Origin of the sequence: Exiguobacterium sp. SH1S1, from assembly GCF_004337245.1 — a bacterium.
GTDB lineage: Bacteria > Bacillota > Bacilli > Exiguobacteriales > Exiguobacteriaceae > Exiguobacterium > Exiguobacterium aurantiacum_A.
This window is the reverse complement of record NZ_SJUZ01000001.1, coordinates 1,087,965-1,252,149: the sequence shown is the minus strand read 5'-3', so window position 1 is coordinate 1,252,149 and position 164,185 is coordinate 1,087,965. Positions and strand designations below refer to the sequence as shown.

Annotated in this window: 177 protein-coding genes, 8 tRNA genes, 2 rRNA genes, 4 riboswitches and 2 other annotated features (1 of these 193 running past the window's edge); of the genes, 128 read left to right on the top strand and 59 right to left on the bottom strand. The window is 52.6% G+C overall.

From position 1 onward, the window contains the following. The 27 genes from EVJ23_RS06385 to EVJ23_RS06255 form a co-directional block, all read left to right on the top strand. A 23S ribosomal RNA gene (locus EVJ23_RS06385) occupies window positions 1-124 on the top strand; the annotation flags it as partial. Between the two features lie 51 nt (window positions 125-175). Continuing rightward, window positions 176-291, top strand: a 5S ribosomal RNA gene (gene rrf, locus EVJ23_RS06380). Between the two features lie 8 nt (window positions 292-299). After that, window positions 300-374: transfer RNA gene (locus tag EVJ23_RS06375), tRNA-Asn, on the top strand. Between the two features lie 4 nt (window positions 375-378). After that, window positions 379-453 (top strand) — tRNA-Glu (locus EVJ23_RS06370). Between the two features lie 4 nt (window positions 454-457). Continuing rightward, window positions 458-533, top strand: a tRNA-Val gene (locus EVJ23_RS06365). Between the two features lie 27 nt (window positions 534-560). Then, window positions 561-633 (top strand) — tRNA-Thr (locus EVJ23_RS06360). A gap of 6 nt (window positions 634-639) precedes the next feature. Continuing rightward, window positions 640-723: transfer RNA gene (locus tag EVJ23_RS06355), tRNA-Tyr, on the top strand. 5 nt (window positions 724-728) lie between these two features. After that, window positions 729-804 (top strand) — tRNA-Lys (locus tag EVJ23_RS06350). A gap of 8 nt (window positions 805-812) precedes the next feature. Beyond that, window positions 813-887 (top strand) — tRNA-Gly (locus tag EVJ23_RS06345). A gap of 17 nt (window positions 888-904) precedes the next feature. Continuing rightward, window positions 905-980, top strand: a tRNA-Ala gene (locus tag EVJ23_RS06340). Between the two features lie 201 nt (window positions 981-1,181). Further along, the gene (gene rocF, locus EVJ23_RS06335) at window positions 1,182-2,084 is read left to right on the top strand and encodes an arginase (protein ID WP_131464884.1); all 903 of its coding nucleotides are present in this window, start codon (window positions 1,182-1,184) and stop codon (window positions 2,082-2,084) included. 131 nt (window positions 2,085-2,215) lie between these two features. Continuing rightward, complete coding sequence (sigW, locus tag EVJ23_RS06330; RefSeq protein WP_070329318.1) at window positions 2,216-2,791, top strand: RNA polymerase sigma factor SigW; 576 nt, start codon at window positions 2,216-2,218, stop codon at window positions 2,789-2,791. Next, window positions 2,788-3,423 (top strand): polymer-forming cytoskeletal protein, encoded by a 636-nt coding sequence (locus EVJ23_RS06325; RefSeq protein WP_131464882.1) that lies wholly within the window; start codon window positions 2,788-2,790, stop codon window positions 3,421-3,423. Before sigW ends, EVJ23_RS06325 begins: the two co-directional genes overlap by 4 nt. A 133-nt stretch (window positions 3,424-3,556) precedes the next feature. After that, window positions 3,557-4,417: a diadenylate cyclase CdaA gene (cdaA, locus tag EVJ23_RS06320; RefSeq protein WP_016508862.1), complete on the top strand. Its 861-nt coding sequence runs from the start codon at window positions 3,557-3,559 to the stop codon at window positions 4,415-4,417. Continuing rightward, entirely contained in the window at window positions 4,418-5,698 is a 1,281-nt protein-coding gene (locus EVJ23_RS06315) for a CdaR family protein (protein WP_070329316.1), read from the top strand. It begins immediately after the preceding gene. Window positions 5,699-5,733: 35 nt separating this feature from the next. Next, window positions 5,734-7,092 (top strand): phosphoglucosamine mutase, encoded by a 1,359-nt coding sequence (gene glmM, locus EVJ23_RS06310; RefSeq protein WP_071398580.1) that lies wholly within the window; start codon window positions 5,734-5,736, stop codon window positions 7,090-7,092. Between the two features lie 358 nt (window positions 7,093-7,450). Beyond that, a complete protein-coding gene (gene glmS / locus EVJ23_RS06305) occupies window positions 7,451-9,247 on the top strand; it encodes a glutamine--fructose-6-phosphate transaminase (isomerizing) (protein WP_131464880.1) in 1,797 nt (598 codons plus the stop codon). A gap of 216 nt (window positions 9,248-9,463) precedes the next feature. Continuing rightward, the gene (locus EVJ23_RS06300) at window positions 9,464-10,645 is read left to right on the top strand and encodes an MFS transporter (protein ID WP_131464878.1); all 1,182 of its coding nucleotides are present in this window, start codon (window positions 9,464-9,466) and stop codon (window positions 10,643-10,645) included. 131 nt (window positions 10,646-10,776) lie between these two features. Then, the gene (locus EVJ23_RS06295) at window positions 10,777-11,355 is read left to right on the top strand and encodes a YdhK family protein (RefSeq protein WP_131464876.1); all 579 of its coding nucleotides are present in this window, start codon (window positions 10,777-10,779) and stop codon (window positions 11,353-11,355) included. Between the two features lie 106 nt (window positions 11,356-11,461). Continuing rightward, window positions 11,462-12,148: a DUF975 family protein gene (locus EVJ23_RS06290; RefSeq protein WP_131464874.1), complete on the top strand. Its 687-nt coding sequence runs from the start codon at window positions 11,462-11,464 to the stop codon at window positions 12,146-12,148. A gap of 65 nt (window positions 12,149-12,213) precedes the next feature. Beyond that, a complete protein-coding gene (locus EVJ23_RS06285; RefSeq protein WP_236633489.1) occupies window positions 12,214-13,155 on the top strand; it encodes an NAD(P)/FAD-dependent oxidoreductase in 942 nt (313 codons plus the stop codon). A gap of 63 nt (window positions 13,156-13,218) precedes the next feature. Next, window positions 13,219-13,722: a GNAT family N-acetyltransferase gene (locus tag EVJ23_RS06280; protein WP_131464870.1), complete on the top strand. Its 504-nt coding sequence runs from the start codon at window positions 13,219-13,221 to the stop codon at window positions 13,720-13,722. Window positions 13,723-13,807: 85 nt separating this feature from the next. Continuing rightward, a complete protein-coding gene (locus EVJ23_RS06275; RefSeq protein WP_131464868.1) occupies window positions 13,808-14,251 on the top strand; it encodes a MarR family winged helix-turn-helix transcriptional regulator in 444 nt (147 codons plus the stop codon). A gap of 3 nt (window positions 14,252-14,254) precedes the next feature. Further along, window positions 14,255-16,906 (top strand): MMPL family transporter, encoded by a 2,652-nt coding sequence (locus EVJ23_RS06270; RefSeq protein ID WP_131464866.1) that lies wholly within the window; start codon window positions 14,255-14,257, stop codon window positions 16,904-16,906. A gap of 270 nt (window positions 16,907-17,176) precedes the next feature. Continuing rightward, window positions 17,177-18,544, top strand: a complete 1,368-nt coding sequence (locus EVJ23_RS06265) for a methyl-accepting chemotaxis protein (RefSeq protein ID WP_236641222.1) — start codon at window positions 17,177-17,179, stop codon at window positions 18,542-18,544. Window positions 18,545-18,645: 101 nt separating this feature from the next. Further along, entirely contained in the window at window positions 18,646-18,930 is a 285-nt protein-coding gene (locus tag EVJ23_RS06260) for a putative quinol monooxygenase (RefSeq protein ID WP_131464862.1), read from the top strand. A gap of 14 nt (window positions 18,931-18,944) precedes the next feature. Beyond that, entirely contained in the window at window positions 18,945-19,829 is an 885-nt protein-coding gene (locus tag EVJ23_RS06255) for a VOC family protein (protein ID WP_131464860.1), read from the top strand. A 41-nt stretch (window positions 19,830-19,870) separates the two neighbouring features. Here EVJ23_RS06255 and EVJ23_RS06250 read toward each other — a convergent pair whose 3' ends face one another. Both EVJ23_RS06250 and EVJ23_RS06245 read right to left on the bottom strand, forming a co-directional pair. Continuing rightward, window positions 19,871-21,673, bottom strand: a complete 1,803-nt coding sequence (locus tag EVJ23_RS06250) for an LTA synthase family protein (RefSeq protein ID WP_131464858.1) — start codon at window positions 21,671-21,673, stop codon at window positions 19,871-19,873. Between the two features lie 112 nt (window positions 21,674-21,785). After that, window positions 21,786-22,184, bottom strand: a complete 399-nt coding sequence (locus EVJ23_RS06245) for a VOC family protein (protein ID WP_071398570.1) — start codon at window positions 22,182-22,184, stop codon at window positions 21,786-21,788. Window positions 22,185-22,277: 93 nt separating this feature from the next. Between EVJ23_RS06245 and EVJ23_RS06240 the strand changes: the two genes are divergently transcribed. Continuing rightward, window positions 22,278-22,781, top strand: coding sequence for a YcxB family protein (locus EVJ23_RS06240; RefSeq protein ID WP_131439552.1), 504 nt, complete (start codon window positions 22,278-22,280; stop codon window positions 22,779-22,781). After that, window positions 22,763-23,242 (top strand): GNAT family N-acetyltransferase, encoded by a 480-nt coding sequence (locus tag EVJ23_RS06235; protein WP_131439550.1) that lies wholly within the window; start codon window positions 22,763-22,765, stop codon window positions 23,240-23,242. The genes EVJ23_RS06240 and EVJ23_RS06235 overlap by 19 nt, the downstream gene beginning before the upstream one ends. Window positions 23,243-23,276: 34 nt before the next feature. Here the strand turns inward: EVJ23_RS06235 and thiW are convergent, their stop codons facing one another. Both thiW and EVJ23_RS06225 read right to left on the bottom strand, forming a co-directional pair. Continuing rightward, window positions 23,277-23,765 (bottom strand): energy coupling factor transporter S component ThiW, encoded by a 489-nt coding sequence (gene thiW / locus EVJ23_RS06230; protein WP_131464856.1) that lies wholly within the window; start codon window positions 23,763-23,765, stop codon window positions 23,277-23,279. 62 nt (window positions 23,766-23,827) lie between these two features. Continuing rightward, a riboswitch (TPP riboswitch) is annotated at window positions 23,828-23,926 on the bottom strand. A gap of 24 nt (window positions 23,927-23,950) precedes the next feature. Beyond that, window positions 23,951-24,271 carry a hypothetical protein gene (locus EVJ23_RS06225; RefSeq protein ID WP_131439546.1) on the bottom strand — a complete coding sequence of 107 codons (321 nt, stop codon included), beginning with the start codon at window positions 24,269-24,271 and terminating at the stop codon, window positions 23,951-23,953. Between the two features lie 44 nt (window positions 24,272-24,315). On the opposite strand from EVJ23_RS06225, the gene EVJ23_RS06220 reads away from it, so the two are divergent. Then, the gene (locus EVJ23_RS06220) at window positions 24,316-25,284 is read left to right on the top strand and encodes an aminoglycoside phosphotransferase family protein (protein WP_131464854.1); all 969 of its coding nucleotides are present in this window, start codon (window positions 24,316-24,318) and stop codon (window positions 25,282-25,284) included. Here EVJ23_RS06220 and EVJ23_RS06215 read toward each other — a convergent pair whose 3' ends face one another. Next, window positions 25,285-26,031 (bottom strand): hypothetical protein, encoded by a 747-nt coding sequence (locus EVJ23_RS06215; protein WP_131464852.1) that lies wholly within the window; start codon window positions 26,029-26,031, stop codon window positions 25,285-25,287. A 209-nt stretch (window positions 26,032-26,240) separates the two neighbouring features. On the opposite strand from EVJ23_RS06215, the gene EVJ23_RS06210 reads away from it, so the two are divergent. The 7 genes from EVJ23_RS06210 (at window position 26,241) to EVJ23_RS06180 (ending at window position 32,275) form a co-directional block, all read left to right on the top strand. After that, a complete protein-coding gene (locus EVJ23_RS06210; protein ID WP_131464850.1) occupies window positions 26,241-26,780 on the top strand; it encodes a ribonuclease FAU-1 family protein in 540 nt (179 codons plus the stop codon). Window positions 26,781-26,829: 49 nt separating this feature from the next. Beyond that, window positions 26,830-27,957: a tetratricopeptide repeat protein gene (locus EVJ23_RS06205; RefSeq protein WP_131464848.1), complete on the top strand. Its 1,128-nt coding sequence runs from the start codon at window positions 26,830-26,832 to the stop codon at window positions 27,955-27,957. Window positions 27,958-28,103: 146 nt separating this feature from the next. Beyond that, on the top strand, window positions 28,104-28,538 hold the full coding sequence (locus EVJ23_RS06200) for a MarR family winged helix-turn-helix transcriptional regulator (protein ID WP_131464846.1): 435 nt from the start codon (window positions 28,104-28,106) through the stop codon (window positions 28,536-28,538). A 36-nt stretch (window positions 28,539-28,574) separates the two neighbouring features. Next, on the top strand, window positions 28,575-29,570 hold the full coding sequence (locus EVJ23_RS06195) for a ring-cleaving dioxygenase (RefSeq protein ID WP_070329295.1): 996 nt from the start codon (window positions 28,575-28,577) through the stop codon (window positions 29,568-29,570). After that, window positions 29,567-30,196, top strand: a complete 630-nt coding sequence (locus EVJ23_RS06190) for an NADPH-dependent FMN reductase (protein WP_131464844.1) — start codon at window positions 29,567-29,569, stop codon at window positions 30,194-30,196. The genes EVJ23_RS06195 and EVJ23_RS06190 overlap by 4 nt, the downstream gene beginning before the upstream one ends. A gap of 132 nt (window positions 30,197-30,328) precedes the next feature. After that, window positions 30,329-31,396, top strand: coding sequence for a saccharopine dehydrogenase family protein (locus EVJ23_RS06185; RefSeq protein ID WP_071398559.1), 1,068 nt, complete (start codon window positions 30,329-30,331; stop codon window positions 31,394-31,396). An 81-nt stretch (window positions 31,397-31,477) separates the two neighbouring features. Further along, a complete protein-coding gene (locus EVJ23_RS06180; RefSeq protein ID WP_016508856.1) occupies window positions 31,478-32,275 on the top strand; it encodes a GNAT family N-acetyltransferase in 798 nt (265 codons plus the stop codon). 31 nt (window positions 32,276-32,306) lie between these two features. Here the strand turns inward: EVJ23_RS06180 and EVJ23_RS06175 are convergent, their stop codons facing one another. Both EVJ23_RS06175 and EVJ23_RS06170 read right to left on the bottom strand, forming a co-directional pair. Then, the gene (locus EVJ23_RS06175) at window positions 32,307-33,092 is read right to left on the bottom strand and encodes an SDR family oxidoreductase (protein ID WP_070329291.1); all 786 of its coding nucleotides are present in this window, start codon (window positions 33,090-33,092) and stop codon (window positions 32,307-32,309) included. Window positions 33,093-33,180: 88 nt separating this feature from the next. Beyond that, window positions 33,181-33,495 (bottom strand): hypothetical protein, encoded by a 315-nt coding sequence (locus tag EVJ23_RS06170; protein ID WP_070329290.1) that lies wholly within the window; start codon window positions 33,493-33,495, stop codon window positions 33,181-33,183. A 147-nt stretch (window positions 33,496-33,642) separates the two neighbouring features. On the opposite strand from EVJ23_RS06170, the gene EVJ23_RS06165 reads away from it, so the two are divergent. The 3 genes from EVJ23_RS06165 to EVJ23_RS06155 all read left to right on the top strand — a co-directional run bounded on the left by EVJ23_RS06165 (window position 33,643) and on the right by EVJ23_RS06155 (window position 35,412). After that, window positions 33,643-33,948: a hypothetical protein gene (locus EVJ23_RS06165; RefSeq protein ID WP_071398556.1), complete on the top strand. Its 306-nt coding sequence runs from the start codon at window positions 33,643-33,645 to the stop codon at window positions 33,946-33,948. Between the two features lie 179 nt (window positions 33,949-34,127). Further along, the gene (locus EVJ23_RS06160; RefSeq protein WP_131464842.1) at window positions 34,128-34,730 is read left to right on the top strand and encodes an NUDIX hydrolase; all 603 of its coding nucleotides are present in this window, start codon (window positions 34,128-34,130) and stop codon (window positions 34,728-34,730) included. Between the two features lie 94 nt (window positions 34,731-34,824). Further along, complete coding sequence (locus tag EVJ23_RS06155; RefSeq protein WP_131464840.1) at window positions 34,825-35,412, top strand: GNAT family N-acetyltransferase; 588 nt, start codon at window positions 34,825-34,827, stop codon at window positions 35,410-35,412. On the opposite strand, the gene EVJ23_RS06150 is transcribed toward EVJ23_RS06155, so the two are convergent. Further along, window positions 35,393-35,860 carry a GNAT family N-acetyltransferase gene (locus EVJ23_RS06150; RefSeq protein ID WP_131464838.1) on the bottom strand — a complete coding sequence of 156 codons (468 nt, stop codon included), beginning with the start codon at window positions 35,858-35,860 and terminating at the stop codon, window positions 35,393-35,395. The genes EVJ23_RS06155 and EVJ23_RS06150 overlap by 20 nt on opposite strands. 68 nt (window positions 35,861-35,928) lie before the next feature. On the opposite strand from EVJ23_RS06150, the gene EVJ23_RS06145 reads away from it, so the two are divergent. From EVJ23_RS06145 to EVJ23_RS06140, 3 genes are all read left to right on the top strand, one after another. After that, window positions 35,929-36,726 (top strand): GNAT family N-acetyltransferase, encoded by a 798-nt coding sequence (locus tag EVJ23_RS06145; protein WP_131464836.1) that lies wholly within the window; start codon window positions 35,929-35,931, stop codon window positions 36,724-36,726. Further along, entirely contained in the window at window positions 36,726-36,914 is a 189-nt protein-coding gene (locus EVJ23_RS15175; RefSeq protein ID WP_141737250.1) for a hypothetical protein, read from the top strand. The genes EVJ23_RS06145 and EVJ23_RS15175 overlap by 1 nt, the downstream gene beginning before the upstream one ends. A gap of 166 nt (window positions 36,915-37,080) precedes the next feature. Continuing rightward, entirely contained in the window at window positions 37,081-38,067 is a 987-nt protein-coding gene (locus EVJ23_RS06140) for a M23 family metallopeptidase (protein ID WP_070329284.1), read from the top strand. Window positions 38,068-38,129: 62 nt separating this feature from the next. Here EVJ23_RS06140 and EVJ23_RS06135 read toward each other — a convergent pair whose 3' ends face one another. Further along, window positions 38,130-38,672: a TraR/DksA C4-type zinc finger protein gene (locus tag EVJ23_RS06135; RefSeq protein ID WP_070329283.1), complete on the bottom strand. Its 543-nt coding sequence runs from the start codon at window positions 38,670-38,672 to the stop codon at window positions 38,130-38,132. A 155-nt stretch (window positions 38,673-38,827) separates the two neighbouring features. Between EVJ23_RS06135 and EVJ23_RS06130 the strand changes: the two genes are divergently transcribed. The 4 genes from EVJ23_RS06130 (at window position 38,828) to EVJ23_RS06115 (ending at window position 40,945) form a co-directional block, all read left to right on the top strand. Beyond that, window positions 38,828-39,352: a GrpB family protein gene (locus tag EVJ23_RS06130; protein ID WP_070329282.1), complete on the top strand. Its 525-nt coding sequence runs from the start codon at window positions 38,828-38,830 to the stop codon at window positions 39,350-39,352. A 56-nt stretch (window positions 39,353-39,408) separates the two neighbouring features. Next, window positions 39,409-39,729, top strand: coding sequence for a hypothetical protein (locus tag EVJ23_RS06125; protein ID WP_131464834.1), 321 nt, complete (start codon window positions 39,409-39,411; stop codon window positions 39,727-39,729). A gap of 117 nt (window positions 39,730-39,846) precedes the next feature. After that, a complete protein-coding gene (locus tag EVJ23_RS06120; protein ID WP_131464832.1) occupies window positions 39,847-40,626 on the top strand; it encodes a CPBP family intramembrane glutamic endopeptidase in 780 nt (259 codons plus the stop codon). 70 nt (window positions 40,627-40,696) lie between these two features. Next, window positions 40,697-40,945 carry a hypothetical protein gene (locus EVJ23_RS06115; protein WP_233589656.1) on the top strand — a complete coding sequence of 83 codons (249 nt, stop codon included), beginning with the start codon at window positions 40,697-40,699 and terminating at the stop codon, window positions 40,943-40,945. 25 nt (window positions 40,946-40,970) lie between these two features. Here EVJ23_RS06115 and EVJ23_RS06110 read toward each other — a convergent pair whose 3' ends face one another. From EVJ23_RS06110 to EVJ23_RS06095, 4 genes are all read right to left on the bottom strand, one after another. Then, entirely contained in the window at window positions 40,971-41,825 is an 855-nt protein-coding gene (locus EVJ23_RS06110) for a pirin family protein (protein WP_201739221.1), read from the bottom strand. 110 nt (window positions 41,826-41,935) lie between these two features. Then, the gene (locus EVJ23_RS06105) at window positions 41,936-43,171 is read right to left on the bottom strand and encodes a hypothetical protein (protein ID WP_131464828.1); all 1,236 of its coding nucleotides are present in this window, start codon (window positions 43,169-43,171) and stop codon (window positions 41,936-41,938) included. A gap of 14 nt (window positions 43,172-43,185) precedes the next feature. Continuing rightward, window positions 43,186-44,448, bottom strand: coding sequence for a hypothetical protein (locus EVJ23_RS06100; RefSeq protein ID WP_236633488.1), 1,263 nt, complete (start codon window positions 44,446-44,448; stop codon window positions 43,186-43,188). A 287-nt stretch (window positions 44,449-44,735) separates the two neighbouring features. Continuing rightward, the gene (locus EVJ23_RS06095; RefSeq protein ID WP_070329277.1) at window positions 44,736-45,632 is read right to left on the bottom strand and encodes an aldo/keto reductase; all 897 of its coding nucleotides are present in this window, start codon (window positions 45,630-45,632) and stop codon (window positions 44,736-44,738) included. Between the two features lie 151 nt (window positions 45,633-45,783). Here EVJ23_RS06095 and EVJ23_RS06090 point away from each other — a divergent pair, with 151 nt between their 5' ends. The 4 genes from EVJ23_RS06090 (at window position 45,784) to EVJ23_RS06075 (ending at window position 47,837) form a co-directional block, all read left to right on the top strand. Beyond that, on the top strand, window positions 45,784-46,395 hold the full coding sequence (locus EVJ23_RS06090) for a protein kinase family protein (protein ID WP_131464826.1): 612 nt from the start codon (window positions 45,784-45,786) through the stop codon (window positions 46,393-46,395). A gap of 81 nt (window positions 46,396-46,476) precedes the next feature. Next, window positions 46,477-46,806, top strand: coding sequence for a four-helix bundle copper-binding protein (locus EVJ23_RS06085; RefSeq protein ID WP_070329275.1), 330 nt, complete (start codon window positions 46,477-46,479; stop codon window positions 46,804-46,806). A gap of 113 nt (window positions 46,807-46,919) precedes the next feature. Then, entirely contained in the window at window positions 46,920-47,432 is a 513-nt protein-coding gene (locus EVJ23_RS06080) for a GNAT family N-acetyltransferase (RefSeq protein WP_131464824.1), read from the top strand. Window positions 47,433-47,498: 66 nt separating this feature from the next. Further along, window positions 47,499-47,837, top strand: a complete 339-nt coding sequence (locus EVJ23_RS06075) for a zinc ribbon domain-containing protein YjdM (RefSeq protein ID WP_070329273.1) — start codon at window positions 47,499-47,501, stop codon at window positions 47,835-47,837. A 40-nt stretch (window positions 47,838-47,877) separates the two neighbouring features. Here the strand turns inward: EVJ23_RS06075 and EVJ23_RS06070 are convergent, their stop codons facing one another. Continuing rightward, window positions 47,878-49,335 (bottom strand): aldehyde dehydrogenase family protein, encoded by a 1,458-nt coding sequence (locus EVJ23_RS06070; RefSeq protein ID WP_131464822.1) that lies wholly within the window; start codon window positions 49,333-49,335, stop codon window positions 47,878-47,880. A 166-nt stretch (window positions 49,336-49,501) separates the two neighbouring features. On the opposite strand from EVJ23_RS06070, the gene EVJ23_RS06065 reads away from it, so the two are divergent. The 3 genes from EVJ23_RS06065 to EVJ23_RS06055 all read left to right on the top strand — a co-directional run bounded on the left by EVJ23_RS06065 (window position 49,502) and on the right by EVJ23_RS06055 (window position 51,716). Continuing rightward, window positions 49,502-49,855, top strand: a complete 354-nt coding sequence (locus EVJ23_RS06065) for a PadR family transcriptional regulator (protein ID WP_070329271.1) — start codon at window positions 49,502-49,504, stop codon at window positions 49,853-49,855. After that, window positions 49,824-50,585 carry an HAAS domain-containing protein gene (locus tag EVJ23_RS06060; protein WP_070329270.1) on the top strand — a complete coding sequence of 254 codons (762 nt, stop codon included), beginning with the start codon at window positions 49,824-49,826 and terminating at the stop codon, window positions 50,583-50,585. Before EVJ23_RS06065 ends, EVJ23_RS06060 begins: the two co-directional genes overlap by 32 nt. A 180-nt stretch (window positions 50,586-50,765) precedes the next feature. Next, window positions 50,766-51,716 carry an alpha/beta hydrolase gene (locus EVJ23_RS06055; protein ID WP_070329269.1) on the top strand — a complete coding sequence of 317 codons (951 nt, stop codon included), beginning with the start codon at window positions 50,766-50,768 and terminating at the stop codon, window positions 51,714-51,716. Window positions 51,717-51,808: 92 nt separating this feature from the next. Here EVJ23_RS06055 and EVJ23_RS06050 read toward each other — a convergent pair whose 3' ends face one another. Continuing rightward, window positions 51,809-52,657 carry a GNAT family N-acetyltransferase gene (locus tag EVJ23_RS06050; protein WP_161567017.1) on the bottom strand — a complete coding sequence of 283 codons (849 nt, stop codon included), beginning with the start codon at window positions 52,655-52,657 and terminating at the stop codon, window positions 51,809-51,811. 72 nt (window positions 52,658-52,729) lie between these two features. Here EVJ23_RS06050 and EVJ23_RS06045 point away from each other — a divergent pair, with 72 nt between their 5' ends. Continuing rightward, complete coding sequence (locus EVJ23_RS06045) at window positions 52,730-53,407, top strand: YjjG family noncanonical pyrimidine nucleotidase (protein WP_131464817.1); 678 nt, start codon at window positions 52,730-52,732, stop codon at window positions 53,405-53,407. On the opposite strand, the gene EVJ23_RS06040 is transcribed toward EVJ23_RS06045, so the two are convergent. Further along, window positions 53,402-53,857 carry an NUDIX hydrolase gene (locus EVJ23_RS06040; RefSeq protein ID WP_131464815.1) on the bottom strand — a complete coding sequence of 152 codons (456 nt, stop codon included), beginning with the start codon at window positions 53,855-53,857 and terminating at the stop codon, window positions 53,402-53,404. The two genes, EVJ23_RS06045 and EVJ23_RS06040, sit on opposite strands and share 6 nt — an antisense overlap. A gap of 54 nt (window positions 53,858-53,911) precedes the next feature. Here EVJ23_RS06040 and EVJ23_RS06035 point away from each other — a divergent pair, with 54 nt between their 5' ends. Genes EVJ23_RS06035 through EVJ23_RS15285 form a run of 3 tightly spaced genes read left to right on the top strand, consistent with a single transcriptional unit; the run spans window position 53,912 to window position 55,550 of the window. Beyond that, a complete protein-coding gene (locus tag EVJ23_RS06035) occupies window positions 53,912-54,514 on the top strand; it encodes a pentapeptide repeat-containing protein (RefSeq protein ID WP_131464813.1) in 603 nt (200 codons plus the stop codon). Then, window positions 54,511-55,350, top strand: coding sequence for an aminoglycoside 6-adenylyltransferase (locus tag EVJ23_RS06030; protein WP_131464811.1), 840 nt, complete (start codon window positions 54,511-54,513; stop codon window positions 55,348-55,350). Before EVJ23_RS06035 ends, EVJ23_RS06030 begins: the two co-directional genes overlap by 4 nt. Window positions 55,351-55,397: 47 nt before the next feature. Then, window positions 55,398-55,550 carry a hypothetical protein gene (locus EVJ23_RS15285; protein ID WP_021065921.1) on the top strand — a complete coding sequence of 51 codons (153 nt, stop codon included), beginning with the start codon at window positions 55,398-55,400 and terminating at the stop codon, window positions 55,548-55,550. A gap of 11 nt (window positions 55,551-55,561) precedes the next feature. On the opposite strand, the gene EVJ23_RS06025 is transcribed toward EVJ23_RS15285, so the two are convergent. After that, a complete protein-coding gene (locus tag EVJ23_RS06025) occupies window positions 55,562-55,957 on the bottom strand; it encodes an ion channel (RefSeq protein ID WP_131464809.1) in 396 nt (131 codons plus the stop codon). Window positions 55,958-56,065: 108 nt separating this feature from the next. Here EVJ23_RS06025 and EVJ23_RS06020 point away from each other — a divergent pair, with 108 nt between their 5' ends. From EVJ23_RS06020 to EVJ23_RS05955, 14 genes are all read left to right on the top strand, one after another. Then, entirely contained in the window at window positions 56,066-56,905 is an 840-nt protein-coding gene (locus EVJ23_RS06020; protein WP_236633714.1) for a glycoside hydrolase family 191 protein, read from the top strand. Between the two features lie 66 nt (window positions 56,906-56,971). Next, window positions 56,972-58,219: a GAF domain-containing protein gene (locus EVJ23_RS06015; RefSeq protein WP_131464807.1), complete on the top strand. Its 1,248-nt coding sequence runs from the start codon at window positions 56,972-56,974 to the stop codon at window positions 58,217-58,219. 4 nt (window positions 58,220-58,223) lie between these two features. Further along, window positions 58,224-59,162 carry a tetratricopeptide repeat protein gene (locus tag EVJ23_RS06010; RefSeq protein WP_070329470.1) on the top strand — a complete coding sequence of 313 codons (939 nt, stop codon included), beginning with the start codon at window positions 58,224-58,226 and terminating at the stop codon, window positions 59,160-59,162. After that, window positions 59,144-60,991, top strand: a complete 1,848-nt coding sequence (locus EVJ23_RS06005; RefSeq protein ID WP_070329469.1) for a DUF2194 domain-containing protein — start codon at window positions 59,144-59,146, stop codon at window positions 60,989-60,991. The genes EVJ23_RS06010 and EVJ23_RS06005 overlap by 19 nt, the downstream gene beginning before the upstream one ends. After that, the gene (pelF, locus tag EVJ23_RS06000; RefSeq protein WP_131464805.1) at window positions 60,988-62,406 is read left to right on the top strand and encodes a GT4 family glycosyltransferase PelF; all 1,419 of its coding nucleotides are present in this window, start codon (window positions 60,988-60,990) and stop codon (window positions 62,404-62,406) included. The genes EVJ23_RS06005 and pelF overlap by 4 nt, the downstream gene beginning before the upstream one ends. Then, window positions 62,387-63,835: an exopolysaccharide Pel transporter PelG gene (gene pelG / locus EVJ23_RS05995; RefSeq protein WP_070329467.1), complete on the top strand. Its 1,449-nt coding sequence runs from the start codon at window positions 62,387-62,389 to the stop codon at window positions 63,833-63,835. The genes pelF and pelG overlap by 20 nt, the downstream gene beginning before the upstream one ends. A 61-nt stretch (window positions 63,836-63,896) precedes the next feature. Beyond that, window positions 63,897-64,001: riboswitch (TPP riboswitch) on the top strand. 81 nt (window positions 64,002-64,082) lie between these two features. Further along, window positions 64,083-64,757 carry a thiaminase II gene (tenA, locus tag EVJ23_RS05990; RefSeq protein ID WP_131464803.1) on the top strand — a complete coding sequence of 225 codons (675 nt, stop codon included), beginning with the start codon at window positions 64,083-64,085 and terminating at the stop codon, window positions 64,755-64,757. Next, window positions 64,754-65,545, top strand: a complete 792-nt coding sequence (gene thiM / locus EVJ23_RS05985; RefSeq protein WP_131464801.1) for a hydroxyethylthiazole kinase — start codon at window positions 64,754-64,756, stop codon at window positions 65,543-65,545. The genes tenA and thiM overlap by 4 nt, the downstream gene beginning before the upstream one ends. Beyond that, window positions 65,542-66,372, top strand: coding sequence for a bifunctional hydroxymethylpyrimidine kinase/phosphomethylpyrimidine kinase (gene thiD / locus EVJ23_RS05980; protein WP_131464799.1), 831 nt, complete (start codon window positions 65,542-65,544; stop codon window positions 66,370-66,372). Before thiM ends, thiD begins: the two co-directional genes overlap by 4 nt. Next, complete coding sequence (gene thiE, locus EVJ23_RS05975; protein WP_370252133.1) at window positions 66,311-66,982, top strand: thiamine phosphate synthase; 672 nt, start codon at window positions 66,311-66,313, stop codon at window positions 66,980-66,982. The genes thiD and thiE overlap by 62 nt, the downstream gene beginning before the upstream one ends. Before the next feature lie 23 nt (window positions 66,983-67,005). Beyond that, window positions 67,006-67,641, top strand: coding sequence for an SDR family oxidoreductase (locus tag EVJ23_RS05970; RefSeq protein ID WP_070329462.1), 636 nt, complete (start codon window positions 67,006-67,008; stop codon window positions 67,639-67,641). Between the two features lie 129 nt (window positions 67,642-67,770). After that, window positions 67,771-69,336, top strand: coding sequence for a GGDEF domain-containing protein (locus EVJ23_RS05965; protein ID WP_071398520.1), 1,566 nt, complete (start codon window positions 67,771-67,773; stop codon window positions 69,334-69,336). Between the two features lie 43 nt (window positions 69,337-69,379). Next, complete coding sequence (locus EVJ23_RS05960) at window positions 69,380-69,829, top strand: OsmC family protein (RefSeq protein ID WP_016509231.1); 450 nt, start codon at window positions 69,380-69,382, stop codon at window positions 69,827-69,829. Window positions 69,830-69,926: 97 nt separating this feature from the next. Beyond that, on the top strand, window positions 69,927-70,367 hold the full coding sequence (locus EVJ23_RS05955; protein WP_236633485.1) for a GNAT family N-acetyltransferase: 441 nt from the start codon (window positions 69,927-69,929) through the stop codon (window positions 70,365-70,367). Here the strand turns inward: EVJ23_RS05955 and EVJ23_RS05950 are convergent, their stop codons facing one another. Continuing rightward, window positions 70,368-70,814 (bottom strand): DUF4385 domain-containing protein, encoded by a 447-nt coding sequence (locus EVJ23_RS05950; RefSeq protein ID WP_131464793.1) that lies wholly within the window; start codon window positions 70,812-70,814, stop codon window positions 70,368-70,370. Window positions 70,815-70,882: 68 nt separating this feature from the next. On the opposite strand from EVJ23_RS05950, the gene EVJ23_RS05945 reads away from it, so the two are divergent. The 7 genes from EVJ23_RS05945 (at window position 70,883) to rbsB (ending at window position 77,254) form a co-directional block, all read left to right on the top strand. Further along, window positions 70,883-71,446: a GNAT family N-acetyltransferase gene (locus EVJ23_RS05945; protein WP_131464791.1), complete on the top strand. Its 564-nt coding sequence runs from the start codon at window positions 70,883-70,885 to the stop codon at window positions 71,444-71,446. A 163-nt stretch (window positions 71,447-71,609) separates the two neighbouring features. Continuing rightward, a complete protein-coding gene (locus tag EVJ23_RS05940; RefSeq protein ID WP_131464789.1) occupies window positions 71,610-72,593 on the top strand; it encodes a LacI family DNA-binding transcriptional regulator in 984 nt (327 codons plus the stop codon). Further along, on the top strand, window positions 72,590-73,474 hold the full coding sequence (gene rbsK / locus EVJ23_RS05935; protein ID WP_070329457.1) for a ribokinase: 885 nt from the start codon (window positions 72,590-72,592) through the stop codon (window positions 73,472-73,474). The genes EVJ23_RS05940 and rbsK overlap by 4 nt, the downstream gene beginning before the upstream one ends. After that, window positions 73,474-73,863: a D-ribose pyranase gene (gene rbsD / locus EVJ23_RS05930; protein ID WP_070329456.1), complete on the top strand. Its 390-nt coding sequence runs from the start codon at window positions 73,474-73,476 to the stop codon at window positions 73,861-73,863. Before rbsK ends, rbsD begins: the two co-directional genes overlap by 1 nt. Before the next feature lie 11 nt (window positions 73,864-73,874). Beyond that, window positions 73,875-75,353, top strand: a complete 1,479-nt coding sequence (locus tag EVJ23_RS05925; protein ID WP_070329455.1) for a sugar ABC transporter ATP-binding protein — start codon at window positions 73,875-73,877, stop codon at window positions 75,351-75,353. 1 nt (window position 75,354) lies between these two features. Further along, window positions 75,355-76,320, top strand: a complete 966-nt coding sequence (locus EVJ23_RS05920) for an ABC transporter permease subunit (RefSeq protein ID WP_070329454.1) — start codon at window positions 75,355-75,357, stop codon at window positions 76,318-76,320. 22 nt (window positions 76,321-76,342) lie between these two features. Then, entirely contained in the window at window positions 76,343-77,254 is a 912-nt protein-coding gene (rbsB, locus tag EVJ23_RS05915; protein WP_131464787.1) for a ribose ABC transporter substrate-binding protein RbsB, read from the top strand. A gap of 40 nt (window positions 77,255-77,294) precedes the next feature. Here rbsB and EVJ23_RS05910 read toward each other — a convergent pair whose 3' ends face one another. Further along, complete coding sequence (locus tag EVJ23_RS05910) at window positions 77,295-78,692, bottom strand: 6-phospho-beta-glucosidase (RefSeq protein ID WP_131464785.1); 1,398 nt, start codon at window positions 78,690-78,692, stop codon at window positions 77,295-77,297. 204 nt (window positions 78,693-78,896) lie between these two features. Here EVJ23_RS05910 and EVJ23_RS05905 point away from each other — a divergent pair, with 204 nt between their 5' ends. After that, the gene (locus EVJ23_RS05905; RefSeq protein ID WP_131464783.1) at window positions 78,897-79,781 is read left to right on the top strand and encodes a MurR/RpiR family transcriptional regulator; all 885 of its coding nucleotides are present in this window, start codon (window positions 78,897-78,899) and stop codon (window positions 79,779-79,781) included. On the opposite strand, the gene EVJ23_RS05900 is transcribed toward EVJ23_RS05905, so the two are convergent. The 9 genes from EVJ23_RS05900 to EVJ23_RS05860 all read right to left on the bottom strand — a co-directional run bounded on the left by EVJ23_RS05900 (window position 79,774) and on the right by EVJ23_RS05860 (window position 89,132). Next, complete coding sequence (locus EVJ23_RS05900) at window positions 79,774-82,302, bottom strand: YfhO family protein (protein WP_131464781.1); 2,529 nt, start codon at window positions 82,300-82,302, stop codon at window positions 79,774-79,776. The genes EVJ23_RS05905 and EVJ23_RS05900 overlap by 8 nt on opposite strands. Next, the gene (locus EVJ23_RS05895; RefSeq protein ID WP_330857366.1) at window positions 82,299-82,610 is read right to left on the bottom strand and encodes a GtrA family protein; all 312 of its coding nucleotides are present in this window, start codon (window positions 82,608-82,610) and stop codon (window positions 82,299-82,301) included. The genes EVJ23_RS05900 and EVJ23_RS05895 overlap by 4 nt, the downstream gene beginning before the upstream one ends. A 25-nt stretch (window positions 82,611-82,635) precedes the next feature. Beyond that, a complete protein-coding gene (locus EVJ23_RS05890) occupies window positions 82,636-83,622 on the bottom strand; it encodes a glycosyltransferase family 2 protein (RefSeq protein ID WP_131439439.1) in 987 nt (328 codons plus the stop codon). Between the two features lie 131 nt (window positions 83,623-83,753). After that, window positions 83,754-84,380: an arylformamidase gene (gene kynB / locus EVJ23_RS05885; RefSeq protein ID WP_131439437.1), complete on the bottom strand. Its 627-nt coding sequence runs from the start codon at window positions 84,378-84,380 to the stop codon at window positions 83,754-83,756. Window positions 84,381-84,392: 12 nt separating this feature from the next. After that, window positions 84,393-85,232 (bottom strand): tryptophan 2,3-dioxygenase, encoded by an 840-nt coding sequence (kynA, locus tag EVJ23_RS05880; protein WP_131464779.1) that lies wholly within the window; start codon window positions 85,230-85,232, stop codon window positions 84,393-84,395. Between the two features lie 11 nt (window positions 85,233-85,243). Continuing rightward, a complete protein-coding gene (gene kynU / locus EVJ23_RS05875; protein WP_131464777.1) occupies window positions 85,244-86,521 on the bottom strand; it encodes a kynureninase in 1,278 nt (425 codons plus the stop codon). A 64-nt stretch (window positions 86,522-86,585) separates the two neighbouring features. Next, entirely contained in the window at window positions 86,586-87,284 is a 699-nt protein-coding gene (locus EVJ23_RS05870; RefSeq protein ID WP_070329444.1) for a DUF3169 family protein, read from the bottom strand. Beyond that, complete coding sequence (locus EVJ23_RS05865) at window positions 87,281-87,487, bottom strand: helix-turn-helix transcriptional regulator (RefSeq protein WP_070329478.1); 207 nt, start codon at window positions 87,485-87,487, stop codon at window positions 87,281-87,283. Before EVJ23_RS05865 ends, EVJ23_RS05870 begins: the two co-directional genes overlap by 4 nt. Window positions 87,488-87,617: 130 nt before the next feature. Continuing rightward, window positions 87,618-89,132: a BCCT family transporter gene (locus EVJ23_RS05860; protein WP_070329443.1), complete on the bottom strand. Its 1,515-nt coding sequence runs from the start codon at window positions 89,130-89,132 to the stop codon at window positions 87,618-87,620. A gap of 166 nt (window positions 89,133-89,298) precedes the next feature. Here EVJ23_RS05860 and EVJ23_RS05855 point away from each other — a divergent pair, with 166 nt between their 5' ends. Further along, on the top strand, window positions 89,299-90,147 hold the full coding sequence (locus EVJ23_RS05855; protein ID WP_131464775.1) for an HAD family hydrolase: 849 nt from the start codon (window positions 89,299-89,301) through the stop codon (window positions 90,145-90,147). 606 nt (window positions 90,148-90,753) lie between these two features. Next, complete coding sequence (locus EVJ23_RS15280; RefSeq protein WP_167615757.1) at window positions 90,754-90,915, top strand: hypothetical protein; 162 nt, start codon at window positions 90,754-90,756, stop codon at window positions 90,913-90,915. A gap of 17 nt (window positions 90,916-90,932) precedes the next feature. Here the strand turns inward: EVJ23_RS15280 and abc-f are convergent, their stop codons facing one another. Then, window positions 90,933-92,768: a ribosomal protection-like ABC-F family protein gene (abc-f, locus tag EVJ23_RS05850; RefSeq protein ID WP_131464773.1), complete on the bottom strand. Its 1,836-nt coding sequence runs from the start codon at window positions 92,766-92,768 to the stop codon at window positions 90,933-90,935. A gap of 328 nt (window positions 92,769-93,096) precedes the next feature. Between abc-f and EVJ23_RS05845 the strand changes: the two genes are divergently transcribed. Beyond that, the gene (locus EVJ23_RS05845; RefSeq protein WP_070329172.1) at window positions 93,097-94,014 is read left to right on the top strand and encodes a DMT family transporter; all 918 of its coding nucleotides are present in this window, start codon (window positions 93,097-93,099) and stop codon (window positions 94,012-94,014) included. A gap of 37 nt (window positions 94,015-94,051) precedes the next feature. Here the strand turns inward: EVJ23_RS05845 and EVJ23_RS05840 are convergent, their stop codons facing one another. The 4 genes from EVJ23_RS05840 to EVJ23_RS05825 all read right to left on the bottom strand — a co-directional run bounded on the left by EVJ23_RS05840 (window position 94,052) and on the right by EVJ23_RS05825 (window position 96,519). Beyond that, window positions 94,052-94,237, bottom strand: coding sequence for a hypothetical protein (locus EVJ23_RS05840; protein WP_070329171.1), 186 nt, complete (start codon window positions 94,235-94,237; stop codon window positions 94,052-94,054). A gap of 16 nt (window positions 94,238-94,253) precedes the next feature. Beyond that, on the bottom strand, window positions 94,254-95,165 hold the full coding sequence (locus EVJ23_RS05835) for a Gfo/Idh/MocA family protein (RefSeq protein ID WP_131464771.1): 912 nt from the start codon (window positions 95,163-95,165) through the stop codon (window positions 94,254-94,256). Window positions 95,166-95,248: 83 nt separating this feature from the next. Further along, window positions 95,249-95,962 (bottom strand): anti-sigma factor, encoded by a 714-nt coding sequence (locus tag EVJ23_RS05830; protein ID WP_131464769.1) that lies wholly within the window; start codon window positions 95,960-95,962, stop codon window positions 95,249-95,251. Beyond that, window positions 95,959-96,519, bottom strand: coding sequence for an RNA polymerase sigma factor (locus EVJ23_RS05825; RefSeq protein WP_131457549.1), 561 nt, complete (start codon window positions 96,517-96,519; stop codon window positions 95,959-95,961). The genes EVJ23_RS05830 and EVJ23_RS05825 overlap by 4 nt, the downstream gene beginning before the upstream one ends. Window positions 96,520-96,688: 169 nt before the next feature. On the opposite strand from EVJ23_RS05825, the gene tnpA reads away from it, so the two are divergent. Both tnpA and EVJ23_RS05815 read left to right on the top strand, forming a co-directional pair. Next, entirely contained in the window at window positions 96,689-97,087 is a 399-nt protein-coding gene (gene tnpA / locus EVJ23_RS05820) for an IS200/IS605 family transposase (RefSeq protein WP_083274143.1), read from the top strand. 4 nt (window positions 97,088-97,091) lie between these two features. Then, window positions 97,092-98,168, top strand: a complete 1,077-nt coding sequence (locus EVJ23_RS05815) for an RNA-guided endonuclease InsQ/TnpB family protein (protein WP_070329167.1) — start codon at window positions 97,092-97,094, stop codon at window positions 98,166-98,168. Window positions 98,169-98,419: 251 nt separating this feature from the next. Here EVJ23_RS05815 and EVJ23_RS05810 read toward each other — a convergent pair whose 3' ends face one another. Then, window positions 98,420-98,671 (bottom strand): hypothetical protein, encoded by a 252-nt coding sequence (locus tag EVJ23_RS05810; RefSeq protein ID WP_070329166.1) that lies wholly within the window; start codon window positions 98,669-98,671, stop codon window positions 98,420-98,422. Between the two features lie 64 nt (window positions 98,672-98,735). On the opposite strand from EVJ23_RS05810, the gene EVJ23_RS05805 reads away from it, so the two are divergent. Continuing rightward, complete coding sequence (locus EVJ23_RS05805) at window positions 98,736-99,533, top strand: HAD-IIB family hydrolase (RefSeq protein WP_161567016.1); 798 nt, start codon at window positions 98,736-98,738, stop codon at window positions 99,531-99,533. A gap of 15 nt (window positions 99,534-99,548) precedes the next feature. Here the strand turns inward: EVJ23_RS05805 and EVJ23_RS05800 are convergent, their stop codons facing one another. Both EVJ23_RS05800 and EVJ23_RS05795 read right to left on the bottom strand, forming a co-directional pair. Further along, complete coding sequence (locus EVJ23_RS05800; protein ID WP_131464765.1) at window positions 99,549-99,812, bottom strand: hypothetical protein; 264 nt, start codon at window positions 99,810-99,812, stop codon at window positions 99,549-99,551. Between the two features lie 174 nt (window positions 99,813-99,986). Further along, window positions 99,987-100,202 carry a zinc-ribbon domain-containing protein gene (locus EVJ23_RS05795; protein ID WP_236633483.1) on the bottom strand — a complete coding sequence of 72 codons (216 nt, stop codon included), beginning with the start codon at window positions 100,200-100,202 and terminating at the stop codon, window positions 99,987-99,989. Between the two features lie 128 nt (window positions 100,203-100,330). On the opposite strand from EVJ23_RS05795, the gene EVJ23_RS05790 reads away from it, so the two are divergent. Both EVJ23_RS05790 and EVJ23_RS05785 read left to right on the top strand, forming a co-directional pair. Beyond that, complete coding sequence (locus tag EVJ23_RS05790) at window positions 100,331-100,564, top strand: hypothetical protein (protein WP_070329164.1); 234 nt, start codon at window positions 100,331-100,333, stop codon at window positions 100,562-100,564. Between the two features lie 294 nt (window positions 100,565-100,858). Continuing rightward, a complete protein-coding gene (locus EVJ23_RS05785) occupies window positions 100,859-102,373 on the top strand; it encodes a UDP-N-acetylmuramoyl-L-alanyl-D-glutamate--2,6-diaminopimelate ligase (protein WP_330857364.1) in 1,515 nt (504 codons plus the stop codon). Window positions 102,374-102,434: 61 nt separating this feature from the next. Here the strand turns inward: EVJ23_RS05785 and EVJ23_RS05780 are convergent, their stop codons facing one another. Then, complete coding sequence (locus EVJ23_RS05780) at window positions 102,435-103,430, bottom strand: MDR family oxidoreductase (protein WP_131464761.1); 996 nt, start codon at window positions 103,428-103,430, stop codon at window positions 102,435-102,437. Window positions 103,431-103,575: 145 nt separating this feature from the next. Here EVJ23_RS05780 and EVJ23_RS05775 point away from each other — a divergent pair, with 145 nt between their 5' ends. After that, complete coding sequence (locus EVJ23_RS05775; protein ID WP_070329160.1) at window positions 103,576-104,019, top strand: hypothetical protein; 444 nt, start codon at window positions 103,576-103,578, stop codon at window positions 104,017-104,019. Between the two features lie 18 nt (window positions 104,020-104,037). Here EVJ23_RS05775 and EVJ23_RS05770 read toward each other — a convergent pair whose 3' ends face one another. The 6 genes from EVJ23_RS05770 to mgtE form a co-directional block, all read right to left on the bottom strand. After that, window positions 104,038-104,247 (bottom strand): hypothetical protein, encoded by a 210-nt coding sequence (locus EVJ23_RS05770; protein ID WP_070329159.1) that lies wholly within the window; start codon window positions 104,245-104,247, stop codon window positions 104,038-104,040. Window positions 104,248-104,336: 89 nt separating this feature from the next. Then, the gene (locus tag EVJ23_RS05765; protein WP_070329158.1) at window positions 104,337-105,041 is read right to left on the bottom strand and encodes an SDR family NAD(P)-dependent oxidoreductase; all 705 of its coding nucleotides are present in this window, start codon (window positions 105,039-105,041) and stop codon (window positions 104,337-104,339) included. A gap of 12 nt (window positions 105,042-105,053) precedes the next feature. Next, the gene (locus EVJ23_RS05760) at window positions 105,054-105,443 is read right to left on the bottom strand and encodes a GNAT family N-acetyltransferase (RefSeq protein WP_070329157.1); all 390 of its coding nucleotides are present in this window, start codon (window positions 105,441-105,443) and stop codon (window positions 105,054-105,056) included. Beyond that, on the bottom strand, window positions 105,443-106,456 hold the full coding sequence (locus tag EVJ23_RS05755) for a serine hydrolase domain-containing protein (protein WP_131464759.1): 1,014 nt from the start codon (window positions 106,454-106,456) through the stop codon (window positions 105,443-105,445). Before EVJ23_RS05755 ends, EVJ23_RS05760 begins: the two co-directional genes overlap by 1 nt. Window positions 106,457-106,642: 186 nt before the next feature. Further along, complete coding sequence (locus EVJ23_RS05750; protein ID WP_131464757.1) at window positions 106,643-108,427, bottom strand: solute:sodium symporter family transporter; 1,785 nt, start codon at window positions 108,425-108,427, stop codon at window positions 106,643-106,645. Between the two features lie 143 nt (window positions 108,428-108,570). Beyond that, window positions 108,571-109,929: a magnesium transporter gene (gene mgtE / locus EVJ23_RS05745; protein ID WP_131464755.1), complete on the bottom strand. Its 1,359-nt coding sequence runs from the start codon at window positions 109,927-109,929 to the stop codon at window positions 108,571-108,573. Between the two features lie 335 nt (window positions 109,930-110,264). Here mgtE and arcA point away from each other — a divergent pair, with 335 nt between their 5' ends. From arcA to cydC, 8 genes are all read left to right on the top strand, one after another. Continuing rightward, a complete protein-coding gene (arcA, locus tag EVJ23_RS05740; RefSeq protein ID WP_131464961.1) occupies window positions 110,265-111,494 on the top strand; it encodes an arginine deiminase in 1,230 nt (409 codons plus the stop codon). Window positions 111,495-111,510: 16 nt separating this feature from the next. Further along, a complete protein-coding gene (argF, locus tag EVJ23_RS05735) occupies window positions 111,511-112,539 on the top strand; it encodes an ornithine carbamoyltransferase (protein WP_070329153.1) in 1,029 nt (342 codons plus the stop codon). 53 nt (window positions 112,540-112,592) lie between these two features. Next, on the top strand, window positions 112,593-114,068 hold the full coding sequence (arcD, locus tag EVJ23_RS05730; protein ID WP_131439395.1) for an arginine-ornithine antiporter: 1,476 nt from the start codon (window positions 112,593-112,595) through the stop codon (window positions 114,066-114,068). A 15-nt stretch (window positions 114,069-114,083) separates the two neighbouring features. After that, entirely contained in the window at window positions 114,084-115,046 is a 963-nt protein-coding gene (gene arcC, locus EVJ23_RS05725; RefSeq protein ID WP_070329152.1) for a carbamate kinase, read from the top strand. Between the two features lie 181 nt (window positions 115,047-115,227). After that, entirely contained in the window at window positions 115,228-117,570 is a 2,343-nt protein-coding gene (locus tag EVJ23_RS05720; protein WP_131464753.1) for a glycoside hydrolase family 31 protein, read from the top strand. 121 nt (window positions 117,571-117,691) lie between these two features. Beyond that, on the top strand, window positions 117,692-118,381 hold the full coding sequence (locus EVJ23_RS05715) for a Crp/Fnr family transcriptional regulator (RefSeq protein ID WP_131464751.1): 690 nt from the start codon (window positions 117,692-117,694) through the stop codon (window positions 118,379-118,381). A 128-nt stretch (window positions 118,382-118,509) separates the two neighbouring features. Continuing rightward, window positions 118,510-120,234: a thiol reductant ABC exporter subunit CydD gene (gene cydD, locus EVJ23_RS05710; protein WP_131458991.1), complete on the top strand. Its 1,725-nt coding sequence runs from the start codon at window positions 118,510-118,512 to the stop codon at window positions 120,232-120,234. Next, window positions 120,231-121,946 (top strand): thiol reductant ABC exporter subunit CydC, encoded by a 1,716-nt coding sequence (gene cydC / locus EVJ23_RS05705; RefSeq protein ID WP_070329149.1) that lies wholly within the window; start codon window positions 120,231-120,233, stop codon window positions 121,944-121,946. The genes cydD and cydC overlap by 4 nt, the downstream gene beginning before the upstream one ends. A 261-nt stretch (window positions 121,947-122,207) precedes the next feature. Here the strand turns inward: cydC and EVJ23_RS05700 are convergent, their stop codons facing one another. The 3 genes from EVJ23_RS05700 to EVJ23_RS05690 form a co-directional block, all read right to left on the bottom strand. Further along, window positions 122,208-122,732 carry a hypothetical protein gene (locus tag EVJ23_RS05700; protein ID WP_070329148.1) on the bottom strand — a complete coding sequence of 175 codons (525 nt, stop codon included), beginning with the start codon at window positions 122,730-122,732 and terminating at the stop codon, window positions 122,208-122,210. A gap of 148 nt (window positions 122,733-122,880) precedes the next feature. Next, window positions 122,881-123,948: a diguanylate cyclase gene (locus tag EVJ23_RS05695; protein ID WP_131464749.1), complete on the bottom strand. Its 1,068-nt coding sequence runs from the start codon at window positions 123,946-123,948 to the stop codon at window positions 122,881-122,883. 77 nt (window positions 123,949-124,025) lie between these two features. Further along, the gene (locus EVJ23_RS05690; RefSeq protein ID WP_131464747.1) at window positions 124,026-124,361 is read right to left on the bottom strand and encodes a hypothetical protein; all 336 of its coding nucleotides are present in this window, start codon (window positions 124,359-124,361) and stop codon (window positions 124,026-124,028) included. An 88-nt stretch (window positions 124,362-124,449) separates the two neighbouring features. Between EVJ23_RS05690 and EVJ23_RS05685 the strand changes: the two genes are divergently transcribed. The 6 genes from EVJ23_RS05685 (at window position 124,450) to EVJ23_RS05660 (ending at window position 128,535) form a co-directional block, all read left to right on the top strand. Then, on the top strand, window positions 124,450-124,629 hold the full coding sequence (locus EVJ23_RS05685; protein ID WP_016510109.1) for a hypothetical protein: 180 nt from the start codon (window positions 124,450-124,452) through the stop codon (window positions 124,627-124,629). A gap of 82 nt (window positions 124,630-124,711) precedes the next feature. Further along, window positions 124,712-125,662 carry a peptide-methionine (S)-S-oxide reductase MsrA gene (msrA, locus tag EVJ23_RS05680; protein WP_131464745.1) on the top strand — a complete coding sequence of 317 codons (951 nt, stop codon included), beginning with the start codon at window positions 124,712-124,714 and terminating at the stop codon, window positions 125,660-125,662. A 13-nt stretch (window positions 125,663-125,675) separates the two neighbouring features. After that, complete coding sequence (locus EVJ23_RS05675) at window positions 125,676-126,968, top strand: DUF2252 domain-containing protein (RefSeq protein ID WP_131464743.1); 1,293 nt, start codon at window positions 125,676-125,678, stop codon at window positions 126,966-126,968. 70 nt (window positions 126,969-127,038) lie between these two features. Then, the gene (locus EVJ23_RS05670; RefSeq protein ID WP_131439374.1) at window positions 127,039-127,311 is read left to right on the top strand and encodes a DUF5327 family protein; all 273 of its coding nucleotides are present in this window, start codon (window positions 127,039-127,041) and stop codon (window positions 127,309-127,311) included. 107 nt (window positions 127,312-127,418) lie between these two features. Continuing rightward, window positions 127,419-127,784: a rhodanese-like domain-containing protein gene (locus EVJ23_RS05665; RefSeq protein WP_070329175.1), complete on the top strand. Its 366-nt coding sequence runs from the start codon at window positions 127,419-127,421 to the stop codon at window positions 127,782-127,784. A gap of 118 nt (window positions 127,785-127,902) precedes the next feature. Further along, window positions 127,903-128,535: an HAD family hydrolase gene (locus tag EVJ23_RS05660; RefSeq protein WP_131464741.1), complete on the top strand. Its 633-nt coding sequence runs from the start codon at window positions 127,903-127,905 to the stop codon at window positions 128,533-128,535. Window positions 128,536-128,572: 37 nt separating this feature from the next. Here the strand turns inward: EVJ23_RS05660 and EVJ23_RS05655 are convergent, their stop codons facing one another. Continuing rightward, window positions 128,573-129,985 carry an NAD-dependent succinate-semialdehyde dehydrogenase gene (locus EVJ23_RS05655; RefSeq protein WP_131464738.1) on the bottom strand — a complete coding sequence of 471 codons (1,413 nt, stop codon included), beginning with the start codon at window positions 129,983-129,985 and terminating at the stop codon, window positions 128,573-128,575. Window positions 129,986-130,100: 115 nt separating this feature from the next. Beyond that, a complete protein-coding gene (locus EVJ23_RS05650) occupies window positions 130,101-131,738 on the bottom strand; it encodes an ABC1 kinase family protein (protein ID WP_016510103.1) in 1,638 nt (545 codons plus the stop codon). Window positions 131,739-131,832: 94 nt separating this feature from the next. Between EVJ23_RS05650 and EVJ23_RS05645 the strand changes: the two genes are divergently transcribed. The 3 genes from EVJ23_RS05645 (at window position 131,833) to EVJ23_RS05635 (ending at window position 134,856) form a co-directional block, all read left to right on the top strand. Next, window positions 131,833-132,438: a trimeric intracellular cation channel family protein gene (locus EVJ23_RS05645; protein WP_070329139.1), complete on the top strand. Its 606-nt coding sequence runs from the start codon at window positions 131,833-131,835 to the stop codon at window positions 132,436-132,438. Between the two features lie 12 nt (window positions 132,439-132,450). Then, a complete protein-coding gene (locus EVJ23_RS05640; protein ID WP_016510107.1) occupies window positions 132,451-132,816 on the top strand; it encodes a DUF423 domain-containing protein in 366 nt (121 codons plus the stop codon). Between the two features lie 462 nt (window positions 132,817-133,278). Continuing rightward, window positions 133,279-134,856, top strand: coding sequence for a murein hydrolase activator EnvC family protein (locus EVJ23_RS05635; protein ID WP_131464736.1), 1,578 nt, complete (start codon window positions 133,279-133,281; stop codon window positions 134,854-134,856). A gap of 87 nt (window positions 134,857-134,943) precedes the next feature. Here the strand turns inward: EVJ23_RS05635 and EVJ23_RS05630 are convergent, their stop codons facing one another. After that, on the bottom strand, window positions 134,944-136,311 hold the full coding sequence (locus EVJ23_RS05630; RefSeq protein WP_370252057.1) for an amino acid permease: 1,368 nt from the start codon (window positions 136,309-136,311) through the stop codon (window positions 134,944-134,946). A gap of 189 nt (window positions 136,312-136,500) precedes the next feature. Continuing rightward, window positions 136,501-136,731 (top strand) — a binding site (T-box leader). Between the two features lie 55 nt (window positions 136,732-136,786). Further along, window positions 136,787-137,012, top strand: a binding site (T-box leader). Between the two features lie 56 nt (window positions 137,013-137,068). Between EVJ23_RS05630 and trpD the strand changes: the two genes are divergently transcribed. The 5 genes from trpD to trpA are packed head-to-tail and all read left to right on the top strand — an operon-like array spanning window position 137,069 to window position 141,294. Beyond that, window positions 137,069-138,058, top strand: a complete 990-nt coding sequence (gene trpD, locus EVJ23_RS05625; protein WP_131458837.1) for an anthranilate phosphoribosyltransferase — start codon at window positions 137,069-137,071, stop codon at window positions 138,056-138,058. Next, window positions 138,055-138,816 (top strand): indole-3-glycerol phosphate synthase TrpC, encoded by a 762-nt coding sequence (gene trpC, locus EVJ23_RS05620; RefSeq protein ID WP_131464734.1) that lies wholly within the window; start codon window positions 138,055-138,057, stop codon window positions 138,814-138,816. The genes trpD and trpC overlap by 4 nt, the downstream gene beginning before the upstream one ends. Next, window positions 138,792-139,364, top strand: a complete 573-nt coding sequence (locus EVJ23_RS05615) for a phosphoribosylanthranilate isomerase (protein ID WP_131464732.1) — start codon at window positions 138,792-138,794, stop codon at window positions 139,362-139,364. Before trpC ends, EVJ23_RS05615 begins: the two co-directional genes overlap by 25 nt. Further along, entirely contained in the window at window positions 139,346-140,530 is a 1,185-nt protein-coding gene (gene trpB, locus EVJ23_RS05610; protein ID WP_131464730.1) for a tryptophan synthase subunit beta, read from the top strand. Before EVJ23_RS05615 ends, trpB begins: the two co-directional genes overlap by 19 nt. After that, on the top strand, window positions 140,527-141,294 hold the full coding sequence (trpA, locus tag EVJ23_RS05605) for a tryptophan synthase subunit alpha (protein ID WP_131439350.1): 768 nt from the start codon (window positions 140,527-140,529) through the stop codon (window positions 141,292-141,294). Before trpB ends, trpA begins: the two co-directional genes overlap by 4 nt. 36 nt (window positions 141,295-141,330) lie before the next feature. Here trpA and EVJ23_RS05600 read toward each other — a convergent pair whose 3' ends face one another. Beyond that, window positions 141,331-142,827 carry a potassium/proton antiporter gene (locus EVJ23_RS05600; protein ID WP_131464728.1) on the bottom strand — a complete coding sequence of 499 codons (1,497 nt, stop codon included), beginning with the start codon at window positions 142,825-142,827 and terminating at the stop codon, window positions 141,331-141,333. A 154-nt stretch (window positions 142,828-142,981) separates the two neighbouring features. On the opposite strand from EVJ23_RS05600, the gene EVJ23_RS05595 reads away from it, so the two are divergent. Continuing rightward, window positions 142,982-143,917 (top strand): ATP-grasp domain-containing protein, encoded by a 936-nt coding sequence (locus EVJ23_RS05595; RefSeq protein WP_131464725.1) that lies wholly within the window; start codon window positions 142,982-142,984, stop codon window positions 143,915-143,917. A gap of 228 nt (window positions 143,918-144,145) precedes the next feature. On the opposite strand, the gene hemQ is transcribed toward EVJ23_RS05595, so the two are convergent. Continuing rightward, entirely contained in the window at window positions 144,146-144,919 is a 774-nt protein-coding gene (hemQ, locus tag EVJ23_RS05590) for a hydrogen peroxide-dependent heme synthase (protein ID WP_071398465.1), read from the bottom strand. A gap of 337 nt (window positions 144,920-145,256) precedes the next feature. On the opposite strand from hemQ, the gene pta reads away from it, so the two are divergent. The 4 genes from pta to EVJ23_RS15220 all read left to right on the top strand — a co-directional run bounded on the left by pta (window position 145,257) and on the right by EVJ23_RS15220 (window position 147,542). Further along, on the top strand, window positions 145,257-146,246 hold the full coding sequence (gene pta / locus EVJ23_RS05585; RefSeq protein WP_070329128.1) for a phosphate acetyltransferase: 990 nt from the start codon (window positions 145,257-145,259) through the stop codon (window positions 146,244-146,246). 77 nt (window positions 146,247-146,323) lie between these two features. Further along, window positions 146,324-147,043: a DUF2711 family protein gene (locus EVJ23_RS05580; RefSeq protein WP_131464723.1), complete on the top strand. Its 720-nt coding sequence runs from the start codon at window positions 146,324-146,326 to the stop codon at window positions 147,041-147,043. Window positions 147,044-147,078: 35 nt separating this feature from the next. Beyond that, complete coding sequence (locus EVJ23_RS05575) at window positions 147,079-147,378, top strand: rhodanese-like domain-containing protein (RefSeq protein WP_016508292.1); 300 nt, start codon at window positions 147,079-147,081, stop codon at window positions 147,376-147,378. Beyond that, complete coding sequence (locus tag EVJ23_RS15220; RefSeq protein ID WP_016508312.1) at window positions 147,378-147,542, top strand: hypothetical protein; 165 nt, start codon at window positions 147,378-147,380, stop codon at window positions 147,540-147,542. Before EVJ23_RS05575 ends, EVJ23_RS15220 begins: the two co-directional genes overlap by 1 nt. Window positions 147,543-147,580: 38 nt before the next feature. Here EVJ23_RS15220 and folE2 read toward each other — a convergent pair whose 3' ends face one another. Beyond that, window positions 147,581-148,489, bottom strand: coding sequence for a GTP cyclohydrolase FolE2 (gene folE2 / locus EVJ23_RS05570; RefSeq protein WP_016508342.1), 909 nt, complete (start codon window positions 148,487-148,489; stop codon window positions 147,581-147,583). A 252-nt stretch (window positions 148,490-148,741) separates the two neighbouring features. Between folE2 and EVJ23_RS05565 the strand changes: the two genes are divergently transcribed. Then, on the top strand, window positions 148,742-149,572 hold the full coding sequence (locus EVJ23_RS05565) for a TerC family protein (RefSeq protein WP_131464721.1): 831 nt from the start codon (window positions 148,742-148,744) through the stop codon (window positions 149,570-149,572). Window positions 149,573-149,615: 43 nt separating this feature from the next. Here EVJ23_RS05565 and EVJ23_RS05560 read toward each other — a convergent pair whose 3' ends face one another. Genes EVJ23_RS05560 through EVJ23_RS05545 form a run of 4 tightly spaced genes read right to left on the bottom strand, consistent with a single transcriptional unit; the run spans window position 149,616 to window position 152,578 of the window. Beyond that, window positions 149,616-150,149 carry a cupin domain-containing protein gene (locus tag EVJ23_RS05560; protein WP_131464719.1) on the bottom strand — a complete coding sequence of 178 codons (534 nt, stop codon included), beginning with the start codon at window positions 150,147-150,149 and terminating at the stop codon, window positions 149,616-149,618. Between the two features lie 13 nt (window positions 150,150-150,162). Beyond that, window positions 150,163-150,780, bottom strand: coding sequence for a methylthioribulose 1-phosphate dehydratase (locus EVJ23_RS05555; RefSeq protein WP_131464717.1), 618 nt, complete (start codon window positions 150,778-150,780; stop codon window positions 150,163-150,165). After that, on the bottom strand, window positions 150,777-151,427 hold the full coding sequence (locus EVJ23_RS05550; RefSeq protein WP_131464715.1) for a 2-hydroxy-3-keto-5-methylthiopentenyl-1-phosphate phosphatase: 651 nt from the start codon (window positions 151,425-151,427) through the stop codon (window positions 150,777-150,779). The genes EVJ23_RS05555 and EVJ23_RS05550 overlap by 4 nt, the downstream gene beginning before the upstream one ends. Beyond that, window positions 151,424-152,578 carry a 2,3-diketo-5-methylthiopentyl-1-phosphate enolase gene (locus EVJ23_RS05545; protein WP_070329122.1) on the bottom strand — a complete coding sequence of 385 codons (1,155 nt, stop codon included), beginning with the start codon at window positions 152,576-152,578 and terminating at the stop codon, window positions 151,424-151,426. The genes EVJ23_RS05550 and EVJ23_RS05545 overlap by 4 nt, the downstream gene beginning before the upstream one ends. Before the next feature lie 70 nt (window positions 152,579-152,648). Continuing rightward, a riboswitch (SAM riboswitch) is annotated at window positions 152,649-152,751 on the bottom strand. 205 nt (window positions 152,752-152,956) lie between these two features. Continuing rightward, window positions 152,957-153,059, top strand: a riboswitch (SAM riboswitch). A gap of 81 nt (window positions 153,060-153,140) precedes the next feature. Here EVJ23_RS05545 and mtnK point away from each other — a divergent pair. Together mtnK and mtnA are read left to right on the top strand one after the other, a co-directional pair. Next, a complete protein-coding gene (gene mtnK / locus EVJ23_RS05540; protein WP_131464713.1) occupies window positions 153,141-154,295 on the top strand; it encodes an S-methyl-5-thioribose kinase in 1,155 nt (384 codons plus the stop codon). Next, window positions 154,292-155,326 (top strand): S-methyl-5-thioribose-1-phosphate isomerase, encoded by a 1,035-nt coding sequence (mtnA, locus tag EVJ23_RS05535; RefSeq protein ID WP_131464711.1) that lies wholly within the window; start codon window positions 154,292-154,294, stop codon window positions 155,324-155,326. The genes mtnK and mtnA overlap by 4 nt, the downstream gene beginning before the upstream one ends. Before the next feature lie 108 nt (window positions 155,327-155,434). On the opposite strand, the gene EVJ23_RS05530 is transcribed toward mtnA, so the two are convergent. Continuing rightward, window positions 155,435-155,917, bottom strand: coding sequence for a GNAT family N-acetyltransferase (locus EVJ23_RS05530; protein ID WP_131464709.1), 483 nt, complete (start codon window positions 155,915-155,917; stop codon window positions 155,435-155,437). Window positions 155,918-155,996: 79 nt separating this feature from the next. Between EVJ23_RS05530 and EVJ23_RS05525 the strand changes: the two genes are divergently transcribed. Next, window positions 155,997-156,377, top strand: a complete 381-nt coding sequence (locus EVJ23_RS05525) for a VOC family protein (RefSeq protein WP_071398449.1) — start codon at window positions 155,997-155,999, stop codon at window positions 156,375-156,377. Between the two features lie 31 nt (window positions 156,378-156,408). On the opposite strand, the gene EVJ23_RS05520 is transcribed toward EVJ23_RS05525, so the two are convergent. Continuing rightward, window positions 156,409-156,714 carry a winged helix-turn-helix transcriptional regulator gene (locus tag EVJ23_RS05520; protein WP_070328289.1) on the bottom strand — a complete coding sequence of 102 codons (306 nt, stop codon included), beginning with the start codon at window positions 156,712-156,714 and terminating at the stop codon, window positions 156,409-156,411. 117 nt (window positions 156,715-156,831) lie between these two features. Here EVJ23_RS05520 and EVJ23_RS05515 point away from each other — a divergent pair, with 117 nt between their 5' ends. From EVJ23_RS05515 to EVJ23_RS05505, 3 genes are read left to right on the top strand one after another with little or no spacing between them, the layout of a single operon-like run. After that, window positions 156,832-157,323 (top strand): lactoylglutathione lyase family protein, encoded by a 492-nt coding sequence (locus EVJ23_RS05515; RefSeq protein WP_070328288.1) that lies wholly within the window; start codon window positions 156,832-156,834, stop codon window positions 157,321-157,323. Between the two features lie 2 nt (window positions 157,324-157,325). Beyond that, window positions 157,326-158,306, top strand: a complete 981-nt coding sequence (locus EVJ23_RS05510; protein ID WP_131464707.1) for a zinc-binding dehydrogenase — start codon at window positions 157,326-157,328, stop codon at window positions 158,304-158,306. A 49-nt stretch (window positions 158,307-158,355) separates the two neighbouring features. Beyond that, window positions 158,356-159,420, top strand: coding sequence for a threonine aldolase family protein (locus tag EVJ23_RS05505; protein WP_131464705.1), 1,065 nt, complete (start codon window positions 158,356-158,358; stop codon window positions 159,418-159,420). Between the two features lie 54 nt (window positions 159,421-159,474). On the opposite strand, the gene EVJ23_RS05500 is transcribed toward EVJ23_RS05505, so the two are convergent. After that, window positions 159,475-160,656 carry a TsoY family (seleno)protein gene (locus tag EVJ23_RS05500; RefSeq protein ID WP_070328285.1) on the bottom strand — a complete coding sequence of 394 codons (1,182 nt, stop codon included), beginning with the start codon at window positions 160,654-160,656 and terminating at the stop codon, window positions 159,475-159,477. A gap of 343 nt (window positions 160,657-160,999) precedes the next feature. On the opposite strand from EVJ23_RS05500, the gene EVJ23_RS05495 reads away from it, so the two are divergent. The 5 genes from EVJ23_RS05495 to EVJ23_RS05475 all read left to right on the top strand — a co-directional run. Further along, on the top strand, window positions 161,000-162,193 hold the full coding sequence (locus EVJ23_RS05495) for an FAD/NAD(P)-binding oxidoreductase (RefSeq protein WP_131464703.1): 1,194 nt from the start codon (window positions 161,000-161,002) through the stop codon (window positions 162,191-162,193). Window positions 162,194-162,210: 17 nt separating this feature from the next. Further along, window positions 162,211-162,768 carry a hypothetical protein gene (locus tag EVJ23_RS05490; protein ID WP_131464701.1) on the top strand — a complete coding sequence of 186 codons (558 nt, stop codon included), beginning with the start codon at window positions 162,211-162,213 and terminating at the stop codon, window positions 162,766-162,768. Window positions 162,769-162,888: 120 nt separating this feature from the next. Beyond that, window positions 162,889-163,599, top strand: a complete 711-nt coding sequence (locus EVJ23_RS05485) for a sensor histidine kinase (protein WP_131464699.1) — start codon at window positions 162,889-162,891, stop codon at window positions 163,597-163,599. A gap of 32 nt (window positions 163,600-163,631) precedes the next feature. Further along, a complete protein-coding gene (locus EVJ23_RS05480) occupies window positions 163,632-163,916 on the top strand; it encodes a sensor histidine kinase (RefSeq protein ID WP_131464697.1) in 285 nt (94 codons plus the stop codon). Further along, a protein-coding gene (locus EVJ23_RS05475) for a response regulator (RefSeq protein WP_236633471.1) crosses the window boundary here: on the top strand, window positions 163,903-164,185 show its start. 359 nt of this gene lie beyond the right edge of the window; only the first 283 of its 642 coding nucleotides appear in the window; it begins with the start codon at window positions 163,903-163,905; the stop codon falls past the right edge of the window. Before EVJ23_RS05480 ends, EVJ23_RS05475 begins: the two co-directional genes overlap by 14 nt.

Sequence of the window (164,185 nt, the reverse complement as noted above, 5' to 3'; positions counted from 1 at the left end):
AGATGAGATTTCCCTTTGAGCAATCAAGAAAGACCCCTCAGAGACGATGAGGTAGATAGGTCATGGGTGGAAGCACGGCGACGTGTGGAGCTGAATGATACTAATCGGTCGAGGCTTTGATCTAGAAATGGTTTGAACTTGATGAGTCTTCAGTTTTCAGGGAACAATTCCCTTGTCTGGTGGCGATAGCGAAGCGGCCACACCCGTTCCCATGCCGAACACGGAAGTTAAGCGCTTCAGCGCCGAAAGTAGTTGGGGGTCTCCCCCTGTGAGGATAGGACGTTGCCAGGCAAGATCGTTCCGCAATAGCTCAGTGGTAGAGCAACCGGCTGTTAACCGGTAGGTCGTAGGTTCAAATCCTACTTGCGGAGCCAATAAGGCCCGTTGGTCAAGCGGTTAAGACACCGCCCTTTCACGGCGGTAACACGGGTTCGATTCCCGTACGGGTCACCATTTTGGAGGATTAGCTCAGCTGGGAGAGCACCTGCCTTACAAGCAGGGGGTCGGCGGTTCGATCCCGTCATCCTCCACCATTTTAATTAACCAATCAAACCATATATGCCGGTGTAGCTCAGTTGGTAGAGCATCTGACTTGTAATCAGAGGGTCGAGGGTTCAAATCCTTTCGCCGGCACTCCTTGGGGGGGTAGCGAAGTGGCTAAACGCGGCGGACTGTAAATCCGCTCCCTCGGGTTCGGCGGTTCGAATCCGCCCCCCCCCACCAGGTTTGAGCCATTAGCTCAGTTGGTAGAGCATCTGACTTTTAATCAGAGGGTCGCAGGTTCGAGCCCTGCATGGCTCACCATTTTTTTCGCGGAAGTAGTTCAGTGGTAGAATACGACCTTGCCAAGGTCGGGGTCGCGGGTTCGAATCCCGTCTTCCGCTCCATATTTATTCCCTGTAACGGGGCCTTAGCTCAGCTGGGAGAGCGCCTGCCTTGCACGCAGGAGGTCAGCGGTTCGATCCCGCTAGGCTCCACCACTTGTTTTTTTCTTAAGTTACTTACGACTTAAGTTTTTTTTTGCCTAAATCCATGAAACCATTCACTTAAGAGTACAGAGAAAGGCAGCCTGCCACCATTCAGGCTGCCTTTTTGCATGTTTATTCACCGGCGTGTTAAGTTGAACCACACATTTGGTAGCGTTTACAATGTAGGTATCAATCGCTCAAGGGGGAATGGCTATGCAATGGTCATATATTGAAGTACCACTCCGTTACGGACAGGGGAAACACGGAGTCGATCAAGGTCCAACTAAATTGCGAACACTCGGAATCGAGGCGTTACTGCCAACGGGGACGCTACAACAAACGATTCGCGTCTTGCCAGAGTCAGAAATTCAAGTGAATGAAGAACATTTAAAGCGCGTAGACGGCGTCTTGTATACGGTCAATGAGCTGGCAGACGTCGTTGCTGCCGATATTGAAGCAAATCGATTCCCGTTGATCGTTGGGGGCGATCACAGCATGGCAATCGGGACACTCGCTGGGCTCGCCAAAACCGGACCGTACGGAGTAATTTGGGTCGATGCCCATGCTGATTTGAATACGGGGGAAACATCACCGTCAGGCAATATCCACGGGATGCCGCTTGCCGCTGCGATGGGTCTAGGTGACATCCGATTGACGGAAGTCGGTGGGCGTGAACCAAAGCTTGCGCCAGAACATCTAGTGTATATCGCTTTACGTGATATTGATGAGGGAGAGATGCGAGCGATTAAGCAGCTTGGAATCAAGGTCGTGACGGTCGAAGAAGTTCGGACACGTGGCGTCGAGACAATCATGGCTGAAACGATCGAGTATTTACGTGACCGTGTCGATCGCTTCTATCTAAGCTTTGATATGGACAGTTTGGACGCTCAACTCGTCCCCGGAACAGGGACCCCAGTCGAGGGCGGTTTGACGGCTGAAGAAGGGAAAGCAATTTTGGCGGAAGCGATGAAAGCCGACGAGTTGATTGCGATCGAGCTCGTCGAATTGAACCCTGCACTTGACCAAGAGGATACAACCGCTCAACTCGCCTTCAGTTTATGCGAAACGATTTTGAAATCCAAAGAAAACCTGTTACTGGAAAGCAAAATAGTCTAACCGCCTTACAGTTTCCAAATCCGTTTGCTACAATGGGTTTGGAAACTTTTTTTGTGTGATGTGAAACCTGATCAGACAACTGAACGTATACTGTATTGACCGCATAGGTTGCGGAGAGGGGAAGTGGATTGATGGAACGGCTGACCACCCGTTTAGTAGACGAATTAAGGTCGGGGAATCACGATTCGTTTGCTGAGCTGGTAGAACTGTACAAGGATGGTGTCTTTGCCGTCGCCTTTAAGATTTTATACGATCGTGGCGAAGCCGAGGATGCTGCCCAAGAGACGTTCATTCGTGCATATACCCGGATTGATACGTATGATCCGCAGTATAAGTTCAAGACATGGTTGTATCGAATCGCCACGAACGTCGCCATCGACCGTCTCCGAAAGCGAAAGCCGGAGTACTCGATGGATGCCGAAATCGCTGGCACGGATGGTCTCACCTATCAAGACCATTTGGCCGATGATGCCCCCCAACCCGACGCCCAAGTCGTTCACCGCGAGATTCGAGGCGAAATGCATGAGGCAATCCAGCAACTGCCGGACAAATATCGTATCCCGTTACTGCTCAAGTACGTGGACGATTTGTCGCTCAAAGAAATTAGCGTCATGATCGATATGCCGGTCGCAACGGTTAAAACAAGGATCTTCCGGGGAAGAGAAATGTTAAAAACAATCTTTCAAAACAGGGAGGGGTTCAATTGACTCCTGAAGAGAAACTGCAACAATACTTGGAAGATGGCATCCTGCCCGAAGAATCTGACGAATTACGTCAATTACTAGAGGACGAAGCCTTATACGAGGCGTACCTTCAGTACGAACGAATAGATGCCGAACTTAAAGCACTTCCACGTCCTAAGCTATCAGACGATTTTACGGCGCGTGTGATGGCGGCCATTCCTGAAGCGAAAACGTCTCCGCCGGCGACACCGGTCGTGCGTCTTGAAGACCGTCCACGGCCACGGAGAAAACCGCATTCGAAACAGATGACTTGGTTCCGGAAGCATCCGGGACTCGTCGCGGCCTTACTATTCTTTAGTTTAATGTCGAGCGCGACACTCGGTTTATGGAACGGGTCTACCGAAACCATGACGTACACGAAAGTACCTGGAATCGTTGTCACAGCGAACGAGGTCGTCGTACCGAAAGACGTCATCGTCGATCGTGACATTACGGTCCAAGGTGGGGACCTGCGGATCGAAGGTACCGTCAACGGCAATGCGACAGCCGTGCACGGCCGAGCCTATTTGGCCAGTGCGGGTGAAGTGACCGGAGAGCTCGAACAAATCGAGCAGATTTTTGAGTGGGTTTGGTACTCCATCAAACAAATACTTTAAGAGAGGCGCCTCAGGGCGTCTTTTTTCATTCGTTTCAATCTGGTTTCGTTTTGTCATCTAACGATGCGTCGTTTGGGAAATATGATATAATGAAACTTGCACGAATTGGCTAGGTAGTTGAGGAGGGGAGCATTTGCCGCTACTTGAAAAGGTTTCAATCTTATCATTTTTTAGTCTTTCAGAGAACGTACATTGGTACGATTATTTGAATGACGTTTTAGATATTGTCGTCGTCACGTACGTCATCTATAAACTGATGATGATCGTCCGTGGGACAAAAGCGGTCCAACTGATAAAAGGGATTTCAATCATCCTCGTCAGCTGGTTCCTCAGCGGATTTTTTGGTTTAAAGACGTTACAGTTCTTGCTGAACCAAGTGATCACGTATGGTTTGCTTGGGATCATCATCATCTTCCAACCAGAACTTCGACGTGGGCTTGAGCACTTAGGGCGAACGAGCAATTTGTTCGGTCGTACGAGCACGAGCGATGAGGACAAGCAACGACAAATGATCGAAGCGATTGTCAGTTCGGCACAGTACATGTCGAAACGTCGAATTGGGGCGTTGATCGCGATTGAACGAGATACCGGATTGAACGAATACGTTGAAACCGGTATCCGGATGGACTCGCACATCACGTCACAACTGATCATCAATTTATTTATTCCGAATACACCGCTTCACGATGGGGCGATGATTATCCAAGACGGGAAAATTGCAGCGGCGGCTTGTTATTTACCGCTCTCGGAAAGCCCGCACATCGATAAGGCGCTCGGGACGAGACACCGGGCCGCGATCGGGGTCAGTGAAGTGACCGATAGCGTGACGCTCACCGTTTCAGAAGAGACGGGTGCGGTATCTCTAGCGATTGCTGGACGTTTATACCGCGAGCTAGACGAGGAGGCACTTCGCAACAAGTTGATCCAAGAACTTGTTATTGAAGAAAAAGAGACGACACTCTCGTTCTTTAATAAAAAAGGGGGGGACAAGTAAGTGATTGATCAGTGGTTACAACATAAATGGTTTCTCCGCATCATCGCACTTGCTTTAGCCATCCTTCTTTATTTTATGGTCGCCGAGACGAGCTCGTCGACCAATTCAACAAATGCATTGCCGATTGTCGGGCAAAGCTCGATGTCGCTTGACGTTCCTGTCGAAGTATTCTTCGATGAAGTACAATACGTCGCGTACAACGTTCCGGAAGAGATGAACGTTGAGCTGCAAGGTCCATCGAGTAGTTTGACGATGACAAAATTGGTGAAAGATTATCAAGTGTTCGTCGATTTAACGAACCTCGGTACTGGGTTCCATCGTGTCCCGGTGGAAGCACGAGGTTTCGGCGGTGACGTCAACGTAAAGCTTGAGCGGGACACTGTTGAAATTTACATCGATCGCAAACAGACAGTTGAAGTGCCCGTTTCGGTCAACTTGTTAAATAAAGACCAGTTGCCGGAAGGGTATGTGGTCGGAGAAGCGGAAATCGAGCCGGCGACTGTAAAAGTGTCTGGTGGCGAAAGCCGGATTCAAAACGTAAAAGAAATCACATTGAACGTCGATGTGGCGAATCAAAATCAGACGTTCACGCGTGAGGTGCCGCCGACGATTTTAGATGCGAACGGAAACCCGCTTAACGTGACGGTCGAACCGAACATCATCAACGTCACGGTTCCTGTCTATGAACAAAGTGCCGTGTTCCCGATTGAAGCTGTCACGACCGGCGAAGTTGCCGATAAATTCAGGCTCGTTGACACGTTGTTAGAGGAAACAGAAGTCCGTGTTTTCGCACCGCGCGAAGTGCTCGATGCACTAGACCGTGTTGAGACCGAGCCGATTGACCTTGATGGCGTCGATCAGACGGGGAAAGTGACAGCGAAGCTTGTCCTGCCTGAAGGCGCATCATCGCTCGCTGCCGAACAAGTGGAAGTCCAGCTACTCGTCCGAGCGGATGATCAAACGCGAGATGATACCGGGGAATTGACGGAACGCATCCGTTTAACCGTGCCTGTCACGGTCAGAGGCTATGATCGGACGAACTATACGCTTCAAGCACCGGAAGTCGTCAGCGTCACATTGTCAGGTAAACGATCACTCCTTGAGAGCGTGACGTCGAACAGCATCAGTGTGACACTAGATTTGACGGGTCTGCCGAGTGGTTTGCATGGGGTCGATGTAGACTATGAAGTACCGAAAGGCGCGACGGTCGTCTCGCCGAAAACAATCGACGTCGAGTTAACGAGCGTCGAAGACCAAACCGAAACGTCTTCGCTTCAATGAGACGTTCAATCATACAAAAGTGAGGAAACGAATATATGGGTAAATATTTTGGAACAGATGGGGTCCGCGGTGTCGCGAACTCAGAATTGACAGCAGAACTAGCTTATCGTTTAGGACGCATTGGTGGTTACGTGTTATCGAAGCACTTGCCAGCCGGTGAGCAGCCGAAAGTATTGATCGGGCGTGACACACGCATTTCAGGTCATATGCTCGAAGGCGCACTGATCGCAGGTCTTTTGTCAATCGGAGCGGAAGTGATGCGTCTCGGTGTCATCTCGACACCAGGTGTGGCTTACTTGACGAAGTCGCTTGACGCGACAGCAGGTGTCATGATCTCAGCTTCACATAACCCGGTTGCCGACAACGGCATCAAATTCTTCGGTAGCGACGGTTTCAAGCTCGATGATGCGACCGAAGCAGAGATCGAAACGATTCTCGACGCTGCGGAAGATACACTCCCGCGTCCGACAGGGAAAGATCTCGGATTCGTCTCGGACTACTATGAAGGGGCACAAAAGTACCTTCAACTCTTGAAACAGACGGTTGATGAGGACCTCGATGGTCTCCATATCGCCCTCGACTGTGCCCACGGCGCGACGAGCGGCCTTGCGGCTCGCTTGTTCGCTGACCTTGAAGCGAACGTCTCGACAATCGGGAACTCGCCGAACGGGTTGAACATTAACGAAGGCGTCGGCTCGACACATCCGGAACACTTGGCACAATTCGTTCGCGAAAAGGGAGCGGACATGGGCCTTGCGTTTGACGGAGACGGAGACCGCTTGATTGCAATCGATGAAAACGGCGACATCGTCGACGGCGATAAAATCATGTACATTTGCGGAAAATACTTGAGCGAAAAAGGTCGTTTGAAAGACAATACGATTGTCGCGACGGTCATGAGTAACCTTGGCTTCCACAAAGCAGTCGAAGACGCAGGTATGACGGCTCTTCAAACAGCTGTCGGTGACCGTTACGTCGTCGAAGAGATGAAGAAGCATAACTACACGCTCGGTGGCGAGCAGTCGGGTCATCTCATCTTCCTCGATTACTCGACGACGGGCGACGGGATGCTCTCGGGTGTCCAACTCGCACAAATCGTGAAGACGACAGGACGCAAGCTGTCTGAACTAGCAGCTGAAATGCCGGTCTATCCACAAACGCTCGTCAACATTCGCGTCACGAATAAACAGGATGCGATGACAGGGGAGCGCGTGCTCACAACGATTCAAGAAGCGGAAGCTGAAATGAACGGCAACGGGCGTATTCTCGTCCGTGCATCAGGTACAGAGCCACTCGTTCGAGTGATGGCTGAAGCGCCGACGAAGGAAGACTGCGACCGTTACGTCGAACAAATCGCTCAAGTCGTCCGTGAAGATTACGGTGTTGAAGGATAATTTTGTCGAAACAGGGAATAACACAAGGGAATCCAATTTTGGGTTCCCTTTTTGTTTCCGTTTTGTCACTGTGAAATCATCTGATTTTCTTGACGGATGGGGGTGTGATTTGTACTATTAAGAGCGTGACCTTAGAAACGGAGGGGCACAAAGTACGAGAAAGCGCCAGAACTCTTTATGAGTTGACGAGGTTGGAGGTTATCGAGATTTCGGCGGATGCCTCCTAGTCGCCTGTCACGACTAAAAGCAATCCCTCAAAACGTCCGGGTGACCGGACGGCCAAAGGGGAACGCATTGACAGCTCTTTGAAAAAGCCCGTTTCCTTTTTCGAGAAATCGAATATAGAGGAGATTTTTGTATGTGTGGAATTGTAGGAATGATTGGGAATACCGGAGCGAAGGAAATCCTTCTCAAAGGTTTAGAGAAACTCGAGTACCGCGGTTATGACTCGGCAGGTCTTGCGTTGATGCACGATAACGTCAACGTTCATAAGGAAGTCGGTCGCATCGCTGCGCTACGCGAAGTCGTCCCAGCAGAAGTAGACGGATTGATCGGAATCGGCCACACACGTTGGGCGACACACGGGGTACCGAGCGTACCGAACGCCCACCCGCACCAGAGCACGACGGGCCGCTTCACGCTCGTCCACAACGGCGTCATCGAGAACGACGAGCAGATCAAGGCGACGCTCGACGCACCGTTCCTCTCAGAGACGGACACGGAAGTCATCGTTCAATTGATGGAGAAGAACTTCGTCGAGCTTGGTGACGTCGAATCGGCGTTCCGCAAGACGCTCTCAGAGCTCCACGGCTCGTACGCGATCGCGATGATCGACTCAGAGGACCGCGAACGCCTCTATATCGGTAAGAACAAGTCGCCGCTCCTCGTCGGACTTGGTGATGGCACGTTCAACGTCGTCGCGTCGGACGCGATGGCGATGCTCCAAGTGACGGACCAGTACCTCGAGCTCCACGACGGCGAGATCGTCATCTTGACACGTGAGTCGGCGACGATCAAGACGCTCGACGGCGACGTGCTCGAGCGCGCGCCGTACACGGCCGAGATCGATGCGTCAGACATCGAGAAGGGCACGTACGCGCACTACATGTTGAAGGAGATGGACGAGCAACCGGCCGTCATCCGCAACATCATCCAACACTACCAGAACGACAATGGCGACATCGAGCTCACAGAAGGCGTCCGTTCGCTCGTCTCAGAAGCCGACCGCATCTACATCGTCGCTTGTGGAACGAGTTACCATGCTGGTCTCGTCGGCAAGCAATTGATCGAGCGTGTCGCTGGTGTGCCGACTGAAGTGCACGTCGCGTCAGAATTCGGTTACAACATGCCGCTCCTCACGGAGAAACCATTGTTCCTCTTCATCTCACAATCAGGTGAGACGGCCGACAGCCGTGCCGTCCTCGTCGAAGTGAAGAAGCGCGGCTACAAAGCGCTCACACTCACGAACGTTGCCGGTTCAACGCTGTCGCGTGAAGCGAATGAGACGATGCTCCTCCATGCTGGCCCTGAGATCGCGGTCGCATCGACGAAAGCGTACACGGCGCAAATCGCCGTGCTGGCGATCCTTGCTTACGACATCGCTCGTGCGAACGGGAAGAAGCTTCCGTTCGACCTCATGACGGAACTCGCTCGCATCGCGACGATCATGGATTCGGTCATGGCTCAAAAAGAAATCTTTGAGCAGTTGGCTGACAAGTTCTTGAAAGAATCACGTAACGCGTTCTTCCTCGGTCGTGGGATGGACTCATACGTTGGTCTTGAAGGCGCGCTCAAGCTGAAAGAGATCTCGTATATTCAAGCGGAAGGCTACCCAGGCGGTGAGCTCAAGCACGGACCGATCGCGTTGATCGAAGACGGCACACCGGTCATCACGCTCGTCTCGCAACCGAACACGCACCTCAACATCCGTGGAAACATCAAGGAAGTTGTCGCTCGTGGCGCAGTTGCCTGCACGATCTCGATGGAAGGCATGGAACACGAGAGTGATTCATTCGTCTTGCCGCGTGTCGAGCCGTTGCTTACACCACTCGTAACAGTACTCCCGCTTCAACTCATCTCATATTACGCTGCACTCGCACGTGACTGTGATGTCGACAAGCCACGTAACTTGGCGAAGTCAGTAACTGTAGAATAAAGAGTAGGCCAAGATCTTTCGAGATCTTGGCTTTTTTGTGATTTACGTTGCGTCAACCGGCTTGATATACTGAGTCTATAAACGATTAAGGAGAGAACGCCATGCGAATCCAAACATTTAAAACATTCATCCTGCCGGTGGAAGTGCGTTCATAAGTTGGCCCACCTCCTCCGATGATTCACCGTATTGGAACAATCATATCGGAGGACTACCCAATTGAAGATTCAACAACTGTATTACATGGTCACGAGTTCGCGCTCACTTGTCATCCAGATGGTATTCACGCTGAACGCCATCTATTACGTGACGACCGCCGAGCTTAACGCGTTGCAGCTCGTCTTGATTGGCACGATTTTAGAAGTATCGATTTTCCTGTTCGAGCTGCCGACGGGACTCGTCGCGGATTTGTACGGCCGCAAACGGTCGATTGTCATCGGCACCGGTTTGATCGGACTAGCCCACTTGTTAGAAGGCGGCATCCCAGAGTTTTGGGCCATCGCAATCGCCTCTTCACTGTGGGGAATCGGTTGGACGTTCATCAGCGGGGCCGAGCAGGCGTGGATTGCCGATGAGATGGGGAACCAGGAGTTAGAACAGGTGTTTTTACGAGGCGCTCAGTACAGTTCACTCGGTCGCTTTATCGGGATTGGGATAGCGGTGCTATTCGCAGAAATGACGTCCGTGCAAACGACGATTGTCGTCGCTGGAGGTTTGTTAATAGGACTCGCGCTCCTCATCTGGAAAGTAATCCCGGAAACGAGGTTTGAGCCGATCACCCGAGCTGGCACCTCAAATCTGCTTCAGGCGAAGCAGACGGTAGCAGAAGGCTACGCCCATATCCGCGGCAATGCGATCCTCGTTGGGTTGGCCGCCATCACGCTCGTCTGGGGACTCGCGAGCGAAGGGTTCGACCGGTTGTGGGGCGCTCATTTGATCGATACGTTTCGGTTGTCAGAACAAGCGGCTATCTATTGGTTCGGCCTGTTTTATGCCGTTGCGTTTTTACTGAACATGCTCGTCCTCAAAGGTGTCGAGACGTACATCAAAGGACGCTACGCGACGACATTGTTTTGGTTCAACGTTTTGCTCATCCTCACGATGCTTGCGTTCGCATGGGTCGGACAATTCTTTGTGGCCGTCTTGTTGTATTGGACGATTGCCGCGCTTCGGAACGTGCATTATCCGCTCATGAGCGTCATGACGAACGAGCGGCTCCCGTCCAAGGGCCGGGCGACGATTTTGTCGATGTTCGGTCAAGTCGATGCGTTCGGCCAAGTCGCCGGCGGTCCACTCATCGGCCTCGTCGCCCTATATACGTCGATTCAAGGGGGGCTCGGGGTGTCAGCACTGTTGCTATTACCGATGCTCTATTTTTTAAGAAGGATTAAGCACCACTAATTCGAAGACCGTGCCTCGATTCGTTCGAGGACGGTTTTTTCAGTTAGATAACGAATCCGCTACAAATGTCTTGTCCGAGCGCAATCAGGGTACAGTAAATATGAGACGGCACAAATGAGGGGAGCGATTCGATGAAACAAAAGAAATGGGCGACGACACTTGGTGCCATGTTGCTCGCGACGTCACTCGCCGCCTGCGGTGATACGACAGAAGAAGACCAAGCGATTGACGTGACAGAAGAACAAATCGCAGAGCAAGAAGAGGAGCATGGCGCAATGGACCATTCGGGATCGGGTGAGGTGCCTGCCGAGTTAGAAGAAGCGGCAGACCCGACGTATCCGATTGATTCGATGGCCGTGTTGACTGCGGACCATATGCTTGAGATGGAAGGCGCGGAAGCGAAAATCGTCGGTGCTTATGAGACTACAGCTTACGCGGTCACGTATACACCGACAGATGGCGGGGAACCGGTCGAGAATCACAAATGGGTGATTCATGAAGAACTCGATACATCCGAACCGGCCCCGCTTGCTGATGGGACCGAGGTGACGCTTCAGGCCGATCATATGGAAGGCATGGACGGCGCGACCGCGACGATCGACTCCAGTGAACAAACGACCGTGTATATGGTCAACTTCATGTTGCAAGACGGAGAAGAAGTGACGAATCATAAATGGGTGACTGAAAATGAATTAGAACCGAAAGAGTGACGAGAAGACTAAAAACAGGGCGATGCCCTGTTTTTCTATGGAGTTTGAAACATTTCATGTCGCGTTACGTATAAGACAGGAAACACGAATGAAAAGAGGAAACAATATGGTTCACACATGGAATGAGCGAGCGCATACTGCGTTAAAAGGGAAGATGGGGATGTTGCTCATCTGGTCGTTCGCGTGCTCGGTTCTATTAGAGATAGGATTGATGGTGGACACGACCTATTACGGCTTGGCGATAGAATCTGTTGCGCTGACCGTCCTTAGTCTTGGTGGTATCTTATTTTACATAGCCCTCTACCCAGTTATCGTCGGATACAACTGGATTATGTTAGAGACGGTACGAGGCCAGACAGTTCGATTGAGTGACGTCTTCGCTCCGTTTCGTCACCGCTACGGGAAGCACCTGCTTGCGACGCTTCTCGTCATGTTGTTCCAAGTCTTATGGACACTATTGTTGGTCGTACCTGGCATCGTGAAGTACTTCTCGTATGCATTCACGTATTTCATCTTGCGCGACGAGCCGGAACTGTCCATTACAGAGGCAATTACGAAATCAAGGGATTTGATGCGCGGACAAAAATGGGATGCGTTCAAACTAATTTTGCCGTTTATCCCGATGTATTTAGTCGGTTGGATTTTTTACATACAGCTCGAATTGGTCGTTCTCGGCTCATGGATTTTTCTTGTCGCGACGTCACTCATTCGTCCGTTCATCGTCAGTCGGTTTGCGGTCATGTATGAAGACGCACGTCGGGCGTATGACGAGCAGTGGAACCGCTCGGCATGAAGCGCATCGAGTCTGATGTGACACGCTGACTCGTGATACAATCTTCCTGAAAGAGGGGAATGCACATGAATATTGGAATCATTGGGGCAGGACTTAGTGGGATTGTCGCAGCACGGGAACTCGTCCGGCAAGGACATACGGTTGAACTGATTGAGAAGAGCCAGAGCGTCGGTGGACGCTTGGCGACCCGACGGATCGGGGCCGGGAAAGCCGATCACGGGGCCGTCTATTTCACCGTACGCGGGGAAGCGCTTAAACAGGCGGTCGCCGATTGGGTCGAGCGGGACTGGGTAAGCGTCTGGTACGCCGACCCGTATCCGCGGTACATCGCCCGTGACGGCATGAACGCGCTCGCCAAACAGTTGGCCGACGGCTTGACCGTCCAATTGAACGAGCGGGTCGAGACGGTCAGTATGGAGAGTGGGACGGTCGTCGTCACGACAGACGTGGCGACGCGCCACTATGACCGTCTCCTCATCACGTCACCGCTCCCACAGACGTTCGAGCTGCTCGCTGACTTATCGAGTCAGGTGGCTGAGTCGTTGCGTGAGCTGACTTACGCCCCGACGTTCGTCGGATTGTTCGAGTTCGCGGGCGACACCCAAATCGGTGCGGACGGGATTATCGATACGGACTTGGCACCTGGTCTGTTGAAAATCATCAATAACCGGCAAAAAGGCATCTCGGCGACAGAACTCGTCAGCGTCTACATGGATGAGGCGTGGAGTGAAGCTTGGTATGAGCGGCCAAGTGAAGACACGCTTCAAGAAATCGAGCGGTTGCTAACAACCGTGACCGGAGACGTAGCGATTCAGTCGAGACAGTTGAAGCGGTGGCGCTACGCCCAGGCGACAGACGTTTGGCACGAGCCGTACTATAAATTGAACGACGCACCGATTTACTTGGCGGGTGACGTCTTCCTCGAGCCGGACGATGCTTCAGGGCGGACTCGGTTCGAAAGTGCGTACGTCTCGGGTCTCCGCGTTGCGGCAGCGATGCGGTCCTAAACCTTCTGCGGAAGGTTTTTTTGATCACGACGATACGATTTTGAGAAAGGAGGCGTTAATTACGTGAATCGGGTGAGTCTGAAACCGTTGCGCATACAGGACGAAATCGCATTGTACACGTTTGAATGTGAGAACCGACCCTATTTCGAGCGTTACGTCCCGAGCCGTGGAGACGCGTACTATGAACCTGAAGCATTTCGTCAGGCGTTGGAACATTTGTTGGCCGAACAAGTGAACGGGGATGGATATTATTATTTGATTTGGCATGGTGAGTCCATCGTGGGGCGTCTCAACGTCCATCATGTCAATTTCGAGACCGGGGAAATCGGCTATCGAATCGGTGGGGACTATGTAGGTCGTGGATATGCCACCGCAGCCCTTCAGCAATTACTTACGCTTAACCTTCCTCGATTCACACGATTGATTGCCAAGACGACGACAGATAATAAGGCGTCCCAACACGTCTTGATGCGTTCTGGCTTTTCTCGTGAAGATGAAATACATCAGATTGAATGGGAAGGACGATTCTTATCTTTTTACACATACGTTTACGAAATGGACCGATGAAGCGCCTACTTCATCGGTCTTTTTATTTGACCTCATCTAGTTTAGGGCATAAACTATCTCTAACTAGTTTAGGGGGTAAACCAAAATGAAAGAATTGATGCGGGAGGCCGTCCAACTATTTGAAGAAGTCATGTTCCACGGAGCGGAACATGTCATTGAGGCGATGGAAGGCGACGTCTGGCGCGAGTATTCGCGTGAACAGCTCCAACTATTAAAACTGCTCGAACAGTTCGGCCCGATTCAAGCGGGTCAGTTGGCGATGAAACAAGGTGTGCATAAGAGCGCCGTTTCAAACCGCTTAAAAAAACTCGTTGAGAAACAGCTCGTCGTCAGTCGACGCGGGCAAGACCAACGTGAACGGTTGATCGAACTGACAGCGGCGGGACACCACGTCGTCGAACAGGCAGATACGGCCGTCTACCATTATGTCGAGTCACTACTCGACGGGAAAATAGATGAGACAGAGATCGAACAGTTCGTCCGGACGTTCCGGAAAATCAAAGAGCTGCTTCGAATTGGGGAGGAATAACACGTGCGCAAAATTATTCAATGGCGCTTCGGCATCTTGATCGGTCTCGTCGTGTTGACGGCGGCCTTGTTCGTAGCGGCACCAAACTTGACCGAACAGGCAGAACAGGCGGGAAGTTTCCAACTGTCTGAAGACATGGACTCGCAACGCGCGCAAGACATCTTGAACGCTGCGGGCAAAAGCGATAAGACGATTTCGCTCGTCTATGAATTTGAAGCGCTCGGAGATGCCGAACGGGCCGATATTGCCCGGGTAATCGACGAGCTGGAACAAAATGATACGGTCGTCAAAGATGTGCTCGACCCGTTCGAGAACGCCGAGACGGAGGCACAACTCGTCTCGGAAGATGAACGTATCGTCCTCGTCCCGATCACGGTCGAAGGATCGATGGAGGACATCAACGCTTTCGCGGACGATGTCCGCGAGAACATCCTCCCGACAGACGAGACCGTCTACATCACAGGTGAAGAAATCATCAACAACGATGTGAACTTGAGTGCGCAGGAAGGGTTGAAGAAGACCGAGATCATCACGGTCGTGTTGATCTTCGGACTGCTCTTGCTCGTGTTCCGTTCAATCGTGACCCCGTTCATTCCGTTGATCGCGGTCGGGTTCACCTATCTCCTCAGCCAATCGTTCGTCGCGTTCTTCGTCGACTGGTTCGGTTTCCCGGTCTCGAACTACACACAAATTTTCCTCGTGGCGATTTTGTTCGGGATTGGGACCGACTACTGCATCCTGCTGCTTAGCCGGTATAAAGAAGAACTCAGTGCCGGGCACGCGATCGAGGACGCCATCGTCAACACGTATAAGACGGCTGGACGGACGGTGCTCATTAGTGGTCTCGCCGTATTCGTCGGCTTCGCCGCGATCGGATTTGCCGATTTCCCGATCTTCAAGTCGGCCGTCGCGGTCGCGGTCGGGATTGCCGTCTTGTTGCTCATCTTGTTCACGGTTGTGCCGTTCTTTATGGCGACGCTCAAGAATCGCTTGTTCTGGCCGTCGAAAAAAGCAGGCGAGCATCACGACAGCAAGCTGTGGGCCGGATTCAGCCGCATCTCGGTCAATCGTCCGTTCGTCTCGATCCTTGTCGTCGCACTGATCACCGTGCCGGTGTTGTTCACGTACGACGATGCCCGGTCGTTCAATACGGTCGATGAGATCGGTGACGATTACGACTCGGTGCGCGGTCTCAATTTGATCTCGGAAGGGTTCGGGCAAGGCGAATCGCTCCCGGTTCAAATTATCTTGAAACAAGAGTCGGAACTGACCGAGTCGGATATTTCGTACATCGAGAAGTTCGCGAGCGAATTAGAAAAAGTCGATGGTGTGAGCGGTGTCCGTTCGATCACACGTCCGACCGGTGACGTCATCGATGATTTTTATGTCGATACGCAACTCGAACAAGTGAGTTCAGGGCTTGCCGAGGCAGAGACCGGGCTCGGTGATGTGCAAGACGGGCTCGCTCAAGTCGAGACCGGTCTAGACGCGGTCGTCAGTCAACTGCCGGCTGGTACGACGAACGCCGGGGCGCCGCTCGCAGAAGCGGCGACGGGACTCGGCCAACTGAACGCCCAACTCGGTTTGATCGGACAAGGTCTCACGGCAACGCAAAACATCCCGGCGACCGTGGCGCAACTGCAACAAGTGTCTGGTGGTCTCAGTCAGATCGAGGCGGGTATCAATGAAGCAGCGTCTGTGTTGACGGCGCAAGGTGCGCAAGTCAGTGAGCTCGGATCGGGACTCGGCCAACTCGCGACTGGTGTCGGTGAAGCGAACGCTGGGCTCGCGCAAATCGAAACCGGTCTTGGCGACGCGGTGGCGTTCCTCTCGGCACTCAGTGAAGCGGACAGCCTGCGTGATACGGGCGTCTATTTACCGGAAGGAACGCTCACGTCAGACGAGTTTGCCCCGGCCGTCGAACGTTACGTGTTCGACGAGGGGACGGCGACACAACTCGAGGTCATCCTTGATATGGACCCGTACTCGCCGGAAGCAATCGATACGGTCGAAACGTTGAAACAGACGATGGAACGTGTCGTCACGGACACCCCATTTGATAACGCGACCATCGGTTACGCCGGGATTTCAAGCATTAACAGCGATTTAAACGAGACATCGACAAACGACTTCAATCGGACCGTCGCCATCATGCTCGTGACGCTGTTCGTCGTTTTGACGGTACTATTCCGTTCGATGATCATGCCACTCTATATGATCGGGTCACTGTTGCTCACGTACTACACGTCAGCGGCGATAACGGAGCTCATCTTCGTTGAAGGGCTCGGTTATGACGGCATCAGCTGGGCCGTACCGTTCTTCGGGTTCGTCATGTTGATCGCGCTCGGCATCGACTACTCGATCTTCCTACTCGATCGGTTCCGTGAAGAATCGATTAACGGGATGACGGTGCGTGACGCCCTCGTCCACGCCATGACGAAGATGGGTACGGTCATCATGACGGCGGCCGTCATCCTCGCCGGGACGTTCGGGGCGATGATTCCGTCTGGTGTACTCAGCCTCGTCCAGATCGCGACAATCGTCATCACCGGTCTGTTGTTGTACGGGTTGATCGTGCTGCCACTTCTCATCCCGGCGATCACCGTATCGTTCGGAGATGGTGTCTGGTGGCCGTTCAAACGAAAGAATAAATGACTGAACAAGACGTCATTCAATTAAACTGTCCCTCAATTGTTAAGTACAAATGACAATTTGAGGGACAGTTTTTATTTGTTTAGTCAATGTAATAAAAATAGCGAAAAACAAACTTCATATTGGAAAAAATGCACCGAAGTATAGTGTAGATCTCTATTCTACTGAAAGAAGGCAACAATCATGGTGAATCATTTTGAAAAAATAAGTTCGTTGTTAGTATCTCGTATGTTGATCGTTTTATTTTTCCTCTCTTATCCGATTATGGGTGTTTTGTACTGGATCGGGGAGCTCGCCGGACAAGACGCAGTCAGTTTTATTGTGGTGGGGAGTGTCATTCAGATTGGATCATGGCTCGGCCATCGCTTCTATGTAGAGCATGCTTGGTTGAAGTATGGGCTCGTCACATTGATGTACATTTCGGCTTCAGCGATTATCTTGACGCTACCAGGTGCGGCGATTCAAAATGTCGTCTTTCTTTACATCGTATTGACGTTGATCTACTTGAATCGGCATCTTGTACTGTACGGTAGCATGCTCGCGCTGATCGTCTCGGTCGTAGCTGTGTTAACCGGGCGCTTTTCATTTGCAACGCCGCTCGACCTCGTCATTTGGTTCACGGTGCTCACAATGGCTTTGTCTGGCGCGTACTTTGTGTCGTTCTTTGGCGCAAAGTTGTTGCATGAGACGTTCGCGCAGCAAGAGAAAGCAGAACAACATGCAGGGGAAATCGAGCTGACAATGGCGAAAACGACAGCGAGTGCGACTACGCTTCACGGAGCTGTCTTCACGATGCGTGATTCAGTCGATTCAGTCACAAATGCTTCGGAACAAGTGACAGAACAAATCGGTTCGATGACGAAACGGACATCTGAACAGGCAGGTCTTATCCAAACTGTCGCTTCACAAATCCATTCAACTGTACAGGCGTTTGAACGAATGCAGCAGCAGCTCCAGGAGACAACGTCTCAAGTGAGTGGCGTCTTGCAGGACGCTCACGTCTCGCATGAAAACATGGACTCGACAGAACGGTCGCTCGCTGAACTGAACTTAAGTATCGGTGAAGTCAATCATGCGTTTAAAGGGTTGGCGGAGCGCTTCCAAGAAGTACGGACGATTACGGGGACGATTCAGCAGATTTCGTCTCAGACGAACCTCCTGTCGCTCAACGCCTCAATTGAAGCGGCGCGAGCGGGTGAGCACGGGAAAGGGTTTGCCGTCGTCGCGTCCGAGATTCGAAATTTGTCGGCTCAAACCGCCCAAGCCTCATCTCAAATCAATGATATTATCCAACTCGTCATGCAAGAGGTACAAGTGACGGAACGGGCGATCGATGGCAGTACAGAACGTTTGTCGACGCAGGAAGAGCAAGTCCGTAAGAGTGGGACGTCGATTCTCTCCATGATTCAAATGACAGGGACGGTCGCGAGCACGGTGGATGAGACATCGACCCAGCTCCAAGTCGTCGCATCAGAACTGAACAAAGTCCATCAAGTGACGGGCCAAATGTCAGCACTGATGACAGCTCTCGAAGAGAACGGTCAAGACGTGCATGTGTTGACGACGTCGCAGCAACAGGCGTTGACTTCGTTAAAGGATCAAATTGCAGAATTGAACGAGATTGCGAACGAACTCGTCTAAATGATGGACACGCCTTAAAAATAGGCGTGTCCATTTGCGTATACATCTCTTCTAAAACGGGAAAAGTTTTGCGTCAGTCCTAAAATGAGGAGGAACGATCAATGGAAATTACGATCACAGCTATTTTAAAGGCTCACCCGGGCAAAGAGAGTGAGTTGCGTCAAGCACTCGATCAGGTCATCCCGCCGTCGCGGCAGGAAGAAGGGTGCCTCACCTACGTGTTACACGAGTCAATCGATGCGCCGGGTACGTTCGTGTTCTATGAAAAGTATCGGGACGAGACGGCGCTCGACCATCATATCAACTCAGCCCACTACCAAGCGTATCGGCAAGCTGCCGAGACGTTACTCGCCGTCCGTGACGTGTACCGTTTGCAAGAGGTCTGAAAGGAGACAGTCCGATGATCACGCAACCGATTATTCCGTGTATTTGGTTCGAGCAAGACGTCGAAGCGATTGCCGATTGGTACGTCTCGATATTTCCGGATTCATTCGTCGACTATACGACGAAACTTATCGACACTCCGCCTGGCGAGACGACGGTCGTCACGGTCTCACTCTTTGGTCAGTTCTTTCAACTGCTCGGTGCCGGTAACTTGAAGGAGCGGAATCCGTCCTTCTCCTATATGGTCTCGCTCCCGACGTCAGAAGAAGTCGATACGCTGTGGGACAAGTTATCGGACGGTGCTGACGTGCTCACGCCGCTCGACACGTACGACTTTAGTGAACGTTACGGTTGGTTGAAAGACAAGCACGGCGTCTCTTGGCAAATCATGCACAACGGTGGCATGGACATCCAGACGGTGACCCCGTGTCTGTTATTCGTCGGGGAGGCGTTCGGTCGGGCCGAGGCGGCGATGGACGATTGGGTCACGGTATTTCCGGACTCTTACGTCCTCGACGATCAGATGATCCGTTACGATAAAGACGATGGCCCAGAATTAGAAGGGAAGTTGAACTACGCCCGTTTCGTCTTATCTGGACGTGAGTTCGTCGTCATGGACAGTGCCGAGCATCACCAGTTCGCTTTCAACGAGATGCAGTCGCTGATCGCGTTTTGTGAGACACAAGACCAAATCGATGCGTATTGGGATGAACTATCGTCCGTACCTGAAGCCGAACAATGCGGTTGGCTACAGGACCGCTACGGCGTCTGCTGGCAAATCGTGCCGTGGGAGATGGAAGAGATGCTGACGACCGGCACGCCGGAACAGTTGGCGCGGGTAACGGCAGCGTTCTTGCCGATGAAGAAGATCGATCTGACCGAGTTGCGAAAAGTATATTGAAATGAATCATGCCGCCCTTAACGAATCGGGGCGGCATGGTTTTATTCGCGTATCTTTTTAGAGAGTGCGTCTTTCTCGATGATCGTATCGGACAGACGCAGCTGTTCGGCCGCTTCGTCGATGAAAGGCTCACATTGACTGAGCGGTAGCTCGTCTCCTGTCTCGACCGCGTAACACGTCCCGTTTCCGATGGGTTCGGTCAAGTTGGGAACATAGTAGAGCGTGTCGTACCGGAACGACCCGTTACGGAACACGGTCAAGTTCGGTTCGTCGTCGAGCAATGTGCTACCGAGCATGTAGGCGGGCTCCATCCCGAGCAACTCTAGGATGGTCGGGGCGATGTCCGCTTGACCGCCGCTCGCTTCGATCGTTCGACCTTCGTTCAAGTTGGCTGGCTTGATGTAGAGCGGAACAGAACGGTCGAGCTGAAACAGTTCGACGGCCGAATCGGCGTTCGCTTGCTCGGCCATCTCGTCACCTGCTGAGGTCAGCCCGCTGTCATGATCGCCATAAAAGACGACTAACGAATTATCCCACGTCCCGTTCGCCTTCAATTGATCGACCATCAATCCGACGGCCGCGTCGACGTAATGGATGGTATGGTAATAGTTTTGAAGCAGCGGATCGTCATATCCGGTCAAGTCCAAACGCTTCTCTTCTTCCGGAATGTCGTACGGCGTATGGCTCGTCAAAGCGACCATGAACGCATAAAACGGTTCTGCTAACGTGTCCATCGCTTCGACGGAAGTGGTCAAGAAGTCTTTGTCGTTAAGTGCCATGCCGATCACGTCCTGAGCGGGGTAATCGTCTTTGCTGAAAAAATGATTGAAGCCGATATTGTCGTAGACGTTGTCGCGGTTCCAAAACGTTTTATCGAACGCATGCATCGCGGCCGTATCATAGCCGGCTTGGCGCAAACGTTCAGGTAAGGCGTCAAACGTATGGTCACCGTACTGGGTGTACACTGAACCGGATTTGACGGGATAGAGCGAGGTGTTGACCGTGAATTCCGCATCCGACGTCCGGCCTTCGTGCGTCTGATGATAGAAGTTCGGGAAGTACAACATCTCGTCACGAAGCGCGTTCAAGTTCGGTGTCAGTTCCTGTCCGTTGATCGTCTGTCCGATCACCGACGTCTGGAACGACTCGAGCTGCAGCATGATGACGTTCGTATCAGCCGTTGTCTCGACGTCGGTTGGAGTCGAGGTACCGAGCCGCGTCTCTTCTTGTGCGGTTAAGCCGTCTCCGAAGCCGAGTTGGTCGCCGATGCCACGGAATAAGTCGAGGCCGTGATACCCCCAAAAGCCGTACTCGTAATATTCACGCATGTTCGAAATCGGTGCTTGCTCGTCATCATTCGGCTGACTGACGGTTAATGGAACGACGAAGGCGGCCAAGCCGATGACAAAACCGGCAGCGGCGATCCGGCGGTTTTTTCCTGTGACTTGCGCAGGTCTTTTTCTCATATAGACGAGGACAGCGGTATAAAGCACCAGGTCCGCGAACAATAGAAAGTCGGTCGGTTGAATCAACGTCAGGAAGCCGCCGCCGACGTCGCCCATCTGACCAACGTCTGACAAAAGCGCGACCGACAACAGATTGCCGAAATAGCGGTAATACCAGACGTCGGAGATGAGGAGTGTGCTGTGTAGAAACAGCGAGGCGAATAAAATCCAGCGCCGTGTTTTCGTCTTCACGAGTAGAGCCCAGCTCGTCATCATGAGAATCATCCCGATATTGACGAGTAAAAAATGAACGTTGAACGCGCTCGCGGTCAAGACGCTGAATAAAAATAGTTTGGCAAGTGATAGTGACAGATAACTCCAATAATCAAGATATTTCATAAATAGCCTCCAAACGGTACGTACACGTCGTATTCTTTTTCATGTACCTGTTCGTAGGTGGCGGGAAACATGGGGGTGTGCGATACGGACGAAAAAAAGCGAGGCGAGCGCCTCACTTGATCAAAAATGTGTCCCGAAGCTCGATGATCGTGCCTTCCGGGGCTTTTAGTTTGCTCAAATGTCCATCGACGACGAAGTAGATGTTGCCGCCATGTTTCGGCAAGAACGTGACACCGAGCGCCTCGAGCCGACGGACTTCCGCTTCAAGGTCATCGACGTACAAGGCGAAGTGAACGGGTCCGGCCGCATGTTTCGAATACGGCGATAACGTCTCGTCGGTCTTCGCCGTCTGGAGTTCGATATAGAAGTCGCCGAGCTTGAGCCAACTGTTGAACGCCCGGGTATGGAAGTTGGGTGACTCTTGGACGAGCTCAAAACCGAGCGTTTCATAAAATTGCTTTGACGCCGCATAGTCGGGCGTTTGGATACAGAGATGGTGGATTTGTTTCATCGTGTCACTCCTTTGCTTTCATTTTAGCGAATAGGAGCCTGAAGCGGAACTTTTCTTGAACGAAGACGTATACGACACCGAGGAGGGATACATATGGAAATCCAATACGAATTGACGGAAGAAGACTACATTCACTTCAACTTGAGTCATATTAGACGTTCAAAGATAGGGAAGAGGATGCTATTCCTGCAGCGCATCATCGGGCCCGTCATCATTTTAGGTGGTGGCGCTTTGACGTTCGCGACATTGTTTCAAGATACGAGCTGGTGGCTGTTTGGGGTGTATGGCGTCATCAGCCTCATCTGGTTTCTGTATTATCCGAAGTATTTTGAACGGCATATCCGAAAACAGACGAAGCGGATGATTCAAGAACGAAGCAATGAAGGCATGATCGGCCCGCATACGATGGATCTGGATGAAGACGGTCTTCGTGACAAAAATGCGTTCGGGGAGACGAAAGTCTCATGGAGCGGCATCAAGGAAGTCGTCGAGGAAGCCGATTATGTGTATTTGTATAACTCGTCGGTCAGCGCCTACATCTTGCCGAAACGCGGGCAGGACATGGAGGAGGTACAACGATGGCTACCGATGCGTTGACGATTCAACCGATTGATGAGACGAACTTGGATGCGGTCGTCGCCTTGACCGTCGCACCTGGTCAGGCCCGCTTTATCGAAACGAACGCGGAATCGCTCCGCGAGATGGACGTCGACGTCAAGTACGCGTGGACGTGCTACGCGCTCTGTCGAGACAATCAACCGGTCGGCTTCATGATGGTCGGGGCCGAGAACAAGGTGGAGCGTTACGTCTGGCTCGACCGCTTTATGATTGATATGGATGAGCAAGGGAAAGGCATCGGGTCAACATTTTTGCAACTTGCGATTGAGTGGATGCAAGAGCGATTTGATGTCGATGACCTCATCCTCAGCCTCCATCCGACGAATGAACCGGCGAAACGGTTTTATGCGAAGGGCGGATTCGAGGACAGTGGCTTGATTGATGAAGCGAACGGGGAAGAGATTTGGGTGTATCACGTGAAGCAGGGACAGCCTTCCTAAGTCGGCCGTCCCTGTTTTGGTGGTTGTTGTTCAATTATCGCTTCACCGTGAGCGGACGCAACTGTTTGACCCGCGCCAAGACGATCCAGCCGAGGATGGCTCCAGTCATGCTCGAGGCGAGGAAGGCCGGGAAGAAGAACAGCGCCCCAAACTCAGAACCCATTAAGATTTTCGCGTATGGGACGGCGATGAGCGAGGCAATGACGCCCGTCCCGATGACTTCACCGAGCGCAGCGAAAGCGACCCGGTTCGTCCGCACGTAAAATAGTCCAGCAAGCAAGGCGCCGATCATACCACCTGGGAAGGCGAGCAACGACCCGGTCCCGGTCATGACACGGACAAGTCCGGTCACGAACGCGACGAGGACGGCACCAATCGGACCGACGGTGACGGCGGCGATGACGTTCACCATATGTTGCACCGGATAGGCCCGGGCGACACCGGTCGGGATGGAGATGAATAAGGAGCCGATGATGGCGATGGCGATGAGCATCGCCATCCAAGTGAGTTGTTGAATACGCATGAAGTGTCTCCTTTCAAAATGAAAACGCACTTCTCCAAGTGGAAAAGTGGCGTGGACAGACAGACGTATCCAAGCCACTTCCCTACGCTGGTATGAGCCAGATCAGGTTCGAAGGGTCCGGCAGTTGCCGTCTCAGCCCGAAGGCTCCCCTAGTGGTCGTTTATTGGTTTGAGTATAGCATAACGTTATTTTGTTGCCTCAATTTTTCGCGGTCGGAAGATGAAATAAATGATACCGCTATACAGGGCGTATAAAAACAGGGAAAACATGAGATTGATGACCCACGGGAGTGTACCCATAAATACGGTGACCGAGGCGTTACGGAACCAGCCGAGTGAAAGACATAGTCCGACAAAGCTGAGCACGATCGTCGTCCAAAAGCTGATATCTGGACGTCTCGACACACGGCGAACGACTAGACCAATTATGAAGCTGAAGACAGCCGTCGCACCTAAATACATATAGAGTAGCGCATCGACCGGGTATGAATAATAGACAACGTCCATATTATTTCCTCCTAAACGAAGTGTGGTGAAAGGAAGTGAGGTCAGTGAGGGATGCCATCCCATGGCGTGACGAGTCTTACCGTGAACAGTTCGAGCACTGGCTCGATGGTCACGTGCCAGGCGTGACGTGGCGGGTTGTGAAAGATACCGATTTGACATACTTGATGTATGGAGAGTACGGGGCAGACCGTTACTACGCCAAGGCGGTGACAGCAATCAGTGGTGGCGAGGCTGAACTGTCGATGCATCTAGCCGAACGGCATCCGGGACTCGTCCCGGAGGTCATCGCCATTGCCGCGACACGCAACTGGCTACTTATGCGAGACATCGGCGGGTATGCACTTCGTGAATACCCTAAGCACAGTCGGTACAAAGCGGCTGTGCGTCAATATGCGAAACTACAGAGAAAAGAAGCGAATTACACGGATACGCTTTTGGCCTACGGTATCCCGGACCGGCGTCCGGCTCGTCTAAAAGAAGAGATACGGACGTATTTACCCGAGTTATGTACGGGGTTAGATCGAGATAAGGCAGAGGCGGTGCTGGCGCTCCAAGACGAACTCCTCACCATGTGCGACGAGCTCGCGACTGGGGTGCCGATGAGTCTCGAGCACGGCGACTTACATGGCGGCAACATCTTTTGGCGCAAACAGACGGATGACTTATGTATTCTCGATTGGGGCGATGCGACCGTCACCCATCCGTTCTTCAGCGTCCGTGTGTTTTGGAACGCGCTCTACGACTTGTTGCCAGAAGACGATGAAGTCGCATGGTATGAACAGATTCAGAAGATGCGTACCGTCTACTTGGCTGAGTGGGAAGGTGTAGCGCCTCGGGACGTGCTATGGCGCCATTTGTTGATCGCTGAAGAGCTCGGTTGCGTGTATCGGGCGCTGTCGTGGCATGTATATGTGACCAACTATCGGTATGATCCGTCCGAGTCAGCCGATAAACCGGCCCAATGGCTCAACTTGTTCCTCGAGTATCGGGACTTGAAACGTCGCGGTACGTGATCACTCGTTCTTCTCGAGCAGGTTTTCATAATCCGTCTCGTTCCAAAACAGCTGGGCGATCGACTCCGGTGCTTTCAAAATCTCACCGTCTTGGTCGTAGACGATAGCGTAGCCGTTTTCGATCTCAAAGACGATCAAGTCGGCCGTCACTTCCTTGACGCCGTTCCCGGCAATGATGACGTTCTCGATTGGGTCGCGTGCGACTTGAACTCCCCATTCGTCGAGCTCGACGATGAGCGCTGACGTGTAGGCATGGCGGTCGTAAATCGATTGAAACTCGTCTTGCGTCAATGTGACGTCGGTCGGGGGGGCACTCGTCCCGTATTTGCGCTTCTCAATCTCCTCAACGAATTGCGTGAACGACTCTTCTTGCCAAAAGAGTGGTGCGACCGACTCGGGACCGTTGGCGACCTCACCGTCTTCATTCTCATAGACGGTCGCGTACGTGCCGTCGTCGAGCTTGAACGGATAAATATCGGCGTATGTATGATGGATCCCGTCCCCGGCGATGACGACGCGTTCGAACGTCTCACGGAACGGTGTTAGCCCTTGGGTTTCGAGCGCTGCTAACAAGTCTTGGGCAGTCTCGTGTTGGTCAAAGACGTCTTTGAAATCTTCTCGTGTCCATTCGATCGTCGCTTCTTCATCTTGTTCGTTCATATCAGGAGAGACGATTGGTTGCTCGGCTTGATCGGTACAACCTGTCAGCAAGAACGCGCTTAAGCCAAGTAGTCCTAATCGTTTCATAAAACAACCCCCTAGTAAGTTACATTATTTCCCTATTTTACATTAGCGTAGCATGTATGAAATAGGATGAGAACCTGGATACTTTCTCATCTAGGGCAAATGGAATCGCTACCTCGTCTGGTTCAATCCACACAATCTGTACGATTGAACAGGGGAATGTCGACTTTTGGCGAACACATTTAGGAAACTGATTTAAAGGAGAGAGAGAGATGCCAAAACGAAAATTTGCCAATCGTCGTGATTGGGAACGCATATTAAAAAATCGATACGCACAAATGGAGGTGCGGGACGATCGCTTCTCGGGCACCGTCGCCCTCTTTCAAATTGACGCCGTCCGAGCCCCACAATATAAGATGCATCAAGGAAAGGAGTTCATCGTCGCCGACGCAGGTTACGCGTGGCTCCAGTACTTCTCAGAACATGAACCGTTCGGGGTGACCGTCATGTTCGATGACCGGGGCAACATCGTCCAATGGTACATCGATATCGTCGAGGGGATCGGGTATGAGGATGGGATTCCGTACATGGATGACCTCCTGCTCGACATCCTCATCTTCCCGAACGGTGACGTCGTCCGTAAAGACGAGGATGAGTTCGAAGCGGCAGCCAAGTCAGGTGAGCTCACGCCGGAGATGGTCGACCGTGGCTGGCGTGATTTCAAGGCGACGCTCGATCGGATCGAACGCCGCGACTTCGTCTATTTTGATTTAGCGAACGAGCATTACGAGCAGTTGAAGCAAAAGCTTTGAGTCTTCCCGTACTGCTTTTGGTACAGTGAAAGAACAGGGGGGAAGATAGATGAAACAAATTGATCTCGAGAAGTGGCCGCGTAAAAAGCATTATGAGTTTTTCAAGGCGTTTGACGCCCCGCATTTCAACGTGACGGCGAACGTCGACGTGACGAAGCTACATACGTTCGCGAAGACGCGCGGACAGTCATTTTTCAAGCTGTTCTTATACGGCGTGGTGAAGACGGCGAACGCCATCCCTGAACTTAGGTACCGGATGCGCGGTGACGTGGTCGTCGAGCATGATGTCGTCCATCCATCGTTCACCGTCATGATGGATGATGACGTCTTCAATTTCTGTACGGCGACGTATAAAGACGCGTTTCCCGACTTCATGGAGGAAGTGGCCGTGCGGATGAGCGGGGCGAAACGAGAAGTCGTCGTCGGAGATGACGAGCCGGACAGCCTGCTCTATATTACGAGCGTGCCTTGGCTCACGTTCACGAGCATCAGTCACCCGACGAATGACCAACAGCACGATAGCGTTCCGCGGATCGCCTGGGGCAAATTCACGAAAGTTGGCGACCGGATGATGATGCCGCTCTCAGTCCAAGCGCACCACGCGCTCGTCGACGGCGTCCATATCGGGAAATATTATGAGAAACTGCAAGCGTGGCTCGATGATTTGAGCGACCTTCACGTTAAACAGCCAGAAGAAGTCGGACTCGACGAGGCGATCCGCCTGCGCGAGAACGGAGAGCTCGAGCGGGCGAAGCAGCTGTTGCTCATGCTGTTGCGTCAAGATGAGAAAAATCCACGACTCCACGCGCAATGTGCCTGGTGTTATGACTCGCTCGGCGAAGAGCGTCAAGCCGTCCCGCACTATGAGCGGGCCATCCGACTCGGTCTGAGCGGTCACGAGCTCAGTGAGACGTATATCGGGCTCGGCAGCACGTACCGTGCGCTCGGTCGTTACGAGGATGCCGAACAACTATTTGCTAAGGCGATCGAACAGTTCCCTGACATCGCTGCCTTGAAAGTGTTCCAAGCGATGACGCGTTACAACCTCGGACAGCATCAGGAAGCGACCGGTGCGTTGCTCGAGCTGCTCGCGAGTCCGCAGCCGGATGACAGCATTCAGCGTTATCGTCGCGCCATCGCGTTTTATGCGCGCAATCTCGACGAGACGTACGATTGATCCGGAAGACAAGGCTTGTGGAAGCGGCCTTGTCTTTTTATTGAATCAAATTGATTGACCGATCCAAATTACCGTGTTATATTTATCTCGAATTAAAGATAATTAAATTTAAAGTATTGTTTTCTCTCAACAAAGGAGGGGAACAGATGAAACAATCAGACGCCTTAAAAGCAATCACCGTCTTATTTCGGGCTTCACAATCGATCCAGGACATGGTCAAACACGAAGTCGCCGCATATGGACTGAACGCGACCGAATTCTCGGTACTCGAACTGCTCTATCATAAAGGTGACCAACCGATTCAAATCATCGGCAAAAAAGTCTTGCTCTCAAGCGGCAGCATGACGTATATCGTCGACCGACTCGAGGCAAAAGGCTATTTGGTCCGGAAAGCTTGTCCGAGCGACCGCCGTGTGACGTATGCCGCATTAACCGAAGCGGGAACCGACTTGATGGATCAAATTTTTCCGACACACACGAAACGGATGAACGAGTTGTTCGACGGAATCGATTTAGATGACACAATCACACAATTGAAGACGGTCGGCAAACGTGCCGAGGCGTCAAAATTTTTTAACTAATTATCTCGAAATCAAGATTTTGAAGGAGCGATTTAAATGAACCATGTAAAAGGGATTCACCACGTGACGGCGATCACGAGCAGCGCCGAAAAGAACTACGACTTCTTTACGAACGTCTTAGGGATGCGTCTCGTCAAAAAGACGGTCAACCAAGACGACATTCAGACGTATCACTTGTTCTTTGCGGACGATAAAGGTAGCGCCGGGACGGACATGACGTTTTTCGACTTCCCAGGCATCCCAAAAGGCGTGCACGGGACGAATGAGATTTCAAAGACGTCGTTCCGTGTCCCGACGGATCAGGCACTCGACTACTGGGTCCGCCGTTTTGATCGGTTAAAGGTAAAACATGAAGGCATCACCGAGCAGTTCGGCAAGAAGACGCTGTCGTTCGTCGACTTCGACGACCAAGCGTATCAGCTCATCTCGGACGAGTTCAATCAAGGTGTCGCTTCTGGTGAGCCGTGGCCAAACGGTCCGATTCCACTCGAGTATGCCATTACTGGACTCGGGCCAATCTTTATCCGTATTTCTGACTTCACGTACTTCAAGCAAGTGATGGAGGAAGTCATGTTGTTCGAAGAAATCGGGCAAGAAGGTGACAATCATCTCTTTGAAGGAGGTGAGGGTGGAAACGGAGCGCAAGTCGTCGTCATCCATGACGAGACGTCTCAGCAAGCACGTCAAGGGTTTGGAACGGTGCATCACGTCGCGTTCCGCGTCGATGACCGCAGCGTCCTCGACGAATGGACAGCACGGCTGCAACAGTTCGGGTTACCGACGTCAGGTTACGTTGATCGTTTCTTCTTTGAATCGTCGTATGCACGCGTCGCACCGCAAATCTTGTTCGAATGGGCGACCGACGGACCAGGATTTATGGGTGACGAACCATATGAGACGGTAGGTGAGAAATTGTCGCTCCCACCGTTCTTAGAGTCGAAGCGTGAGCAGATCGAAGCGATGGTCCGGCCGATTGATACAGTCAGGAGCACAAAAACGTTCGAGAAAGAGTATGAGGGTATGCCATCATGAGTTTTTTCAATCGTTTGTTCGGTAAACAAGAAGCATCAACCAACTCACAAGGAGGAACTACTATGTTGAAAATTGGAATCGTACTCGGATCGACTCGTGAAGGACGCGTTAGCCCGCAAGTCGGAGAATGGGTAAAAGAACTCGCCGACAAGCGCGGTGACGCGAACTATGAAATCATCGATATTGCGGACTACAGCTTACCGCTTCTCGGCGAGGCTGGCGGTGACGCGACAGGTGCTGCGGCATGGTCAGAGAAAATTGCAGAGATGGACGGTTTCGTCTTCATCGTACAAGAGTACAACCACTCGATGACAGGCGCGCTCAAAAACGCCCTCGACTACTTACGTAACGAATGGCATAACAAGGCGGCAGGGATCGTCTCGTACGGTTCGGTCGGCGGCGCTCGGGCAACTGAGCATGTGCGCGGTGTCTTGAGCGAACTCTTGATTGCCCACGTCCGGGTCCACCCGGCGCTCTCGCTCTTCACAGATTTCGAGAACGGCACGCACTTCGCACCGAAAGACGTACAAGTCCAATCGGTGAATGATATGCTCGACCAGCTCGTCCCATGGACAGAAGCGATGCAGACGGTTCGTACGAAAGCAGCGGAAGCGACGAACAACTAATTAAGCAACTGATTGTCCTTTCAGGGACGATCAGTTTTTTTGTGTTACTGTTCATTCGATATTGCATCGTGTATCGTCAGTAAAAGAAGGGAACAAAAGAAGCATACATATAGCCTGAAGGAGGAAACAACGATGAAATGGATGATCTATGGCGCGAACGGCTATACAGGTGAACTGATTGCCCGGCAAGCAGTAAACGAAGGGATGACACCGGTGCTCGCAGGGAGGCGTGCGGACGCGATCGAGCGTCTTGGTGACGAGCTCGGATGCGAGACGCGTGTCTTTAGTCTGTCGCTCGACAAAGCGAAGCAGGAACTCGCTGACATCGACCTCGTCTTGCACTGTGCTGGACCGTTCGCCGATACGAGTCAGCCGATGGTCGAGGCGTGCCTTGCGTCACAGACGCATTACCTCGATATTACCGGGGAAATCGAAGTGTTCGAATACATCCATTCGAAGAAACGGGCCAAGCTCGCGCAAGAAGCCGGGGTATTGCTGTGTTCGGGTGTCGGCTTTGACGTCATCCCGACCGACTGTGTGGCCCGCAAGTTGAAGGAACTCATGCCGGACGCGACGAATCTCGCCCTCGGCTTCTCAGCCGCTGCCGGTATTTCGCGCGGAACGATGAAAACAGCAATCCGCGGGCTCGGCTCGAGCAGTGCCGAGCGGAAAGACGGAAAACTGTCGCCGTTCCCGCTTGGGGCCAAGCGTCGACAAATCGACTTTGGGCGCGGCAAGAAAACAGCGCTCGCAATTCCGTGGGGTGACGTCTCGACCGCGTATTATACGACGGGCATCCCGAACATCACGACATGGATCCCAGTTCCCCCAGTGGCCGGATATGCGTCTCGTCTCATGTCGTTCTTTAGTCCGATTCTTGGTAGTGACGCTGTCCAAGGACGTCTCTTACGCTATGTCGATGAACATATTAGCGGACCGGATGAGGCGGAGCGGGACGGGTCGTCGACGTATGTTTGGGGCGAAGCAACGAATGCAGACGGACACAAATATATCGTCCGCATTAAGACGGCGAGCACGTACGCCTTCACCGTCTATGGGGCGCTCGAGGTCGTGAAACGTCTCGTCGGTTCAAGCCGGGTCATTCCTGGAAGCTTCACACCAGCGATGTTGTTCGGCTCGCATTTTATCGAAGAAATCGAAGGGTCGTCCTCGTTCGTGATTGATGAAGTCCGCCTTTAAAGCGTTGCCTTGTAACGGAATCACAACATGTTCGTAATTGAAGTGTGGTAAACTCAGGGAAGATTAGAGGGAGGGAACGAGATGAAACGCTTAGAACTAGCCAGGCGCATCGAACGCATCAAAGCGGAAGGGACGTCTGCCTACATCAGGCATCGAAAACAGACCCCTCCCTATGAAGGCTCGGAGTTAATCGTTGAAAATAAAGGTCATGTGTTCCGGATGGGGAATACGAGTTTTGCGGTCGGGTTCGGCTTGAACCGTCCGACGAGCTTTTACGATCTGCACCAAATGGAGAAGTGGGTTCGTGGTAAGAACGTGTCCCGCCTACATATTGAGGTGTGTCCACTCGCGGACATGTCGCTCATTCGCCTGCTGCAGGAACGAAACTATACGCTCGATCACTTTCTCGACGTCTGGTTGCTCGATGTGAATACGTTTGAGTTGCCAGAGAGTGAAGCGACACGTGTCGAACGTGTGCACGCCGATAACGTGAACGAATGGGCTCGGGCGATTGCGACAGGATTCGCCGAGACGGGGACCGTCCTGCAAGAGACGATCGATACGGCGAAAGGGTTTTATGCGTTACCGGAAAACCAGGCGTTTCTCGTCCGTGAAGACGAGACAGCAGTCGCCGGCGGTATTCTCGCCGTTCAGGACGGGATGGGGGAACTGTTTTTGACGAGCACGATTCCCGATTATCGGGGAAAAGGGTATCAGACCCAACTCATTTTAGAGCGAGTTGCCGCGGCAAAAGCGATAGGTTGCGAGTACGTGACGGTGACGACGAAAGTCGATACCGCCTCGGGACGCAACATGGAACGCCTTGGTTTTACACCGTTTTACCAAAAAGCAGTTATGAAAAGTCCGATCCTCAAATAAACAGGTCGCCCCGCGGGGCGACCTGTTGTCGTTAGAGTAGTGATTCGGCACCGTCGACGTACACTTCTGATCCGGTGACATGGCTCGACATATTGCTCGCAAAGAACAAGACGACGTCGGCCACTTGCTTCGCCGTACCTGATTTTCCGGCGAGCGGTTGGTTGCCTTCTGGATATTCAATCGGGATGACGATTTCTTCAAGTAACGCGTCGTCCCGGTTCGTCGAATCATCGATATTCGTATCGATTGCACCCGGACAAATCGTGTTGACCCGAATACCGAACTGGGCGAGCTCGGCCGCAGCCATTTTCGCAAAACCGGTCTGGCCGGCTTTCGTCGTCGCATAGCCGCTGAAGCCAAAGTTTTTAAAGAAACGGTTCCCGTTGATCGACGACGTGATGATGATGCTGCCGCCTTTCTCTTTCAAGTGGGGAATCGCATGTTTCACGGTTAAGAACGTGCCCGTCAAGTTCGTCTCGACGACCCCGTTCCAATCTTCGAGCGACAAGTGCTCGATTGGTGTGATCGTCCCGTTCCGTCCCGCGTTCGCAAACACGATATCGACATGTCCGAACCGTTCGACCGTCTGTTCATAAGCCCGCTTCATCTCGTCTTCGTTTGAGACGTCGGCGCTAATACCGATGGCGCGGTCCTCGCCGATTAAGCTCGCGAGCTTCTCGGAGTCCTCTTGGTTCAAGTCGACGATGGCGACTTTTGCCCCTGCTTGGACGAACCGGATGACAGCGGCGCGTCCGATTCCTGACGCCGCTCCTGTGATAAACGCGACTTTACCCGACAACAATGTATTTGAAATCATGTATTTATCTCCTTTCAGCTACCTGTTGTCATATTCCACTGTTCTATAAAAATTAAGCCCGTTTTCTTGAAAAAAGACGATTCTTCGTTTAATCGGACGTTACATGAATCGATAGCGCGATGTTGAGCGTCGCATCTGGGTCAAGCTCGATAGTCACATGTTGACCGGCGCGAAGCTCTTGCACGTCGCTAGCAAGACCCGTCACTTCCGTCTGGTCATTAACTAAAATCGTATGCAATTTGATTTCATCCATATCCGTCTCGGCTGGACCAATCATCAGTTGAGGGATTTCAATCCGTTCGATGCGTCCGTCGAGCGTGTGATCGTTCCACGTGCTCACCCAATAGACTGCTAACAAAAAAAGACCGATGAACGCGAAGGCAAAGATGAGTCTAGCTCTCATGGTGATCCTCCTCTGCGGTACCCCGGTGCGATGGTTTCCATTAGTTATTTACCCGGAATCAGGAATTTATATAGGCTGATTTTTACAGGGATTTGAATGACAGATGCGGAATATAGTAAAACAATTTGCGGAGTGGAGGCGCTGACGATGGTTCTAGTCGGGATGGTTGGGTTAATCATTTTAGGATTGATTGCTTTCGGGTGGTGGACGATTGGGTTTCCCAGACGGAGGGTGTGGGGTGGGCTGATCATGCTAGTGGTTTCCTTCCTCTTTTCGCCGCTACTGCTCGTCGCGAGCGGCGAGCGCTACGGATTTGATGGCATCGTGGCCGGATTGGTCGCGCTGTTCTGTATGGTCGGGGGCGGTTTTTTCTTCACGACACTTGGCTGGACTGGTCGTCACCGAAAAGTCAGGAAAGTCCGGACATTGTCGGAAGACCCTGATCTGTTTTAGTTTAGGTTGTCGTTGCCCCTTCGAAACCCGTACAGTAAACGTATGGAACAAAATGGAGGGATACATGTGTCGACACTGATTAAACCGACCGCGTTACGGCCGGGCGATACGATCGGCATCGACGTCGAGCTCGATGCGACCGCCGGGACGATCACCTTTTTAGAGAATGGAGTGACGATATGAGCGAATTTATTACTGTGGTCGACCGGACACGTAAAAGAGTCGGGTTGAAGTCCCGGGCCGACGTCCATCGTGACGGCGATTGGCATGAGACGTTTCACTGCTGGATGATTGACCCGACGCATCTTTACTTACAGCTCCGCAGCGAGACGAAACAAGATTTTCCAGGACTGTTCGACATCACGGCAGCAGGGCATCTGGCTGCCGGAGAAACCGTTCGCGACGGAGTCCGTGAGATACAAGAAGAGCTCGGGATTGAACTGTCACTTGAGCAACTCCACCCGCTCGGCGTCTTTGAGGACGTGATTGAGACGGGAGCGTTTCTAGACCGGGAGTTCGCCCATACATATGTCTATCCGTACGCTGGGGAGGCGTTCACGTTAGACGTTGACGAAGTAGCAGACGTCGGCAAAGTTGACTTCGAGGCGTTCGTCGCCTTGCTCGACGGTTCGCGCGAACAGATTGAGGCAACTTCGGTCGTAACCGGAAAGACGTTACGCGTGACGAAAGAGACGCTCGTTCCACATCCAGACACATACTGGAACCAAGTTGTTGAAGGGGTTCGGACATTTTGGGAGAAAGCAGAAGGCCATGATGATTGATATCATCTGGCGACTGTTGAACGGATTGCTAGTGCTAGGTTTAGGAGGAGTTCTAGTTTGGTGTTTTCGCAAGTGAAGAGGGGGAAGTGACGAGATGGAAGTTGTACATCCAGTAACACCGCTCGAGATCGAGTCGGCGCGCTTACGATTGCGGGCACCACGGCTGAGTGGAGACGAGCATGTCGTGAATGCGGCGATTCGGGATTCGCATGAGGAGTTCCGGCAGTGGTTGCCGTTCGCGCAGACGGTCCCGACGTTAGAAGAGACCGAGATCAATTTACGACGTGCCCACGAACTCTATGTAACAGGGGAGAGTTTTCGCTATCTCACCTTTTTACGAGACACGGGAACGTTCATCGGCACGGTCAGTCTGCAAGGCATCGACTGGGACGTTCCAAAGGCAGAAATCGGGTACTGGCTGCATTCAATGCATACCGGACACGGATACATGGGCGAAGCGGTCGAGGCAGTCACGCGGTTCGGGTTTACACATTTCGGATTCAAACGGATCGAGATCCGTTGTGAGTCGACGAACCGGGGCAGCCGGATGATACCAGAACGTCTAGGGTTTCAACTTGAAGGCATACTGCGGAACGACGACTTGTCCGCTGATGGAGCTCGTCTGACCGATACAGCCGTCTACGCGATGCTGCCCGATGAACTCAAACCGTCAGCGACATGATTCGTTGTTCGCCGACGGGTCCGGTCATACGACGTCCCGTATCCTTAAATCCGACAGTTTGATAGAGTGCGAACGCCGCCTCATTTTTTAAATTGACGGACAAGACGACTTGTCGCTTGTCAGAAAAATGGTGGCGGACGTATTCAGGTAGTTGCTGAAGCGCCGACTTGGCGTACCCGTTGTTTTGCGCCGGATGATTGATGGAAAAAATCGATAAGAGCAAGGCGTTCGGATTGTCCGTGTACGATTGGACGCGCTCGGTGTCGTGCAACAAAAAGAAGCCGACGGGTATGTCGTTCACAATGACGACGGGGTGCACACCGTACGGAATTATCGAGTCGATATCTTTTGGCAACGTCGTATATTTCTCTTGATCGAGCGGCAGCGTGAACGTCTCGAGGACGGGCCAGTGTTTGTCTTGAAGCGGTTCGAGTGTGACGGATGACATCGTTATTCCTCCCTCATTAGAAGTAGCGCACTTTCAGTATACAAAAAATGAATGGGAAAGGACCAACTATGGACCAACAGATCTCGTATCAACAAAATGCACCACTATCCGACATGTATCAAGCTTTCATGGACGGGTTTTCTGATTACATAATTCGCTTTGACATGGATGCGGCAGGATTCGAATCGACCTTCCTCGTCCGGGATCAAAATCAACCGTCACGCTCCATCGTCGCGTATGCGGACGGACGTCCGGTCGGTGTCGTCTTGAGTGGGGTGGCCCATTTAGAGACAGGTTGGGTCACGCGTTGTGGTGGTCTGGCGGTCTCCCCTGCGTTTCGAAAAATAGGGATTGCCCGCGAGTTGATGCGCCGTTTTGACGAGCAGGCAACGGGGACACGTCTACTTGAAGTCATCCAAGGCAACGACGCGGCACTCGCTTTGTACGAGCGGCTCGGGTACGAGACGGTGCGCGAAATCTTTTATTTCGACTCCGTTCCGACCGAAACGGAAGCGACACGCGCGATCGAACCGATCGTGACGCTGTTCGATTGCTATTACCCGTCGGCATCGCACCGGCCGATCTGGCAAACGGACGCGCGGACAACCCAGCAACGAGCCGAGCTCGTCCGGATCACAGAAGGCGACAAAACAGGGGCGCTCTTGTTCCGGTCAGGCGTCCTCCTCGACATTTTCGGCCGGGATGAGGATGCGGAATGGCTCCTGCGGGCGGCCGCAGCGAATGGACCGATCAAGTTGACGCTCACGTCGGATCGTCCTGAATTGATCGAGGCGGCGCGAACGCTCGGGTTCAAACAAGATGCCATCGCCCAGTTTGAGATGGTGAAGCGCGAGACAGGTGTCTGATGAGACGTCTTCTTCCTATGTTGATGGTCGGTCTCATCGTCGGAAACTTGTTCACGATTCTCGGATTGACGACGAACTTGTCTCCTTCAATCGACCGTGTCTTTCTGTTCGGGGGCCCGTCGGTGACGTTTATAACTGCTGTGGGTATTGTCTTTGTCGTCCTAAAAATGAAGCGAGACAAACGGTGATGAACTATTCGTGAAGTTTGTGAGAGTGCTTGCTCACCGTTTTGAAATGTTAGACATATAAATGAAATGCTTCATATATTGAACTTTTCAGGTAGGGATGCTATATTCGCACTTGTAGCTTTTTATATAGCTAGCGAATCATCCTATTTGGAGGTTTTATCAATATATGTGGAAACAACTTTTACTAACTGTCGGTGTTGGCGTACTCGTTTTGAATGGTCCGGCGTCGGCCTCAGCAGATCAACTTACCCCGCAAGAGCTCGTCAAGACGACGAAGTCTCTTCAGAAGATAGAGCGTGATGTTCGCGCATCAAAGCAAGCGGTTGAAAAGGCGGAACGTCACGTGCAGGCGGTCGATGAACGGGCGGATGCGCTTCAAGCTAAACTAGATCAAGTAAGCACTCAGCTCGAAGCGTATGAAACGGCTTCGACCCCTGAAGAGACGTCTTTGTTTAAACAAGTACTGTCGTCTGTCCTTCCTAGCGCGAAGGCGGAAGCGGCGGAATCCGAAAAAGCCGAGACAGATTTAAAAGCGAGAGAAGCCGAAGCTGCTCGAGCGTTAGACGAATTGAGTGATCAACAGGCCGAAGTGAAGGCCGAGCGGGAACAGGCGAAGGCTTCACATGCGGCAGCGTATAAGCAGTTGAAGGCACAAGCTGCGCAATTAACAGATTTGAAGAAGCAAAAAGCAGCCATCGCACCAGATCAGTTTATGATTCCGGCGACGGGACGTCTGTCACAAGGGTTCGGCCCTGCTAGTGGACAATTCGGTTATACGTTCCACAACGGGATCGATATCGCCGCCAAAGTCGGGACACCGATTCACGCAGCGGCTGACGGTAAGGTCATCGACGTCAAGACGAGCGGTCCTTACGGCAAGCACGTCTTCATCGAGCATGACTTGAACGGACAGAAGTGGACGACCGTCTACGCTCATATGCATAAAATCGAAGTGAAGAAAGGCCAAGCGTTGCTTCAAGGTGAAGGCATCGGCCAAATCGGCAACACGGGCAACTCTTCGGGTCCTCACTTACATTTCGAGGTGCATCAAGGAAAATACGGTTACTCGTCAAGTTCGGCCGGCAATACGGTCAATCCGATGGACGTAGCGGAAGTACTCGGCGGCACATCACCAATCAAAGCGGTTTATTGACACGACGCGGCGTAGCGTCGTGTTTTTTTGCGCAAAAAAAGCCGCATTGCAGCGGCTCTCGTTCATTCGCGGGTTGGATCGTGATTGCCTTTGGTGTCGGCGATTGTATCCGAGCTTCCGAAGTCTTCGACTTGGCTGAAGGCGTCAGTACTTTGCCCGGCGTCATCTGTTCCGTCGAGCTGTTTATGGGCAGCCGTCTCAGACGCATTGAGGACATCTTCTTCGACCGGACGATCGAGGTCTGTTTGATGCTCTTGTTCTTCCTGCTCACGTGCATGTTCGATGCAAAGCGTCGCTTCTGGGATGATCTCGAGCCGATCGAGTTCAATTTCTTTCCCGCACACTTCACATTTTCCGTACGTCCCGTTTTTGATGGCGAGAAGCGCCTTATCGACGTCCGTTAAAAATTCTTCGTCGAGTTCAGTGAGTGCGTGGTCACGTTCGCGTAAAAACAGCTCTTCTCCCGAATCGGCGGGATGGTTGTCATAGTGCGACAACTCTCCTTCGTCGTAAACTTCTTCACGATTTTCCAGATACCCTTCGGTCTTGGCTTTCTCTTTTAGTAGACGTTCTTTGAACGTATCGATTTGTTTTTGTGTCAACATACGGTCCACTCTCCAGTTCTGATTTCATTAGTATAAGCATTTCCCATTTTGCGACGCGACAAACCTTTCTGTCGGCAAAGCGGATTTCTAAAGACTTGAGAAAACGGGTATGATGACAATGAGTGTCAATTGTCGTGGAATAAGGAGGAAGCAACATGAGAAAAGTTGAGGTTGTGGAATACGATACAGCATGGACGGAAAAGTTTGAGGACGAGTCGAGCAGGCTCGAACGATTGCTCGACGGTGAACTGATTGTGATTCATCATATCGGCAGCACGTCTGTCCCGGGTCTTGACGCCAAACCGATCATCGATATCATGCCGGTCGTTCGCCAAATCGAACGCGTCGATGGATTGATCGGTCACATGGAGGCCCTCGGTTATCGCAGTTTCGGCGAGCACGGTATTCCGAGACGGCGCTTCTTCGCCAAAGGTGCGGACGTGCGGACGGTCCATGTCCACGTCTTCGAGGAAGGGGACGAAGGGGTCGTCCGGCATTTGGCCTTTCGAGACTACTTGATGGCATTTCCGGACGTACGTGCCGAATATGCCGCTCTCAAACAACAGCTCGCGAGCCAACATCCGGAAGATATCGAAAGCTACATCCAAGGAAAACAAGAATGGGTGTCCGAAACGGAGCGAGTGGCGACGCTTTGGTATTTGTCCCAGCAACAGAAATGAAACTTTTTCTCGCTTCATCTCGTAACGATAGATAACAAGTTGAGGGGGGAGATAAAGTGAAGCAATTTCTTGGGAAATGTATCGAATACTCGTTTGTCGCGCTCGTATTCATCGGATTATTCTTTGGCTTGCGCTATGGGGTCCATCAGTTCGTCCCGGCAACGGAAGAGATTCAACGTTATACTTATCTCGTCTTAGGGACAGCCGTTCTCGTGTTTCCGGCTTCGTTGTTCGGCGGCTATTTTCTCGCCCGTCCGATTCAGCGCCGGTTGAACGGAACAGCGACGGTCAGTTCGAACCACGTGTTGCGTGGTGATGAAAAGCCACACGGGGTCACGGAAGACCGAAACGGCACGCACACTGGGGGCGGTTTATGATGCGCTTGCGCCCCACTAGTTCGGTTGACGAAGAAGCCGCCACGTTTTAAGAACGTGTCGGCTTTCAAGCGAAACGTCAAATCGTCGTGAAGCACCTTTAGAAAGGGGAGACGGGTCATGACGCGGCGCCTCGTGCTATTTATCGTGTTCACGTTCGCGTGGTCATGGTCATGGTGGGGTCTGAACATCTGGCTTGTCCGCTCGACCGGTGCTTCGTCTTCGCTGCTGCATTTCGCTGGGGCGTTCGGACCGCTCGTCGCGGCATGGCTGACGACGGCTTGGACGGATGGGTCGTCAGGGTGTCGTCGATTGTTTGAGCGCGCCTATGGCCGCTTGACGATTCGCTGGACGTTACTCGCCGTGTCTCTACCCGTTTTGTTTTTCGCAATCGGTGTCCTCGTCGTCAGTATGATGCCGGAAGTCTCAAATAGTTCGAATTGGTTTGCCAACGACAAGCTTCCGGACTGGTCGCCGTTTGTGTTATGGCTCGTTTGGGTGGCGACATACGGGTTTGGTGAGGAGAGCGGGTGGCGCGGGTATTTGCTGCCGACACTATCAGAACGGATGGCGGTCCGACCGGCGACGCTCGTGGTCGCGCTCGTTTGGGCGCTTTGGCATGTGCCCGTCTTTTTATACGACCCAGATTTTCAAGACATGTCGGTGTTCATGATTGCCGGTTGGACGATTGGACTTATCTTCGGCTCCTTCTTTTTAGGCTGGTTGACCGTTCAGGCTGACTTCAGCATCTGGCCGGCTATCCTGTTTCACGGAACGTTCGATTTTTTGAGCGCCGGGGATGCGTTGCCGGACTTCATTCCGGCGATCTCATCGGTACTTTTGATTGGACTCGTGCTCGTATTGGCCCGTCGTTACGACGAGCAATTTCATAAACGTTGAAAGTAGGGATTGGATGGAAACGGTTATTTTAGTGATTGGGATCATCGGAGTGATTTCTTTAATGTTTTTCATGTCGAACCAGTGGATGGGATACAGCAAAGGCAATATCGTCATGACGCTCGATGATCATCACACGGACTTGAATCAATACGTGCCGGCGATTTTGACGAAACTCTATGAGGACGGCAAGTCGGCCCATTATCTCGGCGACCGGAAGTTTGAGGTGGACGGGAAACGATACGTCCTCGTCGAACGGACCGTACCGATCGGTCGGGTTCCGACCCAGCAGACGGTACTCATGCCGGATAAAACGAAGTAAAGCCACGCTGCCGCGTGGCTTTTTGTTATTGTGCAGGGGGTCCAAAACTACCGGCATGATAATCGCGGAACGCTTGGCGAATCTCGTCCTCGGTATTCATGACGAACGGACCATGGGCGATGTAGTCCTCACGGATCGGCTGTCCTGAGTAGACGAGCAAGCGGGCCCGTGACGTCGCTTTGACGCGGATTGCGCTCATGCTGTCTGCTGTTTCGTCGTACGTGAGCGTCGCCACGTGCGTTTTCGCGAGCGGGGTCGCCGACGTGCCGAGCTCGACTGAACCGGCGAGCACGTAGACGAATCCGTTATGGTTTGTCGGCAAGACGTGCTCGTAGACGGCACCGGCTTTCAGACTGATTTCGCTCATCGTGATCGGCACGAGGCTGTTCATCGGCCCCGTTACCCCGGCGACGTCGCCGGAGTAGACGCGCACCTGCCCGCCGTCGACCGGTACGACCGGGGCGTCTTCGACATATACGTTCTGATAGGATGTCGTCGTCGATTTGAGCGATTTTGGCAAGTTGAGCCATAGTTGCAGCGTATGGATCAAGTCGTCATCGACGGCTTCCTCGGCATGCCGGGCTCCCCAACCGGCGTTCATATATTGAACGTCACCGGCGTCTAAAACCGAATGACCGCCATGGTTGTCGATATGCTCGAGCCGACCGTCGATGACGTACGTGATTGTCTGAAACCCGCGGTGCGGATGGTCAGAGAACGTGCCACGCTTGAACCAATCCTCGGCCATTAAAATAAACGGGTCGAACTCGTCTTTTCGTTCCGGGGGTAACACCCACCCTTGTTGGACGTGCGGATAGCCGTTCTGTTTATACGCGACTTGCCAGTGTGCGGCGACATCGCGGTCAAATCGTCTCGTCATCAGACCATCTCCTTCGAAAGCGTTTGGCTCCATTGTCGCACATGGACGATCTAGAAACGGGTGATTTTGCTCTCTGAACGTGCAAAGACAGACGGCCAGGAGACCGTCTGTCAATAAGGGGCGAGCGACAGCCAGGTGGCGCTGTCCTCGGAACTGAGTTTGTAGTGGTTACCTTTGGTCGTGACATAGACGTCCGTCTTTTTGGAACGTTCATGGAGCGTCACGTCGAACGTTTGGGACTTAACGCCTTCGGCCAAGGTGAATAGCGGATATGCGGCCGCCTCACCGTTCCGGTTGACGCGTTCGGCCCGCTGCAGCATCTGTTTAAGCGTTTCTCCGTCGGCAGTGGTCGTCTGGATGGCGTCCAAATGATGAAGTTCGGTCTTACCGGAGAGCGACGTCTTATGGAAATAACCGATGGTCGCTTCCTCGACTTCTTCTGTTGTTGCTGCGTCGACTTCTGACTGTGTCATCATCACCGGCGGTTCATAGGAGAGCGAGATCGTTTGTTTCACCGTTTCCCCGCCAACATCATAAGACAGTTCCCAAAGCGGGTATGTTTCTCCGAACTTGAGTTCGTCAGGCAACGGATAGACGGTTGAAAGTGTCGGGATGCCGCCATCTGGAACAGAATCGAGCGACCCGTATGCCATGTTGTTTTCAGAAGATCGAATCAAGAGCGGTTGGACAACCCCGTCCATCTTGACGAGATAAAGCGACAGCGTCATCGTCTTCATGTTCGGGTCAAATGGGTGAAAAGATGTCGTCGACGAGTCCTGCGTCTTCACTTCTAGAGCGAGTGAGGCGAAGAGAGGAGAGTGCAGCGTAACAAACGGTGAGGTGAAAGGCATCACTTCGAAAAAGAGATCGTCCTCAAGATTGCTTTTGACCGCTTGATGCACCTCATCGGATCTACTCAGTGAACGAGGTCTTATGGGCTCGGCAGCCGTTTCACGCCGGGCAATCGAGAAGCGTTCGGGATCGATTTGTTTCATGTATTGGCTGGCGTCGGTTTGGCAATAGGCGTATGTCGCCTCGTCGTCATGGAACACTGTCATGCTCGTCAAGGGAGACGCCACATCTGACGAAAAGCGTGAAAAACTGCGATACGTCCCGTCATAGACGAAGGTGCTGTTCGGGAGGAAAATCGCGCCGGTGTCGTCACAAATCGTATGCACGGCAATCTGTTCCGTTTCGTCGAGCTGCATCGACTGTTGGTCCGGTTCATAATGATAGCCGTCGAATAGGATGGGGCGAACTTTGAGGTCGAGCGCGGACTCTTGTTCTGTGCAACCGGTCAAGATGATTGTCGCCATGAGCAACGTTGTGATGCCGATGGTTCGCACGCCATTTGCCCCCTTTACTCCATGAATTGGGCCTGCCACTTGGCCGCATCGTCGCGGAGTAGCTGGAAATGAGACCCAGTCTTCGTATTCGTCAAAAACACGTCATTTCCTTCATAGCTGACGTCGAACGTTTGTGCACATATGCCTTCGAAGACGGTCAAATAAGGGGTCGAGGCAGGTGTGCCGGCTTTCGAGACGGCTTTCGCGCGCTCGATCGCATTGAAGATGAATTGCGTATCGTCAGCTGTGGCGTGGCTTAAAAACGGCTCGTCTTTCGATTCCGTACCGATCAAGGCGAGCTCGTGAAAGACGACGTGCCGGCGGTGGTCGAATTGTTGGCGCATTTTGTTCTTCAAGCTATCCCCGCGCAACAAGGTTTCTTCTTTATAGGTGATCGACACGACTTGTTTATGGGCTTTTCCATCGCGGGTGAACGAGAAGCTGAACAACGGATAGCGTTCGTTCGCTACGAGTGTCGATGGGAGCGCACTTGCTTGCCGGACTCCTAGAAAACGGTCGAACGTCGCGTCAGGTGGTCGGACTACATCGTGATAGAGCTCTTGGTTCGACGAGGTGTAAATGCCGTAGCGCTGTTCGCCATCAGCCGACTCGGTACCAAATCCAATCGAGAGAAACGGCTGTCTAGAAGATAGATCAATAGGGACCACGAGGGTCTCGGCCGTGTCCGTTGACTCGAATGTGAACTCATATGAACCGTTGAACGGCATCGTCACGTGGACGAGCGTTTGCTCGAGAGCAGTCCGGAGAGGATACGGTTCGTTGCCGACCGGTTTGTCCATCTCGTTTAGAAATTGAAGTCGTTCGTGCGGTTGAGCGTTTCGCAGTTTCGAGATGGACGGATAAGTGACGGACAAGTCTTGAAAAGCGGTGAGACTGTCGGGAACGGATGCGACTTGTTTGATATAAGTGATTGTGCCTGCCTGACATTGCACATAAGACTGATTCTCCACTTCAAAGAATGTAGCGGTCGGGAACGCTTCGGTTGACGTTGTCGTCGTCAACGGCTGCGTCAACGTGACCGTTCCGACTAAACGGCGGTCGCCGGCGGGAACGTTCGTGATCGCATCTTCTGGATAACAAGCATCGAGCACGTTCGTCCGGTCGGACTCGGTCATCTCGATCTGTTGCCCCGAAGGAAGCGTGGCGCGACCTTGATAGTACTCTGGAGCTGTATGTAAACGAAAAGCATGTTCTTCCTCACATCCAAATAGGAATGACAAAATGGCAAGCGTACAGAAAAGCAGGTACTTTTTCACAGCGGTGCACTCCTTCGATGAATAACTTTCATCATTTTAGCACCAATTTTTTGTGACTTTAGTCTTAGGAAAACTAATGTGTTTTTTTAATAAAAAAGCGAAAAACCCGCTCGACTTGAACTGAGCGGGTCCGGTTTACACTTATGGATAAGAAATGGAATTTCTCGATTTGAACGTTGTCGATTTTTGACGAATGAACCTTGATATAGCGTCATTGCTAAAAAACGAACGGAAAACGTTGAAATGGAGTATGGGTTTTATAGGTATTTATTGGTTTTTATATTCCTTTAGTCGACGTCGCGACCGCGTGAAGCTTTCAAAATTTCGAACCATTCTTCACGGCTGAGCTCAATTTCAAGTGCGTCGACGCCAGTGCGGACTCGTTCAATTTTCCCAGAGCCGATGATCGGCATGATATTGACCGGATGTTTGAGCAACCAAGCATAGACGATTGAATCGATACCGCTAGCGTCATGACGGACGCGGATCTCTTCAAGCTTTTCACGAAGTGGCGCGTAGTCGTCTGCAGAGAATAACTGGCCTCCGGCGAGCGGGCTCCAGGCCATGAGCGGCATCCGCTTTTCGTGACATAGGTCGACAGAACCATCTTCGAAATGTTTCAACTGCATCGGCGAGAGCTCGAGCTGGTTCGTCACGAGTTTGAACGGTAACCGTGACTGCAGCAGTTGCTGTGTCGACGGTGCGTGGTTCGAGACGCCGAACGTCCGAACTTTTCCGCTCTGTTGCAACGTGATGAACGCCTCGGCGACTTCATCTGGATCCATGAGCGGATCGGGACGATGGATCAAAAGTGTATCAATCTGGTCAATCCCGAGCTCGCTCAAAGAACGTTCGGTTTGGCTGATGATATGCGCTTTCGTCGTATCGTAATGATTGAGCGTTTGGCCGGGGTTGAATGAGCCGGTCAATTTGATGCCCGTCTTCGTCACGATTTCGATTTGGTCACGAAGCGAAGGTTTGAGGCGCAACGCCTCTCCGAATAATCCTTCACACGTATACCCGCCATAAATGTCGGCGTGATCGAACGTCGTGATGCCGAGCTCGATACATTGCTCGATGAACGTGAGACGCTCCTGTGGGCTCATCTCCCATTCGGCGAGACGCCACATTCCGTGGATGATGCGTGAGAACGATAAGTCTTCCGTTAGTGCGATTCGTTGCATAATCGATTCCTCCTAATTGTCTGTCGCTTTCATTATACGGGTATTGTCCAACAGCGTCACTTTCTGCGCGCGAGCAGGGATGCTGAAACAGGGTCAATCGTGACGGAATCCGTTATGATAGACGAGAGACAAACAGAAAGAGGAGTTCTTCATGAATCGTTATGAAATTTATGCGGACGTGTCGTTCGAACAAGACGTTCACGAGACGCGTGCCACCGCTTATCACCAAGACCTCGAGCTGCATGGGATCGGACGGAGCGCCGCCGTATTTCGCGTGAAAGACACGCGACTCGTCATCAAAGTGTTCTTCCCGGGCTATACTCAAATCGCGGCGGAAGAAGCCGTGATTTATCGTACGCTCGAAGGGCTGCCCCAGTTCCCATATTTGTACGAAGTCGGGCCGAACTATATCGTCATCGATTATATCGAAGGTAAGACGCTGTTTGAGTGTTTGACCGAAGGGATTTGGATTGATGCGGCGTACATCGAGCAAGTCGACGAGGCGCTGATTAAAGCGCGGCAGCTTGGACTTACCCCGTCAGACGTACATTTGCGCAACATCATCCTCAGTCCGCAAGGCCGCATCTATTTGATCGATTTGGCCCGGTTCCGGCAAGGGCAACATATCGACCATCAATGGGAAGACTTGAAACGGATGTATCGGCTCTACCGGCTCCGCTTCGTGCCGAAACGATATTCCGAGCGGCTGTTGAACGGCATCGCCTATTTATACCGCACGTTTGTCAACGATCCGAGACGTTAGTCGAAGGTCGTTTTTCTTTTGGCGATTAGGGAACAACAGTAACGTATCGTTGTCGTGTCACTTAAAAAGGAGGACGTCCGAATGGCTCACCGAATTTATGCGAATGAACTCGAAACGTTGCATGACTGTGTGGAGACGTGTAACTACTGTCTTGAATCGTGTCTTGAAGAGCGCGATGTGAAGATGATGGTCGATTGCATCCGGCTCGACCGCGAATGTGCCGCTATGTGCTCGTTCCTCGCCGAGGCGATGACACGGGATTCGGCGTTCGTGCCCGAACTCGCACGGGCTTGTGCGGTCATGTGTAAGGCGTGCGCCCAAGAGTGCGAAAAACATAAGCACGAGCACTGCCAAGAGTGTGCGCGCGTTTGCTTCGAATGCGCTTCGATGTGCGACCGCTTAGCAGCTTGAGCGGAATACGGTCAGTCGACGCGGCTGACCTTTTTTTGTGGAAAATGCGTCGCGACGTGTGTTTTGAGAGCGAGATACGTATAATGAAGAAAACTCATGAAAGTGGTGTATGTATGATCCGTAATTGCCGTCGTGACGACCTTCAAGCCGTCTTACATATTTACAATGACGCCATCGTCAACAGTACTGCCGTCTATCACTATGAACCGGTGACGCTTCAAAATCGAGTCGCCTGGTATGAAGATAAAAAAGCGTCCGGACACCCCGTCATCGTCTGGCAAGACGGCGACGTCGTCATGGGTTTCGCCACGTTTGGCCCGTTCCGTCCATGGCCAGCCTACCATTACACGATTGAACACTCTGTCTACGTTCATCCGGGCTATCGCGGCAAAGGTGTCGGCAACAAGTTGCTTCGTGAAATAATCCGCATCGCGGAAGCGCGTAACTATAAGACGATGATTGGCGGAATCGATGCTGCCAACATCGCGAGTATCAAAGCGCATGAAAAATTGGGCTTCGTTCATTCAGGGACGATCAAACGAGCCGGCTACAAATTTGGAAAATGGCTCGACTTGTCATTTTATCAATTGGATTTGACAGGTCCCGAAACACCGCAAGAAGGCTAAATGTTGTCTATCGATATTTCTGAAATACGGTATACTGGCAACAGTGAATCGAATGGAGGAATCAAGATGACAGAACTACCGAATTGCCCAAAATGTCAGTCGGCCTACGTCTATGAAGATGGCGCTTTGCTCGTCTGCCCGGAATGTGCTTACGAGTGGTCACCGAGCGAGGCGGCCGAGGCCGAGGCGGACGCTGAGGTTAAAGACGCGAACGGGAACGTGCTCCAAGATGGAGATGCGGTCACGGTCATCAAAGACTTGAAAGTGAAAGGTACGTCACTCGTCGTCAAACAAGGGACGAAAGTGAAAAGTATCCGCCTCGTCGACGGTGATCACGATATCGATTGCAAAATCGATGGGTTCGGCGCGATGAAGCTCAAGTCAGAATTCGTCAAGAAACTATGAAAAAACTGTTTCGGTCCACGGACCGAAACAGTTTTTTGTATTACGAGAAGAACGGCTTGTATTCACGGCGTTCATGCATGACAGATACCCATTGGAGCGTCGTGAACTCCTCGAGCACCCATTCGCCGTTGAAGCGGCCGAGCCCTGAGTCTTTCTCACCGCCGAACGGCAAGTGCGGCTCGTCGTTCACCGATTGGTCGTTGATGTGGATCATCCCGGTCTCGACGCGGCGAGCAAACTCGGTCGCCCGGTAAATTGAACCGTGGACGGCGCCGCTAAGACCATATGGGAGTTCGTTCGAGATATGGAGCGCTTCTTCGTCGTCTTTGAATGACAAGATGACGGCGACCGGTCCGAAGATCTCATTTTTGGCGAGCGGCATGTCGTTCGTGACACCGCTAAGGACCGTCGGCTCGAGCACGTTGCCGTTCGCTTTGCCACCGACGTGGAGCGTCGCCCCGGCGTTGACCGTCTGATCGATTTGGTCGAGGATACGATCGATTTGATCATGGTCGATGAGTGGTCCGACCTGTGTATCGGCTTCATTCGGATTTCCGAATTTAAGACCGCGAACGCGTTCGTTAAACCGTTCGAGGAACGTGTCATGAATCGATTCGGCGACGAGAATCCGGTTCGTCGACATACAGATCTGACCTTGATGGAAGAACTTGCTGTAGACGGCCGACTCGACAGCGCGGTCGATATCAGCATCGTCTAGGACGACGAAGACGTTGTTGCCACCAAGTTCAAGCGCGGTCTTCTTCAACAGACGTCCGGCCTTCTCGGCAATGCCTTTCCCGACCTCGGTCGATCCCGTGAACGAGATGAGTTTTGGGATCGGGTGTTCGACGATGGCATCGCCAATCTCAGAGCCGCGACCGACGACGATATTCAAGACGCCTTTCGGAAGCCCGGCTTCTTCAAACAATGAAGCGAACAGGAGCCCGCCTGTGACCGGTGTCGCCGTCGCTGGTTTGACGACGACGGTGTTGCCGGTCGCGAGCGCCGAGACGATCGAACGGACCGCGAGATGGAACGGGAAGTTCCATGGGCTGATGACGCCGATGACGCCGAGCGGCTTCCGGTAGACCCGATTCTCTTTGTTCGGTACGATCGATGGTTTGATCAGACCGTCCATCCGGAACGGGAACGTCGACGCCTCTTTAATGATTGCCATCGAGGCAGCGAATTCACCTTCTGCCTTGATGCGGGTGCTGCCTGACTCTTTCACGAGCCAGTCGATGATGTCGTCTTTATAGTGTAACGTCAGTTCAGCGAACCGCTCGATCAGGGCGCGGCGCTCTTGCGGTAGCATGACCGCCCATTCGCCTTGCGCTTCCTTAGCTACCTGATACGCCTTGTCGAGATCGGACTCGTCTGCTGACCGAATCGAGAACAGCTTCTCGTCCGTGAACGGGTTGACGTTGTCGATCGACTTGTCGCTCGAACCGTCTACCCACTGGCCATTAATGTACATCTTTGTAAAATCGGTATGCATAACAACACTCCTTTATTTTTTCTTCACCTTAAGAAGTATTCACCTGATTTAAAAAATTAAACCTTTCGATGCGCAACTATCTTGTTTTACAAAGTAGTTGCAATTGAAATCACCTTCCATTACTATTATGTATAACAAGATAGTTTGGAGAAAGTGAGGTCACGCCATGGCGATGAGTCAAATGTTGAAAGGGTTGCTCGAAGGGTGTCTGCTCGCCATCATCGCAAAAGGGGAGACGTACGGCTATGAGATGTCGGAGAAACTTCAAGCGTACGGTTTCACGATGGTGAGCGAAGGCAGTATCTACCCGGTTCTGTTACGGATGAAGAAAGAGGGGTGGGTCGAGACGGTTCAAAAACCTCTGCCTTCAGGAGGTCCGAAACGAAAGTATTACGTATTGACGGAAGCTGGGGAACAGGAATTAATGGCGTTCCGGAAGCGTTGGGCAGATGTGTCGAGCGGTGTCGACCGCGTACTAGGAGAGGGGAATGAACGTGGAACTTTCGAAAAAGAGTCGTGATTTTTTAGATGATTTGGCGGTCTATCTCATGTCGAGTGGGAAATCAGAACGTGAAGTGAAGGACGTGACCGAAGAATTGAAAGACCATTTAGAAGAAGCGGAGCGAGCAGGGAAAAGCGTAGACGATGTCGTCGGACAGAGCCCTGAGGCGTATATGCGCCAACTCGGGAGCGAGATGGCGTTTGACGTGAAAGGGGTAGTGAAAGTTGTCGGCATGATCATTCCGAGCGTATTCGCCTACATCATCATCGGAAACTTTATTCAAGGAGAGATGACGTTCTCGACGGTCCAACTGATCGGCTTCCCACTCGTCGCCGTCATACTTTTACTCGCCGTGACACAAGTGTTCCGTAAGATGTCGACCGGTTCGTCTCGCGGCAAGATGAAAACTGGGTTGACGTATGCCGCGCTCGGTGCATTGCCGATGACGCTATTCCTAGGCTTGATGACTTTCGACCTGCTCGTTGAGACACCGAAGATCACGTTTGGGACGGTCGGGCAGTTCGTGTTGTTCGGGCTAGCAGTGCTCACACTCGTCATCGTGTCGGTGTGGACGAAGACGTGGATCAATCTGATTATTCCACTTCTACTGTTTGTGCCGCAATATGTGTTCGCGCAAACGAGCCTGCCGCTTGAACAACAGTTGATTTTCTCAATGATGGTTCTGTTCGTCGGCATGGGAATCGTTATGTTCGTCTGGTGGAAAAAGAATCAACAGGAGGAAGTCTAAGACGTTTGTCATAGATGCTAGCTCGATTGTTAGGCATCGCTTGGACGGTCTTGTTCGTTATCGGTGTCGTCTTGGCATTCTTTTATCATTCTAAATTTCGAAAAGTGTGCGAGTCTGCTTAATGACGGGTTCGGCTGGGAATAGGAAACTGTACGCCAATAGAGAAAGAAGGGGTTCCCATTGCCAGTCAATCCGACGATTCAATTTTATTTGGATCAATTTAAAAATCAGATGTCACCCACATATGAGCAAATGAACCCACTCGAGTTAAGACGACAGGAAGATGCAGTGCTGACGAGGTTCCAGCATAAAGAGCACGTTCACGAAGTCGAGGACTTGGATCTCTCGCTCCCAGGGCGTACGCTCCCGATTCGGATTTATCGGTCAGGAGCAACGACCGCCCCGGCACTTGTCTACTATCACGGCGGCGGTTACGTCACCGGCAGCATCGAGACACACGATGCGATTTGCCGCACCCTCGCGAACGAGGCGGACTGTACCGTCATCTCGGTCGGGTATCGCCTCGCGCCGGAACATAAATTTCCAGCCCCGGTCGAAGACGCTTACGATGCACTCGTTTGGATCGGGGAACACGCTTCGGAATTAAACGTAGATGCGTCACGACTCGCCGTCGGCGGCGACAGTGCCGGCGGGACGCTCGCCACGGTCAGCGCATTGATTACGAGTGAGCGCGGGGGGCCGTCACTCGTTCATCAGCTCCTGTTTTACCCGGTGACCGGGACCGAAGAGAACTTGCCGTTATCTTTGATTGATTACGCTACCGGCTACTTGCTTGACGAAGGGTTGATCCGTTGGTTCCAGCAGCAATATTTTAATGACGAAAATGAGTTGACACATCCGTATGCGTCGCCAATTTTGTCCGATCGCTTAGAACAACTGCCTGCGACGACACTACTGACGGCCGAGTACGACCCGCTCCGTGACGTCGGTCGGGCTTATGCGAACAAATTGATCAGCCTCGGTGTCCCGGTGACGTATAAAAATTACGGGGGGCTGATCCACGGCTTCACGAACTACTATGCGTTCGTCCCAGAGGCGAAACGGGCGGTGAAAGAGGCGGCTCATTGTTTAAAAACAGCGTTTGAGAACCAAAAAAATATTCTTGGATAAGAGAAGAGGACCATTCTGACCTATTGTCGGAACGGTCCTCTTCTCTTATGAGTACGCTCGCACCATCAGACTCTGTTGCAAGGCGCGTTATTTCATGCTTTCGATAAACTCGGGAAGCGACAGCCTTCCGGGAAAAGGTGGCCGTCACTCATGCGGATCATCCATTGTCCGTCACGTGCACGTGCCGCACGTCGTTCGACATCGGGCAAGTCAGGTGTGAATTCAAAGACGATTTCCGCGATTCCATCAAAGGAGAGCCGTGCCACGACGTCACGCATATCGACAGGCCGAGGCGACAGTACCGCGAACAAATGCAGACGCGTGCGCTCAATAAAATAGATGACATGCACGTCGTCGAAGCGATAGACGTCCTCGTTCAGGCCTTGATAGAAACTGAACATCCAAATATGCATGTCGTCCGTCGTATAGAGCCGGGGTGAGTACGGGAGCGACTCCAGTTTGAACCGACGCCACCGCTCGGCGTCGACGTCGACGTGTTCGAGCGGGGGCGCCGAGCCCGACACGGAGACAAATAGCTCCGGTTCGCGTTGGACAGTGAACCCTTGCTTCTCATAAAACGTTTCGAGGCCCTCGTTACAAGCTAAAATATAAGGCAATCCATCGGCGTCATGTTGTTTGAAGAGGTGCTTGAAGACGCGGGTGGCGAGTCCTTGTCCTTGTCGGTCCTCGTCCGTCATGACCGTCCCGATTTGATACATCTCACGAGCGGTTCCGTCCGTCACGAGGGTCATCCGGCTCATGCTGACGTTCGAGATGATGTTCCGGTAGAACGTCAACGAATAACAGCGATAGCGGTCGGTCCATTCTCCATCCAAATACCATCCGCGAAAATCGATGCCGAACATTTCATCGGTCAAGTAGAAAAATGATTCACGTTCTTTATCTGAATACTCGAGATTGGTGATCGGTCGTTTAGCCATGGGACTCACTCCTTGTTTTGAACTTCTCGGCCTGTTCCTGTACATTAGAGGCAGAGAGGGGTAATTCAAATTATGAAACGGTATGAAGCTATTTTATTTGATGTCGACGATACGTTGCTAGACTTTAAACGGAGCGAGCACGTCGCCTTGGAGCAATTGCTCGCCTCACATAACGTCCGGATGACCGATGCGTTAAAACAACAATACGTGACGATCAACAACGGGCTATGGCGCGCGTTTGAACGCGGTGAGGTCGGACGGGAAGACGTCTTGATGGGCCGCCACACGCAACTGTTCGACACGCTCGGCATCACGATCGATGCGCATGAAGTCGAACAGCGCTATCGAGACCATTTGCACGACGGGGTGCACATCATCGACGGGGCACTCGAACTCGTGCAAACGCTCAGTGAACAGTATCCGCTCTATATCGTCACGAACGGTGTGACAGAGACACAGTTCAAGCGGCTTGAGGCGTCGGGGTTGCTCCCGTATTTCAAGGACGTGTTCGTCTCCGACGCGACGGAATCGCAAAAGCCGATGAAACCGTTCTTCGATTACGTGTTCGACCGTGTCCCGAACGTGTCACCAGAGCGTGGGCTCATCGTCGGTGACTCGCTGACGGCGGACATCGCCGGAGGACGCATGTACGGCCTCGATACGTGCTGGTACAACCCGCATGAGGTTGCGGCGACGGTCGAGACGACGTATGAGATTCAAGATTTGAACGAGTTGAAATCGATTTTATAAGGCTCGGCGGTCGATAAAGTGTGGTGGGAGCGACTGCGGCAACGCATAGAGCGTCTCCGGGAAGAGTCTCAGTTCACGGAGCGACTCGAGCGGCTGCCAACGATAGATGAGTTGATCTCCTTCTGGTCCGTGAAAGTCCCCGGTCCGGAGCGGTAGGTCACCCGATACATAAAAATACATGCCGATCTCGTGAACCGTGCGTTCTAAGTACGTGAAGAAATTTTCGGAGACGAAAGCGAACGTCGTTCCCGTCAGTGTCGCGTTGAGCTCTTCTTGCAGTTCGCGCATCAAAGCGAGTTCGGCTTCTTCGCCGATGCCGACGCGGCCGCCCGGCAATGCCCAAAAGTCATCATTCGCGTTCCGATGAATGAGCAAACGACCATCTTGGACCCAGATGCCGGCGACGCGGTAGTTGAACGTGCCTTGATCGGTCGGAAATACGATATCCATCTTTCATCACTCCATTCCTTTAGCTACAATCAGTATACGCCAAGGAGGCAGGACATGTTTCAATCAAATGCAGTCTATGAGGGAGAAGATTTTCGAGAGGAGACGCTCCGTGACCTTCAACTTTCACATACGACGTTCGAGAACTGTCGGTTCACGTACATCGACGCGACCGAGTTCGAGACCGAGCAGTGCCGCTTCATCAACTGTGACTTTACCGACTCGAAATGGAACGCATCGCGCCACGTCGGCAGTTCGTTTTTAAACTGTCAATTCAATGGGGCGAATTTGTTTTTAAGTGAGTTCGATCAATGCAAGATGACAGGTTCTTCGTTCGAGTCGTGTACGTTTGAGGGCGTGACCGTTCGTGGGGGCGACTGGTCGTTCGTCAATTTGCGTCACGCACCGCTCCGAAAAATGGATTGGTCGGATGTTCGTCTAGTAGAGGCTGATTTGTACGGCGCGGACTTGAAGGAGTCGCGCTGGACGAACGCTGCGTTGACACGTGCCGTCCTGCAGCATGCGGACTGTACGGCTGCCGACTTCATAGGTGCTGACATGGACGGGGTCGATTTCACGGACGTTACGCTCAAAAAGACGAAACTCGACGTCATGCAGGCGGTCCAAGTCGCCCGTTCGCTCGGGGCCATCGTCGAATGAACAATAACCAGGTGCTCGAGCAGCTACTCGCTTTGGCGGAGGAGCGGGAAGACATCCGAATCATGGTGTTGAACGGATCGCTCGTCAATCCGCACGTTTCCCCAGACCGGTTTCAAGATGTAGATGTCACGTTTTTCGTTCTGGACGTATCATCGTTCATAACGGATCAATCCTGGATCGATCGGTTCGGCGAGGTGTTGATCATGCAGACACCGGACGAGTCACCGTCTCAAACAAGATACGAGCGGTTTGCGTTTCTCGTCCAGTTTGCAGCCGGTCATCGGATCGATCTGACCGTTCGTCCTGTTCGCGTCGTGCAGGAGGCGATTGCGGAAGATTCGCTCAGTCTCGTCATGCTCGATAAAGATGACACGTCAGGACGTCCTGTGCCGAGCGATGAGACGTACCGAGTCAAACGTCCGAGCGCGTTTGACTATGCGTCGTGTTGGAACGAGTTTTGGTGGGTATCATTGTATGTCGTGAAAGGACTAAGGCGCAATCAACTGCTGTATGCGCTCGATCACGTGACGATCATGCGAGACATGCTCCGACAGATGATGGCGTGGGATGTCGGATATAGGACCGGCTTTTCCTCGAATATCGGGAAATCTGGGGACGCTTTGGTGAACTACTTATCAAATCAAGCTTGGCAAGCATACTTACGGACATACCCGGTCGCGGATCCTGCGGCGATTGCAGCCGCGTTTGAAACGTTGGTCGAGCAGTTCTGCGTCTTCAGTCGGCGTGTTTCGGAGAAAAGTGGCAACTCATTTCGGGACGACGAGTCCAAGCGGATTCGTGACGCTTTTTCGACGCTTTGGACTTCAAACGATTAGTTTTTAGCCGAGTCGGGAAACCCCCTCTATAGAAGGGGGAATGACGCTTGAATCCGTATACGACGTTCATCGCGCTCCTAGTGGGGAGTTTACTCTTATTTGTCGGCATCCGGACGAAGAAATGGCCAATCGTTGTCGTGGCCTTATTTCCGCTTGGACTCGTCGCATTCAATTTGTACTTATTGATCACTGGACGCTAGAAGACTGCTTGTCAGTCTTCTTTTTTGTACATCGATTTTACGAAAAACGCGGTCGGGAGCAAGATTCCGATTGCCGCTTCGAGTAGGGCGAACAGACGGGCCGGCCCAACCGGCAGTAAGTCACCAAATCCGATTGATAGAAGCGTGACGCCGCTGAAATAGAGCAGGTTTTGCCATGATGGCTCGACAGCGGTCATCGTCTCAAGTGACGTGACGAGAATGATCCCGTCCCACGACAACACGTAATAAACTAAGGCAAACCCAATCAACACACCTAACAAGCTGATGAAAAGGTGGCTAAATAATCGGCCGTCAAATCCGGTCTGCCGGTACGTCTGTCGGTGGAAGAAGGTATATACGTTCAGTCCGACGAATAAGAGGGCAACCGTCAGTAAAATCGTATTCATCCTCATCTCTCCTTTTTTGCTAAGTCATACTAAGTTGTTTCCCTGAACAATTGACGTCAAACGGACCTAATTGCACCATGAAGGATTCTGCGACAAGGAGGTGTCCGTGTGCGACGCTTTAGGTTGACGAGTTTAGTGCTGCTTCTGCTGCTAGGTGGATGTACCACGAAGACGCCATTTAATTTTGATAAAATCAGCTCGTACAAAATTTTTTACAACATTCCGACCGAGGCGATTATCGAGGATATGACCCGGTATGATCTCGTGATCATCGAACCGATTTGGTATACACCGGAGCAGATTGAAGCGATTCGTTCGAACGGCACGAAAGTGCTCGGCTATATAAACGTGATGGAAGCGGACACGTGGAATCGGGAACTGATCGGTCAAATGAAACAAGACGATTTTTTCTACCGGGACGGAGAGCGGATTTATTTTCCGAAATGGGATTCCTATTTGACAGATATCAGTTCGGACCATTTTCGGAAGATTTTGATGCGCGAGATTCAAAAGCAAGTCATCAATAAACACTTGGACGGTATCTTTTTAGACACGGTTGGAGATATCGACGATGTACACCTCGACTATCCCGAAGACTTGACTGAGCAATTGAACGGATTAGAAGCATTTTTAAAAGCGATTAAGCAGACTTACCCTGGGGTCCCGATTGTACAAAATTGGGGAATCGAAACGCTTGAACGAACGAGCGCTCCATACGTGGACGGGTTCATGTGGGAAGGGTTCAATTATTCGGAGATTACATCGGACTCTTGGTCGATGGAAATGTTGGACCGTATGAATGTGATTCAAGAACAGTATGGGATTGCAGTACTTACTGTTTCGGACCAAGAGGAAGCTATTAGTCGAGACTTGGCGGAAGCGAACGGGTTTATCCATTATCATGAACCCACTTATTATGATACATGGGATTTTCAGGAAGGGAATTAAGATAATTAGCAGGGGAATTTGCTGCGAGCGCCAAATAAGTAAGCATGACATTCGTGTTATGAAGCTGTGACTAATCGTTGGGAGGGGATTATCATTCTATATGCTCAAGACCGCCCGTGGATTAAGTGGGCCGAAATTCTTGTCGTGTTCACTCTATTGATCGGAATCGATTTAGCTTTCAATTTAGGGACGATTCAAAATGATTTGAACCTATTTTATGTAGCCGCCATCTTGTTCGCGCTACGTTACGGAACAACCTTTGGGTTGATCAGTTTCGCCGTCTTGCTTCTGTACAAAGTCCTCTACACCGGACTTGTCGGAGGCGATATCTTCTTACTGTTCTACGATACAAACTCACTTCTCACTCTTTTCTATTACTTCGCACTCACTGTCATCGTCGGCTTGTTTAGCACTTCATTTCGAGAGCGTTATGAAATCAGTCAGTTTCGCAACGAAGAACTGAAAGATGAAAACACGTATTTGAAAGAGACCGTCGATTTACTCAACACTTCGCAAACGACCCTTCGTCAAAAATTACTTCAATCGGAATACAGTTTAAATCAATTGTACGAACTAGCTGTCTCGCTTGACCTGCCACATCCTGAATTGATTCGTAGCGAGACGATTCGTTTGCTTAAAAAATATTTCTTGGCGAGCGACGTCGCCATCTATCATGTCGATCGATCGCAAAAGTCGATGCGTCTAATCATTCGCCAAGCCGAGAAGAAAGAGTTTCCACAAACCATTTTCTTAGATGAGGCGTCGAGCATGTTCAAACGTTTCTTCCAAGTCCAAGAGACGATGTTACGGCAACTCGATGATGACGACACGGATCCGATGTTGCTCGCTCCGATCGTGATTGACGGAGAGACGCGTGAAGTTGTCGTCATTAAGCGTCTGCCGCTCCGGAAATTGACGACAGATGACCTCCACGTATTAAATATCCTGTTCTCGTGGATCGGGACGCGAATCACAAACGCGCAAAACTTGATTCGTAAAGAGCAGCACGAGAAGCGCTACCCGGGCACATCGTTCTACAAGAAAGAGGCGTTCATCGAGATAGTGGCGCTTCAAGAACAAAAGAAACTTCATCACGATCAACCGTTCATCGTACTCGAGTATGCGCTCGATTATGAACCGGTCTCGCTCGAAAGTATTGAAGCGATCGTGCATTCGTATTTGCGAGAGATTGATATCGTCGGTTATGACCAAGACGAAAACAAGTTGTTACTCTTGCTCCCAGGAACGAGTGAGGAGAACCGTCAACGAATTTATGATCGGATCGAAGGGATTTTGATCCAGAAGGGGGTGTGAGTTCATGGAAGCCATCGACAGTTTAGTTTGGATTGGGCTCTATGTGATTCACGCAATCTTGGCGTTCGTTTTGTTAGTGGTGTTGAAGCGGAAAATGAAAGCGCTAGACTATGGGGTGGCAGTAGTCGCTTTATGCTTCGGCCTATTTTTACCTTTTGTCGCGGAAGTCGCAGTATATGCAATTTATCGCTTCGCAGAACGCTTCGATCGGAGCGGACTGATTGAAGATTACGATGAGTATATTGATTTTCGGGTCGTCAATTATGAGCAGATTCGGCACGATGCGAAAACAAGCTCTAGCCTGCTGCCGTTAGCCGATGCCATCAATTCAAAAGATCCGGCGATTCGCAAGCACTCGATTTTGACGCACGTCAACCAGTCCATCAATAACCAAGGGAAATACTTGCAGATGGGGCTTAATAGCACGGACAGTGAAACAGTCCATTATGCGGCCGCGACGATGAATATTCTCATCGATCAGTACGAGCAAGAGTTGAAATTGGCGAAGCATGAATACGATTTAGGAAACCCGGAAACGATTCGCCGGCTAGCGACAATTTACAAACGGATGATTCACAGTGAACTGATCACGGAAGTCATGTTGAAAGACAGACGTGAGGCCTGGTTAAAAGAGATTTTGACAGCGAAGACACTGTATCCGCCGTCGCCATGGATTTATGAGGATTTAAACGAAGTCTACATCACGTTAAAACGTCCTAGAGATCAGCTTGAAATATTGAAGGAGTACGTTCACCATTTCCCGGAACGCATCGAGTCCCATCTTATGCTCATCGATTTTTACTATGAACGGGAGCGGTGGACCGAGGTGAAGGCTGTCATGTTTATGATGCAAACACAATTTTCGTTAGACGATGTGCCTTATGAGCACCGGCTGTTGTTTGAAGAATGGAGTGATTCGACATCATGGAAAAACGAACTGTAATCTCATTCTCGCTCTTCATCGTGTTATTTCTCGTCGTCGTCGGTGCTATCCAATACTTGAGGATTCATTCCTTGCATACGTTGTTACCGAACGTTGCTGAACAACGAATGAATATCGACCAATTGCAAGGTGATGCTTCCGCTAAAACAGGAGAGCAACAACTTCAAGTTTACCTTGTCCGAGACGAAGGTGATTTGGCGGTCAATACGGCAGATAATTTATTGTATGGTTTGCGTTACGCCAAACTAGACGTTCGAGAAATTGATGCGGGTGCGGTCAGTTCGATCACGCCGTCTCCCTACAGCATCATCGTATTTACAGGAGAACAAACCGCGACATGGCCATTGCAAGAGACGAAACGGTTCGTCGAACAAGGAGGCAATGTCGTGTTCGCCAACCGTTTCAAAGACCCCGCTTGGAATGAAGTGACAGGTATCGAAGAAATCGGTGAATTCGTTCCAGACGTTTACGGTCTGAACTTCGAAGAAACGATTTTCCCGGGTTATGTCGACTTGAATCCACCGGACGATCTGTTCGTCCATAGTGTCGTCGACTTCGCAATTGCAGACGAAGCGAACGTTTTGCTGTCAGCGGAAGGGTTTCCCGTCCTTTGGGAATATGAGGTCGGTGATGGGAACGTTCTGTACTGGAATACAACGATCACCGATCAAAAGATGATTCGCGGACTGTTCGTCCAAACGCTCGGAACGTTACCGCCTGCGTTCGTGGGTGCCCAAGCGGCGATTAAGCTCATGTATATCGATGACTTTCCGGCTCCAGTCATGGACGGCAAGATGAAAGATGTCTCGGCGACACCACTCGATAAATCGGTCAAAGACTTCTTTGCCGAAGATTGGTGGAAAGACATGGTCGACATGGCTCAAGATGACGACGTCATTTATACGGGCGCGATGATCGGGACGTACGAAGAAGAGATGGAACTGCTAGATGATAAATTGATTAAACGCGGCGAGTTCCCGATGCTCTATTTCGGTCGAAAACTATTGGCGCAGGGTGGTGAAATCGGGTTGCACGGATACAATCACCAATCACTTGTCACGGCCGATGAACCGATCGATCCGACGTACGGATATATTCCGTGGAAAGACAAGGACGAGATGAAGCGTTCGCTGCTGCAGGCAGAGTCGGTATTTGCTAACTATTTCCCGGCAGAACAACTCAAATCATACGTCCCACCTTCGAATGCACTCAATCGTACCGGTGTCGACGCGATTGCTGAAGCGTTGCCTGAACTGCGGACGATTGCGTCACTCTATACCGGTGACCCGGAAAATGGTGATTTTGTCCAAGAGTTCGAATTTGATACGACACATACCGGAATCTATCATTTCCCGCGCATCACGAGTGACTACGGGGAAGAAAGAGGTTCGATCTTCCAAATGGTCGATGCGATCGCTAACTTTGGGGTGTTTTCACACTTTATCCACCCGGATGACGTCATCGACCCAGACCGTGCGTTCGGTCGCGACTGGGATACGATGTTCGCCAGTTTGAAAAAAATCGTCGATGATGTCAACGTCAGCTATCCCTATTTAGAGGCCTACACACAACACTATGCGACGGAAAAACTGATCACGTATCAAGAGGCAGACTTGAACGTCACGTTTGATGACGAGACCATTTATTTGACCGGGGACGGACTCGTCAATCCGTCACACTTCACCGTCCGTCTAAAAGTGGGCCAATCATTGGACACAGGCAAATTCGCATTCGGCACGGTCGAGCAGATGGAGGCGGACCGTCCACTCTATCTCGTCCAATTGACATCAGCGAACGCTGAAATCGCCATCAAGGGGGACCCGCAATGAAGATTGGGCTCGTGTTAGAAGGGAGTTACCCGTATGTGAGCGGAGGTGTCTCGAGTTGGACGCAGACGCTGATTGAAGCGATGCCGGAAGTCGAGTTTGAAATCATCTCGATTCAGCCATCGGTCAAGCGGCCAGAAGATATGAAATATGAGTTGCCGCAAAACGTGTCAGGAATCACACACCTTTATTTAAGCGATATGGATAAAAAGGCGAAGGGTCGAATGAAGCTCGACGCCGAAGACGAACGGGAAATTTCGGAATGGCTCATGTTGAAAAACCCGAACCGGCAAGCGCTTGGCATTCTCGGGAAACAAGTCCCATCAAGCCAAGCCTTCTTCTCAAGCGAGTTCTTTTGGAGAAACGTAAAATCGGCTTACGCAGAAGAAATGAACGGTGGCTCGTTCATCGATTATTTTTGGATGTGGCAGAGTATGTATATGCCGATCTTGCGTGTGTTGCATCAACCGTTACCAAAAGTCGATCTCGTCCACTCCATCTCGACAGGCTACGCCGGTGTCGTCGCATCTTACATGAAAGAGACGCAAGGTATCCCGTTCATTTTGACCGAACACGGCATCTACTCACGTGAACGCGAGGAAGAAATCCTTCAGTCTTATTGGATTCCGTCCCCTTACAAACCGAGATGGGTTCGCTTTTTCCATCACTTGTCACGCGAGGCGTATAACGCGGCCGACGAGATTATCACACTGTTTGAGCGGAATCGCGAATATCAAGAGTGGATTGGCGCGCCTAGCGAGAAGACGAAAATTATCGCCAACGGGATTGACGACCGTCATATCCACGCTACGCTTGAGCGAGCCGAGAATGATGTGTTCCAAATCGGGGCTATCGTCCGCCTCGTTCCGATCAAGGATTTGAAGACGATGATTTATTCCGCAAAAATCCTTCAAGAGCGCCATCGGCTGTTTAAACTGACGATCATGGGTCCGCTTGATGAGGACGAAGAGTACGCCGAAGAGTGTCGTCTACTGATTGAGCAGAGCGGGCTGACCGACTATGTCGAACTCGTCGGGAAAGTGAACGTACAAGACTGGTTGCCGAAATTTGATTTGTTGTTGTTGACGAGCATATCGGAAGGGCAGCCGCTTGCCATTTTAGAAGGGATGGCGGCTGGCATCCCTTGGGTGGCGACCGATGTCGGGGCTTGTTCGGAACTACTTTACGGACGCGCTGACGATCCGTTCGGTCCGGCCGGCTTCATCGTTCCTCCGGTCCATCCGGAAGCCATCGCTGACAAAGTCGAATGGATGATGGATTATCCGCGCGAACGGATGCGCTTCGGTAAAAACGGCCGCGAGCGTGTCCGTCAGTATTATCGATTGCAACAGTTCGTCGACCGCTATAAAGCCATCTATGAAGCGAGGAGGGAACAGTATGGCGGGCATCGGGTTTAAGTTACAAAAGCTGTTTCAAGAAGACTATTACTCTTCAAGACTGAAGGCGTACACGTTTTCCGGTCTCGTCACATCGGGCCCTTGGCTGATCGTCATCCTCGTTGTCGGTACGATTCAATGGTTGGCGTTTCAGATGCCGATGTTGTCACTCGAGGAACGGACACTGTTTATGCTATCCGTGTCTTACGCGTTCATTTTCTCGCAAATTCTATTTAGTTTTCAGCAGCTCGTCGTCACGCGATACGTGGCCGATTTGTTTTATGAAAAGAAAGCCCATGAGATCTTTCCTGTCTTCACCGGCATGTTAAAAGTGACGATTCTCGCTGCCGTCGTCATGTATAGCGTGTTTTGGCTGATTTCACCGCTCAGTTTCGCCTATAAGCTCGTCCTGTTCGTCTTATTCATGACCATCAACGTCATCTGGGTCATGTTCTTGTTCTTGAGCGCCGCCAAATTTTATCAAGCGGTCGCTTACAGCTTCTTGCTAGGCGGGGTTATTTCAGTCGCGAGCGTCTATTTGATCAGTCGTCTCATGGTCAACCCATCGAGCCTCGAGCTTCTGTTTGGCTTTACCGTTGGGATGGTCGTGACGCTGTTCGGGCTATTCTTCGCGATGCTTCGGACGTTTCCGCTCAGGTATGCGACGCGAGAGTTTTCATACTTCCGGTACTTTGATAAGTATCCGGACTTGTTCGCGATTGGTGTGTTATACGTGCTTGGGATCTGGGTGACCAACTTCATCATTTGGTTTGGTGAAGGTCGCATGGTGATTGCCGATTCGTTCGTGTTCAATCCGTATTATGACACGGCTGTGTTCTGGTCGTACTTGACGATCATCCCGACCCAGCTCTTGTTCGTCGTCGCTGTCGAGACAAGGTTTTACGAGCGCTACCGAACGTTTTACGGCTTGATCAATTATGGCGGGGCGTTACACCAAATTGAGAAGGCGAAGCAGACGATGACGACGGTGTTGAAAAATGAATTGATCCGACTTGGGCGAAGTCAAGGTGTTGTCACCTTGTTCGCGATCCTGATGGCGGGTGTGTTCGTCGGTTGGATTGGTGTCCCGGAAGAAGTCGGTCAAATTTTCCGGATGACGACGCTCGCCGCGTTCGCGAACGCGATGATTCTCGTACTGACGCTGCTCTTGCTTTATTTTGAGGACCGGCGTGGTGCGTTGTTCGTCAACCTATCGTTCTTCACATTGAACGCCTTGTTCACGTTGTCGTTACTATCGCGCGGGATCGATTGGTATGGGGTCGGCTTTGCGATCAGCACGACCATCACGTTCTTTATCGCAGGACTGCGCTTGATTTATTTTATGGGGAAGGTCGATTATTACGTGTTCGCGGCCTCGAACCGTCGTAAGCTCGGGACGGAACGGTTCTCGCATTTTGGGACCGCGCTCAACCGTCGCTTCTCGCGTTAAAGGGTTTGCATTTTTCAAAAAGATTGATATGATGTGGTCGAAGATGACCGAATTTCATAATGTTTGCCACTAGGGGAGTCGCTTGACGCGGCTGAGATGGACAAGGTCCAGACCCTTTGAACCTGATCTAGTTCACGCTAGCGGAGGGAAGTGGGCGAAACGTCCTTTCTCACACTCTTTGTGTATGGCCGACGCCGCTTCCGTTATGGGAGGCGGCGTCTTTTTTCATACAAAGGAGGAGAATACGATGACATTTACCGCACACATCCGCCAAGAGGCCAACGCCTTGTTTGAGGCGAGTTTCCACCATCCGTTCGTCCGCGCGCTCGGAGACGGGACGCTCGACGAGGCGAAGTTTCGGCATTACGTGATGCAAGACTCGTACTACTTGAATCAATTTTCGAAAGTACAGGCGAAGGGCGCTACACTTGCCCCGACGATGGAGCTGGCGAGCCGATTTTTGACGCACGCCCTCCACACGATCGAGGCGGAGCACGAGTTGCATCGGGAATTTTTTACGATGCTCGAGGTGAGTGACATGGAGTGGACGACGTTCGAACCAGCTCCGACGGCTTATGCATACGCGCTCCATATGCAACAAGCCGGCCCGACGCTCGGAGACGTGCTCGCGGCGATTCTTCCATGCTACTGGGTGTATTACGAGATCGGGGAGCGCTTGAAGGACGCAGAGCCAGACCATCCGATCTATTCTGTTTGGATTGCGACGTACGGTTCGGAATGGTTCCGTGAACTCGTCGAAGAGCAGATCGAGCGACTTGACGAATTGGCGGGACAAGCGACGGAGTCAGAACGGATTCGCTATCAGCAACTGTTTTTGAAAAGTTGCTACTATGAGCTCGCGTTTTGGGAGATGGCCTGGACACTCGAATCGTGGGAACTGCCGCTTGAGGTGGGACAATGAGGCCGGATCTATGGGAAGCCGTCCGGTTGAAGCGACCGCTCGTCCATAACATTACGAACACCGTCGTCGCCAACTTCTCGGCCAACGGGTTGCTCGCCATCGGTGCGTCCCCGGTCATGGCTGATGCGATCGAAGAAGTGGCAGACATGGCGACCGTGAGCGATGCCCTCGTCTTGAACATCGGGACGCTTGACGCAATGACCGAGGCGACGATGATCCGCGCCGGACAAGCCGCGAATCAGTCGGGCCGCCCTGTCGTCCTAGACCCGGTCGGTGTCGGGGCGACACCGTTCCGCCGCGACGTCGTCGAACGGATTTTGCGAGACGTCCGCGTCACGGTCATCCGTGGGAACGCCGGGGAAGTCGCCACGCTTGTCGATGCCGGTTGGACGACGAAAGGGGTCGACGCCGGAAGCGGCACACATCATCCGCAACAACTCGCTGAACGAGCAGCGAACCGATATAGCTGTGTTGTCGTGATTACCGGGGCGACGGATTTCGTGAGCGATGGTACGGTCACGCTAGAGATTTTGGGCGGTCATCCGCTCATGACAGAGACGACAGGCACCGGCTGTCTACTCAGTGCGGTCGTCGGTGCGTTCCTTGCTGTTGAACCGGACGTGATGACGGCAACCTCGACCGCGCTCACCGGATATGCACGATGCGGCGAGTTGGCGAGTGAAGCAGCGACGGGTCCGGGGGATTTCCCAATCCACTTTCTCAACGCGCTCGCTACCATGACGTCAACTGACCTGCCGAGCGACCGAATCGAGGTGTTCGCGCGATGAGGCCTCAAGTCTTGACCATCGCCGGTTCGGACTCTGGCGGGGGAGCCGGAATCCAAGCCGATTTGAAAACGTTTCAAGAATTAGGCGTATTTGGCACGAGTGTCGTGACCGCGGTGACGGCTCAAAACACGCGTGGCGTGCACGGTGTCGAAGCCGTCTCCGCCGACCTCGTCGCACGCCAGCTCGATGCAGTCGGATCAGACTTTATCATCTCGGCGTGCAAGACCGGGATGCTGTTCAATCGTGAGTTGATTGACGTCGTGGCGGACGCAATCGAGCAGCATCGATTTCAAAATGTCGTCGTCGATCCGGTCATGATCGCTAAAGGCGGTGCGACCTTGCTTGAACGGGACGCCGTCACCGCGCTACGGACGAGGCTGTTACCGATGGCGACGGTCGTCACGCCAAATATCCCTGAAGCTGAAGTGTTGACCGGCTTGACGATTTGTACGTTCACTGATCGTATGAAAGCAGCTGAGCGCTTGTTGTCTTACGGGGCAAACGTCGTCATGTTGAAAGGCGGTCATTTGGACGGTCCTCTCGCCGAAGACCTAGTCATGACGAAGACCGATACGTTTCGAATGGTGACACCACGGTTGCTGACGAAAGATACGCACGGGACCGGCTGCACGTTTTCGGCTGCGCTAACAGCGGAGCTCGCGAACGGGCATACCGTTACGGAAGCCGCGCAGAAGGCGAAACAGTTCATCCATAGTGCCATCGCCCACGGATTACAAATCGGCAGCGGGCATGGACCGACAAATCATTGGGCGTATAACAAGCACCCGAAGGAGGTGGTTTCCATTGAATCCATCGCCTATCGTTGAGCGGTTAAAGCTCTACTTCATCTGCGGCACAGCGGATACGTTTGATCTCGTTCAGACGGTCGAAACGGCGCTTCAATGTGGTGTGACATGTTTTCAATTTCGCGAAAAAGGTAAAGAGCCACTGTATGGGGATAAAAAAGAAGCGATGGCACGAGCGTTGCATACACTTTGTCGACAGTACCGTGTCCCGTTCATCGTCAACGATGACGTCGAGCTGGCAATCAAACTCGATGCGGACGGAGTTCATGTCGGACAAGAGGACGCAGCAGCCGAAGTCGTTCGTCGGCGAATCGGTTCAAAGAAGTGGCTCGGTGTCTCGGTCCACTCGATCGAGCAAGCCGCAACGGCTTCGAGATACGCCGATTATGTCGGAATTGGACCGATTCATCCGACTGTGTCGAAACAAGACGCGGCCGAAGTGAATGGAACGATGCTCATTCGGCAAGTGCGAGCCCGGTTTCAGCATTTGCCAATCGTGGGGATTGGTGGAATCATGCCTGAACACGTCGAAGCGATTCGACGTGACGGGGCTGACGGCGTAGCTGTCATCTCGGCCATTGCTTCTGCACCGGACGTGGCCATGGCCACACGGCGTTTCGCTTGTCTCTGAATTTTATTTGAGGAGGAAGACAGATGAACGTATTTGTAATTGGAGCGAATGGACAGATTGGAAAGCAACTCGTAGAACGATTGAAGCAGGATGGGAAGCACGAAGTCACCGCGATGGTGCGGAAACAAGAGCAGCTAGACGAGTTCAAAGCGAACGGCTATCAGGCGGTTCTCGGAGACTTAGAAGGTGACGTTGAGACGTTGAAGCAAGCGATGAGCGGCATGGACGCAGTCGTGTTCGCGGCCGGTTCGGGCGGCAGCACGGGAGCCGACAAAACGTTACTCATCGACCTAGACGGTGCAGCGAAAAGTGTCGAGGCGGCCCAAGCGAACGGCAACATCAAGCACTTCGTGATGCTCAGTGCCTTGAAAGCGGAAGATCGCTCGGCATGGCCCGATTCGATGAAACCGTACTACGTGGCAAAACATCATGCGGACCGTTTGCTCGAACAGAGTGGACTCGACTATACGATCGTCCGTCCAGGCGCACTCACAGACGATGCCGGTACAGGCAAAGTGAACGTCGACAACGTGTCGACGGGCGAGATCCCGCGGGCGGATGTCGCAGCGTTCTTGGCCCATGTCATCGGTCGACAAGAAGCGGCAAACAAAGCCATCGATTTGGTCAAAGGTGATACTGCAATCGAAGAGACGATATAAATCATGTGAGCGAGCGGATTCGAAAATCCGCTCGCTTTTTTGCGGTGATGTGTCAGCCCGTTCGAAAAAGGAATTGATGCGGCCGATAGAGAAAGTAAAGACGTATCTATTCAAGAAAGGGGTCTGTTCATGACCGCGTTATTTGTCTATATGGCCGCCTATTTACTGCCGGCCTTCTTGTTGAGCCATCTCGCGCTCGACGTCTTGTTACGTAACCCGCGACAAGTCGAGCATCGTCTGCTCAGCCTGTTCGTATTCGGTTACGCAATGCTGTTTTTGGCGGAGTTCGGCCGTCACTTGTCACCGATCGAAGCGAGCCCGGCGTTCGTTACCTATTGGTTCGGCAATGCCGGCATTTTGATCTTTATCTTTTCGGTCCATTTCATCGTCAAAGTGACGGGCGTCGGTGCGAAGATGCCGAAATGGGTATACCCGTATGCAATCTACTTACCGTTGATCCCGGTTGCTCTGACGTTCATTCGACAAGAGAACATCATCAACAGTCAACGCTTCGACCAAGTCGGGCTCTGGATTTATCCTGAATTCAACGTTTCTTATTTGACGACGATGACGATTGGGAACGTCTTTCACTTCCTGATTATTTTGTTGTTGGCGTATGCGCTCAAACGAGCAGAACGGCATGAACATCAACGGGTGCTGCGTCTACTCATCTTGACGGCGGTACTCGTCTTGATTTGGGACATCGTGTTCGGTTACTTCCAATTTCGTGGAGTCATTCCGCCTTATGCGTATATGTACGGCGGATTGGTCTGGACGGTGGCGCTCGTTTTGGCAATGAACCGGCTCGATTTTCTCGCCTCTTACGCCAAGCGCTACGGGACGTTGTACAACTTGAACCCGTCGGCCATTCTGCTCGTCGACGATACTGGTCGGATCGAGAGTGCGAACCCGGCCGCACGCATGTTGTTCCACACGGTCCGTGTCGTCAATGAACGGTTCGTCGACCTATTGCCGGAGAAGAAGCGTGAGGAATGGTGCGATCACTATACACAGCACTTCACGGCCCAAAAGAAGTTTTTAGAGTTCGAGACGAAGGTTCAGACGAAGACCGGACAAGAACGATACGTCGTCATCGATGGTGACTTCGTCTATATCGATCAAAAAATTCACGGCATGATTTTGATTCGCGATGTCCACACGTTCAAGGAAGCGGAGCAGTCGATTCGTTTTTTCGCCTATCATGACCCGCTCACGAAGCTCGCCAATCGTCGGGCTTTTTATGAACAAGCTGATCAAGCGTTGCTTCAAGCGGACAACCTTGCCCTCGTCATCCTCGACCTTGACGGGTTTAAAGGAGTCAACGACACTTACGGCCATCAAGTCGGCGATGACTTCTTGATCCACCTCGGCGTCCTGCTCGAAGAAGTGACACCGGACACCGGGCTCGCGTCGCGCGTCGGCGGTGACGAGTTCTACATCTATTTGACGGACGTGGAAGAAGCGGACATCGTCATGTTCGTGGAGCGGCTGCGGACGACGTTGGTGGAACGGCCGTTCAAACTAGGGCACGGGGTAATCCCGATTCGAGCAAGCATCGGCGTCAGTGTCGCGCCAGACCAAGGCATGGATTTGGACACGTTGATTCATAAGGCGGACCAAGCGATGTATCAAATCAAGCAGCAAGGTAAAAATGACTATGCGATTTACGACGACGCGTTACACGGTCCGACATAACGGGAACGGTAGTAGAGATGTGATTTCAAAAGGAGGAGATGGGATGTCAGAAAAACCATTAGTGACGATGCGGGCCGAGGGCGAAGCGACGAGCGTGAAGACGACGGTGCATGTGCGCGACCTAGAGCCGTTTATCGTCGATGAGCCGGAACGTCTCGGCGGGACCGATGCCGGACCGAATCCGCTCGAATACTTACTCGGGGCGCTATCATCGTGTACGACGATCATGATCGCCTATGTCGCGCAAGACCAGGACTTCAACTATGACGGTGTGACGTTCGCGACGGAAGGGACGCTCGACCCGCGCGGCTTCCAAGGCGTCGAAGGGGTCCGGACTTATTTCGAGAACGTGCACGTCAACATCGTGCTCGACACGACCGAGTCGGATGAACGGATCGAGGCGCTACAAAAAGGCGTCGAGGCCCGGTGCCCGATCCATAACTTGATGCATGCGGCCGACGTCGACATCACGGCGACATGGACACGAAAATAATGAGAGGATGGGGCAACCCATCCTTTTTCTTTGGTCAGAGACAGGGAAACACCAACTGTGGCACGAACAAGAACAGATGCGAGAAAGGGGGGAGGTTATGCACATTCGACCGATGACACGAGAAAACGCCCGCGCAATCCAAGCGTGGACGTATGAAGCACCCTATGATTTTTATAATCAGGACCCTTCGGCTGAAGGGTTAGACGAGTTAATGACTTATCATGCGATTCACGACGATGAAGGGTTGTTCGGTTTTTATTGCCTCGGACCGTACGCGCAAGTTCCGAACCCGACATACGCGTACGATGCCATCCATCTCGATATCGGATTGGGCATGCGCCCGGACCGCACCGGTAAAGGACAAGGTCGTTCGTTCGTCGAGACGGTGCTTGGCGCAGCAGAGCGCGAGGAGAAACCGCTGCGCTTGACCGTGGCCGCATTCAACGAGCGGGCCATCCATTTGTATGAACAGGTCGGGTTCCGTCAAGTCGCCGCGTTCGTCAAAGGGCAGACGAACTTCATCGTCATGGTCCGTTGATTAGCCAAATTGTTTTTGATGGGCTTTCTTTCGCTTCAAATAATCCTTGTCCGCTCGGATCTGGTCCCAGCGCTCTTTGAAGATGCGGGCCGACTCGGCTTTCTCTTCATCGATTTGGCGGTCATGGATGTCCCCGTCGTCTTTATACTTGCGGCCACCTTTATAGTTGGCGTAACGACGGGCCCGGGTATGGCCCATCTGGATGAACTTCCGCGCCATGTCCATGCCGACGAAATCGTCGTTTGCCCGATACGCTTCAAACAGCTCCATGATCTCATCGGCGGACTGTTTGGCGATGGCAGGTGTCTTAAAGCGCCAGTGCGGTAAAATCTCACTCTTATACGGTTCGACGAGCAGGACGCCTTGTTCACCTCGTCCGACGCGATACAGCTCGGGCTGCTCGCGAAAATCAATCGTTTCAAAATCTAAGTCGTAATCAAACGGCATCGTCATCCCTCCTCTGTTCCGTTGTTCCCGGAACGGAGGCGAGGGAAACGAGCGAAGGAGCAGCTGACATGATTCAATTAGACACAGAACGGCTACGGCTCAGAGCGTTTCAGCTCGATGACGCCGAAGCGATGCATCGCTATGCGAAGAATAAGCGGGTCGGACCGATGGCGGGCTGGGCCCCGCACGAGTCCGTCGACGAGACGCGGGACGTCATCCGTATGTTCCAGCAAGATCAAGACGTCTGGGCGATCACGTTGAAAGCGACCGGCGAACTGATCGGCAGCATCGGTTTGCACGACCGGCGACCAGACCCGGATATCCAACACGACAACCAGCGCGAAATCGGCTACGTGCTCAGTCCGGATCATTGGGGGAGAGGCTACGTCCCGGAAGCGGTGCGTGAGCTGCTTCGTCACGGATTTGTCGACCTAGGCCTCGAACGAATTTGGTGCGGTTATTTCGATTTCAATGACCGGTCGCGTCGTGTCGTCGAGAAGTGCGGTTTCACGTATGCGTTCACGACGACGCAAGAGCTGACCCGGTTGGACGGGCGGACCGTTCGAAGTTTGGTCTATGTCATCACGCGTGATGATTATGACAACCGTTCATCTCTTAATGGAGGAATCTGAAAAACGTAAAATGACCAGGAGAACAGGAGCGTCTTCCTTGATGGGAGGGCGCTCCTGTTCTCATAATTCTTAGCTGATACAGATTAATTTTAAAAAATAGTTGATATGTAACCGGTTACACATTATGCTTGTTTTGTAAGCGTTACCAAAAAGGAGGTTCGAGATGGCGACAATCAAACAAGTGGCCAAACGAGCGAACGTTTCTGTCGCGACCGTGTCCCGTGTCATGAACAATAACGGATACGTAAGTGCAGAAGCGCGGGAAGCCGTCGAGCGGGCCATCGCCGAACTTGACTATGCCCCGAACCGAGTCGCGCGTTCATTATTTAAAAAGACATCGGGCTTGATCGGCTTGATTATGCCGGATATTACAAATCCGTTCTTTCCACAATTAGCCCGAGCGATTGAAGACGTGGCCAACCAGCACGGCTATCAGGTCGTACTTTGCAACACGGATGAGCAACTTTCAAAAGAGCAGACGTATTTGGTCGCTCTTCAGACGATGCATGTCGATGGACTGATTATTACGACGAACCATTCGGATAACCCGAACTATGAAAAGTTAGAACTACCGATGGTGGCGTTAGATCGTATCGTCAAGCCGGGGATTGATGCCGTCATCTCGAACGGGTATGAAGGTGGACGCCTCGCAGCGGAGACGCTGTTGAGCTGTGGGGCAACAAAGCTTGCTCACATCGCTGGGCCTAAGCACCTCCTAACGGTGAGACGACGGACAGATGGTTTTCTCGACGTGGCGGGTGACCGGCTCGTCGGGATGACACATTCTAGTTTTGCATTCAAAGAGGCGCTCACGGCGGCACAAACATTATTTGACGAGTATTGGCCGTTCGATGGTGTGTTTGCCGCCAATGACGTCATCGCCGCCGCAGTATTGCAGGAAGCGGTGCGTCGCAACGTCCGGGTGCCTGAAGACTTACAAGTCATCGGGTATGATGGCATCGAGTTAGGTGAGATGACGTCTCCGCCACTCACGACGATTGCTCAACCGATCTATGAGATGGGGCGACTAGCGACCGAGCGACTTCTTGATTTGATTGAAAAGAAAGAGACCGCTGCAAAAGAAATTTTATTGCCTGTCACACTGACAGAGCGACAGACGACGAAACGAAAGGGGCATGACGCATGAACCGAATTGTTGTCATCGGGAGTGTATCTATGGATTTGGTTGTCACGACAAATAAACGTCCGCAGGCTGGAGAGACGGTCATCGGGAATACATTTCAGACGGTACCCGGGGGAAAAGGCGCCAACCAAGCAGTGGCTGCCGCTCGACTAGGTGGTCAGGTCGAGATGGTCGGTTGCGTCGGATCCGATGAATTTGGGAATATAATCCGTCAAAATTTTAAACAGAACCAGGTCGGGACGCGTCATCTGCGAACGATTGGCGAAGAAGTGACAGGGACGGCGCATATCGTATTAGCAGACGGCGATAACTCAATCGTCGTCGTTCAATCCGCGAACAAGCATGTACGCTTCACCGACGTGGAGTTGGAGCAACTGCTTGATGACCAGACGCTCGTCTTGTTGCAACTAGAAATTCCGATTGAAACCGTCGAACAAGTGAGTACGTACTGTCATCAGCGAAACATTCCAGTCCTGTTAAATCCGGCGCCGTCTCAAGCGCTCACGAGTGAGTTACTTGAAAAGGTGACCTACGTGACGCCGAACGAGCACGAATGCCGCGATCTATTCGGCGACTTGCCGATTGAAGACGTATTGCGCCGTTACCCAAACAAATTGATTGTGACAGAAGGAGTAAGAGGTGTTCGTTTCTTCGACGGGAAGACGATTCAACATATCCCAGCCATCCTGGCGAATGTCGTCGATACGACCGGGGCGGGAGATACATTCAATGGCGCTCTCGCAGTTTCCCTCGTGGAAGGAAACAATTTAGAAGAAGCCGCGCGTTTTGCCGTCGTAGCTTCGGGCATGAGCGTGGAAGGATTCGGGGCTCAAGGCGGGATGCCGAACCGAGCCGACGTGATGAGACGATTGGAGCGAGTGTGATGAAAAAACATGGGATTCTCAATAGTCATTTGGCAAAAGTCTTTGCTGACCTGGGACATACGGATACAGTCGTCATCGCCGATTGCGGACTGCCAATCCCTAAAGGAGTAAAGCGGGTCGATTTAGCACTACGTCTAGGCGAACCGTCATTTCTTGATGTGTTGAATGCGGTTGAGGCTGACATGGTCATCGAACAGATTACGGTGGCGGACGAAGTGTTCACCGAGAACGAGCCGATTGCCAAAGCGTTGACCGAACGATTCGAAACGGTCAAGACATGCTCGCATGAAGCGTTCAAGCGTGAAGTCGAGCAGGCGAAAGTCGTCATTCGTACAGGTGAAGCGACACCGTATGCGAACGTCATTTTACACGCCGGCGTTTTATTTTAAGGAGGGGTTCGATGCACATCCAGTTGAAACGCATCCATAAGTCTTTCGGTCCGGTAAGTGTATTGAGAGGTGTGGACTTTGAATTGTTACCTGGTGAAATTCACGCGTTGATGGGTGAGAACGGGGCCGGCAAATCAACGCTTATGAAAGTGATGACCGGACTTCACGCGCAAGACGAAGGGGAGGTCCAAATCGATGGTGCCGTGCGGCAGTTCAAACATCCGAAAGAAGCCGAACGAGCCGGCATCGCCTTCATCCATCAAGAGTTGAATATTTTGCCGGAATTGACGGTGATGGAAAACTTGTTCCTCGGTCGGGAGTTGACCGGTCCGTTCGGTGTCATCAAGCAACAAGAGATGAAGCGTCGCGCCCGGGAATATTTGGCCGAGCTGAACGTATTCATGGAAGTCGATGAGCTTGCTAAAAACTTGTCCGTCGGTCAACAACAGATGATTGAGATCGCGAAAGCGCTCATGACAGACGCAAAAGTCATCGTCATGGACGAACCGACGGCCGCCTTGACCGACCGTGAGATTCGGGCGTTGTTCTCGGTATCGCGTGCATTACGTGACCAAGGCGTGTCCATCATTTATATCTCCCATCGGATGGAAGAAATTTTTGAACTGTGTGACCGCATCACCGTTCTCCGTGATGGGGTGTCGATCGGGACGCATCCTATCGCCGAGACGTCATTTGAAGAAATCGTCAAAGAGATGGTCGGACGCGAGATCGGGGAACGTTACCCGGACCGGACCGCCACGATTGGCGACGTCGTCCTCGAAGTTGATAGTTTGATAGGTAACCGGTTCCACAACGTCTCGTTCGATGTACGGGCGGGTGAAATCGTCGGTTTCTCAGGATTGATGGGAGCCGGTCGGACCGAGGTGATGCGCGCCTTGTTCGGCGCCGACCGCACAAGAGGCGGTGTCGTCAAACTGAATGGAAAAGAAATAAAGATCAGACGGCCGGCTGATGCGATTCGTCACGGTATCGCGTTTTTGACAGAAGACCGAAAAGGCGAAGGGTTGCTCCTTGACTTCTCGTTACGAGAAAACTTGTCGCTACCAACGCTCGATAAACGGGCGAAGGGAACAATCATCTCGAGACAAGACGAGGAGCGCTTCGCGGACGGATATTTGAAGAAGCTCCGTGTCAAACATCATTCGATGGAACAAAAAGTGAAGTCGCTTTCTGGCGGGAACCAACAAAAAGTCGTTCTAGGAAAGTGGCTTGGCGTCGAACCAGATGTGCTCATCCTCGACGAACCGACACGAGGAGTCGATGTCGGGGCGAAAAAAGAAATTTACACGATTATGAGTGAGTTGGCAGAGGCAGGTGTCGCAATCATCATGGTATCTTCGGATTTACCCGAGGTGCTCGGGATGAGTGATCGAATCGTCGTCATGCGAGAAGGCGTCGTCACAGGGACGTTAGCAAAAGACGAGGCGACGCAAGAAAAAGTCATGACATATGCGACAGGAGGACAATGATATGGAATTGAAAGCAACGGCTGCGCTAGGGCGACCGCAAAAGCTCGGATGGGGGCAAAAACTCGGTCCACTGTTCGGATTACTTGCTATCATCGTTGTGGTGACGGCTCTCGAACCAGGATTTCTCTCGTTGAACAACATCTTTAACGTCTTGCGGCAAGTTTCCATCAACGCCTTGATTGCGTTCGGGATGACGTTCGTCATTTTGACAGGCGGAATTGATTTATCAGTCGGGTCGATTCTCGCGCTCTCTTCGGCATTCGTCGCCGGGATGATGGTCGATGGTCAACACGCTGTCATGGCGATCGCGCTCGGATTGATTGCAGGTGCCGTGCTCGGTGCGTTTAACGGAGCCGTCATCACATACGGAAAAGTCGCGCCGTTCATTGCGACGCTGGCGACGATGACCATCTACCGAGGGCTGACGCTCGTATACACGGATGGCCGGCCGATCACCGGTTTAGGGGACTCAACTTGGTTTGAAATGTTAGGGCGTGGCTACTTATGGATTATTCCGGTGCCGGCGGTCACGATGTTGATTGCGTTCGGCATACTCTACTTCATCTTGAAAAAAACGACGTTCGGACGCCATACGTATGCGATTGGCGGTAATGAGGAAGCCTCTAAACTGATGGGGATTGGCGTTAATAAAGTCAAAGTGATGATTTACTCGTTGTCAGGCATGTTGGCAGCGTTAGCAGGAATCATTTTAACGTCACGTCTCAATTCGGCTCAGCCGACGGCAGGTACTTCATACGAGCTTGATGCGATTGCGGCTGTTGTTCTCGGGGGAACAAGTTTAGCCGGGGGACGTGGTTGGATTGTCGGAACATTGATTGGCGCTCTAATTATCGGCACGTTGAATAACGGCTTGAATCTTCTCGGCGTCTCGTCGTTCTTCCAACTCGTCGTCAAAGGGGCCGTCATCTTATTTGCGGTGCTACTTGATCGCAAACAAAACGCGTAATCATCGAAAGGGGAAACAGAAGATGAAAAAATGGACAGCTTGGCTACTCGTACTGACAATGATCATGATGGCGGCTTGTTCGACGGAACAACCGGGAACAAGTTCGGAACAAGAACCAAAAGATGGGGACTTTAAGATCGGACTCTCCATCTCTACATTGAACAACCCGTTCTTCGTTGCTTTGAAAGATGGAGCTGAAGAAGAGGCGAAGCAACTCGATGCGACACTCACTGTGGCTGACGCACAAAACGATGCGGCGAAACAAGTGAGCGACGTCGAAGATATGATTCAAAAAGGCATGGATTTGATTTTGATTAACCCGACGGATTCCGAAGCGGTCGGAGCCGCTGTTCAAAGCGCGAACGATGCTGGTATCCCTGTCATCACGGTCGACCGGAACGCAGAATCGGGAGAAGTCGTCGCCCACGTCGCGTCAGACAACGCAGCTGGCGGGAAGCTCGCTGGTGAGTACATGGTTGAACTCGTCGGGGAAGGCGGGAAAGTCGTTGAATTAGAAGGTATTCCAGGAGCATCGGCCACACGCGATCGCGGTCAAGGCTTCAACGAGGCAATCGATGGAAAACTCGACGTCGTGGCCAAACAATCGGCAAACTTTGACCGGGCCCAAGGCTTAACGGTCATGGAAAACATTCTCCAAGACAATAAAGATATCGTCGCGGTGTTCGCGCACAATGACGAAATGGCACTCGGTGCGGTCCAAGCGTTGAGCAGTGCCGGATTGAGCGATGTCAAAGTCATCGGTTTCGATGCGACGGATGACGCGGTCAAGGCTGTTGAAGACGGAACGATGGCCGCAACGGTGGCGCAAAAACCGACAGAGATCGGAAAACTCGGTGTCGAAGCAGCCGTCAACTACTTGAAAGGTGAGACCGTGGAAGAAAACATTCCGGTCGACCTTGAACTCATCAAATAAGGCAACAGCCGGTACGTCCATGGGACGCACCGGCTGTTTTTTATGATTGTGTGATCGGGCGGAGCGCTTGAACGACTTCGTCTCTGATCGTAACACCGCTCGCTTCTAGTTCGGCGATTTTGTCAGCGAACTGAGGCAGATGAGCTTTATGGGCGATGAGTAGTTCATCAAGCACCCGTTTCGCGGTCTCGCCGCTCGGGATGAGCGGATTGATGATGAACGCTTGAAGAGCAAGTCCGTAATTCCCAGTCACAGCTGCTTCTTCGACGCACAGTTCCATGTTTTTCATGACTTGGAGCCAACCTTTTTCGGCTGGTGCGAGTGAACCGAAGGCGATCGGTTTCGCGCCGTTAGCACCAATATAGGCGGACACTTCGACGACGTCGTCGGGAGCAAGGTCGGGGACAGCACCGTTATTTTTCGTCGAGACGACGATGTGTGTGTTTTTATTCGCATAGATTGAGGCGATCGTCTCACAAGCCGCGTCCGAGTAGTGGGCGCCGCCCCGCTTCGACAGTTGCTCCGGCTTATGGTCGAGGTGCGGATCTTTATACAGTTCGAACAGCTCGGCTTCCGTCTGTTTCACTTGTTCGGCCCGTGTCCCGACAGCCGGATCTCGGTACTCCTCGAGCATGTGGGCGAGCATCTCCTCGGCGCGATAATAGTAACGGTGATAGCCGCACGGGATCATATTCATCTGATGCAGCTGCTCTTTGAAGAACGGCATGTCGTGGATATTGGCCGGGATGCCGGAATTACCATCGTACATCTTGTCGATGATATCGCGCGTCACATCACGACCAGTCACGTCATGCACGCGGTGCCAGTGGAAGTGATTCAATCCGGCGAAAGAGTAAATCAAGTCTCCCGGTTTCTTGCCGATCAGTTCCGGTTCGGCCATCATCGCGTTGACCGGGACGTTGCAAAGTCCGATGACTTTGTCCCACTTCCCGTAACGAATGATGGCGTCGGTCACCATACCGCTCGGGTTCGTGAAGTTGACGAGCCAGGCGTTCGGACAGAGCTGTTTCATATCTTCGACGATGTCGAGAATGACAGGAATGGTCCGGAACGCCTTCAAAATGCCGCCGGCCCCATTCGTCTCTTGCCCAACCATGCCGTAGGAGAGCGGAATGCGTTCGTCTTTGATCCGGGCGTCGAGCAAGCCGACGCGGAACTGGGTCGTGACGAAGTCGGCGCCTTGTAACGCTTCCCGCCGGTCGAGTGTGAGATGCACGGTGACGTCATAAGGTGAAGCGTCCCACATGCGTTGGGCCATCTGTCCGACAATCTCGAGCTTCTCTTTTCCCGCTTCGATATCGACGAGCCAAATCTCGCGGATCGGCAACTCTTCGTAACGTTTGATGAATCCTTCCATCAATTCTGGCGTGTAGCTGCTGCCGCCGCCGATCGTGACGAGTTTGATTCCGGTTGTCATTTCAATCTCCTCCTCATATAGTTCACAAAAAATTGAGCGGTGTGTAAATAGAATTGACTGCTTGATGTATTTTCTCATGTCCATTTCAGTATAGAATATAGAGAAATGAATACAATAGATTTACAGACAACTCCGAAAGCGTTTACAAAACAAAACAAAAAAAGAATGATTTTTGTGAATTTCATTCACGAGAGGAGACTAGATATGTTGTTGACCGAAAAGCTGAAACAAGATTTGTTCTCGCCGTCGGAACGAGGTGTCATCGATTATTTGTTCGCCGAACGCGAGCATATCCATGACCAAACGATGAAGCAGATTGCCGAAGCGACGTACACGCATCCATCGATACTAAGTCGAATTGCCACGAAATTAGATTTTTCAGGTTGGCTTGATTTGAAAATACAATTTTTAGAAGAAATTGAGTACTTGAACCGTCATTTTTCTAACATCGATGCCAACTATCCGTTCGCGGACGGGGATAGTTTGATGATTGTGGCGAACAAGATGGCGACGCTCAAACAGATGACAATCGAGGATACGCTATCTTTATTAGATCATGAGGCGTTCGAGCAAGCCGTGACGATGTTACATGAGGCCAGGCATATTAAAGTCTTTTCAATCATTCATAACTTGCTGCTCTGCCACGACTTCAAGTCCAAAATGAATCGCATTGGCAAGCAAGTCACACTTTGTGAGGTGGACGCCGAGTTCGAGGCAGCGAACTCGGATGAAACGACGTGCGCGCTCCTCATCTCCTATACAGGTGAGAGTGATTATACGGTCGGCCTCATTCCTTATTTGAAGAGCCGCCGGGTGCCGGTGCTCGCGCTTACGAGCCTCGGCGAGAACGCTATCTCGCATGAGGCGGACTGCACGCTCCGTTTGACGACGCGCGAGCGTCTCTACTCGAAAATCGGCAGTTTCACCTCGAACGACTCGATCCATTGTCTGCTCGATTTCTTATACGCCGGTGTGTTTGCGAAAGACTATGAGGAACATCTTAAATATAAGATTCAAATTTCAAAACGGTTAGATCATCGGAAAAGTTCGAGCGAAATCATGCAAGAAAAAGAGCATCCGTTCACGTGAACGGATGCTCTTTGCGGCGTAGATACAGAAGATAACCGACGAACAAGGCGAGACCAAGCAGGGTCATCGCAGTCGTGACGATGAAGAACGGCGGACGATACGTCAACGCGACCTCGTTTCGACCTTCGTCGAGAGCGATGGCGCTGAACGCGTAGTTCGCTTGCAAGACGTCGCGTCGCTCTCCGTTCACAGTTGCCTTCCACCCTCGTTCATACGGAACAGAGAGGACGGCATATGTCCCTTCGGTTGCGTCTTCAACCGTGAAGTCGATGTCAGGTCCGTCCCAAACGACCGGAATATCCGGGATAGAAGCCGATTCTTCAAGGGCGTCTTCGAGTGTCGCATAATCTTCCCACTCGATCGTCACGTCTTCAAGTACATACGTTCCTTCCGGTAGACGGAGCGGTACGTTTTTCTTGAGAGGTGTCCGGAGCGTCATCGAAGTGAGATTGGTCCGATAAATCGACGCTTCTGGTTTTCGAGTCGTCCGGTAATTCCCAAGCCGGATGAAGAAACCATCACCTTCAAGCTTGCGAATCTTGAACGAGACGTACAAATCACCCGTCGCCGAGTCTGGGACGTCCAGAATAAAGTCGACTCCGCCTTCTTCAGCGGTGACTTGGAGTGTCTCATCTTCCCATACCGCATTGACAGGCTCACTCACAAACGTAATCGTTTGCGCTGGGGACGGTGTTGCGGTTCCCTGTTCTAAGATGACACCCGACAGCATCGCTTGCTCACGCGTCAACATCGAGACATCTTTAAGCGCTTCACGATTGTACGTGTTTGATGTCGTCCGGACGAACGGCAAGCGGGTCTCGCTCTCATAAACGGCGTAACGTTCTGTTTCGGCAAGCAGTTGGAAGCCGTACGGTGCCTCGCTCGCGATTGTTTTATCACGCATCCAATAAGGAGTCGACAGCACATGATGTAAATTCGAACGGTTGCCGAGTGTCCCGTAACGGCTGACACTTTCCCGTCTCATATCAATTTCAAGGTCGCTCCAATAGAATGTGAGCAAATGTCCGTTCAAAATACTCGAGTATAGGCTCGTCCCAAGGAACGACTGGACGATTGGTGTATTGTTTCGCAACGGTATCATCCAGTCCACGCGTTCGAGCGGACCGGCTTTTTCACGGACGACGTCGATGAGTTCCCGTTGTTCAGCGCTATTGTACTGCTCACTCGTGACGAACGTCTCGTTCGTGTTGACGATCGCCATATCGTGAAGTACCAACTTCGTGTAACCGTTGAACACGATGAGACAAGACGCGATGATGAGGTACGGAGCCAACAATGGTTTAAGCCAAAACGATAAGACGGTTAAAATCATGAGGACAAACATACCGAACACGATTGGCCATGGCGCGTTACCGAATAGCCCAAAACCGAGATAAGCCAAAACGGTTACAACTGCTGTCTTGAAAAATGATGTTTTTTCGAAGCGCCAATGCGTCAAGCCGACAGCAACCATGCCGCCGATCGTGAAGCTCGCCAAATACTCCCAGCGATATTGCGGTGCCGAGAAGCCGTTGAAGAAGCTACCGACGTGCGGACTGAAATGGAGTAGGGTCAACAGTAGACTCATGCTCGCAAACAATCGGAACGTGACGTGACGGTAGAGCGGACGATAAAGAGCGAACAGTAGGAAGACGGCCGGTAGGATCAGCAGATTGCTATCGTATAACAAATTGTCGAGCTGAATCCAACGAAGCTCATGCTCGAGCGATGGTCGCTCATTTTGCAAAAAGCCATAAGTCGCCGGAATGAACGCAAACGAACTCAGAAGTAGGGCAATGACGCCAGATCCGCTATAGAGCAACCATTGCTGTTTACGACTGACCTGATCTTCGGGTAGGTGAATGAATTGTCGGAACAAGACATAGACGAGAACGAAGACTAAATTGATGTAGGCAAAGTAAAAGTTATTGATCAGCATGATGGCACTAACAACAATAAAGAAGTCGGCGCGACCGTTTCGGATGATGCGTTCGAGACCGATGACAAGGAGCGGGACCCACAAAAAGCCGTCCGCAAAAAACTCCCAAAACGTCACGTGACGGATGTACATGACCGACACACCATAAATGACGGCACCGACGAAAGCGTGGAGTGTGCGGACGTTAAACAACTGATACGCATACGTCGCGAACACGATGACGACAGCGAGCCGGATGACGCTCACAATCAAGGCGAGACGCAACCACATGTCCAAGTCAGGTGTGACGAGTCCGAGCACATCAAATAAGGAAACGACGGCGACCGAGAGCCAAAATACGACTGACGTTGAAAAGTAGTAAGCGAGTTGTGTGAGGATACCGCCGCCGAAGCCGAAGTCCTCGGCATAGACGAGATTCCCTTTATGGAACGTTTCGTAAAGGAAATGCTTGAACGGGACCATTTGCGATAAGCCGTCATTCGGTCCGGCGATGAAGCCACCCTGTGATTGATAGTAGATGAAAAAAGCGTGGGCGATGGTCGACACGAGCAACGCAACACTGATGAGTTTGAACTGTCTCATATTGTCGATTGCTCACGTTTCAAAATTTTACTCGTGACGATGAACGTCGCCGGCACAGCGATAAAGATGGCGAACAACGGGGCCAACGTCGTCGAGACGTTCAGTTGTTCGACGAGCAAATAAATACACACCGTCGTGACTGTGAAGTTGACGACTTGCGTCAACGGAAACTGCAAAAATTTCCGTAGCGTCGGTTTGACTTTGAACGTGAAATAACTGTTCAAAAAGAAAGAGGCGATCATGCTGAGCGTGAATGCCACCACATGAGAGACCCCATAGCCGGTGTTCCATAGATGATGAAACAACATATAAATCAAATAGTAGTTAAGAGTATTAATTCCCCCAATGGCGACGAATCTTATAAACTCGGCCTTTCTCTTGTTCATTCGCACTCTTCCTTTGTATGTTAGTTTCTTGAATCAAGTAGGCCGGACGGCGTTTCGTCTCAAAATAGATGCGACCGACGTACTCACCGATGATCCCGAGGCTGACGAGCTGGATTCCACCAAGTAACAGGATGGCTGAGATGAGCGTGAAATAGCCTGGTGTGTCGATACCGTCTTGAATGATGTCAAACAGTGTCAACAGAATATAGAGCATCGACAGTAGTAAAATCAATACGCCTGAGTAAAAGCAAAAGCGCAGCGGTTTCGAATTGAAAGAGATCAACCCATCGACACCGTAATTGAATAGTTGGCTAAACGACCATTTTGTCTCGCCGTTTTGACGGAGTACATTTTGATAAGTAATCGTCTTTTGTTCCATGCCAATCCACGAGAATAAGCCTTTTGAGAACCGTTGATGCTCGTTCATTCGTAAGAGAGCGTCGACAGCCTCGCGGCTTAGCAGACGGAAGTCACCGACACCGTCCTCGAGTTCGACGTCGACGATTTTGTTGATAAGCTTGTAATACGTCCGAGAGGCCAGTTTTCGAGTCCTGCTTTCGCCGGCTCGGTCGCGCTTGGCGATGACTTGATCAAATCCTTGCTCGAAACCGGCAACCATGTCCGGAATCAGGGACGGCGGATGCTGTAAATCGGTATCCATCAAGATTGTCGCATCCCCCGTCGCGTGTTGTAACCCGGCCAGGATGGCTGCTTCCTTCCCGAAATTTCGCGAGAATGAGATGTAACGCACTTCAGGATGACGCTTAGCCAAATATTTAATTACATCAAGTGTACGATCCGAACTTGCATCATTCACGAATAAGATTTCATAAGAATAAGGAGTGCCGTCAAACTGTTCATGGATGGCGTCGAAGATGAGAGGAATGTTTTTTTCTTCGTTATAGGCAGGTAATACCATAGAAATCGTCTTCATAAAAAACACTCCTTTCTACACACTTCCGATGATTATCCATTCCCGAACAGTTGCAAACTCAAGCGTCAATGGTTCCTTTCACATAAAACAAAAACATCCACACCGTCAAAATGGAGTGGATGTAAGATCAGTTAGTCAATCGAGCGAAGCAATGCGCGCACCGGGCTACCGTCACCTTCCACGATTGGAAGCGGGACGGCGTTCAATTCGTAATCTCCGGGCGCGATCGCATCGAGGACGAGCCCTTCGAGGATGTGGACGCCGTTCCGCGCGAGCGCGTGGTGGGCGTCCATGTCTTTACTGTCGATGGCGTCGACCGATGGCAGGTCGAGACCGATCAAATAAATACCGAGCTGTCCCAACCGCTCGGCGAGGGATGGCGTAAGTTCCGGGATCTGGCTTGGAAATTCAGCTTTGTTCGGCCATCCGTCCGTCTTCAGGATGAGGCGCTCGACACCGGTCAAGTCGAATCCGTCCAAATCACTTGCTTCAATCTTTTGTCGCCCGGGCAAATGAATGACCCGGACCGGTCCGATGTAGAGCCCGGGGTCGAGGTCGATCACCCGCTTGCCGGCATCGTCGAAATGGAACGGGGCGTCGATATGTGTGCCTGTATGTAGACTCATCGTCACTTTGCCGACGTTGACGGAGCCACTGTCCGCCATCGGCCAAGCGATCTCGTAGTTGAACTTTGTGTCGCCCGGCCATGTCGTGATCGAGTCGTCGAGCGGCTGTGATACGTCAATCCATTGTGTCATCGTTATGTCTCCTCACAATTTTGTCCGGACGGTCCATAGTTCAGGGAAGAAACGGTGGTCGAGGACGCGGCGCAAGTAGTTCACGCCGGACGATCCACCCGTGCCCATTTTTTGACCGATGATCCGTTCGACCGTGCTCATATGATTGAAACGCCACATCTGTTGTTGGTTGCCGATGTCGAGCAACTTCTCTCCGAGTTCATACAAGTCCCAGTACGTGTTGACGTCCCGGTACACGGCGGCCCAAGCGTTCTCGACGCTCTCGTTCCACTCCCAGTCCTGCGTCACGTCCCGGTCGAGCACGTCCGCGTCGATATGCAGTCCGCGGCGGTGCATCTCACGGGCGGTCACGTCATAGATGCTCGGTGCTTGGAGTGATGCCTCGAGGAGCGGATAGAGTGCCTCGTCATGGGCATAGACACTGAGCGTCCGTGCGTTTTTAAAGCCGAGCGCGAATTCAATCTGGCGGTTCTGGTACGATTGGAAACCAGATGACGAGCCGAGCTCGTCACGGAACTCTAAATATTCGGCCGGTGTGAGCGTCGCGAGGACGCTCCACGATTGGATGAGCTGTTGTTGGATTTTCGAGACGCGGGCGAGCATTTTGAACGATCGTTCGAGCTCACCCGTTTCAATGGCGGTCACGGCCGCAGTCAACTCATGCAAGATCAACTTCATCCACAGCTCACTCGTCTGGTGGATGATGATGAACAGCATCTCGTCGTGGTGGTCCGACAGGCGATGTTGACTCGATAAGATCGGGTCGAGCTGTAAATAGTCGCCATACGACATGTCTTTTGAAAAGTCAGTTTGAATCGATTGCTCGACTTTATGTTCGATACGTTCACTCATCGTTAATCTCCTTAAGCTACGACTTCACGGACGTTCTCGAACGCCTCGTATTCTTTATTGTCCATTATTTCTTTCAAGATCATGACGACGTCGTACACGTCGGTGAACGTGTTGTAGAGCGCGACCGGTGCGAGGCGGATGATGTTCGGCGCTCGGAAATCAGGAATGACACGGTGTTGTTTGAGCGCTTTACAGATACGAGCCGCTTCCGGATGCTCGAGGCTCAAGTGGGCACCGCGACGTTTTTCATCGCGCGGGCTGCCGATGACGAAGCCGTGCGGTGCGAGCAGTTCATCGATCAATTCGGTCATATACGTCGTTAAAGCGAGCGACTTGTCACGAATCGCTTCCATGCCGACCTCATTGAACATCTCGAGCGCGCCGAGTTGTGGCGCGAGGCTCATGACGTGCGGTGTCCCGATTTGGAACGCACCGGCATGTTCAGCCGGTGTCATCGTGTGGTCCATGTCGAACTGCTTGTCTTTTCGTGATCCGAACCAACCGGCAAGACCTGGCGTCGTCCCGAAATGACGCTCGTGGACGAACAGCCCACCGACACTTCCCGGTCCGCCGTTCAAATGCTTGTAGTTGCACCAGTAGGCGAAGTCGACGCCCCAATCATGAAACGCGTGCGGGATGGCGCCGACCGAGTGGCATGCATCAAAGCCAATCAATATGTCGCGTTCGTGTGCGGCTTTGGCGAGACGGGCCATATCAAGAATCTGACCGCTCCGGTATAACACCGTCGGCAAGACGATGAGCGCGATATCGTCGGTCATGGCGGCGATGATATCATCCTCATTTAAATAACGACCGTCACGACTCGGCACTTGGACGAGATGTTCGGCCGGATCGAGGTCGCGTAGCAAGAGTTGGCTTTGGAGTGCGTAAATGTCCGACGGGAACGTCAGCGCATCGGCGAGAATCTTCGTCCGTTTGCCGACCGGTTTAAAGAACGTGGCGGCGAGCTGATGCAAGTTGACGGTCGTCGATCCGGTGACCATGACTTCATTGGTGCTCGCACCGATGAGCGGCGCGTTGAGTGCGGCCAGCTCTTCTGACAGATTGAACCACGGATGGCGCCCCGACATCCAGCCGTCGATTCCGAGTTCTTTCCAATCACTGAGCGATTCGAGCAACGTCTTCTCGGCTCGTTTCGATAACAGACCGAGCGAATTCCCGTCCATGTAGATCCCGTCCTGCGGCAAGTAAAACTCTCCCCGGTAGCGTGCGAGTGGGTCGCTTGCGTCTCGCGTCTCCGCATAACCGCGTGTGAAATCTTGAACCATCATGTATCCCCCTTAAATGTGTCGTTCAATTCTGTCAAAAGCGTAGCAAACCGCAAAGGTAGCGTCAATTTTTGGAGCGGATGATGTGTATATATTGAACGTTTGTAAATACCATAATCAATGTTACGACAAAAATTGAAAACAATTGTGAATCCCCCGTCACAATCGAATAGACGAGCAACAAAATAATCGCAAATGTCATAAGCGAGGTCGTCGAGATGTTTGTCTTGTACAAGCCTTGCAACATGACATGTTTCTCACCGTCATCGGAGAGGTCGAGCAATCGCTGTGCATAATCCGGATCTGACAGTTTTGGGAGGGAACGCTCTGGATACATGATTGGTAATAATGTGTTCAATGAATAGGTAAGGATTGAGCCCACCGCTAACGAGAGCAAAGTCGCGATGAGAAACGATGGCGATTGATCGGTCAATAAAATAAAGCTAGCCGAGGTGAGACTGAGGATAATCGTCAACGAGGATGCGAGCGAACCGTCACTATAGGCTTGATACATGTATCCCTCGGCCTCATCTTCTTCATCGCCGGTCAAAGGCTGTTTCGTCAGGCGACGTATACGTTGAACGCGGCTAAAACCCCAAGCAATCAGTCCGAGTAGCGAAAGAAGCAATAGCAATGTTAAAGGGAAGACAAGCTTTGTCAAATCGACTTGAATTGTTTCGTTGTTTAAATAGACATACATGAAGGTGTAACCGACCACTCCGCCGAGAAACATCTGCAGACCAAATTTGAACCATGATTTCATTGTAATTCCTCCTCGTCAAATTGAAATACTTCTTCAATGGGTTCCTCAAACACACGTGCGATTTTCACGGCAATCAATAAAGATGGCATGAATTCTTCACGTTCAATTAAACTGACGGTTTGACGTGAGATGTGAGCCCGCTTGGCAAGTTCAGTCTGATTCATGCCAAATCGAGCGCGGAGTTCTTTCAATTTTGTTTTCATAATCTTCACCTCGTTAAGGTTAATGTACACGATTATAATCAAAATGACAACTATAATAGTCAATATGAAATGTTTCATTGTCATTCATCACAAAAACCCTTTACACATTTAGAAGGTAAAGGGTAAGTGGCTATTTAATTTTTTTAAGGTTTTCTTGACGCAATAAGCTGAACAGCGTGTACACCATCAAGATTAGAATGATCGTGAACGGCAGGGCCGAGATCAAGGAAGCGGTCTGTAGCCCTTCGAGTCCGCTCGCGATGAGCAGGACAGCGGCGATGCCACCTAGCAAGATGCCCCAGACGATGCGGACGGAAAGCGGCGGGTTCAAGCTTCCGTTCGTTGTCATGCTGCTGATGATGTACGTCGCCGAGTCGGCCGACGTGATCAAGAACGTGAGAATCAATAAAATCGACAAGATAGACAGGATGAAACTGAACGGCAGCTCGGCGAACGTGACGAACAAGGCGCTCGTGACGTCCGCGTCGACTGCCTGGGCGATCGATGTCCCTTCAAACAAGTCGAGATGAAGGGCGGTCCCGCCGAACACGGCAATCCACATGAGCGCGATGAACGGTGGTACGACGAGAACACCGACGATGAATTCGCGAATCGTACGGCCTCGTGAAACACGAGCGACGAACGCTCCGACGAATGGCGACCAGGCGATGGCCCATGCCCAGTAGAAAATCGTCCAGTCCCGTACCCACGTCCCTTGTTGATAAGGTTGGAGACGGAGACTATAGCGGATAAAGTTTTGCAAATAGTCGCCAAGCCCGAGCGTGAACGTCTCTAAGATGAAGATGGTCGGACCGGCGAAGAAGACGAACACCATCAATACAAGTGCCGTTCCGAGGTTGATGTTACTTAGCCATTTGATCCCGCGATCGAGACCGGTCGTCGTCGACGTCAAGAACAAGGCGGTCAATACGACGATGATGAGGACTTGGACGAGTGCCGTGTTCGGCAACCCGAAGACGCTATTCAGTCCGCCATTGATTTGCAGGACGCCGAGCCCGAGCGAAGTCGCGACACCCATGACCGTCGCGATGACGGCAAAAATGTCGATTGTTTGGTTGAGCGGTTGTTTGTAAGGCCGCTCTTTGATGAGCGGAGATAAACTTGTCGAAATCCGTCCATCTGTGTTCCGGCGAAACTGGAAGTAGGCGATGATCAATCCGACGATGGCGAAGACGGACCATTGACTGACGCCCCAGTGAAAGAACGAATAGGCCATGGCGAGTCGGGCTCCCTCGACTGTCAGTTCAGTCGTATCCGCATATGGGGGCGTGATGAAGTGACTCATCGGTTCAGCGACGCCCCAAAAGACGAGCCCGACCCCAAAACCAGCTGAAAATAACATTCCGATCCAAGTGAAGAACGGGTATTGTGGTCGGTCGCTGTCTGCCCCGAGACGAATCTTTCCGTACTTGCTGAAAGCGAGGAAGATTAAGAAGAGGACGAAAAAGAAGACGGCTAGTAAGTAGAACCAACCGAACGACCGGGTCGTGAAGTTGAAGATACTGCCGGCGATGTCAGCAAATAATGTCGGGCGAATCGCACCGAATAAGACGAGCAGGGCAATGATGCTCGCAGAGATGTAAAACACACGATTCAAACGCGGCTTTCCAGTTGAGATGTTCATAAAGAACTCCTTTCCGAACGGACAAATATTATTGAGAACTAATAATAAATTCCCTATTTTTGAAAGTGGGAAACCGGAGTTTTCATTTACTGTGCAATCTGACAGTTGAGACTGAGCAAATCAGGGAATTAGAATGGAGACAAACATGCTGAAAGGAGAGAATTAAATGAAATTGATTGCCATCGACTTAGACGGGACGTTATTGTCGCGCACCGGTGTCATCACGGAAGCGAACCAACAAGCAATCCGGCGACGCCAGGAGCGCGGTGATTTGGTCGCCATCTCGTCAGGACGCTCAATCCATGATATCGAGGAAATTTTGAAGCGGAGCGAGTTGACGTGCCCGATCCTTTCCGGGAACGGGGCGATCGCATTTTATGAAAATGAACGTATTTACTATCACGCCCTCCCGAAACAAGTCGTTCAGGAGTTATGGGACGTGGCGCATGAGCATGATACGTACGTCGAGTTTTATACGAACGCCGGTGTCAAAGTGTTGCGCACGGGTACCGACTTGTTAAAAAGCGAATTAGATGAGGTGTTGCCGCACGACCAGTCGTTCACCCGAGAGTGGGGCGAGCGGGAGATCGAGATTCAAAATGAACAGTTCGGCCTGACGTACGTCGATACGATTGATGAGATTGATTTTGAAGCCGATGAAGTGTACAAAGTGTTCATCTATTCGTTCGATCGTCGTAAGCTGCATAAGCTACGGAAGCTTTACGAGCCGCGGACTGATATTTTGATCACGACGGCGGGATGGACGAAGATTGAAATTGGACATCCGAAGGCGAGTAAAGGCATGGCGCTGAAGCAGCTCGCCGAGCATCATCAGATCCCGCAAGAAGAGATCGTTGCAATCGGGGACAACTTGAATGATATCTCGATGTTCGAGGTGGCGGAGACGAGAATTGCGATGGGCAACGCGGTCGATCCGCTAAAAGACATCAGTACCCATATTACGAAAGACGCCGAGGCGGATGGAGTCGCGTATGCGCTTGATCGTTATGTATGAGCTGAAATTTTGAAGAAATGGTGAACTAGGGTTCGTCGCTGGGCAGAACGGCTATTGTATTAATGTAGTCCTCATTCAACGTGTTGAGCTGAAAGGGGGCAACGAATGAAACAAAGATTCAGTCGTTGTTTGGCCGAGGCCGGCTCGGTGAAACGAGAGACAGCATGTCAGAAAAATCGACCTGTGTGACCGTCCTTCATATCCGATCTGTCGTCCACCTTGCGTATGTTAAAATGGCAAGGGGCAGACAAACATGATGCTTTGGGGAAGCAGACGTCAACAGGTATCGATTTTTCTGGAAACAGAGGTGAGCAGGACGAGGTTCGTGACAGATTTCATTTTTCACAGTCGAAGTGTCGGTAACATGCCAATCCGGAACCGATTTTTTGCTTCTGTGCCAGGCTATATCGACCTCTAGACGAACGTACGCTCAGAAATCATTGCGTGAATCGCGTCGATTTTCTAGCACGTATTTGACCAATCCGCTGGGACGGTCGATCGAGATGTTTCTCGATCGGGTGAAAGTCCGCTTTTTTAGAAAATGCTCACCGTTAAGCGCCACACGTGTGGCGCTTTTTCTTAGGTGATGGGTGAAGGGGTGAATCTATGCCGAAATTGTACTGGCTCGGCACGTTCGTGAGCGGACTGCTGCTCATGTCAATCGGAGAGGCGAGCGCGGTGCCGCGCGTCGTCCCGTATTTTTTGATGGCGGTCGGTGTGACCGGCTTTTTAGTCCAATCCTGGTTCGAACAAAAACGACGCCGTTGACACGGCGTCGTTCGTCGTTAAATCGATTCAAGCAACTGATTGAGCAGCGCATCGATGTCAGCTTGGAGCGCATCGGCTTGTCGTTGCAGCTTCATCAGTTCCTCGACGTCGTTCGTGTCGTTCATTTGAGCGAGTAGACGCTGATGATCATCTTCGAGCTGGTTCAATCGTGCCTCGTCGGCCGCGGTATCGACGGGCCGTTGCGGTTTGGCTATTTTGGCTTTCGGTTGCGAGACGGGTTCGGCGATGTGAGGTTCAACCCGTTTTTCGAGCGCGTAGGCGACATTTCCCGGGAAACGGGTGATCGTTCCATCGAGCCAATACGTGATCGGGAACAGTTTGTTCAAGAAGTACCTGTCATGGGAAACGACGACGAGCGTTCCGGTGAAGCGGTCGAGCGCTTCTTCGAGCGCCTCGCGCGCTTCGATGTCGAGATGGTTCGTCGGTTCGTCGAGAACGAGCACGTTCATGTCCTCGTGCATGAGGACCGCGAGCATGAGCCGCATCTTTTCACCGCCGCTCAAATTGCCGACCGGTTTGAACACGCTCGCTCCATAAAACAAGAACTGGGCGAGCAACTGCCGTGCCTTGCCCTCGTCGACGGCGATCCGGTCTCGGAACGCCTCGATTAATCGATGCCCGTCTTCAAACTGGACGTGCTGGGACAAGTAGCCGATTCGGGCCCGTTCCGCCCGGCGAACGTCTCCGGAAGTCGGTTCGATCTTGCCTAGCAATAGCTTCAATAGCGTCGACTTGCCACTGCCGTTCGGTCCGACGATGGCGATCCGCTCCCCGTGACCGGCGTAGAACGAGACGTGTTGAAACACAGTCTGGTCATACGTGACAGAAGCGTCTGTCACTTCAAACACATCACGCCCGGTTCGCCCGCTCGCGGTGAACGTGATGTCGGGCTGAATCGCCTCGAGTCGTGGTTTTTTGATCGTCTCAATCCGAGCGAGCGCCTTTTCCATTGATTTGGCGCGGCGGTAGAACTTTTCGTTCGGAGGATTGCCCTCGTTCGCCCATTGCCGCAACTGCCGGATCGTCTCTTTCATCTTCTTGATTTTTTTTTGTTGCTCGGTGTAGGCATGGAATTGGTCGAGCAACAGCTTCTCTTTTTGAGCGACGAACGAGCTGTAATTGCCGTCAAAACTCGTCAACTCACCGTCCTCGCATTCGACGATTCGTGTGGCGACGGCATCGAGGAAGACCCGGTCGTGCGAGACGAGCAGGAGCGTCGACGGGCTGTCCCGTAAGAACGACTCGAGCCAAGCCATCGCTTCTAAGTCTAAGTGGTTCGTCGGCTCATCGAGGATGAGCAGTTCCGGTTCTTGCAGCAGTGCCAAAGCGAGCCCGATCTTCGTCCGCTCGCCGCCGCTTAACGTGTCGAACGGGCGGTCGACAAACCGCGTGAGGCGGAGCCCGTCGATCATAGCGTTCACTTTGGAGTCGATCACATAGCCGCCGCTCTGCTCGTATCGGGTTTGGAGCGCTCCGTACTCATCTAATAACAGTTCAAGTTTATCGCTTGACGCCATCTCTGCCTCGAGCGCATGCATCGCCTCGCCGAGCCGAATCAGTTCGGCGAACGCGGTGTAGAGCACGTCGCGCCCGCTCTTGTCCGGATAGTCGGGCAATTGTGCCAAATAACCGATGTTGAGCCGTTGTGTTCGATAAATCGTGCCATCGTCCGGCGTCTCGGTGCCGACGATCAAGTGGAGCAACGTCGTTTTGCCGCTGCCGTTCCGTCCGACGAGTCCAATCCGTTCGCCTGCGTTCACGTGAAGATTGGCATCAGTCAGGACGGCGTGGCCACCGAATTGTTTTTGAATATGTTGCATGTCGATCAACATGTAAGTTCCTCCTAAAGTCGAGGCCTATCAAAAAAAACCGAGCGCAAACAAGCGCTCGGTAAGGAAGAGAGGCGCTTCGTCGTATTTTCAGCAATGTCTAAAACAGGACAGACGGGTCCTATGGTTAAGCAACATCGTGAAAAATCGCACGCAAAATGTACAAATGTTCAGTTGACCAGTGCGTACGTTCGACAAAGTTCACCTTTCTCCCTCCTTTCAATCATCGATACAACTAGTGTAAGCGATTTCTTGAATTTCGACAACGGTTGAAAAACAGGAGTTCATTCGATGGACGTCGTATTAGTTAGGAATCAAAGGAGGGATGAAGATGCGCAAGGAATGGCTCGGTGCCATCAGTTTGGCGCTCGCCGCTAGCATTTGGGGCGGGATGTACGTCGTCAGTAAGTATGCGCTCGGGTTCATCGAGCCGTTCACGCTCGTCTGGATGCGCTACGCCGTCGCGTTCATCGTCTTGTTCGCGGCATGGTCGTTGTTTGGTCGTGAACAAGTGAGGCGCGAGGATTTGAAATGGATCACGCTCGTCGGTGTGATCGGTTACGTCGCCTCGATCTCATTCCAATTCATCGGCACGAAGCTGTCCGATGCCCACACCGGTTCACTCGTGACAGCAGCGACGCCGGCGTTCATGGTGTTGTTCGCCCGGTTGATTTTGAAAGAGCAGCTCACACCTGTCAAAATTGGGTCACTCGTCTTAGCGACGCTCGGCGTCATCATCGTCGTCGGCTGGCACGTCGATGGGACGTATTTGCTTGGCAGCCTCGTCTTGGTCGGTGCCGCCATCACCTGGGCGCTCATGTCCGTGTATGTCAAAGTCGCCTCGCAAACGGTCTCGTCTCTGACGATCACGACGTTCGCGATTGGGATCGCCTTCGTCTTGATGACACCGCTCATGGGGCTAGAAGTCGTGCAGTCTGGCGTTCCAGACATGACGAGCGTCCTTTGGCTCAGCGTTTTATACGTCGGCATCATCTCGACGGCCGGGGCGTTCTTCTTTTGGAACAAAGGACTCGAACTGATGGATGCGAGCGTCGGGTCGTTGTTCTTCTTCTTTCAGCCGCTCGTCGGAGGTTATCTCGGTTGGCTCGTTCTCGGCGAACAGCTCGACCGAAACTTTTTCATCGGCGCTGCCTGTATCGTCACGGCCGTCACCTGGTCGACACTCGTCGAACGGCGCCAAAAGCGTCGCCTCGACGTGACGGCTTCATACGAACGAAACATTTTATAACACGAACGGTCGGCCCAATGAAGGGTCGACCGTCTTTTTAAAATCCGTGGTCATCCAATTTGTCCTGGTCGCGCTTCATCTCGAGTTCGAGCCGCTGGATCGCCAGCTTTTCTTGCTCGACTTTGAGCCGCAGCTCCTCGATGCGGGCTTTGCGCGTCTTGATGATCGTGTCCGAGGCGATGGCGATGACGGCGATGATCATGATGTAGAAAAAGAAATCCATCTGATTTTTCCTCCTCTCAGCGTCTGCTGAACAAGTCTGTGACTAGTTGTTGGGTGAGCAACGCCTCGCGTCCGTCCGTCAAAATCGGGGTATCGTCAGTCAGCGCCGTGATGAAGTGATCGATTGCTCCTTGGAAGCCGCGTTGCGTGAGCAACGTATCCCACGAACCGAACGTCTCGGTCGAATGCGAGCCGTGTTCGAAGCGATGGAGCGTCACCATTTCATCGACCGTCAACCGAAGTCCGTCCTTGATGGCGACGAGTCCTTCGTGATTGACGCCCGCCTTGCGGTGCATCGACGTCGTATGCAGGCCGTTTTCATCTTGCCAGACGTGACGTGCGAAATGGAGTCCGTTCGATGCGGTCGTCTCGATTTGTCCCGTCACGAGCCGTAAGTCGCTTCCGGCAAAATAGCGGAGCGTATCGACGACGTGCAAGTAATCGTCGAGTAACGTGAACCGGTAATCGTGTCCGCGCAAGCCGTCCCCCCGGTGCTTGACGAAGTCGAGCGAGTGGAACGGGGCCGCTGCCTTCACTTGATTATACATCGGGGCGAAGCGACGGTTAAAGCCGACCATCAGCTTGCGGTTCGTACGTTCTGCCGTTTCGACGAGCCGTTCGGCCTGTTCGACGGTTGCGGCGAGCGGCTTGTCGACGTACACGTCGACGCCTTGCGCGAGTAAGTAGGAAACGACCTCGTAATGTGTCTCGGTCGAACTATGGACGAACGCTGCATCGACGGACGAGGCGAGCGAATCGAGTCCCGTGAACGATTCCATCCGATATGCCCGACAAATTTCATCCCGTTTAGCCTGTGTCGGAGAGTAGGCGCCGACGAGTTCGAACGAGGTGCTGTTCGTCAAGATGGGCAAATACGCTTTTTGGGCGATGCCGCCGAGGCCGACGACACCGATTTTCGGTTTTCTCATATGTACCACTCCTTTCTCTCATCATAACGAAAAAAGAACCGGATGACACCTACGCTTCACGCGTAAAGTCATCCGGTTCTATGTCAGAGACTGGCACTTAACACGATGTCGCCCTCGGGTGTTTGATTGCCCCGTTCAGGCTCTTTCGTGACGGCGACCGTGTCCCAATCTGTCGCTGACTCGGTCGAGTCGAGCGTATAGATGACGGTACCGTTGCCTTTATCGTCTGTGACGAACGCACCGGTCGGAATCGGAGATCCGTCCTTGAGCAACCAGACTTGATACACTTCGTTCGCCTCGAGCGGTGCGAGGCCGTTCGTCTGGACGATGAGTTGGCGATCGCCGTCTTGTTCGGCCAAGTAGGCGACCCCTTCTGATTCGCCTTCGAGTGGCACCGTATCGGTCAAGGTAATCGCGGTCGGCTCGTCTTGATTCATCAACAGATAGCCGTTACCGACGAGTGAGAGGACGAGTGCGGCCGCGAGTGCGAGCGCTCCCCACGAAGACTTCTGCTTCTTACGGGTTTCCGTGAACGGTGTGACGGGAGCCGGTTCGGCTTTGACGAGCTTCGGTTCAGTTGTGTCTTCGGCAAAGACGTTGTCGAGGATGCGAGCCTTCATGCCGCTCGGTGGTTCGGTCGGTTCAGAGAGGAACGCGACGCCTCCGACGAGTGCCTCGAGTTGTTCGAGTTCTTCCTGGCACGTTTGGCATGTTGCTAAATGTGCCTCGAAGCGAATCCGTTCGTCTTCCGTTAAATGTTGGTTGAAATAGTCGATCAATTGGTCACAGGCGTTCATCGTTCCACCTCCTTATCTATATCGTCATGGGATAGATGTTTTCGTAACTGTTTCAGCGCTAATCGAATCCTTCCTTTTACGGTACCGAGCGGGATGTCGCACGCGTCGGCAATTTTCTGCTGGCTGAGACCTTGGAAATACATAAGCCGGACGACTTTTTGTTGCTCGACCGGCAACTCGGCCATCGCCGTCTCGATTTGGGTCCGTTCTTCTTGCCACTCGACCTCTGTCTCGACAGAAGGGGACGGGGAAGGAATCGCTTCAGCATATGATTCATCGAGCTGTAAATCGGGTTTGCGTTTTCGAATCAAGTCGATCGTGACGTGCCGGCTCATCGTGAACAGCCACGATTTGAACTTGCCTTTCGACTCGTCGTACACACCGCCGCCGCGCCACAGCTTGATGAAGACTTCTTGCATCGCTTCTTCGGCGAGGTCGCGGTCTTTCGTCAGTTGCATGACGAACGCGTACAAGATTCGTTCGTAGCGGTCATATAGTGTTTCGAGCGCTTGCTTGTCTTTTTTCCTGACGCGCTCATACAATTCAATATCAGTCATGGCGTTCTCCTTTACAGAATTTGCGAACGGGAAAGCCCAATCCTTTAGTGGTGGGATGAACGTGAGCTTGATTTCGGAGTCCCGCTAGTCGGAATTTCAGAAATCAACAAGTATGATCTTATCCCAAGAAAATGTATCACTCTAATAAAATTAATGATACGATAAACGTATGAACAATTACAGAAGAACCAAAACCACCGTGTCGATGATCCAATATCATTTCGTGTTCTGCCCGAGGTATCGCCGAAAATTATTCGATGACGATACGTTCGAGCAACGATTCAAAGAGATCGTCCGTGACGTCTGCGAAGAGCTCGACATTCGACTCATCGCCATCGCGTGTGATCGGGACCACACACATCTATTCTTGTCGGCGTTGCCATCCCTCAGCCCGTCTGACATCATGGCGCGCATCAAAGGCGTCTCGTCGAAGCGACTACGAGAGGAGTTTCCCCATCTCACACATCTCACGAGTCTTTGGACGAGATCTTTCTTCGTGTCGACGGAGGGAAGCGTCTCCAGTGAGACCATCAAGCGTTATGTCGAGGAACAAAAGACAAGGGGGTGACACCGTGTCGCAGACATTGACGGTGAACATCAAACTTCGTCCGACAAAAGAGCAACAATCGATCTTAAAGCGGATGATGCGCACCTACATCGGCACGACGAACCAGCTCGTCTCGGACATGGTGCAAGCTCGAGAAAGCTTAAAGCTGACGAGCAAAAACGTGAGTTCCGACCTGCCCAGCGCCGTCAAGAATCAGGCCATCCAAGACGCGAAGAGCGTGTTCAGGAGGGCGAAGAAGAAGGACTTCCAGGTCGTCCCTGTCCTCAAGAAGCCGTACTGCACCTGGAACAACCAAAACTACTCGTTCGACTTCGAGTCGATCTCCTTCCCGATCATGATCGACGGAAAGGTCAAGAAGACGGCAATCCGCGCCGAGATGGTCGACCCGGACAACCGGAACGCCACGCTCCTCGCCAACAAGCTCGGAACGCTCCGCATCACGAAGAAATCGAACAAGTGGATCGCGCAGATCGCCGTCACGATCCTCACGACGGAGAAGGGGGGCACCAACGTGCTCGGGGTCGACCTCGGCCTGAAAGTCCCCGCCGTCGCATCGACAGATCGTGGCAAGGCGCGGTTCTTCGGGAACGGGCGTGAGAACAAGTATATGAAGCGCAAGTTTCGTGCGAAACGGAAAGAGCTCGGTCAACAGAAGAAACTGGATGCGATCAAGAAGCTGAACAACAAAGAACAGCGCTGGATGAAAGACAAAGATCACAAGGTGAGCCGTGAGATCGTCGACTTCGCGCAAGAGAACCATATTTCTGTCATCCGCCTAGAAAAACTGGCGAACATCCGACAGACGGCAAGAACAAGCCGTAAACACAACAAGAACCTGCACACCTGGTCGTTCTATCGCTTGGCATTGTTCATCGAGTACAAGGCAAAGCTCGAAGGGATCAAGGTCGAATATGTCAATCCGGCCTATACCTCTCAAACCTGTCCTTCCTGCGGCGAACGAAACAAAGCGAAAGACCGGACGTACGCCTGTCCGTGTGGATTCAAAAAACACAGAGATCTAGTCGGTGCGATGAACATCCGATACGCACCTGTGGTCGATGGTGACAGTCGACCAGCCTGAGAACCTATAGGGTCTGTCTCAGGAGGGGTGATGGCACACCCTCATCTGAAGGCTCGGACAAAACAGAAATGGACTGCGTTCGCACAAGCACTTCGGAATCCCACTCATCCTGAAGGGATGGGCTTGCGGCTTTAGCCGTGGGAGTGTCAATCATGAAGGGAGTCCCTTGTATTGATCTAACGGATGAAACCGTAAAATGGATGCCTATTTGATATGACTATTTTGTGAACAGTCGTATGTAACCATCGTGTTCAACGTGAACACGTGGAAGTTGCATCCCCGATTTGACGGAAGAGTCGTAAATTCAAGTAGGTGAGCAGCTGATGTGTCGCGTAGCTGAAGAGCGCCGCCGTGACGAGTGTCATGACAAGCGCGGGCCCGTTTGACAGCGACTGATGCCAGAACGGATACGTCCGCACGCCGGACAAAAAGGCGAAGACGAGGGCGAAACCGATCAGGATTCCGCTATACTGACAGTAGTACCGACTTAATCGATTTTTCATGTCGCTCATTCCTTTCGTCCTTTTACTATACGAGATGGGGTATGACGACACAAGGAGGATGACCATGAAACGATTTACGAACGAGGGGCGGACGCTCGTCTGTTTTGATTTCGACGAGACGTATTTCCCGCATGCGTGTACGGCTGAACAGCTCGAGCACTTGCGGCGACTTGAAGATTTTCTCGAGCAACACTCCCATCGGTTTTCGACGATGTGGGTGACGGGGAGCTCGCTTGAGACGATTGCTGAGAAGGTGAGGCGGGCCGACATGCGCTACTTTCCGCATCGGATCGCCTCGAGCCTCGGGACAGAGTTATACCATGTCACAACTGCAGGAGAACTCGAGCTAGACTCGAACTTCCAGTCACTGTTCCCGTCTGATTTCTCTCGCCGTGTCGAACAGGTCGTCACTCACCATGCGCTCACGATTGAGCCGCAGACGAACATGGGGACGAACGCGTGGATGCACAACTATTATTACTTCGGTGAAGATGAAGTCGAACTAGAGCGCATCCAAACGGCCGCTCGTGATTTTGGGATCGCGGTCAACGTCAGTCGCTGCAATCCACTCGCCGGAGATCCCGTCGGGGCGTATGATATCGACTTCATCCCACGCGGAGCCGGGAAGACCGCCGCGGTCGATTACGTCTGTACCCGCTGTGCATTTCAAGTGGGCGAAGCGTATGCGTTCGGTGACAGTGGGAACGACTTGGCGATGTTGAAGCACGTCGGTAACGGATACGTCCTCGGCAACGGGACGGAACAAGCCAAGTCTGAGCACGATCGTGTGACCGCGGGAAGTTATGCGGAAGGAATACTAGAGGTGTTGATGCGGTTTGTGCAGGAGACACGGTCGCACTAGTTCACTTCATGCACTTTAAGCGAAACGGAGTGCCGATTGTTGCGCGCTCGCGAGCAAATGGGACCGAACCGTTCTCGTGGAAAAATCAAATGAGACGTGACTGTGCCAAAGTTCGGTGAACACGGTCACGAGGGCGGCTTCCGCCAAGTCAGGGCGTGTCGTCAAACGCAGTGTGACGGCGTATAATATGCGTTCGTAACGGTCGTATAGGAGTTCTAAAGCGAGGGCGTCTTTTTGTTGGATGCGTTCGTACAATTCGCGGTCGGTAATAAATGACATTGTAAACTCCTTCAGAGGGTCCAGTTCTCTCATGTTTTGGTCGCGGTGGTCAATCGGGTAAATAAGTAATGGTTATATTTCACTAATCACCGCGCCGTAAACGGTTACTTTGACCGCGGAGCACATTCAAAAACACCCGAAGAACCGTTTATGCGGGTCTTCGGGTGTTTTAGGTCAAAATGAATGATAGCAGTGGGGGCAGGTTTGGCTACTGCCCGGTGCCCGTTTGAACGTCTGTTTACAGTTCGGGCACGTGACGGTCTCGCTCTCTTGACCGAACAAGCTTCCGCGGTTGAATAAGACGTCTTTCAAGTTCGGCAACGCCTTGGCGGCAAAAATCATGGAAATAAATAAGAAGATGGCCAAAACGGCCAACATGACGTATGTCATGACGGGCGTACCCCTTTCACAAAAGATTCGTTTCTTCTAGCATACGGGAAATTACTCAAACGTACACCTTTAGATTAGAAACGGGAACAAATGTTCTGTATAATGAATGTAACAAAGGAGGGGGCAGGATGAAGGATGAAGTGACGCGTTGGATGCGGATGGGCCGGGTCGTCGAATTGATGTATGTGGATCGTCACGGGATCATCTCGAAGCGACGGGTCAAGTTGATGAAGCTACAAGGGGAACAAGTAATCGCATGGGACATCATGAAGCAAGCCCGGCGGACGTTTTGCATCGAGCGCATCCTCGCCTGCCTCCCGATGGTCGACCGGAAATTTGGAGGAGAAGAGGGAGTCGGATGACGCCACTCCCCAAATGTTCGGCGCCGGCAGAACGCGCACTGCCGCCTCTACTGATACGCTCGAACAACTCACGGCTTATCCGAGAATGAAGATCGCCGTGATGCATGGTGTCGGACCGAGTGTGTTTCGATTGTTAAAGAGTGCTTTCGCTGAACAAGGACTTCGGTTCACGGATAGCGAAATGAATTCCTAGTCCCGTTATGGGCTAGGAATTTTCTAGTTAGACGTATGTTTTCCTATGAAAGAGGGAAGTAATATATTTGTCATCTCTATTTCAGCCTAAAATCTAGTACCATGACGATAAGGTTTGTTAACCTAGCGACACCCATGAGAAAGGAAGTACACAGCATGAGGACGAAACATTTATCCGCCATTCTAGGAAATGAGATGGATGATATCGAATGTGATCCATGGGTGACCGGAATTGAAACAGATTCCAGAAAGGTCAGTCCAGGGAATTTGTTTATATGCATCCGTGGTTATACGGTGGACGGACATGAATTCGCCGAAGACGCTGTCTCTAAAGGAGCGAGCGCGGTGATTTCTGAATCTCCGCTTGACCTCGAGGTGCCAAACATTGTCGTTGCCGATACGAAACGAACGGCCGGAGTGGTGGCGAGCGCGTTTTACGACCACCCGTCCCATCGGATGCGAATTTACGGCGTCACCGGTACGAACGGGAAGACGACGACTGCTACGTTAACATATGATTTATTTCGTTTATCAGGACGTCCGGTCGGGATTGTCAGTACGATTGGAGCCCGTTATAAAGATAAGAAGTTAAAGACGCCTAACACGACGCCAGAAGCCGTCGTCTTGCACCGCATCTTGGCCGAAATGGCAGATGCCGGGGTGACCGACTGTGTCGTCGAAGTATCGTCGCACGCCATGATGGAAGGGCGCGTCGAAGGAGTCCGCTTCCATGCGGCGGCGTTTACGAACTTGACGCACGACCACCTCGACTACCACCGTTCAATGGATGAATACGCACGGGCGAAAGCGCGTCTATTCGAACAAGTTGAAACGACGGACGGCGACGCCATCATCTTGAACGCGGAAGACCCGGCGAGCGAGACGATGGCCGCATTCGCACCGACGCGGCGGAAAGTCATGTACAGTACGCACGCAGACGTCCCGGCCGATATTCAAGTCATCTGGCTAGGTCACACCGTCCGCATCAAAATGAACGCGATGACAATCGAAGCACCTGTTCACTTTATGGGATCGTTCAACGCTGCCAACTTGGCCGCGGCCATCGGTCTCGTCTCGACGTCGGAGCTCATGCTTCGCGCGATTATCGATAATGTTCCAGGGCTCACACTTCCGAAAGGTCGTCTCGAGCGGCTTGACACGGAAGATGCGGAGATTTATATCGACTACGCCCATACACCGGACGGGCTTGAAAAATGTCTGTCCACTTTACAAAAAGGGGAGCGGCAGCTCGTCGTCGTCTTGAGCGCGGCCGGAGACCGTGACCCGACGAAACGGGCTGAGATGGGACGCATCGCGAGCCGCTATTCGGACGATTTGATTGTGACGGTACATGATGTCCGAACCGAAAATCCGAAGCAGATCATTGACGGGCTGCTCGAAGGGATCGACGCGGACACGCATTATGTGACGTTTGAAGCACGAAGAGACGCGTTGCACCATGCGGCCGTGCAAGCGCTCGACGGCAAGCGCATCGTCGTCGTCGGAAAAGGGCACGACCATGTCGAACGTGTCGGCAGCGAAGCGATCCCGTTCAATGAATCGGATATCTTGTTAGAAGAACTGAAAAAATTAAAAGGCCAAGAACCGGCCGTTTGAATTTCATTACCAAGCATACAGAAGAAGGGCTGAATCGTTGGATTCAGCCCTTCTTTGACGTTTAGTCGTTCATGCGGACGACGGTCCGGCCACTCAGCTCACCGCGCATCATCGCCTCGGCTTGACGCGGGACGTCATGGAGCGGGATCTCGTGCACCATCTGGTTGAGTACGTGCGGTTCGATCAGCTCGTGTAGACGCTCCCACGCCGTCACTCGTCTTGCGACCGGCTGCATGACCGAATCGATGCCGACGAGACGGACGCCTCGCAGGATGAACGGGTAGACGGTCGCAGGAAGTTCGTGCCCTCCAACTAGTCCACAAGCGGCGACGGTTCCTTCGTATCGGGTTTGGCTTAAAATATTTGCGAGTGTGTTACCACCGATCGAGTCGATCGCAGCATCGAACCGTTGGCGAGCGAGTGGTCGGGGGGGTCCTTCCAATTCACTGCGTGGTATTGTCTGTTCAGCACCGAGATCAGTTAAATAAGATGAATCTGTTTTTCCAGTCGAGGCAATGGCGTGATAGCCGAGTTTATGGAGCAAGGCAATCGAGAAACTTCCAACTCCTCCGGATGCTCCCGTGACGAGCACTTCTTGACCGGGATGAACGCCTTCGTGTTCGAGTGCCTCAATCGCGAACATGGCGGTCAGTCCGGGTGTCCCGATCGTGATGGCATCTCGCATGTTCATGCCTTTCGGTAATTTCACGAGCCAATTTCCTGGAACTTGTGCAAACTGGCTGAAGCCACCGAAATGACGCTCACCGATGCCAAAGCCGGTCGCGATGACTTCGTCCCCAGGCTTGAAATCAAGATGATCAGATTCGGTGACTTTCCCGACAAATTCGCAGCCTGGGATGAACGGATAATGGCTGACGATTTTGCCCGATCCGGTCAATCCGAGGGCGTCTTTGTAGTTGAGTGCCGAATAATGGACCTCGACGAGGACGTTGCCGTCCTCTTCTTTAGGTAGTGAGTCGAGCTCGACCTCAGTCACCTCGGAATGGAGTCGGTCGTCACGCTTGTCGAGCACGAGTGCTTGAAATGAGTCGTTCATTGTAAATTGGCCCCTTTCTGTATGGCAAATCTGTTCCCTTTGTATCATTACCCACTCTGGAAAATATATACGCGAATGTTTCGTTATAACGAGGTGTGGAATGGTACAATGTAGTAGATTCAATTAGAGTGAGGAGGAATGAAGCATGCGGCACGACGACTATGAGTTTGATGAAGAAGTAGAAGTAGAAGAAGGCGAATTGTTCAACGTATACGACATTCTGCCACCAGATGGAACTATTCTCGAAATGGCGACTGCCGAAGAGATGGTCCGCGCGGCGGAGCTTGAAGCGACACATAACGCGCTCGAGCGAATCCAAGAATCAAACTTCCAGTTGTCAGGAGTAACGTTTAAAGAGTTACTGACAGAGTTCGAACGATACGAGCAAGAATCGATGGAATTCTGGACGGGCGTATATAGCCGACTGCGCATTCCATGGGCATGGACGATTCGAATCGATGTGGCCAATGGCCCGATTCACGTCGTCAATGATCGTGACATCTTTATCGATGAGGCAGACTTCGAAGAGTACGATTTTGAAGAGTTTGCCGATGATGACTTTGAAGATGAGACCGATAACCAAAACTGAATCCAAAACGTCTTTCCCTTATTCAGAAGGGAAAGACGTTTTTTTGACTTCGCTCATGTCCATACGCATACGCATCACTTCCGTGGCACCGAACCAGAGTCCGACGCTACACAGCAGGGACACACCGCTCACCAACGCTCCGACGATCGCGATATCTCCAATCATCGTGAACGATAGCACGAGGCTGAATATCCCGAAAAACAGCAATCCTCCCGCTATAGTCTTCATACATCACGCCACCCTTTCTCATTTGATTTGACTCTAGTGTAGCCGGTCAAACGAGACAGGGTTGGTCTATTTTTATACCTGGTTGAAAATTAGATGAGGTCGTGGATGGTATACGTTTTTCCATTGACAAACGGCTTGTCGATCAACTGCTCGACGAGGACGCGGCCGACCGTCTCAGGCGAGCGGAGTTTTCCTTCCGTCTCGTAAGCTTGAAACTGTTCGACATCTTGAAACGCTTCTCGTGAAGACGCGCGGATCGTCTGTTGCATGGATGTGTCCATCACGCCCGGGTTGAACAAGGCGAGGCGATGTCTCGTTCCTTCTAGTTCGAGCGCGACGGTCTCACTAAAGTGGTCGAGTCCAGCTTTCGTGCCGCAGTAGGCGCTCCACCCCGAGATCGGACGTTTGGCGGCACCTGACGTCACGTGGATGAGCGAGACGGGCACATCGTAAGCGAGGACGGCGTTCGTGATCAGCATCGGGGCGAGCAGATTCGCCTGAACGTGAGCGGTGAGCTGCTCCGTGTCGAGGTGGCCGGCCCGATGAATCGGTTCGATCAACGCCGCATTTTGGATGATGAGTAGCGACGTGGCGTCAGCGATGTACGGCTTGATTTGGTCAAGGGCTCGAAGTGTACTCGATACGTCGGATAAATCGACTTCGATATGTTTGAACGTTAAATCGCGTGATTGCGAGCGTGATAGGTTGATGACGTCGTAGTTTCGTCTCGACAGTTCTTCGGCGACAGCACGGCCGAGACCGCGTGACGCACCGGTGACAAGGGCAAGTTTCAAATAAATTCTCTCCTATTCGTGAATCGTTTTTCGAAAACCGTAGAAGGGGCGGAAGTTCAAGCGTTCATAATACGTATGCGAGGAAGCGCTCGCGAGCATCTCGAGTCGTGTCTCAGGATAGAGTGCATGGACGTGTGTCAATAACCGTTCCCCGAGGCCAAGCCGGCGGTGCGAAGCAGCGATGAGCAACTCGCACACGTAAAGGCTGACTTTTGTGTCGGTCAAACCGCGAAGATAGGCGATCACGTGTCCCGTTTCAGACTCGATGACGAAAGCGATGTTCGAGCGGCGCCATGCTTCTTTTGTCAACTCATCTTGACGAACGAGCTGGTGCCAGCCCTCAGCTTCGTTCAACGCTTGAATCTGTTCAAAATCTCGTTCATCGTAAAGACGGATGATCATCAAGACGCACCCACTTTCACTTCAATCGCTTTCATCACATCAAACGCCCCCTCTGACTCGTTCGAACAGACGACAGAAGTGACTTCTAAAGCAGGGTAATAGGCGGAATGGAAGCTGACACCGGGATCGTAGCCCATCACGTGATATTTGAATACCTCTTCGTTAGGTTCGAGTTGAATCCAGACGCCATACCCGTAATGTCCGCCCCGGTCATTGACGGTCACGTGAGGTGTCAATAACCGCGTTGTCATCTGTTGACCGAGAAGACGATGCCTGAGCAACGCGTCCCATAGTTTGGCCATGTCGGCCACCGTCACGAACGCCCCTCCGTCCGAACCGCCTTTGACGGGAATAGAGTACTGGTTTGTCCGCCATGAACCGTCCGGATTGTTGATATAGCCGAGCGCCGTATCGGCAGGCAGGGCGTCAAGCGAGAAGTAACCGGAGTCGGTCATGCCGGCCGGTGTGAAGACGAACTGTTCGATGTAATCCGAGAACGTCAATCCGCTCGCTTGTTCGACAATGAGACCGAGCAAAATGTAACCGGCGTTATTATAGTGGAATTCGCCGATTTCATGTTTCATTGACTGTTGCTGGAACATGGGCAAAAAGTCGCTCAATCGTCTTAGCTGATACATCGGACGTTGTTGCCATAACTCTTCAAAGTCGTCCATGACGGATTCATCAAAATAGTCCGGGATGCCTGACGTATGAGTGAGTAACGTTTCGACTGTCACACGTGTATCAAACTTAGGTAAATCAAGGGATAGACAGTCTCGGAGCAGCGAAGTAAACGCCAGCTTCCCTTGTTCGACGAGCTGACAGATGGCGATCGCCGTGAACAACTTACAGCCAGAGGCGATCCCGAACCGAGTCACGTCACGGTTTGGCAGTTGTTCGGAACGATTCGCATATCCTTGTTGGCGTTCGATTAATAGGTCATGCTTTCGGACAGCGAGACATGTGCCTGAAAAAGCGGATGAGATTTCAAAATCTGACCAATTAGTATTCATGAGTGGACCTCCGACGTTTGGCTGTTCCTTTCCGTTTCTAAGTATGTAAATCATACCATTACACATTAACCTAAATAATGGAAAAATGATAGGTGTCATTCTTATGGTGAGGCGATTTTGCAGATGAAAAAACACCGTTCGAACTGATTCATTTCAGCAGGAACGGTGTTTTTGTAAAGAGGCAGGTCACCCGCCGCTCGCTTTTTCTTCGATCTCGGTTTCGGTCGTTCCAAGGTTGTTCAAGTACACCTCGTATCTCGGGAGCCAGTACCGGTACGATACCCAGACGAGACCGCTCGTCGCGGCGAACAATGTCAGCGTCGCTGGCCAGAACCAGCCCGAGACGATCCCGTCCGCATAGGCAAGACCAATCGGAGAGAAGACGAAGTAGACGAACACCATCGAGGCGATGAGGATGATTGACGTCGAGATCGCATGACGCCAAGGTTTCACCCGACCGAGGTCGATCCGGATCGGCTTGATTTGTTGCATCGGACGCAGTTTGGCGAACAACAACATGATACTCGTCTCGATGACGAACAAGATGCCGTAGATGTGGATGAAGTTGATGCCAAGGTCAAATCCGAACCACTGTTTCATACCCCAGACTAAGAAGTAGTACGTGATGACGTGGAAGCCGATGACGATTTTAGCGGCGATCGGCGGCACGCGCTTGACGAGCATGCCAATCAAGACGACGACGAGAATCGGGATGTTGAAGAAACCGGTGAAACGGCGAATCAAGTCCCAAAGACCGTCCGGCGCGTACATCAAGTTCGGTGCGACGAAGAACGAGACGAGCGCGACGAACGTCCCGAACCATTTGCTGACCCGGATCAAATCTTTGTCCGAGGCATCGGGTTTGAACTTCGGTTTATAAATGTCGAGCACGAACAGTGTGGCGATACTGTTCAGCAATGAGTTGAACGAGCTGAACACCGCGCCGAGCAAGACGGCGAGGAAGAAGCCCATGAGCCACGTCGGTAACAAATCGGCGATCAAACTCGGATAGGCGAGGTCTGCCTTGTCCATGTTCGTGCCGTATAAGTGAAACGCGATGATGCCTGGAAGCAGCATAAAGATCGGAACGAGCAACTTCAAATAACCGGTGAAGAGGACACCTTTTTGTCCTTCGGCGAGGTTTTTAGCCCCAAGAGCCCGTTGAATGACATATTGATTCAACGCCCAGTAGAACAAGTTCGCGAAAATCATTCCGGTGAAGATGGATAGGAATGGCACCGAGTCGTTCGATGACCCGATCGCGTTCAACTTTTCAGGGTTCGACGTCGCGATCGTCTTCATCCCTTCGACGACGCTGCCGTCGCCGAGTGCGATAAAGCCGAGCGTCGGGACGAGGAAGCCGATGATGATGAGCCCGATGCCGTTGAGTGTATCCGACACCGCAACGGCGCGGAGGCCGCCGAAAATGGCGTAGATAGCGCCGATGATACCGATGAACCAAATGACGAGCCAAAGTGACTGTTCAAAGCTGATCCCGAGCAGTTCGGGCACGTCGAAGAGCTGTAGGACCGCGAGTCCGCCGGAATAGAGCATCGACGGAATCGTGACGCACATGTAACCGAACAAGAACAAGAGGACGGTCAAGCGCCGGACGTCCTCGTCATAGCGTTGACTTAAAAACTCAGGGATCGTCGTGATCCCGATGCCGAGAAAGCGTGGCAGTAGGAATAGTGCCATGATGATGGCGGCAATCCCGGCCGTCACTTCCCATGCCATCGCCGACATGTTGCCGGCGAACGACTGCCCGTTCAAGCCGATCAACTGCTCGGCCGATAAGTTTGTGAGCAGGAGCGACCCGGCGATGAAGAGACCGGTCAGCCCGCGACCAGCCAAGAAATAATCATCGGCGCTGTCGACTTTTCCTTTTGTCAGGCGATAGGATACGTAAGCGACGAGTCCCATGAATAAGGCTCCGGTCACTAATATGTATATAACTTGTTGAATCGTCACTATTTATCCCTCCTTGTATTACTTCTTATCTATAAGTACTTTTCGTAATTACCCGCCTGGCACGATAATTATTTCCCATCATAGCTTTTGTAAACAAACCGTAACAAAGCTCACACGAAAAAAGACACCTGAAACGTCAGGTGTCAGAAAAAGCGAAGCAATGAAGTGGCGACAGTGAAGTAGATGATCAATCCGAGATTGTCCACGACCGTCGTGATGAATGGACCCGAGGCCACGGCCGGATCGAGTTTCAGGCGGTTGATCAAGAGCGGGACGAGTGTACCGACAATCGTGGCAACGCTCAGTGAGGCGAAAATCGACAAGCCGACGATTATGCCGATCAAGGCGCTATCGTACAGGACCGTGATGACCCCGAAAATAACGACCATACAGGCGAGTCCAAGCAGGACACCGGTTCCGAACTCCCGGCGAATCATCTTGGCGACATTTTTCCGATTGATCGTGCCGAGCGCAATCGAACGTACGGCGACGACGAGCGACTGGGTGGCGGCGTTTCCGGCCGATCCCATGACGAGTGGCATGAAGACGGCGAGCAAAACGATCGTCTCGAGCGTATCTTCAAATCCACCGATCGTCGATGCGGTGATCATCCCGAGGAACATGAGGCTGATGATCCAAGGGGCACGTTTTTTCGCTGCCTCGACCGGGCCCATGTTGATGTCAGACGAGCCTTTCGTCGCGGACAGCTCTTCAAAGTCTTCGGTCGTCTCGCGTTCGATGACGTCCATGACGTCGTCGACGGTGATGATGCCGAGCAGGTGATCATCGCTATCGATGACCGGGAGCGCGAGCAAGTCATACTTTTGGACGGTTCGGGCCAAGTCTTCTTGATCGGCCATGACGTGGGCCGAAACGACCCGCCGCCCCATGATGTCAGCGATGAGATGGTCGAGCGGGGAAACGATCAAATCACGGAGCGACACAACGCCGACGAGACGTCGGTCTACATCGATTACATATAAATAGTAAATTGTCTCAGCTTCAGGACCGAGGTCACGCAACTCTTCGAGTGTCGCCCCGATCGTTTTGTCGGCCTGTAACACGATGAACTCGGTCGTCATGATGGCACCGGCCGTATCATCTGGATAGCGCATCAAGTCTTTGACCTCGGTCGCCTCGGTCTCGTCCATCTGTTCGAACAGTTCGTTCATGAAATCGTCCGGAAGTTCGGTCATGAGGTCGGCGGCATTATCCGAGAACATATCGTTTAAGACGCTGACCGCATACGGGCGTGGCATTTCTTGGATGAACTGCTGTTGTTCATCGAGCTCTAATTTTTCAAATAAATCGGTGTACTCTTCAGGTGATAAAGCGCTGTATACAAACGCCCGATCGGGTTGGTTAAGTTCGATGAAGATGTCGGCCTGTTCACCCGGGTGAAGTGTTAAAAACACGTCGCGGAAATCGACCGGATCCCCTTTTTGGATGAGCGCTGTCACTTGGGCTTCATGACGCGCGCGTTCTGTACGTTCGATGGCCATCGACTCACTTCCTTTTCTAAAGTCATTTTTCGTATCCTGTCGTTATCGTACCTTAATTTGAAAAGAAAAAATAATGGATTTTATTCACAGTTCATACATCGTGTATCCATCCTAACCGTTGCTCTCTCCTTGTTCATTGATTCACAACCGTTTGTTCATTCAGTTTGACTTATATTGTATCCATTTTTTTGTGAAATCGACCACAATCAGAACGTCGGAATTACCCGCCTCGGAATCGGGTAAGTTGATAATGTAAGGGTAGAAACACACCCGAATCACTAGGAGGAAGCGAGATGATATCGATGACGGATCAATTGACCGCACGGGATACAACGCTGAAACATCCGATTCACGTGTATTCAGAAATTGGTGAACTAAGGACTGTACTATTGAAGCGTCCAGGACGCGAACTTGAAAATTTGACGCCGGAGTATTTGGAACGACTCTTGTTCGACGACATTCCACATTTGCCGGTCATTCAAAAAGAGCACGACTACTTTGCGAGCGTGCTACAAAACCGGGGCGTCGAGGTGCTCTATTTAGAAAACTTGATGGCAGAGACACTATCGCTGCCTGGCGTACGTGAACGATTCGTCGCCGACATTCTTTCGGAATCAAAATCAAATATTAACGGTTCATACGAGACGCTCAAAGAGTATTTACTCGCTTATGATAACGAACAGTTGATCGAGACGGTCATGGCCGGTATCCGTAAAACCGAGATCAAGCGCGAAAAGCGCCGTCATCTGCACGAGATGATCGAGGACACGTATCCGTTCTTTCTCGACCCGATGCCGAACCTGTACTTCACGCGCGACCCGGCCGCGGCGATTGGGAACGGCTTGTCGATCAATCGCATGAAAGAACCGGCGCGTCGCCGCGAATCACTGTTCACGCAATATATTATGAGATACCATCCACGCTTTGCGAAGCATGATATCCCGATCTGGTCGGATCGTGACTATCGGTTCGCGATGGAAGGCGGGGACGAACTCGTCCTATCAAAAGAAGTCGTCGCCATCGGGATATCGGAACGGACGACCGCCCAAGGAATCGAGCGCGTTGCCCTCAACTTGCTCGCGAACGGGGGCACGTTCAAGAAAGTCATCGCCATCGAGATTCCGAAGTCGCGTGCGTTCATGCACCTTGATACCGTCTTCACGATGGTCGACCACGATAAGTTCACGATCCATCCTTTCATCCAAGGACCGGGCGGCAAGATGAACATCTTCGAGCTGACGTTGAATGCGGAAGGTGAGCTGCACATCACGCAACACACTGATTTGTTGAAAGTGTTGAAATCGGCTCTCGGCCTAGAGGAAATCGTGTTGATCCCATGTGGTGGGGGCGACCCCATCGCTGCGGCGCGCGAGCAATGGAACGATGGGTCGAACACGCTCGCAATCGCCCCAGGTGTCGTCGTTACGTATGACCGGAACTACGTGTCGAACGAGCTGCTCCGTTCAGAAGGGGTCGAAGTCATCGAAATCATGTCGAGTGAGTTATCACGAGGCCGTGGAGGCCCGCGTTGTATGAGTTGTCCAATTATCCGTGAAGATATTTAACGAGGAGGAGACACACATGTCCACAACGTTCAACTTTGATTTGAAAGGTCGTCATTTTTTATCGCTTAACGAGTTTTCGCGGGACGAACTGAACTACTTGATCGACTTATCAGCAGCGTTCAAACGTCAAAAGAAACAAGGGATTCCCCACCGGATTTGTGAAGGCAAGAACGTGGCGCTCTTGTTTGAAAAACCGTCGACACGGACGCGCTGTGCGTTCACAGTTGCGGCAATCGACCTCGGCATGCATCCTGAATACCTCGGGAAATCGGATATCCAGTTCGGAAAAAAAGAATCGGTCCGTGATACGGCGATCGTGCTTGGACGCATGTTCGACGGCATCCAATTCCGTGGCTTCGCTCACGAAACGGTGGAAGGTCTTGCACGGGATGGCGGGGTCCCGGTTTGGAACGGTTTGACGGACTTGTATCATCCGACGCAAATTTTGGCCGACTTCTTAACCGTCAAAGAACAAAAAGGTGATTTGGCTGGCATTCGTTTCGTCTACGTTGGAGATGGACGCAACAATATGGGCAACACGCTGTTGATCGGTGGTGCCAAAGTCGGCATGGACATGCGAATCTGTGCGCCGAAATCGCTCTGGCCGTCTGACGAGGTCGTCGATTACGCGCGTTCGGTCGCGGCTGAAACAGGAGCACGCATCACCTTGACGGAGAGCATCGACGAAGCTGTCGCTGATGCGGACGTCATCTATACCGATGTGTGGGTATCGATGGGCGAAGAAGCTGAATATGAAGAGCGGATCAAGCTCCTTCATCCGTACCAAGTGAATATGGACATGGTCGAGAAGACCGGAAATAAAGACGTCATGTTTCTGCATTGCCTGCCGGCGTTCCACGATTTAGAGACCGAGGTCGGGCGAGCGATTCATGAACAATATGGACTGAAAGAGATGGAAGTGACCGACGAGGTGTTCCGCAGCCGCCATTCATACGTGTTCGATCAGGCGGAAAATCGGATGCACACGATCAAAGCCGTCATGGCGGCGACACTCACCGATACGTTTGAATGGCTCGAACGCTGACGAACGAGGAGGCATGTCCTCCTCATTCGTACTAAACGGAAGGGATGAGTTATATGTCTACTAAATTAGATCATGACTCAAGTGGTTCGGCTGGTGCAAGTCCTGGCAAAAAAGATCAACGGTTAGGTCTTGGTGCACTGACAGCCCTCGTCGTCGGTTCGATGATTGGAGGGGGCGCCTTCAACTTGGCGGCCGATTTGGCCCAAGGCGCGAACGCCGGAGCTATTTTGATCGGGTGGGTCATCACCGGTATCGGGATTATCACGCTCGGTCTCAGTTTTCAGAACTTGACGATGCGTCGCCCTGACCTAGACGGCGGGGTATACAGTTACGCTCGCGCCGGCTTTGGCCAGTTCGTCGGCTTCAACTCGGCGTGGGGCTATTGGTTATCCGCTTGGCTCGGTAACGTCGCCTACGCCACACTATTGTTCAGTTCGGTCGGTTACTTCTTCCCGATCTTTGAAGGTGGTCAAAACATCGCCTCGATTATCGGCGCCTCCATCATGTTGTGGCTCGTACACTCGTTGATTTTACGAGGCATCCACGAAGCATCGATGATCAACATCATCACGACAATCGCGAAACTCGTTCCGATTTTTGCCTTTATCACCATCACCTTGTTCTTCTTCAATATCGATAACTTCACGTTCGACTTTTGGGGCCAAGGCGGCTTCTCGTGGGGCAGTGTGAGAGACCAAGTCGTGTCGACGATGCTCGTCACGCTTTGGGTATTCATCGGTGTCGAAGGGGCGGTCGTCTTGTCGGGCCGGGCCCGTAAGCGCTCGGACGTCGGGAAAGCGACCGTCATCGGCTTACTCGGTACGCTCGTCATTTACTTGCTCATCTCGATCATGTCACTCGGATTGCTGAACCCTGAGAGCGTGGCGAACGCTTCGCAACCGGCGATGGCGTACTTGCTCGAATCGGCTGTCGGACCGTGGGGCGCGATGCTGATCAACGGGGGCCTCGTCATCTCGGTACTCGGTGCTTGGCTTGGATGGACGTTGCTTGCGGCGGAAATCCCATTTGTCGCCGGTAAAGACGGTGTCTTCCCGAAATGGTTCACGAAAGAGAATAAAAATAACGCACCGGCCAATGCACTCTGGCTCACAAACGGGTTGATTCAGTTGTTCCTCTTCACCTTCCTGTTCTCAGACGCTGCTTATAACTTTGCGTTCTCACTCGCTTCGAGCGCCATCTTGATCCCGTATGCGTTCTCGGCGTTCTACCAAGTCAAAGTCGCCAAAAACGGGATTGGCTATGATGCCGGGGAACGTCGGACGCGTGACCTTATTATCGGTGCGGTCGCCTCGATTTACGGGATCTGGTTGATCTACGCGGCCGGTATCGACTATTTACTGCTCACGACACTTCTGTATGCACCAGGGACGCTGCTCTATATTAAAGCGCAGCGTGAGAACGGAATTAAGACGTTGACGAAAACCGAATGGATCGTGGCTGGTATCTTGACCGGACTCGCGATCTTGGCAGTCGTACGGATTGTATCAGGCAACATCTCAGTCATATGATCGGGGGAATCGAGCATGCGTAACAAACGAGTAGTCATCGCCTTAGGCGGGAATGCGATTCAACAAGGAAAAGATGCGACGGCGGGCGCTCAAATTCGGGCCGTCGAGGCGACGGCCCAGTCGTTGGTCGCCCTTATCGAAGAAGGCGTCGACGTCATCATCACGCACGGGAACGGCCCTCAAGTTGGAAACTTGATTTTGCAACAGGCGGCCGCGGACAGTGCGGCGACGCCGGCGATGCCGCTCGACGTCTGTGGGGCGATGACGCAAGGGATGATTGGGTATTGGTTCGAGAACGCCCTCACGAAGGCGCTTCGGTCGCGCGGCCTCGAACGTTCCGTCGCCCCGATCGTGACGCGGTGTGTCGTCGATCCGAACGACAGTGCCTTCAGTCACCCGACGAAGCCGATCGGTCCCTTCTATTCAGAAGCGGAAGCGTCGGTGCTCGAACGGTCGACAGGTCATGTGTTCAAAGAAGATGCGGGCCGCGGTTATCGCCGCGTCGTACCAAGTCCGTACCCGACAGCGATTTGTGAGCATACGGTCATCCGTGACCTCGTCGACAACGGCCACATCGTCGTCGCGTCCGGCGGTGGCGGGATTCCCGTCATCGACACGCCAGACGGATACGTCGGGGTCGAGGCGGTCATCGATAAAGACTTTGCCGCCGCGAAGCTCGCGGAACTCGTCGAAGCGGACATGTTGCTCATCTTGACGGCCGTCGAGCACGTCTACGTCAATTTCGGGACGACCGAGGAAGCCGCGTTAACCGAAACGACAAACGAGCAACTCGAGACGTATATCGCCGAAGGTCAGTTCGCACCGGGCAGCATGTTACCGAAAGTTCGGGCCGCCTTGCAGTTTGCCGAGTCGGGAACGGGACGCGTATCCGTCATCACGTCGCTCGAGCAGGCGCACGCTGCTGTCCGAGGAGACGTTGGGACGAGAGTCCGGCTCGCTGCGACGCTCCAACAATGATCAACGCCGTAGACATCTCGTCTACGGTTTTTTTTGTGCATAACGCGGACTGGCCGTTTTTGAACCGCGAACAAGGGGAAGGGTTGTTGTATGTCAAACCTGACATTGCTATCATCATCTGTGTAAACGGTTGCACTAATATGGGGGAAGGATGTGACGAAGAGCGGCAACGCTCGAACTTATGCGTCTATTTGAACAGGAGAACGTATACACAAAGCAAATGAAGCCACTTGCAGATGAACGTGCCGTCGTCCAAGGGAGCTGCTATCGCTTCACGGTATTGACGAGCCAGTTGATCCGGATGGAGTACGCCGAGGACGGTGTGTTCGAAGACCGACCGACCCAAGTCGTTTGGAACCGGGACTATGACGTCCCTGACTTCCGGATTATCGAGGACGAGAGTGAACTGCAAATCATCACCGATCACGTTCATCTGTATTATACGAAAGGACCGTTCGCGCCGAACACGCTCTACGTCGACGTGAAAGGGAACTTTAGTACGTACTATAGCCGCTACACGTTCAACGGCCCGGAACGGACGCTGAAAGGGACGGCCCGAACGCTCGATCATGTCGATGGAGCGACCGAGCTCGGGGAGGGGATCGTCTCCAAGCAAGGCTATGCCGTCATCGACGACTCGGACTCGTTTCTCATGACAGACGACCGCTTCGTTGAGCCGAGACGAAAAGGCATCCATGATTTGTACTACTTCGGCTACGGGCACGAATACAAGCAAGCGCTTCACGATTTTTATAAGCTGACAGGTCCGACACCGATGTTGCCGCGAAAAGCACTCGGCAACTGGTGGAGCCGCTACTGGCGCTATGACGAGACCGAGTACAAAGGCCTCATGCGTCGGTTCAAAGAGGAAGACATCCCGTTCTCGGTCAGCGTCATCGATATGGACTGGCACGTCACCGACGTCCCTGAAGAGTACGGGAGCGGCTGGACCGGCTACTCATGGAACAAGAATCTGTTCCCGGACCCAAAAGGCTTCTTGACGTGGTTGAAAGAAGAGAACCTGCTCGTCACGCTGAACTTGCACCCAGCCGACGGGGTCCGGGCGTTCGAAGACCAATACGTGGAGATGGCCGAAGCGATGGGGCTCGACCCGTCGAACGGGGATCGCATCCCATTCGATTTCTCTGATAAACGCTTCATCCAAGCGTATTTTGAACAGATGCATCATCCGCACGAGGTAGACGGCGTCGATTTTTGGTGGATCGACTGGCAGCAAGGGTCGACATCGAAAATGGAAGGGCTCGACCCGATGTGGATGTTAAACCATTATCATGCGGCCGATATTTCCCGGGACGGAAATCGTCCGCTGATCTTCTCGCGTTATGCCGGACCGGGAAGCCATCGCTATCCTGTCGGTTTCTCGGGAGATACGCTCATCTCTTGGGCATCGCTTGCGTTTCAGCCTTACTTCACGGCGACGGCGTCGAATATCGGTTACGGTTGGTGGAGCCACGACATCGGCGGGCATTACCGAGGGTCGAAAGACGATGAGCTCGCCGCGCGCTGGGTCGCGTTCGGGGTGTTCAGCCCGATTATGCGCTTGCATTCGACGTTCAGTATCTTTAACGGCAAAGAGCCGTGGCGCTTCGGTCTCGAGTCCGAAAGGTCGATGAAGTCGTTTTTACGACTCCGCCACCAACTCATCCCGTATTTGTACACGATGAACCGGCGTAATCATCAGGATGCGCTCCCGCTCATCCTCCCGATGTATTACGATCATCCCGACGAAGAAGCGGCGTATGGCGTGCCGAATGAATACTACTTCGGCAGTGAACTCGTCGTATCACCGATCGTCGAGCCGATGAACAAGCGGCTTCACGTCGCGGCGACGAACGTCTGGTTGCCGACAGGCGATTGGTTCGACTTCTTTACGGGTCATCGCTACGAAGGTGATAAGTCGATCCGAGTGTTCCGTGGGCTTGACGAACAGGCCGTGTTCGCGAAAGCTGGAGCGATCGTCCCGCTGGCCGCTCATCGCTCTGGACGCAACGACACCGACAACCCGACCGATCTCGAAGTCGTCGTCTTCCCAGGGGCATCGAACACGTTCACGCTGTATGAGGATAACGGGACCGACCGGGCTTATGAGACCGGAGCTTACGCCGAGACGACGTTCACCCTCGACTGGGACGAGCGCAGCCTGCACGTTCATGTTACGGGTGACACGTCCGTCTTACCGTCAGACCGGACCGTCACATTACTCGTACGCGGGGTGACCGGTTCGGGTGAGTATAAACCGGAGACGCAGACGTTACGACTCGAACTCGGTAAAATTGATGAGGAAGTGACGGTGTCGCTCCCTGTCGAGGTGACGAACAACGGTCATCGACTGGAGCGACTGTATCGCTTCATTGACCGCGCCGAGATATCTTACGATTTGAAAGACCGCCTCTACCGGATGGCGGCGTCGAAGACGAGACTCGAAGCGTGGCTGTTTGATCTCCATGCGCTCGAACTCGAACGCGATTTGCAAGATGCGATCATGGAATTGATGCTCGACTGAGGAGAGGGGGCAACCCCTCTTTTGTCTTGTCAGAAAACTGTCGGAATTTGAAAGCGTTTTCACAAGATGGGTCTCGTATACTAAAAGAAAGATGAACAGTTCGGGAAGCGAGGGATTGATCATGAGACAGCAATGGACAGTCGACGATTTAAGACAACTCGATATCTTCAATAAATGCACGAGCCGCGAGCTAGAGAGCTTGCTACCGCACGTATACTGTCGGACGTACCGCAAAGGGCAGCTTTTATTCATGGAAGGCGACCCGCGTGAGCGCGTTTACTTTTTAATCAGTGGGTATGTGAAGCTCGAGCGGTGCAATGAAACGGCGACCCATCAATACACCGACTACTTGAAGCCGAAGCAGCTGTTTCCGTACCGGGGACTGTTGACGGAAACGTATTACCAACATTCGGCGGAAGCGCTGACCGATATTGAAGTCATTTATATGCCGACGGATCGCTTTGAAGCGCTTGTCTCAAGAAATGCGACGATGCTCTTGCATATCGTCGGTCAGATGAATCGAATCCTTGACCTTCACGAACGCCGTGTTCAGGAAATCATCACGCCGAGCGCGAGCGACCGGGTGATCAATACGATCCATTACTTGATTGAAGACCTCGGAGAAAAAGAAGCCGACGGTGTGCGCGTACGTTGTCCGTTCACGACAGTTGAAATCTCGAGACTGTCGGGGACATCGCGCGAGACCGTGTCCCACATCTTGTCGCGACTGCGAAAAGAAGACATTCTCCAGTTCGACGCCCGTCAACTCGTGACGTTGCACCCTGAGTATTTCGAACAAGCGACACACTGACGCCACGCTGCATTCGTGGCGTTTTTTTTGCACGTCTCGATAAGCGAAGCGTTCGCTATGGACACTTACATCAGTTATAATTAGTGAGAATCATCACAAAGAAAAATTGTCATGCACGTTTAGAAAGGATGAACGCAGTGAAACGACTGCAAGCTCTCGCTTTGGCCGAGAAAGGACATATCGTCGGGCTCGTCATCGCCGCGGTGATGATCGGGTTGTCCATCTTGGCTCAGGCTTATTTGATCGTCGACGTCGTCGACCGAGTATTTTTAAAAAACGAATCGTTCCAAAGTGTCATCCCGTCTCTAGGTTGGCTCGTGCTCGCGTTGCTCGCACGTGCCTTGTTCGGGTATGTCTCGGGACGTATCGGTGCCAACTTGTCGGAACGGGCGAAGCGGACGCTTCGACGTCAACTGCTCGACCGCTACACATCGAATCCGATCGAGACGTCTCTATCCGGACAGTCCGGGAAGAAAGTCAGTGTCTATATGGATGCGGTCGATGAGGTCGATGCTTACTTTAGCCAGTACTGGCCCCAAGTCATCCAGACATCGATCATCCCGCTGCTCATTCTCGTCGTCGTCTTCAGTCAGCACTGGATCTCAGGTGTCATCATGATGGTGACCGCGCCGTTCATTCCAATCTTTTTCATCATCATCGGTATCGCGACCCAGAAGAAGTCTGAAGAGCAGATGGAGAAAATGAACCAGTTCTCGGGGAAATTTTTAGACGTCCTTCAAGGATTGACGACACTCAAGCTATACGGACGTGCCGAGCAAGAAGCGCAAGCAATCGAGAAGAGCAGTCTCGACTTCCGGGACGCGACGATGGTCGTCTTAAAGACCGCTTTCTTGTCAGGGCTCATGCTCGAGTTCATCTCGATGCTCAGCACCGGCGTCGTCGCTTTAGAAGTGGCGCTCCAGATGGTCGTTTGGCAAAACTTGACGTTTTTCGCCGGCTTCTTGATTCTCGTCTTGGCCCCGGAATACTATTTAGCGATCAAAGACCTCGGCAGCGCCTTCCATACGGGGCGTGGCAGCATGGGTGCGGCCGATCGCATCTTCGAGGCGCTCGACGCCCCGGACGATCGTATCGAATGGGGAGACAGACCGCTAACAAACCGGACGCCCGAACTCGTGCTCGATGCGGTCTCGTTCCAATATGAAGGGGGTCGCTTCACGCTCCACCCGCTGAGCGGGGTCATCCCGGCACGGTCACACGTCGCCCTGGTCGGCGCGAGCGGATCAGGCAAGACGACCGTGTTGAACGTGCTGTCCGGTCTTGTGAAACCGGACAGCGGCCGCGTCCTCGTCGACGGGGAGCCGCTCGAATCGTTCACCGATACGTCTTGGTACGGGACAATCGGGTATATTTCGCAAAACCCGTATTTGTTCGCCGGGAGTCTCGCCGCTAATATCGCCCTCGGTGAGACGGCGGACGAGACTGACATCATGCGGGCGGCTGAAGCCGCCGGCCTCGTCGAGGTCATCGCCAATTTGCCGGACGGGTTGAATACCGAGCTCGGAGAAGGCGGTTACGGATTGTCCGGTGGTGAGCGGCAACGCCTCGCCCTGGCTCGTGCCTTCTTGAAGCGTCCAGGTATCATCTTGTTCGATGAACCGACGACCGGTCTCGATTTGGTGACCGAGAGAATCGTTCGGCGCTCGATCGAGGAGTTGTCGCGTGACGCGACGCTTGTCACGGTCGCGCACCGTCTCCATACGATCAAGCAAGCGGACGCGATTTGGTTCATGGACGAGGGGAACCTCGTCGCGAACGGCACACATGAACAGTTACTCGCTGTCCCGGCCTACGCCGACTTGTTCACGTTACAGAAAGGGGTGAGAGGATGAACTCACTTTGGACGATCACAAAATGGATGATGAAAGAGAAAAAGGATATCATCCTCTCGATCTTCTTCGGTTATACGGCAGGCCTCGCGGCTGTCGCCTTGTTCGCGGCGAGTGGATATCTCGTGTCGCGGGCCGGCCTTGTGCCGCCCCTCTATGCGCTCATGGTGCCGGTCGTCCTGATCAAGCTGTTCGGCGTCATTCGGGCGGGGAGCCGCTACCGCGAACGCTTGGCGTCACACCGGGCGACGTTCACGATTTTAAGCGAACTGCGCGTCCGGTTTTATCGCCAGCTCGAACCGCTCGTGCCGAACATCTTCGCCAAATACCGGAGCGGGGACTTGCTCGCCCGTGTCGTCGGAGACGTCGAAAGCCTTCAAAACTACTTTTTGCGGGTGTTTTATCCGCCAATCATCTTAGTGCTCGTCTTCTTGAGCACGATCTTCTTCGTCACGTTCTTCTCGATGACGGTCAGCCTTTGGCTCGTGTTCGGGGTGTTCGTGACCGGCTTTTTGATTCCGATCTTGTTTGCCGGCATCCGAGCGAAGCATGACCAGGAAATTCGGGCCTTGCGCGGCGATTTGTCGAGCGGGGTGACCGAGATGATGTACGGGTACCGCGATTTATTGTTGCACGACCAGCTCGGCCAGACCCGTGACGACTTGCTCGCTCGAAGCGATCGTTACGCCGCCGCACAGCGCCAAGACGTGACGAACCAGTTCTTCAACTCGTCGCTCGTCGTCGCCGCGTCACTGCTCGTGTCGTGGGGCGTGCTCGCGATCGGTGCCTACCTCGTCGTCGATGGCGAACTGGACGGCCTGTTCTTGGCCATGCTCGTCATGATGTCATTGACCGCGTTTGAGAACGTGACACCGATGGCGGTCTTCCCGGGTCACTACGCCGATAGTAAACAAGCGGCAAACCGCTTGCTCGAGGTCGTCGAACCAAGTGATCACCTCGTGGCGGCAGAAGCGGCCCGTGACGACATAGCGCTTCAGACGGCGCCTGACATTTCGTTTGAACGCGTAAGTTACCGCTATCCGGATACGTTCCGTGCCGTCCTAGACACAGTTGATGTGACGTTACCTCGCGGATCGAAGACCGTGATCGTCGGTCCGAGCGGGTCTGGTAAGTCGACGCTCCTGCAACTGTTGCTCGCGTTTGTAAGGCCAGAGACAGGCGAAGTACGAATCGACGGTCAGCGCTTGAATGAGGTCACACAAACATCGGTCTGGTCTCAAGCGAGTGTCGTCATGCAAGAGAACCACTTCTTTTTCGGTACCGTCCGAGACAACTTGGCCCTTGCCGGAGACTTCTCCGATGACGAGATGGAGCTGGCGCTGCGAAGCGTCCGCCTCGGTTTCGCGCTCGATGAGCCAATGCTCGAGAAAGGGGCGAACTTGTCCGGAGGGGAACGGCAACGGCTCGCCATCGCCCGGGCGTTGTTGAAGAACGGGTTGCTCTGGATTTTAGATGAAGCGACGTCGGCGTTAGACGCGCGGACCGAATCCGATGTGTTCGCTGAAATCTTCCGGAAGGCGGACGAGGCGACACTCGTCATGGTCAGCCATCGTCTGACCGGGCTCGAACGGTTCGACCAAATCATCGTCATGGAAGCAGGTCGCATCATCGAGTCAGGGTCATACGACGACTTGATGCGCGCCCGCGGCATGTTTTATGAGTTGAAACAAATTGAACAAGATGTGTTCGCCTGAACGAAAAAAACGAGCGGCTCCGTCGGAGAGCCGCTCGTTTTTATATGGCAAATCTGGGTGCAACAAATGGGGGTTGTCGCAATGCTTTCAAAAAGAGTGTCGTGGAGGGGAATCCACGGGCCGTAACAAGTTTGGGGAACGGTTACGTCCAGCTGTGGCAGCTACAACTCGAGTATAAGTGATAACGATTCTCATTGTCAATTGGAAAAATAAAAATAAACCGCAGACGGGATGTCTGCGGTCGAGGTCATACGAGTCGAGTCAGTTTGACGGGACGCCTTTACTGAGTGTAAAGCGGATCAAGCTGAACAAATAACGGATGTAGAACAAGGCGAACGCGTAAAATACAGCGACTGCCGGTGCGTTCAATTCGACACCCGGGATGTTCATGAGAAACTCCAAGATGAGAATCGACAGCAAGAAGACGTAGAGTCCAGCATCGAGATAGAGCGGCATCAGCTTGCCGCGTTGATGCCAAAACGTCCGGACGAGCGGGGCGACGATCATCCCGATGATGCGCTCGGCGAAGCCGATGCTAAGCACGGCGATCATAAAGGCGGCTACCGTCTCGAACGTCACAAGTTTTGAGAAGGCAAACATGGACATAAGCAGGAGCGGCCCGATGAAAATCATCATCGAAAGGGACGTGCGTAAAAAGATGAGTAGGTTCTGTTTGATTGTGTCGACTCCCCCAAAGAGCGACTGTCGGAACGTCTTGCCACGTTGATAGTCGAGGACGAACGATCCCACGAACATCAATCCGAATAGCGATAACAATATTGTCATGAAATGTGTTTCCCCTTTTTCTAGTCAAATCTATGATTAATTATGTTTATTCTAACCAAAGTCTAGCCTAGTGTACCGATTCGCTAGTTGAAAGTAAAGCGGGAAAACTGTCAAAGTTAGTAAAGTTTTGAGAACGTTATCGGCTTCATCAAGCCAAAATGAAACGGTTTCGTCCAGATTCTTTTGCGTGGTATAACGCTTCGTCGGCATGCTTCAAAACGCTATCGACTTCGATATCGTTCGAATGGCAGGCTCCGAGCGAGACCGTGATGTGAAGCGTGCCTGCACTCGTCTCGAATGGGAACGTCGAGACTTTTTCTCGTATAGATTCGGCGAGACGGGTCACTTCGTCCTTTTTGGCGTTCGGCATGACGATCAGAAATTCTTCACCACCGAAGCGACCGACGAGATGTCGGTCGTCACTTTCGGTGACGAGCAACATGCCGAGCTCGCGTAGTACGTCGTCCCCGACATCATGACCGTACGTGTCGTTGACGCGTTTGAAGTGATCGATATCGACGAGGATGAGGGCGTACGCTTCCGCCTCGACGGTCAAGTTGGCCATCGCCTCATTCAACAGACGGCGGTTGGCGATGCCGGTCAAAGCGTCGGTACGGGCGAGTTGCTGCTGATGCTGAACGTTCTCAAAGTGGCGTCTCAGCTCTTGGAGCAAGCGATAAGCGGCACAAGCCCCGGCGTAGATCATAACGATATAGACGAATAAAATGGGATAGAACAGCTCGAGCGGGAGGGCATAGTAGAGCGCCGAACCGAACGCGGCGACGCTGATCGTCGTGAAGACAAGGAGCGTGTTACGGGTGTTGTCGAGCTTGAGCCGCAACAGACTTGTCGGCAGGACGAGTGCGACCATCGTCGCGATAGCTAAGTAAAATCCGACGTATTCGCCATCCGTTATCATGAAAAAACGACCGATGAGAAACAACATACCGGCGACGACACCGCTCATCCATCCGCCGAACAAGACGGCGAGCATAATCGGGATGGAACGAAGGTCGATCAATATTTTTTCGAGATGAAGCGCGTTCGCGAGCAAAATCAAGGCGATGAGACCGCTCTGGATACCGAGCAGGATACGCAACTTTAAAGGTGACTGCGGCGTAATTCGAGGCCGGTTACGAAACGGCAAGAATGAGATGGTGAACAGGGTGAACAGAATACAAAGGTTGATGAAAAAAGAGTTGATGATGGTGAGCATACACGTGTCCCCTTGTGCGAGATAGAAATCATTAATTCAAGTATGACAACTGTGAATCGCGATGAATCGTCAAACTGTTACCATTCACGCCATTCCTCCGTGACGTCTTCATCGGTTTCATACCCGGCGATGGCTGCACCGGCTCGGATGAAGTCGTACAGCTCTTCACGCTCGAGCGTCTCGATAAAATGGTCGTGCTCTTCGTCGAGGCCGTTCAAACGCAGGACGACATCGCGGACTGCCGATAGGATCGAGGATTCTGTGCCGTCGGAATGTACCAACGCGCTCGTATAACGCCGGAGCGCGGCGTCGACAGCGAGGATCGCCGACAGCGTATAGACGTCGTCGCCTTCGTTCAGCCGGTCTTCCCACAACAAAGTCGGGCGGTTCGCCCACAACTGGTCAAAATCCATGGATGGGTCCTCCTTCTGGCCGTGATTGTATCTTCCTCTCTATAATAGCAAAAAAGTTTGGTATGATAGATGAAAAGGGGGACTGTCCGTGCGTTATTGGGATCATTTTAAACGAGCGTTCATTCCGATCGCGCTCATCTTAATCGGTTTAGCCATCTTTTACACATTATCGGCAAGAAACAACCTGGTGTTGACCATACTCGGGGCAGCGATCGTCGGTGTGATTTTATTTTTAGTGATGCGCCATATGAACCGGGTCGAAGACTGAAGACGAGAACACGTTTGGGGTTCTCGTTTTTTGTTGTCGGCGTGCTTTTTTGGGTACACTACATAGTAAGGAGGGATTCATTATGGCAAAAGCTACATTTGCGGGAGGCTGTTTTTGGTGCATGGTCAAACCGTTTCATAAATACGAAGGTGTCGAACGAGTCGTGTCCGGTTACACAGGCGGACACGTCGACAATCCGACATACCAACAAGTCTGTTCGGAGACGACGGGTCATCTAGAGGCGATCGAGGTGACGTTCGACCCGGAGGTCATCTCATACGATGAGCTGCTTCGGATTTACTGGCGACAAATCGATCCGACAGACGGGGGCGGACAGTTCAACGACCGCGGCGAATCGTATCGACCGGCCATCTTCTATCATTCGGAAGAACAACGGGACGCGGCCGAACGCTCGAAGCAAGAAGTCGAGAATTCGGGACGGTTCGAACGTCCGATCGAAGTCGAGATCCGTCCGGCCAAGACGTTTTGGGAAGCCGAGGACTATCATCAAGACTACTATAAGAAAAATCCGTTCCGCTACGAGATGTACCGGGTCGGCTCGGGTCGCGCCAAGTTTGTGAAAGAGGCGTGGAGCGATAAGAAACAAAAACAGGAACTGAAAGACCGTCTGACACCGATGCAGTTCAAAGTCACGCAAGAGAACGGGACCGAACCGCCGTTTCAAAACGAGTATTGGGATGAGGAACGGGAAGGGCTGTACGTCGATGTGATCGATGGTACGCCGCTCTTCACGTCCCGTGACAAATTCCAGTCGAACTGTGGCTGGCCAAGCTTCGCGCGACCGATCGAAGAGAAGCGGCTCGATGTGAACATGGACACGACGCACCACATGGTCCGGACGGAAGTGCGTTCGAAGCATGCCGACAGTCACCTCGGTCATCTATTTGACGATGGTCCGAAAGAACTCGGCGGCTTACGCTACTGTATCAATTCGGCTTCGCTCCGATTCATCCCGAAAGAAGAGCTCGAGTCTGCGGGATACGGGGAATACAAACATCTATTCGACGCATGAAGGGGAGACAGCCATGTTCACATCCGTCAAACAACAAATTCGCCGTGATACGATCGCGACGGTTCTAGATTATTACGATCATTCGATCCGGAACCTGACCGAAACGGCGCGGCGTGAAAAGTACGACAAGATGAGTACGAGCCCGTTCTCGTTCTTTCGCGGAAGCTCGCATTTGTTCTATTACGATTTTGCGAAAGTACCGCTTGCTTTCGACACGAGCGAGGCCTATCCGACGTTCATTCAAGGGGATCTTCACTTTGAAAACTTTGGGGTGTTCGGAGACGGGGCTGGGACGATCCTTTATGATGTGAACGACTTTGATGAGGCGTACCTCGGTTCGTATTTGTTCGATGTGCTCAGAATGGCCATTTCTGTCGACTTGTTCGCCGCCGAATCGGGCTTCGATTCCAACGAAGCGATTGAAGTATACGCCGAGACGTATGCGCTCGCCATCAGACGGTACGCGAAAGGGAAAGACGAAGACGTGCAGTTCACGAAAGCGAATACGTCTAAAGCCATCAAAAAAGTGATCAAGAAGGCAGAGAAGAAGCAAGACGCGTTCATGTCGGAACGGACCGAAGTCCGGGACGAAGAACGTTACTTCGCGACGAGCGATGACTTAATACCGGTCAGCGAGAAGACGGCGACGAAAATCAAACAGGCTTGGCCTGAGTATTTGAACTCGTTGTCGGGAGAGCATCGCCATCACGCCGATCATTACGACATCAAAGACATCGCCATTAAACGCGAGAGCGGGACGGCCTCGATCGGGCTCGAACGTTACTATATCTTGATCGAAGGGGCCGACGAGGAACATGACGAGGACGTCATCTTAGAGATGAAGCAAGCGCAATCGGCCGTCCCGTCCTTGTTTTTGCCGACCCATCCGTTGTTCGAGGACGGCCTGTCCCATGAAGGTGCGCGGGTCATCGCTGCCCAACGTGCCATGGTGCATAGCCAAGACCCGTATCTCGGTTACTTCACGATCGACGGCAACGAGTATTATGTGCGGCAACGTTCGCCCTACAAACGGAAAGTGAAAGCGAAGCACATCAAGAACGAATCGTCGCTGATCGAAACGTTAAAAGTCCAAGCCGAGATCACGGCGAAAATCCATGCCCGGGCCGATGCGGACGCGAACGTTCTCGAGTATGAGGCGAGCGAACAGATTGCGGAAGCCATCGGGGACGCGCTGCCGTTGTTCGTGCGTCAAATCTCACGCTGGGCTCGTTTTTATGCCAATCAAGTCCGTTTCGATTTCGAGGCGTTCACATCATGGGTCGAGACACGGTCTGAATCCGACTGAGCCGAGCAAGACACTTGCGGCGAGGGACAGGTTTGCTTCAAAATGAGAGGGAAAAGGATGTGTTCGACCTATGATCACTGAGCAACAAGTCATCGCGCAAATGAAACACGTGATGAGTCAAATCGAACAGTCGAGTGGAGAGACGCAAAAGCGCCATCTGGCCAAGTTGATGGGTTACTGTGAGCTCATGTTGGCGGAGACGACACCCGCCGCACCTGTCGCACAGGCACCTGTCGTCTCGGCGGAGCCGAAGCAACCGTTAGACCGGCAAATGGCCGCATTCCTCGGCATCCCTCTAGAGGATGAAGACGAACCTAAAACCGATTCGCTGCTCGATTTCTAAGCTGTGCCCTCGTGGCATGGCTTTTTTTATGAGGCGTCCACATTGACTTATATACCATAGGGGGTATAATGGAGATACTAAAACTTTTAAACAACGGAGGCGTGCCCATGCTTGATTTTTTGTTTGTCGCAGTGGTGATCGGATTGATTTATTTTTGGTGGACGAAGCGAAACAGCACGAAAACAGTATCGACGGACGAGTTGAAGCGAAAGATTGCGGAAGAGCGCAACATTCAACTGCTCGATGTGCGGGAGCCGCACGAATATAAAGGCGGGCACATTAAACAAGCGAAAAACGTACCGCTCTCAGGGTTCGGTAACGCGGCAGCACAATACCCAAAAGATAAAGAACGTCCCGTTTACGTCATCTGTCAAAGCGGGATGCGGAGCCAACGGGCAGCGGCGATGCTGAAGAGTGCGGGCTATACAGACGTCTACTCGGTCAAAGGCGGCATGAGCTTCTGGCGCGGCTGAGCAACAACCGGTTGAACGATTTCGTTCAGCCGTTTTTTTGTGGGCTGATGTTTCTACTTTTGATTTGGAAGCGAGTCTGCTACGGTAGGAGAATAGGAAAGAGAGAGGGGATACCGACATGGCAGTCATTTTATTCGATATCGATGGGACGCTCGTTGACACGACCGTTCCGATGACGAAAGCGATTCACGAGGCGCTCGAACAGCTTCCGCATCTTGAAAAGCCGAGCGAGGACGCGGTCCGGTCTGGCTACGGTTTGGCTGGGGACGCCTTTTGGGAGCACGTCATCCCGGAGGCGACGCGTGAAGAGATCCGTCTCATCCGCAAACTTCGTCACGAGACGCTCGAGCAGGCGATGGCGGGGCAAAACGTCTTGTTTGACGGCATCTACGACATGCTTGAGACGCTTCGCGCGAACGGGCATACGTTGACGACGGCAAGCAACTGTGGCGTTCACTATATGAACTTGATTCTCGATACGCAAGGCATCCGTCAGTTCATGACGGCACCTGAATGTCTCGAATCGGTTGGTGGCGAGAAGAAGGCCGATATTTTGACGGCGCACCGCCTGCGCCACGGAGATGCACATTATGTCATGGTCGGTGACCGCAAGTCGGACGTCGAAGCGGGCCGGGCCCATGATTTCCCGGTCGTCTTGACCGGATTCGGCTTCGGGAACGAGGACGAGTGGGCGCTCGCCGATTATGTGATCGCGACGCCAAACGATTTGGTGACGTGGCTCGACAACTGAAAAAACGCCTGTTGAAAAAATTCAACAGGCGTTTTTTTTATAGTCCAAGCGAAATATATTTCACTTCTAAAAACTCTTCGATGCCGTGATGACCGCCTTCACGGCCGAGACCGCTCTGTTTCCATCCGCCGAACGGCGCTTGCGGGGTCGAAGGCAGGCCATCGTTGACGCCGACAATCCCGTATTCGAGCGATTCAGCCAAGTAAAGGGCCTCGTTAATATCTTGTGTGAAGATATAAGACGCGAGGCCGAACGGCGTGGCGTTCGCCCGCTCGATGACTTCGTCGAGCGTGTTGAACGAAGCGATCGGGGCGACGGGCCCGAACGTCTCCTCGTTCATGCAGAGCATATCTTCGTTCGCATAGCGGACGACGGCCGGGCGGACGAACAAGCCGTCAAGCTGTTCGCCGCCCGTGATCTCACCCCCACGGATTTGGGCGTCCTCGAGGTGCTTCATCACTTTCTCGACCGCAGCCTCGTCGATGAGCGGACCGATGTCGATGCCGTCGTCGAGCCCGTTCCCGACCTTGAGCGCTTGCACGGCCTCGATGAACCGCTCCGAGAATTCGTCGACGATCGAACTCTCGACGTAAATCCGATTGGCGCAGACGCATGTCTGTCCACCGTTACGGAACTTGGTCGCGATCGCTTGCGGGACGGCCTTGTCGAGGTCCGCTTTCGCCGTGACGATGAGCGGGGCATGGCCACCGAGCTCGAGCGAGATCTTCTTCATCGTGTCGGCGGCACCGCGCATGAGCGTCTTGCCGACTTCGGTCGACCCGGTGAACGTCAGCTTGCGCACACGTGAATCGTGCTGCCAAACGTTGACGATACGAGCGGCACTGCCGGTCACGAGATTGATGACACCTTTCGGGAAACCGGCCTTCTCGGCCAATTTGACGAGTTCAATCGCTGTGAGCGGTGTCGCCGAGGCCGGTTTCAAGACGACGGTGCAACCGGCTGCTAGAGCCGGTGCCAATTTGCGGGTGATCATCGCTGCCGGGAAGTTCCATGGCGTGATGGCAGCGATGACGCCGACCGGTTGTTTGATCGCGAAAATACGTTTCTCGTTTGAAGAAGCAGGGATCGTCTCACCATAGACGCGTCGTCCTTCCGCGGCATACCACTCGATGAATCCGTTGGCGTAACGGATTTCGCCGATCGCTTCTTTCAGCGGTTTGCCTTGTTCTTCGACCATCGTTCGCGCGAGCGCTTCCGTCTCTTCATCGATCAAGCGATGCCATTCGAGCAGTAGGGCGCCCCGGTCTTCGGCTGTCCGCTGCTGCCAGTCTTTTAAAGCGGCCTGGGCCGCGTCGACAGCGAGGCCAGCCTCGGTCTCGTCACTCTTTGTCACGGTTGCTATTACGTTACCGGTCGCCGGATTTCGGACCTCGATCGTCTCATTCGTCTCGATCCAGTCACCGTTAATGAAGTTGTTCTCAGCTCGCATCGTGTTCTCCCCTTTCATCTAGGTCACATTGTAAAAGTACCCGATTTCAAAAAACATACACAATTTTACAGCGAGGCACGACAAAAAACCGTCACTCGCTTGAGTGACGGACTGATTAGACACGAAAATCTTGACGGGCCAAATGGCGAATCTTTCGACCGAGGCGTCTTGAATTAAAGTAGGCGACGACGGCGACGACACCACCCGACCAAAATAGCCATTCGTCAGGTCGGATGTAGCCGAACAGACCGACGAGCAATCCGAGAACAATGACACCCGAGTTGAACGTCTGGCGATGGAGCAATTCTTTCGATTCGAGCTCGCGTTGGAACATCGCCTGCTCAGACAACCGTTTCCGGGTCGGCTCTTTCAAATAGTTCTCGAGCAACGGCGGTACGTTCAACAGTTTCTTGCCGTAGTTGAGCGCCGTCATGACGTAGCGGTTTTGGATTGTCGTCCCGTCTGATTCGAGCCATTGAATCACGATTGGTTTACCGAGCGTGAACAAATCGATTTTCGGGTCGAGAATCTGTAAAATCCCGAGCAACGTCGAGGCGGCACGACCGAAGAAGGCGAACTCGGCCGGCAGTTGAATCGGCTCGTTCTTCACGAGCAGTTGGATATCTTGGAGTACTTTTTCGATCAATTTCGTATCGACCGTATTAATGTCGGTCTCTAAATAGAATGTGACCGCTTTTTCGATCGCTTGGCGGATGTTATGTTTATTCGCTGTCGGCAACAAGAAGCGCAAGTCTTCGAGGGCATCGACGACACCGTCGTAATCGAGCGAGATGAACGCCTGCAAGATCTTCCGTATCGTCGCCATATCTTGCGCGGTCGACGAGCCGACCATGCCGAAGTCGAGCAGGATGATCGTTCCGTCGGCCCGGATCTGGACGTTCCCAGGGTGAGGGTCGGCGTGGAACTGTCCGCCGAATAATAGTTGTTCCGCGGCCATCGTAAATAGTCGTTCGGCGAGAGCGGAGCGGTCGATATTGTTTTCTTTTAAGAACGCAATATCGGTGATGCGACGGGCGTCGACCCAATCCATCGTCAATACCCGATTCGTACATAAATGGTCGTAGTAGCCCGGGATATAAACATCTGGATTTTCAGCATATTTCGCTTTGAAATACAGCGCGTTTTTTAATTCGGTTTGGAAATTTAGTTCATCCCCGATGACAAAAATCATTTGGCGATATAAGCTATCTAAGTCGGTCGATTTGGCGAGCGGTGTCCGTTTGAGCATCGTCGTGACGATTCGCATCGCTTTGAAGTCGGTACGGATGATTTTTTCGATGTCCGGGCGCTGGATTTTGAGCGCGACCCGTTTCCCGTTTTCAAGAAGCGTGGCCCCGTAGACCTCGCCGATCGAGGCGGAGGCGACGGCGTCGATGCCGACGTCTTTCACGACTTGGGTGTACGGTACGCCCCATTCGGCTTCGAGGATGGCACGAGACTTGTCCCAACCTGACGTCGGTACGCGGTCGACGAGCTCTGACAACTCATTAAGGACGGACGGCGGCAGCAAGTCGGCCCGGATCGACAAAAATTGACCGAGCTTGATCAACAGTCCCTCTAGGCGGAGCGCGTTACGTTTATACTCGCGGGCGAGCTGCAACATGAGCGCCTCGTACTCTTCCGGAGAGGCGAGACCCTGCTGCTGTTTGCGAGAGAACGAATAAATCTTAATGATGAATCGGGCGAACATTGTGACGATGATCCATATGCGGAACAAGGCGATTCGTTTCATAAAAATACCGACATCCTTTACAAGCAGTCGCTCGACTGATCTGATTTTTTGTATCTTTACTTTACCATATAATGCTTTCGAGAAAGGGCAAGGGATGTTTATGGAGTGGGAATTATTGAACGTCGTCGGAACGATTGCGTTCGCGGCGAGTGGAGCCATCATCGCGATGGACGAAAAGTACGATATTTTTGGAGTTTGGTTGCTCGCTTTCACGACGGCTTTCGGCGGTGGGGCAATCCGTAACGTCTTGCTCGGCAACCCCGTCAGTTTGATTTGGCAACAAAACGATTTATTTATTCTCTGTTTTCTCGTCGCGCTCCTCATCTTCCTGCTCCCGAGCGTCGTCTTGCCGCATTGGGAAAGATGGGGCGTCATCGTCGATGCGATCGGCTTGGTCGCATTCTCTTTCCAAGGGGCGCAAGTGGCCATTAAATTGGATTTGCCGTTGTCAGCAGCGATTGCGGCAGCCGTCCTGACCGGAGTCGGCGGTGGTGTCGTCCGCGACCTGCTCGCGGGGCGCAAGCCGCTCGTCTTGCAGGCGGAAGTGTACGCGATTTGGGCAATCATCATCGCGGTCGTCACATACTACTTCCGGCTCGAAGGCGGACTTCCGGTGTATGCGTTATTGATTGTCGTCGCGACGCTTCGAGTGATATCCTACTATCGGAAGTGGAATTTACCAGCACGAAAAGTGAGATAAGGGGGAAATCGTATGAAATTATTACTCATTACCGGTGCTGCCTTGATGGCGCTCGGTGTCGCACTCGGCGCGTTCGGGGCCCACGCATTGAAAGAGCGTCTGGCGCCGAACATGCTCGCGAACTGGCAGACGGGGGTCTTGTACCACATGATCCATGCGATCGGCATCATTGCGCTTGCTAGTATTTTGACGAAAGTGAGTATCAGTCAATTCAACACAGCCGGTTGGCTCATGTTTGCCGGCATCCTGTTCTTCTCGGGCAGCTTGTATGTCATGGCGCTTACAGGTATCACGAAACTTGGAGCGGTCACACCGATCGGCGGTGTTCTTTTCATCGCGGCATGGGTGTTCGTCATCATCGGTGCGTTCAAACTGTAACGAAATATCCATCGAGCGTTAACACTTCGTCTGTATGATTAGACGTGTGAGACCCCTCGATTTCACACCCGCAACGAACATTCGGTCAGTCCTGTCATCTTCGCCTTGAGCGAGAAGTCAGACTGACCTTTTTTACGTTTTTTGGAAATGGATGAGTTTAGAAAAAATGCTGGAATATGCTTTTTCGAAATAAGGTAAATAATTTACGGTTTTCAATTACTATTACAGAAACGTTTCAAACCATAAAAAATCGAAAAAACGTTGAAATACAAAGAAGAGGGAATGCCAACGGCTTTCCCTCTTCTTTGTCGTAATCAAAGTGAAATATAACTTTAACAGGAAAACATTCGACACTTCGATATAATTAGTCGTGTTGAAACTGAAAAATTAATCGTTTTTGTTACATAGCAAAACGACGAACTTAAATAGAGTATGTAAAACTAGCCCGTCAAATTAGAAAGGATGTCTGCATTGATCAATTGGAAACGTACGATCTCGACACTTACGCTGAGCGCCTTGCTCCTCGGCACGCACTCGGTAGCCGATGCCTCGACGACAATCAAAGAGAAGCAAGAGCAACAGAAAAAAGTTAAAGAACAACGCAATAGCGTCAAACAGAATCAATCGAATACGTCTTCGAAAATCGAACAGAACACTAAAGAAATCTCGAAGGTACAAGAAGAAGTCAATAAAATGGACGCTCAGCTTCAAGACATCATCTACGACGTAGCGGCGAAACGCCAAGAAATCAAACGTACCGAGATGAAGATTGAAGATCTCGAAGCGGACATTAAAGGTTACGAGAAAAAGATGATTGCTCAAGAAAAAATGATGAAAGAGCGGATGGCCACGATGCAAACGAACGGTGGCGGTTCAATCAACTGGGCAGAATTCATCTTTGGATCAAAAAACTTCTCTGACTTGATCACACGCATGATCACGGCTGGTACGATCCAACGTAGCGACCAAGAGTTGTTCAACGACTATGAAGCGACACGTCTGTCTCTTCAAGAAGCACAAGCCGCACTCAAAGCAGAGCGGGCCTCACTTCTAGAGCAACAGAAAGCACTCGAAGCGCGTCAAGCCGAACTCGAGAAGAAGATGAAACAGCGTGAAGCTCGCATCAAAGAACTCGAAGAGAAAAATATCGAATTTGAAACGCAAATCTTCGACCTACAAGAAATCGAAGCGACGTTGATCGCTCAAGAAGAAGCGATTGCAGCTGAAATCGAAGCACAGCGCCGTGAAGAAGAAGAAGCGCGTCGTCGTGCGGAAGAGGCAGCACGTCAAGAAGCGGCTCGTAAAGCTGAAGAGGCACGCCAAGCTGAGGCTGCCAAAGCAGCGGCCGCGCAACAAGCCGAAGAAGCGAGAGCTGAAGCTGCACGTCAAGAAGAAGCGGCTAAAGCTGCTGCTGCACAAGCTGCTGCTCAGAAAAAGCAGAACAGTAATACTAATTCCCAGTCATCGTCGTCTTCAAACCAAACGACACAAAATAATGTGACAGCTTCTAAACCGGCTGCACCACCGGCACCTAAGCCTAAGCCAGCGCCAAAGCCGGCACCAAAACCGGCACCGGCACCAAAACCGGTACCGACTACGCCGACAGCTTCGGCACCGGCACCATCGAGCGCGAAATTCATTCAACCGACGACTGGTCGTTTCTCGCAAGGTTTCGGACCGGCAAGCGGACAGTTCGGCTATTCGTTCCATAACGGTGTCGATATCGCTGGACCAGTCGGTACACCGATCCGGGCCTCGGCAACTGGAACGGTCATCCGGGCTGGATGGGGTGGCGCTTATGGGAACCACGTCATGATCGCCCACGTCATTGGCGGTCAAGTTTGGACGACTGTCTATGCGCACATGAACTCGGTATCAGTTAGCGCTGGTCAGCGTGTGACGCAAGGATCAAACATTGGAACGCTCGGGAACACTGGAAACTCTTCAGGCCCGCACCTTCACTTTGAAATCCACCAAGGCAGCTACTCGTACTCGTCTTCGAGCGCCGGTAGCACCGTCAACCCACGTCAGTTCTTCTAATCCTAAACAAACGAGCACTCGTCAATCGCGACGGGTGCTCGTTTTTGCGAAAAAATAGTGCCCATCCATTGCGGATAGGCACTATTTTCAATTAGCTTGCTCGATGTCGTCTTGTTTTGTGTCAGTCTTACGGAATCGCTCGCGAACGAGATAGATGATCGTTAAGCCGACCAACCATGGGATCCCGAACTTGAGTAAGATGTTGAAATCGGTAAACCATGTCGTGATCATTAAGCTGAGCAGCAGTCCGGCACCTAGGAGCGGTAAGAACGGATAGCCAATCATACGGACAGGGAGTTTACGCCCCGTCCATTTTTTGCGGAAGAATAAGTGTGAGACGAAGACCATGAACCATGTGAAGATCGCTCCGAACATCGAGATGCCCATGAGGAACGGATACGACGTCTCCATGAATACTTGAAGCAGTGCCGCGAGGACGATCCCGCCTGTCGAAACGAACAAGGCAGGCATCGGAATCCCGCTGGTGCTTACTTTTTTGAAGATACGCGGTGCGTCGCCAGCTTCTGCGAGTGAGTACATCATGCGCGTCGAGGCATACAATTGCGCGTTCATCGCCGACAAGGCGGCGACCAAGATGACGAAGTTCAAAATGCTAGCCGCGCCAGGCACGTCAAACTGCTGCATGACGAGGACGAACGGGCTTTGATCGATACCAGCCTGCTGCCATGGGATGAGCATGAGCATGATGGCGATCGTGATCAAATAGAAGAACGTCAAGCGGAAAACGGTCGCCCGCAGCGCCTTCGGTACGGCGCGGTCCGGGTCTTTCGCCTCGCCGGCCGTGACGGCGACGAGCTCTGTCCCGAGGAAACTGAAGAGCGAGATGAAAATTGTCACCCACATGCCGTAAAATCCGAAAGCGAAGAACCCTTCATTTCCGGTCGTGATCGATTCGATTGGTGAGCCCGGTTGGCCGAACAGTGCGGCCGCACCGAGGACGATGAAAAGAATGATGGCAGTGACTTTGATGAATGATAACCAGTATTCGGTTGTCCCGAACGTATGGACGTGCCGAGCGTTGACGTAGATGAGCAATCCGCCGAACACGGCGACCCAGACGAATCCGTTCACATCCGGGAACCAGTAGCGCATGTAAATCGCGATTGCGCTCACTTCGACCCCGATTGCGAGGACGTTGGCGATCCAGTACGAGTAACGGACCAAGAAGCCGGCGAGCGGATGGACATAACGCTCGGCGATTGTGCCGAACGAGCCTGAAGTCGGATGAGCGACGGTCATCTCGGCGAGACAACCCATGAGCAAGAGGACGATAAACGCCCCGATGGCGTAACTGACGAGCACGCTCGGTCCTGCCGTTTGGATGGCGAGGCCGCTTCCGAGGAAGAGGCCCGTTCCGATGGCGCTGCCAAGCGAGATCATCGTGAGCTGTCGGGTCGACAGTTCACGTTTTAGTTTACTAGTTTCCAAAGTCAAATCTCCTTTAGTTGAGTGAAGTGTTGTTGGGGACGACTATAGCAGACAAAAAAATCACGTGTCAACTTGCGACGTTCTGAAACATGCGGTCGATTCGTCCGCACTTATAGAAGCAAAGTTTTTTTGCACACTTTTGTTTGACAGGATGAATCGGGAACGGTATAGTACGAGTTAACTTAACTGAAACGAACAAAGGCGTCGACGAAGAGAAGTAACGACGGTCCCCGCATGACAGAGAGCTGATGGTTGGTGTGAATCAGTATGTGGGACGTCGCGAATGGACTTCCGAGCTCTAAACCGAAATTTTTAGTAGGCTTTAGCGGGTTACCCACCGTTATCACGGGGAAGCGGATGATTGTCCGTGAAGCGGGTTCTATATGAACCAACGAAGGTGGCACCACGGGGTTACTCGTCCTTCTCATAGCGTGAGCTGTGAGTTGGACCGAGTGACCCTTTTTTGTTTTTCAAATTGAATCTTAAATCGATGATTGAGAAGAGTAGCGTGAAGAAGTCTCGTACAGAGAGTCAGGGGTGGTGGGATCCTGACCGAGACCGTCACGTGAATGGGCTCATGAGAGCACGGCTGAATGTTAGTAGGCCGTGACGGCTTCCACCGTTATCAGGATACGATGTGATAGCATCGGAAAGTGGGATCGATTGATCCAACGAGAGGTGGCACCGCGGTCCATACCGTCCTCCATACGACAGACGTCGTATGGAGTTTTTTTATACCCAAATCGCTTAAGGAGGAACGGACATGTTAACACGACTACTGACGAACCAAGTGACGACGACCGAGATGAAACAGGCGGCTTCCGAGTTGTTTCAAGCTGATGAAACGCAAATCACCGAGGTGCTTCTCGCATTGAAAGCACGCGGCGAGACGGCCGAAGAGATGGCGGGGCTGGCCGATTATATCCGTGAGGCGGCGACGTTCCCGGAGACGACGCTCCCTGTGCTCGACGTTTGTGGGACCGGCGGTGATGGAGCGAACACGTTCAACATTAGTTCGACCGTCGCGTTCGTTCTCGCCGGACTTGGTATCCCGGTCGCGAAACATGGGAATCGGAGCGTGTCGAGCCGGTCGGGTAGCGCCGATGTGCTCGAGGCGTTGAATATCCCGATCGTCCAAAGTGCTGACGACGTGTTAGCTGAACTTGAGCGGACGAACTTGAGCTTCTTGTTCGCCCAACATGTCCACCCGATCATGAAACATGTCATGCCGGTGCGAAAACGGCTCGGGACGGCGACGATCTTCAATCAAATCGGTCCGCTGACGAACCCGCTCAAGCCGAGACGGCAATTGATCGGCGTCTACCATCCAGACTTGATTGAGAAGATGGCTACGGCGATGCGCCATCTCGGAGTCGAACGGGGCATGGTCGTCCATGGGGCCGGCGGACTCGACGAGGCGAGCCTCGTTGGTGCGAACGAGGTACTCTTCTTTGACGGAGAGCAGACGGCACGATATCAAGTCGACCCGCGAGACGTCGGGTTGATGCGGGCACCGCTGTCGGCGCTACAAGGTGGTACACCCGAAGAGAATGCGAAGACGCTCGTCGCCGTTTTGAACGGCGCGGCAGGACCGGCGCGGGACGTCGTCTTGTTGAATGCGGCACTCGCATTATGCACATACGGCGCCGTCAAGACGTTACGTGAAGGTGTGGCCGAGGCGAGCCGAAGCATCGACGAGGGCCACGCCGTCCGCGTCCTTAAGCAACTACAAAAAACGGAGGTGGGCGCATGAGCTACTTGACGAAAATTATTGGGACGAAAATCGAAGAGGTCAATCAGATGCAAGACGTCACGGTCACGGCGACAGAGCCGATCTCGTTACAGAGGCTGGTCGCGGACGGGTTTCATATCATCGCGGAAATTAAGCGGGCGTCCCCATCAAAAGGCGTGATTCGAGCCGAACTGGATGTGGCCGAACGGGCTCAGGTTTACGAACGGGCCGGTGCGACGATGATTTCGGTGCTGACGGATACGACGTACTTTAATGGGTCGTTCGATGACTTACGCCAAGTCGCTGACGCCGTCGATATCCCGGTCCTGTGTAAAGACTTCATCATCGATGAACGGCAGCTCGATCGGGCGAAAGCGGCCGGCGCGAGCGCGGCGTTGTTGATCGTCGCGGCGCTGCATCCGACTCGCCTGCACGCGTTGAAGCAACACGCACGCCTGATCGGCCTCGACGTGCTCGTCGAAGTGCACGATGAAGCCGAGCTCCAGACGGCGCTCGAACTTGAGGACGTGCTGATCGGCATCAACAACCGGAACTTGAAGACGTTCGACGTATCGCTTGAGACATCGATTGAATTGATGAAGCGTTATCCGAACGTGGCGTTCGTCAGTGAGAGCGGAGTCAGCACCGGCGAATCAGCGAGCCGACTGCGAGACGCGGGAGCCAAAGCGATTCTCGTCGGAGAGGCGCTTATGCGACAGGATGACCCGACGGCGTTGATTGAGGAGCTGAAGACGTGTTCGTTAAAATATGTGGATTAAAAACAGAAGCAAGCGTGACGGCGGCGGTTGAAGCCGGGGCCGATGCGATCGGCTTCGTGTTCGCGAACAGCTCACGCCAAGTCGATGTGACGACGGCGAAACGGCTACGGCAGTTGATCCCGAATCACGTCCGTGTCGTCGGAGTGTTCCTCGACCCGACGCTTGAGGAGGTCGAGACGGCGATCACGTGTGGATTGACGGATATCCAACTGCACCGGCGCACGTTGCCGTTTGAATCGTTCCGGCAGTTCAATCTGCCGATCATCGAAGCGAGTAGCAAGACAGAGGCAGATATCGTCTTACTGGATGCACCGACGCCCGGAAGCGGGGAGACGCTCGACTGGTCACAGTTGGAACGCCCCAAGCGAACGTTCTGGCTTGCCGGCGGGTTGACGGCCGACAACGTGAGACAAGCGATGCATGACGTACGGCCTGACGGGGTCGACGTCTCAAGCGGTGTCGAGACAGATGGAGAGAAAGATATCGATAAAATTCGCACGTTCATCAGACGTGCCAAGGAGGAAACACCATGTACACACAACCAGTGAACGGAAAGTTTGGCCCGTACGGAGGAAAGTATATACCGGAAACACTCATGCAAGCCGTTGAAGAACTCGAGGTGGCTTATGAGGAAGCGAAGTTAGATCCTGAATTTCAAGAACGCTTCGACGAGTTGCTCAGCGAATACGTCGGACGGGAGACGCCGCTCTACTATGCGGAGAACATGAGTCGACGCCTCGGGACGAACGTCTACTTGAAACGTGAGGATTTGAACCATACCGGTGCCCACAAGATCAACAACACGATCGGGCAGGCGCTTCTCGCCAAGCGGATGGGGAAACAGAAAATTGTCGCTGAGACCGGTGCCGGACAACACGGTGTGGCGACGGCGACGGTGTGCGCGCTGCTCAACTTAGAATGTACGATTTTCATGGGTGAGGTCGATGTCGAGCGGCAAGAGTTGAACGTGTTTCGGATGGAATTGCTCGGGGCGACGGTCATTCCGGTGAAGTCAGGCAGCCGAACGTTGAAAGATGCGGTCAACGAGGCGTTACGCTACTGGGTCAAACACGTTGACGATACACACTACGTCATGGGCTCTGTACTTGGACCACACCCATTCCCGACGATGGTGCGTGACTTCCAAAGTGTGATCGGAACAGAGACACGGCGCCAAATTTTAGACAAGACCGGACGCTTGCCGGATGCCGTCATCGCTTGCGTCGGTGGCGGCAGCAACGCCATGGGGATGTTCTACCCGTTCTTGAATGACGAGGACGTCGCCTTGTACGGAGTCGAGGCAGCAGGAAGCGGCGTCGATACGGACAAGCATGCGGCGACGCTCACGAAAGGGGAGGTCGGCGTGCTCCACGGCTCGCTCATGTACGTGCTGCAAGACGGGGCCGGACAAATCCAAGAAGCGCACTCGATCTCGGCCGGCCTCGATTATCCTGGGGTCGGACCAGAACATAGTTTCTTGAAAGACATCGAGCGTGTCCGTTACGCGGCGGTCACCGATGAGGCAGCGTTAGAGGCATGTACGTCACTCAGTCGACATGAGGGCATCATTCCGGCACTCGAGTCGTCACATGCGCTCGCCTATGCCGAGACGCTCGCCGCGACGATGGACGAGGACGATTTGCTCGTCATCTGTCTGTCAGGCCGAGGCGATAAAGATGTGCATACGATTCGAGAAAGGGTGGGACGGAAATGAGCTTAGAGACAGCGATTCGAAATAGAGACGGGGCAGCGTTCGTCCCTTATATCATGGCCGGAGACGGCGGACTCGATCAACTCATTCCGACGATCGAGCGGCTTGAAGCGATGGGCGCGACGGCGATCGAGCTCGGGATCCCGTTCTCAGATCCGGTAGCGGACGGGCCGATCATCGAGGCGGCGGGGATGCGTGCTCTCGCGAACGGCGTGACGCTCTCTAGTGTGTTGGATTATTTAATAGAAGGAACTGAGCGTTTCTCAGTCCCGATCGTCCTCATGACATACTTGAATCCGGTGTTCCGGTTCGGAATCCAACCGTTCTTCGACCGTGCGGCCGCATGCGGCGTCAGCGGTGTCATCATCCCCGATTTGCCGTTCGAAGAGAGCCTCGAACTATTCGCAGGGATCGAACGGAACGGGGTCGCGGTCGTCCCGCTCGTCACATTGACGAGTAACAAACAACGAATCGACACGATCTTAAGTCAGGCCGAGGGGTTCGTCTACGCGGTGACGCTCAAAGGGACGACCGGAAAAGTCGACGCGTTCCCGGACGAACTGCTCGCCCATTTGCGCTCGTTGACAGAACGGTCTCCGGTCCCGGTACTCGCCGGATTCGGTGTCCATCGGGAAGACCAAGTACAAGCGCTCGGTGAGGCGTGTGACGGGGTCGTCGTCGGCAGTTTCATCGTCGAGGCGCTCCACGCCGGACGCGAGCAAGACGTCGCCGATTTGATCGCAGCGGCGCGTCGAGTCAAAGCATAAAACAAGGACCGTGCCTCGGGCACGGTCCTTGTTCGTTCATAGCTCGACGCGTTCAAGCCCGTCTTCGCCGAACTTGCGATCGAGTTGGTCGTGACGATACGTCGAGGCGAGGACGTACAATAAGTCGCCCGGCTCAATTTTCGTTTGACCCGTAGGCGGGATGAGGTAGTCTTTGCGGACGATCGCATTGACGACCGTGTTCGGCGGTAACGTGATGTCGGCGAGCGTGCGTCCGATCATCGATGACGTTTCTGTCGCCACATACGGAACGAGCTGATGCTGCGACTGTTTACTCGACACGAGCGCGATCGTATACGGTGAGCGAATCTTATCCGGCCCGAGCAGGTTCAGTCTGGCCGCAAGCGGTGTGAGCGTCGTTCCTTGAATCAACGCGCTCGTCACGACGACGAAGAAGACGGCGTTGAAGATGAGTTGGCTGTTGTCGATCCCGGCGATGAGCGGAAACGTCGCTAGCACGATCGGGACCGCTCCTTTTAGGCCGGCCCAGGAGATGAACAGTTTTTCCTTATGCGTGAACGGCATCGCGATCGTCGATAAGTAAACGGCGATCGGACGGGCGACGAACATGAGGAAAAATGAAATCAACAGCCCTTTCCAAATGAGTTCTGGGTCGAACAGTTGTTTCGGATAGACGAGAAGGCCGAGGATGACGAACATGATAATTTGCATGATCCAAGCGAGCGCCTCCGAAAATTGGACGATGGTCACTTCGTGGGCGGTGTGGGCGTTCCCGACGATCATCGCGGCAAGATAGACGGCAAGCAAGCCGCTGCCGGCGAAATAGGCGGCCACTCCATACGTCATGAACGCCATCGAAATCATGAGGACGGCGTGCAGGCCGCTCGACTCAAGGCGCAAGTGATTGAGCATGAGCCGTGACAGGTTCCCGAGCATGTACCCGGCGAACGCCCCGACGATGATCTGGAGGATGAACATCCCAATGCCGTCCCAAATCGTCGTGTCCGGTTTCAACATGAAGTCGAGAGCGAGGATCGTTAAAAACATCGCCATCGGGTCATTCGTGCCGGACTCGGCTTCGAGTGTCGCGCCGACTTTCGGTGCGATATTCTTTCCTTTAAAGGCGGCGAATACGGCGGCAGCATCGGTCGAGCCGATGATGGCACCGAATAGGAAAGACTCAATCCAGTCGAAACCGAATACGAAACGAACGGCTACGGCGACGAATCCGGCCGTCAATAAGACGCCGATCGTCGCGAGCGAGGCGGACGGAGCGAGGACACTCCGAATCGAGGCCCATTTCGTCTGCAGACCACCTTCGAACAAAATAACGATCAGAGCGGAGATTCCGATCATCTGGGCAAGGTTCGAGTCATCGAAGAAGATTAAGCCGGTGACGTCACTGCCCATGACCATGCCGATCCCCATGAACAGAATCAACGCAGGAAGGCCAAAACGGGTGGACACGCGCGTGGCCAAAACTCCCGCGACGAGGAGGAGACCGAACAAGAGGATTGAAACGTCTGTACTTAAAATAGGTGCAGTCAAACACATCACTTCCCTTTGAAATTGTCACTTTTCACATAGATTATTAAGTTCATTATACCATGAAACCGTTATGAAATAAGAATGAACGTATCGTCAATTATGCTAATTGGAATAGTCGGATATCGGTGTGGTACATTAGGAGTATCAAAGGGGGATTCATATGGCTAAAATTCACGTCTTGCATGAAAACAATGAGTGGACGGACCATCTCGTCAAACGGCTCGAGGAGTTATCGCTTCCATATGAACTGTGGCATTTAGATGAAGGAATCATCGATATTGAAGCGACGCCGCCAGATGGTGTGTTCTATAACCGGATGAGTGCGTCGTCACATACGCGCGGGCATCGCTACGCGCCAGAGCTGACGGAAGGGGTACTTGCCTGGCTCGAGGCGAACGGACGGACCGTCTTCAACGGGACACGGGCGATTCGCCTCGAAGTGAGCAAGGTCAACCAGTATACGGCGCTTCGTCAAGAAGGGATCCGTGTGCCGAGGACGATCGCTGCCGTCGGAAAAAAACAAATCATCGAGGCGGCCGAGAAGCTTGGCATGAGCCCGTTCATCACGAAGCATAACCGGGCTGGTAAAGGGCTTGGCGTGCAGCTGTTCCATTCGATTGAGGCGTTGAAAGGGTATGTGTACGGACCGGCGTTCGAGGACTTGGTCGATGGCATCACGCTCATCCAACAATATATCGAAGCGCCGAAACCGTTCATCACGCGCTGTGAATTTATCGGCGGAAAGTTCCTCTACGCGGTACGGGTCGACACGTCGGAAGGGTTCGAACTATGCCCGGCGGATGCGTGCTCGATTGAAGACCAATTCTGCCCGGTCGGCGAGACGCCGCCGGCCAAATTTGAAATCGTCGACGGGTTTGCCGATCCGATCATCGATCAACTAGAAGCGTTCTTGGTAAAAAATAATATCGCAGTCGCGGGGATCGAGATTATCGAAGACCGTGACGGTAACGTCTATGCGTACGACGTCAACACGAATACGAACTATAACTCGGACGCGGAAGCGAAGGCAGGTCAATACGGCATGCTAGAACTCGCGACGTTCCTTGGCGACGCGCTTCACGCGAAGACAAAATAAGGGTCAGGCTTTCGCCTGACCCTTTCGCTGTGTATGTTGTAATTGTTGTTCAAATCGAATTTGGACTAGCTCTGCTGTCGGGGTCATTCGTTCAATGAACGAATCTAAACGTTTTGCAGTGTCTCGATCTGATTCCTTGAACACGCGCATCGTTGTTCACCTCATTGATCATTGTTGTAAGTGCCTCTACAACGATGTTTCCCGAGGGGGTCGATGCGTAAACCTCAATCAACCGAGGAATGTGCCGAGTTCTTCTTTTGGAAGGATGTTTCCGACGTAGAAGTCACCAAACTCCCCATATTTGGCGCTGACTTCATCGAAACGCATCTCGTAAACAATCTTCTTAAATTGGAGCGAGTCTTCCGCGAAGAGCGTGACGCCCCATTCCCAGCCGTCAAATCCGGTCGATCCGCCGATGAACTGCTGGATCTTGCCGGCATAGCTGCGGCCGATCATGCTGTGACGGTACATGAGGTCTTTCCGCTCGTCCATCGACAGCGTATACCAGTTGTCCTCGTCACGGCGCGCCTTGCTCATCGGATAGAAGCAGATGTGGGCTGCTTTCGGCAACGTCGGGTACAAGCGCGAGCGGATGTGCGGGTTCTCGTATGGATCTCCGTCACCAGAGCCACGGTACATGCCGAGCTCGATGACCGAGACGTAAGAGTACGATGGGATCATATAGTCGTACAGTTTCGTCTTACGAAGGGCGAGTTCGACTTGCTCGAGCTCTTTGAACGTCGGACGAAGGACCATGAGGACGACGTCCGCTTTTTGACCGAGGATTGAATAGAAGGCGTGACTGCCTTCTCCGCGTGTTTCGACGTCTTCAAGCGAGGCGAGGAAGGCGACGAACTCCTCAATCATTTCTTGACGCGCCGCTTTGTCGACTGCTTTTAGGCGTGTCCAATCGATCGAGCGGAAATCATGGAGCGTATACCAACCGTCTAATGTGGCGGCTGCGTGCTGTGTTTCGGTTGTCGGTGCTGGACGTTCTGACATGAAAAAACTCCTTTCAAGACTTGGCTTCGCTGTTTATTTTACCACAGACACTTTACCGCCTGGCAAATTTGGCGCTGTCTGTGAGGGTAATCACAATCGAGACCGGGGAAAGGAAAAAGCGGACACAGAAATGTAAACGGCTTCACAGCAACCTGTATCAGTCATAAATACATAACTGTTCTATTCATATAATGACTGATTTCAAGCGATTTATGACGATATGGGCAGAATAGTTTATTTTAAAAAAAGGACTGTGTATAATAAAACACGCATACGGACAATTGTGTCCTAAAGAGAAAACATAGATATCTTCCAATCGAAAAGGAGTTCACTTACCATGAAATTATTTGATACGTTGAAGCAAAAAGTCAGCCCGATTCGTCCGACCATCGTCTTAGCAGAAGGCGTCGATGAGCGCGTCCTTGGAGCTGCAGTCCGTTTAAAAAATGACGGCATGGTCAACCCGATCGTCGTCGGTCCGAAAGCGGACATCGATGCAGTCGCAGCGAAACACGGCTTTGATATCTCGAACTTGACACAGTACGACCCAGCGACATACGAAGATATCGACACGCTCGTCGAATCGTTCGTCGAACGCCGTAAAGGCAAAGCGACGGCTGAACAAGCTCGTGAATTGTTGTCGTCAGATGTGAACTACTTCGGTACGATGCTCGTCCACACGGGCAAAGCGGAAGGTCTCGTCTCGGGTGCGATGCATGCGACGGCCGACACGGTCCGTCCGGCACTTCAAATCATCAAGATGCAAGAAGGCATCAAAAAGACGTCAGGTGTATTCATCATGGTACGTGACGATGAGCAATACGTCTTCTCGGACTGTGCGATCAACATCGCACCGGATGCGGCCGACCTTGCCGAGAACGCCTACTTGTCAGCGTTGACGGCGAAGACGTTCGGCATCGAGCCGCAAGTCGCGCTCCTCAGCTTCTCGACGAAAGGTTCGGCGAAGTCGCCTGAAACCGAGAAAGTCATCGAAGCGACGCGTCTCGCCAAAGAGAAAGCGCCAAACCTTCCAATCGATGGTGAGCTTCAGTTCGACGCAGCGTTCGTCCCGAGCGTGGCAGCGAAGAAAGCACCGGGCTCTGACGTCGCCGGTAACGCCAACGTGTTCGTCTTCCCGAGCCTCGAAGCCGGGAACATTGGCTACAAGATGGTTCAACGTTTCGGCGGATTCGAAGCGATCGGACCAATCTTGCAAGGTCTCAACAAGCCAGTCAACGACTTGTCGCGTGGCTGTAATGAAGAAGACGTCTATAAATTGACGCTCATCACAGCGGCACAAGCGATTGACGAGCGCAACGAAGCGTAAGTCAGAAGCATCTTCCCACAGCGGAGGATGCTTTTTTTGATGCGTAGTTGTAAACTATTGGAAAAGGAGGCGGTCACATGGAGGAGATTGAGGGAGCCATCACTTTACCGGAAGGACATCGCTACGCCATGTTCGGCGGTGGAGATGATTTTCCGATTAAAACTTACTATGAGGGCGTGTTTGAAGAAGTGTTCGTCGCGTACCATCCGTTTCTCGGACCGATAGAAGATCCTAAAGCAATTGACCGATATGTCGAGATGAACAAAAACGAAGTGGAACAGCATTTTCGTGCCGTCGCATGGGAAGATATGCGCCGCCAACTTGGTTTTGAAGACGTCAAACGTATCGATCACGCACTCCGAACGATGATTGGGGCGTTGAAACCGCATGCCGAAGATAAAGAAGGCGCAAATCGAATCATCGAATTTTGCGAGCGCGAGAATTTACTCCCACCTGGCGAAGGCGAGCTGTCTGATTTCTTAAAGAATCGGGTATTAAGGGCGCTTCTGGAGACGGGAGAAGAATGGATATGGAGCGGCGACGAATTTTGTACGGAGCGTCATCTTATCAACATTCGAGAAGTTCTTGCAGCCGATACATGGGACATGAATCATCGCACGTTTTTCGGCTATCAGCATGATTGGCTCATCGTACCGCCGTGGGATAGCCACTTCACTTTATTTTGCGGCAGTCAGTCTTGGGTAAGTGACATGGTCGAACGTTGTGGTCTGAAAGGTTTCTACTGCGATGACGAGGCGACCATCAATTGGAGTTTGTCCGACACGAAACTGAGGTAAACTAGTAGGGGATAACAATTTAAGGGGGAAACAGCATGCAAAGCATCCATGCAACCGAATTACGTGAAAAGCTTGAGAACGGGGAGTCGCTCCACATCATCGACGTGCGCGAACAAGACGAGTACGACGCGGGCCATATCCCGAACGTGCCGCTCTATCCGCTGTCTGAATTCCCGGGCGTGACCGAGAAGCTCGCGCAAGACAACGTCTATCACGTCATCTGTCGCTCGGGCGGACGCAGCCAGACGGCGTGCGACTATTTGGAATCGGAAGGGTTCAAAGTCGTCAACGTCGAGGGCGGCATGCTCGCTTGGGACGGTGACGTCGAAGCGTGATGCTCGACAATCCGTGGGTCGTCATTCCGCTCTTGATCGTCCTCTATTTGACGGTGTACGCGTTCGTGAAGCGTCTCGACTGGAACAGATGGCGCACCATCTGGGCGGTGTGGATCGTCCTGATCGTCCTTTTGTTGACGATCCGCCTCATACAAAGTGTGTAAAAAAACGAGTGAAGCCAAGTACATGGCTTCACTCGTTTTTAGTTGTCACGTTTATCGAACGTGATTGACGCGATCGCGTCGTGCTGGTGGATCGACTCTTCGTTTCGGCATTCGACGAAGAAGTTGACGACTTGTTTCATCTCGTACAAGTCGGCTGCAATCAAGCGGACCATATCTTCTACGAAACGTGGGTTTTCGTAAGCGATTTCTGTAGCCCGTTTCTCATCCGGACGTTTTAAGACCGGGTGAAGTGGTGCCGATGCGTTCGACTCCGCCGCATCGAGCAATGCGAGTCTCCAGTCGAAGCCGTCGAGCGACGCTTCGTCAAGACCGGCTTCGATTGTGATGTAGCCGCGCTGGTTATGGGCGCTGTATTCGCTGATCTCTTTTGAACATGGGCATAGCGTCGTCACGTTGATGACGAGACCGACCGTCACGCTCGCCATACCCGTCTCGAGGTTGTACGTCACGTTGTGCATGACGTCGGCGTTCATAAGACCGCTGAGGCCCGTCGCCGGTGCTTTCCGGCTGAAGAACCATGGGTAGCGGACCGTCAATTGACCTTCCGTTTGTTCCATACGCTCGGCGAGTTCTTGGGCGAACTCGATGAGCGAGCGGTTTGATAACGTCCAGCCTTGCGTATGGTACGCGTCGAGCTGTTCCGTCAAGCGGGACATGTTGATGCCTTTACGATCTTGGACGAGTGATGTCGTTAATTCAAACGTTGCGACCGTCGCTTGGATGCCGTCTGGAGTTTCGATGTTGACGGGATGTTTGACGTTCGAGATCCCGACGCTGTCGAGTGCGAACAAGAAGTTCTTAGGTGTATTTTGAAGATCGACCATTTTATCTTTTTCTGTCGGTTTCGTACCTTTGACCGGCGGGACCGAGCCGAATAGTTTATGTCGTTCTGCTTTAGTAGGTAAAGCGACATGGCTTGTAGACATAATCGGATTCTCCTTTTTTAAGAGGGCAAATGACCGCCACTCGTTCTTGTTAGGATTTTATCACGAAATGGATACAAACTGGGTATCATTTTGCTTCGCGAACGTGCTTTGAACCTGCTCCGCGGAAAAAACTTCAGATATTGAATAAAAGAAGATTGATTTAATTTGCGCACGGGAATAAAATGTTCCTGTGAACTTAAAAATAGATCACTGTTAAATATGAAGGAACACAAACAAAAAGGGGATGTTTTAATGGATTGGCAGTTAATCCTGCAGTACGCCTGGATCATCGTCGTACTCGTCGGTCTTGAAGGGCTACTATCTGCAGACAACGCGCTCGTGTTGGCCGTCATGGTCAAGCACTTGCCGCGGACAGAACAGAAGAAAGCGCTATTCTACGGTTTATTAGGAGCGTTCGTCTTCCGCTTCATCGCATTATTCTTAATCTCGTTCTTAATCAACGTCTGGCAAGTCCAAGCACTCGGTGCCCTTTACTTGATCGGGATGAGCGCGCGACATCTATATATGACGTATAAGGCGCGCAAGATGGATCCAAGACAAGACCTAGCTGCCGAGGCGAAAGAAGAGACGGCAATTACCGAGAAGCCGGTCACGAAAAAAGAGTTTTGGTGGACGGTCGTAAAAGTCGAGTTCGCCGACATCGCTTTCGCGGTCGACTCGATCTTGGCAGCGGTCGCACTCGCAGTCAGCTTGCCGCCGCTCGGTCTTGGAGAGATCGGTGGAATCGACTCAGGTCAATTCTTCGTCGTCTTGACGGGTGGACTCATCGGGGTCATCTTGATGCGATTCGCGGCCCGCGTCTTCGTGAAGTTGCTGCATCAACGTCCGACACTGGAGACGGCCGCCTTCCTCATCGTCGGCTGGGTCGGTGTGAAGTTGACGGTACTCGTCCTCGAACACCCTGGCTTCAAGGAATTGATTGCCGGTACAGCGTTCGCGTTCATGGGTCTTCCAGACGGTTTCGTCCACTCGTTAGGTTGGACACTGTTCTTCTGGTCGGTCATGGTTGGGATTGCTGTTTGGGGTTGGTTCTCTTCCAAACCGACAGCGGTCAAGCATTAAAAAAAATCCTGTCTTTCGCGTATGCGGAAGGCAGGATTTTTTGTTAGGCAGTCACGTCTTGCTTCTCGTAGATCGGCACCCAGCCTTCTGTTGTCACGAAGATGCGGACGGCGACGACTTGGCGGTCGTCTTGGAGCGTGAAGTAGTGGCGCGTGTTCACCGGGACCGAAATCAAATCGCCCGGATTGAGTTCGATGTTGAAGTAGCCACGTTCGGCGTCGTCGATGGCGAAGATGCCGTGCCCGCTGACGATGAAGCGGACCTCGTCGTCCGTATGATGGTGTTCCTTTTGGAAGTTGACAAGCAGTTCGTCCAAGTTCGGTGTCGCGTCAGACAGCGAGATGACGTCGGCCGTTTGATAGCCGCGGCGCTCCGACACGTCTTGAATCTCGTCACGGAACGTTGCGAGGATGGCTTGCTTGTCGTCGTCCGTCAGTTCGTAGTTTTCTTGAAGCGCGATCGGAAGTTTAGCGATGTCCCACTGCTCATACAGAATACCGCGCGATTCTAAAAATACGTTCACTTCAGATTGGTCGACGAGACGTTCTTCGGTTTGTTGGAAATAGACAGTTGCCATAGATAGTTCCTCCTTATGAATGGACGCCTAAGGCGCGTAGTTTTAACGTGTAGCTGAACAAAAATTCGTATGCTTCTAAATAACGTTTCGCCGCAGCCGGCGTCTCGCCCCAGACCGTGATGCCGTGATTACGGATGAGGACGGCACCGGCGCTTGAATGGACGTGAGGCGCGAAGGCGGCCGCGAGCGTCGGGATGTCGGCATGATTGTCGATGATTGGGACCCGGACGACCGCGTCCTCTTCCCAATACCCGAGTGCCTTGATGATCTCTTGCCCCGTGAAGACGACCTCACCGTTCACGGCATGGAGCTCGGAGATGACGTTGTTGTCGACCGTATGTACGTGGAGTGAACACGCCGCCGCGGTCTTGTTGAACACCTCGACGTGTAACAGCGTCTCAGCGGACGGTTTACCAGTTTGTTCGCCAAGCAAGCGACCGGCCGCGTCGACGAGGACGAAATCGTCCGCGGTCCGTTTTCGTTTATCGCGTCCGCTCGCCGTGACGAGGAAGGTCAGCGGGTCGTCGGAGACACGAATCGCCAAATTGCCACTCGTTCCGGGGAACCAGTCGCGCGCGGCGAGTTCGTCTTTAATGTCGGCGAGTTCAAGCCAACGTGCGGTCACGCTCATACGTGCACCTCCTTCATGTGATGGGTGATGTCGTCGAACGTCTCGAACGGGGCATAGGCGATGCCTTCTGCTTCACAGAGCGTGATGAGTTGCCCACGGGCGTAGACGAAATCGGCCCGTTTGGCGATCTCGAAGTCGGTCACCGAGTCACCGATGACGATCAAGCGATCAACGGGATCGACGATCGTCCGGGCGATTGTCGGTTTGCAGCAACCACAATCATTCGTGCAATGCGCGTCACAGGCGTAGGGCCAGTCGACGCGTACCGTCTCGCCTGAGAAGTCGGCGACGTTACAGTAGATGTGGTCCGGTGCGACGTGGTCTTGCAAGATCGGGTGCACGAAAAAGTCCATGCCGCCGCTGACGACGTCGAACTTCCAGCCATGTTCTCGGATCTCTTCCAAAAATGCTGGGAAACCTGGGCGCAAGGTGATGCGGTCCAGCAAGTAGTCACGGTACGCCGAAGCGTCAGCGCTCGGCAACAGCTGGAACATCTGCCCGACCCCGGAGCGGATCGAGATGTCTTGAGCGAGCACATCGTCTTTGAGCGCGTGCCATTCGGGCGGTGCGAACGCCCGCATCAAAGCGATGATGTTGTCCTCGGCCGTGATCGTCCCATCGAAGTCACACAAGATGTGAATCGTCATTGTTTTGACCACGCCTTTAACGCGGCTTCGAGCTCGTTCGTCTGGCTCGCCACGCCCAATACTTGCTCAATCGCTTGTCGGAACGCCCGGGCCCCGGCGGCCGCGCCGTCTGGGTGACCGTGGATGCCGCCGCCGGCGTTGATGACGACGTCTGTGCCGAAATCACGGATGATGTCCGGGACGAGCCCCGGATGGATACCGGCCGATGGGACCGGTAGAATCGGTTTCGTCCAGTGCGGCCGAGCACTGCCATCCCGAATCGTGAACGCCTCATCAGGCGGTGTCGCAAGTGAACCGTATGGGGACGGGAACAGCGTCAAGTCGGCCCCCGCGAGGCGGATCAATTTTCCGAGCAAGAGCGAGTGGCTGATCGAGCCGGTCAAGGCTCCGGCGAACGCGGGGTGCGCCAAAATCGGGACGTTAATTGTTGGATCGCTTGCGAGTTCGCGGAGTGTGTCGAGCCCGTATGTATAGACGTTGAACAACAGTGCCGTCGCGCCCGCCTCGATCAAGCGGAGCGCTTGGTCACGCAGCCCGAACACCGGACCGCTGAGCGTGATGGCATAGAGCGAACGTTTCCCGGTCGTTTCGAACTGTTCTTGGATGACGGCCGCCCCGATTTTAGCTCGTTCAAGCGACGGAGTGAGCGGGTTGTCGTATAGGATTTCATCATCTTTGACGATGTCGATGCCGCCGGCGAGCTGGTCTCGAAGTTGCTGTTCTAAGAAGCGTAAATCACGGCCGATGATCCCTTTAAAGATGCTCATGACGAGCGGGCGATCATGTACGTCGAGCAACTCACGAACGCCTTGAACACCGAACTTTGCTCCGGGGAATTCAGATGCAAGCGTTTCGGGTAACGTTAAGTCGATCAAGCGTACCGAGTCATCGAGCGATAATTTCCCGAACGTCGTCGTCAAGATGGATGAGAAGTCGGGCGTGACGTTATGGAGCGGGTAACGGATTGTGAAGCGGCTCGTTGTTTCCGTATGCGTCGTTGAGACGACCTCGCCCCGATACGCCTTTAATTGTTCTTGCTCTAGGTGAGGCAGTTCCGTCCACGTGCCGACGGTCAGTTCGAGGGCGATTTTCTCGGCGACAGTCGCGACGCGGTCCGTCCGGCTGATTTCATATGTGGCAGTAATACTCATGTTCGTTCCTCCTTCCGGTCAAACAAAAATGACCCCATGCCGAGGCAAGAGGTCATCATAAAAAAATGAACTCTTATCTCTCAGCTTACGCTGCAAGAATTAGCACCGTGCCCAATCGGGTCGGTTGCTGCGACATCATCGGGCTTGTCCCCTCCGTCTGCTCTTGATAAGAATGTATTTTGAAGTTGTGAAATTTAATTGAATTTTGTCACACAATATCCGGTTCGTCAATTCCTTTTTTTGAGAAAAAAAGTTTGAGTTCGTTGTTACCATATATGCATAAAAAAAGTGACCGTTGCTCCAGCAAATTGCCGTTGACAAAGGTGGGGTCGAGTCCGTAATATTCATCACAACAAGTTCACACAATCGAATACGACACTCTTATCGCGAGTTGGCAGAGGGAATTGGCCCGATGACGCCGCAGCAACCGACCAGTAGGCACGGTGCTACATCCACCAGACATACGTCTGACAGATGAGAGGAACAACCGTTACGGCTGTGCCTCTTTCTCGCGGAGAAAGGGGCTTTTTTTGTGGGGAATATACCGAAAGGGGAAACAGACATGGCTTATCAACCATTTACAGAACAGACAGTCGTCGAGCACGTCAGAACGTTAGGGTTACTCGAAGATGGGGGCATCGCGCATTGCGAGGAGATCGGGGACGGCAACTTGAACCTCGTCTTCCGCATCCGTCAAGGCGAAACGAGCCTCATCGTCAAGCAGGCGCTACCGTATGCGAAAGTCGTCGGCGAGAGTTGGCCGCTCACACTTGAACGGGCGTGGATCGAGCAGCTCGCGTTGCGCGAATTCGCCAGCGTCGTCCCGCGTTTCGTCCCGGTCGTTCTCGGCAGTGACCGGACGCTCGCCTACACGATTTTAGAAGACTTGTCCGACTTTGATATCGTCCGGACGGGCTATTTGGAAGGGAAAACGTATCCTGAACTTGCCCGTCACATCGGTGAGTTTTTAGGACAGACGTTGTTTGAGACGTCCGACTATGCGGCCGGCCCGATTGAGAAGAAGCGGAAAGAACGGGATTATTACAACCCGGAACTGTGCGATATCACTGAAAAACTGATCTTCACCGATCCGTACAAAGATGCCGAATCGAACAACATCGAAACCGCGCTCCGTCAGGACGTCGAAGCGCTTTGGCGTGACCAGAAATTGAAAGTGGAGGTCACGAAACTGAAAGTCGGTTTCGTCACGAAACACGACGCGCTCTTGCACGGGGACTTACATACAGGCAGCATCTTCGCGACGCAACAAGAGACGAAAGTCATCGATCCGGAGTTCGCTTTTTATGGACCGTTCGGCTTTGACATCGGGCAAATTGTCGCCCATTTGACGCTATCGACGTTCCATGACCCACTCAAACGGTTCGAGCGGTTCACCGACGTATTGACGGTATGGGAGACGTTTGAGAAGACGTTCCGGACGAAGTTTGAGACGGCGGTCGAACCGTTCAACACGGACGGATTCGTCGATGAACTACTTCAAACCATCTTTAGCGACACGATTGGCTATGCCGGATGCGAACTGATTCGCCGCGCCATCGGCCTCGCCGGAGTCAATGACCTCGAGACGTTACCGGAAACGGTCCGGTTCGAGCGGAAACGGGAAGCGCTCACGCTCGGCACGACGCTCATTAAACAGCGCCACGATGTCCGGACAATCGATGAATTAGTGACGCTGTTAGCGGGGGTACGCGTATGACAGTCCAAAACATTCGCTTCGAACCGTCCCGGGACGAGCTCGTCATTTTAGACCAAACGTTACTGCCCCATGAGGAGCGGTACGTGACGATCGCGACGCTCGAACAGGCGGAGCACGCCATCGAGACGTTACAAGTCCGAGGCGCGCCGGCCATCGCCTATTTCGGCGCATTCGTGCTCGCGAAAGAAGCGGTCCGGCTTCAAGATGACCCGGACTTCACACGCCGGCTCGACCTCGTCGGCCGTCGGTTGATCGCGACGCGACCGACGGCGGTCAATCTTCAAAACGTGATCGAGTCACTTCTCGGGCTTAACGTCGGCGATGACTTTGAAAGGATCGCGACCGACATCAAACATCGGGCCATCGCGCTGTTCGAGCGAGACGTCGACACGTATCGGGCCATCGGGGAGCATGCGCTCACGGTGCTGCCAGCAGGGGGGAACGTCTTGACGATCTGTAACGCCGGGGCGATCGCGACGTCGCGTTACGGGACTGCGCTCGCTCCATTTTACGTCGGGAAAGAGCGAGGTATAGCGTTTAACGTCTTCGCTTGTGAGACGCGGCCGCTCCTCCAAGGGGCACGCCTGACCGTCTGGGAGCTCGACCAGGCCGACATCGACGTCACGCTCATCACCGACAATATGGCCGCTTGGACGATTCAGGCGAAAGGAGTCGACGCCATCATCGTCGGCGCTGACCGCATCACACGGACGGGTCACGTCGCCAATAAGATCGGCACGCTTCAGCTCGCCATCCTGGCTAAACATTACGGGATCCCGTTTTACGTCGCGGCCCCGCACACGACGTTTGATTTAACGGCGGACGATGTGATTCAAATCGAGGAGCGGAGCGCGCTAGAAGTGACCCATATCGGCGGACAACCGACGGCGCCGGTCGGGATCACCGTCTTTAACCCGGCGTTTGACGTCACACCGCCTGAACTGATCACCGGACTCATCACCGAAGCGGGCGTGTTCGAGCCGAATGAAGCAGCGATCACACACCATGTAGGGGGAACGGTTCACGTGTGAAACAGCAGCTCCGTGCTTGCCCGAACGATGAAGTGTGACCGTCTTGGTATGAGACGGGAATGGCCAGATTTACTTGGTCGACAAAGGCACCGGGCAGCAGAAAAGCCCTCAGCATCTATCCTGAGGGCGCTTTTTGCGTTCTAATGCGATGAAGTCGAACGTACTCCCGTTCGTGTCTTGTTGAAACGAAGCCACTTGTCGAAACCCGCAAGCTTCATACACGCGAATCGCCCGCGCGTTGAACGTGGCAACCGACAAGGTGATACGATTTGGGTCGAACGTAGATTCGATGAAATCAAGAATCGAGGTAACGAACGCTCGTCCGGTCCCGTTTCCGGTCAGACCTGGCTTCATGCCTAAACCGAGGTCAATCGTATCGGCGTCTGTTTGATGCACGCTAACAAAACCGACCAGTACGCCATCGTTCGTGATGGCGAATACCGATTGCCCTCGTTGTTCGGTGTCTAAAAACTCGGCCAAGTCGTCTTCGTCAGCCTCCATATCGTAAAAAGCATACTCTCCATCGTAATGCCAACTGAAGGCGATTGTTTCGGCCTGCGCTTGTGTCATCAAAGCGAACTTATACGTCATAGTGATTTCCTCGTTTCAAAAGGATAGATAGGTGCTACACTTTCGATAGTACCATCAATTCAAGAAGTGAGGTGACCACATGGGAATCAAACTAGATATGGTCGGCATCGTCGTCGAGGATATGAAGCGAGCGCTCGACTTCTATCGGCTGCTCGGACTGTCGATTCCAGTATCAATGAACGGGGAAGCGCACGTTGAAGTTGACGAAGGCGGCGTCCGGCTCGCCTTTGACACAGTCGAGGTCGCGGAATCGGTGTATGGGGAATGGAAACCGGCATCGGGGCATCGGGTCGAGCTCGCTTTCCTGTGTGACAGCCGTGAAGCGCTCGATACACTGTTTGAAGCTATCTTCAAACAAGGATACGTGATTCATCGTGAGCCGTGGGACGCGTTTTGGGGACAACGTTACGCCATCGTCGTCGATCCGGACGGGAACCTCATCAGCCTATTCGCGTCATGACAAAACCCTCGCCGGAAAACTTGGCGAGGGTTTATTCGTCTCGGGTTTCGCCCCAAGAGCAGAGCGCCTTCATCGCTGGTTGCAGGCTAAACGCCTCCTCGGTGAGGGAGTATTCGACGTGGAGCTGTTTGTCGGTCGAATAGTCGTCGCGTCGGACCATGCCGAGCTGTTCGAGTTCGCGCAGTTGGTCGGTCAACACTTTGCGGCTGACGTCGGGGATGGCGCGCTGAATCTCCGAGAAGCGGCGCGGGCCGGTCTCGAGCGTGCAGTACACTTGTGGACGCCATTTACCGCCGATGATGTCGAGCGCCTTGTTGACGGGGAACGGGGTCGTCATGTTCAGTTCGCCTCGCTTTCGGGTAGTTACTTCAATGTGCGTACTTTTTTTCTTGCTACGATGAAGGTATCTTATCGTTATCGACCCAAATGAGCAACCAAAAAGGAGCGGATCAATTTGACTTATCCACGTACATTCTCACATATCGGGCTATCAGTCCCCAGTGTGACGGAAGCAGTGAAGTTTTATGAAGACGTGATGGGCTGGTACACGATTATGCAACCGTCGGACGTCGTTGAGGATGACTCACCGATCGGCGTCATGTGCACCGACGTGTTCGGCCCGGGCTGGGGCAAGTTCCGCATCGCCCACATGTCGACCGGTGACAAGATCGGCATCGAGCTGTTCGAGTTCCCTAACAACGAGAAACCGGAGAATAATTTTGAGTTTTGGAAAACAGGCATCTTCCACTATTGCGTCCAAGACCCAGACATCGAAGGGCTCGTCGAGAAGATTGTCGCCCACGGTGGCAAACAACGGATGCCGATCCGCGAGTATTACCCGGGCGATAAGCCGTACCGGATGGTGTACTGTGAAGATCCGTTCGGCAACCTCGTCGAGATCTACTCGCATTCGTATGAACTGACATATTCGGAAGGAGCGTACTAATCATGAAAGCATGGCTACTTGAACAACCTGGCTTAGAAAATATGCACCTCGGGGACATCGAACGACCGACCCCGGGCGCGGGCGAACTGCTCATCAAAGTCGAAGCGGTCGCCTTGAACCCGGTCGACTATAAAGTCGGCACGAACGGCAACCCGAACTGGGCATACCCGCACATCCTCGGCGTCGACCTCGTCGGCGAAGTCGTCGAAGTCGGCTCGAGCATCGCCAACATCATCACCGGCTCACGCGTCGCCGTCCATACGAGTCTCGCGAACAACGGAGGTTTCGCCGAGTACGCTGTCGTCGACGCCCGTGCTTGTGCCGTCGTACCGCAAGACGTGAGCGACGAAGCGGCAGCAGCCATCCTCTGTGCCGGCATGACGGCGTATGAAGCGGTCATGCAGAAGCTGAACACGCGCGACAAAGAGACGATTCTCGTCCACGCCGGAGCGGGCGGGGTCGGCGGCTACGCGATTCAGCTCGCGAAAAAGCTCGGTCTCAAAGTATTCACGACGGCATCGCCGGAAAACTTTGATTGGGTCACATCACTCGGTGCCGACGTCGCAATCGACTACAACGTCGAGGACGTGACGGAACGAATCATGGAACTGACGGACGGCCGTGGTGTCGATTTGATTTTGAACACTGTCGGCCGCGACGTGGCAACAGCCGATCTCGATCGCCTCGCGTTCAGCGGACAGCTCGCTCATATCGCCGGTCCACCTGACATGTCGAACATGAAAGGGTTCACGCTGTCACCATCGATCCATGAAGTCGCCCTCGGTGCGGCCCATGCGAGCGAAGACGAGCGCGCGATTCGCAACTTGGCGTATATGGCCGAGGAGTTGATGAAACTGCTCGAAACGGGTGAACTGAACGACCTCGTCACCGACGTATTGCCGTTCGACCGCTTGAAAGACGGACTCGAACAGCTTCAGACGCGGAAAGTACGAGGCAAGTTGATCGTCCGCGTACGCGACTAAATCTTGGCCTCTTGTCTCGTGACAAGGGGCTTCTTTTGGAGGGGATGACATGGATTTACGGACGTCATATCAACAGACGACGCATCAACTGAGCGGGCACGGGAAACGGAACGTCGGCGTCTTACAGCGCGCGTTTGAGCAAGCCGACCCGGAGCAAACGAGCGACCATTATGGGACGGGCGAGGTCATCGAACAATTTGAACAAAAGCTCGCCACGCGGCTCGGGACGGAAGCCGCTGTCTTCTTTCCGAGCGGCACGATGGCACAACAGATCTCCTTACGCATCTGGTCGGACGAGACAGGGAATCGAAGCGTCGCCTATCACCCGCTCTGTCACTTGGAGATTCATGAACAAGACGGGTTGAGACAGCTGCATCACCTCGAGCCGCTTTTGATCGGGGGAGCGGACCGATTGATGACGCTTGAAGAAGTGAAGGCGTTACCGGACGTCGCTTGCCTGTTGGTCGAGTTGCCGCAACGTGAGCTCGGCGGTTATTTGCCACCGTTTGATGAGCTTGAAGCGATCAGCCGGCACTGCCGGGATCGGGGGATTCATCTGCATCTCGATGGGGCCCGCCTGTTCGAGACGTTACCATATTATGAGAAGACGGCCGAAGAAGTATGCGCCTTGTTCGATAGCGTCTACGTCTCGTTCTACAAAGGGATCGGCGGTGTCGCCGGGGCGATTTTGGGCGGACCGAAAGCGTTCTGTGACGAGGCAAGAATCTGGAAACGGCGCTATGGCGGCGACTTGATCGGCTTATACCCGTACATCATCCCGGCCGACTACTACTATGAGCTCAGGAAAGACCGAATGGGAACGTACTACGAACATGCCAAAGCGCTCGCAACCCGGTTCAATGCGCTCGACGGTGTCTGGACGACGCCGGATGTGCCGGTGACGAACATGTTCCACCTTCATATGAATGGGGACGCAGAAACTGTCTCGAATTGGATCGAGCGTGTCCAAACGGAGACAGGCATCGGCATCACCGGGTACGTCGTGCCGCATGACAGTCATTGTTCGACCGAGATCAGTGTCGGGGATGCGTTTTTAGACATCGATACGTCTCGGCTCGACAAGTTGTTCGAGGTACTCTCCCATCAACAATAACAAAAGCCCTGAAGAAACAATCGTTTCGACAGGGCTTTTGTTGAGGAACGATGCTTACGCGGCCTCAAGTTTGGATACGTTTTTTCGTAGTGAAAGGTGTTTGACCGACAGTGTGATGAGCCATTGGATCGTCTTCGCTTGGACGAATACGAGCGGTGACAAGATGACGTAGTGCATCAGACTATGCGCTGTGATGAAGTCGTTTTGAACGAGTCCCCAGTGGACGAAGAACATACCGAGGACAACGTAGGCGACACCTGGGCAGATGAGGCCGAAGCTCGCCGCGCCATCAGGCTGTTCGTTGAAATAGTCGAGACGACGCAATACACGGAATCCGATCAAGCCGACGGCAGTGCTCGCCATGAACAGGAAGCCGAGTACGACGAACAGTAGCGCCGTGTTGACATGTGTCTCGAGTAGCCGGTGCGACACCATCGAATAGATTCGAACGAACGTGATTCCAGTGAGCGTGAAGATCGGAATCAGTAACCAGACGGTCGGTGCGCCAGGTTTGGCCAGACCTTTCGCCAATACGGCACGTAAACTCATACCGCCGAAGAAGAGGAGGATACCGCTGACGAGCGCTAAGAACAAGAGGGAGGCGACCGTCGATGTGACATAGACCCATGGTGTCGTCGACATCGCGGCAGGGCTCGCTAAACCGACAGCGACCATGACAAACGCGAACGCTCCTAAAAATTGTCCGAATTGATTCAAGTTGTCGACCGGGAATTTACCGTTCGCCATAACGTTGGAGATGTACTGAACATAAAGCACGAGCGCGTAGACGCCGATTGCCAAGAATGCGAGCAAGGCGAACGGGAAGAGTGATTGGACGTTGGCCCATAGTCCAGGGACGAACAAGGCGCCGAGAATGAACACGACGTTGACGCTCATCGCGTATGTAAGCGGTTCGGCCATGACCGCCACTTCACCCGGAGTGCCTTTGAGAGCCTGATAAGCCGACGTTCGCTTGTACGTGTGGAACGAGCGGACGTTCCAAATGAGCAGGCGGAAATGGTTCACCGCGAGCGCCAAGATGATGAGGGAGACAGCGACAACGAGAATTTGCGCAGTTCCTCCTTTCTCAAACGTGGCCCGCAAATGATCGAAATGGGGGAGTGGTGAATCCGGATGCGGAATCAAAAACATGAAATACATAAAGAACGAGACGGCGAGCCCGCCGTTACCGAGTGCTGATAAGAAGTAGAGCGGATGATAAGGTCGTTGTGTCATTGTGAAAAAGTCCTCCTAAAAAATTAGATAACCAATTTATACCCCCTATGGTATAATGGAGTCAATACTTTCCTCGTCAAATGAGGGGAATCCCCTATGCCGTTTTGATGAGGAAATCACGTCGGGTGAAGTGATTTAACTCACAGATTGACCCAGGAAAACAACTGGGGCACTTCATGACTAGATGACGACGATCATAGTTGCGTCCTATAGTCCGGGAGAAATTGAGGGACTTCCCCTATATAAGTTGTATGCGCTTTCAACTATGCTGAAGGCGTGGGTAAGTTCACTGAATTGACATAATTTTGTCGGTCATCTACGGAAACGAAAGGGGAATTGCTTTATGCGTACTCATTATCGAGTTGTCATCGTCGGAGCCGGTACCGGAGGGATTAGCGTCGCTGCTCGCCTGCTTCGTGAAAAACATCATTTAGCCGATGAGGTTTTGCTGATCGACCCTGAAGAGAAACACTACTATCAACCACTTTGGACGCTCGTCGGAGCCGGTGCCGCGAAAAAAGAAGAGTCGGAGCGAGACATGGCGACACTCATCCCAAAAGGTGCAAAATGGCTTCAGGACAAGGTGATCAGCTTCGACCCAGAAGCCAATCAAGTCGAGACGGCTGTCAACGGGACGATTTATTACGACTACTTGGTCGTCGCGTCGGGGATTGAAATCGATTGGGGTCGGATCAAAGGGTTAGAAGCAGCGCTTGGGACGAAACAAGTATGTAGCAACTACTCGTATCAACACGTCGACTACACGTGGGATACCCTTAGGGGTTTTGAGGGCGGGACCGCGTTGTTCACGCACCCGGCATCACCTGTGAAGTGTGGCGGGGCCCCGCAAAAAATTATGTATATGGCAGAAGATTACTTTGTGAAAACAGGTGTCCGCGATAATAGTAAGATCGTCTTCGGATCGGCCAACCCGGCTATCTTTGACGTTGCCAAATATCGGACGGCGCTCGAAAAAGTACTCGAACGAAAACGGATCGACACACATTTCCGTGTCAATTTAATCGAAATTAAAGCAGATGACAAAGTCGCTGTCTTTGAACAGTTAGATAGCGGTGAAACGTTCGAGATGCGCTATGACATGATTCACGTCACGCCACCGATGCAAGCACCGACATTCATTCGAGAAAGCAAGCTTGCGGACGCGGGTGGATGGGTCGATGTCGATATGTACACGCTTCAACATAAACAGTATAAAAACGTCTTCGGACTCGGTGACTGCACGAATTTACCAACGTCGAAGACCGGGGCCGCGATTCGGAAACAAGCGCCCGTCGTCGCTAAAAATGTGGGTGACCTCATGTATGGTCAAGTCCCGGTCGCGTCGTATGACGGCTACTCGTCTTGCCCGATCGTCACAGGTTACAACAAACTCATCTTGGCCGAATTTGATTACGAGAAAGTTCCACAAGAGTCGATGCCGTTCAATCAAGCGAAAGAACGCCACAGCATGTACATCTTGAAAAAAGACTTTCTTCCAGTCATGTATTGGAACGGGATGTTGAAAGGGACGATGTGAGAAAGGGGGAGAAGACGATGGAACGTACACCAACGAAAGAACAGACATTAGAATCTGTGTTGACGCGGCCGGACGTCGAGCAAGCGCTCGTCTCCCTCGTCGAACGATTGCCCGAGATTGAGAAGTCGCTTCGCCGCCTCGAAGACGCCGTCGATTTCGGGATGGCGACGTTGAACGACCAGCAAGTGAGACAAAAAGTCGACACGCTCCTCGACTCATCGAATTTACAGGTCGAGACGCTCGAGGCGGCGGTCAAGCTCGCCGAGAAGTTGCCGATGTTGCTCCAGGTGACGAACCAGCTTGAACAAGTGCTCGCCTTCGCACAAGACGTCTACGCGGACGAGCAGACACGAGAACTGATCGGTCAACGGGTCGATGAATATGTCGCACCGGTAAAAGAAAAAGCCGACGCCACGCGCACGATGCTCACCGAAATCCGAGCACGGGCCGAACGCGACGACCGCAACATCACGTTGTTCTCGCTCGTTCGTTGGCTGAAAGAGCCATCGGTCCAGCACGGCCTCAAGTATATGCAGGCGACGGTCGAAGTATTGTCCGAACAAACAAAAAAATAATGAACCGGTCCGGACGTGAATGCATCACGTCCGGTTTTTGTATGCTCAAATAGTTGGCAACAATTACCCGCGGGGGTATGATGGGGGAAACGAGAAGGCAGACAGAAAGGAGGGGGCGGATTGGCACTTCAAGATTTTGAACGCCAGATCTTAAATGTCCTAAAAGACGGGGTCATCGTGATGGACCATGATCGAAACATCATCACGATGAACGAGGCAGCCGAACAATTGACCGGGTGGCGGCTAGGAGAACCTGTCCCGTACTGTTCATTTTGTCAACGACGTGAAATCGGTCCGGACGAAGATCGATGCTACTTGATCCAACATGAGCGCTCCCCGTACTTCACGTCAGAGATGCCGACATATTCGGGAAAGATGGTCGACGTGGAGATGAATACGGCGCGAATTTTGAACGATCCGATATCGGGTGCGACGTACTATTTGCTCGTGCTTCGCGATTTTACGGAACGCAAGCGCCGGGAAGCGCATGCGCTTCGCGAACAGATGGTGCGGGAATTGATTCGAGCCCGGGAGGAAGAGCACGAACGGCTCGCCCAAGAACTCCACGACGGGGTCGGTCAATCGTTGTTCAGCATCGCCCTCGCCCTCGGTGCGCTCCAGTCCGATGTATCCGACCCAGACAAAAAAGACTACATCGAATCCGTACTCGCCGAAGTGGGCCGACTGATCGATAACGTGCGCGGCTATTCGAAACAACTGCGCCCGATCGAGCTGGATCAATTCGGACTCGGCTCGGCGTTGAACGTGTTAGTTGATAGTTTTGCCACCAGAGATACCCGCTCGTCACGTTTCGGACCGACATTCGTTTAGCTGACCGCTATGAGCGCGTCATCGAAATCAACGTGTATCGCATCGTCCAAGAGGCGCTCGTCAATAGCATGAAGTATGCACAGGCGAGTACGATCGATTGCCGCATCGTCGAGCATGACGGACAAATCGATGTGCTGTTTAAAGATGACGGGAACGGGTTCGATCAACAACGAGTGGCGAAAGGATTAGGGCTTCGTCATATGGAAGAACGGACGAAAACGATTCACGGTACGTTTACACTCGAATCAGTCATCGGACAAGGCACTGAAATTTCAGTGTCCGTTCCGATTGAGCGAGGTCGCTATGACACCGATTGATGTGCTGATTGTCGATGACCACGAACTCGTCCGGCGTGGATTGAAGTTGATGTTTCGTCCCTATAAAGACATCAACGTTGTCGGGGAAGCGGCCGAAGGGACGACAGCCATCCAGGAAGCGATGCGGACGATACCGGACGTCGTCTTGCTCGACATCACGATGCCGAACGGACTCGACGGATTTATGACGGCAAAAGCGTTAGCGCAAGAAGTACCGACCGCCAAAGTCATCCTGCTCACGATGCACGATGAGGAGCTTTACATCAAAC

What these genes read in the sequence shown, in the direction of transcription:
- EVJ23_RS06095 (WP_070329277.1), bottom strand. Translation starts at nt 45,632, where the DNA reads ATGCAACGAATCGCACTAACGGAAGACTTATCGTTCTCACGCATCATC.
- EVJ23_RS05560 (WP_131464719.1), bottom strand. Translation starts at nt 150,149, where the DNA reads ATGGCAACTGTCTATTTCCAACAAACCGAAGAACGTCTCGTCGACCAA.
- EVJ23_RS06215 (WP_131464852.1), bottom strand. Translation starts at nt 26,031, where the DNA reads ATGAAACGATTAGGACTACTTGGCTTAAGCGCGTTCTTGCTGACAGGT.
- mgtE (WP_131464755.1), bottom strand. Translation starts at nt 109,929, where the DNA reads ATGGCCATCGAACGTACAGAACGCGCGCGTCATGAAGCCCAAGTGACA.
- EVJ23_RS05805 (WP_161567016.1), top strand. Translation starts at nt 98,736, where the DNA reads ATGAAACGATTTACGAACGAGGGGCGGACGCTCGTCTGTTTTGATTTC.
- EVJ23_RS06045 (WP_131464817.1), top strand. Translation starts at nt 52,730, where the DNA reads ATGAAACGGTATGAAGCTATTTTATTTGATGTCGACGATACGTTGCTA.
- EVJ23_RS05790 (WP_070329164.1), top strand. Translation starts at nt 100,331, where the DNA reads ATGAAGGATGAAGTGACGCGTTGGATGCGGATGGGCCGGGTCGTCGAA.
- EVJ23_RS06040 (WP_131464815.1), bottom strand. Translation starts at nt 53,857, where the DNA reads ATGGATATCGTATTTCCGACCGATCAAGGCACGTTCAACTACCGCGTC.
- tenA (WP_131464803.1), top strand. Translation starts at nt 64,083, where the DNA reads ATGACATTTACCGCACACATCCGCCAAGAGGCCAACGCCTTGTTTGAG.
- EVJ23_RS05665 (WP_070329175.1), top strand. Translation starts at nt 127,419, where the DNA reads ATGCTTGATTTTTTGTTTGTCGCAGTGGTGATCGGATTGATTTATTTT.
- EVJ23_RS06080 (WP_131464824.1), top strand. Translation starts at nt 46,920, where the DNA reads ATGATCCGTAATTGCCGTCGTGACGACCTTCAAGCCGTCTTACATATT.
- EVJ23_RS06285 (WP_236633489.1), top strand. Translation starts at nt 12,214, where the DNA reads ATGAATATTGGAATCATTGGGGCAGGACTTAGTGGGATTGTCGCAGCA.
- EVJ23_RS05500 (WP_070328285.1), bottom strand. Translation starts at nt 160,656, where the DNA reads ATGACACAACGACCTTATCATCCGCTCTACTTCTTATCAGCACTCGGT.
- EVJ23_RS06005 (WP_070329469.1), top strand. Translation starts at nt 59,144, where the DNA reads ATGGAAAAACGAACTGTAATCTCATTCTCGCTCTTCATCGTGTTATTT.
- folE2 (WP_016508342.1), bottom strand. Translation starts at nt 148,489, where the DNA reads ATGTCTACAAGCCATGTCGCTTTACCTACTAAAGCAGAACGACATAAA.
- kynB (WP_131439437.1), bottom strand. Translation starts at nt 84,380, where the DNA reads ATGACACAATGGATTGACGTATCACAGCCGCTCGACGACTCGATCACG.
- EVJ23_RS05855 (WP_131464775.1), top strand. Translation starts at nt 89,299, where the DNA reads ATGAAATTGATTGCCATCGACTTAGACGGGACGTTATTGTCGCGCACC.
- EVJ23_RS05940 (WP_131464789.1), top strand. Translation starts at nt 71,610, where the DNA reads ATGGCGACAATCAAACAAGTGGCCAAACGAGCGAACGTTTCTGTCGCG.
- EVJ23_RS06150 (WP_131464838.1), bottom strand. Translation starts at nt 35,860, where the DNA reads ATGTCATCCGTCACACTCGAACCGCTTCAAGACAAACACTGGCCCGTC.
- msrA (WP_131464745.1), top strand. Translation starts at nt 124,712, where the DNA reads ATGGCAAAAGCTACATTTGCGGGAGGCTGTTTTTGGTGCATGGTCAAA.
- EVJ23_RS05565 (WP_131464721.1), top strand. Translation starts at nt 148,742, where the DNA reads ATGGATTGGCAGTTAATCCTGCAGTACGCCTGGATCATCGTCGTACTC.
- pelG (WP_070329467.1), top strand. Translation starts at nt 62,387, where the DNA reads ATGGCGGGCATCGGGTTTAAGTTACAAAAGCTGTTTCAAGAAGACTAT.
- rbsD (WP_070329456.1), top strand. Translation starts at nt 73,474, where the DNA reads ATGAAAAAACATGGGATTCTCAATAGTCATTTGGCAAAAGTCTTTGCT.
- EVJ23_RS05810 (WP_070329166.1), bottom strand. Translation starts at nt 98,671, where the DNA reads ATGAAAAATCGATTAAGTCGGTACTACTGTCAGTATAGCGGAATCCTG.
- EVJ23_RS05965 (WP_071398520.1), top strand. Translation starts at nt 67,771, where the DNA reads ATGACCGCGTTATTTGTCTATATGGCCGCCTATTTACTGCCGGCCTTC.
- tnpA (WP_083274143.1), top strand. Translation starts at nt 96,689, where the DNA reads ATGAACAATTACAGAAGAACCAAAACCACCGTGTCGATGATCCAATAT.
- EVJ23_RS05920 (WP_070329454.1), top strand. Translation starts at nt 75,355, where the DNA reads ATGGAATTGAAAGCAACGGCTGCGCTAGGGCGACCGCAAAAGCTCGGA.
- EVJ23_RS06205 (WP_131464848.1), top strand. Translation starts at nt 26,830, where the DNA reads ATGAAACAAATTGATCTCGAGAAGTGGCCGCGTAAAAAGCATTATGAG.
- EVJ23_RS06155 (WP_131464840.1), top strand. Translation starts at nt 34,825, where the DNA reads ATGGAAGTTGTACATCCAGTAACACCGCTCGAGATCGAGTCGGCGCGC.
- EVJ23_RS06160 (WP_131464842.1), top strand. Translation starts at nt 34,128, where the DNA reads ATGAGCGAATTTATTACTGTGGTCGACCGGACACGTAAAAGAGTCGGG.
- EVJ23_RS05545 (WP_070329122.1), bottom strand. Translation starts at nt 152,578, where the DNA reads ATGAGTATTACTGCCACATATGAAATCAGCCGGACGGACCGCGTCGCG.
- EVJ23_RS06235 (WP_131439550.1), top strand. Translation starts at nt 22,763, where the DNA reads ATGGCTACCGATGCGTTGACGATTCAACCGATTGATGAGACGAACTTG.
- EVJ23_RS06250 (WP_131464858.1), bottom strand. Translation starts at nt 21,673, where the DNA reads ATGAAATATCTTGATTATTGGAGTTATCTGTCACTATCACTTGCCAAA.
- EVJ23_RS06180 (WP_016508856.1), top strand. Translation starts at nt 31,478, where the DNA reads ATGAAACGCTTAGAACTAGCCAGGCGCATCGAACGCATCAAAGCGGAA.
- EVJ23_RS05600 (WP_131464728.1), bottom strand. Translation starts at nt 142,827, where the DNA reads ATGTGTTTGACTGCACCTATTTTAAGTACAGACGTTTCAATCCTCTTG.
- EVJ23_RS05860 (WP_070329443.1), bottom strand. Translation starts at nt 89,132, where the DNA reads ATGAACATCTCAACTGGAAAGCCGCGTTTGAATCGTGTGTTTTACATC.
- rocF (WP_131464884.1), top strand. Translation starts at nt 1,182, where the DNA reads ATGCAATGGTCATATATTGAAGTACCACTCCGTTACGGACAGGGGAAA.
- EVJ23_RS15220 (WP_016508312.1), top strand. Translation starts at nt 147,378, where the DNA reads ATGCTCGACAATCCGTGGGTCGTCATTCCGCTCTTGATCGTCCTCTAT.
- EVJ23_RS05490 (WP_131464701.1), top strand. Translation starts at nt 162,211, where the DNA reads ATGGAACGTACACCAACGAAAGAACAGACATTAGAATCTGTGTTGACG.
- EVJ23_RS05955 (WP_236633485.1), top strand. Translation starts at nt 69,927, where the DNA reads ATGCACATTCGACCGATGACACGAGAAAACGCCCGCGCAATCCAAGCG.
- EVJ23_RS05825 (WP_131457549.1), bottom strand. Translation starts at nt 96,519, where the DNA reads ATGACTGATATTGAATTGTATGAGCGCGTCAGGAAAAAAGACAAGCAA.
- pelF (WP_131464805.1), top strand. Translation starts at nt 60,988, where the DNA reads ATGAAGATTGGGCTCGTGTTAGAAGGGAGTTACCCGTATGTGAGCGGA.
- trpD (WP_131458837.1), top strand. Translation starts at nt 137,069, where the DNA reads ATGTTAACACGACTACTGACGAACCAAGTGACGACGACCGAGATGAAA.
- EVJ23_RS05840 (WP_070329171.1), bottom strand. Translation starts at nt 94,237, where the DNA reads ATGGATTTCTTTTTCTACATCATGATCATCGCCGTCATCGCCATCGCC.
- EVJ23_RS05775 (WP_070329160.1), top strand. Translation starts at nt 103,576, where the DNA reads ATGCGGCACGACGACTATGAGTTTGATGAAGAAGTAGAAGTAGAAGAA.
- EVJ23_RS06030 (WP_131464811.1), top strand. Translation starts at nt 54,511, where the DNA reads ATGAACAATAACCAGGTGCTCGAGCAGCTACTCGCTTTGGCGGAGGAG.
- EVJ23_RS06185 (WP_071398559.1), top strand. Translation starts at nt 30,329, where the DNA reads ATGAAATGGATGATCTATGGCGCGAACGGCTATACAGGTGAACTGATT.
- glmS (WP_131464880.1), top strand. Translation starts at nt 7,451, where the DNA reads ATGTGTGGAATTGTAGGAATGATTGGGAATACCGGAGCGAAGGAAATC.
- EVJ23_RS06200 (WP_131464846.1), top strand. Translation starts at nt 28,104, where the DNA reads ATGAAACAATCAGACGCCTTAAAAGCAATCACCGTCTTATTTCGGGCT.
- EVJ23_RS06175 (WP_070329291.1), bottom strand. Translation starts at nt 33,092, where the DNA reads ATGATTTCAAATACATTGTTGTCGGGTAAAGTCGCGTTTATCACAGGA.
- arcC (WP_070329152.1), top strand. Translation starts at nt 114,084, where the DNA reads ATGCGTAACAAACGAGTAGTCATCGCCTTAGGCGGGAATGCGATTCAA.
- EVJ23_RS05900 (WP_131464781.1), bottom strand. Translation starts at nt 82,302, where the DNA reads ATGAGACAGTTCAAACTCATCAGTGTTGCGTTGCTCGTGTCGACCATC.
- EVJ23_RS05550 (WP_131464715.1), bottom strand. Translation starts at nt 151,427, where the DNA reads ATGACGATTCACATCTTGTGTGACTTCGATGGGACGATCACGGCCGAG.
- EVJ23_RS06190 (WP_131464844.1), top strand. Translation starts at nt 29,567, where the DNA reads ATGAGTTTTTTCAATCGTTTGTTCGGTAAACAAGAAGCATCAACCAAC.
- EVJ23_RS06165 (WP_071398556.1), top strand. Translation starts at nt 33,643, where the DNA reads ATGGTTCTAGTCGGGATGGTTGGGTTAATCATTTTAGGATTGATTGCT.
- EVJ23_RS06090 (WP_131464826.1), top strand. Translation starts at nt 45,784, where the DNA reads ATGAATCGTTATGAAATTTATGCGGACGTGTCGTTCGAACAAGACGTT.
- EVJ23_RS05520 (WP_070328289.1), bottom strand. Translation starts at nt 156,714, where the DNA reads ATGACGACCCCGTTCCCCGTCAACAAGGCGCTCGACATCATCGGCGGT.
- EVJ23_RS05635 (WP_131464736.1), top strand. Translation starts at nt 133,279, where the DNA reads ATGTCTGCATTGATCAATTGGAAACGTACGATCTCGACACTTACGCTG.
- EVJ23_RS05785 (WP_330857364.1), top strand. Translation starts at nt 100,859, where the DNA reads ATGACGATAAGGTTTGTTAACCTAGCGACACCCATGAGAAAGGAAGTA.
- mtnA (WP_131464711.1), top strand. Translation starts at nt 154,292, where the DNA reads ATGACAGTCCAAAACATTCGCTTCGAACCGTCCCGGGACGAGCTCGTC.
- EVJ23_RS06260 (WP_131464862.1), top strand. Translation starts at nt 18,646, where the DNA reads ATGGAAATTACGATCACAGCTATTTTAAAGGCTCACCCGGGCAAAGAG.
- EVJ23_RS05690 (WP_131464747.1), bottom strand. Translation starts at nt 124,361, where the DNA reads ATGGATTTTGACCAGTTGTGGGCGAACCGCCCGACTTTGTTGTGGGAA.
- EVJ23_RS05640 (WP_016510107.1), top strand. Translation starts at nt 132,451, where the DNA reads ATGAAATTATTACTCATTACCGGTGCTGCCTTGATGGCGCTCGGTGTC.
- EVJ23_RS05830 (WP_131464769.1), bottom strand. Translation starts at nt 95,962, where the DNA reads ATGAACGCCTGTGACCAATTGATCGACTATTTCAACCAACATTTAACG.
- EVJ23_RS05695 (WP_131464749.1), bottom strand. Translation starts at nt 123,948, where the DNA reads ATGCTCACCATCATCAACTCTTTTTTCATCAACCTTTGTATTCTGTTC.
- EVJ23_RS06050 (WP_161567017.1), bottom strand. Translation starts at nt 52,657, where the DNA reads ATGGCTAAACGACCGATCACCAATCTCGAGTATTCAGATAAAGAACGT.
- EVJ23_RS05795 (WP_236633483.1), bottom strand. Translation starts at nt 100,202, where the DNA reads ATGACATACGTCATGTTGGCCGTTTTGGCCATCTTCTTATTTATTTCC.
- EVJ23_RS06135 (WP_070329283.1), bottom strand. Translation starts at nt 38,672, where the DNA reads ATGTTGACACAAAAACAAATCGATACGTTCAAAGAACGTCTACTAAAA.
- EVJ23_RS06255 (WP_131464860.1), top strand. Translation starts at nt 18,945, where the DNA reads ATGATCACGCAACCGATTATTCCGTGTATTTGGTTCGAGCAAGACGTC.
- EVJ23_RS05555 (WP_131464717.1), bottom strand. Translation starts at nt 150,780, where the DNA reads ATGAGCGTGACCGCACGTTGGCTTGAACTCGCCGACATTAAAGACGAA.
- EVJ23_RS05780 (WP_131464761.1), bottom strand. Translation starts at nt 103,430, where the DNA reads ATGAACGACTCATTTCAAGCACTCGTGCTCGACAAGCGTGACGACCGA.
- EVJ23_RS06010 (WP_070329470.1), top strand. Translation starts at nt 58,224, where the DNA reads ATGGAAGCCATCGACAGTTTAGTTTGGATTGGGCTCTATGTGATTCAC.
- rbsK (WP_070329457.1), top strand. Translation starts at nt 72,590, where the DNA reads ATGAACCGAATTGTTGTCATCGGGAGTGTATCTATGGATTTGGTTGTC.
- EVJ23_RS15280 (WP_167615757.1), top strand. Translation starts at nt 90,754, where the DNA reads ATGCCGAAATTGTACTGGCTCGGCACGTTCGTGAGCGGACTGCTGCTC.
- kynA (WP_131464779.1), bottom strand. Translation starts at nt 85,232, where the DNA reads ATGAGTGAACGTATCGAACATAAAGTCGAGCAATCGATTCAAACTGAC.
- kynU (WP_131464777.1), bottom strand. Translation starts at nt 86,521, where the DNA reads ATGGTTCAAGATTTCACACGCGGTTATGCGGAGACGCGAGACGCAAGC.
- EVJ23_RS06295 (WP_131464876.1), top strand. Translation starts at nt 10,777, where the DNA reads ATGAAACAAAAGAAATGGGCGACGACACTTGGTGCCATGTTGCTCGCG.
- EVJ23_RS05525 (WP_071398449.1), top strand. Translation starts at nt 155,997, where the DNA reads ATGGGAATCAAACTAGATATGGTCGGCATCGTCGTCGAGGATATGAAG.
- mtnK (WP_131464713.1), top strand. Translation starts at nt 153,141, where the DNA reads ATGGCTTATCAACCATTTACAGAACAGACAGTCGTCGAGCACGTCAGA.
- EVJ23_RS06195 (WP_070329295.1), top strand. Translation starts at nt 28,575, where the DNA reads ATGAACCATGTAAAAGGGATTCACCACGTGACGGCGATCACGAGCAGC.
- EVJ23_RS05650 (WP_016510103.1), bottom strand. Translation starts at nt 131,738, where the DNA reads ATGAAACGAATCGCCTTGTTCCGCATATGGATCATCGTCACAATGTTC.
- EVJ23_RS06145 (WP_131464836.1), top strand. Translation starts at nt 35,929, where the DNA reads ATGGACCAACAGATCTCGTATCAACAAAATGCACCACTATCCGACATG.
- thiW (WP_131464856.1), bottom strand. Translation starts at nt 23,765, where the DNA reads ATGCGTATTCAACAACTCACTTGGATGGCGATGCTCATCGCCATCGCC.
- sigW (WP_070329318.1), top strand. Translation starts at nt 2,216, where the DNA reads ATGGAACGGCTGACCACCCGTTTAGTAGACGAATTAAGGTCGGGGAAT.
- EVJ23_RS05510 (WP_131464707.1), top strand. Translation starts at nt 157,326, where the DNA reads ATGAAAGCATGGCTACTTGAACAACCTGGCTTAGAAAATATGCACCTC.
- thiD (WP_131464799.1), top strand. Translation starts at nt 65,542, where the DNA reads ATGAGGCCTCAAGTCTTGACCATCGCCGGTTCGGACTCTGGCGGGGGA.
- EVJ23_RS05655 (WP_131464738.1), bottom strand. Translation starts at nt 129,985, where the DNA reads ATGCGAGCTGAGAACAACTTCATTAACGGTGACTGGATCGAGACGAAT.
- rbsB (WP_131464787.1), top strand. Translation starts at nt 76,343, where the DNA reads ATGAAAAAATGGACAGCTTGGCTACTCGTACTGACAATGATCATGATG.
- EVJ23_RS06065 (WP_070329271.1), top strand. Translation starts at nt 49,502, where the DNA reads ATGGCGATGAGTCAAATGTTGAAAGGGTTGCTCGAAGGGTGTCTGCTC.
- hemQ (WP_071398465.1), bottom strand. Translation starts at nt 144,919, where the DNA reads ATGTCAGAACGTCCAGCACCGACAACCGAAACACAGCACGCAGCCGCC.
- EVJ23_RS05580 (WP_131464723.1), top strand. Translation starts at nt 146,324, where the DNA reads ATGGAGGAGATTGAGGGAGCCATCACTTTACCGGAAGGACATCGCTAC.
- EVJ23_RS06115 (WP_233589656.1), top strand. Translation starts at nt 40,697, where the DNA reads ATGTCGAACCAGTGGATGGGATACAGCAAAGGCAATATCGTCATGACG.
- EVJ23_RS05670 (WP_131439374.1), top strand. Translation starts at nt 127,039, where the DNA reads ATGATCACTGAGCAACAAGTCATCGCGCAAATGAAACACGTGATGAGT.
- EVJ23_RS06035 (WP_131464813.1), top strand. Translation starts at nt 53,912, where the DNA reads ATGTTTCAATCAAATGCAGTCTATGAGGGAGAAGATTTTCGAGAGGAG.
- EVJ23_RS05845 (WP_070329172.1), top strand. Translation starts at nt 93,097, where the DNA reads ATGCGCAAGGAATGGCTCGGTGCCATCAGTTTGGCGCTCGCCGCTAGC.
- argF (WP_070329153.1), top strand. Translation starts at nt 111,511, where the DNA reads ATGTCCACAACGTTCAACTTTGATTTGAAAGGTCGTCATTTTTTATCG.
- EVJ23_RS05945 (WP_131464791.1), top strand. Translation starts at nt 70,883, where the DNA reads ATGATTCAATTAGACACAGAACGGCTACGGCTCAGAGCGTTTCAGCTC.
- EVJ23_RS05895 (WP_330857366.1), bottom strand. Translation starts at nt 82,610, where the DNA reads ATGTTGTTTCATCATCTATGGAACACCGGCTATGGGGTCTCTCATGTG.
- EVJ23_RS06070 (WP_131464822.1), bottom strand. Translation starts at nt 49,335, where the DNA reads ATGCATACCGATTTTACAAAGATGTACATTAATGGCCAGTGGGTAGAC.
- EVJ23_RS06240 (WP_131439552.1), top strand. Translation starts at nt 22,278, where the DNA reads ATGGAAATCCAATACGAATTGACGGAAGAAGACTACATTCACTTCAAC.
- pta (WP_070329128.1), top strand. Translation starts at nt 145,257, where the DNA reads ATGAAATTATTTGATACGTTGAAGCAAAAAGTCAGCCCGATTCGTCCG.
- EVJ23_RS05645 (WP_070329139.1), top strand. Translation starts at nt 131,833, where the DNA reads ATGTTTATGGAGTGGGAATTATTGAACGTCGTCGGAACGATTGCGTTC.
- EVJ23_RS05960 (WP_016509231.1), top strand. Translation starts at nt 69,380, where the DNA reads ATGTCAGAAAAACCATTAGTGACGATGCGGGCCGAGGGCGAAGCGACG.
- EVJ23_RS06140 (WP_070329284.1), top strand. Translation starts at nt 37,081, where the DNA reads ATGTGGAAACAACTTTTACTAACTGTCGGTGTTGGCGTACTCGTTTTG.
- EVJ23_RS05675 (WP_131464743.1), top strand. Translation starts at nt 125,676, where the DNA reads ATGTTCACATCCGTCAAACAACAAATTCGCCGTGATACGATCGCGACG.
- cydD (WP_131458991.1), top strand. Translation starts at nt 118,510, where the DNA reads ATGAACGCAGTGAAACGACTGCAAGCTCTCGCTTTGGCCGAGAAAGGA.
- EVJ23_RS06110 (WP_201739221.1), bottom strand. Translation starts at nt 41,825, where the DNA reads ATGACGAGACGATTTGACCGCGATGTCGCCGCACACTGGCAAGTCGCG.
- EVJ23_RS05720 (WP_131464753.1), top strand. Translation starts at nt 115,228, where the DNA reads ATGCGTCTATTTGAACAGGAGAACGTATACACAAAGCAAATGAAGCCA.
- EVJ23_RS06085 (WP_070329275.1), top strand. Translation starts at nt 46,477, where the DNA reads ATGGCTCACCGAATTTATGCGAATGAACTCGAAACGTTGCATGACTGT.
- trpC (WP_131464734.1), top strand. Translation starts at nt 138,055, where the DNA reads ATGAGCTACTTGACGAAAATTATTGGGACGAAAATCGAAGAGGTCAAT.
- EVJ23_RS06225 (WP_131439546.1), bottom strand. Translation starts at nt 24,271, where the DNA reads ATGGACGTTGTCTATTATTCATACCCGGTCGATGCGCTACTCTATATG.
- EVJ23_RS15175 (WP_141737250.1), top strand. Translation starts at nt 36,726, where the DNA reads ATGAGACGTCTTCTTCCTATGTTGATGGTCGGTCTCATCGTCGGAAAC.
- EVJ23_RS05660 (WP_131464741.1), top strand. Translation starts at nt 127,903, where the DNA reads ATGGCAGTCATTTTATTCGATATCGATGGGACGCTCGTTGACACGACC.
- EVJ23_RS06060 (WP_070329270.1), top strand. Translation starts at nt 49,824, where the DNA reads ATGAACGTGGAACTTTCGAAAAAGAGTCGTGATTTTTTAGATGATTTG.
- EVJ23_RS06210 (WP_131464850.1), top strand. Translation starts at nt 26,241, where the DNA reads ATGCCAAAACGAAAATTTGCCAATCGTCGTGATTGGGAACGCATATTA.
- EVJ23_RS05865 (WP_070329478.1), bottom strand. Translation starts at nt 87,487, where the DNA reads ATGAAAACAAAATTGAAAGAACTCCGCGCTCGATTTGGCATGAATCAG.
- abc-f (WP_131464773.1), bottom strand. Translation starts at nt 92,768, where the DNA reads ATGTTGATCGACATGCAACATATTCAAAAACAATTCGGTGGCCACGCC.
- EVJ23_RS05575 (WP_016508292.1), top strand. Translation starts at nt 147,079, where the DNA reads ATGCAAAGCATCCATGCAACCGAATTACGTGAAAAGCTTGAGAACGGG.
- glmM (WP_071398580.1), top strand. Translation starts at nt 5,734, where the DNA reads ATGGGTAAATATTTTGGAACAGATGGGGTCCGCGGTGTCGCGAACTCA.
- EVJ23_RS06290 (WP_131464874.1), top strand. Translation starts at nt 11,462, where the DNA reads ATGGTTCACACATGGAATGAGCGAGCGCATACTGCGTTAAAAGGGAAG.
- EVJ23_RS05505 (WP_131464705.1), top strand. Translation starts at nt 158,356, where the DNA reads ATGGATTTACGGACGTCATATCAACAGACGACGCATCAACTGAGCGGG.
- EVJ23_RS06275 (WP_131464868.1), top strand. Translation starts at nt 13,808, where the DNA reads ATGAAAGAATTGATGCGGGAGGCCGTCCAACTATTTGAAGAAGTCATG.
- EVJ23_RS06120 (WP_131464832.1), top strand. Translation starts at nt 39,847, where the DNA reads ATGACGCGGCGCCTCGTGCTATTTATCGTGTTCACGTTCGCGTGGTCA.
- EVJ23_RS05755 (WP_131464759.1), bottom strand. Translation starts at nt 106,456, where the DNA reads ATGAATACTAATTGGTCAGATTTTGAAATCTCATCCGCTTTTTCAGGC.
- EVJ23_RS05700 (WP_070329148.1), bottom strand. Translation starts at nt 122,732, where the DNA reads ATGACAATATTGTTATCGCTATTCGGATTGATGTTCGTGGGATCGTTC.
- EVJ23_RS05595 (WP_131464725.1), top strand. Translation starts at nt 142,982, where the DNA reads ATGGCTAAAATTCACGTCTTGCATGAAAACAATGAGTGGACGGACCAT.
- trpA (WP_131439350.1), top strand. Translation starts at nt 140,527, where the DNA reads ATGAGCTTAGAGACAGCGATTCGAAATAGAGACGGGGCAGCGTTCGTC.
- EVJ23_RS05495 (WP_131464703.1), top strand. Translation starts at nt 161,000, where the DNA reads ATGCGTACTCATTATCGAGTTGTCATCGTCGGAGCCGGTACCGGAGGG.
- EVJ23_RS05925 (WP_070329455.1), top strand. Translation starts at nt 73,875, where the DNA reads ATGCACATCCAGTTGAAACGCATCCATAAGTCTTTCGGTCCGGTAAGT.
- EVJ23_RS06075 (WP_070329273.1), top strand. Translation starts at nt 47,499, where the DNA reads ATGACAGAACTACCGAATTGCCCAAAATGTCAGTCGGCCTACGTCTAT.
- EVJ23_RS06025 (WP_131464809.1), bottom strand. Translation starts at nt 55,957, where the DNA reads ATGAATACGATTTTACTGACGGTTGCCCTCTTATTCGTCGGACTGAAC.
- EVJ23_RS05770 (WP_070329159.1), bottom strand. Translation starts at nt 104,247, where the DNA reads ATGAAGACTATAGCGGGAGGATTGCTGTTTTTCGGGATATTCAGCCTC.
- EVJ23_RS05970 (WP_070329462.1), top strand. Translation starts at nt 67,006, where the DNA reads ATGAACGTATTTGTAATTGGAGCGAATGGACAGATTGGAAAGCAACTC.
- EVJ23_RS06245 (WP_071398570.1), bottom strand. Translation starts at nt 22,184, where the DNA reads ATGAAACAAATCCACCATCTCTGTATCCAAACGCCCGACTATGCGGCG.
- trpB (WP_131464730.1), top strand. Translation starts at nt 139,346, where the DNA reads ATGTACACACAACCAGTGAACGGAAAGTTTGGCCCGTACGGAGGAAAG.
- thiM (WP_131464801.1), top strand. Translation starts at nt 64,754, where the DNA reads ATGAGGCCGGATCTATGGGAAGCCGTCCGGTTGAAGCGACCGCTCGTC.
- EVJ23_RS05870 (WP_070329444.1), bottom strand. Translation starts at nt 87,284, where the DNA reads ATGAAATCATGGTTCAAATTTGGTCTGCAGATGTTTCTCGGCGGAGTG.
- EVJ23_RS05910 (WP_131464785.1), bottom strand. Translation starts at nt 78,692, where the DNA reads ATGACAACCGGAATCAAACTCGTCACGATCGGCGGCGGCAGCAGCTAC.
- EVJ23_RS06170 (WP_070329290.1), bottom strand. Translation starts at nt 33,495, where the DNA reads ATGAGAGCTAGACTCATCTTTGCCTTCGCGTTCATCGGTCTTTTTTTG.
- EVJ23_RS06130 (WP_070329282.1), top strand. Translation starts at nt 38,828, where the DNA reads ATGAGAAAAGTTGAGGTTGTGGAATACGATACAGCATGGACGGAAAAG.
- EVJ23_RS05530 (WP_131464709.1), bottom strand. Translation starts at nt 155,917, where the DNA reads ATGACGTATAAGTTCGCTTTGATGACACAAGCGCAGGCCGAAACAATC.
- EVJ23_RS05760 (WP_070329157.1), bottom strand. Translation starts at nt 105,443, where the DNA reads ATGATCATCCGTCTTTACGATGAACGAGATTTTGAACAGATTCAAGCG.
- EVJ23_RS05800 (WP_131464765.1), bottom strand. Translation starts at nt 99,812, where the DNA reads ATGTCATTTATTACCGACCGCGAATTGTACGAACGCATCCAACAAAAA.
- EVJ23_RS05835 (WP_131464771.1), bottom strand. Translation starts at nt 95,165, where the DNA reads ATGAGAAAACCGAAAATCGGTGTCGTCGGCCTCGGCGGCATCGCCCAA.
- EVJ23_RS05950 (WP_131464793.1), bottom strand. Translation starts at nt 70,814, where the DNA reads ATGCCGTTTGATTACGACTTAGATTTTGAAACGATTGATTTTCGCGAG.
- cydC (WP_070329149.1), top strand. Translation starts at nt 120,231, where the DNA reads ATGAACTCACTTTGGACGATCACAAAATGGATGATGAAAGAGAAAAAG.
- EVJ23_RS05715 (WP_131464751.1), top strand. Translation starts at nt 117,692, where the DNA reads ATGAGACAGCAATGGACAGTCGACGATTTAAGACAACTCGATATCTTC.
- EVJ23_RS05890 (WP_131439439.1), bottom strand. Translation starts at nt 83,622, where the DNA reads ATGAAGACGATTTCTATGGTATTACCTGCCTATAACGAAGAAAAAAAC.
- EVJ23_RS05905 (WP_131464783.1), top strand. Translation starts at nt 78,897, where the DNA reads ATGTTGTTGACCGAAAAGCTGAAACAAGATTTGTTCTCGCCGTCGGAA.
- arcD (WP_131439395.1), top strand. Translation starts at nt 112,593, where the DNA reads ATGTCTACTAAATTAGATCATGACTCAAGTGGTTCGGCTGGTGCAAGT.